This window comes from Ornithinimicrobium pratense (genome assembly GCF_008843165.1).
Taxonomy (GTDB): Bacteria; Actinomycetota; Actinomycetes; order Actinomycetales; family Dermatophilaceae; genus Ornithinicoccus; species Ornithinicoccus pratensis.
The window spans coordinates 2,568,921-2,797,594 of sequence record NZ_CP044427.1 but is presented as its reverse complement, the minus strand read 5'-3'; the positions used below and the strand labels follow the sequence as shown (position 1 = coordinate 2,797,594).

Here is a 228,674-nt window from a genome sequence, read left to right as displayed (position 1 = left end):
CGTGCAGGCGCGCGGCCGCGACCTCGACCGAGGAGGTCGGGGGCACGACGAGCTCGGCGCCGGTGCCGCGGAAGGTCACCAGCCCCACGCGGTCGCGCCGCTGGTAGGCATCCATGAGCAGAGAGAGCACCGCGGTCTTGACCTCCTGCATGCGCCGTCGCGCCGCCATGGAGCCGGAGGCGTCGACGACGAGCAGCACGAGGTTGGCCTCCTTGCCGCGCGTCACGGCGTAGCGCACGTCCTCGGCCGCCACGGTCGCCCGGCCGGCGCGCCCGAGGCGCAGGGCACCGGCCCGCAGCGTGGCGGGCAGGTGCACCGGCGCACCGGGTGCGGGCCGGCCCGCCGGGTGCACCCCGATCGTGCGTCCCCGGGTGGTCAGCGCGGGGCTGCGCCGCCCGGCAGACCCGCGCCCGAGTCCCCCGGCTGTGAGGCTGCGGGCCCGGTATGCCCTACCGGCCGGGGCGACTCCGACCGGCGCGGCGGCCCGGGGCGGGGCGCCTGCACCGTCGTCGCTACCGGCGTCGTCGGCCGGTGCCTGCGGGGGAAGACCGGGGTCCGGGGAGGCTGCGCCGTCGGGAGTGCCGGGACTGTCGGCCGGCGGCGCGGCGCTCGTGTCCGGCCCGCCGTCCCGGGGCGGCTGGTCCGTCCCGTCCGGAGCACCAGCGTTCGGCCCGTGGTCCCCGCTCTGCCCGTGGTCCCCGCCGCCCCCGTCATCGCCGGGACCGTGCCCCGGGTCGTCGGGGTCGTTCTTGGGCCCGTCCGGCCCGTCGTCGTCCGGCAGCTCCTCGTCGAGCAGCCGGTCAAGCATCTCCTCGTCCAGGCCGGGCTCGTCGAAGGGGGACCGGCGCCGGCGGTGGGGGAGCGCCAGGAGCGCGGCGGCGCGCACGTCGGCGCGGGTGACCTCCTCGCGCTCGTGGAGGGCGGCGTGAGCGACGGCGGCGCGGGCGGTGACGATGTCGGCCCGCAGGCCGTCGACGTCGAAGGCGGCGCAGATGCCGGAGATCGCCCGCAGCGCGCGGTCACCGAGGCGGACGCGTGCAGCCAGCTCACGGGCCTGCGCCAGCCTCGCGGTGAGCGCCGCCTCGTCGTCGGCCCACCGGGCCGCGAAGCCGGAGGGGTCGGCGTCGAAGGCGAGCCGGCGGCGGACGACCTCGGTCCGCTCGTCGGGGTCGCGGCTGGCGCGGACCTCGACAGTGAGCCCGAAGCGGTCGAGCAACTGCGGGCGCAGCTCTCCCTCCTCGGGGTTCATCGTGCCGACGAGGGTGAACTTCGCCGGGTGGCTCATCGAGATGCCGTCACGCTCGACGGTGTTGCGCCCCATCGCCGCGGCGTCCAGCAGGACGTCGACGAGGTGGTCGTGGAGGAGGTTGACCTCGTCGACGTAGAGGATGCCGCGGTGCGCCTCGGCCAGCAGCCCGGGCTGGTAGTCCGCGCGTCCCTCGCCAAGCGCGCGGCGCAGGTCCAGGGACCCGACGACCCGGTCCTCGGTGGCGCCGACCGGCAGCTCCACCAGTCGGGCCGGGCGGGTGAGGGGCGGGGCCGACCCGTGGGGCCCGTCGGGGCAGGTCTCCGGCTGCGCGGGGTCGCAGCCGAAGCGGCAGCCGGCGACGACCTCCTGGGCGGGCAGGACCCGGGTGAGGGCCCGCACGATGGTGGACTTGGCGGTGCCCTTCTCGCCACGGACCAGCACGCCACCAATCTCGGGGGAGACCGCCGCCACGAGCAGGGCGGTGGACAGCGCCGGGGCACCGACGATGGCGGTGAAGGGGTAGGACGGGGTGACCATCGGGCCTCCTGCGAGTATCCGCGCTCGCGTCGAGTCTCTCTGGGGCCGGGGCCGGCACCAGGGACGCAGGAGCGAAGCTCTGACTTCCGACGCCCGGCACAAGGCCAGCCCCGGATCACAGTGGCGGGACCGCTCCGGACTCTCACCGGATTCCACGCCCTGCGTCGGGGTCAGCATGCCACAGCACCGGGCGGGTCACGGAGCCACCTGGGCGCGCCGTCGACGCCGCGGAGCCGACCTGATGCACCCCGGCGTCTGCGCGGCGGCCGCCGCCGGAGCCTGTCCCGCGGGCGTCTAGGCTCGGGGACCGTGATCGAGGTCGTGGGACTGGGGGACGCCGGCTGGGCGGCGCTGGGCAAGACGCAGCGCCAGCTGGTGCTGGGTGCCGACCTGCTGCTCGGCGGCGCCCGCCACCTGGCGCTCGTGCCTCCCCTCGACGGGCAGGACCGCCGGACCTGGCCGAGTCCCCTTCGGGAGGGGCTGCCCGCCCTGCTCGCGGGCGCCCGGGGCAGCGTCGTCGTGCTGGCCAGCGGCGACCCGCTCCGCTCCGGCGTCGGCACGACGCTGCTCGAACTGCTCGGCCCGCGCACCGTCCGGATCCACCCCGCGGTCTCCAGCGACACCCTCGCCCGCGCCCGCCTCGGCTGGCCGGCCGAGACCACCGACGTCGTCACGACCGTGGGCCGTGACCTGGAGGCCGTCCTCCCGCTGCTCACCCCCGGCGCCCGGGTCGTGGTCCTCTGCTCGGACGGCCGGGATCCCGCGCGCCTCGGCGGCCTCCTGGCAGGGCGGGGGCTGGCCGCGGCGCGGCTCACCGCCCTGTGGCACCTCGGGGGTGCCGAGGAGGGCTCGCGCACCGCCACCGCGGGGGAGTGGGCGGGCCAGGACGCGGCCGGGAGGGTCACCCCTGACCTTGTCGTCTGCGCGGTCGAGGTGCCGCCGGCGGAGCAGCTCGCCGGGACCGGCAGCGGTGCCGCGACGCTCGCCGGGGCGTGGGGCCCGGTCCCTGGGCGGCCCGAGGACTGCTTCGACCACGACGGGCAGATCACCAAGCGTGACGTGCGCGCCAGCGCCCTGGCCCGGCTGCGGCCCACGCCGGGGGCGCACCTGTGGGACCTGGGGGCCGGTTCGGGCTCCGTCGGTGTCGAATGGTGCTTGGCCGCGCCGCGGGCCGGCTGCACCGCCGTTGAGCGGGACGCCCAGCGTGCCGACCGGGCCCGCGCCAACGCCCGGGCGCACGGGGTCGGCGCCCGTGTCGAGGTGCTCCACGGTGACAGCGCCCACCTGCTCCGCCGGGTGGCCGAGGGCGGCACCGCCCTGCCGCGTCCCGACGCCGTCTTCGTCGGCGGGGGAGCAAGTGATGAGCTCCTGGACCTCGCCTGGCAGGCCCTGTCGCCTGGCGGTCGGCTGGTCGCCGACGCGGTCACCCTCGAGGGAGAGGCCGTCCTCGTCCGTGCGCAGCAGCGTTTCGGCGGCGACCTGACCCGGCTCTCGGTGGAGCACGCGACCGCCCTCGGTCGCTACCTGTCCTGGACGCCGGCGCGGCCCGTCATCCAGCTCTCGTGCACCTGGAAGGAACCCCACGCATGACGGTCCACTTCATCGGCGCCGGCCCCGGCGCGGGCGACCTGCTGACGCTGCGGGCCGTCCGGCTGCTCGGCGAGAGCCAGGTCTGCCTCTACGCTGGGACCTACCTGGACGCCGAGGTCCTGTCCCACTGCCCGCCCGGCGCCCACCTCGTCGACACCCAGCACCTCACCCTGGACGAGATCACCGCGCGCCTCGTCGAGGCGACGGCCCAGGGCCACCACGTCGCCCGGCTCTGCTCGGGCGACCCCTCGGTCTACTCCGCCGTCGCCGAGCAGACCCGGCGCCTGGACGCGGCGGGCGTCCCGTGGGACGTCACGCCGGGAGTCCCGGCCTACGCCGCCGCGGCGGCCCTGGTGGGGCGCGAGCTCACCGTGCCCGAGGTCGCGCAGTCAGTCGTGCTGACCCGCACGCACCAGGACTCCACCCGCATGCCCGCGACTGAGGAGCTGGCCGCCTTCGCGGCGACGGGCGCCACCCTCGTGCTGCACCTGTCGATCCGGCACACCCGCCGGCTGGCTGCCGAGCTCGTGCCGCACTACGGCGAGGCCTGCCCCGTCGTCGTGGGGTCCCAGGTCACCCAGCCGGGCGAGCTCGTGCTGCGCGGCACCCTCGCCGACATCGCCGACCAGGTCGAGGCCGCGGGCCTGCGGCAGGCCGCGGTGATTCTCGTCGGCGCGGCCCTGGGGGCGGCGGACTTCGTCGAGTCCCACCTCTACTCCTGCCACCGCGCCGCCGGCCGGGCCACCGCCCCCTGACCGCACGCGCCGCGGTCAGCCCACGCCGCGCGGAGTCCAGACCTGCCCGTCCGGGGTGACCCGGGTGGTGGAGGCCCCCACGACGACGAGGCACGCCATGTCGACGGTCCCCACGTCCAGCCCGCCCAGCGTGGTCACCTCCACCGACTCACCGTCCCGGCCGACGTTCCGGGCCACCACGACGGTGCGGTCGGGACCCACGCGCTCGACCAACCGGTCCCGCACGTCACCGAGGGTGTCGGGACGGCTGCGCGACCGGGGGTTGTAGCAGGCCACGACGACGTCCCGCTCGGCCATCGCCACGAGCCGGTCGACGAGCACCTCGAACGGCTTGAGGTTGTCGGAGAGGTTGACGAGCGCGTGGTCGCCCCCGAGCACCGCCCCGACCCGGGCCGAGGCGGCGTGCGCGGCCGTGACGCCGGGGTGGACGCGGACCGGCACGGGGGCGTCCCCATCGTCCCCGACGTCCGCGGCGGCCTCCAGGACGGCCGCCGCCATCCCGAACACCCCCGGGTCGCCGCCGCTCACCACGGCAACGTCCTCACCGGCCCGGGCCAGGTCTAGTGCCAGCCGTGCCCGGTCGAGCTCCACGGTGTTGCCGCTGGCGTGCCGGGTCAGACCGGGCCGCTGCGGCACCCTGGCGAGGTAGGGCGCGTAGCCCACGACGTGCGCGACCCGCTCCAGCAGCCCGGTCGTCTCCGGTGTCGTCCACCCCGCGCCTCCGGGCCCCAGCCCGACGACGTGCACCGTGCCCGGTGCCCGGCCGGCGCGCGGCGCCACCGGGGAAGCGGCGTGCTGCTCCTCGACCCCGGCGCGGCCCGCCGCGTCGGAGCGCAGGTCCTGCCCCGGCACGACGACCATCGACAGGTAGGGCACGTCCGCCTCGTCGACCTTGGTGACCGGCAGCACCCGCTCCCGCGGCGTGGAGGCGTGCTCGACGTAGACCGCCCGTTCCAGCACCCCGGCCTGGCGCAGCGCCTCCCGAACGGCGGGGAAGGTGCGCCCGAGCTTGAGCACGACCGCCGCGTCCGTGTCGGCGAGCCTGCGCGCCAGCTCCGCGGTCGGGAGGGTGCCCGGCAGCACGGTGAGGGTGTCCTCGTGCAGGCACAGGTTGGTGCCGGCCGCCGCGGTGACCGCCGACACGGCGGTGACGCCGGGGACGACGGTCACCGGGTGGTGGGGGCGCAGCGCATCGTGCACATACATGAACGAGCCGTAGAAGAGCGGGTCGCCGAGGGCCAGGACGACGACGCTCCGGCCAGCGTCAAGGTGCGTGGCCAGCCGCTCGGCGCAGGCGTCGTAGAACTCGGCCAGCGCGCCGTAGTAACCGGCCTCGTGCCTGATCGTGCCGGTCGTGACGGGGTAGACCAGCTCCTCCTCCACGACGTCGGCTCGCAGAAGCCCCGCAGCGGCGACGATCCGCCGCGCCTGGGAGGACCCGCGCCGGCCGGCGTGGTAGGCGACCACGTCGGCGGTAGCGACCAGCCGGGCCGCCCGCAAGGTCAGTAGTTCGGGGGACCCGGGGCCGACCCCGACGCCGTAAAGGTGACCGCCCCGGGCGGCCGGCCCTCCGGCCCCCACCGCGCTCACGCCAGCTCCTCGGGGGTGGCCAGGGCGTTGATCGCGGCGGCGGCGACCGCCGACCCGCCGCGCCGCCCGTGCAGGGTCAACCACGGCACCGGACCCCCGGGCAGGTCGTGCCCAGCGAGGGCGACCTTGGACTCGGCCGAGCCGATGAAGCCCACCGGCATCCCGACGACGGCCGCCGGACGCGGGGCGCCGTCATGGAGCAGCTCGAGCAGGTGGAAGAGCGCGGTCGGGGCATTGCCCACCGCCACGACCGCCCCCTCCAGCCACGGCTCCCACAGCGACACCGCTGCGGCGGCGCGGGTGGTGCCCCACCGCTGCGCCAACCCCGGCACCCGTGGGTCCCGCAGGCTGCAGATGACCCGGTTGGCCGCCGGCAGCCGGCGAGCGGTGATGCCGCTGGCGAGCATGTGCGAGTCGGTCAGCACGTGGGCTCCGGCGCGCAGGGCCTCCCGGGCCGCACGGACGACGTCGGGATGGGCGTCGACGTCGTCAACGACGCCGGTGTCGCCGGCGGCGTGCACGATTCGGGTCACGACGGTGGCCAGCTGCGGGTCGAGGGCGCCGAGTCGGCCGGCCAGCTCGGCGCGCACGGTGCCGAACGAGCGCCGGTAGATCTCCTGCCCGTCGGTGAGGTAGGCGTAGCGGCGGGTCGGGCGACGGGGCGCGACCGGGTCGGCCGTCGGGGTCGTGCCCACATGTTGCGTCGGTTCCTCCGCTGCGGACGGGGCCGCCAGCTCCGGGCCCCCGTCGTCGGGGTGGCTGCCGGTGGGATGGGTCGCGCTCAACGCGCCTCCTGCACAATCTGGTCGGGGTGGGTGGGGTCGACGACGAGTATGTGGTCGCCCTGCGGCCGGCCACAGGCCCGCCCGCACCCCACGACGTGCACGCGGGCCCCGTGCTCCGGCACGCGGCCCGCCGCCTCGGCGGTGAGGGCGAGAGTGGGGGAGGTCGTGCGTCGGCAGTGGGGGGCGCCGACGCAGGCGCTCAGCCGCGCCCAGGGCGACCCGTGGCCGACGACCAGGCCGGCGTCGGCGAGGATGCTCGCCGCCGGGCGCACCGCGCTCTCCGAACCCTCCTCCTGGCCGAGGTCGAGGACCACTGAGCGCCACGGCGTCAGGACGACTCGGCCCCCGTCGCCCGCGGCCCGCAGGAAAGCGGCCGTGTGCTGGGGGCGGAGCAGGCCGAGCGGCACGGCGGCCACGAGCTGCCCCGGGCCGGGGCAGTCGCCGGGGCGCAGGGGCGGGGGCGGGCACAGCCCGGCCGGGACGAGGTCGGGGTGCAGGCTCGCCGGATCGAGCAGGTCGCGGACGTTCCAGGTGCGCTCGTCGGGGCGCCGCCGCAGGAAGGCCCGCATGAGCCCGACCAGCTCGGCAACGGCACGGGTCGGTGGTACGGCGTGCCGGACTGCGTGGCCCGGCGCCACGAGCACCCGCACCCCAGCCGAGGCGATATGAGCGGGGTCGGTCACCTGCAGCGCCAGGTCCCACCGCTCCGCGAGCAGCTGGGCGGAGCCGTCGCTGACGACGGTGAGGAAGCGACCGGGCAGCTCGGTGAGGTCAGGCTGGGCCTGGACGGCCTCGTCGACCTGCCGGGCCAGGGCCTGCGCGACCGGGTCGGGCACGGCGAGGATGCCGCGGGCGCGCTCGTGGGTGCGGGAGGGCAGCAGCCCCAACGCCTCGACCTCATCCACGAGGGCGCTGGGCAGCGGGTCGGGCAGGCCGCGCACCTGGAGGTTGCCCCGCGAGGTGAGCTGCAGCATCGGTGACCCGTGCCGGCGCGCGAGTCCCATGAGCCGATCGAGCGCGGCGGGGTCGACGCCGCCGCCGGGCAGCCGCAGCCGGACGAGGGAGCCGTCGAGCGCGGGGTGCGGGCGTAGGGTCCCCGGGCAGGCGTCACCCCCCGTCCGCGCGGGCAGGGCGAGGGTGGCGTCCGGTCGCTGACCGCGGTGGTCGGCGGCGTTCACGGCGCGACCTCGCCGGTGGTCGACGCGGGAGCTGCCGGCGGGGCGGCCGACCGTGCTGGTGCGGGCCGCAGCGCGTAGACGTCCATCACCCAGCCGTGCTCCTCCCGCAGCTGGGCGCGGGCCGCGGCCACGTCGTCGAGGACGTCGCCGAGGCGGCCGCGGGCCAGCCGTTGCTGTGGGAGCCCGAGGCACGCGCCCCAGAGGAGCTCGAGGTCGGCGGTCTCAGGGCGGGCTGCCAGGAGGTCGCGGCAGCGCAGTTGGCCGTCCAGCATGACGACGACCGTGCCGAGCCCGGGGCGCCACTCGCGCACGAGGCGCCGGCCGGTTGTGACGTGGACCGGTTCGCCGATGGCGTGGAGCACCTCGTCGTGGGCGGCGGCCAGGGCGGAGAGCGCGGTGACGCCCGGCACGGTGCGCACGGCGACCGGGGTGCGCTCGCCCAGCGCCCGGACGACGCGCAGGATGGAGTCGTAGAGCGCGGGGTCTCCCCACACGAGGAACCCGACGACGAGGTGCGGCTCGAGCGAGTCCAGGGTGGCGGCGTAGGCGTCGACCCGGGCCTCGTGCCAGCTGCGCACGCCCTCCAGGTAGGAGGCGGTCTCCTGCGGGTCCGGCCCGCGGCGAGGGTCGGGCACCTGCACCACGCGCACCGCCGTGCCGCCGCCCGGGGCCGGACGGTGGGTCTCCAGCAGCGCCCGCCGCGCGTCCACGAGCTGCGCCAGACCCTCGCCCTTGTCGGCGACGAGCACGACGTCCAGTTCCTTGAGTGCGGCAACCGCGTCGAGGGTCAGCTGGCCCGGCCCTCCGACGCCGACGCCGATGACACGGATCTGCCGAACGTCCGTCATTGTTCCGCCTTTTCTGCGCTGTGCAGGTCATCGAGCAGGGAGGGGACGTCCACCGGGTGGATCGGCCCGAGCCACTGGCTCCCGGGATGGACGCAGACGACCGGTGCCTTGTTGCAGGGGAAGAGGCAACCGGTCTGGGTGAGCAGGATCTGCTCATCGCCCCACCCCCGGCGCCGCATCTCGGCGGCGACGGCGCGGACCGTCTGGCTCGCGCCCTGGGCGCTGCACCGTGGCCCGCGGCACAGCAGCAGGTGGTGGCGGTGCTCAGGGACCTGCTCCCAGGCTGAGTTGGTCAGGCCCGCCTCGGACCCGGTGACTGGTTGGTGCGCACCTTCCAGGCAGGCCCGGACCGCCTGTGCGGTGTGGTCCTGCGCCGGTGCGCTGACCGAGAGGGAGAACGGCGGGTAGGGGTGGGTGCGCCACCAGTGAGCGGCGACCCTGCGCACCCACGACCAGCCGGTCCCCGGTTCGTGACCGGGGACCGGAACGAGCACGGCATCGTCCTGGACGACCCGGCGCGCTGCGAGCGAGTCCAGGACGTCGACGAGCGCGGGGCCCGAACCGTTGACGGTGGCCAGCACGGCTCCCAACTCGCCGGCGGTCCGCACCAGCCCGGAATGGGTGCGCGGATCCTGAAGGTCGACCGTGACAAGCACGAGATGCCCGGCAGTCTGCGTCATCCGGCATCCCTCCGGGGCGAGGACTCAGCGAGACCGTGCCACAGGACGCGCAGCCGCTCCTCGTGCCGCACCGAGGTGCGCACGGCGAAGACGTCCTCGAGCAGGCCCGGGGCCAGCACCTCCGCGGTTGACCCGGAAGCCACCACTCTTCCGGCGTCCATGACGACCAGCTCGTCGCACGACGCGGCGGCAAGGTCGAGGTCGTGCAGGACGACGAGCGTGGTGCAGTCCAGGGACCGCACGAGCTGGAGGAGGCCGATCTGGTGAGCCAGGTCCAGGTGGTTCGTCGGCTCGTCCAGCAGGAGGACCTGGGGTTCCTGGGCCAGCGCCCGGGCCAGGTGCACGCGTTGCTGCTCACCGCCGGACATGGTGGCCCAGGAACGGTCGGCCAGTCCTGCCGCGTCGGCCATCTGCAGCGCGCGGTCCACCGCGTCATCCCGGTCGGGTCGGCCCCACCTGGGGCGCCGGGCGTGCCGGCCCAGGGCGACCACCTCGCGCGCCGTCAGGTCGAGGTTGGTGCCGGCCTTCTGCTCCACGAGGGCGATCCGGCGGGCCCGTTCCCGGGGCGAGAGCGCCAGCACGTCCTCTCCACCGAGGAGCACCCGCCCCCGGGCAGGGATCCGCAACCCGGCGATGAGGTGGAGCACGGTCGTCTTGCCGGACCCGTTGGGACCGACGATGCCGGTCACCCGGCCGGGGGCGACGGTCAGGTCGACGCCGGAGACGATGAGACGACCCGCAGCCCTCCAGGCCAGGTCCTGCACCTGCAACACACCCATCACGATGTCCTGGCCTGCCGACGCAGCAAGGCGATGAGCACGGGGGCCCCGACGATCGCGGTGACCACTCCGACCGGGATCTCACGGTCCGGGGCCAGGGACCGGGCGGCGGTGTCGGCCCACACCATGAGCAGCGCGCCGGTCAGTGCGGCCAGCGGCAGTAGCCGGCGATGCCCCGGACCGACCACCAGGCGGACCAGGTGCGGCACGACCAGCCCGACGAAACCGATCGGTCCGACCACCCCGACCGTCGCGGCGGCAGCCAGGGCGCTGCCGACCAGCAGCACCCAGGTGATGCGCCGGACGTCCACCCCGACGGAGCGGGCCGCGGTCTCCCCGAACGCGAAGGCATCCAGGGTCCGCGCGGCAGCCAGAACGCAGAGCACCACCAGGAGGGCGACCGCGACGAGGACCACGGCGTGGCGGGTGCGGACGCCGGCAAAGGAGCCTAGGGTCCAGGCGAGGACCTGCCGGGCCGTGTCCCGGCTGCCGAAGACCATGATGAGCATCGAGGTGCCTGCCCCGCTGAGCTGGGCGACCGCGACGCCGGCCAGGATAGTGCGCACCGGGGGCAGCGCTCCGCTGCGACTGGTCGCCAGGGCAAGCACGAGACCCAGGGCCACTACTGCGCCGAGCATCGCTGCGACGCCCACCCCCAGCCCGGTTCCCATCACCGTGACCCCGAAGGTCAGGGCGAGCACCGCTCCGAAGGCTGCGCCGCTGGAGATGCCCAGCAGGAAAGGGTCGGCCAGCTCGTTGGTCAGCAACGACTGCATCACTGCCCCGGACAGCGCAAGCACGGCACCGACCGCGGCCGCGGCCAGCACCCTGGGCAGCCGCAGCTGCCAGACGATCTGGTCCTCCAGGACGCCCACCGAGGCTCCGTCGACCAGATGGAGCCGACGGGCCACCACGTGCACCACGTCCCGGGCCTCGACGCTCACCGAACCCACGCCGAGGACCATGACGACACTGAGCAGCAGGAGCGTAGCGAGCGCCAGTCCGGCGGGCCGGGCCCCGATGCGGGGCCGGTCCCGCTGCAGGGCCGGCGCGGTCACCGGTTGAGTGCGTGGAGCTGGTCGGACAACCCACGCGCCCCGTCCACCATGCGAACGCCGGGCGTGCTCTCGCTGAAGGGCACGACGACATACCGCTCGTCCTGGACCGCGGAGAGCTGACCAAGCACGGGATCGGACTCGAGGTAGGCGCGCTTGTCCTCGGCCGTAGACCAGGCTGCGTCGGCCAGCACGATGACGTCGGGGTCGGCCGCGAGCCCGGTCTCCCAGGATCCGTCGGCCCAGCCCCCGTCGAGATCGGCGAAGACGTTCGTGGCACCCACGGCATCCATCAGCAGCTGGGGGCCGCCACCGCCCGCCCCGACGAGGGGGGTGTCGTCGCCCGAGTCGTACCAGAGAATGCTCAGGCCTTCCCCGGCCGCCGTGGCCTCGATCTCCTCCATCGCGGTTTGTTGGTCCTGGACCTCATCCTCGGCGGTGTCCGCGGCCCCGGTCAGCAGGCCCACCTCGCGCAGCTCGGTCCAGACCGACTCGAAGGTCGGTTCCAGACCGGACTCGTCGGGGCAGGTGAGCGGGCTGACGTAGGTGGCGGTGCCCCGGCCGGCGAGCTCCTCCCGGGTGCCCACGCCGTTGTCGCCGAAGGCGCTGGAGTAGGAGGCGATGGCCAGGTCGGGCTCCGCCGCGAGGAACTGCTCCACCGTCGGGTACTCGGTCGAGAGCACCGGCACCTGCGCGTAGTCCTCGGCGAAGCGCTCGGCGACCTCGTCGTCCAGGTATGCGGTGCCCGCCATCTGGTCGGCCAGACGCAAGGCCAACGCGACCTCGGTCGCCCCCTGGTTGAGGGTGACGATGCGCTCGGGCGGCGCTGCGACCGTGACCTCGACACCGCAGTTGTCCACGGTGACCGGGAAGGTCGAGCTCGGGTCCTGCCTCGCCTCGGCCTCCTGCGTCGTCCCAGCATCGGGTGCGGGTTCGGGCTGCCCGTCCGGGGCACCGGCGCAGGCCGTCAAGGGCAGGGACATCAGGGCCAGGGCTGGCAGGACACGATGACGACGTCGGTTCATGGTTGCTCTTTCGCTGTTCCAGGCCCATGCGCGAGGCCTTCATCAACGACGTCGGCAGGTCTTCGGGCTCGGGCTCATCCAGCCGGGGCACCTTCCCGGGCACCATGAGCCCAGTGGCGAATCGCCCCGACCGTCACCCCTACCGCTGCGCGTCAGCTCCGGACTTAGACCGGATTCCCTTGCACCCTGTGGGGGGCCACCGACGTCGACCGGGGTGTCCGGTCGAACAGGAACATACCAGGGGACCGAGCCTCTGGGACATGCCCCTACACTGACGGCGGCCGACGGCGACGGAACCCGGTGCGACTCCGGGACGGTCCCGCCACTGTGAGCGGCCAGGAGGGCGGCGACGCCGCACACCCTCCCGGCCCCGAGTCAGAGCTGTCACCACGGCCGGGGGCGCCGACCGGCGCCCTCCTCACGACCAGCGGGGCGCGGACCCCGCAGGAGGACGGCGCCTGCCATGACCCCTGCCATCGCAATCATCTCCACCTCGGACACCGACCTGCTCTGCGCCCGGGCGGCCGACGCCCGGTACGTCTACGCCAACCCGGCCCGGCCGGCCCGGCTGCCGGAGGTGCTGGCCGCGGCCGACATCGTCGTCGCCCGGATCCTCGGCGGCCCCGACGACCTGCCCGAGGAGGTCCGACGACTGCGTGGCACCGGCGTGCCGCTGGTGGTCCTCGGCGGGGAGCAGCAGCCGGACGCGGCGCTCATGGAACTCTCGACCGCCCCCGCCGGCGTCGTGGCCGAGGCGCACCGCTACCTGGCGGAGGGCGGGGTGGACAACCTCACCCAGCTGCACCACTTCCTCTCCGACACCCTGCTGCTCACCGGCGAGGGCTTCGAGCCGCCCCGGGAGCTGCCGTCCTGGGGCGTGCTCGACCGTCCGGTGCCCCCGCCGCTGCCCGACGGCGGCACGCGTCCGGCCGTGGGCATCCTCTTCTACCGGGCCCAGCACGCGGCCGGTAACACCGCCTACGTGCAGGCGCTCGCCGACGCGGTCGACGCAGCCGGCGGTCACGCCGGGGTCGTCTGGGCCACGTCCTTGCGCCAGGCGTCGGAGGACCTCCTCGCGCACCTGGGCAGCTACGACGCCCTCGTCACGACCGTCCTCGCCGCCGGGGGGACCCGCCCGGCCGGGGCGCAGGCGGGCGGTGACGATGAGGCCTGGGACGTGCGCGCCCTCGCCGCCCTCGACATCCCCATCCTCCAGGGTCTGTGCCTGACCTGGGGTCGGGAGGACTGGGCGAGCTCGGACGACGGGATGTCGCCCCTCGACGTGGCCACGCAGGTCGCGGTGCCGGAATTCGACGGGCGGCTGATCACGGTCGCCTTCTCCTTCAAGGAGATCGGCGAGGATGGGCTGCCCTCCTACGTGCCCGACCCGGAGCGGTGCGCCCGCGTCGCCGGCACGGCGGTGGCGCACGCCCGGCTGCGGCATACCGCGCCGGCCGACCGGCGGGTCGCGGTGGTCCTGGGGGCCTACCCGACCAAGCACGCCCGGATCGGCAACGCCGTCGGCCTGGACACGCCGGTGTCGACGGTCCGGCTGCTGCGCGCCATGCGGGACGCCGGCTACGACCTGGGCGTGCCCGGCCAGGTGCCCGGCCTCGACGAGGACCTCCTGGAGCCGGTGCCGGGGGAGGACCTGGAGACCACCGCCGGCAACGCGCTCATCCACGCGCTCATCGCCGCTGGCGGGCAGGACCCGGAGTGGCTCACCCAGGCCCAGCTCACCGAGCATCACGTCCGGATCCCGCGCAGCCGCTACGAGGGCTGGTTCGCCCGCCTGTCTCCCGCCCTTCGCGCGGAGATGACCGAGCACTGGGGTCCCGCGCCGGGGACGCTCTACGTCGACGAGGAGGGCGATGAGCCGGCGATCGTCGCCGCCGCGCTCCGGGCCGGCAACGTGACGGTCCTCGTGCAGCCGCCGCGCGGCTTCGGGGAGAACCCCGTGGCGATCTACCACGACCCCGACCTGCCGCCGAGCCACCACTACGTCGCGACCTACCGGTGGATCGAGGAGGAGTTCGGCGCGCACGCGGTCGTCCACGTGGGCAAGCACGGCAACCTGGAGTGGCTCCCGGGCAAGAACCTCGCGCTGTCGGCCGACTGCGGCGCCGACGCCGCCCTGGGCAACCTGCCTCTCGTCTACCCCTTCCTCGTCAACGACCCGGGGGAGGGGACCCAGGCCAAGCGCCGGGCCCACGCCACGGTCGTGGACCACCTGGTCCCGCCGATGGCGCGGGCCGAGACCTACGGCGATATCGCGCGGTTGGAGCAGCTGCTCGACGAGTACGGCAACGTCAGCGTCATGGACCCGGCCAAGGCCCCGGCCCTGCGCGGGGAGATCTGGACCCTGCTCAAGGCCGCGGAGATGCACCGCGACCTGGGCCTCACCGAGGAGGCCGACCTCGAGGACGCCGACGGCTTCGACGACCTCGTCATGCACATCGACGGCTGGCTCTGCGAGATCAAGGACGTGCAGATCCGCGACGGCCTGCACGTGCTGGGCGCCGCTCCCGAGGGAGAGGGCCTGGTCAACCTCGTTCTGGCGGTGCTGCGGGCCGGACAGCTCTTCGGCGGCTCCGGCGACGGCGTGCCCGGCCTGCGCGCGGCCCTGGGGCTGAGCGGCGGGGAAGGCGCCGAGTCAGTCACCCGTACGGACCGGGTCGAGCAGGTGGCCCGCAACCTCGTCGAGGCCGTCGCCGAGACCGGCTGGGACGCCGGGCAGGTGCCCCGGGTGGTCCGAGACGTGCTGGCCAGCACCGACCTGCCCGGCCTGGACGTCGCCGGGGTCGAGGCATCGCTGCGCTTTGGCTGCCAGGAGGTCGTGCCCCGCCTGGCCGCCACGACCCGGGAGGTCCCGATGGTGCTGCACGCCCTCGACGGTGGCTACGTCCCAGCGGGGCCCTCGGGCTCCCCGCTGCGCGGCCTGGTCAACGTGCTGCCGACCGGGCGCAACTTCTACTCCGTCGACCCGAAGGCCATCCCGAGCCGGCTCGCCTACGACACCGGGGTGGCGATGGCGGAGTCGCTGCTGCAGCGGTACCGGGAGGAGACCGGCGAGCTGCCCCGCTCGGTCGGCCTGTCGGCATGGGGCACGAGCGCGATGCGTACCTCCGGCGACGACATCGGCGAGGTCCTGGCCCTCCTCGGGGTGCGGCCGGTGTGGGACGAGCAGTCGCGGCGGGTCACCGGGCTCGAGCCGGTGCCGCTAGCCCAGCTGGGCCGCCCCCGCGTGGACGTGACGGTGCGGATCAGCGGCTTCTTCCGCGACGCCTTCCCCCACGTCGTCGCGATGCTCGACGACGCCGTCGCGCTCGTCGCCGGCCTGGACGAGGCGGACGAGGACAACTACGTGCGCGCCCACGCCCGCGCGGACCTGGCCGAGCACGGCGACGAGCGGCGGGCGCGGACCCGGATCTTCGGCTCCAAACCGGGCAGCTATGGGGCGGGCGTGCTCCAAGCCGTCGAGTCCGGCGGCTGGCGCGACGGCGCCGACCTGGCGGAGGTCTACACCGCCTGGGGCGGTTACGCCTACGGCCGCGACCTGGACGGTGCGCCGGCTCGGGAGGACATGGAGCGCACCTACCGCCGCATCCAGGTCGCCGCCAAGAACGTCGACAACCGTGAGTCCGACATCCTCGACTCCGACGACTACTACCAGTACCACGGCGGCATGATCGCGACCGTCCGGGCGCTGGCCGGCGCTGAGCCGCGAGCCTACGTCGGGGACTCCACGACCCCCGACGCGGTCCGCACGCGCACGCTCTCGGAGGAGACGGCCCGCGTGTTCCGCTCCCGAGTCGTCAACCCGCGTTGGGTGGGGGCGATGCGGCGGCACGGCTACAAGGGCGCCTTCGAGCTCGCGGCGACGACCGACTACGTCTTCGGCTTCGCCGCGACGGCCGGCGTTGTCCCGGACTGGATGTTCGACCGCCTTGCCCGCGAGTACGTCCTCGACGAGGAGACCCAGGCGTTCCTGCGCCACGCCAACCCCTGGGCGCTGCGCTCCATCGTCGAGCGGCTCGTCGAAGCGGCTGACCGGGGCCTGTGGCAGCAGCCCGACCCCGAGGTCTTCGCCGCGATGCAGCAGGCATACCTGGAGGTGGAGGGCGACCTGGAGGAGTGAGGCGCCCGGCTCAGCGCCGCCCCAGCACCCACTCCAGCGCCGGGGCCACGCCGTCGACGACGAGCGCGCCGGGCTCGGGCGCCGGCCGCTCGACGACGACGACGGGGATGCCCAGCTGTGCCGCAGCCTGCATCTTGGGCCAGGTGTAACTGCCTCCCGAGTCCTTGGTCACGAGCACGTCCGCCCCGTGCCCGGCCATCAGGTCCCGATCGCCGTCGAGGGTGTAGGGGCCGCGGCTCGTGACGAGCGTCCACGAGGCCGGCAGCGGGTCCTGGGGCGGGTCAACGACCCGGGCGAGGACGTCGAGCCGGCCGAGGTGCGGCACGAAGCGGACCAGCTCCTGGCGGCCCACGGTGAGGAAGGGACGCCGGCCCAGCCCGGCGGCCAGCTGCGCCGCGGCGGCGTGGTCGGCTGCCCGGTGCCAGGACGGGTCCGGGTCCCACCCGGGCCGCTCCAGCCGCAGCAGCGGCACGCCGGTGGAGGCGCAGGCCGCGGCGGCGTTGGCGGTCATGCCCCGCGCGAAAGGGTGGGTGGCGTCGACGACCACGTCGATGCCGAGGCCGGCCAGGGCGGCGACGAGGCCGTCGACGCCGCCGAAGCCGCCGACCCGGACCCGCCCGACGGGCAGCCGGGGGCGGGCCACCCGGCCGGCGAGGGAGGACAGCACGTCCACGCCCTCGTCGACCAGCGCCTGCGCCAGGTCGCGCGCCTCGGCGGTGCCGCCGAACAGGAGCACCTTCACCGCGTCACCCCCAGGGTGTGCGAGTCCAGGCCAGCGGGGGCGCCAGCGGGGGCGCCGGGTCGAGCAGCCGCGGGCATGAGGAGAGGCGGGCACATGGCCGCGCAGCCTACGGGAGGGCGGTGCCGGGGCCGGCGGGTGGCCCGCCCCCGGTCGGGCGGGCCACCACCGTCAACCAGCGTTCGGGATCGTTCGGGAAGAGCGCGCTGGGCAGTCCCTACACCCAAGGATGGCGGCACCCACGAGGAAAGGAGAGTCACAGATGACTCGACAATTCAGGCGCCGTCTCATCGCGGTGCCGGTCGCGGCCGCAGTTGCGGCCGCGACGATCGGTCTGGCCCCGGCGACAGCGATGGACACCAGCTCCGCCCACACACCGATCAGCATCACGGCCATCGAGGCCGATGACGCCCAGCAGGACGGCATGGACCTCTTCCGGGCGGTCTTCTTCATGCAGGGAGACATGGCCGACGTCCTGCTGGCGAAAGGGGCCCTCGACTCTGCTGCCGCCGCAGACATGGCGAACCAGTCACCGGAGGCGGCAGCCGTCATCGACCAGGTCGTCGAGGCGATGCACAAGGCCGACCCGACCTTCTTCACGACCTTGTCCGAGCAGCTGCGCAGCGGCGACCCGTTCCAGGTCGAGGCAGGGCTGATGGACGGCACCGACCTGCTCAACGAGGTGGGAGCAGTGGCGTTCGGCGGCGACGAGCATTCAGCGGCTGCCGTCGCCATGCTCGTCGTGATGGTGGTCTTCGTCGCGGTCGCGGCGGTCGCGACGATGGGGGCCGCAGTGGTCCACACTGCTGCCGCGGTCAAGGTAGCCGTCTTCAGCAGGTATGTCGTGATGGGCGGTCGGGCGCTGGACGCGGAGCGTCAGATCGCGTCTCTCACCCGCGCCCTGGCGAGTCCCACGGCCTTCCAGAAGGGGTGAGGCATGGCCATCGAGACGATGGCACAACCGGAGGTGGCTGCCACTGAGGTGTCAGCCCCTCCGGGGGACCCGGGGCCGGCGCGGCCCGAGGTCAAGGTGCCCCGAGTGATCCTGCTGCTCTGCGCCGCGGTCCTGGCGCTGGTCGGTGTCTACGACGTCAAGACGCACGTCCCGGCCAACATCCTCGACCTGCCCGTCCACGCACAGGTCAAGCCCGTGCTGCGCGCGACGCTGCCGCAGGGATGGGCCTTCTTCACCCGCTCGCCCCGGGAGGAGAACCTGCGGGTCTACCCCGTCACGGCGGACGGCCTGGCCCCGCACGTCCAGGCGGCCATCGCCGACCCCGGCCACGCCTTCGGTCTCGACCGCGCGGTGCGCGCGCAGGGCACCGAGTCCGCCCTGGTGCAGTATGCCGCTCCGGCCGGCGCCTGGGTCGACTGTGAAGGGCCCCGGCCCGAGTGCCTGGAGCAGGCTCTCGTGCAGGCCCGTGACGGCGACCTGCCCGAGGTGGCCAACCCAGCCCTTCGGACCACCATCTGCGGCCCCGTGGTGCTCAGCATCGAACGCGCCGGCGCCTGGGCCTACCGCGACCTGGTCGCGGACAACGTCCGCAGCACGCAGTATGCCGTGGTGGAGGCGACATGTTGAGGCGGTGGCTCTTCGGATCAGTCGTGCTCGACCTGCCCTGGGGGTCCTGGCTGGGCCTGGCCCGCACCCTGATGGCCCTCGGGACCGCCGGCACCCTGGCCCTCAGCGGCGCCGACGTGCTCTTCTCGCCGGTCGTCGGCCTGCCCCTGGCGCCGGCGTGCGAAGGGCTGGGCGCGCTCAGCATCTTCTGCCTGCTGCCGCGTGAGCAGCTGTCCCTGCTGAAGTGGGTCTGCGTAGTCATCCTGCTCGTCGTCGCCTCCGGCTGGCGGCCCCGGTGGACGGCGCTGGCGCACTGGTGGGTCGCGTTCAGCGTCTTCAACTCGGTGGCCATCACCGACGGCGGTGACCAGGCTTCAATTGTGCTCACCACCCTGCTCCTGCCGGTGCTGCTCACCGACGACCGCCGCTGGCACTGGCAGCGCTCGCCCCGCACGCACGCAGCCGCCACTGCGACCCCGGCCCGGCCGCGGACGTGGGCGGTGGCCCTGGCCGTCGTGGCGCTGCTCGCGATCAAGCTGCAGGTGGCCGTCATCTACTTCCAGGCCTCGGTGGCCAAGCTGGGCCAGCCGGAGTGGGTCGACGGCACGAGCATGTACTACTGGATGAGCGACGACATCTTCGGACCGGCCGCCTGGATGCGGCCGCTGATGGACGCGGTCGTGGACCAGCAGCTGCTGCTGCTCACCCTGACCTGGCTGCCGTTGGTCGTCGAGTTCCTGCTGGCACTGAGCCTCCTACTGCCTCAGTGGTCACGCTGGGGGCTGCTGCTCCTCGGTGTCTCTCTGCACCTCTCGATCGCAGTCACCATGGGGCTGTGGAGCTTCTCCCTGGTGATGGTGGGGGCGTGCATCCTGCTGCTGACGCCACCCGGTGCCGACCTGCAAGAGGTGGGGCCGGCCTGGCGGCGCTGGCGCGACCGGCTGCGCGTGCAGCCTGAGCACGACAGGGTAGAGCTGCTGCCGGCCGCAGCCGGCCCGCGGTGAGGTGAGGCCCGGGTGCGAGGTGACTCAGCTGTGGTCCACGGCCTGCAGCAGCGAGCGCACCCGGGCCGCCTCCGGGGAGCCCATCGTCTCGAAGGTCTCCAGCGCGGCCGCCCAGTGCTGGCGGGCCGTCTGGGGGTCATCGTGCGCCAGCGCCAGCTCACCGAGCGAGCGCGACGCGCAGGCCTCCTCGTAGGCGGCGCCGACGGCAGCGGCCAGGTCACGGGCCTTCACGAAACCGGCGCGGGCCTGCTCCACCTCACCCTGATGCTGGGCCAGCGTTGCCAGATGCCCGGTCACGCCGCAGAGCAGGACCTGGTCGTGCAGTCCGGTGGCGAGCTCCTCGGCGCGGCGCAGCCTCGGCTCCGCCTCGTCCAGGCGGCCCAGGTCGACCAGCGCCCGCCCCTGGGTCGACAACGCGTAGGCGGTGATCGGCACGCTGTCGAGGTCGGTGCTCAGGGCAAGGCTCTCCTCGGCTGCCCGGTGGGCCTCCGCGGCCGCGCCCCGCTGCTGGTGCACTGAGGCCATGTTGGCCAGCACGTTGGCCCGGGTGTAGGTGTCCCCGCTCTCCTCGGCCATGAGCAGCGACTCCTGCTGGCAGGCCAGCGCCTCCTGGAGCCGGCCCGCCCGGATGTAGGCCACAGCCAGGTTGTCCAAAGCGATGCCGTGCCGGAACGCAGCGGTGCCCTTGGTGGCCTCCACCACCTCGGTGAACCGCGCGATAGCGGCCTCCAGACGCCCCTGGTGCACGTCGATCATCGCCAGCGCGGTCGTCGCCCGCGAGGCGCCGAGGCGGTCACCCGCCGTCGCGAAGGCGGTCGCCGCCCGGTGCAGGGCGGGGATCGCCTCGGCGAAGCGCGACTCCCGCACCAGCACCTGCCCGATGGCCAGCGCCGCCCGGGCGACGCCCTCCTCATCACCCAGGCGCTCGGCGGCGCCCAAGGCATACTCGTGCAGGTCGGCCAGATCCGCTCGCTCGGCGCAGCGGATCAACCAAAAGCCCAGGTCCTCGCTGATCTGCACCGAGGTGCGGGGGTGGCCGTGGGCCAGGCCATGAGCCGAGAGGGCCAGCAGCGTCTCGAACTCCTGGGTGACCCACGCGGCGGCCTGCTTCTCGTCCTCAAAGTGGCGGTTCGACACGGCGACGTCCAGCCGTGGCTCGCCCCCGATCCCCAGCTGGGCAGCGGCAGACCTGACCGACCCGGCCAGGTGGGCATGCAGGCGGGCCAGCGCCTGCCCGCGGTCGGCGGGACGCTCCTCGTCGTAAGAGCGGGCCAGGGCGAAGGTGCGCGTCAGGTCGTGCAGGCCGTAGCGCTGCGGCGAGCGCTCGACCACCAGGTGGTGCTCGGACAGCCGTTGGAGCGTCTGGGCAGCGTCCTCCGGCTCCAGACCCAACAGGGCGGCACAGGCGAGCGGGTCGAGCTCGTCGCACGGGTGGGTCGCCAGCATCCGCAGACCGTGCCGCATCTGGTCATCAAGGTGCCGGTAGGACAGGTGCAGCGCCACCTCGACGTCGTCGTCCAGCCGCAGGGCCTGGCGCCTGCTCTGCAGGGCCTGGAGGTGGTCAGTCAGGCTCCAGTCCGGGCGCGCCGCCACCCGAGCTGCGAGCAGTCCGATCGAGAGCGGCAGCAGCCCGGCCGCCCGCACCAGGTCAACGGCGGTCTCCTGGTCGGCGAGGCTCAGGCGCAGACCGGCGATGTGCGCCAGCAGCTCCACCGCCTGCGCCTGGTCCAGGGTGCCGATGGGCAGGGAGAGTTGGGTGCTCAGCTCCGGCAGCCGGTGCCGGCTGGTGATGAGCACCGGCGCGGCCGAGCTGGGCAGCAGGGCCCGGACCTGTGTGACGTCGTGGGCGTCGTCCAGCACGAGGACGGCCCGCTCCTCCGTCAGCTTGCTGGCCAGCAGCGCCCGACGGTCGGCGACCGCCGCGGGCACCTCACGGCCGGGCACTCCGGCGGCCCGCAGCAGGGCGTCGAGGACGGCAGCAGGGGCAGCCGGGGGGCGTCTGGCGTGATGTCCCCGCAGCTCCGCCACCAGGACGCGGCGGGCCAGCCCTGCCGAGAGCAGCGCAGCTGCGGACCGGAAGGCGAGGCGGCTCTTGCCGCTGCCCGGCATGCCGTGCAGGACCATGACTGAGCCGGGCGAGTGCACGGCGGTGCGCACGACCTGGTCGATCTGATCCGTGCGGCCGACGAACGGGCCGGGGCTGCTGGGCAGTTCGGTGCGCACGGTCACCACGGCAGCGGCGTCGGCCTGCATCTGGGCCACCGTGCAGGCCTGGGCCCAGAGGTTGGCCTGGTCGGGGGAGGCGCCCAGGGCAAGCACGATGTCGGCGACCAGCTCAGGCTGCATACGGCGTCGACCCTGCCGGAAACAGTCGTAGACGGTGATCCGCCCCGGCTCGCTCTCCCCGGGAGGCAGCCCTCGATCGACACGGAGCTGACGAATCCGGCGGGCGATCACGGAGTAGGACGGCGAACCTCCCTGCACTCGCAGGGCGGAGAGCTGCTCGGCGACGTCGTCCAGGCTCCAGCGCTGCGGAGGACTCTCGAGCCCGCCGGGGAGCGGGAAGGGGGCAGGGTTGACCGACTGCGTGATCGATTCCACCCCGGTCACCCTAGGGCCGCCGGGGGAGCCACGTCATGGACCGTCAGTGCTGCCACGTTGCCTCCTGCTGTCGGGCGAGGGTACGCCGGGCCCCCGCCCAAGCGAGGCCGCTTCGCGCTCGCTTACGGGCACCGGTCCTCTGGTGCCGGTCCGACGGCGTCGGCACAATGGGGCGATGAGCACCCCAGTGCAGATCGAGGCCGAGCACCGAGAGTGGCTGACCTGGGTCTCGGAGGTGACCGGGGAGCCGCTGGACCTCGAGGTGGTCACCCGCATCCTGGGGCTGGCCAAGCGCACGGCTCACGGTAGGGCTCGACCGCTGGCGCCGATCGCCACCTACGCCCTCGGCGCCGCCGTCGCCAAGGGCCTGGACGCCGAGGAGATCCTGCGCCGCATCGGCGACGCGCCGGGTGTCGACGACCGGGAACCGGCAACCGACGACGGGTGACCGACCCGCCGGCACCGGCACACGGACGCACGGGGCCATCCCCGGACGTCCGTACCCTGGAGGCATGACCGACGCCGGCACCACCTACCTCACGCTGCGCCCCCCGCACCGCACCTTCCTCTTCTGGGCCGTGCTGGTCATGGTGCTGTCCTCGGTCGCGGTCGGTGTGATCGGGCTGCGCGAGGACGGCTGGACGGCGGGGACGGCGGTGCGGGCCGTCTTCATCCTGGCGATGGTGCTCTTCTGGGTGGGGGCTATGCGGTCCGGCACCACCGCAGACCGGGAGGGTATGACGCTGCATCGCGGCCCGGTCACCCGGCGGGTGGCGTGGGCTCAGGTGGAGCAACTGGGCACCGATCACCCCGGCCAGGACGCCCGCCGCGTCACCGCCCTGGTGGAGGGCAAGCCCGTGGTGCTGCCGGGCGTGCTGGTCGCCGAGCTGGACCAGCTTGAGTTGCACCGCGTGGGGTGAGCCCCCGGGTGGCCTAGCGCGGGGGCATCCGCAGCGCGCCGTCGAGGCGGATGACCTCGCCGTTGAGCAGGGGGTTGTCGACGATGTGGGCGACCAGGGAGGCGTACTCCTCGGGCCTGCCGAGCCGTGAGGGGTGGGGGACGAGGGCCTCCAGGGAGGACTTCACGTCCTCACCGAGACCGGCCATCATCGGGGTCTCGAAGACGCCGGGGGCGATGGTCATCACCCGGATGGCCTTGTCGGCCAGGTCGCGGGCGGCGGTGAGGGTCAGGCCGACGACGCCGGCCTTGGAGCTGGCGTAGGCGGCCTGGCCGATCTGGCCGTCGTAGGCGGCGACGCTGGCGGTCATGACGATGACGCCCCGGTCCCCGTGGCTGCCGGTGCCGTCGTCGTCCGGCTCGTTGGTGGCCATCGCCTCGGCGGCCAGGCGCAGGACGTTGAAGGTGCCGATGAGGTTGATCTCGACCACGGTGCGGTAGGCGTCCAGGTCCAGCACTCCGCGGCGGGACAGGATGCGGCCCGGGGTGGCCACGCCGGCGCAGTTGACCACGATCCGCAGTTGGCCCATCGCCGTCGCCGCAGCCATGGCGGCGCCGACCTGCTCGGGGTCGCGGACGTCGGCGGCGGCGAAGGCAGCCCGCTCGCCCAGGTCCTCGGCCAGCTCCTGGCCGCGCCCACCTGGCAGGTCGACCAGCAGGACGCGGGCGCCGGCGTCGAGCAGGCGCCGGGCGGTCGCCTCGCCCAGGCCGCTGGCGGCGCCGGTGATGAGGGCGACGGTCGAGTCGGTGATCTGCATGCTTCCTCCAGGTGTGCGGGTCGGGCAGGTCGGGCGGCTCAGCGCCCGGCGACGCGGGCGAGCTGCTGGCGGCTGATGACCAGCCGCTGAATCTGGTTGGTGCCTTCGAAGATCTGCGTCACCTTCGCCTCGCGCATCATCCGCTCGGCGGGGAAGTCGGTGGTGTAGCCGTACCCCCCGAGGACCTGGACGGCGTCGGTGGTGACCTTCATCGCGGCGTCGGTGCAGACCAGCTTGGCGATGGACGCCTCCTGGGTGTGCGGCAGGTCGGCGTCCTTGAGCCGGGCGGCGTGCAGGTAGGTCGCGCGGGCCGAGCCCACGGCCGCGGCCATGTCGGCGATGAGGAAGGCCAGCCCCTGGTTGTCGGCGATCGGGCGGCCGAACTGCTCCCGCTCGGTCGCGTACGCCGAGGCGACCTCCAGCGCCCGCTGGGCCAGCCCGGTCGCGGCCGCGGCGATGCCGAGTCGGCCGGAGTCGAGGGCGGCCAGCGCGATCGCCATACCTTGCCCCTCCTGCCCGATGAGGTGGTCGGCCGGCAGCTGGACCCCGTCGAGGAGCACCTCGCCGACCGTGTCGCTGTGCAGGCCCATCTTGCGCTCGGGCTCGGCGAAGGACAGGCCCGGGGCGTCCGCGGGGACGTGGAAGCAGGCCAGGCCCCGCCCGCCGTCGTCGGAGGTCCGCACGAAGGTGGTGTAGAAGTCGGCGTGCCCGGCGTGGCTGATCCACGCCTTGCCGCCGGTCAGTAGATAGTCGGCACCCTCGCCCGTGCCGATCCTGCGGGCGCGGGTGCGGATCGCGGCGACATCGGAGCCGGCCTGCGGCTCGGAGAGGCAGTAGGCGCCCAGCTGCTCGCCGCCGAGCATCCCGGGCAGCCACCGCTGCTGCTGCTCAGGGGTGCCGAAGGTCGCCAGCGGGAAGGCGGTCAGCGAGTGCACGGAGACGCCGACCGCGACCGACATCCAGGCGCGGGCGATCTCCTCGACCACCTGCAGGTAGACCTCGTAGGGCTGTCCGCCGCCACCGAACTCCTCGGGGTAGGCCAGCGACAGCAGCCCGGTCTGCCCGAGCATGGTGAAGACCTCCCGCGGGAAGCGGTGCTCGGCCTCCGCCTGGTCCACCTGGGGCAGGAGCTGCTCGTCGGCGATCTCGCGGACGAGGGCGAGCAGGTCTCGGGCCTCCTCGGTGGGAAGGACGCGCTGGGGCGACGGGGTCGGGGCCATGGCCAGCAGGGTAGACGTGGACGTCGCGTCAGCCGCTAACCGGCAGGTGCGCCCCACCTCAGGCCGGGTATGCGGTCACCTCCGTGGCCTTCACGCTCACCCACACCTCGCGTCCGGCGACCAGCTCCAGCTCGGCCACCGCACCCAGCGTCACCTCCGCCACAAGGTCGACGGCACCGGTGAGGTGGATTCGCGCCCGTGGGCCGGTCACCGTCACCGCTGAGACCGTCAACGGCCACAGGTTGCGGGCAGAGGTCTGCGGGCGCCGGGTGAACAGGGCGACCGCCTCGGGGGCGATGGTGGCCAGGAGGGGATCCCCGGGCCGCGTGCCGTCCGGGACCTCGGCGACGACCAGCTGCTCGCCGGCGCCGAGGTCGAGTGCGTTCGCGGAGGCCGGCCGCCCCGTCGCGCTGGCCCTCTGCGCCAGGGTGCCGCGCAGCAGGTTGAGCCCCACCACACCCGCCACGTAGGGGGAGCGCGGCCGGGAGATGACCTCCGCCGGGGTCCCGGACTGCACCTCCCGGCCCTCCTCGAGGAAGACCAGCCGGTCGCCGAGGGTCAGCGCATCCAGCGCGTCGTGGGTGACCAGCACGGTCACCCCGTCGAACTCCCGCAGCCGGTGCGAGAGTTCGGCCCGGGTCGCCGACCGGGTCTGGGGGTCGAGCGCGGAGAGCGGCTCGTCCAGCAGCAGCACCGCCGGGTCAGTGGCCAGGGCCCGGGCCAGCGCTGCCCGCTGCGCCTGGCCCTGGGAGACCTGCGCTGGCCGGCGGCGGGCCAGCTCGGCCAGACCGACCCGGCCGAGCTCGGTGGCGGCGCGCTCGCGGGCGGCGCGGCGCGGCATACCGCGCGACCTGGGGCCGTAGGCGACGTTGTCCAGCAGGTTCAGGTGCGGGAAGAGCAGCGGGTCGGCGAGCAGCATCCCCACGCTGCGGGCCTCGGGTGGGAGGTGCAGGCGCGCCCCGTGGTCGGCCCAGGCTCGGCCGCCCGCCCGGACATGCCCGGAGGTGAGGGTATGCAGCCCCGCCACCGCTTTCAGCGCCGTGGTCTTGCCGGACCCGTTCGGTCCGAGCACGGCGGTGACACCCCGGTCGCAGCGCAGGTCGAGGTCGAGGCGGAAGTCGCCGAGGTCGACGGCCAGCCGGGCCTCCAGCAGGCTCACCGCAGCCACCTGCTGCGCAGCAGCCCCAGCACCAGGACGCTGACGACCAGCATGACCAGCGACAGCGCGATGGCCGCCTGCGGGTCGCTCTCCAGCGCGGAGTAGACCCCGAGCGGGGCGGTCTGGGTCCGGCCCGGGAAGTTGCCGGCGAAGGTGATCGTGGCCCCGAACTCACCCAGCGCCCGGGCCCAGGCCAGCGCGGACCCGGCCGCGATGCCGGGCAGCACCATGGGGAGGGCGACGGTGGAGAAGGTGCGGACCGGCCCGGCGCCCAGGGTGGCCGCGATCTCGTCGTAGCGGCGGTCCAGGCTGCGCATCGAGCCCTCGACCGCGATGACGTAGAACGGCAACGCGACGAAGATCTCGGCCATCACCACTGCGGCGGTGGTGAACGGCAGGGTGATCCCGAAGGTCTCGTCGAGCCAGCCGCCGAGCACCCCGCGGCGGCCCCAGGTCATCAGCAGCGCCACGCCGCCGACGACGGGGGGCAGGACGAGCGGCACCGTGATCAGCGCCCGTCCCCAGGCGGTGAGAGGATGGTCGGAACGGGCCAGCAGCCAGGCCAGCGGCGTGCCCACCGCCCAGACCACCACCATGGTGATAGAGGTCGTGATCGCCGACAGCCGCAGCGCCTGACCGACGACAGGTGCCGCCAGGTGGGTGGTGATGTTGGCCCAGTCAGCCCGGATGAACAAGGCGACCAGGGGCAGCACGATGAAGGCGACGCCCAGCCAGGCCGGGACCAGCAGCGGCAACCGGGCCCGGGTCGCTCCGCGGGTGCGTGGGGTGCGGGTGCGGGTGCGGGTGCGTGGGGGGCCGCTGCGCGGGGAGCCGGATCCGTCGGGCGTCGCCTCGGGTGGGGCTGGCCACCGGACGCTGCTCACGGGGCGACGAAGCCCGCGTCGGTCAGGTGCTGCTGGCCCCGCTCCGACAGCACCTCTTCGACGAACGCCTGGGCGAGCGGGGAGTCGGAGACGGCCAGGATGGGGTAGCTGTTGACCACGTTGACGTCGTCGGGGATCTCCACGCCCCGCACCCGGTCGCCAGCCTCGGTGACGTCGCTGCGGTAGACGATGCCCACGTCGGCCTCGCCGAGCTCGACCTTGGTCAGTGTCGCTCGCACGTCATACTCGAGGGAGGCGATGGCCGGTGAGATGCCCTGGGCCTGGAAGAGGGACGCGCTGGCCGTGCCGCACGGGACCTGCTCGGCGCAGACCACGAGCCGGATGCCGTCCTGGGTGAGGTCCTCGACGCCCGTGATCCCGGCCGGGTTATCCGGCGGCACCGCCAGCTGGAGGCTGTTGGTGGTGAACTCGTGCACCTCACCGACCCGGTGCTCCTCCGCCAGGGGCTCCAGGGAGCTCATCCCGGCCAGGGCGATGACGTCGGCCGGCGCACCCTCGTTGACCTGTTGGACGATGGTGGAGCTGGCCGCGAAGCTCTGCTCCACGCTGACCCCGGGATGGTCGGCCTCGAAGTCCTCGGCCATGAGCCCGAAGACCTCAGTCAGCGAGGCTGCGGCCAACACGGTGAGGGTCTGCTCGACGGTCCCGCCTCCCTTCGCCGGGTCGGTGCCGGAGCTGCAGGCCGCCAGGGTCAGCGTCAGAGCGACCGCGGCGCACGGCGCGCTTCGACGGCTCATGATGGGGTGCCGACGGTCACGTGAGTGGCCTTGACCGAGGCGATGACCACGCTGCCCGGCACCAGGCCCATCTCCTCCACCGCCTCGGTGGACAGGAGGGAGACGAGTCGGAACGGCCCGGCCTGGACGTCGACCTGGGACATCACCAGGTCGCTCTTGACGCGGGTGACGACCCCGCGCATCTGGTTGCGGGCCGAGCTGGACCCGATGGTCCCGACCTCGGCCGGATGCGCCTGGTCCTGGGCCAGGGCGGCGACGTCCCTGCCCTCGACCACCGTGCGACCCCTCGTGTCCTTGGCGGCCGTGAGCCGCCCGGCCTCGATCGCCCGCCGGACGGTGTCGGTCGACACGCCCAGCAGGTCAGCGGCTTCGGCAATGCGCAACTGCGTCATGACTGCGACGATAACACCGCTTTCGCGGCTCAAGGGCTGCCCTGCGGGGCGCACCTGCGCCGTGACCGGCTAGGTTGCTCTTGCCGGGGCCGCGTCACGGGTCGCGAGGGTCAGAACTCGCCGTCCACGTGGACGGCGGCTGCGGGCAGCCATCCTCTCCGCGTCGCCTCCACCGCCAGCTCGAAGCGGCTGTCCGTACCCAGGGTCTGCATGGCCTGCGCCAACCATCGCCGCACCGTGCGGGTGGAGACATTCATGCGGCGCGCGACCGCGGCGTCCTTCTGGCCCTGCGCCAGCAGGACGACTGCCATCCGCACCCGCTCCCCGAGGCCCGCATCGTCGATCTCTGCCTCCGAGCGCTGTGTGCTCTCGAACGGGACCGCCTTGCACCAGATCTCCTGGAACAGCGTGACCAGGGGCGCCGTCAGGGCCGGTCTCTTGAGTAGGTAGGCGCCGCGAGCAGGATCGTCCGGATCCACCGGAATGAGACCTTGCTGGCCGTCCACCAGCACCATGCGGCTCGGCGGGCCAGGGTGCACCCGGACCCGTCCTCCGGCCTCCGCGAGGCGCGCGAAGTGCTCGTGAGCGCCCTTCTCGGACAGGAGCTTGGGCGAGCACACGGTGCGCACCGTCACCCCTCGCGCCAGGATCTCCAGATCGAGTGGCAGGCTCGCCTCCAGGGCCTCCCGGGCGATCTGGACGTTCGGCAGCACGGTCTGCACCTCGCGCTGCACCGAGCGCGAAAGCTGGTAGAGGCGGGCTCGCACGAGGTCGGCGGACGGCAGGAACTCGATCTCCTGGGAGACCTTCGTGTCGTACCCGGTCAGAAACTCGTCCACCAGCGCCCCCATAGACTCCCTGGCCAGCTCAAGCTCCTCCTGGCGTTGTGCCAGCTCAGCCTGCTGGGTGCTGATGAGGCCGCCGATGGCTGCCAACGGCGCAGGCACCTTCAGCAGGCCGTCAACGCCGGCCGCATCGAGGAGCTTGGCCGCCACGAGTGCGTCGATCCGGCGCTGGGCCTCGTCCACATCCAGGGCCAAGGACGTGGCCACCTGGTCCACGGTGGAGCGGGGCGAGGCAAGCAGAAGGCGATAGACCCGCTCGTGGTCCTTGTCCAAGCTCAACCACTCAAGCATCGAACCTCCCCGTTCCGGTCAAGAGGGTAGCAGCGCCCTTCCGCAACCGGTCGGATAAGACGCCAGCAAGCCTGCGATGTCTACCTGCGGCCAAGGCCTCGGCAGGCCATCGAAAAGCCTTCCCAAACCCTTGATCCGGGGTCAAGCATGGTGGTCAGAGCTGACGAGCAGCCGGCTCCGCACCCACTTAGTCGATCTCTAGCCCGATCCGTCAAGGAGCAATGATGAGACACAGCGTGAGCAAGGAAGTTCGCCCCTTCGCCCGTCCGATCACTCGCACCACCAGCGCCCTGTCCCGAGCCTGCGCCACTGCACTGCTGGGTGGAGCGATGCTCGCCGGTGCAGCCGGCGGCAGCGGTGATCCGGACGGTGGCCTGATCTGGGGTGGCGGGAGCGTGCAGGACGGTGACCTGGACGGTGGCCTGATCTGGGGTGGCGGGAGCGTGCAGGACGGTGATCCGGACGGTGGCCTGATCTGGGGTGGCGGGAGCGTGCAGGACGGTGATCTGGACGGTGGCCTGATCTGGGGTGGCGGGAGCGTGCAGGACGGTGATCCGGACGGTGGCCTGATCTGGGGTGCCGCCGCGACGAACCTGGCAGACAGCTCGTCGGCGGTGTGAGCCAAGATGTCCATCGACGCACGCACGGCTCTGGCCTGGGTCCCTCACCGCGGCGTGGCCGTGGGGGACGACCTGCTGGCCGGCCGGATCCTCTCCGGTGGCGAGCTCGGCCGGCCGGCGGTGGTGCGTGACAACGCCTCTGTCCTGGTGGCGGCTCGTGCGCTGACGCGGCTGGGTATGCCGGTCGCGCTCCTCCCGGAGCGGGTGGTGGTCCGCCGCGGCGAGGTCATGCCCGCGACCGCGGGCCTGGCCGCGCAGGGGTGCGCCGTGGTGGTCGGGGACGGCTGGTCCGCAGGTGTTCCGACGTCTGCCGACTTGCAGACCTGCGAGGCCCCCGAGGACATCATGCGTGCCGTGGCAGCCCAGCGTGGCCTCAATCTGTCCACCGGGGAGATCCAGGACGGCGTGCGCGATGCGGCGGCCAGGCCGTGCGACGGGTCGCTACACCGGCTGCTTCCGCCCGATGGCGAGGGACTGTCGACGACCTTGCACCCGCTGGCCGAGCTGCGAGCCGGTCTTTTCCTGTCCGAGGAGGGGTTAGGCGCCGAGGCGACGCAGCGCGTCCTGGCGGCGGCTGTAGACCTCAGCGGCTCCGAGCCCTTGCTGCTCGTGAGCTCGGCCTGGTCACCGGCGCGACGAGGCGAGGCACGCCGGACCCTGCACCGCCTGCGCCAGCTCTTGCCGCAACGCACTCCAGTCGTCGTCGTGGTGCGGATTGCCGGCGAGGACTCGAAGAGCCAGGCCGTCGACATCGTCCAGGATGTCCGTAGCACCGGTGCGCAGGTGTGCGTCTGCACCGACTCCCCGCTGACGGTCGAGAGTCTGATTGCCGCAGACGCCCCGTGCTCGATCACCCTGATGGGTCCGGGCGGTCAGCCACTGGCGCCGGACCCCGCTATGGCAAGCAGCCTCCAGGGCTTTGACGCCGCCCGAGTGGCGGCCCTGGTGGACCCGTCGTGGGTGCTGAGCCCATCGACCGCCGCGGCAAACTGGCCGGACGGTTCCATCGGTGCCCAGGTCGACCAGCAGCGCAGGACCTTGCGTGACCGTGCTCGGGGGGCACTGCGGGGCGACCTGCCGCGACCGGAGGTCGTGGACGTGCTGGGCGACCTCGTGCTGGTCGACCGGCTGCCCGAGCACGAGGAGGAGCTCGCCCCCATCGCAGATCTGACAGGGAGCTCAACCCTCATCTGGACGCCACCAGGTCACCTCGACCTGCCCTCGGCGCTGGAGGGGACCTACCTGCCCTTGCCCGCAGAGGTGGTGGACGAGGCGCGGGCGCGCCTGACCGATCCAACCCTGTGGGCGCGCGCCGCCTCGACCTGGGCGACGGGGGCGGACGCCCCGACCATCGACACCCTGGCCTGGCCGGCCGCGCTGGATCCGGCGTGCCGGACGTCAGCCTCCGCGGTCTGGAACCACGGCCTGCGGCCCGCACTTCCGGCGCCGGTGATGCCCGCCGTCGCAGCCAGCGAAGGGCAGGCGGCGAGCCTCTGGGTCGCCGCCGGCGAGCTGGCGGCAGCCAGGCACCGCGCGAGCCATCCCGTCTCCGCCGCCCTCGCAGCCTGCCTTCGGGCGCTCGCCACAGCCGGTGACGAGCCAGACCCGGGAGCCTCCTGGCACCCGCCGGCGCAGGAGAAACTCGGCGTGGGTGTCCTCGTCGGCCGGCTGCGCGGCGCCGTCCACGCGCCTGAGGCCGCGCAGACCGTGCTCGTCTCCCGCCAGGCCGCCCTCGTGCTGCGCCACCACCTGGTCCGCCACGCCTGGGAGGACGCAGCCTTCGCACCCGACCCGGACCCCTCTCGCCAGGAGCGGCTCTGGAGACTGCTGGACGCATTGGCACGCCGCGGGATCTCCCTGCCCGGAGTCGCGCGCCCCGAGCCTGAGCCGGACCCGCAGGTGGCCGTCCTGGCAGACAACCCACGATGGATCCGTCTCTACCACCAGGAGGGGGCGGAGCTGTGGAACGCCCTGCCGCTGTCCGGTCTGCCGGACGAACAGCGATGGGTCCTCGAGGTCGAGCAGGCCGTCGGCGGCGGGGCCCGGGTGCTCGAGCTGCTCTCCGGCGGTGGACGCCTGGCCCTTGCGCTGGCAGCGGCTGGGCACCTGGTCACCGCTGTAGACCGGGAGCAAGGCATGCTGGACAAGGCCCGCGAGCGGCTCGCGGACAGCCCGGCCGAGGTCAGCGAACGGGTCGATCTCGTCTGCGCGGATGCCACCACCCTGCACCTGCCCCAGCGCTATGACGCGGTCATCGTTGGCGAGACATCCATCTCGGTGCTCGCACCCGAGGAGCTCGAGCACCTGCTGCGCGCAGCCCGCAGGCACCTGCATCCTGGCGGCGCCCTGCTCATCGACTACGTGAGCGGCGACATCCCGGCGGAGGACCTGACTGGAGCCGTGGAGCGAGTGCCCTCACTGGAATCCACCGGCACCCTCGTCGCCAGCGAGCGGGTCGAGCCGGGTGGCCGGGGGCTGACGAGCGTCGCGACCTGGTTGTGGTGGGCCCCGGACGGCGCCACCTACCTGACCACCGACCGCCATCACCGCTGGCCGCGCACCATCCTCAGCCAGGTCATGAGGCGAGCGGGTCTGCGTCTGGTGGACGTTGCCACGCCGACCGACAGCGCCGCGGACCCCCGACCTGTCCGGCTGGCGCGCGCCCGAGCCGTCGAGACGCACGCCACCGCCTCCGACCTGGTCGATCAGCGCCGCGCCGTTGAGCGGCCGACGTCCGCCCCCGTGGAGCTGGAGGTTCCGGCATGAGACCAGCGAGCGTCCATTCCGGCTTGGAAAGCCTGGCCATCGATCACCCGCTGCACCACCCGATGACCGACCGCACCCTGTTCCGCGGCGCTGCCCGCACCGTCGTGGAAGGGGAGGGCGACGTCGAGCTCGACCGCGCCGGACGAGTGAGTGTCATCGGCACCTCCGGCCTGTGGAACGTGGCCCTGGGGCACCGGCGCCACGAGGTGGACGACGCGGTCCGTGGACAGCTGGATCAGGTGGCCTACGCAACGCTCTTCCGTGGGCAGTCGGTCCCGGCCGTCCGGCTCGCCCAGCGGCTCATCGAGCTCGGCCCAGAGGGAACCGGCCGCGCACTGCTCTGCACCGGGGGGGCGGCGGGCGTGGAGACGGCCGTGATGCTCGCCCACAGGGTCGCGGCCAACTGTGGCCAGCGTCGCGACCTCGTCGCGGTGCTCTCGGACGGCTACCACGGGACTCTCATCGGGAGCGCAGCGCTGACCGGGGAGGATCTGGACCAGGCCTTGGACGGGGTCAGCTCGGACGGGGTCCTCCGACTCCCGACCCCCGGCGACGGCCGAGCCGATGACGAGGCGACTGAGGTCCTGCTGGAGACGGCGGCGCTGCTGGGCGGCCGCATCGCCGCCGTCGTCGTCGAGCCGGTCCTGGGCAGCGCCGGGGTCCTCGACCTCCCTGACTCCTGGTGCCGCACCCTGCGCGAACTCGCGGACCGGCACGGCTTCCTCGTCATCGCCGACGAGGTCGCCACCGGCCTGGGTCGGACGGGACACCTGTGGGCGTCGACAGCTCGCGGGTTGCGCCCCGACCTGCTGGTCACGAGTAAAGCCCTGACAGCCGGCTACCTGCCGCTGGGAGCCGTGCTGGTCTCGCAGGACGTGGCCAGAGCGCTCGACCGGGGCTCAGCTCCCTTCCTCCACGGGGAGACCCAGGGCGGGAACCCTCTGGCCTGTGCCGCGGCGTTGGCGACGCTCGACGTCATCGTGCACGAGGACCTTCCCGCACGAGCCGCCCGACTCGGCTCTGCCGCAGCCGATCTCATCGATGAGAGATGGCCCGCCGCGCTCACCAGGCGTACCGGTGCAGGCCTGATGATCGGCCTCCACCTGCACGGAGCACCTGGTGCGCAGCGTCCATCCTCAGACCTGGTCGGGGCCGTCATCGGGCGATGCGCCGATGCCGGCGTCATCGTCCACGGCTCGCCGCGCGGGATCAGCCTCTTCCCACCGCTGACCATCGACGAGTCCCTCTGGGAACGGAGCGTCCGCACGGTGCTCGACGTCCTGGAACGGATTCCCCATCCGGGTCGTGCGCACGTGCGGGCCGTTCCCTCCCGCCCGGTCACGACCTCGAAGGAGCAGTCCCGATGAAGCACGCATCCTGGTCACTGATCCGGGTCAACCCCGTCGCCGAGCCGGAGGTTTGGCAGGTCGAGGACGCCTGGACCACCGCGCTCCGCACCCTTGAGACGGCCGAGCGGGCCCGACGGCAGGAGGCGCAGGCGCTGGCGGACGACCTCTACGAGCTGGTCCCGCTGGTGGACGCGATCGAGCGTCGCTGCCTGCTGCACTGCCGACGCTCCCTGCACGCCAGCCGGCCCGTGACCCGCGGCCCGGAGCTCCTGAGCACCCTGAATGCGTTGTCTGACAAGGGCCATGACATCCAGGCAGCTCTGGGTCGGACCCGCCGTGTCCTGCAGGCTCAGAGCCAGGCCGAGAGTGCCCGAGAGGAGCTCGCCGCAGCCCTGGAGGGCCGTCGTACCGCGGAGCGTGCCGGACTGCGGGAAGTGCTGAGTGTCACCGACATGCGGCGGGCCACCGCGCTGTCCTCGCCCGGGCTGGCCCGGACCGTGGACTCCTACGTGCGGGACGGCGCGCGACCCCAGAAGCGTGCACGCAAGCACGAGGGCCGGCTCCTGCGGTTCGCCGAGAGGGCGATCGGGCGGACCAGCCCATTCAGCACCTATACGATCGTCGGCCGCGCCCACTGGGCCACCGGCACCGATGGGACCGAGCCGGTGCCCGCCGGTGGCGAGCGGGTGAACCGCGTGGAGGTCAACCGGGTTCTCCTGTTGCGCCTGCTGGACGCCGCGTCCAGACATCCGCTCATCCGCAGTGCCTGGCCGCACCAGGCTGCCCGGGTCGTGCGTCGCGACGACGACGCGGTCGTCCTCGAGCAACACCTGGACACCCCGGAGCAGCAACCTCGCGTCTTCGCCACGCAGACGGCTCGCACCACCGTCCGGCGATCGGCGCTCGTCGACGCTGTGCTGGACCTGCTCAGCGACGGACGCCACGTGCGTCCGGCCGATCTGGCGCTCAGCATTGGGGGCGCGGACCCCCGCGCGCGCCAGGCCGTCGACCGGCTGCTGGCGATCGGTCTCGTGATCCCTGTCCTTCCCGTCGACGACCACGTCGAAGACCCCGTGGCTGACGCGCGGCACATCCTGGCTGCAGTCACGGAGAAGTCCCCGCCAGCCGTCAGGGTGGTGCTGGGCGCGGTTGACGCGGCACTGGCCTGCCTGGACGAGGCGGTCACTGCGCTGGCGTCCGCCCCGAGCTCGGGTGGCGAGGAGGCAGCTGCGCAGGTGGAGGCCTGCGACCGGGCGGTCGAGGAGTCTTTCGCCGCCCTGGGTCAGCCGCGCCCCGCGGCCGGGTTCACCATCTACGAGGACGTCGTGCTCACGCGCTCGATGGCACGCCGCCCGGAGGACTGGTCGACGGTGCAGCGTGACCTGGAGTGTCTGGTCCCCGCCCTCCCGGCGTTCGACAACCTCGCCATCACCCGCGCTGCCATCCGCTCCAGCTTCGTGGAGGCGCACGGCGAGGGGGCAAGGCGCCCGCTGAGGGATCTCGTGGAGCTCCTCCCCGACGTCTTCTCCAGCGCGACGGACAGCCTCGCGCAGGCGGTCGAGGGGCTGGGCCGCACCCACCCCCAGGCCGCAGCAGCGATGGCCCCGCGGGCGACCCTGGCCGACCAGGTTCGTCGAGCTGGTCTGGCTGGGCAGGAGGTGCTGGAGCTGGACCGTGACTGGGCGGCGAGTGCCGCAGCCGCCGTGCCGGCGAAGGACCGCCACGGTCGCGCCTACGCCGTGTTCCTGCAGCGGACCGCCGAGGGCGGCGCCGTCCTGAACAACATCTACGGCGGGCGCGGTCAGTTCGCCTCCCGGTTCCTGGACATGTGGGGAGAGTCGGCGTTGCGTGAGGTGCGTGAGTGGGTGGCCGAGGTGTGCCCCCCGGGTGCTCGCGAGCTGCGGCCGGTCCAAGGCTTCAACGCCAACGTTCATCCGCCGCTGCTCGAGGAGCAGCTGCACACCCTGATGGGACCACGGTCGGGCCACGACCTCGGCATCGACGACCTCACCGTCGTCGATGACCCCGCGGAGCGCAGACTACGGCTGCAGGGTCCCGACGGTGAGGACGTGGAGCCGATCTACCTGGGTCTGCTGGTGCCCTTCCTGCTGCCCTACGAGACTGCCATCTACTACGTCCTGGGCGACTCGCCCCTGGTCCAGCTCGACCCCGCGGGTGAGGCGGACGACGACCTCGTCGGCGAGGACCGGCAGGTGGTCCGCGCCTACCCACGGGTGGTGCTGGGGTCCCTGGTGCTCTCCCGGCGGGTCTGGGCGGTCCCAGCCGCACAGATCCCCCTACCGGGACCGGGCACCGACCCCGTCGCTGCCGCCGCGGACCTGCTGACGTGGCGCCTGCAGCACGGCATACCGGAGGACTGCTTCGTCACCGCCATGTCGGAGCCGGCCGCGTCGGCCGAGCCTGGGGAGACGCTGGACGCCGCCGAGCGCTGGCGGACCCAGCTCGCAGCCCTCACGGCCAAACCGCTGCGGGTCCGCTGGGGGTCACCGCTCCATGTGAGCCAGCTCCATTCCTGGTTCGGTGAGGCCCCCTCACTGTGGATCACCGAGACCCTTCCCGCACCCGGGTCGGTGCCCGGCGAGCCGACCTGCACCGAGCACGTCTTTGAGATGGCCACCGAGCAGCCATCCGAGCAGCACCTGACCACCCAGCTCGTCGAGGAGGCGATCCGGTGATGAACACCACCCTGAGAGACCCTGGTGTCCGCCACGCCATTGTCGTGAGTTGGCATGCGCAGCGTGCGGCCGACCTGCTCAGCACGGCAGTTCTGCCCGAGGTGCGCCAGCTGCAGAGGGAACACCCCGCAACCTATGCCGAGCGGCACTGGGTCAAGGGCCCGCACGTCGCGGTGATCGTGCCCGACGCTGAGCCCGGGCAGGTCGACCTGGACGACTCGCGCCGACGCCTGACCCAAGCCGTGGCGCCACTCGCGGGTGGCCCGCCGCTGAAGGAGAAGGAGTGGTTGCAGCAGGCGGCCACGCTCGGGAAGGCCGAGCTGATCGAGCCGCCCTACGGGCCCTTGCGACCGGACCGCGCCGTCACGGTCGAGCGCTATCGTCCGTCCTCGATCGAGCTGGTCGGTGCCGAGGCTTATCCGCTCAAGGAGCGGTTCCTGGCCGCAGCCGTGCCGGCGGTCGGTCAGACCCTGGCCCAGGGCGACGCCATGGGATCGGCGCTGCGCCTGCTGGCGCTGCACGGGAGCCGGTGGCCCCTCGGCGGGATCGAGGTGGGGCAGCTGACCTATCGCAGCCATCTCGAGGACCACCTGCACCTGCACGGTGGGGATGAGCTGCGAGCCGCCGTCCAGGCAGCGGTCGCCCGGCACCTGGACGGTGCCAGGGGCCTGGTCGCCCACCTTCTCCAGACCGCCCCCGACGGGCGGTACGACGGGGAGGACCCCCTGCTCCGGTCCTGGTCAGACCTCCTTGACCAGAGCTGGCCGCAGGCGCTGGAGGCAGCCGCGTCGGGCATCCTGGGCTACGAACCGGGGGAGGCTTATGCCGCCAAGGCTGAGCGGCTGGGTGAGGCCGAGAAGCGCCGCTGGGCCTACGGCGAGAACCGCACCTACTCTGCCTTCCACGAGAAGCAGCGCAGCCTCTCGATGCTCCCGGAGCCGGTCGCCGCGACCGAGTTCTCGGCCTACCGGTTCCTGACCAATCAGGCCTACCGGGTCCTCCCGCTGCTCGACGTGACAGCCTCGCAGCGCTACCTGCTGTGCGCGCTGCTCACGCAGGCGGTCGAGGATGTCACCGGCACCACCTGGATGGACCTGCTGTCGGAGGCGGCGGAGGATGCCTCCGCGATGATGGGGACGGGCGCGCGCGCATGAACATCACCCCTGAGCTCGTCATGCTGCGCCCTGGTGCCCGGGTGCGCACCGCGGGGGACGTCCTGGTGGCCACCTCGGGCGAGCGCGGAGTGCGGATCCGGCTGGGGAGCGCCGCAGGTCCCGTCTGGGCACTGCTCCGCCCGCTGCTGGAGAACGGTCTGGACCTCACGGTCTTGGACCGGGGCGCGAGGACGCCCGAGGCCGCGCTGGGGCAGGTCGTCGCCGAGCTGCGGCGAGGCGGGGTCACGGTGGTCAGGCCGGAGGGCGAGCAGTGGGGGCAGGCGTCGGAGCAGCTGCGTTCGTGGGCGCTGCACGAATGTGACGTCCCGGCCGCAGCCGCAGCCCGCTTGCTCGACGCGACCTGGGACGTCGTCGGGACCGAGCGGCTGCGGGCGACCGCAGCCTCGATCATGGGCGACCTCGGACTCGCCGTCCGGGATGGCGGGAGCACCTCCTCCTCCGACGGGGGCGATGTGCCCCTGCGTGTGGTGGCCAGCTGGGACCACCAGGGCTCCGGAGCCGTGGAGCGCTGGGGATCGCAGGTGGTCGCCGTGCACGACACGGGTCTGCGTCACCTGGTCCTGGGGGTGGATGAGACGGCGCGGGCGACCAGGCTGGCGTCGGCACTCACCACGCGCGGCCGACCGTCCCCGGAGGAGGTCGACACGGAGGCGATGCACGACGTGCTGGTGGCGACTGCGATCGAGCACGCCTTGCGTGGAGCCATCGGCTCACCCATGGCACCCGTGCTCGTGGGCCCCGGTGCACGTGCGCGGATCCTGCCGGAGAGCGTGGGCCGGATCCACCCGGTGCTGAGGCCCGCACCCCCGTGCTCCGCGACGCCGAGAAACCACGCGGACGAGGAGGCGGCGCTCGACCGACAGCACGACGTCCTCTTCGACGACGACCTGGGCCCGCTGGGCGAGCCTCACCCGCTCGATCTGCCACAGGTGCCGGTTCCTGTCGTGATCGGCGCCGACCACGCCGGAGCAGCGGTCTGCGGATGGGGTGCCACCGAGAGGATCGCGCGACGCCGCGCGATCGGTGCCACCGTGGAGCGTTGGGTGGCCGAGGTCCTGCGCGTCGATCCCCAGCGAGTGGTCGCCGGTGTCGACCCCGTGCACGCCGTCGCTCTGCTCGTGGCGCGGCAGCGCGCCGCCGAGGGGGAGAGCTCGTCGCTTCCCCTCCGAAGGGTGCACGCGGGCGACCGGGAGGTGGTCGTCGTGGGCTCAACCCAGGAGGACCTGGAGCGAGGCGAACGGGAAGCGCTCTTGGCCTGGCAGGTGCTGGAGGCTGCGGGGCCGGGTGTCGCCGGGCCTGCAGTCCTCGTAGAGGGCGAGCCGGCCGCCGTGGTCAAGCAAGGCGGGGGTATGCCGCGCTGCCGGACGCTCATGGGGCTGTCAGTCCTCGACGAGGCCGGTCTGGTCGTCCTTGTGGCGGACGCGGCGCCGGACGAGGGCCGGACCGAGACCCCCGAGGACGCCCTTCCGACGCCGGCGGTCCCGGTGCTGGCCGTCTCAGACCTGGACCACCTGGCGGGCGAGCTGTCGTCCTCCCGGGAGGCCGGGGGGACGTGCGTCCCGGTGGTGGCGCTGGGGTCGTCCCTGCTGATCGGCCCGGTCGACCGGCCCGGCGCAGCCGGGTGCGCCCAGTGCGCCGTCGCGCGTTACCACGCCACGCTCAAGGCGCCGGGCACCGACCCGATGCTGGGTGAGGGTGGTGGGGGACCGGCGATCGGCTGGACGCCCGTGGTGGAGACCATCGCCCGGGACTTGGCCGCCGATGACCACCAGATGGGTGGCCCGCGGCGAGCTCTGGTGCTCGTCCCCAGGTCACCATCGGTGGCCGAGCACCGCGTGATCGCCGTCCCGGGATGCCCGGTCTGCGACGACGGGAGCGCCGCCGGCGCCACCACCGCCCTCGCGAGCGAGACGGGGCTGGACCTCGATCCGGGGGTGGCCCTGCCGCCGTCCCACGCGGGCTCGCTGCGGCAGTGCCAGCCGCCGGATGTGGCAGGCCTGCGCGAGGTCCTGGTCGACCACCGCTTCGGGCCGGTCGCTCACCTCTACCGGGACCTGTCGACACCCTTGGCCTTCTCCGTCGCCGAGCTGGTCGTGCCGGGCACCGATGAACGTATCGGTGGTTACGGGCGGGCCAGCGACCACGACGAGGCCGAGCGTGTCGCCCTGCTGGAAGCGCTGGAACGCGATGCTGGCGCCGCCTGGTCGGCCCTGAAACCGGCCGCTGTCCGTGCCTCCGCAACGGAGCTGGGGTCTGCAGCGCTGGACCCACGGACCCTGGGGCTGCCGGAGCCGGCGCGCGTGCACCGCACCGTGGGGTTGCGGGCCTTCGACCCCGAGGAGAGCGTCGACTGGCTGCCCGCCATCGACCTCTCCGACGGTAACCCGGTCCTGGTCCCGGCCCATGCCGTCCATCACCGTTATCCGCACCGGCACACCGACCCGCCCCTCTGGCTGCGGGACACCAGCAACGGGTGCGCTCTCGGTGCCAGCCTGACCGAGGCCGCGCTGCACGGACTGATGGAACTCATCGAGAGAGACGCCTTCCTGCTTGCCTGGTGGGGCCGCCGGGGCGTGCGAGGTCAGGTACGGCCGGACCCGGATGACCGCCTGACCAGGCATCTGCTGGACCACGCCGGCACGCTGGGCTACGACATCCGCCTGCTGGACATCACCAGTGACGTCGGGGTGCCGTCCGTGGTGGCGACGGCACGGGCCAGGGACCCGCAGCCTGGGCAACGCGGAGCCTTCTACTGTGCCGCCGGGGCCAACCCGGACCCGGCCAAGGCGGCGGCAGCAGCCGTCGTCGAGCTGGTGACCTCGCTAGCCCTCGCGCCGGCCAAGGAGCCCGCACCGGAGGGTAGGCGAGCGGCCATGGTGGCCGATCCCTACCAGGTGCGCACCCTGGAGGACCACGTGACCCTGCACGAGGATCCGGCGGTGGAGCCGAGGTGGGGCCACCTGTGGCAGACACCGACCGTCGAGGCGCCGACCCAGCGTCCCTGGCCGACGGGGGCGGCCGACCTCCGGGAAGTCCTGGGCCACGTGGTGAGCAGGTGCGAGGCCGTGGGCTCCCGGGCACTGGTCGTCGACATCACCACCCCCGCAGTCAGGGCCGCCGGCCTGCGGGCCGCCAAGGTCCTGGCTCCCGGCCTCATCCCCATGTCCTTCGGCCACGCAGCGGCCCGGGTCACAGGCCTGCCCCGACTGGATGCCGTCCTGCCGCAGGACCCGATCGAACGTGACCTGGCCCTCGACCCCCATCCCTTCCCCTGAGACCGAAAGGAGTTCCCGTGAGGACCATCGACGCGGACCACCACATCGCCAGCACCCGGGCGCCGGGCGCAGGCTGGACCACGCTGCACGCCTACGTGCACGACGCCGCCGTGGCCGACCGGCTCATCACCGAGGTCGTCGGTCCGGTGGGGCGGGCCATGGAGAGGTCGGGCGAGATCTCTTCGCAGTTCTTCCTGCGCTACTGGGACGGCGGCCCCCATGTGCGCTGGCGCCTCCGCGACGCCGACGACACAGTGGTGGCCAGGGCCGCCGGGGCGCTCGAGGAGTTTTTGCACGGGCACGCACCCGCGAGCCCGGTGGACCCCGCCGTCTTCCTGGCGGGCATGGGGCAGCCGCCGGAGGGGTCGGACTGGTTCGGCCACGGCACGGTCAACCGGGTCGACTACGAGCCGGAGACTGACCGCTACGGTGGGCCCGCCGCCCTGACCCTGGCGGAGGAGCTCTTCGCGGTCTCCTCGCGGCTCGCTGAGAGCGTGGTCAAGGGCACCGTTGCGGGCCCCCAACGGGTCGCCCTCGCCCTGGACCTCGCGCACGCCCTGCTCGCCGGCGCCGACGTCGACGGCCCGGAGGCCGCCCGCTTCCTGCGCGGCTTCGTGCTTGGCTGGCCGACCCTGGCGGAGGCGCCGAACGTCGACCTGGACGCCGCGCGTCACGCGGCCGAGAGGGACCTGCTGACTGCGCCTGCAGCTCATGCAGCCCGCCGCGAGGTGGTCCGTCGCCGGGTCCAGGAAGGCACCGGCGCGGTCGGCCTGTGGGGAGCGGCCGTGGCCCGCTACGTGCGAGGGCTGCAGGCCCTGGACTCCTCGGGCGAGCTGACCACGCCGATCCCGTGGGTCCTCGGGTCCCAGCTGCACATGATGCACAACAGGCTCGGACTGACGATCTCTGACGAGTGCCACCTGTCCTGGCTGGCCTCCTTCCCCTACCTGGGTGTGGACCACTCCGGTGGCATGCACCCGCCGGCGCCGGACGCCCCGGACCGGGTCTACCACGAGCGGTCCAAGTTCTTCCCCGCCCGCGGCGCCGCACAGTTCCCTGACCCCGACGCTCCGCTGCACCGCAACGCGGTCGTGGGCACCGGCGAGATCGTGCAGCTTCCGAGGCCCGAGCCGGGCGGGGCCGGTCAGGTGGCCCTGCTGAGTGCGCTGCTGAACCGCCGTTCGGCCTACGGCCGCTACCACGGGCAACTCACCTCCGGTCAGCTCAGCACCCTGCTGTGGTACTCCGCCGGCGACGTCGACGAGCTGCGCCCTCCGGGCGCCGGGCCTGAGGACGCCTACCCCGTCCGGCCCTACCCCAGTGCCGGAGCGCGCTCGGCCACCCGCTTGCTGGTGCAGGTCGCGCACATCGACGGGATCCCGAGCGGCCTGTACGAGTACCGGCCTTCCGGCCACGCCCTGGAGCGGGTGCCCGTCCCCACACGCACGGCCGACCTCCTGCGCTGCTCCCCCTTCCTCGACCCGGACGGTCAGCCCACGGTCGATGCCGTTGATGCTCCCGCCTTCCTAGCCGTCGTGGCCGACCTGGCCTATCCCCGCCAGCGCTACGGCCTGCGCTCCTTGCGGTTCCAGCTGCTGGAGGCCGGCCACCTGACGCAGAACCTGCTTCTTGTAGGGGCCGCGCTCGGCCTGCGCAGCGTGCCGCTGGGAGGCATCTACGACGACCGGTTGTCCCTGGCCCTGGGACTGGACGGTGTCGACGACGCGCCGCTCTACCTGGTGCCGTTGGGTCACGAGGGCTGGGATCCCACCGAGGGGGATATCGCATGAGCCAACGACGCGACCGACTGTCCCTCAAGAGCTCCCTTCCGGGTGAAGCCGTGCTCGACCAGGTCGGCGGCATGGACCTGCGGGTCGATCGCGGCGCTGGGGCCGTCGAGCAGACCGCAGTCCCGCAGGGCGGAGTGCAGCGCTCGCGCCCCGGCGACCTCCGAACCGACCGGCCCGGTGATCAGGCTGGCCAGGGTGGCGGAGCGTCCGGGGGTCACCAGCGGCCCAACGTCCTCCTGCTGGGTGACTCTCTCCAGCAGGACCGGCAGCAGCGCCCGCAGCGCAGCCGCCTTGGGCTGGCCGGAGGAGCCAGTCACGGCATGCTGCAGCAGCCACAAGGGGCTGTCGGAGACCGTCCGTCCGACCGACGCCAACTGGGTGGCGCTGGAGGTGGCCAGCCAGGCCGCCTCGGCGAGCACCCGGTCGGGCAGGACGGTTCCGGCCCGGCCGCCGCCGACCTTCGCGCTGAGCGCCATCGCCCGGCGCACGAAGACCGCGGCGAACTCGTCGGCAGCCGGGTGAGCCCCGTCGTCGGCGAGAGCGGGTCCGAGGGCACGAGCCGCGGTCTCGAGCAGACCGTCTCGGACGAGCTGTCGTGGCAGCGACCGCAGCATCTCGACGTCCAGGACCGCCGCCCGGGGATGCAATCCAGGGTCGGCCAGCACCGCACGCAGCGTGCGTCCAGCCTCGGCCACGACCGCCAGGGAGCTCACCTCGGCTCCGGTGCCCACCGTCGAGGGGACCGCCACCACCGCCGGAGCGGCCTGCGTCACGGACGTCGCGGCTCTGCCGCGCAACCCCTCACCGGGCCAGCCGTCGGGTCCGGCGAGCGACCGGTCCGCCGCTGCCAGGGCCGCGACCCGCGCCAGGTCCATCACCGTGCCCCCGCCCACCGCCACGACCACGCGGGCAGACGCCTGGCTCACCAGGGCCGCGAGTCGATCCACGGCGCCGAAGTCGCACGGCGTGCTCACCTCATGGGTCTCGCAGCCGAGGTGGGTCGCCAGGAGCTCGGCCCGGTCGCGCACGGCAGCGTCCCCCACGACCAGCGCAGGCGCGGTGCCGACCATGGCGGCGACCACTTCCGCCCCGCGCCCAGGTGCGGCGACGACGCGCGTGGGAACGGTCCATACGAAGCCTCGCACCACCAGATCAACCTAACCGAAGGAGTTCACTGATGTCACTGATGATGATCGGCCTGCTCGCCGCATGCTGGTTCATGGCCGGCCTGATGTGGCTCACGCAGCTGGTGAGCTACCCCGCCCTCGCCTCCGTCCCGCCCGAGGACGCCCCGGCCGTCAACCGGTCCAACCAGGCCCGCCTCATGGTCCTGTCCACGCCCGCGACGCTGCTGGCCCTGGGAGCGGGCGTCGCGGTGGCGATCGGCGCCGACACCCGGGCCGCCACCTGGATGGCCATCGCCCTGGTGACCGTGCTGATGCTGGTGGGCTTCCTCGCCGGGTCGGTCCAGAGCGCCCACCACCAGCGCCTGATGAAGAGCTTCGACCCGGAGGTCCACCGCCGCATGGTGTCGGGCAACTGGGTGACCACCGTCGGCTGGAGCATCGCCGCGTTCCTCTCCGTCGGGATCGGGTACGCGGTATGACCCGCCGTTGGCCACAGGGCCGTGGCCCCCCGTGCCGCTCAGCGGACCTGCCGAACCATCGACCCATCCATGCAGTAACCGAGTCCCGGGGCCCTCCTAGGGCTCGTCCACGAAGAATCACACAGAAAGCAGATCATCATGCAGAACACCGACACCCTCGACCTTGGCCTGGACCTCGCCGACCTGGACCTGGACGTCCTCGAGGTCAGCCAGGTGCGTGACGCCATGGCGTTGCCCGAGACGGGCGCCTCCTCCGGCAGCAGCAGCTGCCACTCGACCTCGTGCTGCGGCACCTGCTCCTGCAGCAGCTGCTGCACCTGAGCCCGGCGCAGCCCGGTTAGAGGTGGCCCATGCATCCCTGTGGATGCATGGGCCACCTCGGTTCTGCGGCCCCTGACGGCGGGCCGACCGGGCCTGCTTGTCCGCCCGAGGACATGGCCGCTAGTGGCGGCTGAAAAGCCTTCACAGGCACCCATGACCGACCCATAGTTGAAGAAGCCGTCACTCCGACGTAGCGGTCCCCGACGACATTGGAGGCACACAGTGCGCACCCTCGAAGAGCACTCCACCGGAAACGCCGCTGACCCCAGACATTCCGGGCGCGATCTCGCCCTCTCCGTCCGCGGCCTGTGCAAGTCCTACGGCAGCGTGGACGCCCTGCGCGGCGTCGACCTCGACGTGCACCGCGGAGAGGTGCTCGGCCTGCTCGGCCCGAACGGTGCCGGCAAGACCACGACCGTGGAGATCCTGGAAGGGCAGCGCACGGCCGACAGCGGTCAGATCGACGTCCTGGGCGTGGATCCCGCCACGGCCGGCATCGACTTCCGGGCCCGCGTCGGGGTCATGCTGCAGTATGCGGGGCCCCCGCCGGAGCTCCGCGTCACCCAGACGGTGTCGATGTTCGCGTCGTACTACGACAACCCCCGCGGTGGCCAGGAGGTGCTCGACTTCGTGGGCCTCGGTGACATGGGTCAACGCCGTGTCTCGCGGCTCTCCGGGGGTCAGCGCAGGCGTCTGGACCTGGCCCTAGCCATCATCGGCCGTCCCGAGCTGCTCTTCCTCGACGAGCCGACGACGGGGTTCGACCCGTCGGCACGTCAGCAGGCGTGGTCACTGGTGGAGAGCCTGCGCCGGCTCGGCACGTCCGTGCTTCTCACCACGCACGACATGGACGAAGCCGCTCGTCTGTGCGACCGGATCGCGGTCATCGTGAGCGGGCGCGTGGTCGCGGAGGGCACGCCGAGCCAGCTCACCGAGCACCTCGGCCAGCGCCGGCTCATCGTCCGGATGGCCGACCGCGCCGGTCACCACCTCACCGTCGACGACCTCCCGGACTCGGTCCGGGGCCACGCCCGGGAGGTCGGTCGCGACATCGAACTCCTCATGGACGACCCGGAGGCCGCGCTGGGCGTGCTCCGGTCGTGGAGCAGGGAGCACAAGCACCAGGTCCTCGACAGCCACATTTCCAGGGCGAGCCTCGAGGACGTCTACCTCGCCCTGACCGCCGACAACGACCTCAGTTCGAAGGATGGCCAGTCATGACGACCGCACGGGTGCTGAGCGCCGACGCTACGACGACCCACCAACCGACACCACAGACGAGCGGCCGGGCGGGGACGATGTCCCTGCTCGCCAGCGAGATCGTCTGGTCGACCAAGATCTTCCTCCGTAACCCGATCGGGGTGCTCTTCGCCCTCGTCCTGCCGATGTTCTTCCTGGTCCTGTTCAACGTGCTGACGGACCGGGGCGAGCTCTATGACGGCCTGCCCTTCGTGCAGTGGAACCTCGCGGGGATCACCGTCTTCGTGGTGGCTTCGTCCTGCTTCATCAACCTGGCGATCGCGACCGTCTTCAGCCGCGAGGCGGGCACCCTGCGCCGTATGCGTAGCACCCCGCTCCCGCCCGGGGTCTACGTGCTGTCGCGGGTCCTGACCAACAGCCTGGTCGCCTTGTTCTCCACCCTGCTCATGGTGTTCGTGGCCTGGGCGGTGTTCGGCCTCCAGCTCAAGCCGCTGCCTGCCATAGCCGGCCTCCTGGCCCTGCTGGTGGGCGTGCTGGCCTACTCCGCGCTGGGGATGGCGGTAGCCAACATCGTTCCGACGCAGGAGACCTCGATCCCGATCGTCATGTTCCTGTCTTTCCCGCTGCTCTTCGCCGCAGGCGTCTTCTTCCCGCTGGAGGGGGCGCCCCAGGCGCTGATCACCGCGATGGACCTGATGCCGGTCCGGCCGTTTGGGATGGCGCTGCAGCAGGCTTTGGACCCCGCGACCAGCGGGCTAGCCATCGCCTGGCAGGAGCTGGGGGTGCTGGCTGCCTGGGGCCTGCTGGGCACCTTCCTGGCCTCGCGCTTCTTCCGGTGGGAGCCGCGCGGCTCGGGCTGAGGCCGGCCGCCGGTGCCAGGGTCAGGACCTCAGCTCTCCGGGGGTGCCGCAGGTCCCAGTTCGGGACGCTTGGGGTTGATCAGGTCGCCCGAGGACCGGCCCTGGAGGCGCCGCTGCACCCAGGGCCCGGCGTACACCCGGGCCCACTGGGCGTGGCCGCGCAGACGTTCCATCGTCCCGGGCGGGACCTGCGGCGGCAGCGGCGCGCGCCAGTCGGCCTCCTCGGCCGTGTGCCCGAGCGCCACATAGGCCGTCAGCGCGACGCGGCGGTGCCCTTCCGGCGTCATGTGGATGCGGTCCTCGGCCCACATGCGCCAGTCCTTGAGGAAGTCGCAGGCCCACTGGTTGAGCACGTAGCAGCCGTGCCGCTGGGCGATCGACCAGATGTGGGAGATGTAGGTTGCGGCCCGGCCGCGGGTGCGGCCGATGATCGGTGCGCCGACCGGGTCGGTGGGGGTGGCCATGAGCACGTCCGCTCCGGTCGCCCGGATCCGCGCCACTGCCTGGTCGAGTTGGGCGGCGAGCGCGTCGACATCGGCGCGGGGACGCAGGATGTCGTTGCCCCCGCCGACGATGCTCACCAGGTCCGGCCCGAGGTCGAGGGCGGCTTCCAGCTGGGGCCCGGCGACGTCGGCGAGCTTGCGGCCGCGCACCGCCAGGTTGGCGTAGGCGAAGTCGGGGGCGTGGGCCGACAGCAGGGCTGCGAGCCGGTCGGCCCAGCCGATGTAGGCCCCGGGGGTGGCCGGGTCCGGGTCGCTCATCCCTTCGGTGAAGGAGTCGCCGATCGCCACGTAGCGGCTCCACGCGCGCGGCTGCGGCCGGATGCTGCCCGCCCGGCCGTGGACGGTCGGGCCCGCGTCACCATGGACGAGCAGGAGCGGGCCGTGGTCCCCGGCGCCATTGGATGGTCTGGTCACGGCAGGCTCCAGTCGATCGGGTCGCCGCCCTGGCGGGCGAGCAGGTCGTTGGTCCGGCTGAACGGACGGCTGCCGAAGAAGCCGCCGCGGGCCGACAGCGGGGACGGGTGGGCGGACTCGACGCGGGGCACCTCGCCGAGCCGCGACCCCAGCGTGCGGGCGTCGCGGCCCCACAGGATCGCGACCAACGGCCCGCCGCGGGCGACCAAGGCCTCGATCGCCAGCTCGGTGACCTCCTCCCAGCCCTTGCCCCGGTGGCTGGCCGGGGCCCCTGGGCGCACGGTGAGCACCCGGTTGAGCAGCATGACCCCACGCTCCGCCCAGGGCGAGAGGTCACCGGTCGAGGGGCGAGCGACGCCGAGGTCCTCGACCAGCTCGGTGTAGATGTTGGCCAGGTTGCGGGGGATCGGCGCCACCTCGGGGGCGACCGAGAAGCTCAGCCCCACCGCGTGCCCTGGCGTCGGGTACGGGTCCTGCCCGACGATGAGGACCCGCACCTGCTCCAGCGGCTGCTCGAAGACACGCAGAACGTGCTGACCCACCGGCAGGTAGCCGCGCCCGGCCGCCAGCTCGGAGCGCAGGAAGTCGCCCAGCGCGGCGACGGTCCCCTCGGCCGGGGCCAGTGCCTCCGCCCAGCTCGGGTGCACGAGGTCACGCAGGGGTGTGGCGGCGTTCACGCCAGCCACTGTATGTCGTCCCCGCGCCGGTCCGGCTGTGGGCTGGCCCTGGCGTTCACGTCTGGCCGCGCGTCGAATGACACCGGTGTAAGTCCGGTGCCCTAGGATGAGGAGCACCACTGCCGAGTCGATGAAAGGACATGTGCATGGGCGCCGTCACCCGCGTCGAGCAGGCCGACCCCTCTTCCGGTCTCTCCGAGCGCGACCGGCAGATCCTGGAGTTCGAGGGCCAGCACTGGACCTACCCGGGGTCGAAGGAGGAGTCCATCAAGGACCTCTTCGACCTCTCCACGACGCGTTACTACCAGATCCTCAACCAGCTCATCGACACCGAGGCGGCCCTGGCCCACAAGCCGCTGCTGGTCAAGCGGCTGCGCCGGGAGCGCTCCCGACGCCAGCGCACCCGCTCGATGCGTCGGCTGGGGATGCAGGTCTGACCTCGCCCACCTCATACCCACCCCGGACCACGGGGTAGTTTGGGCCTGGACAGGGCCACACTGGGCCCGTGGACGGCGAGGAGGCCGGGTCGATGCAGACCGATGTCGAGATCGCGCAGGCAGCAACTTTGAAGCCGATCGGTGAGATCGCGGCGGGGCTGGGGCTGCAGGAGAGCGACTACGAGCCCTACGGCCACGACAAGGCCAAGATCAGCCTGGACGTGCTTGCCCGACGCAAGGACCAGCCGGACGGCAAGCTCATCCTGTGCACGGGGATCAACCCCACGGCCGCTGGGGAGGGCAAGACCACGACCAACGTGGGATTGTCGATGGCGCTGAACCGCATCGGCAAGAAGGCGATGACCACCCTGCGCGAGCCCTCACTGGGGCCGTGCTTTGGGATGAAGGGCGGCGCGGCCGGCGGCGGCTTTGCCCAGGTGGTGCCGATGGACGACATCAACTTGCACTTCACCGGTGACTTCCACGCCATCACTTCGGCGCACAACCTGCTCTCGGCACTGCTGGACAACTCGATCCACCAGGGCAACCCGCTCGGTATCAACCCCAAGCGAATCGTCTGGAAGCGCGTGCTCGACATGAACGACCGCGCCCTGCGCAACATCGTGGTCGGCATGGGCAAGATCGGCGACGGGGTGGTGCGGGAGTCCGGCTTCGAGATCACCGTGGCCAGCGAGATCATGGCCGCGCTGTGCCTGGCCACCGGGCTGGAGGACCTCAAGGAACGGTTCGGCCAGATGGTGGTGGCCTACACGTACGACAAGGAGCCGGTGACCGCTGCCCAGCTCCAGGCCCCGGGCGCCATGGCGCTGCTGATGAAGGACGCCGTCAAGCCGAACCTGGTGCAGACCCTGGAGAACACCCCGGCGATCATTCACGGGGGCCCGTTCGCCAACATCGCGCACGGCAACAACTCCGTGATCGCCACCCAGACCGCCCTGAAGCTGGCCGACTACGTGGTCACCGAGGCCGGTTTCGGTGCTGACCTCGGCGCCGAGAAGTTCTTCAACATCGTCTGCCCGGCCGGGGAGCTGCAGCCGGACGCGGTCGTGGTCGTCGCGACCGTGCGTGCGTTGAAGCTCAACGGTGGCAAGGACAAGAAGCAGCTGGCCGAGGAGGACCTCGACGCGCTGGGCGCCGGGCTGGTCAACCTCGAGCAGCACCTGGAGAACCTGCAGAAGTTCGGCGTCCCCGCGGTCGTGGCCCTCAACCGCTTCCCCTCCGACACCGAGGCCGAGCTGGAGCTGATCCGCGAGCGCTGCGCGCAACTGGGCGCCGACGTCGCGCTCTCGGAGGTCTTCGCCCAGGGCGGCGAGGGGGGTGAGGACCTGGCCCGCAAAGTCGTCGAGCTGTGCGAGCAGGACAGCTCCTACACACCGCTCTACGAGCCCGGGGACAGCATCCGGGCCAAGATCGAGAAGATCGCCACCGAGATCTACCGCGCCGACGGTGTCGACTACGCCGGGCCGGCCCTGGGTCAGCTCTCGCAGATCGAGCAGGAGGGCTACGGCACCCTGCCCGTGTGCATGGCCAAGACCCAGTACTCCTTCTCCGACGACCCCGCCCTGCTCGGCGCACCGCGGGGCTTTCGGATCACCGTCCGCGAGCTCGTCGTCAACGCCGGGGCCGGTTTCGTCGTGGCCCTGACCGGCGACATCATGCGGATGCCCGGGCTGCCCAAGGTGCCCGCGGCCAACGGGATGGACATCTTCGACGACGGCACGATCGTCGGGCTGTCCTGATGCGGCACGCCCCGGCCCACCCCCGGGCCTGGTCGTGCCGCAGGCGCCCCCTCCTAGACTGCCAGGCATGGCGGAGGTGACCTTCAGGCAGATCGCGCCCGGTGTGCACGTCCGCCGGCACGAGGAGCTCAACCTCAACTGCGGGCTGGTCGTGGGGGAGCAGCGGGCATTGCTCGTGGACACCCGCAGCTACCACGAGCACGGTATGGAGCTGCTCGCCGCGGTCCGCGAGATCACCGACCTGGAGATCGTCGTGGTCAACACCCACGCTCATTACGACCACTGCTTCGGCAACTCGGCCTTCCGCGACTCCCAGATCTACGCCCACGTCGGCGCCGCCGAGGAGCTGCGCCGCTCGGGGGAGGACCAGCGCGAGCAGGTCGTGGCCCACCTGCGCCGCACCCAGCGTGCCCACATGGCCAACGCCATGGCCTCCACCGAGATCGTGCTGCCGTTCTACCTGGTCGACGGGGACACCACGATCGACCTCGGTGGGCGGACCGCCGGGCTGCTCTACGCCGGCCGCGGGCACACCGACCACGACCTCGCGGTGGCGGTGCCGGACGTCGGGGTCGTCTTCGCCGGTGACCTGGTGGAGGAGGGCGCCGACCCAGCGATGGAGGACGCCTTCCCGCTGGAGTGGGCGCAGACCCTGGCCGCCCTGGCGGACAAGGGCCCGGCGGCGCAGGCCGACCTCTGGGTCCCTGGACACGGTGACGTGGTCGACCGCGCCTTCGTCGACGAGCAGGCGGACGTCCTAGCCGAGCTGGCCGCCCGGTGCGCCGAGGTGGTCTCGGACGGCGGGGTCGGGGTCGAGGCCTTCGTCAGCGCCTGCCGGGGCATCGGCCTGGACACCCACACCCTGCGGGAGGCCGCGGTGCGGGTCCTGGAGCTGCGACACTAGGCCGTCCGGCATTTGCACTCGAGGGGGTCGAGTGCTAATGATGGACCTAGCACTCTCATGGCGAGAGTGATAATCCGACCGGCCTGCCGAGGGCCGGGCGGCGGGGCGACCTGAGCCCCGTCCTCCCGGTTCGTCCGTCGCGGGCGGCACCCGGTCATCCGATCGTCCACGTGTGGAGGAACCAGCGCAGATGGCTAAGACCATTGCATTCGACGAGGAGGCTCGCCGCGGTCTCGAGCGGGGTATGAACACCCTTGCCGACGCCGTCAAGGTGACCCTTGGCCCCAAGGGCCGCAACGTCGTGCTCGAGAAGAAGTGGGGTGCGCCCACCATCACCAACGATGGGGTCAGCATCGCCAAGGAGATCGAGCTCGAGGACCCCTACGAGAAGATCGGCGCCGAGCTGGTCAAGGAGGTCGCCAAGAAGACCGACGACGTCGCGGGTGACGGCACCACCACCGCGACCGTCCTGGCGCAGGCCATGGTCAAGGAGGGCCTGCGCAACGTCGCCGCCGGCGCGAACCCGATGGCGCTCAAGCGCGGCATCGAGGTCGCCGTCAAGGCGGTCAACGACGAGTTGCTGAGCCAGGCCAAGCCGGTGGAGACCAAGGAGCAGATCGCGCAGTCCGCGTCGATCTCCGCGGCCGACAGCGAGATCGGCGAGATGATCGCCGAGGCCATGGACAAGGTGGGCAACGAGGGTGTCATCACCGTCGAGGAGTCCAACACCTTCGGCCTGGAGCTGGAGCTCACCGAGGGTATGCGCTTCGACAAGGGCTACATCAGCCCCTACTTCGTCACCGACACCGAGCGCATGGAGTCCGTGCTCGAGGACCCCTACGTCCTGGTCGTGAACTCCAAGATCTCCTCGGTCAAGGACCTGCTGCCGCTGCTGGAGAAGGTCATGCAGTCCGGCAAGCCGCTGGCGATCATCTCCGAGGACGTCGAGGGTGAAGCCCTGGCGACCCTGGTGGTCAACAAGATCCGCGGCAACTTCAAGTCCGTGGCCGTCAAGGCCCCGGGCTTCGGTGACCGCCGCAAGGCCATGCTCGGTGACATCGCCATCCTCACCGGTGGCCAGGTCATCTCCGAGGAGGTCGGCCTGAAGCTGGAGACCGCCGAGATCGACCTGCTGGGCACCGCCCGCAAGGTGGTCGTCACCAAGGACGAGACCACGATCGTCGAGGGCGGCGGCGACGCCGACCAGATCGCCGGTCGCGTCTCCCAGATCCGCGCCGAGATCGACAACTCCGACTCCGACTACGACCGCGAGAAGCTCCAGGAGCGCCTAGCCAAGCTCGCCGGTGGTGTCGCCGTCATCAAGGCCGGCGCCGCGACCGAGGTGGAGCTCAAGGAGCGCAAGCACCGCATCGAGGACGCCGTGCGCAACGCCAAGGCCGCCGTCGAGGAGGGCATCGTCGCCGGTGGTGGCGTGGCCCTCATCCAGGCCTCCGGTGCCTTCGACGGGCTGTCCCTGGAGGGCGACGAGGCGACCGGTGCCAACATCGTGAAGGTCGCGATCGAGGCTCCGCTGAAGCAGATCGCCATCAACGCCGGCCTCGAGGGCGGCGTCATCGCGGAGAAGGTGCGCAACCTGCCCTCCGGCGAGGGCCTGAACGCCGCCAACGGCGAGTACGGCGACATGCTGAAGTTCGGCATCGCCGACCCGGTGAAGGTGACCCGTTCTGCCCTGCAGAACGCCGCCTCCATCGCGGCGCTTTTCCTGACCACCGAGGCCGTCATCGCCGACAAGCCGGAGAAGACCCCGGCCATGCCGGCCGGCGACGGTGGCATGGGCGGCATGGACTTCTGATCCATCCCCCCACCGGGCGGCTCGACCGCCGCCTGGCATGAGCACGACAGGGCGGCCCTCGCAGATCTGCTGCGGGGGCCGCCCTGCGGCGTCCCGGGCTGTGACACGGGGTAGCGCCAGGGGCAGCCACGGCGCCGGGAGTCGGGGGCGGCCCGGGGGTCAGGCCGGCGTGAAGCGCATCCGGTTGGTCTGCTCGACCAGCTCGTAGTCCTGACCCGCGGTGCGCAGTGTCGTGGAGATCTGCTGCAGCGAGGCCCGCACCCGTTCCTGGGTAGCGCTCCAGTCCTGGGTGACGGTGTGGAACTGACCCGCGGCCGATCCCCGCCAGCAGTCCTGCAGCGCGTTGAGCTTGGCCATCATGGCGCGGACCTCGGACTCGATGCTGGCCGCGATCCGCTCGATGTCCCCGGATGCGCCAGCGATCCGGGCGGTGTCGACGGCGAAGGTGTTGCTCATGGTCTATCCCCTCCAGTGATCGGTGACGGTCTGCCACCTGATGGACACGACGCTAGGCGGGGGCGGCTGAGGCCCGCAGAAGTTGTCCACAGGCCGGCCGGGCCTGGCCGCAGGTAGGGTCGCTGCGTGACCGTGCTCATCGACCCGCCGGCCTGGGCCGCGCACGGGCGCCTGTTCTCGCACCTGGCCAGCGACACCTCCCTGGAGGAGCTGCACGAGATCGCCCGCCGGGCCGGGATGCCGCCGCAGGCCTTTGAGGGCGACCACTACGACGTGCCGCAGGAGAGGTATGCCGACGCCGTCGCCGCGGGTGCCGTGCCGGTGTCGGCGGGCGAGCTGGCCCGGCGGCTGCGCGACAGCGGGCTGCGCTTCCGCAAGCGCCGGGGAGAACGGCCCCTGGAGCGGCGCAGGAACGGGCTGGAGTGGATCCCCGGCGACCACGTCGTCGAGGTGGTGGCCTCACCCCTGGAGCCGCCCTCGTCGGCGGGGGCCGCAGTGGTCCTGGTGACTACCGCCGACCTGCTCCTGCTCGTGCGCAACACCAGCCGGGCGGGCTGGGCCGCGCCCGGTGGCAAACGCGACCCGGGGGAGAGCGTCAGGCAGGCGGCGGTCCGGGAGCTCCAGGAAGAGGTCGGCCTCGGGCTGGACCCGGGCCGGTTGACCCCGGTGGGCTACCAGCGGATCGTCTTCCCGACCCAGGCTGCGGCGCCACCGCCGTGGGACCAGATCAACCATCTGGCGGTCTTCGGCGTCCAGCTGCCCGCCCCGGAGCCGCTGCGCCCCGACCCGGTCGAGATCGCCGAGGCGGAGTGGGTGTCGTGGACCGAGGTCGAGCGCCGGACCGGCACCCAGGTCTTCTGGCCGCTCCTGGCCCGGTGGCGCGACCGACCCGTGGACCGCTGACGCTCCGCTGGTGCGCCAGAAGCACCGGCCCCACCAGGCGCGTCGCTGCTGGCGGTGATGCCGTGGAAGGGCATCGTGCTCGTCATGGAGGTCTGCTGCCCGGCAGCGCGTTCGGGATGCCCCGGCCGCGTCAGGGCCGTGGCGCCTCGGGGTCGGGGGAGAGGTCGGCCAGCTCGGTGGCGAGGTTGGTGCGGGCCGGGTCGGTCCAGGCGAAGTGGGCGTGCTCGGTCCGGTAGATGCGCTCGCGCTGCAGGAAGGGGGCCATGACAGTCGTCCGGCCGAGGCGGAAGGCAGGGTCGGGCACGTGGGCGTACTCCTGGCGCACCTGCCGGCGGTAGGCCGCATAGCGTTCGACGGGGGCACCCAGGATCCACAGGTCCGCGTCGTGCACGGCGTCGAGCATGCGGGGCGCAGCGGCAGCGGACGGGACGTCGTGGCCAAAGGTCATCAGCACGCCCGCCTCGATGGCGTCGACGGTCGCGGCGTGCACCCCGAGCCGGTGCAGGTGGTCGCGCGCCATCATGGCTGAGCGGTGCTCGTTGCTGCCCGGGGCGGCCCGGGGGTCATAGACGAGGTCGTGATACCACAGCACTCCTCGGGCCACGAGCGCCTCGTCGGCGTCCACCGACCCGGCCCCCTCCAGCTCGTCCACGGCGGCCAGCGTCTCCGTGAGGTGCTCAGCCGTGTGGTAGCGCCGGTGCGGCTCGGACCAGCCTCGCAGCAGCAGCGAGCCCTCGGCCAGCCACAGGTCACGGCCCGCGTCCGGGGCCAGGTGGGCTGCGTCGGAGAGCCACCGGTCCAGCAGAGGTTCGGCGAGCGCCGTGCCGGCCGAGGTCATCGCGCGGGCTCCTTCCACCAGCGCCCCCGGGATCGGGGTCGCGGGGGCGCAGGCAGGGTCGGGTCAGCGACGCACGAGGGAGTCGGCGAGGTCGGCCAGCGCGTCGGCCAGGTCCTCGCGCTTGTCGTGCGCGGTCGACATGGCCGAGCCGATGAGGCCCGAGACCCCGCTCTTGCTCTTGGTGGAGCCGGAGCTGAAGACGTCGGTGATGCCGTGGCCCACCGAGCTCGCCGCACCGGTGACACCACCAGCCACGGCCCCGGCTGCGCCGGTGACGCCGCCCACGACGTTCTTGGCGGCGCTCTTGGTGCCGGACAGGAAGGACTGCATCGCCAGGGTCAGGCCCGCGCCGACCAGCCAGACGTCCTTGGCCAGCCCTGTGCCCTCGGCGGTGGGGCGGATCCCGTCGTCCTGGGTCATGCCCGGGGTGTTCAGGTACAGCCCGGTCAGGGCCGCACCGAAGCCGGCCAGACCCGCACCGGCAACGGCGGAGGGCACCTTGGGGATGAGCAGCGCGGCGCCCAGGCCGATCTCGCTGTAGGCCAGCAACTTGGTGAACTCGCCAGGCTTGAGGTCCTTGAAGATCGGGTAGACGCCCGACGCCCATCCGTGCATCTGCTCCTGCTCCTCCGTCCCGGTCTTGAGCTTGTTGATGCCGGAGTTGAGGATGTAGGCACCGGTGAGGACGCGCAGCGGGACGTGGGTGGGGTGCATTGTCGCTCCTTCTGTCAGAGGGGAGGGGGTCCGTGCTCCAACCGTATGCCTTGTGGCGCCGAGCTGCGACCCGGCCCCCCGTAGGATGCCGGGATATCGCGTCCTCGCCCCGGCCACGCCGCCACCAGTGCAGCCGACGCGCCCGGATGACGCCCCACGAGGAACGGAGCAGGTATGCCGCAGCCGGTGCTGACGGTCGTGGTGCCCATGTTCGACGAGGAGGACGTGCTGCCCCTGTTCGTGCAACGGCTGCGCCCCGTCGTCGACGGGCTCGGTGTGCCCTACGAGGTCCTCGTCGTCGACGACGGCAGCCGTGACCGCACCCCGATCCTGCTGCAGCAGCATCGGCATACCTGGCCCGAGCTCAGGGTGTTGCGGCTGCGCGCCAACGCCGGCCACCAGGCGGCGATCTCCGCCGGCCTGGCCCGGTCTCGGGGTGACTACGCGGTCACGATCGACGCCGACCTGCAGGACCCGCCCGAGCTGATCGGGCAGATGCTGCAGCTGGCCCGGGACGAGCAGCTCGACGTCGTCTACGGCGCGCGCTCGGACCGCTCGACCGACAGCGCGTTCAAGCGGGTCACCGCCCGTGGCTACTACGACACGATGCGCCGCCTCGGGGCCGACCACGGGCCCAGGCACGCCGGGGACTACCGGCTGATGTCGCGCGCCACGGTGGACGCGGTCAACGCCTTGCCCGAGCACCACCGGGTGCTGAGGCTGGTCGTGCCCCAGTTCGGCTTCCCCAGCGGGGTGCTGACCTACCGTCGCGAGGAGCGCGCCGCCGGACGGTCCAAGTACCCGCTGTCCAAGATGTTGCGCCTGGCGGTGGACAGCATCACCGGTGCCAGCATCGCGCCCCTGCGGCTGGCGACGTGGACGGGCGTGCTGGGCTTCGTGGTCGCGATGCTGCTGCTGATCTACGCCCTGGTCGGGTATGTCGTCGGCCTCACCGTCCCCGGATGGGCCTCCACCATCGTCATCGTCACCTTCGTCGGCGGCACCCAGCTGCTGTGCCTGGGCATCCTGGGCGAGTACGTCGGCCGCATGTACACCGCCCAGCTGGCCCGGCCGACCTACTACGTGGCCCACGACTCGGCGGACCTCGCGTCGGGGCAGCCGCAGGCGCCGGGTCAGCAGGCCCAGCCGTAGATCGGCGCTCAGTGGGTCATCCGTCGACGGTGAGTGCGTCCGGCAGCGGGTCGGCGTGGACCACGGTCAACCCGGACACGGCCCGGGTGAGGACTACGTAGAGGCGCCGCAGACCCGTGCGCTGGTCCGGCTCGACCGCCGCGATGGCCGCAGGCTCCACGACGACCACCTGGTCGAACTCCAGCCCCTTGGCCACGGTCGCCGGCACCAGAAGCACCCTGTGCAAGTGCTCCTGGACGTGCCCACCGTCAAGCACCTCGTGCTCTAGCCCCACCGACTGTAGGGCGCCGGAGACCTCGGCGGTCCATCCGTCGGGGACGATCACCCCGACCGTGCCGGGGTGGGCGGTCCACGACTCGTGCGTGGCACGGGCAGCGCCGCTGACAGCGTCGGGCACGGCGAGGACGTCCAGCCGTCCCGGGTTGCTTCGCACCGACTCCGGCGGGGTGAGGCCCGGCGCGATCGAGGGCAGCAGCCGGGCGGCGAAGTCAATGACGGCACCGGGCACGCGGAAGCCGCGGATCAGCTCCTCCAGGTGGGTGCCGGGCGCGGCCAGGTCCTTGCCGAGATGGTGCAACGACTCCGCCCACGACCCGGTGGCCCAGGGGGTGGTGCCCTGGGCTAGGTCGCCAAGCACGGTGAGGGAGCCGGTCGAGGCCCGGCGGCCGACGGCGCGCAGCTGCATGGGGGACAGGTCCTGCGCCTCGTCGAGGATGACGTGGCCCAGGCTGGGGGTGCGTTCGATCAGGTCGCTCAGCTCGTCCAGCAGCACGAGGTCCGCGGCGCTCCACCGGGCCGAGCCCGGGAATCGCGGCGCCGTGTGCCACACGATGGCCTGCTGGTCCTCCGCCAGCCCCTCACCGGTCGACAGCACCCTGGCGAGCACTGTCGTCGGTGTGGCCTCGGGCCAGATCTGCTTGACGTAGGCCTTCACCGCTGCCGACCTGGCCACAGCGTCCTGCACCCGGTCGTCGGGGGAGTCGCCGGAGCGCTCCATCGCGACCAGCACCGCGTGCGCGAGCCGCTGGGGGAGCATGGCGCGAGCCGCGGCATACCGGACCCCCCGAGTGCGCAGCTCGTCGAGCATGTCCTGCACCTCGTAGGCCGGCACCCGCCACTTGCGCGACCCGCGAGGCACCACCAGCGCCTCGGTCGCCGGCCGGACGTGGGCCCATAGGGCCTCTCGCAGCACGTCGGCCATCCGGGCCTCCCCCTTGAGCCCAGCCACGTGCGGGGTGTCGACGGCCCGGAGCTGCCCGTGGGCGACCAGCTCCTCCACCGTGGTGTGCCGCACGGTCACCTCACCGAGCGAGGGGAGCACTGCTCCCACGTGCTCGAGGAAGGCCCGGTTGGGACCGACGACCAGGACCCCGGAGCGGGAAAGCCGGTCGCGATAGGCGTAGAGCAGCCAGGCGGCGCGGTGCAGCCCGACCGCGGTCTTGCCGGTGCCGGGTGCCCCCTGGACGCACAGGGTCGTCGCGACGTCTGCTCGGACGATCTCGTCCTGCTCGGGCTGGATGGTGGCCACGATGTCCCGCATCGGCCCGATCCGGGGGCGCTCGATCTCCCGGGCCAGCAGCGCGCTGGTGCGCGGGGCGCCCCTCTCGTCCGTGCTGCCCTCTCCCGCCAGCCACTCGTCCTCGTAGGCCGTCAGCTCCCCGCCCTCGACGCCGAACCGACGGCGGCGCACCAGGCCCATCGGGTCGGTGACGCTGGCGCGGTAGAACGGCCGGGAGACCCCGGCCCGCCAGTCGAGGACCACGGGGTCACCCTCGGCGTCGGAGACGTGGCGACGCCCGATGTACAGCGCCTCCTTGCCGTCGACGCGACCGAAGAAGAGCGTGGTGCCCGGGTCGTCCTGCAACGCCTTGGCCCGCAGCCACAGCGTCCGCGCCAGCGCCTCCCCGGCGATCGCGTCACCACCGTCGGCCTGCAGGGAGAGGGTGTGCTCGCGCATCCGCGCCAGCTCGGACCGGGCGCGGGCCAGGTGGTCGCGTTCTTGCGCGAGCTCGACGGCAGGGTCTGCTGTGGGAGAGAGGGAGGTGTGCGGTGGGGGCGCGGGCACGGTGGGCCTCCGTCCGGGGAGCACCGGGAAAGGTGGGTCGAGGGAGGGGTGAGCGAGGGGGGCGGGGGACGAGGTTACACCCTGCGCGCCCGGCGATCGGATGCCCGCGGCGACCTGGTCATCCTGGCCGGCGGCACGGCACGGCACGGTCCGGCCCTGCGGGTGGCGCGCGAGGCAGGACGCATCTTCATCCCCACCGCCGGCGACGCGATGATGGGAAGCCAGCGTGCTTGAGGGATTGCTTCAGCGGCGCTGAGGCCGGACAGTCCCAGGCTCAGGGTTTGCGGACGACCCGGAGCGGCTTGGGCGTCTTGGGCCGGTCCTGCTGACGCTCGATCGCCAGCTGGTAGGACTCCACGACCGACTCGGTGGCCGTGCGCCAGGAGTAGCGCTCAGCCTCCGCGCGGGCAGCCTGGGACATCTGTTGCCGGGCCTGCGGGTCCAGCAGCAGGTGCCTCAGCCGGTCGGTCCAGCCGTCGGTGTCGCCCGGCTGCACCAGATAACCGGTCACGCCGTCCTGGACCACGAAGGGGATGCCGCCGGCGTCCGCACCCACGACCGGCACCCCGCTGGCCATCGCCTCCAGCCCGACCAGCCCCAGCGTGTCGGTGGTCGAGGGGAAGGCGAAGACGTCGGCGGAGGCAAAGGCCTGGGCCAGCTCCTCGCCGGCTAGGTAGCCGGTGAACACCGTCGGTGTGCCCGCGAAGGCCCGCTCCAGCTCAGCCTTGGCCGGGCCCGACCCGACCATGGCCACGCGGACCCCGTGCTGGGCCAGGCGCCGGACCGGCTCGAGCAGCTGGTCCAGATCCTTCTCGCGGGAGAGTCGACCCACGTAGAGCAGCAGCGGCGCCTCCGGGTGACCCCCGGTGAGCCGCTCGCGCATCTGCTGGGTGCGGTGGGACGGGTGGTAGCCGACCGTGTCGACCGCCTTGGGCCACAGGCCGATCTCGTGCACCCCTGCGGAGAGCGCCCAGTCCACGAGCTGGGGGGAGGGGCACAGGTTGACGTCGGCCAGGTTGTGCAGATGGACGATCCAGGCTTGCGAGGGCGCCCGGAGCAGGGAGAGGCCGAGCTTGGTGGCATAGGTCGGCACGTCGGTGTGGAAGCTGGCCAGCAGCGGCAGGTTGCGCCGGCGGGCCGAGAGCACACCGTATGCCGCGAGCCAGACCGGGTTGACCGCGTGCACCACGTCCGGACGGAAGGCGTGCATCTCCCTGCCGATCCGGCCGGTGGGCAGGCCGACCCGGATCTCGGGGTACCAGGGCCGGAAAGACACCGACCTGACCGGGAAGACCTGGTGGACCCCGAAGCGCCGCGGCGGGTGACCGGGAGCGAAGACGATGGCTTCGTGCCCGAGCTGTTCCAGCTCCTCCAGGGTGCGCTGCAGTCGGGTGACGACGCCGTCGACCTTGGGCAGGAAGACCTCGGTGAAGATCGCGATCCGCACCGGGACACTCCTTGTCGTTGCCTGCCTGCTCACGGTGACGCCGGTGAGCGGGCGCCGTTGCGTCAAGGTATCAACCGGCGCCGAGACCCCCTCGCGCGGCTCAGCCCTCGTCGGGGCGCGCGGCGAAGGTGACGGGGGCCTCCTGAGTGGCGCCGTCGCGCACGATGGTGAGCGTGGCGGTGTCGTCGGCGCCGCGCTCCCGGACCTGACCGACCAGGGCCGTCGCGTTCGACACCCGGTCCCCGTCGACCGCGGTGACCAGGTCACCCCGCTGCAGCCCGGCCTCGTCGGCGGGGGAGCCGGGCTCCACCTGCTCCACCTGTGCCCCGGACAGGATGGCCCCGTCCACCTCGCTCCGGCCGTCGGAGAGCCCGACTCCAAGGAAGGCGTGGCTGGCCCGGCCGGTGGTGATGAGCTGGTCGGCGACCCGCTGGGCGGCATCAGAGGGGATGGCAAAGCCGATGCCGATGGATCCGCCCTGTCCTTCGGGTCCTTGGGAAAGTGTGGCGATCGCGCTGTTGATGCCGATCAGCTCGCCGGCCGCGTTGACGAGGGCGCCGCCGGAGTTGCCCGGGTTGATCGCCGCGGAGGTCTGGATGGCGTTGGTTACCACCGGGACCGACGGGGCGCCTGGGGTCGACCCGGCCGAACGGGTGCTGACCGGCCGGTCCAACGCACTGACGATGCCGGTGGTGACTGTCCCGGACAGGCCCAACGGGTTCCCGATGGCCATCACCGGGTCGCCCACCGCCACCTCCGAGGCGGCGCCCACGTCGAGCGGCGTCAGGTCATCTGGGACGGTCTGCAGCCGGACCACAGCCAGGTCGCTCGCCGTGTCACTGCCCACCACCTCCGCGGCGTAGGTCCGCCCGTCGGCCAGCGTCACCTCGACCAGCCGGGCGCCCTCGACGACGTGGGCGTTGGTCACCACGTGGCCGTCGCTGTCCCAGACCACCCCCGAACCGGACCCCTGCCCCTGCTGGCCCAGCACCGCGATGGAGACCACGCCGGGGGAGATCGCCTGCGCCACTGCTGCCCAGTCGCCCTGCGCGGTCGGCGACGGGGCGCCGTCGGACTCGGCGTCCGTGGTGTCCGTGGCAGGCTCCGCGGTGAGCGCTGGCGCGTCGGCGGGGGAGTCGCTCTGCACGACCCCCGGGCTGTCATCCTCGACGCTCTCCCCGATCCGCACCGCGGCGTAGGTGCCGCCGGTGGCCAGCGCCGCCGAGAGGAAGCCGACCGCCAGCAGGTCGGTGAACGGCCGGCGACCCGCCCGGCGTCCGCGAGTCGAGGCGGTCTGCGGTGCTCCCGGGGCAGGGGTATGCGGCGCGGTGGGGTGTGCCAGGTCGGCGCGTGTCGGGTCGGGCGGGCTGCTGGTCATACGCCCTATTCAACACCTCGCGGGTCCATGCTTCCTGATGATTGACTGAGTCTTCCCTGGGAGAGTCAGGCCGACATGGGCAGGGTTGTGGGCCGGCACTGCCAGCGCCCGATCATGGTGCGGCTGATCACGACAGGATCTCGGAACGGTATCGATGGCGTAACGAATGACAGCGATTCGCCCCAATCCGTGACCGGCAATTGAGGTTCACCCTCGGCTCTGGCTATGTTCGAGACCTCGTCACTACTGTCCAATCGGGGCGATGTGTTGCCTGCGGCGTACCCACGCATGCGGTGTAGGAGGCATGTGCCTCGTCCAACCGAAAGGACCTGATCCACCATGGCCAATCTCAAGATCACTACGCTCGCCACCGTCTCGGTGGCCTCCCTGCTGCTCGCCGCCTGCGGTGACAACGGCGACGGCGACGGGGACGGCGAGGCCGGCTCCACGCTGGAGCGCCTGCGCGAGGAGGGGTCGATCACCGTCGCGTTCGCTGGCGAGGTCCCCTACAGCTACGAGGATGAGAACGGTGAGCTCACCGGCGCGACCATCGCACTGGACCGGGAGATCTATGCCGCCCTTGGCATCGAGGAGGTCAACGGTCAGCTCGTCGAGTGGGACGCGCTGATCCCTGGCCTCAACCGCGGCTCCTACGACTCGGTGTCGGCCGGGATGTCGATCCTGCCGGACCGCTGCGCGCGCGCCGCCTTCTCCCACCCCAGCCTCATGTACACCACCGCGCTGCTGGTCCCCGAGGGCAACCCCGAGGGTCTGACCGACCTGTCCTCATTCGAGGACTCCGACGCCGTCCTGGCGGTGCAGTCCGGAGCCATCGAGCAGGGTTACGCCGAGGAGATGGGTCTGGAGAACACGATGACCGTCAACTCCTCGACCGACGGTATGGACGCGGTCAGCAGCGGCCGCGCCGACGCCTTCACGCTGACCGCGATCACCATGAACGCGCTGGCCGAGCAGAACCCCGGGCTAGAGGCCACCGACGCCTTCGTGGCTGAGGTGGACGGCGTGGCCCAGGTCAGCGCCGGAGCCACCGTCTTCCGACCGGACGACACCGAGCTGCTCGAGGCCTACAACGAGGAGCTGGCCAACATCGTGGGCGACCCGGAGCGGTTCGAGTCGATCGTCGGCGAGTTCGGCTTTACTGACGCCGAGCGCCCGCCGTCGGGCCTGACCACCGAGATGCTGTGCGAGGGTGACCTGGAGGCGGCCAACGAGGCGCTCCAGGCGGACAACTGAGCCGACCCCTGCCGTGATCGATCTTCTCGCCGACATCGGCGAGGTGCTGCCACGGCTGGTGAGGGAGGGGCTGCTGGCCACCCTCACCGCCTTCGGCGGCGGGGCCCTGGTGACGGTCGTCGTAGCCGTCATCCTCGGGCTCTCCCTGCACCAGGGGCCTGCCTGGCTGCGCGGGGTCGCCCGCGTCATCGTGGAGCTGTTCCGGGGCACCAGCCTCGTCGTCCAGCTCTTCTTCCTCTTCTACGTCCTCCCGGCGCTGACCGGTTTCGACCTGGGCTCCACCGGGGCCGCGATCGCGGCCCTCGGGCTCAACTACGGCGCCTACGGTGCCGAGATCGTGCGGGGCTCCCTCAACGCTGTGCCCAAGGGCCAGTGGGAGACCAGCACCGCGCTGTCGATGTCGTGGACGACCACAATGCGCCGCGTCATCTGGCCCCAGGCCTGGGCGCTGATACTGCCCGGCTTCAACAACCTGCTGGTCATGCTCGTCAAGGGCACCGCGGTCGTCAGCCTGGTGCTGATGGCCGACCTCACCTTCGAGGCTGACCGGGCCCGGCGTCTCTACGGCACCTGGCCGGCCTACCTGGCTGTCCTCATCCTCTACTTCCTGATCGCGCTGGTCGTCTCCACCGTGCTGCGTCGCATGGAGCGGCACGCGCAGCGCAAGCTTGGCCTGCGCGACGCCCAGCTGGCGAAGGCCAGGACGCAGGCCGACAGGGCAATGGCCGGGGCGGCCGCCGCCGGCGGGTCGACCGGTATGGGAGGCGGCTTGGGGACCGCGCCGGGCGCGGATGAGGACGCCGACCGGAAGCAGGGCGGCCGCTGATGTGGGAGACCGAGCTCTTTCTCGAGGCGTTCCCGATCCTGCTCCGGGCCTTTCTGGAGATCACCCTCGTGGTCACGGTCCTGGGGTCGTTCATCGCGGCCGTCCTAGGGCTGGTCTGGGCCATCGGCCAGCGCGAGCTGCCAGCCTGGATCGCCCGACCCTTGGGCTGGGTGCTGGACTTCATCCGGATGACCCCGCTGCCGGTTCACCTCCTGATCGTCTACCACGGCTTCCCCGCGATGAGCGCGATGACCGTCGGGGTCGTGGTCATCGGGATCCACTACTCCACCTACATGGCCGAGTCCTACCGGTCAGGGATCGAGTCGATCGGCAAGGGCCAGTGGGAGGCCGCGACCGCGCTGTCGCTGCCGCAGAGGCGCACCTGGCGGGCGGTCATCCTGCCGCAGGCCATCCGCAACACCCTGCCCTCGCTGGGCAACTGGGCGATCGCGATGTTCAAGGACACCCCGTTTCTGATCTTCATCTCCGTGCCGGAGATGGTCACTGAGGCCCGCCAGTTCGGCGGACGCCACTTCACCTACATCGAGGCCTTCACCGTGGCCGGCATCCTGTTCCTGGTGGCCAGCTACCCGACCGCGATCCTCATGCGAAAGCTGGAGAAGAGACTTGCCTACTGACCCCATCCCCACCGACCCAGCACGATCCACCGAAGGCGCCACGAACGTCAACGGCCAGCCACGGATCCGCTTCGAGGACGTGCTGAAGAAGTTCGGCCGGACCACCGTGCTCAAGGACCTCAACTTCTCGGTGGACCGCGGCGAGCGCGTCACCCTGATCGGCCCCTCGGGATCGGGGAAAACCACGATCCTGCGGCTGGTGATGACGCTGGAGCGACTGTCCGGCGGCTACATCTGGATCGACGGCGAGCCGCTGACCCATGACCGGCGCGGTGACAAGCGCGTGGAGCTCAAGCCGCGGGAGGTCTCGCAGGTGCGCAAACGGATCGGCATGGTCTTCCAGCAGTTCAACCTGTTCCCGAACATGAACGTGCTGCAGAACATCACGGAGGCGCCGGTCCACGTCCTTGGCCTTACCGAGGAGGAGGCCAGGGAGAAGGCCCACTCCCTGCTGGACCGGGTCGGGCTGCGGCACCGGGCCGACGCTCATCCGACCGAGCTCTCCGGCGGTCAGCAGCAGCGGGTGGCGATCGCCCGGGCGCTGGCCATGGACCCGGAGATCCTGCTGCTGGACGAGGTCACCTCGGCGCTGGACCCCGAGCTGGTCGGCGAGGTGCTTGGCGTCCTGGAGGATGTGGCGGCCAACACCGATATCACCATGCTCATCGTCACCCACGAGATGCAGTTCGCCCGGGACGTCTCGCAGCGGGTGATGATGTTCGACGGCGGCCGGATCATCGAGGAGGCCTCGCCTGACGAGATGTTCACCAACCCCCGCCACGAGCGGACCCAGAAGTTCCTGGAGGCCGTGGTCTAGATCGGCAAGAAGGGTGTCCACAACCCTTCCTCCTTCTCGAACACTTGTGCTAGTATGGTGTGTAGGACGAAGCCGTGGTCGCCGGGGAGAGGGACGCGATGGACACACCACAGTCAACGGCACAGCCTGGGCAGCCGGAGGGGTGCTCGGCGTTGGAGCAGTGGCTGGTCGACTATGCCCAGCTGGGTGACCTGGGTGTCCTGACCGCGTCTGGCCTGGCGGCGTTGGCGGAGCGGCGGGCCCGGTTCGGGTTGCGGGTGGCCACCCCTGCCCCGGCGTGGGTCAGGATCCAGGTCGAGCTCGAGGCCCCGGCCACCGACGCCGACGCCGACGCCGTCGCCGGGACCGAGGCGGTGGTGGGGGCGCATGAGTCGGTGGTGGCGGTGGATGCTGCTGCCCGGGCCCGCAGCGTGGTGGAAGCAGACCTGCTGCAAGCGGCTGCGGAAGTGCTGGGTGAGTGCCGGGCCCGGGTCCTGGACCGGCGCGGTCTCACCGGTGTGACGCTGTCCCCGGCGACCCGCCGCAGCGTGGACGCTGCCGTGCGGGACGTGGCGGTGATGGAGCTGGAACTGGCCACTGGCACCAGTACCGCTGAGGCCCAGACCCTGCTCGCTGTCGCCACCACCGGCGGCGAGCTCCGTTCGATGCTGCTGGGTGCGCTACGTCGCGGGCAGACCCGTTGGGTGCAGGTCAAGACGTTCTGGGAACGCACTCATGCTGCTCGCCTCACGTCCGACCAGCGGCTGCTGGTGGCCTATGCCCTGTTCGGGACCGACCCGGCCCTGGCCTGTACGGAACGGTTCGACCCCGACGGTGAGCTCGATACGGACACGGTGTGGGCGCACCACCCCTACCAGGCGGCGTTGGCGCGGGAGATCACCGCCTGCACCGGCCAAGACCCCGACGCCGATGCCTCCCGGCGGCGTCGTGCCTACGCCAACCGCCGCGTCCAGGTCCGCCTGCACGATGACGGCACCGCCACCCTGACCCTGACCGGGCCGGCCGTCACCATCGCCGGTATCCGCCACCGCCTCGACACCGCCGCCCGGGCCCTACGCGCGGCCGGGGAAGACCGGACCCTGTCCCAGTTACGGTTCGACCTCGCCGCCGCCCTGCACCTGCACGGCACCCTGAACCTGCCCAACATCGACGTGGACGCTGTGGATGAGGTGCTGGATGAGGTGCTGACCCCCGAACGCCTGGCCGAGCTCATCGCCGTCGTGCACGCCCAACCCAAGATCCACGCCCAGATCATCATCCCCGTCGACGCCCTCAAAACCGGGCTACCCCTCTGCCCCGCCTGCGCCCAACACATCCACCCCACCACCAGCCACCCCAACACCGGCACCGGCACCGGCACCGGCACCGACGACACCAGCGGCGCCAGCACGGACGGTGAGGGCTACACCAGCAGCACAGACTGCACGGACGGCACGGACCTGCTGCACGATCTCCAGCCTGACGATGCGAACCCGGTGACCCCGTGGGGCCAAGCCGGCCGCGCCAGCAGCAGTCCTCCACCCTGGGCCACCCCACCCGACGACGGGCCACCACCGGAGAATCAGCAGGCAGGCCAAGAACCACCAGACGAAGCAGCGCCAGCACCAGCACCAGATCGCGAACCCCTGCCCGGGCGTGAACCCCTGCCGGCGCGTGGATCCTCGGACTCGCCGTTGTTGGGTCGGGAGCCGCCGGGTCGGGGCCTGGTCGGGGAGCTGATCGGTTCCCACCCCATGTTCCTGACCCCCGGGCACGCCCGAGAGCTGGTCCTACTACCCGGCACGACGCTGCACCGGTTGCTGACCGACCCCGCCGACGGGCGCCTGATCGAACGCACCATCACCACCTACCGGCCCGACACCGACCTGCGCCGCCAGGTCCTGGCCGCCGACCTGTACTCCCGAGCCCCCGGCTCCCGCCTCACCGGCCAAGCCCTACAGATCGACCACGTCACCCCCTACGCCACCCCCGGCGGCACCACCACCGAGACCAACCTCGCCGCCCTCGACAAACGCACCCACCACCAGAAAACCCTCGGCCACTGGAAGATCACCATCGGCACCCGCCGGGACCTGACCTTCACCACCCTGCTCAACCAACACCGCTCCACCCGCGTCCACGACTACAACCAATACCTGCACACCACCCACCCCGAAGACCTCGACCAACGCCGAGACCTCGCCTCCCACGCCGTCTACGCCCACGAGACCCAACACCAACGACACCTCCACCGAGCAGGCGACCGCACCGCCCTCCGCGACGAAGCCTGGGTCCAGCTCACCCACACCCACCCCGACACCGGCCACACCCGCACCGGCCCCCACCCCGAAACCCCCACCGTCGACGACCTCCTCAACATCCCCACCCAAGACACCCCCAACGACCAAGAACAGTGACCTCCCGCCAGACGAGGCCCGCCCGGTCAAGATGCCGACCGGGGGCCGGCCAGACGGAAGCACCCGAGGCCCCCAGGGCCCAGCGTCGATCTAGTCGCTGTCGTCCGACTGTGTCGGCGCCGCAGCAGGCAGCTCAACCCGGAAGGTAGCCCCGCCGCCCGGGGTCGGGACGTAGCGCACGCTTCCCCGGTGCCGGCCCACGATCGCGGCGACGATCGCCAGGCCCAGCCCGGTGCCCCCAGAGGCGCGGCTACGGGACTTGTCCGCGCGGTAGAAACGCTCGAAGACGCGCTCGGCCGCATCCGGCCCCAGGCCGGTGCCGTGGTCGCGCACCTCCACGACCACCCGGTCGCCCTCACGGCCCACCGCCACCTGGACCGGTGTGCCGGCGGGGGTGTGCGCCAGCGCGTTGGCCACCAGGTTGGTCAGCACCTGGCGCAGCGCACCGTCCTCACCCACCACCACCGGTGCCGGGGGCTCGTCGGCTGCACCCCGGGCCGACGGCGTCAGTGGCACCAGCGTCACCCGACGGTCCGGCGCGCGCACGATTGCATCCTGCACGACGTCGGAGGCCAGTACGGTCAGGTCCACCCGGGTGGGGGACATCGTGGGTTGGCTGTCCCACCGGGTCAGGGTGAGCAGGTCCTCGACGAGCGCGGTCATCCGGGTGGCCTCACCCTCGATTCGGCGCATCGCGCTGGCCACGTCCTCGGAGTCCGTCATCGCGCCGAACCGGTGCAGCTCGGCATACCCCTTGACGGTCGCCAGCGGGGTGCGCAGCTCGTGCGAGGCGTCCGCCACGAAGTCGCGCATGCGCTGCTCGGAGGCCTCCCGCACCGCGAACGACTGCTCGATCTGGGCAAGCATGGCGTTGACCGACTCCGAGAGCGAGGCGACCTCATCCCGGGCTCCGCCAGGCGGAACCCGCCGCGACAGGTCACCGGCCGCGATGGCCGCGGCTGTGTCCTCGATCCGGGTCAGCGGCCGGAAGGCGCGGCGCACGGCGAAGAACCCGAGGACCCCGACCAGCACCAGCGTGGTGAGTCCGATGACGGTGATGATGACCGCCAGCCGGCGCACCGTGCTCTCCGTGGTGTCCAGCGGCAGCGCCACCGCAACGGTGCCGACGACCTGTCCCGAGGGGTTGATTGCGGTGCGGGCCAGCACCCGCCAGGCCCCGTCGTCGTCGCCGGCTGGCGCGGTGAACGGCTCGCCGAGCCGCTGGTCACCGGGCTCGATGCGCTGCAGGTCGGGTGGAACGGACTGCACCTGCGGATAGATCAGCGCGATCGGCGGCGCGCTGTTGTCGGCGGGCGTCACCAGCACGTAGTAGGGGCTGGGCGGGATGACGTAGTACGGGCTGGGCGGGATGAGGGGCTGCAGGCGGTTCAGGGTGCTCCGGCCGGCGGTGGCGAGGATGGCCGTATACGCGTCGTCCGCCAGCGGCTGGCTGTAGTTGATCAGATCCTCGTCGATGCGGTCGACCAGGTAGCCCCGCATCATCATCATGGTGACCGAGGTGGTGAGCACGTAGGCCGCGAGCACCATGAGCACCACCACCGCCACCAGCCGTCTCGTCAGCGACAGCCCGTGCAGGCGGGCGTACGCGAACCGGCGCAGGCTGGAGATCACGGCATCTGGGCGAGGAACGTAGTCAGCCGCTGGTCAGGCCGGACGCGGGGCCCGCAGGACGTAGCCGACGCCGCGCTTGGTGTGGATCATCGGCTCACCGACGACGTCGATCTTGCGGCGCAGGTAGGAGATGTAGGACTCGACGATGTTCATCTCGCCGCGGAAGTCGTAGTCCCAGACGTGGTCCAGGATCTGGCTCTTGGACAGCACCCGGCCCGGGTTGAGCATGAGGTAGCGCAGCAGCTTGAACTCGGTGGGCGAGACCTCGATCACCTTGCCGGCGCGACGCACCTCGTGGCTGTCCTCGTCCAGCTCCAGGTCCGCGACGCGCAGCACGTGGCCGTCCTCCTCATCGACCATCCGGGTCCGCCGCAGCACGGCGCGGATCCGGGCCACGACCTCCTCCAGGCTGAACGGCTTGGTCACGTAGTCGTCACCGCCGACGGTCAGGCCCTTGACCTTGTCATCGAGGGAGTCGCGCGCGGTGAGGAAGACGATGGGCAGGTCGGCCCCGCGGTCGCGGAGGGTGCGGGTGACGGTGAACCCGTCCATGTCCGGCAGCATGATGTCGAGCACGGCCAGGTCGAAGTCGTGCTCGCCGGCCAGCTGCAGGGCCGTCCGGCCATCGGGCGCCGCATGCACGGCGAACCCGGCGAAGCGAAGGCTCGTCGTGAGCAGCTCACGGATGTTGGTCTCGTCCTCGACCACCAACAGGGTGGCCTCAGGCTCGTGCGCGGTGGCGGAGGCGCTCATACACCTATTCTGCCCGCGCTGCCTGGAAACTGTCTGGACGTCCGCTGAGGGCGTAAGAGCGAGCGACGGCTCACCCGTCCGTGCCGGGCGGTTGGGCGGGCAGTGGGGAGAAGGTCTGGGTGGCGTAGTCCGGAGGGGCGGCGTGCAACAAGTCTTCCCAGGTCCCGGGATCGAGGGAGACCAGGGCGGCGGCGGAGTCCACCACGATCACGGCCCCTGCCCGGGACAGCTCATCGTCCCCGAACCCGCCGGTGAGGACCGCCGCGCACGGGGCGCCGACCTTCGCCGCCGCCGCGATGTCGTAGGGGGTGTCGCCGACGAGCAGCGCGGAGCCCTCGCCGACCTTGTTCAGCGCCACCTCGAGGACATCGGGCGCGGGCTTGGAGTTCTCCGCCTCGTCGCTGCTGGCCTGGGCCGCCAGCGTGCCCTCCGGCAGATCGAGCAGGTCCAGGACGTGCTGGGTGAACTGCTCCTTGCCGGAGGAGGCCAGGACCACGGTCAACCCCCGCTCGGCCAGCATGATCACCAGGTCCCGGGCACCGGGGAGCAGCCGCACCTCCGGCAGCAGCTCGGCATACTCCTCCTCCCAGGCCTCGCGCAGGGCGTCGCCGTGCTCCTGCTCGGCACGGTCGCCGGCCACGGCGGGCACGAGCTTGTCCCCGCCCATGCCGATGGCGCGGTGCAGGTGCCACATCGGGGGGTGCAGGTCGACGCGGTCGAAGGCCCGGGCCCAGGCCAGGGCGTGCAGGTAGTTGGTGTCGGCCAGGGTGCCGTCGACGTCGAGGATGACCGTGTCGTGCGTGGGCTGGGAGGAGGAGGTCATATCCTCCATCCCACCTCAGTCGCGCGCAGGTGTCGCACCCAGCGTGCCCAGGTCGTCGGCGTCGACGATGCGGTAGGCGTAGCCCTGCTCGGCCAGGAACCGCTGGCGGTGCGCCGCGAACTCGGCGTCCACGGTGTCCCGCGCTACGACGGTGTAGAAGTGCGCGGTGCGCCCGTCGCCCTTGGGTCGCAACACCCGACCGAGCCGTTGGGCCTCTTCCTGGCGGGAGCCGAAGGTGCCGCTGACCTGGATGGCGACCGAGGCCTCGGGCAGGTCGATGCTGAAGTTGGCGACCTTGCTCACCACGAGCAGGGAGATCTCGCCCTCGCGGAACTGGCGGAACAGCTCCTGGCGCCGCGGCACGCTGGTCTCCCCGGTGATGAGCGGCGCGTCCAGCCGCTGGGAAAGCTGCTCGAGCTGGTCTAGATACTGGCCGATGACCAGCGTCTGCTCACCAGCGTGGCGGGCGACGAGCTCGTCCACGACCGCGTCCTTGGCGGGGGCGCACGCTGCGAACCGGTAGCGCTCGTCCGGCTCGGCCACGGCATACGCCATCCGCATCGACTCCGGCATGGTGACCCGCACCTCGACGCAGTCGGCGGGCGCGATCCAGCCCTGCGCCTCGATGTCCTTCCACGGGGCGTCGTAGCGCTTGGGACCGATCAGGGAGAAGACGTCGGACTCCCGGCCGTCCTCACGCACCAGCGTCGCGGTCAGGCCCAGGCGGCGGCGCGCCTGCAGGTCGGCGGTCATCCGGAAGATCGGGGCTGGCAGCAGGTGCACCTCGTCGTAGAGGACCAGGCCCCAGTCGCGGGCGTCCAACAGGTCGAGGTGGGTGTAGACGCCCTTGCGGCGCGTCGTCAGCACCTGGTAGGTCGCGATCGTCACCGGGCGGATCTCCTTGCGGGACCCGGAGTACTCCCCGATCTCGTCCTCGGTCAGGGTGGTCCGTCGCAGCAGCTCCTCGCGCCACTGACGGGCGCTGACCGTGTTGGTGACCAGGATGAGGGTGGTGGTCTGCGAGCGGGCCATCGCGCCGGCCCCGACCAGTGTCTTACCCGCTCCGCAGGGCAGGACAATGACCCCGGACCCGCCGTCCCAGAAGCCGTCGACGGCCTGCTGCTGGTAGGGCCGCAGCTCCCACGCCGGCAGCTGGTCGTGCCCGCCCAGGTCCAGGTCGATGGTGTGCGCCTCGCCATCGACGTAGCCCGCCAGGTCCTCGGCCGGCCAGCCAGCCTTGAGCAGCTCCTGCTTGAGGTGCCCGCGCTCGGAGGGGTGGACGACGACCGTGTCCTCGTCGACCCGCTCGGCGGTCAACGGCTTGATCTTCTTGTGCCTCAGCACCTCCGCGAGCACGGCGCGGTCGGTGGTGCGCAGCAGCAACCGGTCCTGGTCCTTGAGCAGGGTCAGCCGGCCGTACCGCGCCATCGTCTCGGCGATATCGACCAGCAGCGCCTGCGGCACCGGGTAGCGGCTGTGGGTGATCAGCGCGTGCACGACCTGCTCAGCGTCGTGGCCCGCGGCACGGGCGTTCCACAGCCCGAGCGGGGTCACCCGGTAGGTGTGGATGTGCTCGGGAGCGCGCTCGAGCTCGGCGAACGGCGCGATGTCGCGCCGCGCCGCCTCGGCGTCGGGGTGGTCGACCTCCAGCAGGAGGGTCTTGTCGGACTGGACGATCAGGGGGCCGCTCATCGACCGGTCAACGACCGGCAGGGGCCCTGGCATTCCGGCACCCCTTTCCGTGCAGCTGCGGAGGCTCTCGTGTCGGGTCGCCGGACGGGCGCCGAGGAGGTAGGAACGAGCCATGACAGCCGCTGATCTCGACGTCGACCCCTGGCAGGTGCGAGCACCCCGAATCGACGTCGAGCCGGACCGACTGGCGGTCTTGGAGTCGGTCTTCGCCCTGTCCAACGGCTACCTGGGCGTGCGCGGCACGCTGGACGAGGACACCCCGAGCCAGCTGCGCGGCACCTACTGCTCCGGGGTCTTCGAGACCTATCCGCTGTCCTACCCCGAGGGCGGCTACGGCAACCCCCAGGAGGGCCAGGCCATGGTCTCGGTCGCAGACGGCACCGTGATCAGGACGGTTGCCGACGGCACCGCCCTGGACGTGACCGGGGTGCCTCCGGAGCAGCACGAGCGGACCCTCGACCTGCGCGCGGGCACCCTGGACCGGCTGGTGCGGTGGCGGCTGCCGTCGGGCACCATGCTGGAGGTACGCTCCCGGCGGATGGTCTCCCTGGCCGAGCGTTCGGTGTGCGTGATCCGGTATGCCGTGCGCGCCGTCGACGGCCCAGCGCACGTGGTCCTGCGCTCCGAGCTGGCGCGAATGGTGGGCCGGCCTGCCGTCACCAAGGGGGACCCTCGGGTGGCCGAGGCGCTGTCCGAACCGTTCGAGCTGATGACCGACCACCACCACCGCACCGGAGGGGGGATGGCAGGCTGCACGCGCCGGTCCGGGATCGCGGCCGCAGCGGTCGTCGACCACGCGGTCGAGGGTGGCGTGGTGGAGGGCACCGAACTGCGCGACCACGCCGTCCGCACGACGGTCAGCGCGGACCTGGCGACGGGGGAGGAGCTGGTGCTGACCAAGGTGCTCGGCTACGCCTGGCAGCGGGACGGGCAGCCCTCCGGTCAACTCGACCTCGCCGAGGCGGCCGTGGCCAGCGCCCTGGACCGGGGCTGGGAGGCGCTGCTGGAGGAGCAGCGGGTGGTGCTGGAGGAGTTCTGGGAGAGCGCAGACGTCGAGGTCGACGGCGACCCCGAGCTGCAGCAGGCCCTGCGCTACGGGCTCTTCCAGCTGTTCTGCGCCGCCGCCCGGATCAGCGGGGCCCCGGTGGGCGCCAAGGGGCTGACCGGGTTGGGCTACGACGGCCACACCTTCTGGGACGTGGAGGGCTTCGTGGTGCCCGCGCTGAGCCTGCTGCGGCCGCAGGCCGCGACCCAGCTGCTGCGCTGGCGGGCCGGGACCCTGGACGAGGCGCGGCACCGGGCCCGGGTGCTGGACCTGGAGGGGGCCTCTTTCGCCTGGCGCACCATCGACGGTCACGAGTGCTCGCCCTACTGGCCCGCCAGCACGGCGGCGATGCACGTCAACGCGGACATCTGCCGCGCCTTCTGGCTGCACCACAACGTCACCGCCTCCCCGTTCGGCGACCTGTCGGTCTTCGAGATCCTCGTGGAGACCGCGCGGCTGTGGATGTCGATGGGGCACCGCGACGCGGACGGGGGTTGGCACCTGCTGGGGATGACCGGCCCGGACGAGTACACCGGCGTCGTCGACGACAACGTCTTCACCAACCTCATGGTCCGCCGCAACCTGATGCGGGCGGCCGAGGCGGTGGCGCACGAGCCAAGGCTTGCGCAGGAGATGGGGGTCGGCGCCGAGGAGGTCGAGGGCTGGCGGGACGCGGCCCGCCGCGTGCACGTCCCGTGGGACGACAGGCTGGGCGTGCACCCGATGAACACGGGGTTCACCACCTACCGGGAGTGGCGCTTCGAGGAGCACCGGGACAGCTACCCGCTGCAGCAGCACCACCACTACGCCAAGATCTACCGGCGCCAGGTGCTCAAGCAGGCCGACCTGGTGCTGGCCTTGTGGTGGTGCCGGGAGGACTTCACCGACGAGCAGGTGGCCAGCAACCTGGACTACTACGAGGCCCGCACGGTGCGCGACTCCTCCCTCTCCGCCGCCGTCCAGTCGGTGGTCTGCGCCCACGCCGGTCACCTGGACCTGGCCCTGCGCTACCTGCGCGAGTGCGCCCTGATAGACCTACGCGACGTCCGGGGAGACACCGCGGACGGGTTGCACCTGGCGGCGATCGCCGGGTCCTGGCTCGCGCTGGTGCAGGGGCTGGGCGGGCTGCGCGATGACCAGCCCGAGCTGGAGCTCGCCCCGCGCCTGCCCGCCGGTCTGGAGCGCACGGCATACCAGCTGACCTGGCGGGGGGCACTGCTGCGTGTGGAGACGACGCGCGAGGGCACGACCGTGTCCGTGCACCGGGGCGAAGGGCCGGTGACCGTGCGCATCGACGGGACCCAGGTGCAGGTGGACGTCGACGCCCCGGTGACCCGTCCCCTGCTGCCGCCAGAGCCGCTGCTGCCGCAGCCGCGACAGCCGGTCGGGCGCGAGCCGTCGACCTAGGCGCCGGTCGGCATACGGGAGGATAGGCCTATGACTATGCCGTCGCTGCCCATGACCGAGCCGATGCCGGGGATGCCCGACCGGGTGACGATCTATGAGGTCGGGCCCCGCGACGGCCTGCAGAACGAGGCGGCGGCCGTGCCCGTCGAGGTCAAGGCCGAGTTCGTCCGGCGACTGCTCGCCGCCGGGCTGGAGACGGTCGAGCTCACCAGCTTCGTCCCGCAGAAGTGGGTCCCCCAGCTCGGTGACGCTGAGGAGCTGCTGGAGCTGCTCGGGCCCGAGGGGCTGGGTCAGCAGCGGCCGGTGCTGGTGCCTAACGAGCGCGGCCTGGACCGGGCCGTGGAGTGCGGCGTCACCTCCGTGGCCATCTTCGGCAGCGCCACCGAGACCTTCGCGCGCAAGAACCTCAACCGCTCGGTCGCCGAGTCGGTGCAGATGTTCGCCCCCGTGGTCAAGCGAGCGCTGGACGCCGGTGCCTGGGTGCGGGCCTACGTCTCGATGTGCTTCGGCGACCCGTGGGAGGGGCCGGTCCCGGTCGAGCAGGTCGTCGACGTCTGTCTGCGGCTGATGGACCTGGGCTGCGACCAGCTCTCCCTCGGCGACACCATCGGGGTCGGCACCCCCGGCCACGTGCTGCGCCTGCTCGACGCCCTCGATGACGCCGGGATCGGGCCCGACCAGAGCGCCGTCCACTTCCACGACACCTACGGCCAGGCCCTGGCCAACACGATGGCCGCGATCCGCCGGGGCGTCCGCGTCGTCGACGCCTCCACCGGTGGCCTCGGCGGCTGCCCCTACGCCCGGTCCGCCACCGGCAACCTGGCCACCGAGGACCTGGTCTGGGCGCTGGACGGTCTGGGCATCGAGCACGGCGCCGACCTGGCCCAGCTGGTTCAGACCAGCACCTGGATGGCGGCGCAGCTGGGACGCCCGGCCCCGTCTCGGGTGGTCCGCGCGCTCGCCGGCGGATGACCGCGGCTCAGCCGTCGGACTACGTTCCCCCGGCTCACATCCGGGTGCTGGCGGTCGCGCTCGTGCGGCACCCTCGGACCGGGGCGCACCTGATGAGCGAGTTTGTCGACCAGTCGCGGGGGGCGGTCTTTCACCGTCCACCCGGCGGCGGGATCGAGTTCGGCGAGACGGCGCAGGGGGCGCTGCGCCGGGAGATGCTTGAGGAGTTCGCCACCGAGGTGGAGGTCGGTGAGCGGCTGGCGGTGATCGAGAACCTCTTCACCTTCAACGGCGCCCCCGGGCATGAGTGGGTCGTCGTCCACGCGGCGCGGTTGTGCGACGACCGGCTCCTGGGTGAGGGGCCGTTCCCGGTCCTGGACGCGCCGACCGACGTGGGGGTATGGCGTCCGCCCGGCGGTGCGGGCCTGCCCACCCTGGTGCCGCCGGGGGTGGCCGCCCTGCTCGACCCGGGGACTGCTTCCCTCAGCCGTGGGTGGTGATGTCGGCGTCCTGCCGCAGCTCCTCCAGCAGGGCGGTGAGTGAGGCGATCTCCCGCTCCTGGGTTAGCTGGTCGGCCAGCATGTCCCGCATCTGGTCGAAGGCCGGGGCGCCACCGGGGTCGGCCGTGACCTGTTCGTCGTCCGCAGACTGGCCGGTCAGCTCCTCGTAGTAGTCCTTGAGCTCCTGCTCCTGGGGATCCTCGACGCCGCCGCGCTCCGCGACGAGCTTGTCGATGAGGACGACGCGCTCAAGCTCCTCGCGCACCTGCTGCTCGTCGAAGCCCTGCTCGGCGAGCAGGTCCAGCAGCTCGTCGGTGGACGGGGCCCCGGCCTGGGTGACGAGGGCCTCGAGCTCGGCGTCGATCTCCTCCGTTGACGCCGTCAGACCAAGCCGCTCGCTCTCCTGGTCGAGCAGCTCGGTGTCGACCAGCAGCTCGATCACGTCGTCGCGCAGCGCGGTCTCGTCGACCGGCATGCCGCCCATCTCGGCCTGCTGCCGGGCGCTCTCGCGTTGGGTCTCAAAGGCCGCCAGGAAGGTGTCCTTGCTGATCTGCTCGCCGTTGACCTCGGCGACCGGATCGGGCATGTCGTCGGTGTCCACGGTGACGGCGGCCTGGTCGGGCGCGCCGCCAGCAGTCTCGGCCGACCCGTCCGCCGCGTCCCCGTCAGGGCCGGCAGTGGCCGAGGTGTCCTCCGTGGCGGCGGTGGTGGCGCTGCCCTCGTCGGTGGAGACATCCGAGCAGGCGCCGAGGGTCAGGGCGCCGGCCAGTGCGAGAGCCGAGAGGCGGATGGGTGTCGTGGGTCGCATCCGGGTGAGGCTACGGGCCACTGCTGGGTGTCGCGGTCAGGAAGCGTCCAGGGGACGCTCAGGTGGTCGGGTCGGGCGCCGGCCGGTTACCCGGAACCCAGGTCCCGCCTGCGGTAGCCGACGACCCCGGCCAGGGCAAGGGCGGCCGCGACCGCTGTCGTGGCCAGCACCGCCAGCCAGTTCATCTGCTCGGCCGGCAGCTGGGGCAGCGGTGCCCACGGGGTGAGGCGGGTGACCCAGGCCGGCAGGCCGAGGACGGCGCCGACCCAGACCACGAACAGGCTCCAGCCCACCACCGCCCACACCAGCCAGGACAACCGGGGCGCCCAACCGTGCAGGAACACGGCCAGGCCGAGCAGGAGCAGCCCTCCCGGCGCCAGGGCGACGGCGCCGGCGGCGACCCGCACCGGCCACCCCCAGTCGTCCTCGGTGGCCGCCTGGTTCAACGTCATCAGGACAGCGGCCAGCGTCAGCAGTGCCACCGGGACGACCGTGGCCCACAGGAGGTAGGAGCCGAGCAGCCGGGTGCGTTGCACGGCTGTGGAGAGCACCAGCTCGACCTGACCACCCCGCTCCTCGGCCTCGAGGCGATGCAGGAGCTGCACCGCCAGGATCCCCATGACGATCGCCACCAGCGAGAGCAGGGCGACGTAGAAGGCCTCGCTGAGCTGCCGCGCACCCCCGCCCAGCCGCTCGAAGATCAACGCCAGCTGCGGGGTGCCCTCCAGCACGTCCCCGAAGCCGGTCGAGATCGAGCCCATTGCCAGCGCGAAGAGGACCATCCCGATCGTCCAGCCCAGCAGGCTGCCGCGCAGGAGCCGCCAGGACAGGCCGAGCGGGGAGCTCAGGGAGGCGGGGGCGGTGGCTCTGCCCCGCCGGCTGGGCCACAGACCAGCGGCGTGGTCGCGCCGGGACTCCAGCACCACCGCGGCGGCGACCAGCAGGACCGCCGCCGTCAGGGGCAGCAGCAGCACCCACCAGCGTTCGTCGGCATAGGGGCGGGCCAGAGCCATCCACTGCACGGGAGAGCCCCAGCCCAGCCGGTGCAGCGGGCCCTGCGTCGAGGCGCCGTCGGCCATCGCCCGGACGGTGTAGGCGGCGGCCAGCGTCCACAGGGCCAACGCCCGGGCGCCCCGCGCCGAGGAGGACAGCTGTGCGCTCACCGCCGCCACGCCCGCGAAGACCGCGCCGACCAGCCCTGTGCCCAGCCCGAGGGCCATCGACCCGGCGAGCGGCTCGCCCACCGCGACCATGCCAGCGGTGATGAGGACGGCCAGCGCCAGGCACGCGAGCAGCGCGGCGAGGACCCCGGCCACCAGCGGCGTGTACCGGCCGACGGCGGCGGAGCGCAGCAGCTCCGTGCGCCCGTCCTCCTCCTCGGCGCGGGTGGAACGCACCACACCCAGGATGGCCATCACCGCGCCCATGACCACGGTGAAGGTGCCCACCCGCCAGACGGTGAAGCCGCCCGGCGTGGTCAGGTCGGTCGGCGGCCCGAGCAGGGCCCGCATCGAGGGGTTGTTCTCCATGGTGCGGATCAAGAGGGGCGCGTTGCCCGGGTCCACGATCGTCTCGTAGGCGGTTGCCGTGAGCGGGACGACGGAGGCCAGCGCCAGCACCCAGGTCAGGTAGAACCAGCGGCTGCGGCGCACCGCCAGTCCCAGCAGCGCTCCTAGGCCGGTCAGCAGACCGGGACGGTGCGACGTAGTGCTCATGGACCCTCCAGACACGACGTCCTGTGGACGAAGCGTAGGGCAGGCGCGGTGACGTCTGGCACGATACCTCCATGCTGCTGGGGGAAGAACTGATCCTGCTGCTCCTCGATGACGAGAAGGGCACCTGGCTGGTCCGCCGCCGCGCGGTGCCGCGTGCGGTGAGGGTCGCGCTGCTGGTCGAGCTGCTCGCCCGGCGCACGGTGGCCCTCGACGACCACGGGGTCCTCGTCGCCGGCCTGTCCGGCACCACGGGCGGCGACCAGGTCCTGGAACGCGCTGCGCGGGACGTCCAGGGCAAGCAGGTGATCGCCGCGACCGACGCCCCCGACCGTGAGCTCCAGGCCCTGCTGCGCCGGCTGCGCGACCGGGGCGTGCTGCGCCGTCACCTGGTCCGCCGCCGGCGCCACCTGCCCAGGGACCACCAACCGGAGGCTGCGGTCCGCACCCGCGTCCTGCGGGCGTTGCAGGTCGAGCGGCGCCCCGACCGGCACACCGCGCTGCTGGTCGCCCTGGTCCACGAGCTGAACCTGCTCGACCGCCTCTTCCCTGAGCACGACCACCGCACGCTGTCCGCCCGGGCCGCGGCGATCACCCAGCAGTTGCGCGAGGACCAGCACTACTTCCCGACCACCCTGCAGCAGGACGCGTCCGCGCAGGCCCGTGCCGCGGGCGACCCGGGCTCGACCCTGGACGGCATCGGGGCGGCGTTCGAGGCGCTGGAGGTCGTCGGCGCCGTGCTGGAGCTGGCGACGCTGCCGCTGCGCGTCGTCGGCAGGATCCTGCAGGAGCTGCCCTGAGTCCTCGCATCCGCGGCGCGCCGCATACCGTGTCCCCATGCACTCCGGGATCGACCCTCACCTGATGAACACCGACGTCCGCGCGCAGGACGACCTCTTCGTGCACGTCAACGGTGGGTGGCTGGCCTCCGCGCAGATCCCGGCTGACCGGGCGCGCTATGGCTCCTTCGACCAGCTGCGCGAGAGCGCCGAGGAGGCGGTGCGCGAGCTCATTGAGCAGGCGGCCGAGCGACAGCCCGCGCTGGACACGCGGGCCGGCAAGGTGGGGGCTCTGTACGCCAGCTTCATGGACGAGGACCGCGTCGAGCAGCTCGGCGTCGAGCCGGCGGTGGAGCCGCTGGTCGAGGTCGCCGGTGTGTCGAGTCCTTCCGACGTGGCGCGGGTCGCCGGCGCCCTGCAGCGCGAGGGCGTCGATGGGATCGTGCACCTGTGGGTCACCGCCGACGCCGGCAACCCCGAGGAGTACATCGCCTACCTGCACCAGGCCGGCATCGGGCTGCCCGACGAGGCGTATTACACCGCTGCGGAGCACGCCGGCGTGCGCACGGCCTACCGCGCCTACCTGGCGCAGCTGCTCGAGCTGGGGGCCTCGGCCCTGACGCAGGCCGGACTCGACCTCGACGAGGGCGCCGTGGACCGGGTCTACGCCCTGGAGGAGCGGATCGCCGCGGCGCACCGCGACCGGGTCGCCGCCCGCGACGCGGTGAAGTCCTACACCCGGTGGACCGCTGACGAACTGGCCGAGCGCACCCGCGGCTGGGACTGGGACGCTTTCCGCGCCGGGCTGGGCGCCGGCGAGCACCATCTGGCCCACGTGGTCGCCCGGCAGCCGGAGGTGCTGACCGCGGTGGGGGCAGCGCTCGCCGAGGTGCCGGTGTCCGACTGGCGCGCCTACCTGGCGGTGCGGGTCCTGGACGGGTTGGCCCCTTGCCTGTCCGGGGCGTTGGTCGAGGCCCACTTCGACTTCCACGGGCGCACCCTGTCCGGCACGCCGAGCAACAAGGAGCGCTGGAAGCGCGGTGTCGGCCTGGTCGAGGGGCTGCTGGGCGAGGCGGCGGGGGAGATGTATGTCGCCGCCCACTACCCGCCCGCGGCCAGCGAGAAGATGTCCCAGCTGGTGCAGAACGTCACCGAGGCCTTCCGGCAGCGGATCGGCGAGCTGGAGTGGATGGGGGAGGAGACCAAGGCCAAGGCGCTGGACAAGCTGGCCGCCTTTCGCCCCAAGGTCGGTCACCCGCCGGTCTTTCGCGACTACACCGCATACCAGCTGGACCCGACGGACCTTCTCGGCAACGTCCGCCGCGGCGCCGCCTTCGAGACCGACCGCCAACTGGCCAAGATCGGCCGGCCGATCGACCGCGACGAGTGGCTGATGACCCCGCAGACGGTCAACGCCTACTACCACCCGATGCTCAACGAGATCGTCTTCCCGGCGGCGATCCTGCAGCCGCCGTTCTTCGACGTGGACGCCGACGACGCAGTGAACTACGGCGGGATCGGTGCGGTGATCGCGCACGAGATCGGGCACGGATTCGATGACCAGGGCAGCCGCTACGCTGGTGACGGGTCGTTGACCGACTGGTGGACCCAGGAGGACCGGGAGCGTTTCGAGGAGCGCAGCCAGCAACTGATCGACCAGTTCTCCCAGCTGTCCCCCCGCGACATCCCGGAGGACACGGTGACGGTGAACGGCGGCCTGACCGTCGGGGAGAACATCGGTGACCTGTGCGGCCTGGAGCTGGCCCACCTGGCCTACACGATCTCCCACGGCGGCGCTGCCCCCGAGATCGACGGCTGGACTGGCGACCAGCGCTTCTTCCTCGGCTGGGGTGCGGTGTGGCGCACCATCGCCCGCGAGGAGGAGGCCCGGCGGCTGCTGTCCGTCGACCCCCACGCGCCCGCAGACCTGCGTGCCAACACGGTCCGCAACGTCGACGCCTTCCACGCGGCGTTCGAGACCACCGAGGGCGACGGCCTGTGGCTGGCGCCGCAGGAGCGGGTGCGGGTCTTCTGACCGACCTGGGCGCGCCGGACTGACGCGAGGGTGTGCCAGGCGCCGCCGCTGGCCTAGAGTCGGCCGGCTGCGCGCAGCACGCGGTTGCGTGGACCCGCGGCGGACTCCGAGAGAGCGAGCCGCATCACGAGCGGGGCGAGGGTGCGCGCAGCCTGCGTGGCGGGCAGTCGGCGCAGCTGCCACGCCCGCAGCCCGGTGCCGCGGTTGAGCGTGTCGGCCAGCGACGCCGCGTCGAGGATGGCGTCGACGGCGCCCCGCCCCAGGTTGGGCGTGGTGGCGTGCGCGGCGTCACCGACCACGACATACCGGCCCCGCGCGTAGCGCGGCAGCGGTGGGGTCAGCCAGAGTCGGGTGGCGAGGGTATGCGGCCCCGCTGCGGCGAGCGTCTCCTGCACCGGGAGCGAGGCATCGGCGAACCGCTGACGAGCCTCAGCGAGGGCCTCGCGGACGTCGAGCGGCTCGGGACCGAGGGTGCTCCGATGCGTGGTGAACCAGTAGGTGCCGGCACCCAGCGGCGCGATCCCGGCGAGCCGCGCGGGGCCCCAGTACTCCCCGAGGGAGCCCATGTCCGGCGGCTCGGGGTGGATGCCTCGCAGGGCCAGCCAGGGCGTCTGACGGCGCTCGGCGGCCGGTGGATGCACGAGCCCCCGGACCCGGCTGCGGACCCCGTCCGCGCCGACCACGAGGTCCGCGTCCAGGGCTGCCGGGTCCGTGACCGCCTCATGGACCCGTCGGACGCTGTCCGGGACCGCGTCCTCGAGCGCCGCCAGCAGGGCGGGTCGGGGGATGAGGGCCAGTGAGCCTGCGCGTCGGGGGACGGTGAGCAGCCGGGCGCCGGTGTCGAGGTCGAACAGGGCGGCGGAGGAGAGGGCCGACTTCGCCGCTCCGGCGTCCTCACCATGGCCGATCCGCACGCCGATGCGCACGCCGATCCGGTCCAGCGCCCGCACGGCCGACGGCCACAGGGCCAGGGCCGCGCCCGCACCGGCCCGCTCGGGCTGCTCCTCGAAGAGGGTGACCTCGTGTCGTCGCTGGTCCAGCGCCGCGGCCAGGGTCAGCCCCGCAATCCCGCCACCGACGATCGCGATGCGGCTCATGGCCGGGACGTTACCTGGTGCCTAGGGCTCATCGAGTGGCGTGGCGCGCCTGGGTGACCCGGTGCACCAGGAAGGTGCGGGTCACATCACCATCGCCGACCGCGGCCCTGGCCCGACCCGCCTCGACGTGCAACGGCCGGACTAGGTGGGTGGAGACCCCGCCGGTGTCGTCGGCGTAGCCGATCCACAGGGCCGACCCGGTCGCCGCGGCCTCGCGCAGCACGGCGTTGATGACGACGGGATCGGTGTGCGCGCCCTCCTCACCGATGCCGGAGGCACGGGCCCCCTCGCCCCGGCGCATGAGCCCGACCACGTCCCGGGCGACCCTCTCGTCCACGCTGCTGACCCGGACGGGCGACGGCGGCCGGGCGACGGTGCGGCGCCACACGGGCGCGGCAACCTCGAGGCCACCGTCGGCGCCCTCGACGACGGGGCCGTACTGCTCCTCGCGCAGCAGGTCCAGCACCGTCGGTGCCGGGACGGGGGAGACGAGCACAGTGGGGGCGATCCGCCGCCACTGCAGCATGCCCAGCGCCCGGTCCCGCTCGACCCGGTCCAGCAGGGCCGGGTCGTCCGAGCGCAGGTAGGCGGCGCAGGCACCGACTCGGGCCTGGCCGTGCCGACGGGCGACGTCACGGACCAGGTAGTCCAGCGGCTGCGGAACGCCGGTGCGAGAGGCCGCGGCCAGGTCGGCCAGCACCCGGTCGGCCGACCAGCCCAGGTCCAGGGCGCGCCGGACGCTGTTCTCGGTGAATCGGTGCACGCTGGCCCCACCACGGGACTCGACATCGCTGACCAGGTGCATGAGGGTGCGCACGGGCCCGTCCAGGCGACCCGGCGCGATCGCGGTCAGGTCGGCCTGGAGCAGGACGTGGTCGACCGCCGGTGGCACGAGCGAAGCCATGAGCGCGGCTGGGTCTGCCTCGCCGGTCACTACGGCCCGGCCCGGTGCGGACAGCGCGCCACGCCCGGTGACCCCGACCCACTCTGCCTCCCGCAGCGTCACCGCGAGCGGGGTGCCGTGCTCGGTGCGCGACATCCGCAGCGGGTGTCGCCACCGCATCAGGGACTCCAGCCCTGCCTCCGTCGGCGCCGCGCCGGCCGGCAGGGTAGCCAGGGCGGCCAGCGCGTCGTGCCGCCGCTGCCGCGCCAGGGGGTATGAGGTGTGGGTGGACAGCACGTTGACCCGGGCGCCCTCTGCGCTCCCGACCAGGCTGGGGGCGGCGGACATGGCCCACCAGGCGGAGGCCAGGCTCGCCCACCGGCGCCCCGGCTCATCGGCCAGCCAGTCGTCGGCGACGGTGGTCGGCACCCAGGCGGCCTCCACGCCGGGGCGGGAAGCGCCGTCCTCGATCGCGATCAGGCCGGCGGCGTGCACCGTCTCCAGCAGCCAGGCCGCCTCGTGCGACTCGATCCCCAGATGCGCGGACACGCGGCCGTGGTCACGCACCGCAAGCCCGCCCGAGCGCAGGACGCGGGGCGGACGGGCGCCCCACTCGTCGACGAGCTCGGTGACCATGGTGATGAGCTCGGCCGCCCGGCCACCGGCCGCGGCGTCGACCACGTCCTCGCCGAGGCTCATCAGCTCCAACTGCGGAGGCTGCGTCGCCGGATCGCGGTGCAGCCGGCCGGCCCGCAGAGCCAGCGCGACCCGGCGCGGCAGCAGCACGTGCGTGTCGTCGAGACGCTCCAGGAGCCCGGCCTCGACCAGGGCGTGCGCGGCCCGGGTCATCGGGGCTGCGCCGTCCGGTGACACCGACCCGGTCGGCGGGCCCCAGGTCAGCGCGTCCAGCAGCTGGTGCTGGGTGGGCTCCAGACCGGCCAGGATCTCCTCCACCCGCCCGGGGAGGGGGGCCTCGCCACCCTCGTCCGGCGCGAGCCCGGCGGGGCTCCCGACGACGTCGGCGACGGGCCGCGCCGGCCGGATCCCCTCCGGGGCGGCCCACACCAGAGCCAGCTCGCGCAGGCGGTCGACCAGCTGCCCGGCCAGCTCCTCGGGGGCGTCCAGCAGGGCAGCGACGCGGCCCGTCGAGGCCGGGGCGGCCACGACGACCGCCTCCAGCGCGTGCAGGTGGGCCAGGTCCAGCCCGTCCAGGGCACGCTGGATGCTGGTCCGGGTGGTGGCCCGCGCGGCCAGCGCAGACAGGTCGGCGGGTGCGGGCCGGGCCAGGTCGGGGCGGGCCCGCATCAGGGCCGCCAGTTGCTCGTCGGTCCGCCCTCGCAGGTCGTCCGCGAGCGACCTCACCTCGGACACGACGGGTCAGCCGAAGAGGGCGTCATACACGCGCTCGAACCGCTGGTATCGATCGGTGTAGTAGCGGCGCCGGCCGTAGTCCGGGGTGAGGGTGGGGCCGCGGTCGGGCTTGGCGCGCCGCACGCCTGGGGCGAGGGTCTCCAGCGCCAGCAGGGCCGTGCCGTGCAGGGTCGAGCGCTTGAGCTGCACCGGCGTGACCGGGGTGCGCATCGCGTCGGCCATGATCTGCATCAGCTCGGGGTGGTCGCCGGCGACCGAGCCGCCGGCGTAGAGCTTCTCCGGCTGGGGGGCCACCTGGCGCAGCTGGGCCCCGATGCGGGCATAGGACAGCGCGATGCCCTCCAGTACGCCCCGGTAGACCTCGACCGGCGCGGACGCCGCGGTGACACCGGTCAGGACGGCATGCGCGTCCGAGGCCCAGCCGGTGCTGCGCTCGCCGGTGAAGAAGGGCAGCACCAGGGGCGTGGTCGGGTGCGGCTCCGCGGTCAGGGCCTGCGCCAGGTCTTCCGGCTCGACCTGGTCGACTGCCAGGGTCACGTCGGCCCAGGCCAGCGCCCGGCCGACGTCGTTGAGGGCACCGCCGATCAGCGCCCGGTCGTGTGAGACGCGGTAGCACCACAGGCCCGGTGGGAGCTCCTCGGGCATCTCGCTGACCACGACGCGCAACGCGCCGGAGGTGGCGCAGGAGGCGCCGATCGCGGTCTCGTCGTGCGCGCCCAGGCCGACGTTGGCGGCCAGCCCGTCGGTGATGGGGGCGAACCACCGCGCCTGGGCCAGCGCTGGCCAGCGCTTGGCGATCTTGGCCGCCTGCTTCTCGGCCACCGGCACCGGCTGGTCCAGGTGGTGGATGGGGGGCAGCTGGTCCGGGCGGATGCCGCAGATCTCGACCAGCTCTGGATACCACTGGGCCGTGTGTCGGTCCACCAGCCCGGTCCACGCGGCGCTTGAGGTGCCGGTCGCCAGGGTGCCGGTGAGCTGCAGGAGCAGGTAGTCACCGAGAGAGAGGTAGTGGGCGGCCCGTTGCATCACCTCCGGCCGCTCGGTGGCCAGCCAACGCAACCGGGCCGGCCAGTAGCTGCCGTGCAGCCGCGTCCCGGTCCGCTGCTGCAGCTTCTCCTCGGACAGCTCATCCCGCAGCAGGTCCACCTGCGAGCCGGGACGTCCGTCGGCGTAGGTGAAACAGGGGGTCAGCGGGGAGCCGTCCTCGGCGATGACGACCAGCGAGGAGGCGAAGGTGTCCAGGGCCACGCCCGCGATCTGCTCCTCACCCAGGGACCCGAGAAGCTCCCCGATGATCTGTCGTATCTCCTCGACCACCTGGTCGGGGTCGATCTCGGAAGTGCCGCCCGGGGCGGTGGTGAAGGCGTGCGGGACCTTGGCCCGCTTGCCGACCGGCCGCCCATGGGCGTCGTAGACCATCCCCCTGCTGGCGGTCGAGCCCACGTCCAGGGCGAGGACGAGAGGAGGGACGGCGTCCGCGAGCTCGATGTCGAAGTTCGAGGCCATACCGCTCACTGTACGGCCGAGCGTGGCACCATCGTGCCCGTGCACCCCTCGACCGCGCTGGCCACCGTCCTCGTCGACGAGCTGGTCCGGGGCGGCGTCCGGGAGGCGGTGCTGGCCCCCGGATCCCGGTCGGCTCCGCTGGCCTACGCCTTGGAGGAGGCCGACCGGCACGGGCGGCTGCGGCTGCACGTGCGGATCGACGAGCGCTCGGCCGGCTTCCTCGCGCTGGGTCTCGCGCGCGCCTCCGGTGCTCCCGTGGCGGTGGTGACCACCTCCGGGACCGCCGTGGCCAACCTGCACCCCGCCGTGCTGGAGGCGCACCACAGCCACGTCCCGCTGGTAGTCCTCTCCGCGGACCGGCCCGGCGAGCTGCGGGGGACCGGCGCCAACCAGACCACGCACCAACCGGGGATCTTCGCGGGCGCCGTGCGCCGGGAGGTCGACCTGCCGGCGCCGGAGTCGGTCTCGGCGCGGACTGCCGCCTTCTGGCGCTCGACCGTATGCCGGGCGCTCGCGGCCGCGCTCGACCACGCCGCCCGGGGGAGCGGGTGGATCCGCTCCGGTCCCGTCCACCTCAACGTGTCCTTCCGGGACCCCCTGGCACCCGAGCTCGACACCGCCGGGCAGGGCCTGGCCGGCGAACTGCCTCCGGAGCTCCACGGGCGGCCGGACGGGTCGCCGTGGACGGTGGTGTGGGACGTACCCCTCGCAGACCCGGCCGTCGACGTCGACGACGCCGCCGCCGCCGTCGATAGTGGGGAGTCGGCGGGCGGGAGCCGCACGGTGGTGCTGCTGGGCGACCTCGGCGATGCCCGTCGGCATGGTGCTGCGCTGGCCTGGGCGGAGCGGCACGGTTACCCGGTCCTGGCCGAGCCGTTCGGGTGGCTGCCGCACGGCCGGACCGTGGTGCCGCACGGTGTGCTCGTGGCCGGGGATGCGGCGACGGTCGACGCGCTGGCGCCCGAGCGGGTCGTGGTCGTGGGCCGGCTCACCCTGTTCCGGGAGTTTGGGTCGCTGCTGCGCCGACCGGGGGTCGTCGTCGAGCAGGTCAGCGCGGCGCCGTCCTGGACCGACCCCTCGCATGTGGTGCGCGAGGTGCACGGCGCCCTCGCGCTGCACCGGCCCTGGCACCCGGCGCCGCAGGGATGGGCGCAGAGCTGGCTGCAGGCCGGTCGGGCCTGGACTGAGCGCGTGCGCGAGGTGGCCGGGTTCGACCGGGCCGACAGCCCGCCGACCGGCGTCGCCGTGGCGACCACGGTCGCTGCCGCCCTGGGTGAGGAGGACTTCCTCGTGCTCGGCTCCTCCAACGCGCCCCGGGACCTGGCGGTCGGCCTGGGTGCGCTGCCGCAGACCGGCAGCCCGGTCGTCTATGCGAGCCGGGGCCTGGCCGGGATCGACGGCACGGTCGCCACCGCCGTCGGTGTCGCCCTCGCCGGCATCGGTGAGCACATCCGCCCCGGCCGCACGGTCGCGCTCATGGGTGACCTCACCTTTCTGCACGACGCGGGTGCCCTGCTCGTCGGCCCCGGCGAGCCTCGCCCCGACCTGACGGTCGTCGTGGTCAACGACGACGGCGGCGGGATCTTCTCCACGCTGGAGTACGGCGAACCGGCCCGGTCGGCCAGCGCCGCGTCCGCCGCCGCCACCGAGCGCCTCTTCGGCACGCCGCACGGCACCGACCTGGGTGCGCTGTGCGCCGGTTACCGCGTGGGGCACCGTCTCGTCGGCTCACTAGCCGAGCTGGCCGACCAGCTGGGCCGGCCCGCCGAGGGGATCCGAGTGCTCGAGGTCCGGGTCGACCGGGCCGGGCACCGCGCGCTGCGGGACGCGCTGCGCGCGGCCCCGGCGCGACCACCCGCTCAGAAGTCGATCGCGCCGAGCGGGTCGACGTCGGCCCGCATCGCCCGGGACAGCTCCCGGACCGCGCCGGAGCGCAGCTCGCGACCGGATAGAGCGGGCACCATCGCGGCGAGCGAGCGGCCACCCAGGTAGGCCGCGCCCAGGGCCGCCACCGGCAGCTCCACGTCGGCCGCGTCCTCGGTCCTCACGCAGGTCGCAGCACCCGAGCCGTCCACGGTCAGCCGCCAGCGGCCGGCGTTCCACGGGCAGAGCTCGTCGGCGACGTCCAGCACGACCTCGCACGCCGCGGCATACCCGCGGTCGGTCAGCGCCCGGGGCAGGTCCACGACCCGGATCCACAGGGAGTCGTAGATGCGCGGGGCGGCCGCGCGGGGCCCGCCCGCCCACCACAGCAGCGGGTCGTCCAGCCGCCGTGCCCAGAGCGTGACCTTGCTGGTGAGGTCCAGGTCGAGCAGTCTTCGGGCCAGGGCCAGCAGGCTCGCCAGGTCCACCGCGCCGAGCTCGGCGACGGACACCTCACCCCGGGGTGAGCCGTCCTCCCACTTGCTCTCCCGGCGAAAGACGGCATACCCGGTGACCGTGCCGTTCCGGCGTGCGAGCATCAGGCGCCGAGGCTCCTTGGAGCCCCGGGACTTGGGGAAGTCGCGATACCAGGTGGTGGCCTTGGACTCCGGCCGCGTCACCGCTCCCAGCGCCGTCGCGGCGCAGGCCAGGTGCGCCTCGTGCAGGGCGGTCATGCCCTCGGGCGTGGGCAGCGTGACCACGTGGGTGGTGATCCGGTCCGCCTCCCCGACCAACCATGCCGGTGCCTTGAGCTCGCTCCCCCGGCCCAGCTCGAGCTTGACGTCCAGGCTGGCGCAGCCGTAGCCGAAGCGTCCGTAGATCGCTGCCTCGCTGGCGTGCAACCCGGCAACGGCCGCCTCGCCGCGGTCGTGGATACGGTGCAGATGGTCACGCATCAGCCGGGTCAGCAGGCCCTTGCGGCGGGCGTCCGGGTGCACGCCGACCCAGGTCAGGCCGTCCATCGGCAGCGTCGTCAGACCGCCGCCCGGGCCGGGCACGGTGACCGCCAGGTCGTAGGCGCTGTACATCCCCGCCAGCGGCGGGCGCTCCTGGTCGGGCTCGCCGGGCAGCGGAGCGCCCCCGCGCTCGGCGGCGCGTGCGTGCCGGAAGTCGAGGTCGTCGGCGAGGTCCTGGGGCGTGCCCCCCGGTTGCACCTCGAACCAGACGGTGTCCTCCAGGTCCTTGATGCGGGGTAGGTCGTCGGGGGTCAGGTCGATCAGCGTGGGCTCGTCGTTCACCGCGCCAGTCTGCCCGGGCCCGGAGCAGGTGCGCCAGGAGATTTCCCCGGTGCCACCACTTACCCCTACAGTCCCGCTGTGCCCCGGACCCGACCTGGCGGCGGCAGCGTGCCCGCCGTCCTCGCCGTCTTCGCCGCCGCCGGCTTCGCCATGGGGCAGACGCTGTCCCGGCTGCCAGCGGTCCGCGACCAGCTGGACGCCGGGCCGGGAGAGCTCGGTCTGGCGCTGATGGGGATGGGTGCCGGGTCACTGCTGGCGATGCCCTTCTCCGGCCGCCTGGTCGACCGCTTCGGCAGCCGCGCCGTGGTCAGCGTGACCGTGGTGCTGGCCTGCCTGGGCTGGGCCAGCGTGGCCGTCGCCCCCTCGGTGCCCGTGCTGCTGGCCACACTCGTCCTGACGGGGGTGAACGTCGGCGTCTGGGACGTCACCATGAACATCCAGGGAGCCCACGTCGAGCGGCGCCGGGCGCGTGCCTGGATGCCCCAGTTCCACGCGGGCTTCTCCGGCGGGGCCGTCCTGGGGGCCGGGTCGGGCGCGCTCGCCGCACACCTGGGCATCGGCCTGGTCCAGCTGCCCGTGCTCGCCGCGCTCGCCGCGGTCGTCGGTGTCGTGGGGGCGCGGCACTTCGTGCGGGAGGACGACGACGACGCCGGTGACGCGCAGGGGCCAGAGGGCGCGGCGCAGGCGCACGACCAGAGTCCTGCCCGCCCGGGTATCACTCGCCCGGAGGTCCTCATCGGCCTCGTGGCCCTGGCGGCGGCGCTCGCCGAGGGGGCGGCCAACGACTGGCTTGCCCTGCTCCTCGTCGACGTCCACCGGGCACCGGAGGCCTTCGGGGCACTGACCCTGACGGCGTTCAACCTCACGATGATGGTCGGCCGTCTGCTTGGTGGCCCGGCGACCGACCGGTTCGGCCGCGACGTCGTGGTGCGGACCGGCGGGGTCCTGGCCGTGCTGGGCATCCTGGTCGTGGTACTGGTGCCCTCGCTGACCCTCGCGCTGCTCGGCGGGTTGTTGTGGGGCCTGGGCATCTCGACGATCTTCCCGGCCGCGATGTCCGCGGCCGGTGAGGTCCCCGGCCGCGGCAACCGAGCGATCACGGTGGTCTCGACGATCGCCTACGGGGCATTCCTGTTCGGGGCGCCGGCGATCGGCCTGCTGGCCGAGTGGGCCGGCCTGGACCGGGCCCTGTTCCTGGTCGTGGGCTTCCTGGCGCTGATGGTCCTGCTCGCCCCGGTGATGAAGGTGGCAGGATACGGAGACATGTCGCTGACCCTGCGTCCGCCCACCGCCGCTGACGAGGCCGCGATGCGACGCATGCACGAGCAGCTGGCCGAGGAGGGCTTCCAGTTTTTGCTCGCCGACGGTCCGTGGCCACACGTGCTGGCCCAGATCGAGTGGGAGTCCAGGGGGGTGGGCCTGCCCGAGGGTCGGGTCCCGGCTGACTTCCTGGTCGCCGAGGTCGACGGCCAGCCGGTCGGGCGGGTCTCGATCCGGCACCGGCTCAACGACTTCTTGCTGCAGGAGGGCGGCCACATCGGCTACGCGGTGGCCCCGGAGTTCCGCCGCCGGGGCTACGCCACCGAGATCGTCCGGGAGGCCGTCAAACGCCTCGCCGCGCTGGGGGTGGACCGGGTTCTCATCACCTGCGACGACGGCAACCACGCCTCGGCGGGGACCATCGAGAAGGCCGGTGGCGTGCTGGAGGATGTCCGGCCCACCGCCGCTGGGCCGGCCAAGCGCCGGTACTGGATCCAGGCCCGCTGACGGGCGGCGTCGGCCGGGTCAGGCCAGGCCCAGGGCGTGGCGCATCGCCGTGAGCTTGATCTCCGTCTCGGCCAGCTCGGACTGCGGGTCGGAGGCCGCGACGATCCCGCCGCCGGCGAAGATCCGCATCGACTGCCGGTCCTCGGCCAGCTCGCCGCAGCGCAGCGCGATGCACCAGTCACCGTCGCCGGAGGCGTCCATCCAGCCGACCGGGCCGGCATACCGCCCGCGGTCCATCCCCTCCAGCTCGGCGATCACCCGGAAGGCGTCAGCTGTTGGCGTGCCGCACACGGCGGCCGAGGGGTGCAGGGCAGCGGCCAGGCGCAGCGAGGTGGCCCGGCTGTGCATCGTGCCGGTGAGGTCGCTGGCCAGGTGGTAGACGTCGGGCAGCTCCAGGACGTAGGGCGTCTCCGGGACCACCAGGTCCTCGCAGTGCGGGGCCAGCGCTTCGGCGACTGAGCGCACGGCGTAGGCGTGCTCCTCCAGGTCCTTCTCGCTGCTCACCAGAAACAGCCGGGGATCACCGTGCGGGGCCGCCCCGGCGGGGAGCGGAATACCGTTCGGGCGGCGGATCGTGCCGGCCAGCACCCGCGACCGCGCCCGCCCGCCCTGCAGGCGCACCAGCATCTCGGGGGTCGCGCCGACCAATCCCGCGACGGCGAAGGTCCAGGTGGCGCCATACCGCTTCTCCAGCCGCTCCAGCACCGGCGCGATCCGGACCGGCTGCCGGTCGCGGTGACGCACCGCCACGTCCCGGGCGAGCACGACCTTGTCCACCTCGCCCCCGGCGATGCGGGAGATCCCCTGGGCGATCACCTGCGGCCACCGCTGGGCCGGCACGCTGCCCGGCTCCTCGACCAGCGGGTCCAGGACGTCGATCAGGGGGTTGGTGCGGGTGAGGATCTCCGCCGGGTGGCTGTCCGGCCATGGCTCGTCCTCACGCACGACGTGGGTGATCCAGGCCAGCCCGTCCCGGCGCCCGATGACGACGCGCGGGACGGTGAGCACGCTGGGGTCGGCGGAGCCGTCGGCGAAGGCGAAGGAGCCGAACGCCACCAGGCCGGTGCCGGGCAGGCGTACCTCGTCCTCGATCTGGGCGCCCTCGCGCAACCGCGTCCACCAGTCCTCGGCCCCGGCGAAGCGCTGCGGCCCCTGGGTCTCGACGTGGGCCACCCGCCCCCAGCCCACCATGCCGTCGCCCTCGCGCAGCCAGGTGACCACCTCCCGCGGGTCGACCTCGTCCGGGACCCGGGTCAGCAGGTCACCGGGGGCGTCCACGGCGACCGTGCGGGCGCGCAGGCGGGGCGGGACCGGGTGGGCGCGCAGGCGGGGCGGGGCGGGAGACACAGCGGACCACTGTAGGCCGTGGTGCAAGGATGGCCCCCATGAACCCCAACCGCGCCAACCTGGACAAGGCACCGCACGAGGTCGCGGGCATGTTCGACGGTGTCGCGAGGCGCTACGACCTCACCAACACCGTGCTGACCGGCGGCCTGGACGCGCATTGGCGCCGGGTGGCCGCCCGGGTCGTCGACGCCCGGCCGGGGGAGCGGGTGCTCGACATCGCCGCCGGCACTGGCGGCTCCAGCGTGCCCTACGCCGACCGGGAGGTCGCGGTCGTGCCCGCGGACTTCTCCCTCGGCATGCTCCGCGAGGGCAACCGGCGCCGGCCCGACCTGCCCTTCACCGCGGCCGACGCGATGGCGCTGCCCTTCGCCGACGGGTCCTTCGACGTGGTGACGATGAGCTTCGGCCTGCGCAACGTCAAGGACGTCGCGCAGGCGCTGCGCGAGTTCTTGCGGGTCGCCCGGCCCGGGGGGCGGCTGCTCGTGGTCGAGTTCTCTACCCCCACCGTCCCTGGCTTTGCCCAGGTCTACGACAGGGTCGCGCTCAACCTGCTGCCTGCCGTGGCGCGGCGCACCAGCTCCAACCCCGAGTCCTACGAGTACCTCACCGAGTCGATCCGGGCCTGGCCCGACCAGCGCGAGCTCGCCGAGACCATCCGCGGGGCCGGCTGGGAGCAGGTGCGTTGGCGCAACCTGACCGGTGGCATCGTGGCCCTGCACCACGCGCTCGCACCCGACCCCGTCGGTGGCCTGACCTAGGCGCGGGTATGGACGTCGAGCTCGCCGAGATCAGGGACTTCCTGGCCCAGCACCCGCCGTTCGACGTGCTGCCGGAGCAGGTGCTGGACGCTCTGCCGCGGCGCTGCACCCTGAGCTATGCCCGGCGGGGGGCGACGGTGCTGCGGGCGGGTTCGCGCAACGACCGGCTCTTCGTGGTCCGCTCCGGGGCGGTGGACATCACCGACGAGGGGCAGCTGGTGGACAGGGTCGGCGCCGGCGGCGCCTTCGGGATGTCCTCGGTGGTTGAGCACGTGCCGACGCGGTATCAGGTGACCGCCCGGGAGGACACCTTGCTCATCCAACTGCCGCAGGACGCTTTCGATGAGCTGACGACCGCCCACCCGGCCGTGGCCGCCCACTTCGCCGGCACCCACCACGACCGGATCCGGACCGCGATCGGCCAGCTCCAGGCGCCGAGCCGGGGGTCCTCGGTCCTGCGGACCGCCGTGCGCGACATGATCCGGGCCGAACCGGTCCGATCCGGTCCGGAGGTCACCATCGCCCAGGCCGCTCAGGAGATGACCCGGGCGGGGGTCTCCTCGCTGCTCATCATGCGTGGGGAAGAGCTGCTCGGCATCGTCACCGACCGCGACCTGCGACGCCGGGTGCTGGCGGCGGGCATCGCGCCGGACCGGCCGGTGGCGGAGGTGATGACCCCGGACCCGATCACGGTGGGGGCGGAGGCGCTGGCCCTGGAGGTGTTGCTGGAGATGACCGGCCGCAACATCCACCACCTGCCGGTGCGGGACGGGTCCGGTCGGATCCTCGGGCTGGTGACCACCACCGATCTGGTCCGGCTGGAGCGTTCCAACCCCGTCTACCTCGTCGCCGACATCAGCGGCCAGACCGACGTCGTGGGCGTGGTGGAGCAGGCGCGCCGGATCCCCTCGGTCGTGGAGCAGCTGGTGGCCGAGGACGCCAGCGCCGAGGACATCGGACGGGTGACCACGGCGCTTGCCGACGCCGTGGTGGTGCGCCTGCTCGAGCTGACCGTGGCCGAGCTGCGTGATGCCGGTCATGGTGAGGCTCCGGGGCGGTATACCTGGGTCTGGCTCGGGTCCGCGGCGCGGGAGGAGATGGGGTTGGGGGGCGACCAGGACCACGCACTGGTCCTCGCCGACGACACCGACCCGCACGACCCGTGGTGGGCCCTGTTGGCCGAACGGGTGACCGAGGGGCTGGAGGCGGCCGGGTTGCCACCCTGCGGCGGCGACATCATGGCTTCCAACCCGCGGTGGCGGATGACGGTGTCGCAGTGGCGCTCTCAGTTTGCCCGCTGGAGCCACGAGCCCGAGCCCAATGCGGTCCTGTGGGCGGCGATCTTCTACGACATGCGGTGCGTCTTCGGCGAGCCGGCCCTGGTGGAGGGGTTGCGGGAGGAAGTCGTCCCGATGGGCGGGCGCTCGGACCTGCTCGTGGCCTACCTCGCCGGGCAGGCGTCCCGGATGCGCCCGCCGATCGGCTTCTTCCGCGGCTTCGTGCTCGAGGACGCCGGAGAGCACCGGGACACGCTGGACATCAAGAGGGGTGTCACGGCCGTGGTCCAGCTGGCGCGGGTGCACGCGGTGCGGGCGGGGTCGAGGGCGCTCGGGACGAGGCTCCGGCTGGAGGCCGCCGCGGCCGGGGGCGGGTTGTCGGCCCAGACCGCGACCGACCTGGCCGACGCCTTTGAGCTCATGTCCTACCTGCGGGTGCGGCACCAGGCCCGCCAGGTCCGGGCGGGGCAGCGTCCGGACAACCATCTCAACCCCGAGGACCTGGGCAGCCTGGACCGGCGGCACCTGCGCGACGCCTTCCAGATCGTCCGTTCCGCGCAGCAGGCTCTGGGCGCCCGTCTGCCGCGGGTGGGCTGATGAGCTGGTGGGGACGTCTGCGGCCGGGGGCCGGGAGCCCGTGGTCCCGCCCGGCACCCCACTGGCCGATCTGGCTGCCGCGGCGGTGGTGCCTGCGGACACGCCGCTGGAGCGGGTCGAGCTGCTCGCGATCGACCTTGAGACGACCGGGCTGGACCCACGCAAGGACGAGGTGTTGTCGGTAGGGATGGTGGTGGTCCGGGGCGGTCAGGTGCACCTGGGCACGGCCCGCCACCTGCCGGTGCGGCCCCGCGGGCAGGTCGGCGACTCCGCCGTCGTGCACGGGCTCACCGACGACGCACTGGCCCAGGCACCCACGATGGAGCAGGTGCTGCCCGAGGTGCTGGCCGCCCTCCTCCATGAGACCCCCGTGCCGGGGGTCCCCCAGGATGCCCCCCCACCGCGCAGGGTGCTGCTGGCCCACTTCGCCGAGGTCGAGGCAACCTTCCTGGCGGCGGCCTGCCGCCAGGTCTACGGCACGGCGGTGGGGATGCCGGTGGTGGACACCCTGCAGATCGCCCGGCGCCTGCTGCGCGCCCAGCACCACGAGCTGCAGGCCGGCACGGTCCGGCTCGACGCCTGCCGGCGCCGGCACGGGCTGCCGCGCTACCGGGCTCACTCGGCGCTGACGGACGCCGTGGCCTGCGCCGAGCTGTTCCTGGCCCAGACGGCGGCGCTGGAGCAGGTGCGCGGGCGTGCCCTGATCCTGCGGGACGTGCTGGAGCGGAGGCTGCGGTAGGCACCACGGCCGCGAACTCACCTACAGCCGGCTCGTCATCCGTGAGCGGGGCAGGAACCGGGGTGCGCGCGGTAGCACCGAGCCCGATTTGGCGCAGGGGGTCTGCCCTAATCTGGAGAAGGTGGGCCTATGCCGGGCCCGAGGGGCAGCGGGCCTAGACTTGCTGAGTTCGTGAAAGTTGTCACAAGCGAAGGTGTCAGTGCGCATCGTGAGTGAGCAGGTCGAGACCGCCGACGTCATCGTTGTCGGCGCAGGCCCCGGTGGTTCGGCCACTGCCGCATACCTGGCGCAGCACGGGCTGGACGTCCTGCTGCTGGAGAAGGCCACCTTCCCCCGCGACAAGATCTGCGGCGACGGCCTGACCCCGCGCGCGGTCCGCGAGCTGATCAACCTCGGGGTCCCGACCCGCCCGGAGGACGGGTGGCACCGCACCCGAGGGCTGCGCATCGTCGGCGGCGGGGTCCGGATGGAGCTGGACTGGCCAGGGAACGAGACCTTCCCGCCCTTCGGCCTGGTCCGCACCCGGATGGACCTGGACGAGACCCTGGCCCGGCACGCGGAGCGCCGGGGCGCACGGCTGCTGCAGGGGATGAACGTCTCGGGCCCGATCCTCGACCACCGCGACCACATCGTCGGTGTCACCGCCAAGGTGATGGGGCCGAACGGCCGCGCCACGGGAGCGACCCGTGAGTTCCGGGCGCGTGTCGTGGTCGCTGCGGACGGCAACTCCAGCAGGCTCTCGCTGGCGATGGACCGGCCCAAGCGGGACGACCGGCCGATGGGTGTGGCGGTGCGCAGCTACTTCAGCACCCCCCGCCACGACGACGGGTATCTGGAGTCCTGGCTGGAGCTGTGGACGCAGGACGAGGCCGGCGCCCGCCACCTCATGCCCGGCTACGGCTGGATCTTCCCGCTCGGCGACGGGACCGCCAACGTCGGGCTGGGCATCCTCGACACCTTCAAGGACTTCGGCAACTTCGACTCGCGCGAGGTCATGCGCCGCTGGGTGGCCGAGATGCCGGAGGACTGGGGCTTTTCCGAAGAGACCCGGCTGGCGCCGATCCGCGGGGCTGCCCTGCCGATGTGCTTCAACCGCCAGCCTCTCTACGACCGCGGTCTGCTGCTCGTGGGCGACGCCGGCGGCATGGTCAACCCGTTCAACGGCGAGGGCATCGCCGAGGCGATGGAGGCTGGCCGCTACGGCGCCGAGATCATCGCCTCCGCCCTGGCCCGCGCCACGCCGGGGGAGACCGAGGCCGTGCTGCGCTCCTATCCCAAGGTGATGAAGGACGCGCTCGGCGGCTACTTCATGCTCGGCAAGCAGTTCGCCACCCTGATCGGCCACCCCGAGGTGATGCGTCTGGCGGTCCGCTACGGCCTGCCCCGCAAGGCCCTGATGCGGCTGCTGATCAAGATCATGGCCAACCTGCCGCAGGAGCGCGGCGGCCGGCTGGATGACCGCGTGATCAACGCGCTGAGCCGGATGACCCCTGCGGCATGAACGGCCAGCCTGAGCCTAGGATGGTCGTGCGCCCGACCCTGAAACTGGTGTTCCCCACGCCGAGCACGTCCCGAAAGGAGTCCTGGCAATGATGGACTACCACCCCTATGTGCCGGTCCTCTTCTTCCTGGCCTTCGGCCTGCTCTTCGCCTTCGGCTCGGTCTTCGGCGGAGGCCTGCTGGGCAGGGTCAGCTACAACCGGGCCAAGGCCGAGGCCTACGAGTGCGGTATCCAGCCCACGCCCCAGGCACACCAGGGCGGCCGGGTGCCGGTCAAGTTCTACCTGACCGCGATGCTGTTCATCGTCTTCGACGTAGAGGTGCTCTTCCTCTACCCCTTCGCGGTGGCCTTCGAGCAGGTGGGGCTGTTCTCGGTGCTGGCGATGCTGCTGTTCCTCGTCGTCGTGTCCGTCCCGTTCGTCTACGAGTGGAGCAGGGGGGGCCTGGAATGGGACTGACCCTGCAGACCACCGACCGCTTGCTGAAAGAGGTGTGACCCATGGGTCTTGAGGACAAGATTCCCGGTGGCTTCATGTTGTCCACCGTCGAAGGGCTGGCCGGTCACCTGCGCCAGCACTCCGTGTGGCCGGCGACCTTCGGGCTGGCCTGCTGCGCCATCGAGATGATGGCGGTCGGCACGCCCGACTACGACATCGCCCGGTTCGGTATGGAGCGCTTCGCAGCCACCCCCCGCCAGGCCGACCTGATGATCGTGGCCGGCCGGGTGTCGCAGAAGATGGCCCCGGTCGTGCGGCAGGTCTACGACCAGATGCCGAACCCCAAGTGGGTCATCGCGATGGGGGTGTGCGCCAGCTCCGGCGGGATGTTCAACAACTACGCGATCGTCCAGGGCGTGGACCACATCGTCCCGGTGGATGTCTATCTACCCGGCTGCCCCCCGCGCCCGGAGATGCTGCTGAACGCGGTCCTGGAGCTGCACAAGCAGATCCGCGAGTTCAAGTTCGGAGTCCACCGCGAGCAGGCCGCCCGCGCCGCCGAGGCCGCAGCGCTACGGGCCACGCCGACGCACGAGATGAAGGGGTTGCTGGCGTGACGAGCACCGGACCGGAGACCCCCGACAAGGCCCCACCCGCGCACGAGACCACGCGCGACCCCGTCGCCCAGCCTCCTCGCACCGAGGAGCAGCTCGTCAGCACCACGGACGCACAGGGGTCCGGTGGCGGCGCGGTGGCGGCCCGGCGGGGCACGCCGGGCGAGCCCGTGCAGGTGGCACGACGGAAGGGTTTGTTTGGCAGCTCCGTGGGCAACGACACCTCGGGGTACGGCCACCTGGAGGTGCCGATCCTGTTCCCGGGGGAGGCCGAGCGACCCTACGGCTCCTACTTCGACGAGGTGGTCGACGCGCTCGAGACCGCAGCGCCGGAGGCGTTCGCGGCGGGAGTGGAGCGGGTCGTCGTCGACCGCGGGGAGCTGACCCTGCACGTGCGCCGCGAGCAGCTGGTGGCCCTCGTCAAGCCGCTGCGGGACGACGCGCGGCTGCGCTTCGAGATGTGCTCGGGGGTCTCCGGTGTGCACTGGCCCGAGCAGGAGGGCGCCGAGTTGCACGCCGTCTACCACTTCCTGTCCATCACCCATGGCGCACGTCGCGTCCGGTTCGAGGTCACCTGCCCCGACGCCGACCCGCGCATCCCGTCCATCGTGCACGTCTACCCGGCCGTCGACTGGCACGAGCGGGAGACCTGGGACATGTTCGGGATCATCTTTGAGGGCCACCCCGGCCTGACCCGCATCCTGATGCCGGACGACTGGCCGGGTCACCCCCAGCGCAAGGACTACCCGCTCGGCGGTATCCCGGTCGAGTACAAGGGCGCCACCATCCCGGCGCCCGATGAGCGGAGGAGCTACTCGTGACCACCACCGACCACGGCGCGTCCCAGAGCTTCGGGCACGCGGACCCCGAGCCCGGCGGTGCCCAGACGGTGGACGGCGACGCCGTCTTCACGGCCGGAGGAGGCGACTGGGACGACATCGCCCGCGACGCCGCCAACCTGGGCGCCGAGCGCATCGTCGTCAACATGGGTCCGCAGCACCCCTCTACCCACGGCGTACTGCGCCTGGTGCTGGAGCTGGACGGCGAGGCGGTGACGGAGGCCCGAGCCGGCATCGGCTTCCTGCACACCGGCATCGAGAAGAACATGGAGTACCGCACCTGGGTCCAGGGCACCACCTTCTGCACCCGGATGGACTACCTGATGCCGGTCTTCAACGAGACCGCCTACTGTCTGGCGATCGAGAAGCTGCTCGGCATCACCGACCAGATCCCGCAGCGGGCCAACGACATCCGGGTGCTGGTCATGGAGCTTTACCGCGTGGCCTCCCACTTGATCGCCCTGGCGACCGGGGGATGGAGCTGGGCGCCACCACCATCATGACGGTGGGCTTCCGGGAGCGCGAGCGCATCCTGCGGTTCATGGAGGCTGTCACCGGGCTGCGGATGAACCACGCCTACGTGCGGCCCGGCGGGGTGGCCCAGGACGTGCTGTCCGAGCACCTGGACGCGCTGGAGGATGAGCTGCCGGACCTGCGCAGGGGCGTGCACGAGCTGGAGCTGCTGCTGCTGGAGAACCCCATCTATAAGGGCCGCACCGTCAATGTTGGCTACCTGTCGCTGGCCAACTGCATGGCGCTCGGCGTCACCGGGCCGATCCTGCGCTCGACCGGTCTGCCGCACGACCTGCGCAAGGTCGACCCCTACTGCGGTTATGAGACCTACGACTTCGACGTCATCACCCGCCCCGACCACGACGCCTACAGCCGGACCGTGATTCGTCTGGACGAGATCTGGCAGTCGCTGCGGATCGTGGGCCAGGCCATCGAGCGGCTGCGGGCCAGCGAAGGAGCGCCGGTGATGGTCGCCGACCGCAAGATCGCCTGGCCGGCCCAGCTCTCGGTCGGTGCCGACGGCCAGGGCAACAGCCTGGACCACATCCGGGAGATCATGGGCGAGTCGATGGAGAGCCTGATCCACCACTTCAAGCTGGTCACCGAGGGTTTCCGCGTCCCGCCGGGGCAGGCCTACGCCGCGGTGGAGTCGCCCAAGGGCGAGCTGGGTGTGCACGCCGTCTCCGATGGCGGCACCCGGCCCTATCGCGCCCACTTCCGTGACCCGAGCTTTAACAACCTGCAGGCGGCCTCGGCGTTGTCCGAGGGCGGTCTCGTCGCCGACGTGATCGTCGCGGTCGCCTCGATCGACCCGGTGATGGGAGGGGTAGACCGATGAGCATCGCACCAGGTGGTGAGAGCCAGGACGTGGCCAGGGCCGCAGCGGACGCGGGCGCGGGCCGGGCGGCGAGGAGCACGCACGAGTCGATGTTCGCCCCCTCGCCGCTGCACCCGCAGGCCCCGCTGCGCGCCTCGGACGAGCCGTACCCGCCCGACGTGCTGGAGCGGATGTCGGCCGACGCGGCCAAGGTCATCTCCCGCTACCCGCAGCAGCGCTCCGCCCTGCTGCCGCTGCTGCACCTGGTCCAGTCGGTGGACGGCTACATCACCGGTCGTGGGGTGCACTTCTGCGCCGAGCAGCTGGGGCTGACGACCGCCGAGGTCAGCGGTGTCGCCACCTTCTACACCCAGTACAAGCGCCACCCCAACGGTGACTACACGGTCGGCGTCTGCACCAACACCCTCTGCGCGATCATGGGCGGGGACCAGCTCTTCGAGGAGCTCAGCGAGTACCTCGGGATCGGTCACGACGAGACCACCGAGGACGGCAAGATCACCCTCGAGCGGGTCGAGTGCAACGCCGCCTGCGACTTCGCGCCAGTGGTGATGGTCAACTGGGAGTTCTTCGACAACCAGACGCCCGAGTCCGCCAGGCAGGTCGTGGACCGGCTGCGCGCTGGCGAGCCTGTCGCGCCCACCCGCGGCCCCTCCCGGGTGGGCACCTTCAAGGAGGTCTCCCGGGTGCTGGCCGGCTTCACCGACGGCCGCGCCGACGAGGGCGTTGGCGCCGGCCCCGCCTCGCTCCAGGGCACCCTGCTGGCCCAGAAGATGGGCTGGAGCGCCCCGGGCGGAACCGATGGCGACGCTGTGCCCGACGCACAGCAGACCCAGGCCACCCCGGCCGGGCAGGAAGGTGGCCTGGACCGTGGCCGCCCGAGCTCGGCCGACACCCCGAGCAACCGGCCCGACGAGCAGCCTGGCGGCGGCGGTCCCGCCGGCGACGCTCGCCCCGTCGGTGAGAACACGAAGGAGGAGGAGCGGTGAGCACACGACTGACGCCGGTCCTGTCCAAGTTCTGGGACGACCCGCAGTCCTGGACCCTGGCCACCTATGAGGCCAACGAGGGCTACCAAGGCCTGCGCGCCGCGCTGGGCAAGGATCCGGCCGCGCTGGTGGACATGGCCAAGGGATCGGGTCTGCGTGGCCGCGGCGGCGCGGGCTTCCCCACCGGGATGAAGTGGGGCTTCCTGCCCCCGCCGGACGGCGGACCCCGCTACCTGGTGGTCAACGCCGACGAGTCCGAGCCGGGCACCTGCAAGGACATCCCGCTGCTGATGGCTGCCCCCCAGTTCCTCATCGAGGGCATGATCATCACCAGCTATGCCATCGGCTGCCACCACGCCTTCATCTACCTACGCGGGGAGACCGTGCACGTCTACCGCCGCCTGCTGCGCGCGGTGGAGGAGGCCAGGGCCGCGGGCTACCTGGGCCAGAACATCCTGGGTTCAGGCTTCGACCTGGAGATCACCGTGCACGCCGGCGCCGGTGCCTACATCTGCGGGGAGGAGACAGCACTGCTGGACTCGCTGGAGGGGCGCCGCGGCCAGCCGCGGCTCAAGCCGCCGTTCCCCGCCGTCGCCGGCCTCTACGCCCGGCCGACGGTCGTCAACAACGTGGAGTCGATCGCCTCGATCCCGCCGATCCTGCTGCACGGCGCCGACTGGTTCGCCGACATGGGCACGGAGAAGTCCACGGGCTTTGGCCTGTTCAGTCTCTCCGGTCACGTCACCCGACCCGGTCAGTATGAGGCGCCGCTGGGGATCACCCTGCGCGAGCTGCTCGACATGGCCGGCGGGATGCGGGGCGGGCGCAAGCTGAAGTTCTGGACCCCCGGCGGTTCATCGACGCCGATCTTCACCGACGCCCACCTGGACGTGCCGCTCGACTTTGAGTCGGTCGCCGCCGAGGGCTCGATGCTGGGCACCCGGGCGCTGCAGATCTTCGACGAGACCACCTCGGTGGTGCGCGCCGTCTCTCGGTGGACCGACTTCTACGCCCACGAGTCCTGCGGCAAATGCACCCCCTGCCGCGAGGGCACCTACTGGCTCAAGCAGGTGATGAACCGGCTGGAGCAGGGCATGGGCCAGCCGGGCGACATCGAGAAGCTCCTCGACATCTGCGACAACATCCTCGGCCGCGCGTTCTGCGCCCTCGGTGACGGCGCCACCAGCCCCATCACCTCGGCCATCCAGTACTTCCGCGAAGAGTTCGAGCAGGGGATGCACACCCCCTGGCACGAGCTTTTCCCGCCCGAGCGGAGCACCCTGTTCGCGAAGGAGAGCCAGCCCGCATGACCGTCAACACCTCGCCGGCCGCTGGCGGCAACTCCGTCACCGACGGCGGCGACGCGCGCATCCCGGCCCCCGAGCCCGAGGTCAAGCTGATCGAGCTGACCATCGACAACATCCCGGTCCAGGTGCCCGAGGGCACCCTGGTGATCCGGGCCGCCGAGCAGGTCGGCATCCACATCCCCCGGTTCTGCGACCACCCGCTGCTGGACCCGGTCGGCGCCTGCCGTCAGTGCCTGGTCGACGTGGCGATGCCGGACCGCGAGGGCAACGTCAAGCCGATGCCCAAGCCGCAGGCCTCCTGCACCATGACGGTCAGCCCCGGCATGGTCGTCAAAACCCAGCACACCTCCCCGGTCGCCGACAAGGCGCAGACCGGTGTCATGGAGCTGCTGCTGATCAACCACCCGCTCGATTGCCCGGTCTGCGACAAGGGCGGAGAGTGCCCGCTGCAGAACCAGGCCATGTCCGACGGGCGGCCCACCTCCCGGTTCACCGACGTCAAGCGCACCTTCCCCAAGCCGGTCAACATCTCCTCCCAGGTGCTGCTGGACCGGGAGCGCTGCGTGCTGTGCGCCAGGTGCACCCGGTTCTCCGACGAGATCGCCGGTGACCCGTTCATCGCGCTCGCCGAGCGGGGTGCCCTGCAGCAGGTGGCCATCTATGAGGAGAAGCCGTTCGAGTCCTACTTCTCCGGCAACACCGTCCAGATCTGCCCGGTCGGGGCGCTGACCGGGGCGGCCTACCGCTTCCGGTCCCGGCCCTTTGACCTGATCTCCACCCAGAGCGTGTGCGAGCACTGCGCCTCCGGCTGCGCGATCCGAACCGACCACCGTCGCGGCGTCGTGCTGCGGCGGATGGCGCTGGACGATCCCCAGGTCAACGAGGAGTGGAACTGCGACAAGGGCCGGTGGGCCTTCGCCTACGCGGCCCTGCCGGACCGCCTGCGCGACCCGGTCGTGCGGGGGGCGGACGGGCAGTATGCCGTCACCTCCTGGGGTGAGGCCTACCGCGCCGCCGCGCGGGGCCTGGCGCAGGCTCAGGGCCGGGTGGGTGTGCTCCCCGGTGGCCGCGTCAGCGTCGAGGACGCCTACGCCTACGCCAAGTTCGCCCGGGTCGCCCTGGGCACCAACGACGTCGATGCGCGGGCCCGCCCGCACAGCGCGGAGGAGGCCGACTTCCTCGCCGCCCACGTCGCGGGCGTGCACGACGTCACCTACACCTCTGTGGAGCAGGCCGGTTCGGTCCTGCTCGTCGGGCTCGAGCCCCAGGAGGAGAGCCCGATCGTCTTCCTGCGCCTGCGCAAGGCGATGCGTAAGAAGGGGCTGAAGGTCTACTCGGTCGCCCCGTTCGCCACCTCTGGCCTGCGCAAGCTCGGCGGCACGCTGCTCGCGTCCGCGCCGGGCACCGAGGCCGAGGTGCTGCAGGCGCTGGCCGAGCACCGGGCCAGCGGGGCGGCCCGCCCGGTCGACGGCACCACCGAGCCGGTGGACACGGACGACTACCACGCAGCGTCCGACTCCCTGACCGACACCTCGGTGATCCTGGTCGGCGAGCGCCTGGCAGGGGTGCCCGGTGCGCTGTCCGCGGCCGCCGCGCTCGCCCGGCAGACCGGAGCCGCCGTGGCCTGGGTGCCCCGTCGCGCCGGGGAACGCGGCGCGGTCGAGGTCGGTGCGCTGCCGGGGCTGCTGCCCGGCGGCCGCCTGGTGACCGACGACACCGGTCGGGCCGCTGTCGCCGGCCGCTGGGGTCTGGACGCGTCCGACCTGCCGGTCGGCAGTGGCCGGGACACCACCGCGATCCTGCGAGCCGCCGCGGACGGCGAGCTCGCCGCGCTGGTCGTCGGGGGCGTCGAGATCGACGACCTGCCCGACCCGCAGCTGGCCCGCCGGGCCCTGACCCGCGCCTTCGTCGTCTCCCTGGAGGTCCGAGAGAGCGAGGTGCACGAGTTCGCCGACGTGATCCTGCCGGTCGCCCCGCAGCAGGAGAAGGCCGGCTCCTACGCCACCTGGGAGGGTCGCCTGCGGCCCTTTGAGCAGGCCATCGACTCCACGGCGGTCTCCGACCACGTCGTCCTGCACCGGCTCGCCGACGCCATGGGCGTGCGGCTGGGCACCGAGGCGCTGGGTGTGGTGCAGCGTGAGCTCACCGGCCTGGAGCAGCACAGCGGCTCTCGCGCCCTGTCCCCGCAGGTCTCGCCGGCCGGCCCCGCCGCCCCGGCAGAGGGTGAGGCGGTCCTGGCTACCTGGCACCACCTGCTGGACGCCGGTCGGCTGCAGGACGGCGAGCCGTTCCTCGCTGGCACCGCGCCGCGGCCGGTGGCCCGCATCTCCGCCGGCACCGCCGGGCTGCTGGGCGTGGCCGACGACGACCTGCTGACCGTCTCCACCGCCCGCGGCGCGATCACCCTGCCGGTGGTCATCACCCCGATGCACGACGGCGTCGTGTGGGTCCCCACCAACTCGCGTGGCTCCGCCGTCCGCCCGACCCTCGGTGTCGACGCGGGCGCGGTCGTGCAGATCTCCCCGGCGAGCACACAGGCGAGCCCCGACCACTCCGACACCCCGCGAGGTGAGGTATGAGCGCCAGCCTGGCCTTGGCCTACCCCGAGCTCGGCATGCTGGCCACCGGCCTGAGCGTGCACGCCACGAGCGACCTGCCGGTGGCCGACTTCAGCGACACCCCGATGTGGCTGTCGCTGGTCAAGGCCTTCTTCCTGTTCGTCTACGTGATGATCTCGGTCGTCCTGGTCATCTGGGCCGAGCGCCGCCTCATCGGCCGGATGCAGCAGCGCCCGGGCCCCAACCGGCTCGGCCCGCTCGGCATCCTGCAGACCACCGCCGACGGCATCAAGCTCTTCCTCAAGGAGGACGTCACCCCCAAGGGCGCCGACAAGCTGATGTTCTTCGTGGCACCGCTGACGGTGGCCACGCTGGCGTTCGTCTCCTTCGCGATCATCCCGCTGGGCGGCGAGGTGCGGATGTTCGGCCACACCACGCCGCTGCAGCTGACCGACACCCCGGTCGCGGTGCTCCTGGTGCTGGCCGTCGCCGGCGTCGGTGCCTACGGCTTCGTGCTCGCCGGGTGGGCCTCGGGATCGACCTACCCGTTGTTGGGTGGGCTGCGCTCGACGGCCCAGGTGATCTCCTACGAGATCGCGATGGGCCTGTCCCTGGTGGCGGTCTTCCTCTTCTCCGGGTCCATGTCGACCAGCCAGATCGTGGCCGCCCAGCAGCAGACCGGGTGGCTCGGGATCCCGCTGTGGTATGTCGTGCCGCTGTTCGTCAGCTTCGTGGTCTACGTCATCACCATGGTGGGGGAGACCAACCGGTTGCCCTTCGACCTGGCCGAGGGCGAGGGTGAGCTCGGTGGTGGCTTCCACACCGAGTACTCCTCGATGAAGTTCGGCATGTTCTTCCTCGGTGAGTACATCAACATGTTCACGGTCTCCGCCCTGGCGACCACCTTGTTCCTGGGCGGCTGGCACGCACCGTGGCCGCTGAACGGGACCTTCCTCGACGAAGGCTGGTGGGGCCTGCTGTGGTTCACCGTGAAGATGTGGAGCTTCATCTTCTTCTACATCTGGCTGCGGGGCTCGCTGCCGCGCGTGCGCTACGACCAGTTCATGGCGCTGGGCTGGAAGGTCCTGATCCCCATCTCGCTGGTCTGGGTCATCGCGGTCATGCTGATCCGCAGCGCCCAGGAGGGTTTCTTCGGCGAGGGCCGGTTCGTCCTGGTCTTCACCATGGTCGGCATCGGTTTGGTTGTGATCGGCGCGATCTTCTTCTGGGAGGCAGCCTCGCGCCGCAAGGCCGAGGAACGGGAGGAACGCCTGGCCGTCCCCGAGGAGGTCGACCCCTTCGCCGACGGCTACCCCGTGCCCCCGTTGCCCGGACAGCGACTGGTGGAGCGGCCGACCGCCCTGGACAAGGCACCCCCGGTGAGCGCAACTCCCAGCTCGACCACCACCGACCCTGCGGAGGACAGCCGTGGCTGACCAGACCGACCCGACAGCAGCCGGACACCCGAGCCGGCGCGAGCCCGCCCAGGCTCCGGCCCGGAGCGAGGCCGACCCGTCCGGGGGCAAGCCCGAGCCGGGGTTCCTGTCCCAGCTCTTCGCCCCGGTCGCCGGGTTCGGGGTGACCTTCGCGACGATGTTCCGCAAGGTGCGCACCCAGGAGTACCCCGAGGTGGTGCGGCCCACGCAAAAGCGGTACCACGGCCGGCATCAGCTCAACCGGCACCCGGACGGGCTGGAGAAGTGCGTGGGCTGCGAGCTGTGCGCCTGGGCCTGCCCCGCCGACGCGATCTACGTCGAGGGCGCGGACAACACCGACGAGGCCCGGTTCAGCCCCGGTGAGCGCTATGGCCGCGTCTACCAGATCAACTACCTGCGCTGCATCTTCTGCGGCCTGTGCATCGAGGCCTGCCCGACGCGGGCGCTGACGATGACCAACGAGTACGAGATGGCCGACGCCGAGCGCGAGCCGCTGATCTATGAGAAGCACCAGCTGCTGGCGCCGTTGGGCTCGGAGATGCTGGCCCCGCCGTTCCCGTACGCGGAGGGCAAGACCGAGCGCGACTACTACCGCGGCCAGGTCACCGGTCCGACCCAGCGCCAGAAGGACCACGTCGCCCAGCGTGACGCCGAGGCCAGCAGCATCCCGACCGAGCACGAGGAGGTCCCCCGATGACCCCGGTCGAAGGGGCGGAGACGATCAGCGGCATGGAGGTCGGCGTCTTCTGGCTCTTGTCCGCCGTGGCGGTTGCCGGTGGCATGGGGCTGCTGTTCGCCCGCAAGGCGGTGCATGCCGCGGTGTCCATGGCCCTGGTCATGGTCACCCTCGGCATCATCTACATCGTCCAGAGCGCCGAGTTCGTCGGGATCATCCAGATCTTCGTCTACTCCGGCGCGGTGATGATGCTCTTCCTCTTCGTCGTGATGATGATCGGCGTCGACGCCTCTGACTCCATGGTCGAGACCATCCGGGGCCACCGCGGCTGGGCCTTCGCCGTCGGCCTGGTCTTCCTCGGCTTCGCGGTCTACGGGCTGTCTCGGGTCAGCTGGCAGGCTCCGGTCGGCCTGGAGCAGGCGCAGGCGGAGGGCAGCGTGACCGCGCTGGCGCGCGAGATCTTCGAGCGGCAGGTGCTGCCTTTCGAGGCGCTGGGCACCTTGCTCGTCATCGCGGTGATGGGCGCCATGGTGCTCGCGCACGGCGACCGGCTCGTGCCCAAGATGACCCAGCGCCAGGCCGCGCAGGACAAGTTGCGTTCGGGCCGTTGGCTGGCCGGCAAGCCCAACCCGGGTGTCTACGCCCGGCACAACGCGGCCGACACTCCGGCCCTGGCGCCGGACGGCACCCCGGTCGAGGAGTCCGTGCCGCGCGCAATCGTGGCCCGCGGCCAGGTCAGCAACCCCAGTGCCTACCGGCTGCCGCAGACGGCGGCCACCTCGGCGGGCGAGCCGGCCGGCGACCTGGACGCCGACGACATGCCGAGCGGGACCGTGGCCTCCCAGGAGGTCGGGCACGGGCCGGACCAGGCGTCCGGAGAGCCGGTCGACACGCAGGAGGATGAGCGCTGATGGGTCTGGAGGCCTACGTCTACCTCTCGGTGGTCCTGTTCGCGATCGGCGCCCTGACGGTGCTGACCCGCCGCAACACGATCATCGTCTTCATGGGCATCGAGCTCATGCTCAACGCCTGCAACCTGGCGCTGATCACCTTCGCCCGCATCCACGGCAACCTCGACGCGCAGGTCTACGCCCTGTTTGTCATGGTCGTGGCCGCCGCGGAGGTCGTCGTCGGCCTGGGGATCATCATGTCCATCTTCCGTTCGCGTCGCTCGGCCTCGGTCGATGACGCCAACCTGCTGAAGCTCTAAGGGAGGCAGCGAGTGACTCCGTTCACCACGGCCGCGACCCTCGCGGCCAGCCAGCCCATGGCCTACGACGCTGTCTCCGGCGGCGTGGCCCAGTACGGCTGGCTGATGATTGCGCTGCCCCTCCTGGGAGCGGCGGTCCTGCTGCTCGGCGGGCGCGCCACCGACACCTGGGGCCCGATGCTGGCCACCGTGCTCTCCTGGGCCTCCTTCGTGGTCGGCGCGCTGGTCATCGTCCAGCTCACCGGCCTGGCCCCAGATGACCGAGCCCTGCAGCTGCAGCTGTGGGACTGGATGAGCTTCGCCGACTTCACCCTGCACGTCGGCCTGCTGATGGACCCGCTGTCCCTGGCCTTCGTCATGCTCATCACCTTCGTCGGGTCGCTGATCCACGTGTACTCCCTGGGCTACATGGAGCACGACCGCGACAAGCGCAGGTTCTTCGCCTACCTCAACCTGTTCATCGCGGCGATGCTGGTCCTGGTGCTGGCTGACTCCTTCGTCCTGCTCTTCGTGGGCTGGGAGGGGGTGGGTCTGGCCTCCTACCTGCTCATCGGCTTCTGGAACCACAACCCGGCCTACGCGGCCGCGGCCAACAAGGCGTTCATCGTCAACCGCGTCGGTGACGTCGGCCTCATCACCGCAATGGGCCTGATGCTGGCCACCTTCGGCTCACTGGAGTTCGCGACGGTCTTTGCCCACGCCGACGGGGCCAGCGCGATGATGCTGACCCTCATCGGGCTGGCACTGCTGCTCGCCGCCTGCGGCAAGTCGGCACAGTTCCCGCTGCAGAGCTGGCTGGGTGACGCGATGGCCGGCCCGACCCCGGTGTCGGCCCTGATCCACGCCGCGACGATGGTCACCGCCGGTGTCTACCTGGTCGCGCGCAGCCAGGCGATCTACGACCTGACCCCCGATGGCCGCCTCGTGGTCGCGGTGGTCGGCGCCATCACCCTGCTCTACGGCGCGATCGTGGGCTGCGCCAAGGACGACATCAAGAAAGCCCTGGCCGCCTCCACCATGTCGCAGATCGGCTACATGATGCTGGCCGTCGGGTTGGGCCCGATCGGTTACGTCTACGCGATCTTCCACCTGATCACCCACGGCTTCTTCAAGGCCGGGATGTTCCTGGGTGCCGGCTCGGTCATGCACGCCATGAACGACCGGGTCGACATGCGCCGTTTCGGCGCCCTGAGGCGCGAGGTCAAGATCACCTGGATCACCTTCGCTGCGGGTTGGCTGGCGATCATCGGCTTCCCGTTCACCGCCGGCTGGTACTCCAAGGACCACATCATCGAGTCCGCCTTCTCCGCACCAGGCTGGCAGGGCTGGGTCTTCGGCCTGGTCGCCCTGCTCGGCGCCGGGATCACCGCGTTTTACATGTCGCGGCTGTTCTTCATGACCTTCCACGGCAAGGCCCGCTGGCACGACGACGCCCACCCGCACGAGTCGCCGCTGACGATGACCATCCCGATGATGGTCCTCGCGGTCGGCTCGATCGTGCTCGGCGCTGCGCTCTACCCGACCGGGATCCTCACCGACTGGCTGGACCCGGTCTTCGGCCACGTCGCCCACGCCGAGCCACTGATCCCGCTGCTGGCCATCCAGATCTCGGTCTTCGTGCTGATGGCGATCGGTGTCTTCCTGGCCTGGCGGACGTATGCCGCAGCTGACGTCCCCGTCGAGGCTCCCGAGGCGAATGCCTTGACGCGCGCGGCCCGCCGCGACCTCTACCAGGACGACGTCAACGACGCCCTCTTCGTCAGCCCGACCGCCACCATGGTGAAGGGTCTGACCGAGGCGGACGAGACCCTGGTCGAGGGGACCGTCACCGGCGGCACGACCGCCAGCCTGACCGGCCTGTCGTCGGTCCTGCGGCGCGCCCAGAACGGGTTCGTCCGCTCCTATGCCCTGACGATGCTGATCGGTGTCGTCGCCATCCTCGGTGCAGTGTGGGTGATGCAGTGATGAACTTCCCGTGGTTGACCACCCTGCTGGTGCTCCCGCTCGTCGGGGCCCTGGTGGTGGCGGTGCTGCCGAAGGCCAGCACGCTGGTGCGCCCCGTGGCGCTCGGCACCTCGCTGCTGACCCTGGGCGTCGGGATTGCCGCCCTGACCCAGTACCAGATCGGCGGAGGGAGCGGGCAGTTCCAGCTGACCGAGGTCCACTCGTGGATCCCGCAGTTCGGCGTCTCCTACGCCCTGGGCGTCGACGGCATCTCGCTGACGATGATCCTGTTGGCGCTGGTGCTGGTGCCGATCTGCCTCGTCGCCGCCTGGGACGACGTCCCGGCCGTCGGCCGCCGCCAGCACCTGTACTTCGCGCTGATGCTGGCCCTGACCTCGACGATCGTCGGCGTCTTCGCCGCGATCGACGTCTTCCTCTTCTACATCTTCTTCGAGGTCATGCTCGTCCCGGTCTACTTCCTGATCGGGATCTTCGGCGGGTCCCGCCGGGCGCGGGCGGCCACCACCTTCCTGCTCTACTCCCTGGCCGGCGGGCTGATCATGCTCGTGGCGGTGATCGGCGTCTATCTGGCCGGGCCGCGCGGCGCGGACGGCTTCCTGCTGACCAACCTGGCCGGGCTGGACCTGTCGGTGGAGGCCGGGCGCTGGCTGTTCCTCGGCTTCTTCATCGCCTTCGCGATCAAGGCCCCGATGTGGCCTGTGCACACCTGGCTGCCCCTGGCCGCGGAGCAGTCCCGTCCGGCGACCTCGGTGCTGCTGGTCGGCGTCCTGGACAAGGTCGGCACCTACGGCATGATCCGCTTCTGCCTGAGCCTGTTCCCCGAGGCCAGCCAGTGGGCGACACCGGTGGTCATCACCCTGGCCCTGATCTCGCTGTTCTGGGGCGCGTTCATGGCTATCGGATCCACCGACATCCTGCGCCTGATCAGCTACACCTCGATCAGCCACTTCGGCTTCATCGTGCTGGGTATCTTCGCCTTCACCACGGTCAGCCACACCGGAGCCACGCTCTACATGGTCAACCACGGCTTCACCACCGCCGGGCTGTTCCTGGTGGCCGGCATGCTCATCGTGCGCCGCGGCAGCCGGGACCTGCGCGACTTCGGCGGCTGGCAGCGGGTGACCCCGCTCATCACCGGCGCCCTGCTGATCTCCGGGCTGTCGGCCCTGTCGCTACCGGGCCTGAACTCCTTCGTCAGCGAGTTCCTGGTCATCGTGGGCACCTTCCAGCGGAACGCCTGGCTGGGGCTGATCGCCACCCTGGGCGTGATCCTGGCCGCGGTCTATGTGCTGGTGATGTACCGCAAGGTCGCCACCGGTCCACGGCCCGAGGGTCTGGACGTCCCCGACATGACGGGCCGGGAGAAGTGGGTCGTGGCACCCATCATCGCCGCCTTCCTGATCCTCGGGTTCTTCCCCAAGCCGGTTCTCGAGGTGCTCGAGCCGGCCGTGCAGCACACGCTGCAGTCGGTGGGGGTCAATGACCCCGTGCCGGCCGTCGACACCGCCAACGCCGAGGGGAGTGGCCGCTGATGGGTGGCTCTATGTTCGTCGCGCCCGACATCAACTATCTGGCGCTGATGCCGCTGATCATCGTCTTCGTCGGTGGGCTGCTCGGCTGTCTCATCGAGGGTTTCGTGCGGACGGAGCTGCGCTACCCCGTGCAGCTGCCGCTGGCCGTGGCCACCCTGGTGCTGGCGCTGGTCGCCCTGGTGCTGTTGGGCCAGGACAACCAGGGGCTCACCGCCGTGGAGACCGTCGCCTTCGACGGGCCCGCCCTGGTCCTGCAGGGGCTGATCCTCGTGCTGTCCATCGTGGGCCTGCTCGTCATGGGCGAGCGGCTCGGTGGGGGGCAGCCGGACGCCTTCACCCAGTCCGGCGCCTCGGTGCCCGGCTCGGAGGAGGAGGCCCTGGCCGTGCGGGTCGGTGCCACCACCACCGAGGTCTTCCCGCTGACGCTGCTCTCGGTCGGGGGCATGATGCTCTTCGTCGCGGCCAACGACCTGCTGCTGCTGTTCATCGCCCTGGAGATCCTCTCCCTGCCGCTGTACGTCCTGGTCGGCCTGGCCCGGCGGCGTCGCCTGCTCTCGCAGGAGGCCTCGCTGAAGTACTTCCTGCTGGGCAGCTTCGCCTCAGCGTTCTTCCTCTTCGGTGCGGTGCTGCTCTACGGCTTCGCCGGCTCGATGCGGTTCGCCGACATCGCCGCTGCCGTCGGCACCAACGTCGGGATGGACGCCCTGCTGGTCCCCGGGGTGCTGCTCATCACCGTGGGGCTGCTGTTCAAGGTCGGCGCCGTTCCGTTCCACGCCTGGACCCCGGACGTCTACCAGGGCGCTCCGACCCCGGTGACCGGGTTCATGGCGGCCGTGACCAAGGTGGCCGCCTTCGGCGCCATGCTGCGGGTCCTCTACGTCGCCCTTGAGGGTGCGGCGCTGGACTGGCAGCCCGCCCTGGCCGTGGTGGCGACCCTGTCGATGGTGGTCGGTGCCCTGCTGGCGATCGTGCAGACCGACGTGAAGCGGATCCTGGCCTACTCCTCGATCGCGCACGCCGGGTTCATCCTCACCGGCGTGATCGCGCTCAGCGAGGTCGGGATCTCCAGCACGATCTTCTACCTGGCCACCTACGGGTTCATGACCATCCCAGCCTTCGCCATTGTCTTCCTGGTGCGCTCCGCGGGCAGCGAGGCCACCCACGTCGACCAGTGGTCGGGCCTGGCCAAGCGATCCCCCTGGTTGGCAGCCGCCTTCAGCTTCCTGCTCATGGCGATGGCGGGCATCCCGCTCACCTCCGGGTTCACCGGCAAGTTCGCGGTCTTCTCCGCAGCGGTCAGCCAGGGCTGGGCTTGGCTGGCTGTGGTCGGCGTGCTGGCCAGCGCGGTGACCGCCTACATCTACTTCAAGCTCATCGTGGTGATGTACACCGGCGACCGGGTCGGCAGCACCACCGTGGTGAGCCCGTCGTGGATGACCTCCTTCGCGATCCTGTTCGGGGTTGCCGTCACCCTGGCCCTGGGGGTCATGCCCGCGCCGATGCTGGAGCTGGCCCAGAGCGCGGCGGCGTTCGTGCGGTGACAGTGACATCCATCCCCGGGGTTCAGGACGAGCTGCAGGAACGGGTCGAAGCTGGCATGACGGCGGTTGCCGCCCGCATGGACGAGGTCGTGGACCACCACGACCCGTTCATCGCCGAAGCCTCCGGCCACCTGGCCCGCGCCGGCGGCAAACGCTTCCGACCGCTGCTCACCCTGCTGGCCAGCGAGGTCGGCTCCGGGTGGGACGAGAAGGTGGTGGACGCCGCCGTCGGCGTGGAGCTGACCCACCTGGCCTCGCTCTACCACGACGACGTCATGGACGAGGCGGACCTGCGCCGCGGCGTGGAGAGCGCCAACTCCCGCTACGGCAACTCCACCGCGATCCTCATCGGTGACCTGCTCTTCGGCACCGCGAGCTCGGTGGTCGCTGGCCTGGGCGCGGAGGCGGTCCGGATCCAGGCCGACACCTTCGTGCGGCTCTGCGCCGGGCAGATCCGCGATGACCGGCAGACCGGGGTGGTGGCCGATCCCCACGAGGCGGTTGCGGCATACCTGTCCATCCTGGCCGACAAGACCGGCTCGCTGATCGCGACGGCCGCCCGCTACGGCGCCATGTTCGGCGGATGCGACCCGGAGACGGTGGGCACCCTCACCGCCTACGCCGAGCAGCTCGGCATCGTCTTCCAGTTGGCCGACGACGTCCTCGACGTCGCCTCCGACGCGGACGACTCCGGCAAGACCCCGGGCGCGGACCTGCGCGAGGGCAAGGCCACGTTGCCGGTGCTCTACGCCCGCACCTCCAGCGACCCCGCCGACGAGCGGCTGCTCACCCTGACCCGGGGGCCGATCGAGGACCCGGACGAGCTGGCCGAGGCGCTGACCCTCCTGCGTGCCCACCCGGCCATGCAGCAGGCGCGTGATCACACCCTGCGGGTGGCCGCCGAGGCCCGGACCCTGCTCGACGGGCTGCCCGAGGGCCCGGCCGTGGACGCGCTGCGCGCCCTGGTCGACGGTGTCGCCGCACGGTCCAGCTGAGTCGACGATGAGCCAGCCCGTCCGCGTCTATCTGCTCGACGACCACGAGCTGGTGCGCCGCGGTCTGCGCGACCTGCTCTCCGCCGAGCCGGACCTGCAGATCGTGGGGGAGTCGGGCTCGGCCGTGCAGGCCGTCCAGGACATTCTCGAGCTGGCCCCCGACGTCGCCGTCCTGGACGGGCGGCTGCCGGACGGCTCGGGGATCGAAGTCTGCCGTGAGGTGCGCGCCCAGAACCCTGCCATCCGGGCGTTGATCCTGACCAGTTACGACGACGACCAGGCACTGTTCGCGGCGATCATGGCCGGCGCCGACGGCTACGTCCTCAAGCAGATCGCCGGGAACGACCTCATCGACGGCATCCGCTCGATCGCGGCCGGCCGCTCCCTGCTCGACCCCAGCCTGGTGGCCCGGGTGATGGACCGGCTGCGCCGCGGGGACCCGCAGGCCGACAAGCTCGCGGTGCTCACCGACCAGGAGCGGCGGATCCTGGAGCTCATCGCCGACGGTCTGACCAACCGGCAGATCGGCGAGACGATGTACCTGGCCGAGAAGACGGTGAAGAACTACGTCTCCTCGGTCTTGGCCAAGTTGGGGCTGGAGCGTCGCACCCAGGCCGCGGTCCTGGGCGCCAAGCTCTTCGACAAGTAGGACCTGGGCCTGTTCGGGATGGGTGAGGCTTGGGACTAAGGTCCCGCCAAGGTCCGGACCCTCGCCTCTACTACGCGGTGTCGGATGTTGGGATGCTGGAGTCAACCACCAAGACCAACAACCAAGGAGCTGGCCGACATGACCACCACCGCCCCCCGCCCCGACATCGTCCACGACACCGTCGAGCACGAGCGTGAGCACTTCCTGCCGGCCGCGGGAGGTTATGCCCTGGGGGCAGTGCGGATCGCGTTCGGTTTCTACTTCCTGTGGGCGTTCATGGACAAGACCTTCGGCCTGGGTTTTGCCACCCCGGGTGAGCGGGCCTGGATCAACGGCGGCAGCCCCACCACCGGTTTCCTGTCCGGTGTCGAGGGCCCGCTGGCCGGTTTCTACACCGCGATGGCCGGCAACGGCTTCATCGACGTGCTGTTCATGCTGGGTCTGCTGGGCATCGGTCTGACCCTCATCCTGGGCATGGGTGCCCGGGTCGGTGCCCTGGCCGGTGCGCTGATGTACGTCTTCATGTACGGCGCCTCCCTCCCGCTGGTGACCAACCCGGTGCTGGATGACCACATCACCGGTGCCATGACTCTCATCGTGATCGCCCTGATCCCGGCCTCCTGGGCCTACCTGGGCCTGGGCAAGCTGTGGACCCGCACCGCTCCCAAGTACCTGTGGTGAGGTAGGGCCGTGACCGCCACCATGACGGCTCCCGGGCCGGTGCTGGTGGGCGTGGACGGCTCGGCACACAACGCCTCCGCGGTCGCCTGGGCGGCCGCGGAGGCTTCCGCGTCCGCAGGGATCGCCCCGCTGGTGCTGGTGCATGACACGCAGACCACCGGTCAGGCGCCGGGCCGGGCCATCCTGGACCGGGCCAGCGCCGATGCCGCCCGTATCGACTCCCGGCTGAGGCCGGGCGCTGACCTGGTCAGCGGCGGACCAGCCCACACCTTGTTGGTCTCGGCGCACACGTGGGAACGGGCCCTGGGCCGCGAGGGCGGCACGGCGCTGGTCGTGATCGGCCGCCGTGGGGAGGGCGGCCACCAGCGCATCAACCTCGGGCGCACCGCCCGCACACTGATCCACCAGGACGGTCCCACGCTCGTCGTGGTCCCCGACGACTGGGCGCCGGGCCAGGTGCCGGCAGACGCCCCCGTCGTCATCGACCTCGGCGCGGTAGGCCACGACAATGGACAGTCCGGTTCGGTTCTGGCTTTCGCGCTGGCCCGGGCCCTGCGCTCGGGCCGCCCGGCCCTGGCCGTGGCCAGCTGGTCGGTCCCGGTCTCGGCGGCCAGCCAGGAGCGGTCTATCCCCGCGGTGTGGACCGAGCACGCAGAGCTGGCCGAGCAGGCGCTGGAGCAGCTGCTTGCGCCCTGGCGCCGCCTCTACCCCGGGGTCCTGCTGACCGGCCTGGCCACCGACCGCAGCCCGGTGCTGGCTCTCCTGGCCCACGGTGAGGGTGCCGAGCTGCTCGTCATGCGCCGCGGCCCCCGAGCCAGCGCCGTCGTGGAGTACGCCGACGGACCCGTCGCCGTCGTCTGACCGCCGGCGTCCCGGCAGTCGGGAGGGTCTCGTCCGGGCGGGCGCCCGTCAGAGCGGCACGGTCCAGCGCAGCTGGGTGCCGTGCGGCTCGACGGGACGCAGCTCCACCCGGCCGCCCCGGTCGCTGGCCCGGGCCCGGACGTTGCCCAGCCCGCTCTCGACCGCATCCGGCGGGATGCCCACCCCGTCGTCGGTGACCGTCAGGGACAGCTCCTCGGCGGTCGCGACGGCGGTGACCTCGACGCTGCTGGCCCGGGCGTGCCGGACGATGTTGGACAGCGCCTCGCGAACCACCATGAGCACCTGGGCGTGGGTCTCGTCGTCGGCCACCGCATCCAGCGGTCCGTGCAGGTGCAGGACCGGGGCCAGGCCCAGGGTGGGCGCGTAGGACTCCACCAGGGCCCGCAGGTCGGCGCGGAAGGACCCCTCGCCGGGGCGGTGCCGCAGCTGGAAGATCGTGGCCCGGATGTCCCGGATCGTCTGGTCGAGCTCGCTGACCGCGCCCTCCAAGCGCTCCACCACCTCGGGGAGCAGGGCCCGGCGCGTGGCTCCCTGCAGGGTCAGGCCCACCGCGAACAGCCGCTGGATGACCAGGTCGTGCAGGTCTCGGGCGATCCGGTCGCGATCCTCCAGCAGCGTGAGCAAGTCGTGCTCCCGCTCGCCCAGCTCACGGTCCAGGACGAGCGAGGCGTGCAGGGCCATGGCGCTGACGACGTCCTGGACCTCCTGCCGCAGCACCCCCTGAGGGGAGCGCCAGTGCTGGACCAGCAGCACCGCAGGCTCTGGTCCGCGGTCCTCCAGGGGGACGATGCTGACGTAGGCGACCTCGCCCTCGAGCTGGGCCGCCCAGTGCCGCGGTTGCCGGTGGTCGAGCACCTCGTGCAGGTCGGGTGCCAGGTCGGCCAGGGCGGCCCCGGCGCCCTCGCCGGCGGCGGCCAGGACCCGCAGGGTGGTCTCGTCGGGGCGGGCCACCAACGCCACGGCGCCGGCGTGCAGCACCTCCCGCACTCGCCGGGTCAGCAGCGGCAGGGTGTCGTCGAGGTCTACGGTGCCGGTCAGCGTCCGGTCCAGCTCCCACAGCGCCTGGCTGACTGCCTGGTAGAGCCGGGCCGCCTCGCGCTGGCGCAGTGCGTCCAGTCGGGTGCCAGCGACCGCGGCCAGGGTCAGCAGGGTGGGCTGGTGCGTCTCGGCCTGCCCCGCTGGCAGGGCACCGAGCCGGATCGTGGCGCGGACCCGGCCGTCCGCGACCACGTCTGCGCTCAGCGCCACGGTCTCTGGGCCACCCCGGATGAGCCCCTGGGCCAGGGTGGGGTGGTCCGCGCCACCGTGCCGCAGGACGTCGCCTCGTGACCAGTCCACGTCCTCGTCCACAACCAGCAGCACTCCCGCACCGGCACCGGTGAGGCGGCAGGACAGGGCCAGCGTGCGGTCGAGCAGCTCGTGGACGTCCTCGAGCTGGACGAGGTCCCGGGCGGCGCGCAGCACGTCGCGCACGGCTGCCACCGCCGGTGACGGGGGTGCGGGAACCTCAGGGTCGAGCACGGGTCCGTCGGCGGAGCGGGCGGCACGGTCTGGGACTGGGGCGCCGGGGCCGGAGATGGAAGTGTCGAGGCCGAAAGAGGTGTCAGGGCCGGGGGCGGGGTCAACGGGTCCGGTCATGGTGGACGTCCACGCTACCGTCGTCAGGTGCCGGGCGGTGGTGGCCCAACGCATACCCTGGGTCCGAACCGAACCGGAAGGACCTTGATGCGTCACCGCCGTGCCCTGGCCGGGCTGTGGGCGATCCTGCCCCTGCCCGCGCTGCTGGCCGCACTCACCCTGCGCCCCGTGCCGGCCGTCGTGCCGCGACACTGGTCGGGGCCGACCGCGGACGGCTACGTGACCGGGCCGGGCTTCGCCTCCGCCCTGCTGTCCACGGTGGTGCTCGTCGCCCTGTTCGCGGCGGGCACTGCGCTGCTGCGGCGGGTCGTGCCCCCGGCCTGGTCGCGGTGGGCGCTGGCGCTCCTGGGTGCGCTGGGCTGGGGTGCGGTCTGGCTCTACGTTCTCACCGTCTGGCGGGTCGGGGTCGTCGGGGTGGAGCAGGTGCGCGAGTGGTGGGCGTTGCTGGCGGTGCTGCTCGGGCTGGGCGCCGGCTGGGTCGGGTATGCCGTGCACGGCCGCCGCTGGCCCTCGCCGACCGAGGTGCTGGCCCAGGTCCCCGACCGGGCCCGCGTGCAGGCGCTGCGGGGCAGGGCGGTGCGCCCCCTGCAGCCGTGGAGCACCGAGCTGGACTCGCGGACGCTGCGCGTGACCGGTGTGGGTGTGCCGGTGGTGCTTGGAGCGGCGGCCGTGTGGCAGCTGGTCGCGGGAAGTCTGGCGCTGACGGTGCTGCTGGCCCTGGTCGGCCTGGGCACGGGCCTGCTCGCGCTCGCGTGGTCCTCGGTCACCCTCGCCGTCGACGTGGACGGGCTGCGGATCCGCTCACGGGTGCTGCCGGTGCAGGTCTCCCACGTCGCGGCCGAGCGGGTGGTCGGGGTCGAGGTGCAGGACCTGGACCCCATGCGCTGGGGCGGGGTCGGCCTGCGCCCGCTGCCGGACCGCACCTCCTACATCGTGGACCAGGCCGGGGGGCCAGGCCTGGTGATCCACCAGCGCGACGGGCGCCGGCTCGCGCTGCAGGTCACCGAGGGTGACGCCGCGGCGCGGGCCGGCGCCCGCACGCTGCTCCAGGCCGCCGGGCAACGGCTGGGGCAGGAGCCTCAGGCCCGCCCGGCGGGCTCGGGCTCCTGAGCGGCTGAACCGCTGCCGGAGCCGGCCGGCGTCAGGGACTGCTCCAGGCGCACGCCTTCGACGTCCACGTTGGGCAGCACCCGGTCCAGCCAGCGCGGCAGCCACCACGCCTTCTCGCCCAGCAGGGTGAGCACGGCCGGGGTCAGCGTCATCCGGACCAGGAAGGCGTCGATGAGCACACCCACGGCCAGGCCCAGACCGATCGGTCGGACCATGGTCAGGTGGGCGCCGATGAAGCCGGCGAAGACCGAGATCATGATGATGGCCGCGGCGGTCACGACCCGAGCGGAGAGGTTGAAGCCGCTGACGACGGCCTCCTTGGCGCTCTTGCCGTGCACGAACATCTCGCGCATCGAGGAGACCAGGAACAGCTGGTAGTCCATGGCCAGCCCGAAGAGGATCCCGATGAGCAGGATCGGCAGGAACGACAGCACCGGCCCGGGCTCGTTGACTCCGAAGAGGAAGGACAGGTGGCCCAGCTGGTAGACCGCCACCACCGCACCGAAGGCGGCGACGATGGAGAGCAGGAAGCCGACGGTGGCCAGCAGCGGCACCCAGATCGAGCGGAAGACCAGCAGCAGCAGGATGAGCGAGAGCCCCACGACCACCGCCAGGTAGACCGGCAGGGCGTCCCCGAGCTGCTCGGAGATGTCGATGTTGGCGACCGTCTGACCGGTGATGTCGATGCTGGCGCCGTGGTCGGTCCCGAGCGCAGGCAGGGTCGCGTCGAGGTCATCGACCAGCCTGACCGTCGACTCCTCGGTGGGGCCGCCCTCCGGCTGGATCTGGAAGGCCAGCACGTCCCGGTTCTCGTTGACCCCGGCGGGCAGCACCCGCAGCACGCCGTCGATCTCGGCCAGGTCCTCGGCGATGTCGGCCTGAGCGCCGATCAGCTCGACCTCGCCGTCGCCGACCGGCTCATCGAGCTCGGCCACGGCCAGGATGGGCCCGGTGGCGCCGGCACCGAACTCGCTGCGGATCGTGTCGTAGGTGGTGTAGGCCGTGGAACCGGCCGGCTCCGAGCTGCTGTCCGGCAGGCCCAGCCGCAGCTGGCCCGTGGGGTAGCCCAGGCCGACGACGATCGCGACGACGGCCAGGATGGCCAGCCAGGGGCGGCGCTGGACGCCGGCCGCCCAGCCGCGCCCGGTGTCGGCCTGCCGTAGGTCCTGAGCGGCGTTCCCCGCCTCGTCGCCGGAGGCCACCGCGGCGCGTGCCTTGCGGGGAAGCACCCGCAGCCCCATGAGCGACAGCAGCGCCGGGGTGAGGGTGATCGCGACCAGGACGGACAGGCCGACCGTAGCGGCGGCCACCAGGCCCATGATGCCCAGGAACGGCATACCGGTAAGGGTGAGCGCGGACAGGGCGATGATCACGGTCAGCCCTGCGAAGGTGACCGCGTTGCCGGAGGTGCCCACGGCCAGCGCGATCGACTCACGCAACGGCATGCCGTGCCGCAGCTGCTCGCGGTGCCGGTTGATGAGGAACAGGGAGTAGTCGATGCCCACCGCCAGGCCCAGCATCAGGGCCAGCACCGGGGTGATCGACTGCATGTCGAAGAACGGGGAGAGCGCCAGCGACCCGGCGACGCCGACCCCGACCCCGACCAGCGCCATGAGGATCGGCAGCCCGGCGGCCAGCAGGGTGCCGAGCATGACGAGCAACACCACGGCGGCCACCGCCAGGCCAACCGCCTCGGAGGGGCCGAAGATGGAGTTGAGGTCCATCGAGAACTCGCCGGAGAAGTCGACCTGCACCCCGCCGGTGTCCGCGATGGACTCGCCGATCGCCTGGATCTCCCGGGCGGTGTCCGGGTCGATGGCGGAGGCCTCGCCGCCGGTGACGGACACCTGGGTCATCGCGACGGTGCCCTCCTCGTTGACCACGCGCATGCCGTCGGTCAGGTCGGCCAGCCGTTGCCCGGCCGCCAGCTCCACCTCTCCCTGCTCGAGGGCTTCGCGCCCCGAGACGATCTCGGCCTCGCCCTCGCTGATCTGCTGCTCGGCCGCCTCGAGCTCCTCCCGGCTCTGGGCCAGCTGCGCCTGACCGGCCTCCAGCTGCTCACGGCCGGCGTCGAGCTGTGCTTGGGCGGCCGCGATCTCTGCGCGGGCCGGCTCGGCCTGGGCCGGGGGGATCAGGCCTGCGGCGACGGCGCCCTCGAGCTGCTCGGACTGCGCATCGAGCTCAGCCTGGCCCTCGTCCAGCAGCTGCGCCTGGGTGGCGATCTCGGACTCCCCGGCCTCCAGCTGCTCCCGCCCGGCGTCCAGCTGCTCGCGCGCCTCGGTGAGCTCAGCCTCACCTGCGTCCAGCTCCTCGGCACCGGCCTCGAGCTCGGCCCGGCCGTCGACGATCTGCTGCTGGCTGTCGTCCAGCTGCTGCTGGCTCTCGAAGGGGTCGACCGCCTCGACGTCGTCCATGGCGTTCCACCGCTCGACGACGTCCGCGATGGCGTCCTGCTGGTCGTCGGTGAACGGCGCGTCGCCTGTGAAGACCACCGTGCCCGTCGTGCCGGAGGCCTCGGGGATCTCCTCGCGCAGGGTGTCCAGCACCGCCTCGAAGCGGCTGTCCGGGATGGAGATCTCGTTGGTCAGCGGGCGCATGAAGGTCACGGCGCTGACCGAGACGAGCACGAGCACGGCGGCCCAGATGCCGATGACGGTCCACCGGTGCTGGGCGCACCAGCGCCCCAGCTTGTGCAGAAGGATGGCCACGGGGGTGGTCCTTTCCAAGGAAGGTCAGGGGGAGGAGGTTCAGGGGGGAGGAATGCAGAGGGGAGAAATTCAGGAGGTGGTGTGCTGCCAGCCGGCCTGCAGGTAGGCCAGGGCCCGGTCCAGGTGCTCGCAGAAGGTGAGGATGTCGGTGTCGGTGACGTTGCCCAGCCGTGCCAGGCCCTGGACCCACTCGGCCTCCGCCGCGGCGAAGGAGTGCATCACGCTGGGGGCCAGAGTGGCGATGTAGAGGGGGTCGGTGTCCGGGGGCATCAGGTCCCGCAGGACGTCCTGCAGCCAGCGGCCCATGTCGGCCCACACCGCCCGTTCCACCAGCTCGAAGGCTTCTTCGTCCTGGTTGTCGTGGCAGTTCAGCACCGCCAGCCACCCCAGGAACTCCCGGGGCAGGACCGCGGGCCGCACGATCCCCCGCATCGCCTGCACCGGCCCGTGCGCGAGCTGGTCCCGGTCGATGTGGGTCAGCAGGTCGGCGGCATACTCCGCGAACACCTCACTGAGGACGGCGGGGATGCCGGCGTAGTAGTTGAAGAAGGTCCGTCGGGAGATCCCCGCGGCCTCGGACAGTTGGTCCACCGTGATCTCGTGCACCGGACGCTGCTCCAGCAGCGTGCGCAGGGCTCCTGCGACGGCCTCCCGGGTGCGGGCCTTGTTGGCCTCGCGGCGGGTGAGGATCTCGGACACCGGGTCAGCCTAGGAAAAGGATGCACGGAGTGCAAATCTGCACCTCGTGCAGGTAAAGGCACCCTCAGGGGTGCGGCGGCTGCTCGCCGGGGGCACAGGTGACCGCCTGGCCGGCCCGTGCCTGCCACGACCGCCGCACCTGGCGCACCATGTCAATGCTGAGCAGGACCAGCGCCACCCAGACCATGGCGAAGCCGACCCAGCGCGACGCCGGCATGGTCTCGCCCATCGCCATTCCGGAGAGCAGCTGGAGCACGGGGGTGAGGAACTGCAGCAGGCCGATCGTGGACAACGGGACCCGGCTGGCGGCGGCGGCGAAGAGCAGCAGCGGGATCGCGGTGGCGACCCCGGTCGACATCAGCAGGAGGGTGTGCCCGGTGCCGTGCCCGCCCCAGGTGGTGGCCCCGGACAGGGACAGCCAGACCAGGATCCCGACCGCCAACGGGGCTACGGTCAGGCTCTCGGCAAACAGCGAGCGGAAGGGGGACAGCGAGACGCCCAGCCGGTTCTTCAGCAGCGAGTAGGAGGCGAAGCTGGCGGCCAGCGCGAAGGAGATCCACGGCGGGTCGCCGTAGTCGACCGTGAGGTAGATTGCGGCGACCACGCCCACGCCCACCGCGACCCACTGAAGGCCGCGCAGCCGCTCGCGCAGGATGATGACCCCCAGGGCGACGGTGACCAGCGGGTTGAGGAAGTAGCCGAGTGCGGCCTCGGTGATGTGCCCCGAGAGCACCGCATAGGTGTAGATGCCCCAGTTCGCCGCGATGAGCAGTCCGGCGAGCATGAGGCCCCCGAGCCGACGCGGCGTGCGCGCCAGGGCGAACAGCCAACGCAGGTCGCGGGTGACCAGCAGGACCAGCCCGCACACGGCCAGCGTCCACAGGATCCGGTGCGCGAGGATCTCCCACGGTCCAGCCGGTCGCAGGGTGGCGAAGTAGAAGGGGAAAGCGCCCCAGATCAGATAGGCGAGGAAGCCGTACGCCGTGCCCTCCCGACGACGCCTCGCGTCCTCGCTCACTCCCGGGTGGAGCCTTCGGCCTCGTCGACCAGGGCGTCACCGGCGGCGGCGTGCGGGCCGTCGGTGGTCTCCCCGTTCAGGGTCTGCTCGACCTCGCCGGGGATGGTGCCATCCACGGTCCAGGTGTCCTTCCCACGTAGCAGCTCATCCAGGGTGGGACCCCCACCCGCGCTCGGTCCCGGCTGGCCGGGGGCGGCCCGCACGACGGCGTCGCGGACCTGCTCGCGCACCCCGTCGTCGTAGGTCGGCCGGGAGACCTGGCGGAAGATGCCCATCGGCACCTGCTGCATGCTCGGGTCATCCAGTCGGGACAGCGCGAACGCCGTGGCAGGGTTGGGGTCAGCGGGGTCGTGCACCAGGACCGTCCCGGTCTGTCCGGCGCCCGCCTCGTCCACGACCTGCAGCTCACCGTCGGGGCGGCGCACGACGACCCGGGCGCCCTCGGCGCCCTCGGTGCCGATCCGGACCGGCTGACCGGCGCGCAGGTGGGCGATGCGGGCCGTCTTCTCGTCGCGGTCCTTGAGCAGCTGGAAGGCGCCGTCGTTGAAGATCGGGCAGTTCTGGTAGATCTCCACCAGGGAGGTGCCGCGGTGCTCGGCGGCGGCCCGGATCACCTCGGTCAGGTGCGCCCGGTCAGAGTCCATGGTCCGGGCCACGAAGGTGGCCTCGGCGCCCAGCGCCAGCGACACCGGGTTGAACGGGTGGTCCACGGAGCCAGCCGGGGTGGACTTGGTCACCGAGCCGATGTCGGAGGTGGGCGAGTACTGACCTTTGGTCAGGCCGTAGATCTTGTTGTTGAACAGCAGGATCGTCAGGTTGACGTTGCGCCGCAGAGCGTGGATGAGGTGGTTGCCGCCGATCGACAGCGCGTCACCGTCACCGGTGACCACCCACACCGACAGGTCCTCCCGGGCCGTCGCCAGCCCGGTGGCGATCGCCGGGGCACGGCCGTGGATGGAGTGCATCCCGTAGGTGTCCAGGTAGTACGGGAACCGGCTGGAGCAGCCGATGCCGGAGACGAAGACGATGTTCTCCCGCCGCAGCCCCAGGTCGGGCAGGAAGCCCTGGACGGCGGCGAGCACGGCGTAGTCACCGCACCCGGGACACCAGCGCACCTCCTGGTCGGAGGTGAAGTCCTTCTTGGTCTGCCTGACCTCCAGGGGCAGCGTGGGCACCCCGGCCAGTCCGGAGCGCGGCGACATACCGGCGCGCGGCCCGTTCGTCGTCTCGGTCGTCATACCAGAACCTCCTCGCGGTCGGTGGCCAGCAGGTGCTCATGGATCACCTGGGCCAGCTCGCCGGCGGTGAACGGCAGGCCGCGCACGGCCGTGTGGCTGCGCACGTCGACCAGGTAGCGGCCGCGCAGCAGCAGAGCGAGCTGGCCAAGGTTCATCTCCGGCAGCACCACGCGGTCGTAGCGGCGCAGCACCTCACCCAGGTCGGCCGGGAAGGGGTTGAGGTGGCGCAGGTGGGCGCGGGCGACCCTGGCCCCGGTCGCGCGCACCAGCCGGGTGGCGGACGCGATCGGGCCGTAGGTCGAGCCCCAGCCGAGCACGAGCACCCGTGCGTCGCCGGTGGGGTCGTCCACCTCCATCGGGGGATGGAGTCGGCGATCCGGTCGATCTTGGCCTGACGCAACCGGACCATCTTGTCGTGGTTGGCCGGGTCGTAGGAGATGTTGCCGGTGATGTCGGCCTTCTCGATGCCGCCGATGCGGTGCTCCAGCCCCGGGGTGCCCGGGACGGCCCACGGCCGGGCGAGGGTGTCCTCGTCACGACGGTAGGGGTGGAACACGGGCCGACCCTCGGCGTCCAGGTCGTTGGGCTCCGTGGAGTGCTCGATCGTGAGGTCGGGCAGCTCGGCCGTCGTCGGGATGCGCCACGGCTCGGAGCCATTGCCCAGGTAGCCGTCGGAGAGCAGGATGACGGGGGTGCGGTAGGTGGTGGCGATCCGCACCGCCTCCAGCGCCGCGTCGAAGCAGTCGGTGGGGGACTGGGCGGCGACGACGGCGACGGGGGACTCGCCGTTGCGGCCGTACATCGCCTGCAGCAGGTCGGCCTGCTCGGTCTTGGTCGGTAGGCCGGTCGAAGGACCGCCGCGCTGGATGTCGATGACCACCAGCGGCAGCTCGGTGGAGACCGCCAGGCCGATGGTCTCGGACTTCAGCGCCAGGCCGGGGCCCGAGGTGGTGGTGACGCCCAGGGCGCCGCCGAAGCTGGCGCCCAGCGCCATCCCGACCGCCGCGATCTCGTCCTCGGCCTGCAGGGTCGTGACGTCGTAGCGCTTGAGCGTGGACAGCTGGTGCAGGATGTCCGAGGCCGGGGTGATCGGGTAGGAGCCCAGCACGAGCGGCAGCCCGGTGCGCTCGGCCGCGGCGACCAGGCCAAGGGCCAGCGCCTGGTTGCCCGTGATCGTGCGGTAGGTGCCGGGCGGCATCGGGGCCGGCGCGACCTGGTAGCGGACCGCGAAGTCCTCGGTCGTCTCGCCATAGGCGTGGCCCGTGCGCAGCGCGGTGAGGTTGGCCTGCAGGATGTGCGGGGCGGCGCCGAACTTGGCCCGCAGGAAGGCCTCGGTGGAGTCCGTGTCGCGGGAGTAGAGCCAGGACAGCAGGCCCAGGGCCAGCATGTTCTTGGCCCTCTCCTTCTCCTTGCGGGTCAGCTCGTCGAAGGCCGCCAGTGCGTCGACCGTCATCGAGGTCAGCGGCAGCGCGTGCAGGTGGTAGCCCGCGGCGACGAGCGAGTCGTCCTCCAGTGGGTTCACGGCATACCCGACCTTGGCCAGGTTGCGCTTGGTGAACTGGTCGGCGTCCGCGATGATCGTCGCGCCGCGGGGGAGGTCGCCCAGGTTGGCCTTGAGCGCCGCCGGGTTCATCGCGACCAGGACATCGGGTGCGTCACCGGGGGTGGCGATCTCGTGGTTGGCGAAGTGCAGCTGGAAACTGCTGACGCCGGGCAGGGTGCCCTGGGGGGCACGGATCTCGGCCGGAAAGTTCGGCAGGGTCGACAGGTCGTTGCCGAGGGAGGCGGTGTCGCTGGTGAAGCGGTCGCCGGTCAGCTGCATACCGTCGCCGGAGTCCCCGGCGAAACGGATGACGACGCGGTCGAGCTGGTGCAAGGGAGTGCTAGACATGTCACGGATGAGCCTACGCCTTCGTCCGGCCTCACCCTAATTACCGCACACCGTCCGTGCTAATTGAGGTCAGTGCTCAGAGGCCCCCCTTCGGACGGGTCTACTGCCCCCGGCCAGTGGCACGCTGACAAGTTGTCGCGGAAGCGACAGCAGTCCCGTCTCAGCTGTGCCGCACGCACCGCGTGGCCCAGGGGCGCGCCTCCAGCCGCCCCTCGGGGATCGGCTCGCCACACTCCTCGCAGACGCCGTACCGGCCCTCGTCCAGGCGGGTACGGGCGTGCCGCACCTCGTCCAGCAGCCCCTGCAGGTTGTCATGGGCGCTCACCGCCGCCAACCGGTCGACGGCCATCGCGGTCCCGTCCCCGACCCGCTTGCCGAAGGAGATGCTGCCCTGGTCCTGCTGCGGGCGGGTCAGCTGCTGCATCTGGTCCACGAGCTCACGCTCCTTGGCCTCTAACTGTGCCCTGACGTCCCCGTGCATCGGCCCACTCTCGCACGCCACCAGGGTTGCCCGCCGCGCCGTCAGACCTGCTCAGCCGTGCTGCACGCAGCGCGTCGACCAGGGTCGCACCTCGAGCCGGTCCTCCGGGATGGCCGTGCCGCACACCTCGCACACCCCGTACCGGCCCTGCGCCATCCGCTGCTGAGCCCGCTGCACCTGCTCCAGCTCCTCCTGGAGCGCGGTGTGCGCGGTGCCGGCGGTCTGCTGCTCGACGATGATCGCTTCGCTCTCGCCCAGGCAGCGCGCCAGCGCTGCCGTCGTCAGCTCAGCGTCCGGGGCCAGCAACGCCTCCATCTGCGCCCTGATCTGCGTCTCCCGTGCGGCCAGCTGCCTGCGTGCCTGGTCCTGCATCCCCACACCGTCTCATCGGTGAGGTGAGTGAGGCGCAGTGGGCGCACCATCTAGGCTGGCGGGATGGTCCAGGTGGAGGTCACCAACGTGCAGGTGGAGCGAGCGGGCCACCCCGTGCTGGCGCCCACGACCTTCAGCGTGGACCGAGGACGGGTGCTCGCCGTCACCGGAGCCAACGGATCCGGCAAGACCACCCTTCTGCGCGTCCTGGCCGGGCTGGAACGGGCCAGCGCCGGACGGTGTCTGGTCGCGGGGCGTCCGATTGACGAGCGCGACCCCCGTTTTCGCCGGGCGGTCGCGGCTCTGGTCGGGCCGCCCCCGACGGCGCGGGACCTCACGGTCCTCGAGCACCTGGAGCTCGTGGCCAGGACCTGGGGCAGTGATGCGGCGACCGCCGGCAGGACTGCCGACCGGCTGCTGGGCGAGCTCGGGATCGCCCGGCTGGCACAGCGCCTGCCGCACCAGCTCTCGGCCGGTCAGGCGCATCTGTGCGCGCTCGCCCTCACCCTGGCCCGCCCCGGAGAGGTGCTGCTTCTCGACGAGCCCGAGCAGCGGCTGGACGAGGACCGGCTCACCGCCGTCAGCCAGCTGCTGGACCGTCGACGCCGCGACGGGGCCACCCTGCTCCTAGCCACGCACAGCAGCAGGCTCGTGGAGGAGCTCGACGCCGACGAGCTGGTCCTGCGGGAGGCGGCGTGATGGGGGACCGTGCCTACCGCATCTACCTCGGCGTGCTCCTGACCGGGGTCGTCCTGGGCCCGGCCGTGTGGACGGCCCTGGTCGCCCTCGACACCCCCGGCGTGCTGGCCCTGCTAGGCGCCCCCGCGGCGCGGACGCTCGCGCTCGTGAGTGTCCCGGTGGCGGCGCTCGCCGCACTGCTCATCGGACGGACCAGGGGCCCGGTGGTCCTCAGCCCGTTCCGTACGCACCTGGTCGCACACGGCCCGTGCCCCCGCCGACGCAGCCTGCGGCGCACGTTCTGGGCTGCAGCCGCTTTGCCGGTCGGCGCGTTCAGCCTGCTCGCCATTCTGCCTGTGGCGGCCCTGGCCCGGACGGGCGAGATGGCCGGCTGGGCGGTCCTGGGCGTTCCTGTCCTCGGTGCCCTGGCCGGCGTGCTGGTGGCCGTGTGCTGGCTCGCCGGGCAGGTTTTGGCCGGGTCGGGCTGGCCTGCCCGGGTGACCGTCCCGTCCGTGCCCCGCCTGCTCGATGCGCTGAGCGGGCCCGAACTGCTGGAGCAGGCTCGGCGCTGGCAGGCCGCCACCATGGCGCTGGGCGCTGGGGAAGCGTCTGCCGCGGTAGCCACCTACCGTCCCGTCCCGCCGCGGCCTCGCCCCGGACAGGCGCTCCGCGCCCGCTCCGCCAGCATGCCGATCCTCTTCCTCACCCGCGACCTGATCGCCGCCCTGCGCATGCCTGGCAGGCTGCTCACCGGCACCGTCGCGATCGTCCTGGGCGTGGTCGTCGCCGGGACGACGACGCTGCTACCCGGCGGGCTGTGGTGGCTCGCTATCGCTCTGGGATCGGGCCTGGGCTACCTGGGGCTGGGCGTGCTCACGGACGGCATCCGACACGCAGTCGAGGCCGGGGCGGCGCCGGTGCTCTACGGGGTAGGGGACCTGCAGCTGGTCGGTCTGCACGCGCTGCTGCCCCTGGCCGCGGCGTGCGTGCTCGGCGCGGTCGGCCTGCTGCTGTCCACACTGCTCGGCGGGGCGGCGTGGTCCTCCGGCCTGGGGCTGGGGGCACTCGTGCTGGCCGTCGCCGTGCGCATCTACGACGCCGCCAAGCCGCCGATGCCGGTCATCGTGCACACGCCCGTGCCGACGGCGGCGGGGGACGCCTCGGGTCTGGTCGTCGCCCTGTGGCAGGTCGATGCCCTCCTCATCGCCACCCTGATCCCGGTGCTGGTGGGCGGGCTGGTGATCGCGCACGGCGCGGGTTCTGCAGGCCTGCTCCTGGTGGCGACCGCACTGGTCCTCGCGGCGGCCCGACGCCGGCTCGCGGCTGCGTAGCACAGGCGCTGCTCAGGACGTCGGATCGTCGGCACGGCCCAGGTGCTCCAGCAGGTGCGCCGCCACCGCACGGGCCGCGGCCTCGACGCCGCGGTAGCCGGGGAAGGCGTTGACGTCCACCACGACCGGCCCGTCCGGCCCGATCACCACGTCGACGCCGGCGAGGTGCAGGTCCAGGTGCTGCAAGGTGCGGCGGGCCAGCTCGGCGAGCTGGGCGTCGACCGTGAAGGGCGTCCCCTCGGTGGTGTGGCTGCGGACCAGGGTGGACGGCTTGAGCAGACCGGAGACGTGCTGGCCGGCGACGTAGAGCTTGCGGTCGGTCCCGTCGTGCTCGATGAGCTCCTCCACCAAGTAGGGGCCGTCCATCGGCGGCTCCTGCGGCAGGGGGCTGGGCAGCACACCGCACCCCCGGCCCGGTCCGGCGACGGCCTTGACCACGACCCGCCGTCGGCCCTCCTCGGCGAGCACCTCGGCCCAGGTCGCGTGCATGACCCCCCGCGGGGAGGGCACGCTGGCCCGGTCGAGGGCGCCGTGCAGGGCGGCGCGGTCGCGCAGGTGGGTGCTCCCGGCCCAGGGGTTGCACAGCGGAGTGCCCATGGCGTCCAGGGTCGACAGCAGGTCCTCGTCCGCGCCGGACAGGCCACGGTGCACGACGAGGTCGACGTCCTGGGTGTCGTCGGGGCGCACGTGCTGGTCGTGCGGCAGCAACACCTCGCAGGAGACGTCCCAGGTGGTGAGCAGATCGATGACCTCGGCGACGATGGTGCCGGCGCGGGGCTTCTTGCCCAGGAGGAAGGTGGTGCGACGCTGCATACCCTCATCCGACCATGCCCGGATGAGAGGGTTGTCATCTTCGTCGCCCCGGGCCGGCTCTGAGAGGGTGAGGGCATGCGCATCATGACCGTCTGCCTGGGAAACATCTGCCGCTCTCCCGCCGCCGAGGCGGTGCTCGTCCACGAGCTGAGGCAGGCCGGGTTGGACCACGTGAGCGTCACCTCAGCGGGGACCGGGCCGTGGCACGTGGGCCGCCGGCCGCACGAGATGACGATCGAGGAGGGCGAGGGCCGGGGTTACACCTTGAGCACCGTCGGCATCCAGTTCCTGCCCGAGCTTTTCGACGAGGCAGACTTGGTGGTGGCCATGGACTCCGCCAACGAGCAGGACATCCTGGTGCTGGCCCGCACCCCGCAGGACGCGGCCAAGGTGGTCCGCCTCGGTGCCTTCGCCGGCGACGCCGTCGAGGGGGTGCGCGACGTGCCCGACCCCTACAACGGCCCGCGCGAGGGCTACACGCGCATGTACGACCAGATCGAGGATGCCGTCGCGGGCCTGGTGCGCTCCCTGCAGCAGGACTCGCTGGAGCAGGTGCTGGCCGAGCACCGGTCAGCCCGCTGAGCTACTCGCCCCCCAACTCAGAGGCCCTTTGGGTGCATACCCCCATGAAGGATCCGACGCCCAGCACCGCAAGGGCAGGCGAGTCCTCGCTCGGCCGACGCGGCGACCCGTGCTGGGCACCCACGACGCTGACAGGATGAGGGGTATGACGATCACCGGCACCCCAACCCGCAGCACGGGTCCCGACGGCGAGCCGGTCTTCACCAAGACCCTGGTGGACGCGCCGCCGCTGTTCTTCCACCGCGAGGCCGCGGGCCTGCGGGCCCTGCAGGCGGCCGGTGCCCGGGTCCCCGACGTCCTGGACGTCACCGAAGAGACCATCACGCTGTCCTGGGTCGAGCAGGGCGGTGAGCGCACCGCGGCCTCCGAGGAGGAGTTCGGCAGGGAGCTCGCGGCCCTGCACCGGAGCGGCCCCGAGCGGCTCCAGGCCCAGGAGGCGCCCTCCAGGGAGAGCGCCGCCTCGACGGCCAGGGGGGTGGCCGCGACCCACGGCTCGGGTGACGCGAAGCCCCCGGTGACCTTCGGGTCGGTGGACGGCGAGCCCACGGCATACCTGGGTGCGTGCCCCGTCGACCTCACCCCGACGGGAGCCTGGCACGAATCCTGGGTGCAGCGCCGGGTCCTCCCGCTGGCGCGACGGGCGGCCGAGCTGGGCGCGCTGGACCCCGTCCTGGCAGCGTTGGCCGAGCGGATCAGCCCTGACCGCCTCGGTCCGCCGGAGCCGCCCGCGCTGCTGCACGGCGACCTTTGGGGCAGCAACCGCCTGGTCGACAGCCGCGGCCGCAGCTGGCTGATCGACCCCTGCGCCCAGCTCGGGCACCGCGAGGTGGACCTGGCCATGATGCAGCTCTTCGGCGGCTTCAGCGGGAGGGTGTTCGCGGCCTACGTCGAGGCGCACCCGCTGGCCGAGGGTTGGCAGGAGCGGGTCGCGGTCTACCAGACGGTCCCGCTGCTGGTGCACGCCCTGCTCTTCGGGGGCGGGTACGGGGTGCAGGCCGGTGACGCGCTGCGCGAGGCGGCCCGGTGAGCGCCTCCCGGACCCGGCAGGCCGATGATCTGCTGCCGCCACGGACGGACGCGGACGTGCCCGCCTACCTGGACGCCCTCGGCCTCCCGGGCCTGGCGGACCTGCACGTGCACTTCCACCCCGACCGGCTGACGCAGGCGATCTGGGCCTATTTCGACCGGGCGGAGGAGCACTACGGCACCCCCTGGCCGATCCACTACCGCGCGTCCGCGCAGGAGCGGTTGGCGACGCTGGCCCGCCTCGGGGTGCACCAGGTCCCCGCCCTGACCTACGCGCACAAGCCGGGGATGGTCGCCGACCTCAACGCCTGGTGCGCAGACTTCGCCGCAGCCCACCCACAGGTGTTGCGGTGCGCCACCCTCTACCCCGAGCCGGGGATGACCGAGCAGATCCAGGAGGCGGTGGACGACGGTCTGGCCCTGGTCAAGGTGCATGTGACGGTCAGCGACCTGGCCCCCGACGACGACCTGCTCGGCGGCTCGTGGGAGCTGCTCGCCCGGGCCCGCGTGCCGGTCGTCATCCACGCGGGCACCGGCCCCCAGGTCCGGGGACGGGATGTCAGCAAGGCTGGTCCGGAGGGCGTTGGACGGCTGCTCGCGACCCATCCCGACCTCACGCTGGTCATCGCCCACCTCGGCATGCCGGAGTATGACGAGTTCGCCGACCTCGCCGAGCGTTACCCCCGTGTGCACCTGGACACCACCATGGCCGGCACCGACTTCATGGAGCGCTCCGCGCCGGTGCCGCCCCGCTTCCTGGGCCGGCTGCAGGAGCTGCGCTCCCGGGTGGTGCTGGGCTCCGACTTCCCGAACATTCCCTATCCTTATGCCCACCAGCTGGAGGCGCTGCACCGCTGGGGGCTGGGGCAGGAGTGGCTGCAGGACGTGCTGTGGCACAACGGCCGGCGACTGCTCGCGGAGCGCGCGGTGGCCTAGCGTCGGGCCCGGACGGTGCCAGCACCTCGCCATGGTGGGATGGGTGTCCAGGACGAGACCGCAGGTAGCGACACGAGGGAGACAGGTATGCCGACCCGCACCGCAGGTGCCCGCCGCTCCGTCGGGGTGGTGGCCAGCGCAGCAGCCGCCGCGCTACTGCTCACCGCCTGCACCGGAGGGCAGGAGGACCCGATGAGCCAGGACTCGGTGAGCCCGACGGGCGCGGGCGCGCCCACGAGCCAGCAACCGGGCACGACGGAGGCACCCGCCCCGGACGCGACGACCGGGGGGCCGGACGACGCGGGGGCGACCACCGCGCCCGCGACGACGGCGCCGCCGGCCGAGGTCGACCTGGCCGCAGTGATCAGCGACGAGGACCTGCTCGAGCAGACCCGGTGGGCGCTGGGCCTGCTGGAGGAGGAAACAGGCGTGGTCTCGGCGGGGGAGTTCGCCGAGCGGTTCGACCAGGCCTTCCAGGACCAGCTCAGCGCCTTCGAGCTCTCCGTGGGTATCGGACCCCTGCGCCTGAGCGGCCCCTACACGGTCACCCACGCCGCCGTGGGGGCGGGTCGCGTCGCCAGCCTGTCGCTGCACTCCGAGCGGCGCCCACTCATCCTGTCGATCGGGCTGGACGACGAGGGCCGGATCCAGATGCTCTCCTACCAGGAGGACACTTCGGGGGAGCCACCCGCGATCAGCGCGTGGGCGGATCTGGACGCCGCGCTGGCCGACCTCGGCGCCCAGACCCAGGTCGTCGTCGGCGAGGTCCGGGACGGCACCTGCCAGACGGTGCACACCACCGAAGGCCTCCCGGCGGGCGGGGAGGCCCGGCCCACCGGCTCCGTCTTCAAGCTGCTCGTGCTCGCCGGGCTGGTGGACGCCGTCGAGGCCGGGGAGCTGGCATGGGCCGACGAGCTGGAGATCACCGACGCCGTCAAGAGCCTGCCTTCGGGCATCCTGCAGGACCGGGAGACCGGCTCCACGGTGAGCGTCCAGGAGGCCGCCGAGCTGATGATCTCGATCAGCGACAACACCGCCACCGACCTGCTCATCGCCGCCGTCGGCCAGGACCGGCTGCGCTCCTCGGCCGAACAGGCGGGGGTCGACCCCGACCGCGTCACCCCACTGCAGACCACGCGCGAGCTGTTCATCCTCGGCTGGGGCGTGGAGCAGGACGTCCGGGACCGCTGGGCCCGGGCGGCGTCCCACCAGGAGCGCCAGGCGGTCCTCGAGGGTCTGCCGCAGGACCTGTCGGTGGTCGACGTCGACGCAGTCACGACCCCGGTCTGGCAGGACGGGGTGGACTGGCCGCTCACCGGGGGTGAGGTGTGTTCCATGCACGCCCGTCTGCAGCAGCAGGCGGCCACCGAGGCGGGCGGGCCGGTGCGCGAGATCCTGTCGGCCAACCCGGGCGGGCAGGTGCCCGAGAGCGTGACCTACCAGGGCTTCAAGGGCGGCTCGGCCCCCGGGGTGCTGGCGCTGAGCTACTACGTCGAGACCGGGGCCGCGGCGCAGGACGCGCCTGAGGGTTACGTGCTGGTCCTGCAGACGCGCAGCGAGTCGATGATCGACCAGTTGCGGATGGGCACGATCGTCGGGGCCGGCCTGCAGCACCTGGCGGGCGGTGAGGACTAGGGTGAGGCACGATGCGTGAGTATCTCGTCGTCGCCCTCACCCTGCTGGCCGGCATCGCCCTCGTGGCGGCCGCCATGGGTGCCCGGCGCGTGCTCGCGCCCGCCGACCCCTCGCCCGCCAAGCTGACCACCTATGAGTCCGGTGTCGACCCCGTCGGGTCGGGGTGGGAGCAGGGCAGCGTCCGGTATGTCGTCTTCGCGCTGCTGTACGTCATCTTCGCGGTCGACGCCGTCTACCTCTTCCCCTGGGCGCTGGTCATCCGCACCGAGCTCGGCCTGGCCTCGCTGGTGGAGATGGCGATCTTCATCGGGGTGCTCGTCGTGGCGCTGCTGCACGTGTGGCGGCGTGGCCTGTTGAGGTGGTGGTGATGGTCGACCTGCCCGACCCCCGCGTGGGCGCCCCCGTGGAGAGGGCGCCCCGGGCCGTCCAGGTCGTCCTCAACTGGGGGCGCAAGTACTCGCTGTGGGTGTTCAACTTTGGCCTGGCCTGCTGCGCGATCGAGTTCATCAGCGCCTCGATGGCCCGGCACGACTTCATCCGTCTCGGGGTGATTCCGTTCGCCCCTGGGCCGCGGCAGTCCGACCTGATGGTCGTCTCCGGCACGGTGACGGACAAGATGGCGCCGTCCATCCGACGGCTCTACGAGCAGATGCCTGAGCCGAAGTACGTCATCTCCTTCGGTGCCTGCTCCAACTCCGGCGGCCCCTACTGGGACTCCTACTGCGTGACCAAGGGCGTGGACCAGCTGATCCCGGTCGACGTCTATGTGCCCGGCTGCCCGCCGCGCCCGGAGGCGCTGCTGGCCGGCATCGTGCAGCTGCAGCAGCAGATCGCCGAAGAGGTCCCGGGGCAGGCACGGGCCCGGCGCCCGGGCGCACGGTATGCCGACCGCCCCGTGTCGGCAGGAGAGGCCACTCGCGGCTTGGTCGCGCCGCCGGAGGTCGGCGGTGGTCCTCCGAGATGAGGTCACCGGGCTGACCTGAGACGGTAGAAGGTATGGGACAGCTCGCGACCGTCAGCCCGACCGACCTCGTCCGCACCCTAGGCACGGTGATGCTGCCGCCAGTGGTCAAGGGCCCGATCGTCCGACGCCCCCGGGCCGTCACCCTGCTGGAACGGATGGACGCCGAACGGCACGCGCTGACCCAGATGCAGCGCCTCCGGGAGAAACATGGACCCGACCCCGTGCAGATCAACCTGGCCGGCCGCCGGCTGGCTCTGGTGCTGGACCCCGACGACGTCCACCGCGTCCTCAACGAGAGCCCCGAGCCGTTCGCGCCCGCCTCCCTAGAGAAGCGGGGGGCGCTCGGCCACTTCCAGCCCGCCGGGGTGCTGGCCTCCAGCAACGAGGACCGCCGGCAGCGACGACCCTTCAACGAGGACGTGCTGGCCACCGGGACTGTCGTGCACCCCCGGGTCGGCCTGCGGATGGCGCAGGTCGCCCAGGAGGAGATGGACGTGCTCCTGGGCCACGTCGACTTTGCCGGCGAGCTGGACTGGGACAGCTATGCCCGCGCTTGGATGCGGATCGTGCGCCGGGCGGTGCTGGGGGACAGCGCGCGGGAGGACGAGGCAGTCACCGACGAGCTGCTGACCCTGCGGCGGCTGGGCAATCTGTCCTACCTGGCGCCGCGGAGGCCCGCACTGCGGGCGCGGTTCCTGGAGCGGCTGCGCGGCTATGTCGACCGAGCCGAGCCGGGGAGCCTGGCCGAGGTGGTGGCGCAGACGCCTGCCCCTCCCGGGACCGAACCGCACCAGCAGATCCCGCAGTGGCTCTTCGCCTTCGACGCCGCCACCTGGGCGAGCTTGCGAGCACTGGCCCTGCTGACCGACCACCCCGGCGCCGCGGACCGGGTCCGGGCAGAGCTGGACCGGGCGCCGGACCTGCCCTTCACGCGGTCCGCCGTGCTGGAGTCGCTGCGGCTGTGGCCGACCACGCCGCTCATCCTGAGGGAGGCGACCCGCGAGACCTCCTGGCGCACCGGCACCCTGCCCGAGGGGGCCTCCCTGGTGATCTTCGCGCCGTTCTTCCACCGCGACGACCAGCGCCTGCCGCAGGCGCACACCTTCGACCCCGACCAGTGGCTGCAGGAGCGCACCGACGAGGACTGGCCGCTGGTGCCGTTCAGCGGCGGGCCGGCGATGTGCCCGGGCCGCAACGTCGTGCTGCTGGTCGCCAGCTCGGCCTTGGGCCACCTCATCGGGTCCCGGGCCTTTGGCTCCACCGCCGGGCTGGAGCCGGGCCGGCTCCCCTCCCTGCTGTCGCCGTTCCGGCTCAGGTTCCCCCTCTCTGCTCCCGCGCCTGCCTAAGGTGGCGGTCCCTCCGCACCCGGAAGACGCCCGATGACGACTTCCGGGCCGGTGGGCCGGGGCCCCGCTACCGTCAGCCGTCGAAGCGGACCTCGACACGACGGTTGAGCGCGCGCCCCTCGGGGTTGTCCTCGCCGTCCGTCGCATTCGGCTCCACTGGGTCATCCATTCCGAAGCCCTCGACCTCGAGCTGCAGATCAGGCCGGTCCGCCAGGATGACCTCCGCGACGGTCTCGGCCCGGTCCTCGGACAGCGCCTGGTTAAAGTCCCTGCCGCCGATCGAGTCGGTGTGGCCGTGCACCTGCACGGTCGCACCGTCGGGGACGTCGGCGAGCAGCTCGCCGATCCTGCGCTCGGCCTCGGGCTCGATCGTGGCCTCGCCGAAGGCGAAGAGGATGTCGGAGGAGAGCGTGATGACCGTCTCCTCGCCCTCGGTGGTGCGGGTCTCGAAGGGCGAGATTCTCGGCTCGAGATAGGTGATGCGTTCGTCCAGCACGGTCGTGCTCGACTCGAGCGCGACGATGCTCTGACCCCATGCGGAGGAGGGCAGGGAGTCGAGCACGTCCCCCCGCTCGTCGGCCAGGGCCTGGCCCGTCACGGTGAGCACCAGGGCCGTGCCCGCGACCACGGCCCACGTGCGGCCGAACCGGGGCGAGTGCCGAGGGGCGGCTCCGAGGCGCCTCATCGGATCGGCACCTCGGGCACGACCGCGCCTGCGTCCACGAGGCTGGCCGTCATCGTGGTGACGTCCTCTGGCGGTGCTGCGAAGGCAGCGTAGGCGAACAGCGTCTGGCCGGGACGGAACTGCACGCCCTGGTGGGCGGTCATAGCCCGGGTGAGGCCCTGCCGCAGCACGTCGTGCCGGGTGAGGTTCTGCGTGTCGATGAGGTGCGGCTCCCACCCTTGGCTGCCGAGGTAGTGGTAGATCCACCTCGCGTCGTCCGATCCCCTCTCGGAGCGCACGTGGAAGGAGTAGATGCCGACGACCGTCTCCCCGTCTCGGGTCAAGGAGTAGAGGCTGACGTCCATCGTCGCCTCCGGGTCACCCTCGACCTGGGCGGGGACGTTAACCGTGGCGATCGGCTCGCCGAGGGTGCTGGGGTCGACTCCGGCGGCGGCCGCCGACTGCGAGGTCACGTCGTCGGTCCCCTCGGCCGCGTCGGACCCGGACTGCGAGGTCGCGTCGTCGGTCTCCTGGGCCGCGTCGGACCCGGACTGCGAGCCTCCGGTGTCCTGCGTCGACTCCTCGGCATTTCCGGTCGCGTCCGGGGTGTCGTCAACGGCGGCCTGCTGCTGGCTGCCGGTGTCCTCGAACTCTGCGGGAGCCTCCTGGCTGCAGGCGGACAGGGTCAGGGCCGCGGCCGCCAGGAGCGGGAGCAGCGGGCGGTGCAGTGCGTGCTTCATGATGATCTTCCCTTGTGTTGGGTGCGTACATCAGGTCTGTCGGTGCTCGGACCCGATCGGTTGCATCACGTTGTGGGGCGTGCCTCAGGGCTCGGCGACCTGGAACTCCAGGACGTCCTCGAGGTCGCGTCCCTCGGGGTCCAGGGCTCGGACGGACAGGGTCGCCGTCCCGGCGCCCGTCGGGGTGAGCGTCACCGTCTCCTCGTCGACGACATGCTCGCCGGTCGGCAGCACCCAGACCCAGGAGTCGACGCCGAGGTGACGCAGCGTGAAGGTCGCCGGTTCCCCGACCTGCACCTGCTCGGGAGCCTCGATGTGGACACGGGCGCTCGAGGTCGCGGCGGGCGGATCACCCGACCCGCGCAGCAGCCACCCGGCGCCCAAACCGAGCAGAAGTGCCACCAGGGCGACCGCGGCCGTTCGGCGCCACGCACCGCGGTATGACGTCGCCCCCTCACCGCCTCTCGCCTCGTCCGTCAGGTCCTGACCGTCCTGCGGTGGCGGCGGCTCGAGCGCCTCCTCGACCTCGGCCAGCCAGGTGGCCACGTCGGGTTGGCGGTCGTCCGGATCGTCCGCCTGACCGCGTGCCAGCACCGTGTGCAGCCGCTCGGGCAGGTCGGCGCCCTCGGCCAGCCAGGTGACGAGCGCCGAGAGCGACCACAGATCCGCGCGGGTGTCGATGACGGCCGGACCGGCGTCCAGCTCGGGTGCTCGAAAGCCGGCGGTGCCGCCGGCCACGGTGAGCCCCGAGCCCAACGCCAGGTCCTTGCACATGCCGAGGTCGGCCAGGACCAGCCGCTCGTCGGCGCGGACGGCCTCCGCCTGCGCGGTGCGCGTCTCCTCCCCCTCGGTGTGGGAGGAGGCGAGCAGGACGTTCGCGGGGCTGAGGTCGCGGTGGACCAGCCGCGCGGCATGGACAGCCTCGAGGGCGGCACCGAGCTGCCGGGCTACCACCAGCAGGTCTGCGGCCGACGCGCGCCACCCCTCGGCCCGCAGCGTCCTCACACGCTCGGCCAGGTCACCCCGGTCGGCGAGCTCGAGCACCAGGTAGGGCTGCTGCCGGTCGCTCTCCCCAATGTCGTGGACGGTCACGACGTGCCGGCTGCTCACCCGCCGTAGGGCGCGACCTTCGGCGATGAAGCGTTCCCGGACCTCAGGGTTGAGACTGTGGTTCTCCGCGAGGATCTTGACGACCACGACATCGTCGAGGCGCTCATCGAGCGCGCGGTGCACGGTCGCAAAGGACCCGACCCCGATGACCTCCTGGAGTGGGTACCGACCGGCGCGGACGGCACCGGTGGATCGGGCACCGGCGGCGGAAGAGGTCACGCCCACTCCTCGCCCTTGAGCGTGGAGGCGACAAGTGCTCGCCCCCGGGAGATCTGGGCCTTGACGGTGCCCACGTTGCGGTCGAGCCGCTCGGCGACCTCGGCGTAGCTCAGCCCCTCCAGATCGCGCAGGGCGACCGGGGCGCGGTAGAGATCGGGCAGCCCGGCGAGCGCGGCCTGGACGGTGGCGCGGGTGGCGAGCAACGAGCTCATCCGCTGCGCCGGCCCCAGGTCGTCCTCGGGCAGGGGAGTGGTTGCCCGCTGCCGCCGGAGGTGGTCCACGACTCGGTGCCGGACGATGCTGTGCACCCAGGTGGTGACCTTGGACTCGCCCTTGAAGGACTGGATCGAACCGGCGACGGAGATCAGCACGTCCTGGCTGACGTCGTCGACAGCGGACTCGTCCAGGAGGGTGCTGGAGACGAAGCGACGGATGACCCCCGACTCATCGAGCTGCTCGACCAGCAGTTCGGTGGCCAGGGCGGACCCCTCGGCTGCCCGACCGGCGAGGAGCGCGAGGGCGTTGTCACCGTGCTCGGGTGGCACGGTGCGGAGGGCGTGGCGTGACTGAACTGGGTCCCCCGCGTCGACCGCCGACGCCAGCTCGGGCAGGGCATCGGGCATGCGGTGAGGCTACCCGATCGCGCAGGCGTAAGGCCGTGCCGCGCCCGCTGCCGTGGCCCCTGCTCATCGGATCCGCGTGGGTAGGGTGGCAGCCATGACGCAGGTCGAAGAGCGCCGGGTCCGGCCCCCGGAGTGGCACGAGGCGGTGCGGGCCGCCCGCGACGAGGGCTTCGCCTTCTTCGACTGGCTCTCCGCCGTGGACGAGACCGATGCCCAGGAGGGGGAGGGCCTCCCGGGGCCGGGGATGGAGGTCGTCTGCCAGCTCCTGGACGTCTCCAGGGCGAGGGAGGGGGGATTGCGCGGGATCCGGCTGCGGGCCCGGGTGCCGGCCGGGGGCACCCTGCCCTCGGTCACCGGGGTGTTCCGTGGCGCCGCCTGGCACGAGCGCGAGCTGGTCGAGATGTTCGGCCTGGGCGTCGAGGGCTTCGACGACGGCACCGGGCTGGGCCTGCGACCGCTGCTGCTGCCCGAGGGGTTCGAGGGCAACCCGTTGCGCAAGGAGTTCGTGCTCGCGGCCCGGGCCTCCAAACCGTGGCCGGGGGCCAAGGAGCCGGGTGAGGGATCAGGGACGACCGCCCGGCGCTCGCCGTCCCGCCGCCGGCTGCTCCCGCCCGGCGTGCCCGACCCGTCCTGGGGGCCGCGCGGCGGCTGACGGTATGCCGGTTCCCCACCCAGGAGCACCCAGGAGAACCCAGGAGCACCAAGGAGCACCCAGGAGTGCTGTCACGTGATCTGGGCAGGGTGAGCTGCGTCAGACCCGTTGAGTCTCCTCGCGCAGCCGCGGCTCGACGCGCAGGTCCGGACGGAAGCCTGCCTTGTCGGCATAGAACGCCCGGATGCGGTCCATGTCAGCGTGGACATCTCCGGTCATCTCCAGGGTCGGGCCCAGACCTGTCGTCATCGTGGTGCGGTCGACATAGCCCAGCGTCACCGGCATACCGCTCTCCCGGGCGATGCGGTAGAACCCGGACTTCCAGTGGGTGTGCCCCCCGCGGGTCCCGTCGGGAGTGACCACGAGACCGAAGACCTCGCCCGACCGGACGAGCTCGAGCACCTCGTCGACGACACGGCCCGCGTTCGAACGGTCAACGGGGATGCCGCCAAGGGCACGCATCAGCGGGCCACGCCAGCCCGTGAAGAGGCTGTGCTTGCCCAGCCACCGGATATCCATGTCCAGGCGCCAGGTGATCCCGAGCATGAGCGCGAAATCCCAGTTGGAGGTGTGGGGTGCACCGACCAGCACCGTGGGCCGGTCCGGTGCCGGCGCGGTGGACAGTCTCCAGCGGCTGAGCGACCAGAAGGTGCGAGCCGCGAGGCGTCGAAGCATGGACCTACGGTAGGGCCTTTGTGTGTGGCCCTGACAGCCTGCCACAGTATGTGCCGCCACTCTGACGTCAAGACTGTTGACAGTGACGTCAGATTGATGTCACGATGGCGTCATGAACCTCGATCCCTATCTCGCCTCGGTCCTCGCCGACCTCGACCGGGCCACCGCGCTGGCCGACGAGCAGACCCGTGCTGTTGCCGCGAAGGTAGCCACCGCGGTGGAGCCGGCGCTGCGGTTGGCGTTGGTGCACGCACTCTCCGACGCCGCCGCCAACGTCACCAGTGAGCTCACCGATGCGGCCGTCGTCGTCCGGATGGAGGGCCGGGACCCGGTGCTCGCGGTCCACCGGACCGAGGCCGTGCCGCCTGCGCCTCCCACGCCGCCGGCACCGCCGATCCCGCCCCACGAGCCGCTGGCTGCTGACTCGGACGACGGGGAGACCGCGCGGGTCACCGTGCGGCTGCCCCAGGCGCTCAAGGGCCAGCTGGATCGCCTGGCCGCCGAGGCCGAGGTCTCGCTCAACACCTGGATCGTGCAGACCCTGCGGCGCGCGATCAGCACGGTCCCCTCGGGGACCATCACCCCCACCATCCACAGCGCCCGCCGCGTCACCGGCTGGGCCTGACCTAAGGACACCTGATGAACCAGACCACAGCCACCACGCTGACCCGCACCTTCGCCGACGACGCCACCATCTCGCTGCTGCTCGACAACGCTCGCGGTGACGTCACCATCCACGCCGACGCAGACGCGGGCACCGCCTCCGTCGAGCTGCGGGCCGACCGGGAGGTCGACTTCGAGCAGGTCGAGCTGAGCTGCCGGGACGGCCGGGTCGTCGTCGACGTCCCGGCGCTGCTGAACCCGGAGGGATCGAGGGGCTTTTCCTTCAGCCTCGGGCCGCTGAAGCTCTCCGCGGGAGACGCCGCCACCGTCGACGTGATCGTCCACGTGCCGCACGGCGCCCAGGTGGAGGCCCGGACCCGCGTTGGCGACGTCAGTGTCACCGGGGTCACCGGCACCACCCGCATCACCACCGGCAGCGGTGACCTGCGGGCCCAGGAGTGCGCCGAGCTGCGCGCCAGCAGCGGCTCCGGCGACATCAGCGTCGGCACCCTGACCGCCGGGACCGTCACGACCGGCAGTGGCGACGTCCGCGTCGAGGAGTGCACCGGCCCCGGAGCGCTCCAGCTGCGCAGCGGCAGCGGCGACCTCACGGTGCGCACCCGCACCGGGGAGACCACCGCGGCCACGGGCTCCGGTGACATCGACCTCGACCTGCGCGCCGGCGGGGCCACCCTGCGGACCGGGACCGGCGACGTGGTGGTCCGGGTGCCCCGGGAGACCCCCGTCTGGTTGGACCTCAACACCGGTCTGGGCGACGTCACCCAGCGCATCGACCCGGTCGGGCCGCCGCAGCAGGGGCAGGACCACCTGTCCGTGAGCGTGCGCAGCGGCACCGGCGACATCCTCATCACCCACTGAGGCCACCGACCCACGGACGGCACCGAGCCACGGACGCCACCGAGCCACGGACGCCACCGAGCCACGGGACGCCACCGACCCGCTGAGCCGCTGACCCGCCCACCCGGACGGCGCCTGCTTGCGCCGCTCCGCTACCCCGGCACGCCCGCGCACGGCATCCCGCACCACCTGGGCCGCACCCACCACCGCGCACCCACCACCGCGCACCCACCGCTCATACACCCACCCACACCGCAAAGGACGACCGCCATGGAACACCTGATGAACCACCTCGTCGGGCGCAGTATCGCCCAGGAGCGCGAACGAGACCTCGCTCTTCGGGCCCGCCAGCGCGGGAACGAGCCCGCCAGCTACCGGCGGCAGAGCCCGCCCCGACCCCGTCGCGGCACCACGCCTGTCGTCGCACACGCGTGAGGAGCCGGATCGGACCGCGCCCCAGTTGACCACGCCCCCCGCCTGGCCCCGGGGCCGGCCCGTCCACCCGGACGGACCGGCCCCATCCTCGTCCCGGCCCTCGGAGCGCCGCCAGACGCGGGTGCCTCGTTGTCGTTAGGGTGGCGGCGATGCTCGCTGAACTCCCGGTGGCCCTCGAGGTCGCGCTGAAGGCCGTCGTCGTGCTGGCGGCCTTCCTCAGCCTGCCCCTGGCACTGGGGCAGCTGGAGCACAAGCTGATGGGGCACATGCAGGGCCGGCTCGGGCCGATGGAGGCCGGGCCGCACGGGATGCTGCAGCTGGTCGCGGACGGCATCAAGTTCGCCCAGAAGGAGGACGTGACGCCGGCCGCGGCAGACCGACCCGTCTTCCGGCTGGCGCCGGCCGTCGCCCTCATCCCCTACCTGGTCGCCCTGGCCGTCATCCCGTGGAGTGCGGCCTGGGTCGCGGCCGATGTCCCCGCCAGTCTCTTGCTCGTGCTCGCGGTGACCAGCGTCGGTGTCATCGGCACGCTGATGGCCGGCTGGGGCTCGGGCAACAAGTACTCCCTGCTGGGCGGCCTGCGGGCCGGCGCCCAGCTGGTCTCCTACGAGATCCCGCTGCTGCTCGCCGCGGCGTCGGTCGCGATGGCCGCCGGCACCCTGTCCCTGACCGGGATCGTCCAGGAGTGGTCCTGGTGGTGGCTGCTCTGGCAGGCGCCCGCGGCGGTCGTCTTCCTCGTCGCCACGGTCGCCGAGCTGCAGCGCACCCCCTTCGACGCCCCGATCGCCGACTCCGAGATCGTCTTCGGGCCGCTGACCGAGTACACCGGCCTGCGCTTCGCCTTCTTCCTGCTGGCCGAGTATGCCGGGATCGTGGTGATGTCCCTGCTGTTCACCGTGCTCTTCCTCGGCGGCTGGCGAGGCCCGTTCGGCGACATCGGCGTCGTCGGCGCCCTGTGGACCCTGCTCAAGGCCACCCTGGTCGGTGCGTTCATCCTCTGGCTGCGGGTGGCCTGGCCGCGGGTGCGGGAGGACCAGCTGCAACGGCTGGCCTGGCTGGTGCTGCTGCCGGTGGCCCTGGCCCAGCTGGCGATCACCGGCGTCGGGGTGGTGGTGCTGGGATGAAAGGTCTGCTGCGCGGGCTGCGCACGACGTTGCGCACCCTGATCCGCCGCCCCCACACGGCGCAGTACCCCCACGTGGAGCCCGAGCTGCCGGAGCGTTCCCGGGGCGTCATCGCCCTGCTGGAGGAGAACTGCACCTCCTGCATGCTCTGCGCCCGCGAGTGCCCGGACTGGTGCATCTACATCGACTCGCACAAAGAGGAGACCCCCCCGGAGACGGAGGGCGGCCGGGCGCGGCAGAAGAACGTCCTGGACCGCTTCGAGATCGACTACTCGCTGTGCATGTACTGCGGGATCTGCATCGAGGTGTGCCCCTTCGACGCCCTCTTCTGGGCGCCCGACTTCGCCTACGCCGAGGGCGACATCCGCAACCTGCTGCACGACAAGGAGCGGCTGGGCACCTGGATGCGGCGGGTGCCGGAGTCGACCTGGCCGGAGGGGTATGCCGGGCCGCCGGTCTCCCCAGCCGAGGCGGCGCAGCTGCCGGGCGGGGGCGCGGCGCAGCTGCCGAGCGAGGAGGTCGAGGCACAGGCCGCGGCTCAGGTGCCGGGCGACTCGGCCGTGGCCGCGGAGTCGAAGGTTGACCCGACGCCGGGGGAGCAGCCCTCGTGACCGGTCTGGACGTGCTGTTCGTGGCTGTCGGACTGCTCACCGCGGGCGCCGGCCTGCTCGCGGTCATCTCCCGGCAGGTGCTGCACGCGGCGTTGTGGCTGGTGGTGGCGCTCGGCGGGATCGCCGGCTGCTACCTGGTGCTGGGCGCCGAGCTGGTGGCGCTGGTGCAGCTGCTGGTCTACGTCGGGGCCGTGGTGGTGCTGGTCCTCTTCGTCCTCATGCTCACCCGGCAGGGCGGGGTGCCCGCGGTGGCGACGGCCCCGCACCGGGTCGCTGCAGGCCTGGTCGGTGCCGGGACCGCCGTCGTCCTGGGCGGGGCGCTGCTGACCGCCTTCGGCTGGGGTCAGGTGGAGCTGGCCGGGCCGAGCGGCACCGAGGTCGCCACCGCGATCTTCGGCACCTACGTCTGGCCCTTCGAGCTGCTCTCGGCGCTCCTGCTGCTCGCGCTGGTCGCCGCCGTCGCGGTGGCCCGCGCCCCCGTCGGCGGCGAGGACGAGACATGATCCGCCCGGTGCTGCCTTACCTGCTCGTGGCGGTCCTCGCCGGGCTAGGGGCCTACGGCGTGCTGGCCCGGCGGCACGCCGTCCTGATGCTGATCGGCGTGGAGCTGCTGCTCGGCGCCGCCGGTCTGCTGCTGGTCACCGTCGGCCAGACGGGCGTGGTCACCGACGGCTCCGCTCAGGTGCTGACCCTGTTCCTCATCACCATCGCGGCGGCCGAGGTCGTCGTGGCGCTGGCGATCCTGCTGGCCCTCTTCCGCGCCCGCGGGCACGTCGACCTGCATACCCCCCTCGAGCCCCGGGGGGAGGTGGGGTCGCGATGAGCCTGCCCGCCCTGACCTGGGACGACTTCCAGCTGCCCTCGATCGACGTCCCCTCCCTGCCGGTGCCGGACCTGTGGGGCAGCCCGTCGCAGTGGCTGGTGCTCATCCCCCTGCTGGCCGCGCTGGCCGGGGTCACCCTCGTCGGCCGGTCCAACCGGCTGGGCGCCTGGATCGCCGTCGGTGGCGCGCTGGCGACGGCGACGGTCTCGCTGTGGCAGCTGTACACCCTGGCCCGGATCGAGGACGGTCAGCGCACGGCGGGGACGATCGGGCCGTTGAGCCTGGGCGAGCTGCAGGTGCCGCTCCAGCTCGTCGTGGGGTGGCCGTTGGCCCTGGTCAGCGCCACGGTGGCCGTCGTCGCGCTCGTCATCCAAGGGTATGCCCGGTGGTACCTCTGGTACGACCCCCGCTACCGCACCTTCGCCGCCACCGTCTCGTTGTTCACCGGGGCGATGCTGCTCACGGTGCTCTCGGACGACGTGCTGCTCACCCTGGTCGGCTGGGAGGTGATGGGCTGGTGCTCGTTCCTGCTCATCGGCCACCACTCCATCAAGCCGGGGCCCACGCGCGCGGCCGCCAAGGCGCTCATCGTCACCCGGACGGCCGACGCCGCCTTCGTCGTCGGTCTGGTCATCCTGGCCGCGGGCGCCGGGACGACCGCCCTGCGCGAGATCGTCGAGCACTGGTCGCAGGTGGCCGTGGACGGGCCCGGCCCCACGCTCACCGCGGCGATGGTGCTCATCGTCCTGGGGGTGGCCGGGAAGTCTGCGCTCTTCCCCTTCCAGGACTGGCTGCCGGACGCGATGGAGGGCCCCACGCCGGCCTCCGCGCTGATCCACGCGGCCACCATGGTTGCGGCCGGCACCGTGGTGCTCACCCAGCTCTTCCCGCTGCTGGCGGTCACCGGTCCCGCCCGCTTGCTGCTCGCGGTCCTGGCCAGCCTCACCATGCTGGGCGCGGCCGTGCTGGCCTTCGCCCAGGGCGACCTGAAGCGCCTGCTCGCCTGGTCCACCGTCAGCCAGGTGGCCCTGATGCTGGCCGTGCTGGCCGCGGCGATGCCGCAGACCGGGCCCGACGCGGCCCTGCAGCACCTCATCGGGCACGCCTGGTTCAAGGCACTGCTCTTCTTGGCCACCGGTTGGCTCGGGGTCCTGGTCGGCGGGACCGCGATGGCCGTGGTGGCCTCCGGCACTCGCCGCTACCGGGTGCTGCGGCGTCGTTTCGGGTGGGGCCTGCTGGCGTTGGCAGGGGTGCCGCCGTTCGTCGGCTTCGTCTCCAAGGAGCTCATCCTGGGCACTGCCGAGGCCGGGGCCGCCGCCGGTGGGGGACTGGCCTCGGTCCTGGTCCTCGGCGCGGTCGGCGCCTCCGCCCCGCTCACCGCCGCCTACTGCATGCGGGCCTGGCTGGTGCTCAGCCGACCCACCCTGGAGCAGCGCCTGGCCAACGCCTATGAGCTGGGGGACGTCGAGCGGATCGACGACTTCTTCGACGAGCCGCAGGTGGTCCAGGAGGCCGAGGGCGTGGAGCGGGCCGAGGCCGCGATCAGCTCCACCGCCCGGCTGGGCACCTCGCTGCTCATGGTGATGACCGTGCTGGGTGGCGCCGTCCTGCTGCTGCCCGTCTGGCGCTCCGGTGCACACCTCGACCTGCGGCTGATGGCTGCCACCCTGCTGCTCATGCTGGTCAGCGCACTGCTAGTGCGGCTTGCCGCCCGCGGTGTGCGCACGCGCGACGCTGCAGCGCGGATCCCGGCCGGGATGAGCCTGGCCGCCGAGCGCGGGCTCGGTGCCGACTACGCCTATCGGTTGCTGGTCGGCGCCCCCGTCATGGCGCTGGCCCGGGCGGTGACCTGGTTCGACCGGGAAGTCCTGGACTCCTGGGTCCGGGGCCTGGGCGCCGCGCCGCGCCTGCTGGGGAGGGCCGGAGACCTGGCCAGCCCGCGGCGGGCGACGCCGAGCATGGCGCTCGTGCTGGCCGGCGTCCTCGTCCTGGCCGCGATCGGGGTGATCACCTCGTGAGTGAGGTCTTGATCGCCGTCCGCGACGAGCTCGTCGAGCTCATCCCCGACCTGGGCACCGGGTGGCTGCTGCTCGCCCTGGGGCCGCTGCTGCTGGTGGCCGTGGCGCTGCTCACGGCGGGTCGCTGGGCCTCCCCGCCCGGGCGGCGGGTGGTGCACGTGGCCTCGATGCTGGCGGCCATGCTGTCGGCGGTGGGCGTGCTCGGCACCGCCTTGCACCGCCCCGTGCTGGCCCAGCCCTGGATCGAGAGCCTCGGCGTGTGGTTCACGCTGCGGGCCGACGGGTTGTCTGCGCCGCTGATCCTGCTCACCGCCGTGATCGGCGTCGTCGCCACCAGCCTGCACCTGCACGTCCCCCCGCCGCCGCGACCTGCGGACCCGGCACTGGAGGGCACCACCCCCACCTCGCCCATCCCGGTGGTGCGAGCGACCGATGTGCCCGGTCTGGCGAGTTACCACGCCTGCCTGCTGCTCATCCTGCTCGGCTCCTTGCTGGCCTTCCTTGCCGGGGACGCCCTGCTCTTCTTCATCGGCTTCGAGCTGGTCCTCATCCCGATGTGGCTGCTGATCGGCCGGTACGGCGACCCCGCCAGCGACCCACGCGGTGCTGCCCAACGCTTCCTGGTGGTCACCGTCGTGGGCTCCTCCCTCATGCTCGCCGGCCTGCTCGCCCTGGCCACCGCCACCGGCACCACCGACCTGGCCCTGTGGGCGCAGCAAGGCCCCGGAGCCCTCGACCGCAGCACCCAGATTGTCGTCGCGGCCCTGCTGCTGAGCGGGCTGGCCCTGAAGATCCCTGTCTTCCCGCTGCATACCTGGCTGCCGTGGGTGCACGCCACCGCACCGACGGCCGGGTCGGTGCTGCTGGCCGCGGTGCTGCTCAAGCTGGGCACGTACGGCATCGCCCGGTTCGTCGTCCCGGTGGTCCCGACCGGGTTCGCCTTCTGGGCCCCCCTGCTGGGCGGGTTGGCCGTGGTCGGCGTCGTATGGGCCGGTCTGGCCTGCCTGGTCGAGCGCGACCTGAAGCGGCTCATCGCGTGGGCCTCGGTGGCCCACCTCGGCTTCGTGGTGCTGGCGTTGGCGACCGGCACGCAGACCGGGCTGCAGGCGGCCCTGTTCGGCAACGTCGCGCACGGGCTGGTCTCCGCACTGCTCTTCGTGGTTGTCGGCGGGCTCAAGCACCGGTGGGGCAGCGCAGATCTTGCGGTCGCCCGCGCGGCGGTGCGCGAGGTTGCCCCGCGGCTGGGTGTCGGGCTCGTGCTCGGTCTGGCCGCCGGGATGGGCCTGCCGGGCCTGGCCGGCTTCTGGGGCGAGATCGGGGCGCTCTTCGCGTCCTGGGCCCCCGCGGCCGATCGGCCCGAGGGCTGGTTTCGCTCCTTCACCGTGGTCGGCGCGCTGGGGGCGGTGCTCGCCGTGGCTTACAGCGTGCGCGTGCTGCGCGAAGTCTGGACCGGTGACCGGCTCGAGCCCCGGGTCCCTGACGCCATCGTGACCGAACGATGGGCCATCGGCCTGCTCGGGGCGCTGGTCGTGGCGGTGGGCGTGGTGCCGACCGCCCTGTTTGCGGTGACCGCCCCCTATGTCGCAGAGGTCCTGGCCCGATGAACCTCGAGCTGCACCTCACGGCCACCCTGCCCGTCCTGGCCCCGTTGCTGGCCGCGGTGTTCGTGCTGCTCTTGGACGTCGCCGTCCCGCACCGCCGCGAGCCGCACCTGATCGTGGCCGCGCTGGGTCTGGCCGCGGGTGCGCTGGCCACCGTCCCCGGCTTGGGGCTGGCGGCCGGCGACGCCCGTGGCGCCTTCTGCCTGCCCTCCGGTGAATGCCTGTATGCCGCTTCTCGGCTGGTCTCGGTCCTGCAGCTCACCGCGTTGCTGGCGGCGCTCGTCGTGCTGGTCCTGGCCTGGCGGGACTGGACCGCGCCCGGCCCGGGCGGGGGTCGGGAGACGACGGGCAGGTCGCCGGTGGTGGCTGCGCTCGCCCTGGGTGCGACCGGTGGCGTCGTCGCGGTCCCGGCCGCCGGTGACCTCGGCACGCTGCTGGTCGCGCTGGAGCTGGCCACACTGCCCACGGTGGCGCTGGTTGCCCTGGTGCGCACCACCTGGGCGCCCGAGCGGCGGGCACGGGCCGTGGAGGGCGCGGTGTCCCTGCTCACCACGTCCCTGGTCTCCTTCGCGCTGCTCGCCCTGGGCGCCGGCCTCTGGGTGGCGGCGACGGGGACGGCGCTGCTCGGCGGCGCCACCACGGTGGAGCAGCCGGCGCTGCTGGTGCTCGCGGCGGTCTTCCTCGTGGCCGGGCTGGCCTTCAAGGTCTCGGCCGTCCCCTTCCACGCCTGGACACCGATCACCTATGCCGCGGCGCCGCTGCCCGTCACGACCTACCTGGCCACCGTCTCCAAGGTGGCTGCCCTCGGCGGCCTGATCGTCGTGGTGCAGGCCCTCGGGGTCGTCGACGAGACCACGCTGGTCGGCATCGCCGTCCTGGCGGCCGCCTCGATGACGCTGGGCAACCTGGTCGCTCTCACCCAGACCGACACCGTCCGGCTGCTGGCCTGGTCCACCGTCGCCCAGGCGGGCTGGGTCCTGCTGCCGCTGGCCTCCCTGTCCTCGCGGGCGGCTCACGCGGCCACCTCCTACCTGGTCGTCTACGTCACTGCGACCCTGCTCGCGTTCGTCGTCGTCATCGCGGTTGCGGCGGCCACGACCACCGCGGACCCGGCGGGGCGTCCGCCGGTCACCGCGCTCGCCTCGCACCAGGGGTTGCTGCGGGCCCGGCCGCTGCTCGCACTGCCGCTGGCCCTGGCTCTGCTGGCGCTCGCCGGCCTGCCGCCCGCCGTCGTCGGCGTGGTCGCCAAGATCGTGGCCCTGCGCCCGGTGCTGGGCGACGGGATCTGGTGGCTGGCCGTCGTGGCTGCGCTCAACATCGCCCTCGGGGTGGCCGTCTACGTGCGCTGGCTGGCCGTCGTCGTGGGCCCGGTGCGACCGGGTCCCGCGCCTGGGGCGGACCCGGGGCCGGATCACGTCGAGGGCCCGGCGCCCACACCGGCCAGGGTTTGGGTGCTGGTCGCCGTTCTCACGGCGCTGCTCCTGGCGGGCAGCGTGCTGCCGGTCGGGATCGTCTGACCCCGGGCCGTGTCTGACCCGGGAGTGCGCGCCCAACTGCGTCCTGACCTGGGAACACCAGGGCGCCTTGCCCGCGTTGTCCGGACATGCGCACCCATCGCAACGGACTGAAGACCGCCCTGCTCTTCGGCGCCATCTGGGCCCTCTTCCTGGGCCTCGGGGCCGTCATCGAGGGCGGTCGGTTCCTGTGGCTGTTCGCGCTCTTCGGGGTGGCCTCGACCGCCTACACCTACTGGAACTCCGACAAGCTCGCGATCCGGGCGATGCGGGCCCAGCCGGTCACGCCCGAGCAGCAGCCGACGATGTACAAGATCGTCGAGGAGCTCTCGGCCCAGGCCGGCCAGCCCATGCCCCGCCTCTACGTCAGCCCGACCGCCGCGCCCAACGCCTTCGCGACCGGCCGCAACCCGGCGAATGCGGCCGTGTGCTGCACCGAGGGAATCCTGCACCTGCTCGACGAGCGAGAACTGCGCGGCGTGCTCGGCCACGAGCTGATGCACGTCTACAACCGCGACATCCTCACCGGGTCGGTCGCGGCCGGCATCGCGGGCATCATCACCTCCGTGGCCCAGATGGCGCTGCTCTTCGGCGGGCGCCAGCGCCAGGGCAACGTCATCCTGCTGCTCGCGATGGCGCTGCTGGCCCCGCTCGCTGCCAGCGTCATCCAGCTGGCGATCAGCCGGACCCGTGAGTACGACGCGGACCAGTCCGGTGCCGAGCTCACCGGTGACCCGCTGGCCCTGGCATCGGCGCTGCGCAAGCTGGAGGCCGGGACCCAGCGTGCCCCGCTCGCACCCGAGCCCCGTGTGCAGAGCACCGCGCACATGATGATCGCCAATCCCTTCCGCGCCCGCGACGTGGGCAAGATGTTCGCCACCCATCCCCCGATGGACCAGCGCATCGCACGGCTGGAGGCGATGGCCGACGGGCAGCAGCCGGGCATCACCCGCTACTGAGCGGGAACGAGCGAGGGGCCACGACAAGAAGACGGCTGCACCAGGACACGCCACCGCCCCGGGTATCTACCCGGGGCGGTGGTGTGGGCTCGACCGGTCGGACCAGCAGGGGAGGAGCCGTGCCTCACTCCCAGGACTGGAAGTCCAGAGCCTCCTCGGCCAGGGCGAGGACGGGGTAGTGCATCCCGTCCGCGGTCAGCAACTTCCACACCGGGACCTCGATCGCGCCGGAGGTGTGGGTGTGGAGCGTGCCCTGCACCAACTCCGCCCCGGTCACCGTCTTGTCCTTGATGAGGACCGGGATCAGGTCACCGGGGGTGAGCGTGACCGGCTCGGGCACGTCATAGACCGGCATGCTCAGCTCACCCGCCCCCTCCGGGTAGGGGCCGTAGTCCTCGGCGATGCTCACGTAGTGGTCCATGCCCCACTCGCGGGTGCCGAACCGCTCGACCGCCTCGGCCGCGGTAATCACCGGGTAGCTGCCCAGCGAGGAGAACTCGCCGATGGTCCCGTAGGCGCTGGTCACGCCCTCCGGGCCGACCACCGCATTCAGGTTGAGCTGGCCGTACTCCATGTCCTCGGGCCAGTAGTCGAGGTTGACACTGCTCTGGCTCTCGTCGGCGTACACCTCGACGGTGTAGCCGGTGATGTCGATGCCCGCCAGGGCGAAGAACTCGGCGGCCATGGCCTTGGCCTGGTCCTCCGAGGGCGCGGGCCCCTCGGGGGTGCGGCAGCTCTCGGGGCCCGGGAGGGGCATGTCGGGCCCGTAGGACCGGGCCCAGTCCTGTTGGATCATCGCCAGGTCCTGATCCTCGAGGCCCTCGAACATCGAGGTGCACCAGCCGCCCGCGAGAATCGACTCGTAGTGGAAGTTGAGCGGACCACCTTCCAGGCCGGCCTGGATCACCTCGGCGGTTGCCGGGTCGACCGTGCCGTAGCCGTAGTAGTTCCACTCACTGTCCTCAGGCATCGGCCGGGGGTCCATCCCCAGCCCCTCAGCGAGCCGTTCAACGAGCTCCTGGGGGTCCTGGTCGCTGATCAGCGCCCGCACCTCCCCGGTGTCCGGTCCAGATGGCAGCCCCTCGCCGGCGACGAGCCGAACCGGGCCCGGGTCGTAGGCCATCCCGACGTCCTCCGCGTCGTGCTGCTCGACCGTCACCGCCTCCCCGCCCATGTCGGTCCCCCCGGCCCACCCGGGCTCGCCGTCGGCCCCGAAACCCTCGGCCCGCCCCGGCTCAGCGGGGTCCCCGTCCACGGGGCGGTCCCCGTCCGCCTCCTGTGCGGAGGAGGCCGGGTCGACCGCGACCGTCCCCCCGCCTGCGACGGGCGGCGGGGGAGCCTGCTGGACCCCGAGGGCGTAACCGCCGACGCCCAGGCCGATCGCGGCCACGGCCGCCGCCGCGATCCATGGGGCCCGGGTGCGAGGCCCCCGCAGGGGGTCGTCGTGCAGACGGGTGACCTCGTCCGAGCCCTGGCTAGCCGGAGCCTTCTGCGCCACGAGGTCGCGCAGGGAGTGCAGGTCGGGGTGAGACCCCTTGGCGGGGTCACTGATGCGCAGGCGGTTCAGCGCGTCGTCGTGCTCGGTCATGATCTTTCTCCTTGGGTTCCGATGCGAGTCGGTTCGGTTCGGGGTGGGGGGTCTGGGGGTGAGGGGTCAGTGGTCCTCGGCCCAGGCCTCACGTAGCCGGGCCCGAGCCCGGGACAGCGCGGCCGCCGCGCCTCCCCGGGTCAGGCCGAGCGCGTGCGCCAGGCCTTCCCCGTCCAGGCCCTCCCAGGCGTGGAGCATGAGCACCGTGCGGTCACGGGCGCTCAGCCTGCCCAGAGCTCGCCGCACCTCGTCGTCGGTCATCACCAGGTCGGCCGGGTCGACGCTGCGAGCAGGTTGCGCGCCCTCCTCGCTGCCGTAGTCCGACAGCAGGGTGAGGGTGGGCTTGCGGCGGTGGTTGGCGAGCACGTACGACGCCGTCCTGTAGAGCCAGGGCAGCTCGAAGCCGGCCGGGATCTTCTCCCGCCGGCGCCACGCCGTCGCGAACACCTCCGCGGAGAGGTCCTCGACGTCCACCCGGTCGGCCCGCCGGACGAAGTAGCGGTGGATCGCGGTCGCGTGCAGGGCGAAGAATCCGTCGAACCAGGTGGCGTCCCGGGGTTCCCGTTCCGTCACCGTCCCGGGGTCTTCCCCGGCCGTGCGAAGCGCCATCGCTTCTCCTTCCATCGGCAAAGGTGACGTCCTGCGCGACGTCACATCCGCACTATGTCGGCCGGGGGCACGGTGTTGCACGGGCCACGCCGCGCGCTTCCGGGCTGCGGTCCTCGGCGACCGGTGGCCGTCACGCACCGGCAGTGCCCACCCGGGTGCCCGGTCACAGCACGAGGGGCACCCGGGTCAGACCCTGGTGCCCCTCGTGCGGTGTGGGTGGCAGGTGCAGGATTCGAACCTGCGTAGGCATACGCCGACGGATTTACAGTCCGCTTCCATTGGCCGCTCGGACAACCTGCCAGTGCACCCTCGCGGGGCGCGGATGACAGGATAACAAACAGGACCACCGCAACCGAACCGCACACCAGGAGGCACAACCATGGCCGACTCGTCCTTCGACATCGTCAGCAAGGTCGACCACCAGGAGGTCGCCAACGCCGTCAACCAGGCCGCCAAGGAGATCTCCCAGCGCTACGACTTCAAGAACATCGGCGCCAGCGTCGAGCTGGCCGGGGAGACCATCAAGATGACCGCCAACAGCGAGGAGCGGTGCAAGGCCGTCCTCGACGTGCTGCAGACCAAGCTGGTCAAGCGCGGCGTCTCGCTCAAGCACCTGGACTACAGCAACGACGGGGAGCCGAGGGTCTCGGGCAAGGAGTACCGGCTGGAGGCCGCCCTGACGGAAGGCATCTCGACGGAGAACGCCAAGAAGGTCTCCAAGATCATCCGCGAGGAAGGTCCCAAGAGCGTGAAGGCCCAGATTCAGGGCGACGAGCTGCGGGTCACCTCCAAGTCGCGCGACGACCTGCAGGAGGTCCAGCGGCTGCTGAAGTCCCAGGAGCTCGACTTCGCCATCCAGTTCACCAACTACCGGTGACTCGCGGGGTGTGCCGGACCGCGGCATACCATCGCTGCCCATGACGACCGACGCGTCCGCGGCAGACCCGCGGCCCACCCGCCCGGAGCGGATGGGTGGGCTGCCGTACACCCGCAAGCACACCAGGGTCCTGCTGGGCTCGGGCACGGGCTGGGCGCTGGACGCGATGGACGTCGGGCTCATCTCTTTCGTCGGGCTGGCCATCGCGACCCAGTGGGACCTCACCCGCACCGAGCAGTCCTGGCTGCTGACCATCGGCTTCGTCGGGATGGCCCTGGGGGCGACCGTCGGCGGGCTGCTCGCCGACCGCTACGGCCGGCGCACGGTCTTCGCCGCCACGCTGGTGATCTACGGCCTGGCGACCGGCGCCTCGGCCCTGGTCACCGGCCTGGCGGTGCTGCTCCTGCTCCGCTTCGTCGTCGGTCTGGGGCTGGGGGCCGAGCTGCCGGTCGCCTCGACGCTCGTCAGCGAGCTGTCGCCGACCCGGATCCGTGGCCGTCTCGTCGTCGTCCTGGAGTCGTTCTGGGCACTGGGCTGGATCCTCGCCGCCCTCATCGGCTACTTCGTGGTGCCCCTGTCCGACAACGGCTGGCGCTGGGCGTTCGCCCTGGGCATGGTGCCGGCGCTCTACGCCGCGGTGATCCGCTGGGGGCTGCCGGAGTCGCCCCTCTTCCTCGAGCGGCGGGGCCGGGTCGAGCAGGCCGAGGCCGTGGTGCGCTCCTTCGAGGAGTCCGCCGGGGTGGCCTCCCCGCAGAGCCCGCCGCTGCCGCCCACTCCGCCCCGCACGCCCGGGGTGCTGTGGTCCTCGGCCTACCGGGTGCGCACGACGGGCATCTGGCTGGTCTGGTTCTGCGTGAACTTCTCCTACTACGGGGCGTTTATCTGGCTGCCGACGCTGCTCTACGACCAGGGCTTCGACCTGGTCCGTTCCTTCGGCTACACCCTGGTCATCACCCTCGCCCAGCTGCCCGGGTATGCCGTGGCCGCCGTCCTGGTCGAGGTGTGGGGCAGGCGGGCCACCCTGGCCACCTTCTTGCTGGGCTCGGCGCTCGCCGCGGTCGCCTTCGGGCTGTCCGGCGAGGTGTGGCAGATCATCGCCGCCGGGTGCGCGATGAGCTTCTTCAACCTGGGCGCCTGGGGCGCGCTGTACGCCATCACCCCGGAGATCTACCCGACCTCGGTGCGCGGCGCCGGTGCCGGTGCGGCCGCCGGCTTCGGCCGGATCGCCTCGATCATCGCCCCGCTCAGCGTCCCGGTCATCCTGGCCGCGTGGGGCAGCACCGCCCTGTTCGCGCTCTTCGGTGCCACGTTCGTGGTGGGGGCGGTGGCCGCCTACCTGCTCCTGCCGGAACGGGCCGGCGACGCGCTCGACGTGGGCTGACGTTCTGACCGGTCCTGCATAGATATACTGATCCTCGTATTATTTCTCGGCTCCGGGTGGCGTTCGCACACCTTCGGCCGGGCCTCACCCCCGCACACCTAGGATGACGCGCATGACAGAGCCCTCGACGAACCTCTCGACCAACCTTTCGTCCAATCAGGACTACATCGCCCTTGAGGACCGGGTCGCCGCCCACAACTACAGCCCGCTGCCCGTGGTGGTCGAGCAGGCCGAGGGCATCTGGGTCACCGACGTCGAGGGCAACCGCTACCTCGACGCGCTCTCGGGCTACTCGGCGCTCAACTTCGGCCACCGCCACCCGGCCCTGGTGCAGGCCGCCAAGGACCAGCTGGACCGCTCCACGCTGACCAGCCGTGCCTTCCACAACGACCAGCTCGGCCCGTTCTGCGTCGCGCTCGGCGAGCTCGTGGGCAAGGACATGATCCTGCCCATGAACACCGGCGCGGAGGCCGTGGAGACCGCGCTGAAGATCGCCCGCAAGTGGGGCTACCAGGTCAAGGGCGTCGCCGACGGCCAGGCCCACATCATCGTCATGGACGGCAACTTCCACGGCCGCACCACCACGATCATCTCCTTCTCCGACGACCCGGAGGCGCACGACGAGTACGGCCCCTACACCCCGGGCTTCACCTCCGTGCCCTACGGCGACCTCGCCGCGATCGAGGCGGCGATCACCGAGCACACCGTGGCGGTGCTGGTCGAGCCGATCCAGGGCGAGCAGGGCGTGAAGATCCCCCCGGAGGGCTTCCTGCCCGGGCTGCGCCAGCTGTGCACCGACCGTCAGGTACTGATGATCGCCGACGAGATCCAGGCCGGCCTGGGCCGGGTCGGGACCACGCTGGCTTGCCAGTACGAGGGCGTCGAGGCCGACCTCTACACCTTGGGCAAGGCCCTCGGTGGCGGCATCGTGCCGGTCTCCGCCGTCGCCGCTGACGCCGAGGTGATGAACGTCATCACCCCCGGCACCCACGGCTCGACCTTCGGCGGCAACCCGCTGGCGGCAGCCGTCGGTAAGGCCGTCTGCGACCTGCTGGCCACCGGCGAGCACCAGCGCCACGCCGCGGACCTGGAGGGCCAGTTCCGCGAGGCGCTGCAGGCCTTGGTCGGCAACGGCGTCGAGGAGGCGCGGGTCCGTGGGCTGTGGGCCGGGATCGACATCGACCCCGAGCTGATGACCGGCAAGGACGCCTGCAAGCAGCTGGCCAAGAAGGGGGTCCTGGCCAAGGACACCCACGGCTCCACCCTCCGCCTCGCGCCGCCGCTGACTATCACCGCCGAGGAGTTGAAGATGGTCACCGACGCGCTCGCCGAGGTGGTCACCGAGGCGCAGCAGGGCTGAGCGCCCCGCACCAGTGAGCGTCCTCGCCGCTCAGGGGGTACCGCTGCCGGGGACGGCCGTCCCGTCCCCGGCAGCCTCGGCCAGGATCACCGACAGCTCGCGCACCCGTTCGCGCAGCTCCGGCGGGTCCAGCACCTCGAAGGGCACGCCCAGCCAGAGTGCCTCGCCGATGAGGTGGTCCAGCGTCTCCGCCCCGGTCTCCAGCTCGCAGGTGTCATCGCCCAGGCCGGAGAGCGTCCCGGCGTTCTGCGGCACCCGTCCGGCGATCTCGTCGAGCGGCGCGTGCAGCCGCAGCCGGGCGACATACCGGTAGGGCGAGCGGATCACCGACTCCCGCACGTAGGTCACCGCGTCGGGGGCCGCTCTGGGGGTGAACCGGAAGGTCGTGACGTGCAGGGAGTCGGCGTGCACGCGGTCCAGCCGGAACGAGCGCCAGTCGTCCCGATCGAGGTCGTAGGCCAACAGGTACCAGCGCCGGCCCATCGCCACGACGCGGTAGGGCTCGACCCGGCGCGCGGTGGTGGCCTCGTCGCGGGCGCTGTAGGTCAGCTCCAGGCGCACCTTGTCCCGGCAGGCGCGGGCGACGGTGCTGAGCAGCCGGGCGTCCACCGGCATGCTGACGCCCTCGACGGCCACGACCGCCTCACTGATCGCCTCCACCTCCCCGCGCAGATTGCTGGGCAGGACCTGGTCCAGCTTGGCCAGGGCCCGCAGCGCCGACTCCTCCACGCCGGTCACCGAGCCGCCGGCGGCCAGGCGCAGGCTGACGGTGACCGCGACGGCCTCGTCGGGGTCCAGCAGCAGTGGCGGCAGCGTGCCCCCCGCGCCGAGCTGATAGCCCCCGCCGACACCGGCGCTGGCCCGCACCGGGTAACCCAGCTCGCGCAGCCGCTCGACGTCCCGCCGGACGCTGCGCGTGGTGACCCCTAGCCGTTCGGCCAGCTCCGGACCCGTCCACATCGCCCGCCCCTGCAGCAGCCCCAGGAGCCGCAGCACCCGTGCGGTCGTGTCGGCCATGCGGCATACCTTGCCACCGATCGCGGACCGATGCTGTCCGCGGCCGGGGGCATGCTCGCGGTATGGAGACCAACCCCACCCCGTCCTCGACCACATCTCCCCGGCCCCACGTCGTGCTGGTCCCCGGCTTCTGGCTCGGTGCCTGGGCCTGGGACGACGTCCTGCCCCACCTGCGCGCCCGTGGCCTGGAACCGGTCGCCCTCACCCTGCCGGGCCTGGAGCCCGACGATGACGAGGCGGTTCGGGCCGCGGTGACCCTCGAGGACCACGTCCGGGCGGTGGAGGAGGCCATCACAGCCGCGCCCGACGGGGCCGTGACGATCCTGGTGGCACACAGCGGCGCCGCCGTCCCCGCGACTGCCGCCCTCGACCGGCACGTCGAGCAGGTCGGCCACGTGGTGTGGGTCGACACCGCACCGGTGGTCGACGGCTTCGCGCTCGATCCCGAGGCGAGCGGGGCAGAGCACCCGCTGTCCGCGCAGTGGGACGACGAGCTCGAGCAGGGGTCGATGGCCGGCCTGGACGAGCAGCAGCTGGCCACCTTCCGCGAGCGGGCCCTCCCTCAGCCGGGCGCGGCCCTGCGCGAGGCGGTGCGGCTCACCGACGAGCGGCGGCTGGAGGTGCCGATGACCCTGGTCGCGACCGCGTTCAGCGGTGCCGACTACCGCAGCTACGCCGAGCAGGGGATGCCCTTCCTGGCCGGGCTGCTGGAGTACCGCCGCCTCGACGTCGTCGACCTTCCCACCGGCCACTGGCCGATGTGGAGCCGCCCCTCCGAGCTGGCCCAGACCATCGCCGACCGGGCCCTCGGTCATGCCGCCAACTCGTCACGACCCGACCCCAGGAGGACCCACGATGGATGACCTCACCGAGAAGCTGCACGAACAACTCGACTGGCACTGGCAGGCCGCGGCCCGCCCCCGCCTCGAGGGCCTCAGTGACGAGGAGTACCGATGGGAGCCCGCCCCCGGTGCCTGGACTGTGCGCCACCGCGACGAGCCGGCCCCCTCGACCGTGACCATCCGGGCTGGGGCCGGGGAGTGGCTGGTCGACTACGCCCTCCCCGAGCCCGATCCGGCCCCGGTCACCTCGATCGCCTGGCGGCTGGCCCACGTCGTGGTCGGGGTCCTCGGCGCGCGGGTGCACAGCCACTTCGGAGGAAGGCCGATGACCTACGACGACTGGGAGCACGCCGGGACCGCGGAGGAGAGCCTGCGGCAGCTCGACGAGGCGTATGCCGCCTGGTCCGCCGGCGTGCGCTCGCTTACGCCGCAGACCCTGGCCGCACCCGTCGGCCCGGCGGAGGGTCACTTCGCGGCGGAGCCGATGCTGACCCTGGTTCTGCACATCAACCGCGAGGTCATCCACCACCTCTCTGAGGTCGCCCTGCTCCGCGACCTCTGGGCCCACGGGCTGCGGTGACGCCGACCCCCCAGCCCCGTCAGGCGGTGGCGCCCGGGGTCCACCGGGCGAGCGACTCGGGGTCCTCGACCAACATCGAGGAGTTCAGCCAGGTCTCCGGGACGCCCATCCCCTCGACCAGGCTCAGGGCGTCGGGGCGCAGCTCGGCGCAGAGCTTGTTGATCTGCGCGGTGACGGCCTTGGCGCGGGCGGCAGACATCCGGTTGTGCGACTGGAACCATCCGGAGTCGGCCTCGATCGAGCTCAGTGCGTAGAGGGTGCACAGCCGCTCGAGGACCTGCCGCGCCTCGGCCTCCTCGCAGGCGTCGATCCCGGCCACGAAGGCCTCCAGCACGATCCGGTCCATGTGCGTGCGGGCCGCGAGCAGGACGTGGTCCTGGGCGAAGTTGAAGGCTTCGAAGGAGTCCTGGTCCTTGGCCCGGCCACGCAACCGGCCCACCACGGTCTCCAGCACGTGGCGCTCGCGGTTGGTGAACATCGACAGGTGCCAGCCCCGGTCGAGCAGCGTCTCGTCCTCGGACTTGCGGGCCGCCGCGGCGATGAGCCGCTCCACGAGCGGGCGCACCGAGGTGGCCTCGACGACCTGGCCGCCGAAGGCGCGGGCGGCGTACTGCACCATGCCGCGCATGTCCAGGTCGCCCCACATCTCCCGGTAGCCGGTGAGCAGGCCCTTGGCGACCAGCTGCAGCAGAACCGTGTTGTCGCCCTCGAAGGTGGCGAAGACGTCGGCGTCGGCGCGCAGCGTGGTTAGCCCGTTCTCGGACATGTACCCCGCGCCGCCACACGCCTCGCGGCAGACCTGGATGGTGTCGTTGCCGAACCGGGTCATGAGGGCTTTGAGCCCGGCGGCCCGGGTTTCCAGCTCGCGTTGCGCCAGCTGGTCCTTCTCCGGCACCTCGTGCAGCTCCTGCAGCCGCTCGACGATCTCGTTGAGGGCGAAGGTGTGCGCGTAGGCCGTCGCGATCGCCGGGACGAGCTTGCGCTGGTGAGCCAGGTAGTCCATCAGGACGACCTCGCCGTCGTGGCCGGGCGCGGAGAACTGGCGTCGGCGCAGCGCATACCGGGTCGCGATCGAGAGGGCCTTGCGCGAGGAGACCGCAGCGCCGGCCGCGACGCAGATCCGGCCACGCACCAGCGTGCCCAGCATGGTGAAGAAGCGCTTGCTCTCACCCTCGATGTCGGAGACGTAGGCGCCGGAGTCGTCGATACCGCCGTAACGGTCGAGCAGCATGCGGCGCGGGACCCGCACCTGGTCAAAGGAGAGCGTGCCGTTGTCGACCCCGAGCAGGCCACCCTTGTGGCCGTTGTCGCCCAGGGTCACCCCAGGCATGGGGGCGCCGGACTCGTCGCGGACCGGCACCAGGGCCACGTGCACGCCGTGGCCCACACCGTCGACGATGAGCTGGCCGTAGACGGCTGCGATCCGGGCGTCCTCCGCCGCGGCCCCGATGTAGGTCTTCACCGAGGACGGGGTGGGGGAGTGCACGACCAGCTCGTGGGTCTGCGCGTCGTAGGTGAGGGTCGTCTCCAGCGAGGCGACGTCCGAGCCATGCCCGAACTCGGTCATCGCGTAGCAGCCGACCTCGTCCATGGCCAGGTTCGCGGGCAGGAACTGCTCGTGGTGCCACTGCGTGCCCAGCGAGGTCACCGCCCCGCCGAAGAGGCCGAAGTGGACACCGCTCTTGACCGTGGTGGACAGGTCGCCGTGTGCGGTCATCTCGAAGTCGACGCAGGAGCGGCCCAGGTCATCCAGGCCACCCTGCTCGATCGGGAAGCCGCTGCCGGCCATCCCGAGGCCGACCAGCTCCTTGAGGGTATGCCGGGTCCACTCGCGGGCCTCGTCCATGGTCTGCGCGGGGTCGCGCACCATGAGCTCGGCGGGGACGGTGGCCCGGGCCAGGGCGCGGACCTGCCCGTAGCGGCCGCCGCTGGCCTCACGCAGCGCCTCGCCCAACTCGGTGAGCTGCTCGGGGTGGGTCGCCGAGGTGGCGGCGGCCGAGGCTGCGGCCGGCATCTCCACGTCGGTGTCGGGGCGGGTCTGGTGGGTGGGGGTCTGGGTGGTCATCATCGTCCTTTGCTCGGGTATGCGGCTCAGGTCTTGGGCTGGTCCGGTGCCGGGGCCTGGTGGTCCAGGGCTGGGCGGATCAGGGCCACGACAGCGCGGGTGACGTCGTCGACGGTCAAGATGGGGGTGCTGGTGGTGCGGGTCAGCCAGTGGTCGGCGGCGGACCGGACCAGGCCGACGATGCCGTGACCCCAGACCGGAGCCAGCAGGTCCGCCTCCGCGACTCGCCCGGTCCTGGACAGGTGCTCGTGCAGCACCTGGGTCAGCTGCTCACCGATGTGTCCGGTGATCTGGCGGATGGGGTCGCTGGGGTCCCCCTCGGTCGTCTCCAGGGGCCGGGTCATGACGAACCGGTAGATCGCCGGGTCCCGCTCGACCATGTGCAGATAGGAGGAGACCATCGCGGCGATCCTGCTGACCACGTCCTCACCGCTCTCCCGGGCCGCCGCCAGGTCGGCCAGGATGGTCTCGTCGACCGAGGCCACCACCGCGTGGTAGAGCCCCGACCGGTCGCCAAGGTGCCGGTAGAGCACGGTCTTGCTGGTGCCCGCGGTGGCGGCGATCTCGTCCATACCCACCCCGGCGCCGTGCTTACGGATCGCCTTGAGCGCGGCCTCCACGAGCTGCCGGCGCCGCCTGGTCCGGTGCGCCTCCCAGCGCATGTCGCGACCGTCGCGAGCGCCGTTGGGCAGGATCGTGGGGGAGTGGCCAGGTGACCTCATAGCGCTCAGAGTACCGTGTACACCTCGTATCGGCTACAGTCGGTACCGGATACATCTTCCCCTGCACCGTCAAGGAGCACCCGATGCCCGACCAGCCCACGTTGCGAGACGCCGTCGTCGTCGGCGGCAACCGGATCCCCTTCGGCAAGGCCGGGGGCGCCTATGCCGCAGCCTCTAACCAGGCCATGCTCACCGCCGCCCTGGACGGGCTGGTGGCCCGGTTCGGGCTGGCCGGTCAGCAGGTCGGCGAGGTGGCAGCCGGGGCCGTGCTCAAGCACTCCCGCGACTTCAACCTGACCCGTGAGGCTGTGCTGGGCTCCGCCCTGGCGCCGACGACCCCCGCCTACGACCTGACCCAGGCCTGCGGCACCGGTCTGGAGACCGTGATCCAGGTCGCCAACAAGATCCAGCTGGGCCAGATCGACTCCGCCGTCGCCGGGGGTGTCGACTCCGCCAGCGACGCCCCGATCGCCGTGGGGGAGGGGCTGCGCAAGGCCTTGCTCAAGGCCAATGCGGCCCGGTCCCCCATGCAGCGGATCAAGGCGCTGGCCACCATCCGTCCCGGTGACCTCGCCCCGGAGACCCCGCGCAACTCCGAGCCGCGCACCGGCCTGTCGATGGGTGAGCACCAGGCGCGCACCACCAAGGAATGGGGTATCAGCCGGGAGGCCCAGGACGAGCTGGCCGCCGCCAGCCACCACAACCTGGCCCGCGCCTGGGACTCCGGCTTCTTCGACGACCTCGCCACCAGCTTCCTCAAGCTCTCCCGCGACCAGGGCCTACGCCCCGACACCTCGGTGGAGAAGCTGGCCACTCTCTCTCCGGTCTTCGGCAAGGGCGAGGGCGCCACGATGACCGCCGGCAACTCCACCCCGCTCTCCGACGGTGCCGCCGTGGTGCTGCTGGGCTCGCGCGACTGGGCCGAGGCGCACCGGCTCCCCCAGCTGGCCCGGTTCGTCGACGCCGAGGTCGCCGCGGTCGACTACGTCTCCGGCGACGAGGGCCTCCTCATGGCGGGTGCGTACGCCGTGCCACGGCTCCTGGAGCGGCACGGCCTGAGCCTGCAGGACTTCGACTACTACGAGATCCACGAGGCCTTCGCCTCCACCGTCCTCAGCGTGCTCAAGGCCTGGGAGTCGGAGGAGTACTGCCGCGAGCGGCTCGGCCTCGACGCGCCGCTCGGGTCCATCGACCGCAGCAAGCTCAACGTCAACGGCTCCTCACTGGCCGCCGGTCACCCCTTCGCCGCGACGGGCGGGCGGATCGTCGCCACGCTGGCCAAGATGCTCCACGAGAAGGGCCCGGGCAGCCGTGGGCTCATCTCGATCTGTGCCGCCGGCGGCCAGGGTGTCGTCGCGATCCTGGAAGGGTGCTGACCATGGCCGACCTCATGCAGATGCTGACCACCAACCCCCTGGCCAAGCAGCTGGGCGTGCCGCAGGCGGCCCGGCTGCGCCGCGGCCGCGCGCTCCCGACCGGGCCAGTCGTGCTGGGTCTGGCAGGGGGTGCTCCTCACCTGGTCAAGGACACGCTGGGCCTGCTGGGCATCGAGCCCCAGGACGCCCTCATGGACACCCCGGACACCCGGGTGAACCAGACCGACGACAAGGGCCGCACCCGTGAGGTGCCGGCCCCCTACCCCACCACGATCGGCGCGCTCGTCGTCGACGCCACCCAGGTCACCTCGATCGCCGACCTGGAGGCCGTGCGCGGGCTCCTGCGGCCAGCCATGAAGGGCCTGGAGACCTCCGGTCGCGTCGTCGTCGTCGGCGTCGAGCCGGAGACCTCCGGCGCGCCCACCGCAGTGGCTGCCCAGCAGGCGCTGGAGGGCATCGTCCGCAGCGTCGGCAAGGAGCTGCGGGCCGGGGCCACCGCCAACCTGGTGCGGGTCGATCTGCTCACCGACACCGCCACCACGCCCAGCGACCTGGCCTCCACCCTGTCCTTCCTGCTCGAGGGACGCTCCGCCTACGTCTCTGGCCAGGTCCTGCACGTCGGCGCCGCCGCCACCCCGGTCAGGTCCGAGGACATCACCGCACCCCGTCCGTTCGAGGGGCAGGTGGTCGTCGTCACCGGCGCCGGCCGCGGGATCGGCGCTGCGATCGCCGAGACCTACGCCCGGGACGGCGCGCTCGTCGTGGCGGTCGACGTGCCAACCGGCGGGGAGGGCCTGGCCGCGGTGACCAACCGGATCGGCGGCACCGCTCTCCAGTTGGACATCACCTCCCCCGACGCCGGGCGAAGGATCGCGGAGCACGTGGCGCAGCGGTTTGGGGATGCCGCGCGGATCCACACGATCGTGCACAACGCCGGCATCACCCGCGACAAGCTGCTCGCCAACACCGACGAGGAGCGCTGGGCCAGCGTGCTGGAGGTCAACCTGACCGCACAGATCCGGATGAACGAGGTGCTGTTCACCCCGGACCTGCCGGGCGGCCTGGACGAGGGCGGCCGGATCATCGGCGTCGCGTCCACCTCGGGCATCGCCGGCAACCGCGGTCAGACCAACTACGCCGCCTCCAAGGCCGGCGTCATCGGGCTGGTGCGCGCCATGGGCAGCGACCCGCGGCTGGCCGGGCGCGGCATCACCGTCAACGCCGTGGCCCCCGGCTTCATCGAGACCGAGATGACCGCCCGGATGCCGATGGGCACCCGTGAGGTGGCGCGCCGGATCAACTCCCTGCAGCAGGGTGGGCGCCCGGTCGACGTGGCCGAGGCGATCGGCTACCTCTCTCAGCCGGCCTCCGCCGCCGTCACCGGCCAGGTGCTGCGCGTCTGCGGCCAGTCCCAGTTGGGAGCATGAGCATGACCGACACCACGCCAGCCCCCGGCCCGCAGGACGGGCCAGGGCCGGACCTGGACGTCCACCTGCTTCAGGCCAGCCCGCGCATCGCCCCGCTCTTCGCCAAGGCGGTCGCCACCGGGCGCGGTCGACCCGGCGCCGGGGGCAGCCTCCCGCGGCGCAGGGTGATGCTCACCGGTGTCGAGCAGGACGTCCGACGCCTGGCCGACTACTGCGAGGTCATCGGCGCCACCCTGTCCGACCGGCTGCCGATAACCTGGCTGCACGTGCTGACCTTCCCGCTGCAGGTCCAGCTGATGGCCGACAAGGCCTTCCCGTTCCCGATGATGGGAATGGTCCACGTCGCCAACTCGATGACGCAGCACCGGCCGGTCACGGTCGACGAGACGCTCACCCTGTCCTCCTGGGCCGACGGCCTGGCCCCGCACCGCAAGGGTCACACCGTCGACCTGCACGGCGAGGCCCGGGTCGGTGACGAGGTGGTCTGGGAGGGGCGCTCGACCTACCTGGTCCGCGGTCAGGGCAGCGATCAGGCCCCCGCCCGGGACGAGCAACGCGAGATACCGGAGACCGAGCTGGCCACCTGGCGCCTGCCCAAGGACCTGGGCCGGGACTACGCCAAGGTCTCCGGTGACGCCAACCCGATCCACCTGACGGCGGCCACCGCAAAGGCCCTGGGCTTCCCCCGCGCGATCGCGCACGGCATGTGGACGCATGCCCGCGCACTCGCGGCCGTGCAGCCCCGCCTGCCGGAGGCGTTCACGGTCGAGGCGCAGTTCGTCAAGCCCGTCCTGCTGCCCTCCACCGTGGTGCTCCGGGGCGGTATGCAGCCCGCCGGCGGCGACCTGGCCGTCACCTCCCGGGAGGGTGAGCGGATGCACGTGACCATGCAGGTCGGCCCGCGCACGACGATGCCTTAACCGGCCCGGCGCCAACGATTTTGTCTGCGCCACGACGCCCGTGTAAAGTTGCTTCTCGCTGCCTGCGGGGTCCTAGGCCCGAGCAGGACTGACAGCAGGCCCCTATAGCTCAGTCGGTAGAGCGTCTCCATGGTAAGGAGAAGGTCAACGGTTCGATTCCGTTTGGGGGCTCTGGCAGGCCCACCCACAAGGTGGCCTCCCGAGGCGGGATAGCTCAGCTGGTTAGAGCGCACGACTCATAATCGTGAGGTCGCGGGATCGAGCCCCGCTCCCGCTACCACCCGCAGATCCACCCCGAATCCCGAGAGCAGGTTGCACCGTGGCCAAGTCCACCGACATCCGCCCCAAGATCACCTTGGCGTGCACGGAGTGCAAGGAGCGCAACTACATCACCAAGAAGAACCGTCGGAACAACCCCGACCGGCTCGAGATGGCGAAGTTCTGCCCGCGCTGCGGCAAGCACACCGCGCACCGCGAGACCCGCTGACGCGAGGCTCGAACAGGCAAGGCCGTCACCCCTCTGGGTGGCGGCCTTCGTCGTCCGTCGCTGAGGTCAGGACGTGCGCCGTCAGGCGTGCGCCGGGGGCGCCGCTCGCCGGTTAGTCTGATGCGTATGCCCATCAACGCGGACTACGCCGGCCGGGAGTACCCGCCCGCCGGCCCGTTCACCGTCACCCGCGAGGAGATCGTCGCCTTCGCCGACGCGGTCGGTGCGACCGGCGCGGCTCACCGTGACCAGTCGGCGGCGCAGGCGCTGGGTTATGCCGATGTCGTCGCGCCCACCACCTTCGCCGTGCGCCTGGCCCAGCAGTGCGAGGCACAGTTGGTGGGTGACCCGGAAGCCGGGATCGACTTCGCCCGCGTGGTCCACGGTGAGGAAACCTTCGTCCACCACCGCCCGATCGTCGCCGGCGACGTCCTGAAGGGTGTGTTGCACGTTGACCGGATGCGGGAGGCAGGAGGCAACGGGATGGTCTCTACCCGGGTCGAGCTGGCCGATGACGAAGGGCGGCCGGTGACCACGGTGCGCTCCACGATCGTGGTGAGGGGGGAAGGTTGATGAGCGCGCCGGCCGCCGACTCCGCCGCCCTGGTCCGCACCGTCACCGTCGACCGGGCCCGGTTGGTCGCCTACGCCGACGCCTCGGGCGACCAGAACCCGATCCACCAGGACGCCGACGTCGCCCGCTCCGTCGGGCTCCCGGACATCATCGCGCACGGCATGTGGACGATGGGGGCGGCCCTGGACGTCGTCACTGCCTACGTCGGCGGCGACCCCGGGCGCGTGCTGTCCTGCCAGACCAGGTTCACCGGCATGGTCGTCGTCCCCGAGGGCGAGACCGTCGAGGTCCGGGTGGAGGGCACGGTGACCAAGCGGGACGAGGACGCCGACACCGAGACGATCGCGATCACGGCCACCTGTGGCGAGGACAAGGTCCTCGGCCGCTGCCAGGCCGTGGTCCGGGTATGACGTCAACCAGGGGCTCTGCCGTGCCCCCCCGTGGCGGCTCCGCCGGAGCGGGTACTGCCGCACATCGGTCCTTGTCCGAGCTCACCACCATCCGCGCCGGCGGTCCGCCGCGACGGTGGGTGACGGCGACCACCGAGGCCGAGCTGATCGAGGCGGTCCGCGAGGTGGACGAGGCGGGAGAGCAGCTGCTCGTCGTCGGCGGCGGCTCCAACCTGTTGGTCGCCGACGAGGGCTTCCCCGGGACGGTCGTGCTGGTCCGCACCAGCGGCCTCGAGGTCCCGCAGGCCAGCGCCTGCGGCGGCGTGAGCGCCACCGTGGCGGCGGGGGAGGACTGGGACGACCTGGTCGCCCACGCCTGTGCGCAGGGCTGGTCCGGCATCGAGGCGCTGTCGGGCATCCCCGGCGCCACCGGCGCCACCCCGGTCCAGAACGTCGGCGCCTACGGCCAGGAGGTGGCGCAGACCATCGCCTCAGTCCGGGTCTGGGACCGGGCAGGGCAGCGGGTGCGCACCCTCTTCGCGAGCGACCTGCGCTTCTCCTACCGCCACTCGGTGCTCAAGGACTCGATGGTCGGTCCCGACGCCGTGGCCGGGGCGGTGACGCCGCGCCACGTCGTGCTCACCGTCACCTTCTCCCTGCGGCCCACCGAGCTCTCCCAACCGATCGGGTATGCCGACCTCGCGACGGGTCTGGGCGTCAAGGTCGGTGATCGGGTGCCGCTTGCCGCGGCCCGGGAGGCGGTGCTGGAGCAACGCCGCCGGCGCGGCATGGTGCTGGACCCGGACGACCACGACACCTGGTCCTGCGGCTCGTTCTTCACCAACCCGATCCTGACCCGGGAGCAGATGGAGCAGGTCACCGAGCAGGCCCGGCGCCGGCTCGGCCCCGACGGACCGGTCCCGCCGCAGTTCCCCACCACCGACGAGACCCAGGTCAAGACCTCGGCGGCCTGGCTGATCGACAAGGCCGGTTTCACCAAGGGCTACCGCACGCTGGAGGGCGCCCCCGCCGGCCTGTCCACCAAGCACACCCTGGCCCTGACCAACCGGGGCCCCGCCCGGGCCGAGGACCTGCTCGCGCTGGCCCGCGAGGTGCGCGACGGGGTGGAGCAGGCCTTCGGCGTGCGGCTGGTCAACGAGCCGGTGCTGGTCGGCCTCGAGCTCTGAGCCGGCGGCGCTGCCACGCTGAGCGCGCGACCGACGTCGTTGCCGCTGGTCCGGTCGCCGGCGCTCCTCAGGCGGGCGTGGCGGTCAGCCACTCGTCGATGCCCTGCAGCACCTCGCGCCGCACATCCGCTGGGGCCCGGGAGCCCTCGATCGAGGCCCGGGCCAGGTCGGCCAGCACCTCGTCGGACAGACCGTGGTCCTTCCGGGCTGAGAGGTACTGGTCAGTCAGACGGGTCCCGAAGAGCAACGGGTCGTCGGCACCGAGCGCCACCTTCGCCCCGGCGTCCAGCAGCCGGGGGAGCGGGACGTCAGCCAGGGTCCGGTAGACGCCGAGGGCGACGTTGCTGCCCGGGCACACCTCCAGGGTGATGTCCTTCTCCACCACCCGGCGCAGCACCTCGGGGTTGTCGACGGCGCGCACCCCGTGGCCCAGCCGGTGCGGATCAAGATGGTCCAGGGCAACTTGCACATGGTCCGCGCCGAGCAGCTCCCCGGCGTGCGGGACGCTGGCCAGGCCGGCCCGCCGGGCGATCCGGAAGGCGGCCTCGAACTCGCTGGTCAGCCCGCGGCGCTCGTCGTTGGACAGCCCGAAGCCGACGACCGAGCCCGGCCCGTAGCCAGCGTGCTGGGAGGCCAGCCGCGCCAGGGTCCGCGCCTCCAGCGGGTGTCGCATCCGGCTGGCGGCGATGACGATGGCGACCTGGGTGCCGGTCGTTCCGCTCGCGAGGCGGGCCTCGTCCAGGATGATCTCCGTCGCCGGGGTCAGCCCCCCGACGAAGGGGGCGTAGGTGGTGGGGTCCACCTGCAGCTCCAGCCAGCGCGAGCCCTCGGCGGCGTCGTCCTCGGCCGCTTCGCGCACGATGCGGCGCAGGTCCTCCTCGTCCTGGACGCAGGCGCGGGCGGAGTCGTAGAGCCGTTGGAAGCGGAACCAGCCGCGCTCGTCCCGGGCCGAGAGCTGCGGCGGCCATTGGGACGTGAGCGCAGGCGGCAGCCGCAGACCATGTTTGTCGGCCATCTCCCGCACGGTATGCACCCGCATCGACCCGGTGAAGTGCAGGTGCAGGTGGGCCTTCGGCAGCGCGTGGACGGAGCGCGTGCGGCCTGGCATGGCCCCACCTTAGACGGCGGGGTTCGGGTGGTAACCCCACTGTCGGTCCGGCCCCTGGCGGGGCTAGAGTCGACCCGTGGGGGTGATCCAGACACAGGCGCTCGGGATGCGCTACGGCGCCGGTCAGGTCGCTGCGCTCAGCGACCTGAGCGTGGAGATCGGGGACGGGGTCACCGGTCTGGTCGGCGCCAACGGCGCAGGCAAGTCGACGCTGATCAAGATCCTGTTGGGCCTGCTCACGCCCACCTCCGGCGGGGCGCAGGTGCTGGGGCACGACATCCGCACGCAGGGGATGCAGATCCGCGAGGCGGTCGGCTACATGCCCGAGCACGACTGCCTGCCCCCCGACATGCGCGCCATCGACTTCGTCGTGCACATGGGACGGGTCTCCGGGCTGCCCGCGGCAGCGGCGCGCGAGCGGGCCGCCGACGTGCTCCGGCACGTGGGGCTGGCCGAGGAGCGCTACCGCCTCATGGGTGGCTACTCCACCGGGATGAAGCAGCGCGCCAAGCTTGCGCAGGCGCTCGTGCACGACCCCCGGCTGGTGATGCTCGATGAGCCGACCAACGGACTGGACCCTGCGGCCCGCGACGACATGCTGTCCCTGGTGCGCCGGATCGGCCACGACTTCGGCATCCCGGTCCTGGTCACCTCCCACCTGCTGGGAGAGCTGGAGCGGATCAGCGACCATGTGGTGGTCCTGGACGGCGGCCACCTGCTCCGCTCCCAGGCCACGCAGGCCTTCCTGGGCGACACCGGCGTGGTCCTCGTCGAGGTCCTCGGGGACCACGGTGCGGACGGCGCCGACCCGCAGACCCGGATGGGCCAGGGGCTGGCAGCCCGGGGCCTGTCCTGCCGGCCGCGCGGAGGCCTGATCGAGATCGACCCGGTGAGGGTGCAGGGTGCGGATGCGCTGGACGAGGCGCCCGCGGGCGGGATGGAGGCGCTCGCCGCTCGCGACCGGCTGCGCGACATCGTCCGCGACACCGCCGCTGACCTCGGGCTGGGGCTGGTGCGGGTGCAGCCGGAGACCGGCAGGCTCGAGGACGTCTTCCGCGAGGAGGTGGCCCCATGACCACCGACGGGCGCGGCAGCGTCATCCACGACATCGGCTATCGCCCCTACCGCGGCCCGCGCCAGGGCAGGTGGGGCATCGTCGCCGGGCTGCTGCGGCACGGGGCGCTGTCCACGTTCGGCTTCGGCCGCTCCGGCAAGGCCAAGGTGCTGCCGTTCGCGCTGCTGTTCATGACCCTGGTGCCGGCCCTGGTGCTGGTCGGGATCGTCAGCTTCCTCGGGTTCAGCTCTGAGCTGCTCGACTACGCCGGCTACCAGCAGACGACCTCCTTCTTCGTCATCCTCTTCGTCGCCGCCCAGGCGCCGGTGCTCTTCACCCGGGACCTGCGCTCGGGGGTGATCAGCCTCTACCTGGCCCGCCCCCTGGGGTCGGCCACCTTCGCGCTGGTCCGCTGGGCCTCGCTGGTGCTGGCGATCTTGGCTTTCGTCATCACCCCGCTGGTGCTGATGTTCATCGGCGGGCTGGCGGCCGGTGCCGACTTCACCGAGGAACTGCCCCGATGGCTGGTGGCAATGGCCGGTGCCGTGCTGCTGGCCATCCTGCTGGCCACCGTGGGGGCCGTGGTCTCCAGCCTCACCCTGCGGCGCGGCCTCGCGATCGGTGGCTCCATCGTCGTGCTGCTGTTCGGGCTCGGCATGACCGCGGTGCTGCAGGAGGTGGCCAACGAGCAGGGGCAGCAAGGCATCGCCACCTGGCTGGGGCTGCTCTCGCCGTTCGTCCTCGTGGACGCCGCCCAGCACGGTCTGGCCGACGCACCCAGCGCGTTCGAGGCCCCGCCCGAGGACAGCCTCACCGCCCTGGCGATGCTCCTGGTCGCCCTGGGTCTCGCGGCGCTCGGGCTGCTCCTGCTCGTCCGCCGCTACCGCAACAGGGGTGCCCGATGAGGAAGGTGGTCCGGTGAGCGAGCTGGTTCTGGACTCCGTCAGCCGCTGGTACGGCAATGTGGTCGCGGTCAACGACGTGTCGATGAGGATCGGCCCTGGGGTCACCGGCCTGCTCGGACCCAACGGGGCCGGGAAGTCGACGCTCATCGCGCTGATGTCGGGCTTCCTGGAGCCTTCAGCGGGCACCATGACCCTCGACGGTGAGCGGGTCTGGCGCAACGTCGAGGTCTATCGCAGGCTCGGGCTGGTCCCCGAGCGCGAGGTCAGCTTCGCCTACCTCACCGGCCGGCAGTTCGTGCAGGCCAACGCCGAGCTGCATAAGCTGTCCGAGCCCCGCGCCGCCACGCAGCGGGCGCTGGAGGAGGTCGACCTCGAGGGCGCCGCGGATCGGACGATCAGCACCTACTCCAAAGGGATGCGTCAGCGGGCCAAGCTCGCCAGCGCGCTGGTGCACGAGCCCCAGGTGCTGCTTCTGGACGAGCCGTTCAACGGGGTCGACCCCCGGCAGCGGATGCACCTGATGAAGCTGCTGACCCGGATGGGCGAGCAGGGCCGCACGGTGCTCTTCTCCAGCCACATCCTGGAGGAGGTCGAACACATCGCCCGGCACGTCGAGGTGGTCGTCTCTGGTCGGCACGCCGCCAGCGGCGACTTCGGCGCGATCCGACGGCTGATGACCGACCGGCCCACCCGCTACACGGTGCGGAGCAGCGACGACCGCGCGCTCGCCGCGGCGCTCATGGGCCAGCCCAGCGTGCGCGGCGTCAGCCTGGAGACCCCGACCGGCACCAGCGAGGTGCACGTCGAGGTCACCGACATGGGTGACTTCGCCCGCGCCCTGCCCACGCTGGCCCGCTCCGCCGGGATCACCGTGCGCGACCTCACCCCCACCGACGAGTCGCTGGAGTCGGTCTTCACCTACCTGGTGCAGTCATGAACCTCACCCTCAGTCGGCTGGCCCTGCAGGCCCTCGTCGGCCAGCGCCGAGGCCTGGTGCTGCTGGCGCTGCCCCTGCTCCTGGTCGCGCTCGCGGCCGTGGTGCGGATGCTCACCGGCGACCCGGTTGGCGGGCAGACGATCCTCATCGAGATCGGGCTGGGGATCGTCGTGCCGATTGTGGCCCTGCTGGCCGCCAACGGCGTGCTCGGCCCCGAGATCGACGACGGCTCGGTCGTCTACCTGCTCTCCACCCCCGTCTCCCGGTATGTCGTGGCCGTCTCCAAGTGGGCGACCGCAGCCGGTGTCTCGGTGCTGCTCAGCGCGGGCGGGCTGGCGGCGGCCGCGCTCGCCGGCGGACTGGGGGCCGACTGGGTGCTGGGCTCTGCTGCGGCCGGCGCGATCGGGGCCGTGCTCTACACCGCCCTCTTCACCGCGTTCTCGGCCGCGACCCGGCACGGGATGATCGCCGGGCTCGTCTACGTGCTGATCCTCGAGGGGGCGTTGGCTTCGTTGCTGACCGGGCTGCGCTACGTCTCGGTCCAGGCGATCACCCAGCGGCTCGCGGAGGCACTCTCGGAGCTGGACCTGGGCGTGGCCATGGGCCTGGGGTATGCCGTGGTGGCGGCACTCTTCGTGCTGGTGGCCGGCGTCGGCGGGGCCGGGTGGCGCCTGCAGCGCTTCCAGCTCCGCGGTGACGAGTAGCGCTCAACCTGTGCGAGGGCTTCTACGCCTACGTGTTGCTCGTCAGGAGGTCACTGACGGCTCACTGACGGCCAGGCATGCGGGACAGTGTGTCCGGAGGTCGCGATGGGGGTTGACTCTGACCTTGGGGCAAGCATTGTGATCAGGTGTGGCCCATCCGAAAGTCGGATGGCGACCCCGAGGATCATCCATGACTGATTTCACCATCGAAGATCGCGCTGAGCGTGCCTGGGTGGGTGTGTCCACGACCGGCGAGCTGGCTCATTGGGGTCGGGTGAACGCTTATGTCCCGCAGATCTATGCCGCTCTCACGGCGGCCGGCGGGATTCCCCAGGGCGGACCGATCTACCAGTACCACCGGATGCAGACCGTCTCTGACCCGATGGACATCACCGTGTCGGTCCCGGTGGCCGCGCGCATCGAGCTCGGGGAGAGCTTCGAAACCGGCGTCATCCCTGCTGGCCGCTACCTGACCGCACGCCCGGAGGGTGGTCCGGATGTCCTGGTGCAGGTGCACGGCGAGATGTGGCAGTGGGCCAGCGTGCAGGGACTGGAACTGGCGATCGAGGAACGCGCCGATGGGATCCACTGGCGAGCGCGCACCGAGCAGTTCCTCACCGACCCACAGACCGAGCCTGACCGCAGCAAGTGGGCGGTCGAAGTCGCATACTTGCTGAAGTGAGCGGGGCCGCCAAGCTATCGATCGGGGAGTTCAGCCGTCTCACCTGGCTTTCGCCGAAGGCGCTGCGCCTGTACGAGCGGCGAGGCCTCCTCCTTCCGGATCTCGTCGATGACTACACGGGCTACCGCTACTACCGGCCAGCCCAGGCCGAGCGGGCGCGGACGATCGCGTTGTTGCGCCGCGTCGGGATGCCACTGGAGCAGATCGGCGCGGTGCTCGACGCCACGGGAGGGCAGCGGCACGCGCTGATCGAGGCGTACCGGGTGGAGATCACTCGCGCGCACGAACGCGCTGTCGCGCTGCTCGACGACCTGGCGAGCGCCCCTGCCGACCAGCAGTCGCCGGAGAGCATGCCGACCGTGCGCAGCCGCCTGGTGAAGCCCTGGGCGTTCATCTCACGCACACTTCGGACGACGGCGGCCGACCTTCCCTCGCACATTGAGCGAACCGCTGCCGCACTCGTCCAACGCGCCGGAGCGAGCTTCGACCCTGGCCAGCCGCTCATCGTCGTATACCACGGCGAGGTCAGCTGGGAGTCGGACGGGCCGATCGAAGTCCGTGTGCCCATCGTCGACCGCGCTAAGGCCGACGGCATCGAGCCTGAAGGAATGGAGTTCTTCGTCGACGTGCCGTTCGGCGAGGTCCAGTTCCCCACGATCCTGCGCTCCTTCGACGCGGTGCGAGACGCCGTCGCAGGCGACGCCCGCCGTGCCTGGGGGTCGCCGCGCGAGCTCTACTTCGACGGGGACCCCTTCCGATGCCAAGTCGCACAACGCTACGTCGAGACGTGACCTGACCGTCGCCCGCCGCCAGGCGGCAGCGGCTCGCCGCCCGTTCCTACCGGGCTGACCAGCCGTTTGTATATCTATGCGACTGACCGCATACACTCACCGTATGTCCAAAGTCATGACGAGCATCCCCGTCGGTGAACGGGTCGGAATCGCTTTCTCCGGCGGTCTCGACACCTCGGTCGCGGTGGCGTGGATGCGTGAGAAGGGCGCCGTGCCCTGCACCTACACGGCAGACATCGGTCAGTACGACGAGCCGGAGATCGAGACCGTGCCCGGCCGCGCGCGACAGTACGGATCGGAGATCGCCCGCCTGGTGGACTGCCGGGCCGAGCTGGTCGAGGAGGGTTTGGTCGCCCTGGCCTGCGGCGCCTTCCATCTGCGCTCCGGTGGCCGCACCTACTTCAACACCACCCCGTTGGGCCGGGCCGTGACCGGCACCATGCTCATCAAGGCGATGAAGGAGGACGACGTCAACATCTGGGGCGACGGCTCCACCTTCAAGGGCAACGACATCGAGCGGTTCTACCGCTACGGGCTGCTGGCCAACTCCAACCTGCGCATCTACAAGCCCTGGCTCGACGAGGCCTTCGTCGACGAGCTCGGCGGGCGCGAGGAGATGAGCCAGTGGCTCTCGCAGCGCGACTTGCCCTACCGCGCCAGCCAGGAGAAGGCCTACTCCACCGACGCCAACATCTGGGGTGCCACCCACGAGGCCAAGACGCTGGAGCACCTGGACACCTCGATGGAGATCGTCGAGCCGATCATGGGCGTGGCGTTCTGGGACGAGGCGGAGCACATCCCGGCCGAGACGGTGACCGTGGCCTTCGAGCACGGCCGGCCGGTGGCGATCAACGGCGAGGACTTCGGTGGCGACTCGGTGCGGCTGGTGATGCGGGCCAACGAGATCGGGGGTCGGCACGGGCTGGGGATGGCCGACCAGATCGAGAACCGGATCATCGAGGCCAAGTCGCGCGGGATCTACGAGGCTCCGGGGATCGCGCTGTTGCACATCGTCTACGAGCGGCTGGTCAACGCCATCCACAACGAGGACACCATCGCCGCCTACCACAACCAGGGCCGAGTGCTCGGTCGGCTGCTCTACGAGGGCCGCTGGCTGGACCCGCAGGCCCTGATGATCCGGGAGTCCCTGCAGCGCTGGGTGGCCTCCGCCGTCACCGGTGAGGTGACGCTGCGACTGCGGCGCGGGGACGACTACACGATCGTCTCCACGGACGGCTCGACCTTCTCCTACCACCCGGACAAGCTGTCGATGGAGCGGGTGACCAACGCCGCCTTCGGGCCGACCGACCGGATCGGCCAGCTCACCATGCGCAACCTGGACATCGCCGACTCCCGCGCCCGGCTGGAGCAGTATGTCGGGATGGGCCTGCTGGGCGCCGGCGGCGCCGCTGCCTCCGCGATGGGTCTGGCTACCACCTCGCTGGTCGGCGAGCTGACCCCCGGCGGCGCAGACCGCATCGCCGGAGGGGTCGGCCCGACCGAGGACGAGGAGGAAGCACTGGACTGGGCCGCGATGGAGTTCGGCACGGACTGACCTGAGCTCCCGGCCCGACCGGACGCGCGCTCCGCAGGCCGGGGCGCGCGTCCGGTCGGTCAGCGGGTCTTCGCCAGGAGCGTCTGGATCCGGCTGACGCCCTCGATGAGGTCGTCGTCGCTCAGCGCGTAGGACAGCCGCAGGTAACCCGAGGGGCCGAAGGCCTCGCCCGGCACGACCGCCACCTCGACCTCGTCGAGAATGATCTCGGCCAGCTCGGTGCTGGTCTGCGGGGTGCGGCCGCGGATCGTCCGGCCGAGCACCCCCTCGATGTTGGGGTAGGCGTAGAACGCACCCTGCGGCATCGGGCAGTGCACGCCCTCGATGGCGCTCAGCATCTCGACCATGGTGGCCCGCCGGCGGTCGAACGCCGCCCGCATCGTGTCCACGGCCTCCAACGAGCCCGCCAGTGCCGCGATCGCCGCGCGCTGGGAGACGTTGGCGACGTTGGAGGTCGCGTGGCTCTGCAGATTGGTCGCGGCCTTGATGACGTCCTTGGGGCCGATCATCCAGCCCACCCGCCAGCCGGTCATCGCATAGGTCTTGGCCACCCCGTTGAGCACCACGCAGGTGTCCGCGAGCTCGGGCACCACGGACCGCACGGACGGTGCCTGCCCACCGTCGTAGACGAGGTGCTCGTAGATCTCGTCGGTGACCACCCAGATGCCGTGCTCCAGTGCCCAGCGGCCGATCTGCTCGACCTGCTCCGGGGGGTAGACGGCCCCGGTCGGGTTGGAGGGGGAGCAGAAGAGCAGGACCTTGGTCCGCTCGGTGCGGGCTGCCTCCAGCTGCTCCACGGTCACCAGGTAACCCTGGTCGCTGCCGGCGAACACCTCGACCGGCTCGCCGCCGGCCAGCCGGATCGCCTCGGGATAGGTGGTCCAGTACGGCGCGGGCAGGATCACCTCGTCGCCCGGGTCGAGCAGGGTGGCGAAGGTGTTGTAGACCGCCTGCTTGCCGCCATTGGTCACCAGCACGTGGGCCGGCTCCACGTCATACCCGGACTCCCGGGCGGTCTTGGCGACGATCGCGGCCTTGAGGTCCGGCAGGCCGCCTGCGGGGGAGTAACGGTGGTTGACCGGGTTGTGGGCCGCCTCGATCGCCGCCTGCACGATGTAGTCGGGTGTCGGAAAGTCGGGCTCACCCGCGCCGAAGCCGATCACCGGCCGGCCCTGCGCCTTGAGCTCCTTGGCTCGGGCGTCAACAGCCAGGGTGGCCGACTCGGCGATCGCGCCGATCCGGCGGGAGATACGGGTCTTCTGCGTGTGCTCGCTCACGTGGACCATCTTTGCACCAGTCCGTACCGTCCCGTAGACTGCCACTTCGGGTGTTCGCACCGTGCGTGAGCCTGCCCCCCAACGGCGGGCGAGCGCGGGACACCCGGTGAAGGGCATTAGCTCAATTGGTAGAGCACCGGTCTCCAAAACCGGCGGTTGGGGGTTCGAGTCCCTCATGCCCTGCGCGAGCGGCACGACATACCGGATCGGTATGTGGTCGCGACCACATGACCTGCAGACAAGGAAGGCGATCCGTGGCGAACCCGGCTCACGACACCGAGGGTGTCGCGCGCAACCAGCCTGGCTCTGGCCAGCCGCCGCGACCGGCGACGTTCGTCGCCCAGGTCATGGCCGAGCTGCGCAAGGTCGTCCAGCCGACGCGGCAGGAGCTGATCACCTACACGATCGTCGTCTTCGTCTTCGTCGTGGTGATGATCGGTTTCATCTTCGGCATGGACCAAGTCTTCCAGCGGCTCGTCGCCCTCGTCTTCGCGGGCTGAGCCACGCACCCCGTTGCCGGCGCTCGACGCCGGCACGCATCGATCACATGAGGAAGTAGGGCATGTCCGAGCAGACCCCCGACCACGACGAGGTCACGGCCGAGCAGTCCGTCCAGGACGCCGACCTGGAGGCCGCCGAGCGATTCGACGGTGCCGTCGAGACCGACGAGGCCGCCCCGACCGACGTGGAGGATGAGGTCTACGGCGAGGCCGACGACATCACCACCGAGGCGCCGGCGGCACAGACCGCAGATGACGCCGCCGACGAAGAGCCCGCGGAGGAGGAGGCCGCTGAGGAGCCGGTCGACCCCCTGGAGGAGTTCAAGGAGAACCTGCGCGGCAGGTTCGGCGACTGGTACGTCATCCACTCCTACGCCGGCTACGAGAACCGGGTCAAGCACAACCTGGAGACCCGGATCACCAGCCTCAACATGGAGGACTACATCTTCGAGGTGGAGGTCCCCATGGAGGAGGTGACCGAGATCAAGAACGGCCAGCGCAAGCAGGTCCGCCGCGTGCGGATGCCCGGCTACGTGCTGGTCCGGATGGAGCTCACCGATGAGTCGTGGGGCGCCGTGCGGCACACCCCCGGCGTGACCGGCTTCGTCGGCAACGCCCACCAGCCGGTGCCGCTGTTGATCGACGAGGTCGTCTCCATGCTGGCCCCGGTCTTCGAGACTCCCGCAACCCCCGAGGCCAAGGGCGAGGACGCGGCCGGGTTCAAACTGCCCGCCGGCGCGCCGCAGATCGACTTCGAGGTCGGCGAGTCGGTCACCGTCATGGAGGGTCCGTTCGAGACTCTGCCCGCCACCATCTCCGAGATCCTGCCCGAGAGCAACAAGCTCAAGGTGCTGGTCTCCATCTTCGGCCGCGAGACCCCCGTCGAGCTGTCCTACAACCAGGTCGCCAAGCTCTAGCTCGAGCCGCGATCGCGCCCCAGCCCGTCCGGTCCGGGGCATGCAACCGGGTCATCGCCCACGGCGTCGGCCCATAACCAGGAAGAGACACCCATGCCCCCCAAGAAGAAGGTCTCCGGCTTTATCAAGCTGCAGATCCAGGCCGGCGCGGCCACGCCCGCCCCGCCCGTTGGCCCCGCGCTGGGTCAGCACGGCGTCAACATCATGGAGTTCGTCAAGGCCTACAACGCCGCGACGGAGTCCCAGCGTGGCAACGTCATCCCCGTCGAGATCACGGTCTACGAGGACCGCTCGTTCACCTTCGTCACCAAGACCCCCCCGGCTGCCGAGCTGATCAAAAAGGCTGCCGGCGTCGCCAAGGGCTCGGGCGAGCCGCACAAGACCAAGGTCGCCTCGCTGACCGACCAGCAGCTCACCGAGATCGCCGAGATGAAGATGAAGGACCTCAACGCCATCGACGTGGACATGGCCAAGCGGATCATCGCCGGCACTGCCCGCTCGATGGGCATCAACACCCCCTGATCAGGTGCGGTATGCCGTCCGCCCGGCGGACGGCATACCTCGCCAGGGACGGCTCGGGTCGAGCGACCTCACCGTCCCGCCTGTGGCAGGGCCTGCGCTGGCCCGTCCGACCACAGCTCCCACGAGAACACCAAGGAGTCATCATGAAGCGCAGCAAGGCCTACCGCGCCGCGGCTGACAAGATCGAGGAGGGCAAGTTCTACGCCCCCCGCGAGGCTGTCCGCCTGGCCAAGGAGACCGCCTCCACCAAGTACGACTCGACGCTCGAGGTCGCCCTGCGGCTCGGCGTCGACCCCCGCAAGGCCGACCAGCTCGTCCGCGGCACCGTCAACCTGCCCAACGGCACCGGCAAGACCGCCCGCGTGGTCGTGCTGGCCAACGGTGACAAGGCCGAGGCCGCCCGCGCGGCCGGCGCCGACCACGTCGGCTCCGATGACCTGATCGAGCGGATCGGTGGCGGCTGGACCGACTTCGACGCCGTCGTGGCCACCCCGGACCTGATGGGCAAGGTCGGTCGTCTGGGCAAGATCCTGGGTCCCCGAGGCCTGATGCCCAACCCCAAGACCGGCACCGTGACGATGGACACCGCCAAGGCCGTGACTGAAATCAAGGGCGGCAAGATCGAGTTCCGCGTCGACAAGCACAGCAACTTGCACTTCATCATCGGCAAGGCATCCTTCGACGAGGCCAAGCTGGTGGAGAACTACGGCGCGGCGATCGACGAGATCCTGCGGCTGAAGCCGTCCTCCTCCAAGGGCCGCTACGTCACCAAGGCTACCGTCAGCACGACGATGGGCCCCGGGATCCCGGTGGACCCAGCCCGCGTGGGCAGCATCGTGGACCCCTCCTCGGAGTGAGCGCCACCCCGTTGCACTGAGCCACGGGCGACCTCCCTCGCTCCGTGAGCCACGACAGGCCCCCGACCGGATCGCGGTCGGGGGCCTGTCGCTGTCCTGGGCGCCGCATTCTCTTGATCCCAGTTGTGGTGAGGGTTCACCGTCAAACGCGTTGTGCCTTGCGCAGAACCTGGGATCCAGGCCTCGCGGAATCGATGGTCATGCCTGTGGACAACCCAGAGCCGCAGTCTGGCCCGGGCTGCAGACTGCGGCTCATGGAGACTGCGATCGTGGCGCTGATGGAGGCCCAGGGCGGGGTGGCCAGCGGCGTCCAGCTCACGGCGCTGCCGGGCGTGACCCGGCATACCGTGGACGCGCTGGTGCGGGCGAAGGTGCTGGTGCGGGTGCGCCGGGGGTCGTTCGTGCTGGGCCGTGCCTTCGCAGGCGCCACCGCCTGGGAGCGGGCGGAGCTGCAGGCTCGAGCGGTGGGCCGCAGCTTGGCGGCCGATCCCGGTGGGCATCACGCGTTGAGTCACGAGAGCGCGCTGATGATGCACGGCCTCCCGTACTTTGGCGACGACGGCCTAGTGCATCTGGTCCGGTTCGACGGGGGACGAGGCCGCCACGACGACACGATCTTCGTCCACCGTCCGGTCGAGGTGGACTGGCTCGTCACCGTCGACGGCCTGCACGTCGTCCGGCCAGCGCTAGCCGCACTGCAGGTGGCGGCCCTGCACGGGGCCGAGGCCGGCCTCGTGTGTCTCGACGGCGTGCTGCACCAGGCGGAGACGAGGGACCGCAAGGACACGGGCGAGCGGCAGGGGCTGGCGCACGCCCTGGTCGAGGAGGACATCGAGCGTGCGTTGCAGGAGGGATTCGGCACCGCCACCCGCGTGGTGCACGAGGTGGCGCAGCTGGCTGATGGGCGCAGCGAGTCGGTCGGGGAGAGCCGGTCACGATGGCTGCTGCAGCTGCTGGGGTTCGGCCCGCTCCTGCTGCAGTTCCCCGTGGACCTCGGCGACCGGACGGTGTATGCCGACCTCAAGCTGGGCCGCTGGGCGGTGCTCATCGAGTTCGACGGCAGGATCAAGTACGGCCACCCCGACGCGCTGCATACCGAGAAGCTGCGGGAGGACGCTCTGCGTGCGCTGGGCTACGAGGTCGTGCGTTTGACCTGGGGTGATCTGGTGAACTCTCGACTGGTGCGGCAGAAGATCCTGGCCGCCATCGCCCGGGCCGAGGCTGCGGCGCGGGCCACGGCCTGAGGCTGCAGGCGCGCAGGGCCCGTAGAGCGAAGGGCTCGGGGGCACCGCCCTGCAACGCTGCTGCCGCGCGGCCGGAAACGCTGCTGGCGGGCAGGGACAGGACCGCAATGGGCAGCATCGCCCGGTCAGGCCAAGGCGCACAACCTTGATCCCACGTTGTGCCGAGTAGACCACGCGCGAGGGGGTGATTCCTCAGCACAACCTTGACCCCACGTTGTGCCGAGCAGACCACGCGCGCGGGGGTGATTCCTCAGGCGGTGCGCGAGACTTCCGGCAGGCGCCAGCTGACCGCGGCGCCGACCAGGCCCAGCACGGCCAGGAAGACCAGGGCCGGGAGCTCGCCGAAGGTGGCCAGGCCAGCGCTGACCGCGCCGGTCACCAGCAGGATGACGCCCATCGCGGTGTTGGCCACGGCGACGTAGCGCGTGCGCTGGTCACCCTCGGCCAGGTCGATGACGTAGGTCTTGCGGGCCACCCGGACCCCGACGTGGACGAGGCTGATGACGAAGTAGCCGGCGACCAGGCCCGGCACGACCAGGCCCGGCTGGGCCAAGAGCACCACGGCCACCACGGCCAGCACGGTGAGCGAGGCCACCACCGACCCGTAGGTCATCACCCGCCGGCTGGACCGGTCCGACCAGCGGCCGAAGACCCGTCCGCCGAGCACCGAGGCGATGCCCTGGGCGATGACGAACGAGCCGAGCCCGGCCAGCAGCGAGCTGCCCTGGGCCACGGCCAGGGTGACCAGGAAGGGCGGGGCCAGGGCCGAGACGAGCAGGAGAGCCCGGGCCGCGACGAAGTGCCGGAAGGCCGCGTCCTGCCGCACCAGGTCGACCAGGTCGCGCAGCCAGGGCTCGCGCTGCGCCCTGGCCACGGCGTCGGGGGCGTCCTCGGGAATCCCGGCGTAGACGAGGACCCCGACGAACCAGGTCAGGGCCGCGGCGGTCAGGAAGGCGGCGAGGGCCCCGGCGCTGAGGTTGGGCCCGAGCAGGTGCAGCAGCACCCCCACGCCCACCGCGATCACGCCCGAGACCGCCGTCGCGATCCCGGTCACCTGCCCCCGCTGGCCCTTGGGCACGGCCCGACCCTGGACGTCCTTGCTGGCGATCGAGCACAGCGCCCGCCCGACCGCGAAGACGGCCAGCGCGGCCAGCACCGCGACCCCGGCGAGGGCACCGGTGAGCGTCAGGGCGACAGCGGCCATGGCCAGCACGCTGACCCCCTGCACCGAGGCGCCCAGCATCCACACCCGCGTGCGCCGCGGGGCACGCAGCACCCACGGGGTGAACGCCGCCTGCGGGAGCATCGACCCGGACTCCCGGATGGGGACCAGTAGCGCCACCAGGGCCGCCGGCGCCCCCAGGACCGAGAACAGCCAGGGCAGCACGGTCTTGGCGTTGACGACCTGGTCCCCGGCACTCTGCAGCGCGTTAGCGCCGATCAGCCGCAGGCCGCCGGTGGCCACCCGCTGCGCACCACCGAACTCGCGCTCAGCCTCGGGATGGGCGTCCACAAGGCGATGGAACCAGCGCACGGAGGGGGAGGAGGTCACCGGTTCATCCTGCACTGCCCTGCCCCTGTTGCCCTAAGGGTGGACAGGCGTCGGCCCCCGGGGGGCCGGCACGATGGGCAGAGGGCACGCTGGTCGCGGAACGTCCGCGATTTTGGGTGGGGGAGGGGATGCCGTAGTCTGGGGCTCTACCCACAGACCGCCGGTTGTCGGCGTGCCCGGAGTGCAAACTGCGGATCGCGTCGGCCGAAGGTTCCCACGACAAGGGCGACCAGCGTAGGTGACCAGCACGACGCATACCCCGTGTATGCAGCATGTCGAGCCCCGGTGCGCCTGCGCCGGGGCTTTTGTCGTGCCGGGCCAGGGGGTAGCCGGCACCACGACGTAAAGGAGGCCATATGGCGACGCCCCAGAAGGCAGCAGCCATCGTCGAGCTGACGGAGATGTTCCGCAGCTCGGGCGCGGCCGTGCTGACGGAGTACCGCGGGCTCAAGGTGAGTCAGATCACCGAGCTGCGCACCTCGATGCGTGAGCACGCCACCTACGCCGTGGTGAAGAACACGCTGACCAAGCGTGCTGCTGCCGAGGCCGGCATCACCGGCCTCGACGAGCACCTGGTTGGACCCACGGCCATCGCCTTCGTCACCGGTGACCCGGTGGCGGCGGCCAAGGGTCTGCGTGACTTCGCCAAGGCCAACCCGGCCCTGGTCATCAAGGCGGGTGTCCTCGACGGCAAGCCGTTGAGCCCCGAAGAGATCACCAAGCTCGCGGACCTCGAGTCCCGCGAGGTTCTGCTGGCCATGCTGGCAGGTGCCATGAAGGGCAACCTGTCCAAGGCCGTCGGCCTGTTCGCCGCACCGCTGTCCGCCACCGCCCGGGTGGTCGACCAGCTGCGCGCGAAGGTCGAGGAGCAGGGCGGTCCGCTCCCCGCGTCCGAGGACGCTCCCGCCGAGGCTGACGCCGAGGCCACCCCTGCCGAGGCTGACGCCGAGGCTCCCACCGACGTCGCCGAGGGTGGCGACGAGAGCTGAGCGCCACAAGCGATCAGCGCACCACCACAACGCCACTCACGGCACCAACTAGGAAGGAACGCCCATCATGGCGAAGCTGAGCACCGAGGAGCTCCTTGACCAGTTCAAGGAGATGACCCTGATCGAGCTGTCCGAGTTCGTCAAGGCCTTCGAGGAGACCTTTGAGGTCACCGCCGCCGCCCCGGTCGCCGTCGCGGCCGCCGGCGGTCCCGCCGCTGGCGGTGGCGACGCCGCCGCGGAGGAGGAGCAGGACGAGTTCGACGTCGTCCTCGAGGCCGCCGGCGACAAGAAGATCCAGGTCATCAAGGAGGTCCGTGCGCTGACCTCCCTGGGGCTGAAGGAGGCCAAGGACCTCGTGGACGGCGCTCCCAAGGCGGTCCTGGAGAAGGTCGACAAGGAGGCCGCGAACAAGGCCAAGGAGCAGCTCGAGGGCGCCGGCGCGACCGTCACCGTCAAGTGAGCCCTTCCCGGGCGGTGCGCCGCCCGGGACGCTTCACCTCCGCCACGGGCGGGGCCACATGCCTACCGGGTATGCGGCCCCGCCCGCGGTCGTGTGCGCCCCCGGCCCGCTGCCAGCACCTGCCACCGCCCGCGGGAATGGCGGGGAAGGTGTGTCCGGCTTGACGTCGAGGCCGGTCAGGGCGCACCATCGTGGGGAGCAACCGCCCGTGGCGGTGCCGAGAACACCGGGAGCGCGGCCGCTCCCGACGTCGGCCCAACTAGCCCCGGACGACCCGTCGTGACCAGGATTGGACGACGGGCCCTTGAGGCGGTAAAGTGTTACTTTGCGCTACCCTGCACCTGCCCCCAGTCGACCCATGAGCACTTTGCCGCGCCGCATCCTCCTCGTTTGCGGGCGCCGCACCTCACGGACGCTACTGAGTGCCGGTCCTGGGCTCGCTTGACCGCCGCACAATTTTAAGGCCCGTGGAAGGACCCATCCTTGGCTGCCTCGCGCACTGCGAAGAAGACTGTCTCCACCGCTCGAACGGCTTCCGGCCGCCTGAGCTTCGCCAAGATCCGGGAGCCCCTCGAGGTGCCCGACCTGCTTGCCCTCCAGACGGAGAGCTTTGACTGGCTCCTTGGCAACGAGGCCTGGCAGGCGCGTGTCGCCGCCGCCCAGGCCGATGGACGCAACGATATCCCCACCACCTCCGGTCTGGAGGAGATCTTCGAGGAGATCTCCCCGATCGAGGACTTTTCCGGCTCCATGTCGCTGAGCTTTCGCGACCACCGGTTCGAGGAGCAGAAGTACTCCGTCGAGGAGTGCCAGGAGAAGGACATGACCTACTCCGCCCCGCTCTTCGTCACCGCGGAGTTCATCAACAACTCCACCGGCGAGATCAAGAGCCAGACGGTCTTCATGGGCGACTTCCCGCTCATGACCCCCCGCGGCACCTTCATCGTCAACGGCACCGAGCGGGTCGTCGTCTCCCAACTGGTCCGCAGCCCGGGTGTCTACTTCGAGCGCAGCCTGGACAAGACCTCCGACAAGGACGTCTACTCGGCGAAGATCATCCCCAGCCGGGGTGCCTGGCTGGAGTTCGAGATCGACAAGCGCGACCAGGTCGGCGTGCGCGTGGACCGCAAGCGCAAGCAGAGCGTCACCGTGCTGCTCAAGGCCCTGGGCTGGAGCAATGAGCGCATCCTGGAGGAGTTCGGCGACTACGAGTCGATCCGGCTGACCCTGGAGAAGGACCACACCACCACCCAGGACGAGGCGCTGCTGGACATCTACCGCAAGCTGCGCCCGGGCGAGCCGCCGACCAAGGAGGCCGCCCAGACCCTGCTGGACAACCTCTACTTCAACCCCAAGCGTTACGACCTGGCCAAGGTCGGCCGCTACAAGCTCAACAAGAAGTTGGGGCTGCAGGCGCCGCTGGAGGAGTCCGTCCTCGGCATCGACGACGTCGTGGCGACGATCAAGTACATGGTCGCGCTGCACGCCGGCGACACCACCATGGACATGCCGGCCGGTGACACCCTCGTCGAGACCGACGACATCGACCACTTCGGCAACCGTCGTCTGCGCAGCGTCGGCGAGCTCATCCAGAACCAGGTCCGCACCGGACTGTCCCGGATGGAGCGCGTGGTCCGCGAGCGGATGACCACCCAGGACGTCGAGGCGATCACGCCGCAGACGCTGATCAACATCCGGCCGGTGGTCGCCTCCATCAAGGAGTTCTTCGGCACCAGCCAGCTCTCCCAGTTCATGGACCAGAACAACCCGTTGGCCGGCCTGACGCACAAGCGGCGTCTGTCCGCGCTCGGCCCCGGTGGTCTGTCCCGTGACCGTGCGGGCATGGAGGTCCGTGACGTCCACCCCTCGCACTACGGCCGCATGTGCCCGATCGAGACCCCCGAGGGTCCCAACATCGGTCTGATCGGCTCGCTGGCCTCCTACGGCCGGATCAACCCCTTCGGCTTCGTCGAGACCCCCTACCGTCGCGTGGCGGACGGCAAGGTCACCGACGAGGTGGACTACCTCTCCGCCGACGAGGAGGACCGCTTCGTCATCGCCCAGGCCAACGCCCGGCTGGATGACGACGGCACCTTCCTCGACGAGCGGGTGCTGGTCCGGGCGCGCGAGGGCGAGGCCGTCGACGTGCCGGCCGCCGAGGTCGAGTACATGGACGTCTCCGCGCAGCAGATGGTCTCCGCGGCGACCGCGATGATCCCCTTCCTGGAGCACGACGACGCCAACCGTGCGCTCATGGGCGCCAACATGCAGCGTCAGGCCGTCCCGCTGGTGCGGGCCGAGGCCCCGCTGGTCGGCACCGGTATGGAGTGGCGCGCGGCGCTGGACTCCGGCGACGTGGTGCGTGCCACCAAGGCCGGCGTGGTCCAGGAGGTCTCCGCCGACCTGGTGACCGTGGCCAACGACGACGGCACCTACATCACCTACAAGATCGCCAAGTTCACCCGCTCCAACCAGGGCAACTGCTACAACCAGGTGGTCCGGGTCGACGTGGGCGACCGGGTCGAGGAGGGCCAGCTGGTGGCCGACGGTCCGGCGACCGACGGTGGCGAGATGGCGCTGGGCCGTAACCTGCTCGTGGCGTTCATGCCGTGGGAGGGCTACAACTACGAGGACGCGATCATCCTCTCCCAGCGTCTGGTGCAGGACGACGTCCTGTCCTCGATCCACATCGAGGAGCACGAGATCGATGCCCGTGACACCAAGCTGGGTCCAGAGGAGATCACCCGGGACATCCCCAACGTCTCCGAGGAGGTCCTGGCCGACCTGGACGAGCGCGGCATCATCCGCATCGGTGCCGAGGTCCGCGACGGCGACCTGCTCGTCGGCAAGGTCACGCCCAAGGGTGAGACCGAGCTGACCCCGGAGGAGCGCCTGCTGCGCGCCATCTTCGGCGAGAAGGCCCGTGAGGTCCGCGACACCTCGATGAAGGTGCCGCACGGCGAGACCGGCACGGTCATCGGCGTGAAGGTCTTCGAGCGTGAGGACGGCGACGAGCTGCCCCCGGGCGTCAACCAGCTGGTCCGCGTCTACGTCGCGAACAGGCGCAAGATCACCGACGGTGACAAGCTCGCCGGCCGTCACGGCAACAAGGGCGTCATCTCCCGGATCCTGCCCGTGGAGGACATGCCCTTCCTTGAGGACGGCACCCCGGTCGACGTCATCCTCAACCCGTTGGGCGTGCCTGGCCGGATGAACATCGGCCAGATCCTGGAGCTGCACCTCGGCTGGGCCGCGGCGCAGGGCTGGAAGATCGAGGGCGAGCCGGAGTGGGCCGAGCTCATCCCGGGCGACGCCCGCGAGACCGGTCCCCGCACCCGGGTGGCCAGCCCCGTCTTCGACGGTGCCGGCGAGGAGGAGATCGCCGGTCTGCTGGACTCGACGACCCCGACCCGCGACGGTGACCGGCTGATCGACTCCGGTGGCAAGGCCAAGCTCTTCGACGGCCGCTCCGGCGAGCCGTTCCCGGAGCAGATCTCGGTCGGCTACATGTACATCCTCAAGCTGCACCACCTGGTGGACGACAAGATCCACGCGCGCAGCACGGGGCCGTACTCGATGATCACCCAGCAGCCGCTGGGTGGTAAGGCCCAGTTCGGTGGCCAGCGCTTCGGCGAGATGGAGGTCTGGGCCCTGGAGGCCTACGGCGCCGCCTACGCCCTGCAGGAGCTGTTGACGATCAAGTCCGACGACGTCACCGGCCGGGTCAAGGTCTACGAGTCGATCGTCAAGGGCGACAACGTCCCCGAGCCGGGCATCCCCGAGTCCTTCAAGGTGCTCATCAAGGAGATGCAGTCACTCTGCTTGAACGTGGAGGTGCTCTCCTCCGACGGCACGCAGATCGACCTGCGCGAGTCCGACACCGAGGTGTTCCGGGCCGCCGAGGAGCTCGGGATCGACCTGAGCCGCCGCGAGCCCTCCTCCGTCGAAGAGGTCTAGTCAGGGCAAGCGCGGGGCCGGCCGCCCTACCGCAGCCGGCCCCGCGACCCAGCCTCACGTCATACCCATTGAGTCTTTTGCATCACCCGAGATCACGAGAGAAGGATCCACGTGCTCGACGTCAACTTCTTTGACGAGCTGCGCATTGGCCTGGCCACGGCGGAGGACATCCGTGGCTGGAGCCACGGCGAGGTCAAGAAGCCCGAGACCATCAACTACCGCACCCTGAAGCCCGAGAAGGACGGCCTCTTCTGCGAGAAGATTTTCGGCCCCACCCGGGACTGGGAGTGCTACTGCGGCAAGTACAAGCGCGTCCGCTTCAAGGGCATCATCTGTGAGCGCTGCGGCGTCGAAGTGACCCGCGCCGGCGTGCGCCGGGAGCGGATGGGCCACATCGAGCTGGCCGCCCCCGTCACCCACATCTGGTACTTCAAGGGTGTCCCGTCGCGCCTGGGCTACCTGCTCGACCTGGCTCCGAAGGACCTGGAGAAGGTCATCTACTTCGCGGCCTACATGATCACCCACGTCGACGAGGATGGCCGGCACAGCGACCTGCCCAGCCTCGAGGCGCAGATCCAGAACGAGAAGAAGGTCCTGGAGAACCGTCGGGACGCCGATGTGGAGGGGCGGGCCAAGAAGCTGGAGAGCGACCTGGCCGAGCTGGAGGCCGAGGGTGCCCGGGCCGACGCCAAGCGCAAGGTCCGTGACGGTGCCGAGCGGGAGATGAACCAGATCCGCCGCCGGGCCGACCAGCAGATCGAGCGCCTTGAGCAGGTCTGGGACCGCTTCCGCAACCTCAAGGTCCAGGACCTGGAGGGCGATGAGATCCTCTACCGCGAGATGCGTGACCGCTTCGGCATGTACTTCGAGGGCGGCATGGGTGCGGCGGCGCTGCAGAAGCGCCTGCAGACCTTCGACCTCACGGCCGAGGCCGCACACCTGCGTGAGATCATCGCGACCGGCAAGGGCCAGCGCAAGACCCGCGCCATCAAGCGGCTCAAGGTCGTCACCAGCTTCCTGCAGACCAAGAACGAGCCGGCCGGCATGGTGCTGGACGCCGTCCCGGTCATCCCGCCGGACCTGCGCCCGATGGTGCAGCTGGACGGTGGCCGGTTCGCGACCTCGGACCTGAACGACCTCTACCGTCGTGTCATCAACCGCAACAACCGCCTCAAGCGGCTGCTGGACCTGGGCGCGCCGGAGATTATCGTCAACAACGAGAAGCGGATGCTGCAGGAGGCCGTGGACAGCCTGTTCGACAACGGCCGTCGCGGCCGTGCGGTCACCGGCCCGGGCAACCGGCCGCTGAAGTCGCTGTCCGACATGCTCAAGGGTAAGCAGGGCCGGTTCCGGCAGAACCTGCTGGGCAAGCGCGTGGACTACTCCGGCCGTTCGGTCATCGTGGTCGGCCCGCAGCTGCGCCTGCACCAGTGCGGTCTGCCCAAGCAGATGGCGTTGGAGCTGTTCAAGCCGTTCGTGATGAAGCGCCTGGTCGACCTCGACCACGCGCAGAACATCAAGTCCGCCAAGCGGATGGTCGAGCGGGGCCGCAGCGTGGTCTGGGACGTGCTCGAGGAGGTCATCACCGACCACCCCGTGCTGCTCAACCGGGCGCCCACCCTGCACCGCCTGGGCATCCAGGCCTTCGAGCCGCAGCTGGTCGAGGGCAAGGCGATCCAGATCCACCCGTTGGTCTGCACCGCCTTCAACGCCGACTTCGACGGTGACCAGATGGCGGTGCACCTGCCGCTGTCGGCAGAGGCGCAGGCCGAAGCCCGGATCCTGATGCTGTCCTCCAACAACATCCTCAAGCCGGCGGACGGCCGCCCGGTCACCATGCCCACCCAGGACATGATCATCGGGTTGTTCCACTTGACCAGCGATGCGTGGGTGGAGCCGGAGACGGCCTACCTGCTCGACGAGGACGGCAACCGGCATCTGCGCTCCTTCGGCTCGGTCGCCGAGGCCCGGATGGCTTTCGACGCCGGCCAGATCGAGCTCGGGAGCACCATCTCGCTGCGGCTGGCCCAGACCGCGCCGCCGGCTGGCTTCGAGCTGCCCGAGGGCACCGAGGTCACCGAGGACGGGGTCGCCTCCAACTTCACCCTGGAGACGACGCTGGGGCGGGCGATCTTCAACGACTCCTTGCCGCCGAACTACCCCTACGTCACCGACGTGGTGGACAAGAAGCGGCTCTCCGGGATCGTCAACGACCTCGCCGAGCGTTACACCAAGGTGCAGGTCGCGGCCAGTCTGGACTCGCTGAAGGACTCCGGCTTCTACTGGGCGACCCGCTCGGGCACCACGGTGGCCGTCTCCGACGTGCAGACGCCGGAGCGCAAGGTCGAGATCCTGTCCACCTACGAGGCCAAGGCGAGCAAGGTCCAGCTGCAGTACGAGCGGGGTCTGATCACCGACGACGAGCGCCGGCAGGAGCTCATCGAGATCTGGACCCAGGCCACCAACGAGGTCGCCCGGGAGCTGGAGACCACGATGCCCAAGGACAACACCATCTACCGGATGGTCACCTCGGGTGCGCGTGGTAACTGGTTCCAGCTGCGCCAGATCGCCGGTATGCGTGGCCTGATGGCCAACCCCAAGGGTGAGATCATCCCGCGGCCGATCAAGTCCAACTTCCGTGAGGGCCTGTCGGTGCTGGAGTTCTTCATCTCCACGCACGGCGCCCGCAAGGGTCTGGCGGACACCGCGCTGCGGACCGCGGACTCGGGCTACCTGACCCGTCGTCTGGTGGACGTCAGCCAGGACGTCATCATCCGTGAGGACGACTGTGGCACCGAGCGTGGCTTCGTCATGCCGATCGCCCAGGCGGGCCTGAGCGGTGGGCTGCGTCAGCACGACGACGTCGAGACCTCCGTCTACGCCCGCACGCTGGCGGAGTCGGTCGAGCGCGACGGGGAGGTGCTGGCGCAGGCCGGCATCGACCTGGGCGACGTGGTCATCGACCGTCTGGTCGAGGCCGGGATCGAGGAGGTCAAGGTCCGTTCGGTCCTGACCTGCGAGTCACTCGTCGGCACCTGCGCCAAGTGCTACGGCCGCAGCCTGGCCACCGGCAAGCTGGTCGACATCGGCGAGGCCGTCGGCATCATCGCCGCCCAGTCGATCGGTGAGCCCGGCACCCAGCTGACGATGCGCACCTTCCACACCGGTGGTGTGGCCGGTGACGACATCACCCAGGGTCTGCCGCGTGTGGTGGAGCTGTTCGAGGCCCGCACCCCCAAGGCGGTCGCCCCGATCGCCGAGGCCACCGGCCGGGTGCAGGTCGAGGACACCGACAAGACCCGCCGCGTCGTCCTCACCCCGGACGACGGCTCCGAGGAGCAGGCCTACCCGGTCAGCAGGCGCTCGCGCCTGCTGGTCAGCGACGGCGACCACGTCGAGGTCGGCACCCAGCTGATCGTCGGTGCGATCGACCCCAAGCAGGTCCTGCGCATCCTGGGCCCGCGCGCCACCCAGCAGCACCTGGTCGACCAGGTGCAGGGCGTCTACCGCCAGCAGGGTGTCTCGATCCACGACAAGCACATCGAGGTCATCGTCCGGCAGATGCTGCGCCGGATCACGGTCATCGAGGCCGGCGACGCCGAGCTGCTGCCCGGCACGCTGGTCGAGCGCGGCCGGTTCGAGGGCGAGAACCGTCGGGTCGTCTCCGAGGGCGGACGCCCCGCCTCGGGTCGTCCGGAGCTGATGGGGATCACCAAGGCCTCGCTGGCGACCGACTCCTGGCTCTCCGCGGCCTCCTTCCAGGAGACCACCCGCGTCCTCACCGAGGCCGCGATGGAGGCCAAGAGCGACCCGCTGCTGGGCCTGAAGGAGAACGTCATCCTCGGCAAGCTGATCCCCGCGGGGACCGGCCTGACCCGCTACCGCAACCTCACCGTGGAGCCCACGGAGGAGGCCAAGGCTGCGGCCTATGCCGTGCCGGACTACGAAGACTTCGACTACGCCGGCGCCTTCGGTGCCGGCTCCGGCGAGGCCGTGCGTCTGGATGACCTGCCGATGGACGAGCAGCGCTTCTGATCCGGCCGGCCCATCGGGCCACCTGATCGCCGCCAGGGGCGGGTATGCCGTGCAGCACGGCATACCCGCCCCTGCGGCGTCGAGCGGCCTGATTTGGCCGCATACCCGGGTTCCCGGTAGTCTGGAGAACTGTGCATGGGCTGTCCTGCAGCCCTGCGCGCACGCGGGACGGCACAGCAGCACGTCGCCCGTACACCCTCTCGCCGGGCAGTCCGCCCGGCCCACCCTCGTGAACGCACATCATGCCTCGCGGGCGGGCCGGTCCGGAAAGTGCAGGGGAGAGCAGCGTGTCCCACACGCCCGACCTCGGGTGTGAAAGGCAGGCACAACCCAAGGAGTGCGACCTGCGGTCCACACCGCGGCAAGAGCACAGACAACGACGACGACTGAGAGAGATTCAGTGCCTACGATCAACCAGCTTGTCCGCAAGGGCCGGGCCGACAAGGTCAAGAAGAGCGACTCGCCCGCCCTCAAGGGCAACCCGCAGCGCCGTGGCGTCTGCACCCGCGTCTACACGACCACCCCCAAGAAGCCGAACTCCGCCCTGCGCAAGGTCGCCCGTGTGCGCCTGACCAGTGGCGTCGAGGTGACGGCCTACATCCCGGGCGTCGGCCACAACCTGCAGGAGCACTCGATCGTGCTCGTCCGCGGCGGCCGCGTGAAGGACCTGCCCGGCGTGCGCTACAAGATCATCCGCGGCTCCCTGGACACCCAGGGCGTCAAGGGCCGCAACCAGGCCCGCTCCCGGTACGGCGCCAAGAAGGAGAAGAAGTAATGCCTCGTAAGGGCCCCGCTCCCAAGCGCCCCCTGATCCAGGACCCGGTCTACGGCAGCCAGCTGGTCACCCAGCTGGTCAACAAGATCCTCACCGACGGCAAGAAGTCGACCGCCGAGCGCATCGTCTACGGTGCCCTCGAGGGCTGCCGCGCCAAGAGCGGCACCGACCCGGTGCAGACGCTCAAGCGCGCGCTGGACAACGTCAAGCCCAGCCTGGAGGTCAAGTCCCGCCGCGTCGGCGGTGCGACCTACCAGGTCCCGATCGAGGTCAAGCCGGGCCGGTCGACCACCCTCGCCCTGCGCTGGCTGACCGGCTACGCCCGGCAGCGCCGCGAGAAGACGATGACCGAGCGGCTGATGAACGAGATCCTCGACGCGAGCAACGGCCTGGGCGCCGCGGTGAAGCGTCGCGAGGACACCCACAAGATGGCTGACGCCAACAAGGCGTTCGCGCACTACCGCTGGTGATGACCGGGAGGTGAGGGATGGTGTGCGGAGAGCACGCCCCTCACCTCCCGTCGCCTGCCCCGCATACCTCGGTAGGCCCGCCACCCAGCACCAGACCCACCACTGACCACGCACAGAGCAGCAGAGAGAAGAGACTGTGGCACAGGACGTCCTGACGGACCTACGCAAGGTTCGCAACATCGGCATCATGGCGCACATCGATGCCGGCAAGACGACGACCACCGAGCGGATCCTGTTCTACACGGGTCGCAACCACAAGATGGGCGAGACGCACGACGGCGCCTCGACCACTGACTGGATGGAGCAGGAGAAGGAGCGGGGGATCACCATCACCTCCGCAGCCGTCACCAGCTTCTGGCACGGCACGCAGATCAACCTGATCGACACGCCCGGCCACGTCGACTTCACCGTCGAGGTGGAGCGCAACCTGCGCGTCCTGGACGGCGCGGTCGCCGTCTTCGACGGCAAGGAGGGTGTCGAGCCCCAGTCCGAGACCGTGTGGCGCCAGGCCGACAAGTACGGCGTCCCGCGCATGTGCTTCATCAACAAGATGGACAAGATGGGCGCGGACTTCTACTTCTCCGTGCAGACCATGGTGGACCGTCTGGGCGCCAGCCCGCTCGTGATGCAGCTGCCCATCGGCGCTGAGTCCGACTTCGTCGGCGTGGTCGACCTGCTCACCATGAAGGCGCTGACCTGGTCCCTGGACACCGCCCTGGGCGAGGCCTACGACACCGGCGAGATCCCGGCCGACCTGCAGGAGAAGGCGGAGGAGTACCGCAACGCCCTGGTCGAGAAGGTTGCCGAGGCGGACGAGGAGCTGCTGGAGAAGTACCTGGGCGGCGAGGAGCTGACCGAGGAGGAGATCAAGAAGGGTGTGCGCGCGCTGACCCTGGCCGGCGAGGTCAACCCGGTCTTCTGCGGCACCGCCTTCAAGAACAAGGGTGTCCAGCCGCTGCTGGACGCGATCGTGGACTACCTGCCCTCCCCGCTGGACCTGCCCCCGACCGAGGGTCTGAAGCCGGGCGATGAGGAGACGGTGATCAGCCGCGCGCCGAGCACCGAGGAGCCGTTCGCGGCGCTGGCGTTCAAGATCGCCACGCACCCCTTCTTCGGCACCCTGACCTACATCCGGGTCTACTCCGGCGAGATCTCCGCCGGCCAGGCGGTGATGAACGCGACCAAGGGCAAGCGTGAGCGCCTGGGCAAGCTGTTCCAGATGCACGCCAACAAGGAGAACCCGGTCGAGAAGGTCTCCGCGGGCCACATCTACGCCGTCATCGGGCTGAAGGACACCACCACCGGTGACACCCTGTGCGACATGAGCGAGCCGATCATCCTGGAGTCGATGACCTTCCCGGAGCCGGTCATCCACGTCGCGATCGAGCCCAAGACGAAGGGCGACCAGGAGAAGCTGGGCACCGCGATCCAGAAGCTGGCCCAGGAGGACCCGACCTTCACCGTCCGCCTGGATGAGGAGACCGGCCAGACCGTCATCGGCGGGATGGGCGAGCTGCACCTGGACATCCTGGTGGACCGGATGAAGCGCGAGTTCAAGGTCGAGGCCAACGTGGGCGCCCCGCAGGTGGCCTACCGCGAGACCATCCGCCGCACGGTCGAGAAGCTGGACTACACCCACAAGAAGCAGACCGGCGGCTCCGGCCAGTTCGCCAAGGTCCAGATCAGCATCGAGCCGATGGACACCGCCGAGGGCGAGCTCTACACCTTCGACAACTCGGTGACCGGTGGCCGCATCCCGCGCGAGTACATCCCCTCGGTGGACCAGGGCATCCAGGACGCGATGCAGCTGGGCATCCTGGCCGGCTACCCCCTCGTGGGTGTCAAGGCCACCCTGATCGACGGTGCCTACCACGACGTCGACTCCTCGGAGATGGCGTTCAAGATCGCCGGCTCGATGGCCTTCAAGGAGGCCGCCCGCAAGGCCGACCCGGTCCTGCTGGAGCCGGTCATGGCCGTCGAGGTCCGCACGCCCGAGGACTACATGGGCGAGGTCATCGGCGACATCAACTCGCGCCGTGGCCAGATCCAGGCGATGGAGGACATCTCCGGCGCCAAGATCGTCCGGGCCGTGGTCCCGCTGTCGGAAATGTTCGGGTACGTTGGTGACCTACGGTCCAAGACGCAGGGTCGCGCCAACTACACCATGCAGTTCGACTCCTACGCCGAGGTTCCCCGGAACGTGGCCGAGGAGATCATCAAGAAGGTCCGCGGCGAGTGAGCTGACTCACTCCGCCTGCGGAGTGATGGACCTGAGACACAAGTAACCATCCAACCCATGAACGTCGTCGCGGTACCCAGCCGTTGACGATCGCACAACGAAGTCCAACAGGAGGACCCAGTGGCTAAGGCCAAGTTCGAGCGGAGCAAGCCGCACGTCAACATCGGAACCATCGGTCACATCGACCACGGCAAGACCACGCTGACGGCAGCCATCTCCAAGGTGCTGCACGACAAGTACCCGGACCTGAACGAGGCGTCGCCGTTCGACTCGATCGACAAGGCTCCTGAGGAGCGTCAGCGCGGTATCACCATCTCCATCGCGCACATCGAGTACCAGACCGAGAAGCGCCACTACGCGCACGTCGACTGCCCCGGTCACGCCGACTATGTCAAGAACATGATCACCGGCGCGGCGCAGATGGACGGTGCGATCCTCGTGGTCGCCGCCACCGACGGCCCGATGCCGCAGACCAAGGAGCACGTCCTCCTGGCCCGCCAGGTCGGCGTCCCCTACATCGTCGTGGCCCTGAACAAGTCGGACATGGTCGACGACGAGGAGATCATGGAGCTCGTCGAGATGGAGGTCCGCGAGCTGCTGTCCTCCTACGAGTTCCCCGGTGACGACCTGCCGGTCGTGCGCGTCTCCGCCCTGAGGGCCCTCGAGGGCGACCAGAAGTGGGTCGACTCCGTCGCCGAGCTCATGGACACCGTGGACGAGTACATCCCTGAGCCCGAGCGCGACCTGGACAAGCCGTTCATGATGCCCGTCGAGGACGTCTTCACGATCACCGGTCGTGGCACCGTCGTCACCGGTCGTATCGAGCGCGGTGTTCTGAAGGTCAACGAGGAGATCGAGATCGTCGGCATCCGCGAGACCTCGGCCAAGACCACCGTCACCGGCATCGAGATGTTCCGCAAGCTCCTCGACGAGGGCCGTGCGGGCGAGAACGTCGGTCTGCTCCTGCGTGGCACCAAGCGCGAGGACGTGGAGCGCGGTCAGGTCATCGTCAAGCCGGGCACCATCACCCCGCACACCGAGTTCGAGGCCCAGGCCTACATCCTGTCCAAGGACGAGGGTGGCCGGCACACCCCGTTCTACGACAACTACCGCCCGCAGTTCTACTTCCGGACCACGGACGTGACCGGCGTCGTGCACCTCCCCGAGGGCACCGAGATGGTCATGCCGGGCGACAACACCGACATGCGCGTGGAGCTGATCCAGCCGATCGCCATGGAGGACGGCCTCATGTTCAACATCCGTGAGGGTGGCCGCACCGTCGGCGCCGGCCGGGTCACCAAGATCCTGAAGTGATCTGACCCGGGACCTTCCCGCGAGGAAGGCCCCGGACTTGCCTCACGGTTCTCAAGACCCCCGCCACCGCACAGGTTGGCGGGGGTCTTGTGCGTGTCCGGCGAGTATGCCGCCCGTGAACATCTCGTGACCCGCTCCGCGTGTCCTGCACCTCCGTCCGCGTCCTGTTCTAGGGTCGAGCCGTGACCGACTCGCCCAGCCACACCGTCCCGCAGGTGCTCACCGCGCTCTCCCGCGTTGGCAAGGACGTGCGCACCGCTCCTGGTGCCTCTGCGCAGACCCTCGCTGCGGCTGCGAGCGCGGTGGGTGGGGCGCTGCCGCAGGACGTCCTCGAGCTGTACCGGGCCACCGACGGCCTGGAACTGGCCAGGGGCAACCTGCACCTCTATCCCCTCCTAGGCACCGACGTGGAGCTTGGGGTGGTCGAGGCCGCGGCGATCCATCGCTCCTGGGACTGGGTGATCCCCGCGGAGCTGGTCCTGCTGGGCAGCGACGGGGGGGACGGGGCGTTCGGGGTCTGGGTTCCCGCGGGTGCCCGCCGCAGTGTCGTGGTGCAGGCAGTGGTGTCGCTGGACGAGCGCCCGGCCCTGGCCGTCCTCGGCACCTCGCTGGCCGGCTTCCTCGCCGCATGGGCTGCCTACTACCTCCCGCTGACCTTGGGGGAGACCGCGGGGGTCAGCGCCTGTCTGGACGACCTAGGCGTGCCTGCGGCGCTGCGGGAGGGGGAGAGTGAGCTCGACGACGAGCATCTGCACGCGCTGCTCGCCTGGGCCTCCCCGGACCTGCCCGACGACGAGCCCGACCCGTATGCTCGTCCCGTCGATCCGGCGGTGCTGACCCGCCTGGCCACTAGCTGACCCACCCCGATTTGGGCGCATGGTCGCATCCGTGGCACACTAGACAGGTTGCTTGACGCGTGGTGCGCATCCGAGTGCGCGCCGCCGGCCGTCTGGCACGCCCCGGCAAGTCCTGGTAGATCTCGATCATCAGGCCGGACGGTGCGGGCGACGGCAGCGCAAGCCCCGGCACCAGCCGGGCACGGACACCGCCGATGAAGAGAACTTTTTCATCAGCCGCGTCCGCGGAGGGCGCGACACGCCCGACCGCGGGGGTCGGAGGAATCCGGGCCAGGCAGGGACGGTAACCACGAATGTTCCAGCAGGACGACGAGAGAGAGTCAGACAAGCGATGGCGGGACAAAAGATCCGCATCCGGCTGAAGTCGTATGACCACGAGGTCATCGACAGCTCGGCGCGCAAAATTGTCGACACGGTGACCCGTGCCGGCGCTACGGTGGTCGGCCCGGTGCCCCTCCCGACGGAGAAGAACGTCTTCGTCGTCATCCGGTCGCCTCACAAGTACAAGGACAGCCGCGAGCACTTCGAGATGCGCACGCACAAGCGCCTGATCGACATCGTCGACCCCACCCCCAAGGCGGTCGACTCGTTGATGCGTCTCGACCTGCCGGCCGACGTCAACATCGAGATCAAGCTGTAAGGACCACAGACCAATGACTGCTACGACAGAGCGCAGCGTCAAGGGCATCCTCGGCGAAAAGCTCGGCATGACCCAGGTGTGGGACGCGGAAAACCGCCTCGTCCCCGTCACCGTGATCAAGGCCGGCCCGGCCGTCGTGACCCAGTTGCGCAACGCCGAGACCGACGGGTACAACGCGGTGCAGATCGCCTTTGGCGCGATCGACCCCCGCAAGGTCACCCAGCCGCTGAAGGGCCACTTCGCCAAGGCCGGGGTCACCCCCCGCCGTCACGTTGTTGAGCTGCGCACCGCCGACGCCGACACCTACGAGCTGGGCCAGGAGATCACCGCTGACGTCTTCGAAGACGGTCAGACGGTCGATGTCACCGGCACCACCAAGGGCAAGGGCTTCGCCGGTGTGATGAAGCGGCACAACTTCTCCGGTGTCTCGGCCTCGCACGGTTCCCACCGCAACCACCGCAAGCCCGGTTCTATCGGCGGCGCCTCCACCCCGGGCCGCGTGTTCAAGGGCATGCGGATGGCGGGTCGGATGGGCGGCGTGCGCCAGACCACCCCGAACCTGACCGTCCACGCCGTGAACGCCGAGAAGGGCCTGCTGCTGATTAAGGGTGCCATCCCCGGCCCCCGAGGCAGCGTCGTCCTCGTGCGCACGGCCGCGAAGGGTGCGTGAGCCTTCCTATGTCACTTCCCACCATCTCCGTACACACGCCCACCGGCGGTGACGCCGGCACCGTGGAGCTGCCCGCCGAGATCTTCGACGTGCAGACCAATGTGCCGCTGATCCACCAGGTGGTCGTGGCCCAGCTGGCCGCGGCCCGCCAAGGCACCCACTCCACCAAGACCCGCGGCGAGGTTCGCGGCGGTGGCCGCAAGCCCTACCGTCAGAAGGGGACCGGCCGCGCCCGCCAGGGCTCGATCCGGGCCCCGCAGTTCGCCGGCGGTGGCGTCGTCCACGGCCCGCAGCCGCGGGACTACAGCCAGCGGACCCCCAAGAAGATGAAGGCGGCCGCCCTGCGCGGTGCCCTCTCCGACCGGGCCCGGCACGGCCGCATCCACGTCCTGAGCGCCCTGGTCGAGGGGGACACCCCCTCTACCCGGACCGCCTGGACCGCGATCAGCGCCCTGTCCGGCCGACCCAACTTCCTCGTGGTCCTGGACCGCGCTGACGAGGTCGGTCTGCGCAGCGTGCGCAACCTGGAGCAGGTGCACGTGCTGTTCGCCGATCAGCTGAACACCTACGACGTGCTCTGCGCCGACGACGTGGTCTTCACCCAGGCCGCCCTAGACGCCTACCTGTCCGGTGCGAGCAGGACCCGCGCGGCCAGCCAGGCCGAGGAGGAGAGCAAGTGAGCACCCCCGCCTTCAACACCAGCAAGGACCCGCGCGACATCCTGCTCTCGCCGGTCGTCTCCGAGAAGTCCTACGCCCTGCTCGACCAGGGCAAGTACACCTTCGTGGTGGACCCCCGGTCGAACAAGTCCGAGATCAAGCGGGCTGTGGAGAGCATCTTCGGGGTCCGGGTCGAATCAGTCCACACCCTGAACCGACCCGGCAAGACCCGCCGGACCCGCTTCGGCACGGGCAAGCGCAAGGACACCAAGCGCGCCATCGTGACGCTGCGCGAGGGCACCATCGACATCTTCGGCACGCTCTAAGCCTGGACGAGTAGAGGAACTTTTTAGACATGGCTATTCGCAAGTACAAGCCGACGACGCCTGGGCGTCGCGGCAGCAGCGTGGCCGACTTCGTCGAGGTGACCCGCACCACCCCGGAGAAGTCGCTGGTCAAGCCGCTGTCCAAGTCCGGTGGCCGCAACGCCTCCGGGCGTATCACCACCCGACACATCGGTGGCGGGCACAAGCGTGCCTACCGCGTCATCGACTTCCGCCGGGCGGACAAGGACGGCGTCAACGCCAAGGTCGCGCACATCGAGTACGACCCCAACCGCACCGCCCGCATCGCGCTGCTGCACTACACCGACGGCGAGAAGCGATACATCATCGCGCCGAACCGGCTCAAGCAGGGCGACATGGTCGAGAACGGCCCGTCCGCCGACATCAAGGTGGGCAACAACCTGCCGCTGCGCAACATCCCGGTCGGTACGGTCGTGCACGCGATCGAACTGCGCCCAGGTGGCGGCGCCAAGATCGCCCGCTCCGCTGGTGCCCGCGTCCAGCTGGTCGCCAAGGAGGGCGCGATGGCTCAGCTGCGCATGCCCTCCGGTGAGATCCGCAACGTCGACGTCCGCTGCCGCGCCACGATCGGCGAGGTCGGCAACGCCGAGCAGAGCAACATCAACTGGGGCAAGGCCGGCCGCATGCGCTGGAAGGGCAAGCGCCCGACCGTGCGTGGTGTGGTGATGAACCCGGTCGACCACCCGCACGGTGGTGGCGAGGGCCGGACCTCCGGTGGTCGGCACCCGGTGAGCCCGTGGGGCCAGAAGGAAGGCCGCACCCGTAAGCCCAACAAGCCGAGCGACAACCTCATCGTGCGTCGTCGCCGGACCGGCAAGAAGCGCTGAGCAGGGAGTTAGACAACAATGCCTCGCAGCCTGAAGAAGGGCCCGTTCGTCGATGACCACCTCGCCAAGAAGGTGGACGCGCAGAACGAGGCCGGTACCAAGAACGTCATCAAGACCTGGTCCCGCCGGTCGATGATCACCCCCGACATGCTCGGCCACACCCTGGCCGTGCACGACGGCCGCAAGCACGTCCCGGTCTTCGTGACCGAGTCGATGGTCGGCCACAAGCTCGGTGAGTTCGCTCCGACCCGCACGTTCAAGGGTCACGAGAAGGACGACAAGAAGGGTCGCCGTCGCTGATGACTACCCAGACCGAAGGAAACACCATGGAAGCCAAGGCCGTGGCGCGGTACGTCCGCGTGACGCCGATGAAGTCCCGACGTGTCGTGGACCTCATCCGGGGCAAGTCCGTCCCGGAGGCGCAGGCGTTGATGCGGTTCGCCCCGCAGAGCGCCAGCGAGCCGGTGCTCAAGGTCCTCAACAGCGCGGTGGCCAACGCCCGCTTTGCCGCGGACCAGCACGGCACTGCCTTCGACGAGGCCGCCCTGTTCGTCCAGGAGGCGTTCGTCGACGAGGGCCCGACCATGAAGCGGTTCCGGCCGCGCGCCCAGGGCCGCGCCAGCCGTATCAACAAGCGCACGAGCCACATCACCGTGGTGCTCGCCGAGCGTCCCCGCAAGACCACCGCCAAGGGAGGTGCCCGCTGATGGGGCAGAAGATCAACCCGAACGGCTACCGCCTCGGCATCACCACCGACCACCGCAGCCGCTGGTTCGCCGACTCGACCAAGCCGGGTCAGCGTTACCGTGACTACGTCAAGGAGGATGTCGCCATCCGCGAGCTCCTCTCCACGGGCATGGACCGTGCCGGCATCTCTAAGGTCGAGATCGAGCGCACCCGCGACCGGGTCCGCGTCGACATCCACACCGCCCGGCCGGGCATCGTCATCGGCCGCCGCGGCGCGGAGGCCGACCGCCTGCGCGGCGCGCTGGAGAAGTTGACCGCCAAGCAGGTCCAGCTGAACATCCTCGAGGTCAAGAACCCCGAGGTTGACGCCCAGCTGGTCGCCCAGGGCATCGCCGAGCAGCTCGCCGCCCGCGTCACCTTCCGGCGCGCGATGCGCAAGGGCATGCAGTCCTCGCTGCGCGCCGGTGCCAAGGGCATCCGGATCCAGTGCTCCGGTCGTCTCGGCGGCGCCGAGATGTCCCGCTCGGAGTTCTACCGCGAGGGTCGCGTGCCGCTGCACACCCTGCGCGCGAACATCGACTACGGCTTCTACGAGGCCAAGACCACCTTCGGCCGGATCGGCGTGAAGGTCTGGATCTACAAGGGCGACCTGACCGCCAAGGAGCTGGCCCGCGAAGAGGCCCAGTCCGCCGGCAACCGTGGCGACCGCCGCGGTGGTGGCCGTGGGGACCGTGGCGATCGTGGCCCGCGCGCTGAGCGTGGGGAGCGTCGTGGCCGTGCGCCGCGTCGCGACGATGCCCAGGCCCCCGCTGCTTCTGAGGCCGCTCCGGTGGCCGCCGCCCCTGCTACCACCGAGGGAGAGCAGTCCTGATGTTGATTCCCCGTCGCGTCAAGCACCGTAAGCAGCACCACCCCGGCCGCTCCGGCATGGCCAAGGGTGGCACCTCGCTGGCGTTCGGTGACTACGGCATCCAGGCGCTCGCGCCGGCCTATGTCACCAACCGGCAGATCGAGTCCGCCCGTATCGCCATGACCCGCTACATCAAGCGTGGTGGCAAGGTGTGGATCAACATCTACCCGGACCGCCCGCTGACCAAGAAGCCGGCCGAGACCCGCATGGGCTCGGGCAAGGGCTCCCCAGAGTGGTGGGTGGCCAACGTCAAGCCCGGACGCGTCATGTTCGAGCTCTCCGGCGTCACCGAGGAGGTCGCTCGCGAGGCCATGCGCCTGGCGCAGCACAAGCTCCCCATGAAGACCCGTTTCGTCACGCGTGAGGGTGGTGACATCTGATGGCAGTCGGTTCCAAGAACCTGACCCCCGAGCAGTTGCGCGGTCTCGAGGACGGTCCGCTCGCGGACGCCCTGACCGAGGCCAAGAAGGAGCTGTTCAACCTGCGCTTCCAGTCGGCCACCGGCCAGCTGGAGAGCCACGGCCGCCTGCGCGCGGTCAAGAAGGACATCGCGCGCATCTACACCGAGATGCGGGAGCGCGAGCTCGGTATCGGGCGGGCCCCGCACAGCGCCAATGAGAGCGCGGACGAGAACGAGAAGGTGGGCTGAGGATGAGCCAGAACACGACCGAGAACCCCGAGGTCGAGGTGGACTCGCAGGAGACCGCAGCCGCCGAGACCTCCGGGCAGAACACTGCCGCCCACGAGCCCAGCCAGGCCTCGCTCGGCCACGGCGGAGACCGCAACTACCGCAAGGTCCGCCAGGGCTACGTGGTGAGCGACAAGATGGACAAGACCATCACCGTCATGGTTGAGGACCGCGTCAAGCACGCGCTGTACGGCAAGGTCCTGCGCCGTAGCGAGAAGGTCAAGGTGCACGACGAGGCCAACACGGCCGGTGTCGGTGACCGCGTCCTGATCATGGAGACCCGCCCGCTGAGCGCCACCAAGCGCTGGCGTCTGGTGGAGATCCTGGAGAAGGCCAAGTAACAAGCCCGGGGGCCAGGTCCGTTCGCCCCCCGGGTCCCCCCCGCAGAACCACCCCGGGGGACACGAAACTAACCGGCATACCGCCATACCAATCCACGACGTTCGGCAAGGCTCGTCCCCACCACCGGGACGAGAACCCGCCGGCAGTAGGAGATCGAACTGTGATCCAGCAGGAGTCGCGACTGCGCGTCGCCGACAACACCGGTGCCAAGGAGATCCTGTGCATCCGCGTGCTCGGCGGTTCCGGCCGCCGCTACGCGGGCATCGGTGACACCATCGTGGCGACCGTGAAGGACGCCATCCCCGGCGGCAACGTCAAGAAGGGCGACGTCGTCAAGGCTGTCATCGTGCGTACCAAGAAAGAGCGCCGTCGTCCGGACGGCAGCTACATCCGTTTTGATGAGAACGCCGCGGTCATCCTGAAGACCGACGGTGACCCCCGCGGCACCCGAATCTTCGGCCCGGTGGGTCGTGAGCTGCGCGACAAGCGATTCATGAAGATCGTTTCCCTCGCGCCGGAGGTGATCTGAGCCATGGCGAAGATGAAGATCAAGAAGAACGACCTCGTGCAGGTCATCGCCGGCAAGGACAAGGGTCTGCAGGGTCGCGTCATCGCGGTCTACCGCGAGACCGACCGCGTCCTGGTCGAGGGTGTCAACCGCATCACCAAGCACACCCGTGCCGGTGGCGAGCGCGGTGTCAGCACCGGCGGCATCCAGGTCCAGGAGGCTCCCATCCACGTGTCCAACGTGATGGTGGTCGACCCGGAGACCAAGACGCCGACCCGGATCACGACCCGCGTCGAGACTGTCGACCGCGATGGCCGCAACAAGACTGTGCGCACCCGCGTCGCGGTGCGCTCGGGTAAGGACCTGTGAGCATGACCGAGACGATCAGCACCCAGAGCAGCACCGAGAGCACCGAGAGCAGCACGCCGACCGCGACCCCGCGGCTCAAGGCGCGCTACCACGAGGAGATCAAGCCCGCCCTGCAGGCCGAGTTCGGCCACGCCAACGTGATGCAGGTCCCCGGCCTGGTCAAGATCACGGTGAACATGGGTGTCGGCGAGGCCGCTCGCGACAGCAAGCTCATCGAGGGCGCCATCCGCGACCTGTCCACCATCACCGGCCAGAGGCCGGCGGTGACCAAGGCCCGCAAGTCCATCGCGCAGTTCAAGCTGCGCGAGGGTATGCCGATCGGCGCGCACGTCACCCTGCGCGGCGACCGCATGTGGGAGTTCCTGGACCGGCTGCTGTCCCTGGCGCTGCCCCGCATCCGTGACTTCCGCGGCCTCTCGCCGCGGCAGTTCGACGGCAACGGCAACTACACCTTCGGTCTCAACGAGCAGTCGATGTTCCACGAGATCGACCAGGACAAGATCGACCGGGTCCGCGGCATGGACATCACGGTCGTCACCACCGCGAAGAACAACGACGAGGGTCGGGCGCTGCTCAAGCGTCTGGGCTTCCCGTTCAAGGAGAACTGAGCCGATGGCGAAGACCGCTCTAGTCAACAAGGCCAACCGCAAGCCGAAGTTCAAGGTTCGCGGCTACACCCGCTGCCAGCGCTGCGGCCGTCCGCACTCGGTCTACCGCAAGTTCGGCCTGTGCCGAATCTGCCTGCGGGAGATGGCCCACCGCGGCGAGCTGCCCGGCGTGACCAAGTCCAGCTGGTGAGCAGCCTGCGGCGCGCACGGCATACCTATCCCACCACCGAAGCCAGAATCATCCTGACCATCGAAGGTCGCCCAGGCCCTGTGGGCCCCGGGGGAAACCGCGATGAGAAAGGGCACGAAGCCCCATGACCATGACCGACCCGATCGCGGACATGCTGACCCGGATCCGGAACGCCAACTCGGCGCACAAGGACCAGGTCTCCATGCCGTACTCAAAGCTGAAGGCGAACATCGCCGACATCCTCAAGGCGGAGGGCTACATCGCCTCCTGGACCACGCAGGACGCCGAAGTCGGCAGCACGCTGACCATCGACCTGAAGTACGGTCCGAACCGCGAGCGTTCGATCGCGGGCGTGCGCCGGGTGTCCAAGCCCGGCCTGCGCGTCTACGCGAAGTCCACCAACCTGCCCCGCGTGCTGGGCGGCCTAGGCGTGGCGATCATCTCCACGTCCTCCGGTCTGCTCACCGACCGCCAGGCAGCCGATAAGGGCGTCGGCGGCGAAGTGCTCGCCTACGTCTGGTGACTCTGAGAATGCACGAAAGGAGCACCGAATAATGTCTCGTATTGGACGACTTCCGATCACCATCCCCTCCGGTGTGGACGTGGCCATCGACGGCGCAACCGTCACGGTCAAGGGCCCCAAGGGCCAGTTGGCGCTCGCCGTGGCCCAGCCCATCTCCGTGGACAAGGCCGAGAACGGCAGCCTGCAGGTGCACCGGCCCAACGACGAGCGCGAGTCTCGCGCCCGGCACGGCCTGACCCGCAGCCTGATCGCCAACATGGTCGAGGGGGTGACCAACGGTTACACCAAGAAGCTGGAGATCCACGGCACCGGGTACCGCGTGGTGGCCAAGGGCAGCGACCTGGAGTTCGCGCTCGGCTACAGCCACTCCATCCTGATCAAGGCCCCGGAGGGCATCACCTTCCAGGTCGAGAACCCCACCCGGTTCTCGGTCACGGGCATCGACAAGCAGCTGGTCGGCGAGGTCGCTGCAAACATCCGCAAGCTGCGCAAGCCTGACCCGTACAAGGGCAAGGGCGTGCGCTACGAGGGTGAGCACATCCGCCGCAAGGTCGGAAAGGCTGGTAAGTAAGCCATGGCACAGATCGTCAAGCGCTCCAAGACCAAGGTTGCGGCCCGTGCGCGGCGCCACCTTCGGCTGCGCAAGAAGGTCACCGGCACCGCCGCGCGTCCGCGCCTGGTAGTCAACCGGTCCTCGCGCCACGTCTTCGTCCAACTGGTCGACGACACCGAGAGCAAGACGCTCACGTCCGCCTCCACCATGGAGGCCGACCTGCGTGGGCTCGAAGGCGACAAGACGGCCAAGGCCAAGCGCGTGGGCGAGCTGCTCGCCGAGCGCGCTCAGGCCCTGGGCGTGGACACCGCCGTGTTCGACCGGGGTGGCAACCGCTACGCCGGCCGCGTGGCTGCGATCGCGGAGGGCGCCCGCGAGGGCGGCCTGTCGCTGTAATCCGACAAGGAAAGAGGAACCATTCCTATGGCTGGTGACTTCCAGCGCCGCGGCACCGGTGACACAGCGTCCGCCGGTGGCGCCCGCGACAACCGTCGGGGCGGCCGCGACAGCAACGATCGACGCGACGGCCGGTCCGGCCGTGGCAACCGTGAGGACGACCGCAACCAGTACTTGGAGCGGGTCGTCACCATCAACCGTGTAGCCAAGGTCGTCAAGGGTGGCCGCCGCTTCAGCTTCACCGCGCTCGTCGTGGTGGGTGACGGCGACGGCACCGTTGGCGTGGGCTACGGCAAGGCCAAGGAGGTGCCCGCGGCGATCGCCAAGGGCGTCGAGGAGGCGAAGAAGAACTTCTTCCGCGTGCCCCGCATCGCCGGCACCATCCCGCACCCGATCCAGGGTGAGAAGGCGGCAGGCGTCGTCATGCTCAAGCCGGCTAGTCCCGGTACCGGTGTCATCGCCGGTGGCCCGGTGCGCGCCGTGCTCGAGTGCGCCGGCATCCACGACGTGCTGAGCAAGTCGCTCGGCTCCAGCAACTCCATCAACATCGTGCACGCCACGGTGGCCGCCCTGAAGGGCCTGGAGCAGCCGGAGGCGGTCGCCGCCCGTCGCGGTATGCCGCTGGAGCACGTGGCCCCGGCCGCGATGCTGCGCGCCCGCGCCGCCGCGGCGGCCGAGGCAAAGGCGGGTGCCTGATGGCTAAGCTCAAGGTGACCCAGATCAAGTCCACCGTCGGGACCAAGCACATGCACCGGGAGACCGTGCGCAGCCTGGGCCTGAAGCGGATCGGTGACACCGTCATCAAGGAGGACCGCCCCGAGTTCCGGGGCATGGTCCGCACGGTCGCCCACCTGGTGACCGTCGAGGAGGTTGACTGACCATGAATGAGCAGACTTCTGCCACCCCGAGGGCCGCGCGCTGAAGGTGCACCACCTGCGGCCGGCCCCCGGCGCCAAGACCGCCAAGACCCGCGTGGGTCGAGGCGAGGGCTCCAAGGGCAAGACCGCGGGGCGCGGCACCAAGGGCACCAGTGCCCGCTACCAGGTGCCCGCGACCTTCGAGGGCGGCCAGACCCCGATGCACATGCGGCTGCCCAAGCTGCGTGGCTTCAAGAACCGGTTCAAGACCACCTACCAGGTGGTGAACCTCGACACCCTGTCCACCCTCTTCCCGAGGGCGGCACCGTGGGCGTCGCGGACCTGGTGGCCAAGGGCGCGGTCCGCAAGGGCCAGCCGGTCAAGGTCCTGGGCAACGGGGAGATCTCCGTGGCGGTCGACGTGACCGCCGACAAGTTCTCCACCTCCGCGCAGGAGAAGATCCAGGCCGCCGGCGGATCCGTCACGCAGGCCTGAGCACCACCGCACGCGGACAAGGCCCCGGGTCGCACGCGCGATCCGGGGCCTGTTCCATCCCAGGCGGGCCCTTTGCCCCCGCGCACCGCGCCCGGGCCGAGCCGCAGGTCACGCCAGCACTACTCGCACGACATACCCCGACGCTTATCGCCCCCATCGACGAGGGTGTTATCGTCATCCGGATCGATGCCCGCTCCCCGGTGCCCGCCACGCGGCCAGCCCGTGGCGCCCAGGGGACCCACAGGAGGACCTGAATGCTCTCCGCCTTCGTGCGTGCGTTCAAGACGCCGGATCTTCGTCGGAAGATCCTCTTCACGCTCGCGATCATGGCGATCTACCGGCTCGGGACACACATCCCCAGCCCGGGCGTCGACTATGGACTGGTCCAGCAGTGCCTCTCCAACGCCGAGCTGTCCGGCAACGTGCTGGGGATGGTCAACCTCTTCTCCGGCGGGGCGATGGTCCAGCTGTCGATCTTCGCGCTGGGGATCATGCCGTACATCACCGCAGCCATCATCACCCAGCTGCTCACCGTGGTCATCCCGCGGTTCGAGCAGCTGAAGAAGGAGGGCCAGGCCGGGCAGACCAAGATGACGCAGTACACCCGCTACATGACCATCGGTCTGGCGGTGCTGCAGGCGTCCACCCTGGTCACTATCGCCCGTGAGCCGGCGCGGTTGTTCGGTGGCACCTGCGCGCGGGTGCTGCAGGACGACGGGGTCGCCACCATGCTGCTCATCGTGCTGACGATGACCGCCGGCACCGGCCTGATCATGTGGCTGGGGGAGCAGATCACCGAGCGTGGTGTCGGCAACGGGATGTCGTTGCTGATCTTCGTCTCCATCGCCGCCAGCTTCCCGGGCGCGCTGACCTCGATCTACCAGCGCGACGTCACCACCTTCGTCCTGGTCATGCTGCTGGGCCTGGCGATCATGACGCTGGTCGTCTACGTCGAGCAGTCCCAGCGACGGATCCCGGTGCAGTACGCCAAGCGGATGATCGGGCGGCGCCAGTACGGCGGGACCTCGACCTACATCCCGCTGAAGCTGAACATGGCCAACGTCATCCCGATCATCTTCGCCAGCTCGATCTTGATGCTGCCCATGCTGGTCGCCAACTTCAACCGGCCGGTGGACGTGGGGCAGCAGGCTCCCGGCTGGGTGACCTTCGTCGACCGCTACCTCTCGATGGGGATGGCCGGCCAGGGGACGCACTGGCTGTACATGGTCATCTATGTCGCGATGATCATCTTCTTCGCCTTCTTCTACACCTCGGTCACCTTCAACCCCACCGACGTCGCCGACAACATGAAGCGCTACGGCGGGTTCATCCCCGGCATCCGGGCCGGCCGGCCCACGGCGGAGTACCTGCAGTACGTCATCACCCGGATCACTACCCCGGGCTCGATGTACCTGGCCGGGCTGGCGCTCATCCCGCTGATCGCCTTCAACGTCCTGCAGATCCAGGACTTCCCGCTGGGTGGCGCCTCGATCATCATCATCGTGGGTGTGGGTCTGCAGACGATCAAGCAGATCGAGTCCCAGCTCCAGCAACACGACTACGAAGGGTTCCTCCGCTGATGCGTCTGATCATGCTCGGCCCTCCCGGTGCCGGCAAGGGCACCCAGGCGGCGCGCGTCGCCGACACCCACGGCATCCCGGCGATCTCCACCGGTGACATCTTCCGGGCGAACATCAAGGACGAGACCCCTTTGGGCCGGCAGGTCAAGGAGATCACCGCCGCCGGCGGCTACGTCCCGGACGAGATCACCAACGCGATCGTCAAGGACCGGTTGGCCCAGTCCGACGCGGCCGTGGGCTTCCTGCTCGACGGCTACCCCCGGACCACCGGCCAGCTGGACGCCCTGGACGAGATGCTCGGTGACGCAGGGCGGCGGCTGGACGCCGTCATCGAGCTGACCGTCGACACCGACGAGGTCGTGCAGCGCCTCCTGGCCCGGGCTCAGGAGCAGGGGCGGGTCGACGACACCGAGGATGTCATGCGGGCCCGCATGCGCATCTACGCCGAAGAGACCGCGCCGCTGGCAGCCGTCTACCGCGAGCGTGGACTGCTGCACGAGGTTGACGGTATGGGCTCGGTCGAGGAGGTCACCACGCGGATCGAGGAGGCGCTCTCCGCGGCGGTGCAGGCACGGTCGACCGAGGGCAAGGTAGGCCGTCCCGCCGAGGGTCACGTGGCGCCGCCGGCGGGCCCGGTCGACGGCCACGACGACCGCTGATCCGCCGCCCATGTCTATGTTCCGGCGCGGACCCCGCATCGAGTCCAAGACCGACGACCAGCTGCGCGCCATGCGGCGTGCCGGACTGGTCGTCGCCGACACCCTGGCGCTGGCCCTCAAGGGCGCCGTCGCCGGGACCACCACACGCGAGCTGGACGCGGCCGCCGAGGACGCGATCCGCGGCGCCGGTGCGGTGCCCAGCTTCCTGGGCTACCACGGCTTCACCGGCAGCCTGTGCATCTCCGTCAACGACGAGGTCGTCCACGGCGTCCCCGGCGAACGGGTCCTGCAGGAGGGTGACCTCGTCTCCATCGACTGCGGCGCAATCGTCGACGGCTGGCACGGCGACGCGGCGATCACCCTGGTCGTCGGTGGCCGGGAGCAGGGGAGCCAGGCCGACCTGGCGTTGATGGACGACACCCAGGCCTCGCTCTGGGACGGCCTGGCGGCGCTGCGCGCCGGCGGCCGGCTCTTCGCCGTCGGCGATGCCGTCGAGGACTGCGTGGAGGCGGCGCTGGAGCGGCGCCGCGCTGCGGGCGTGCCCGTGCACGAGTACGGCATCCTGCAGGACTTCGTCGGCCACGGCATCGGGCGGGAGATGCACATGGATCCGCAGGTGCCCAACTACGGCGTCGCCGCCAAGGGCCCCTCGGTGCCCAGCGGGGCCACCCTCGCGGTCGAGCCGATGGTGACCCTGGGCACCATCAAGACCCGCACCCTGGACGACGACTGGACCGTGGTCACCACCGACGGCAGCCACGCCGCTCACTGGGAGCACACCGTCGCTGTCACCGACGCCGGCCTGTGGGTGCTCACCGCCCACGACGGCGGGGAGGCGGAGCTCACTGCGCGCGGCGCCCCCTTCGCTCCGCTCACCGACTGACCCTGCCCCAGGCCCGCCGGCTGACCTGCCCCGGTCCTGCCGGCGGTCGGTCCTGCTCCACCGGCGACCCTGTTTCCTGCCCCCATCCGTGAGCCGGGAGGAACCGGCGCACACATGACTTGCCGGCCTCAGTGGTAGGGGAAGGCCGAGGCTTGGCCTGGTAAGCGCCCGCACGTCAGAGTCGCGAGAGCACCCGGAGGACCGCTAGCCTGACGGATTGGCCTTGGGGTTGCTTCTCACGTAGGATAGTGCGTCGGCCCCCGTGGCCGAAGGCAGTACAGTCACGCGAAAAGTGGAGGACATGGCGAAGAAGGACGGCGTCATTGAGATCGAGGGCACAGTTGTCGAAGCCCTCCCGAATGCTAACTTCCGGGTCGAGCTGACGAACGGGCACGTTGTGCTGGCTCACATCTCCGGCAAGATGCGTCAGCACTACATCCGAATCCTCCCTGAGGACCGGGTCGTGGTGGAGCTCAGCCCGTACGACCTGACCCGCGGACGCATCGTCTTCCGCTACCGCTGACGAACGGGGCCCCCGGGCCCCGAGCGGACCGACCGGCCTGCCCGGGACGGTCCGCGATGCACGACCACACCCGTACAGATCGACTCAAGGCAGGTTGCCATGAAGGTTCAGCCGAGCGTGAAGAAGATCTGCGACAAGTGCAAGGTGATCCGCCGTCACGGCCGGGTCATGGTGATCTGCGAGAACCTGCGCCACAAGCAGCGCCAGGGCTGAGCAGAGCGACCAGCACACGTCGCAGAGCGCGACGAGCGCACCTCGACACACACGCAGTCAGCGACAGCTGACAGCTGCAAGAGCTGTGGGGCGGTTCCCGCCCGGCAGCGCACAACTGAAGATCGTCATGACGTAGCACGCAACACCCGACCCCCGTCGACACGGGACGTCACCCCCGGCCGCGAGAGCCGGGGACCGCGGGCGAAGGCCCACCACAGAGGATGCGGACCGGTGTTGCACCAGACTCTCGCAAGAATCCAAGGAGCACTGCCACATGGCACGACTCATCGGTGTTGACCTGCCGCGCGACAAGCGCGTCGAGGTCGCTCTCACCTACATCTTCGGCGTGGGCCGTACCCGCGCCGAGCAGACGCTGGCGGAGACGGGTGTCGACCCGTCCGTCCGCGTCAAGGACCTGACGGAGGAGCAGCTGGTCGCCCTGCGTGACCACCTCGAGGGCAGTTACCGCCTCGAGGGTGACCTGCGCCGTGAGGTAGCCGCCGACATCCGCCGCAAGCAGGAGATCGGCAGTTACCAGGGCCTGCGGCACCGCCGCGGTCTGCCCGTGCACGGTCAGCGCACCAAGACCAACGCGCGCACCCGCAAGGGGCCCAAGCGCACCGTCGCCGGCAAGAAGAAGGCCAAGTAACCCACCGGCTCGGGAGCCGAGGACCCCTCGCCCCGAGTCACCCGCCGAGGCCACGCCTCGGATCTCGGGACTGGCCAGACCAGCCGGCCCAGCAGCACTGCATACCTCGTCAGGAGAAACCACATGCCCCCAAGAGCCGTCAGGCTAGCGGTGCGCGCAAGGTGCGCCGCAAGGAGAAGAAGAACGTCGCCCTCGGGCAGGCTCACATCAAGAGCACGTTCAGCAACACCATCATCAGCATCACCGACCCCGCCGGTGCCGTCATTGCCTGGTCCTCCTCGGGCCAGGTCGGTTTCAAGGGTTCGCGCAAGTCAACCCCGTACGCGGCCCAGATGGCTGCCGAGGCCGCCGCCCGCCGGGCGATGGATCACGGCATGCGCAAGGTCGACGTCTTCGTCAAGGGCCCGGGCTCGGGTCGCGAGACCGCGATCCGTTCCCTGACCGCCGCCGGCCTGGAGGTCGGCGCGATCAGTGACGTCACCCCGCAGGCGCACAACGGCGTCCGTCTGCCCAAGAAGCGCCGCAACTGAGCACCGGAAGGAACTAGGTAGAACATCATGGCCCGTTACACCGGACCCATCACCAAGAAGTCCCGCCGGCTCAAGGTCGACCTCGTCGGCGGAGACAAGTACTTCGATCTGCGGCCCTTCCCCCCGGGGCAGCACGGCCGTCGCCGCAGCCAGGAGAAGGAGTACCTGACCCAGCTGCAGGAGAAGCAGAAGGCCCGCTTCACCTACGGCGTCATGGAGAAGCAGTTCCGTCGCTACTACGCCGAGGCCGCCCGTCGTCCCGGCCGCACCGGCGCCAACCTGCTGATCATCCTCGAGTCCCGCCTGGACAACGTCATCTACCGGGCCGGTCTGGCTCGGACCCGCCGTGCTGCCCGCCAGCTGGTGACCCACGGTCACTTCCTGGTCAACGGTCAGCGCGTCGACGTGCCGTCCTACCGGGTGGAGCAGTTCGACATCATCGAGGTCCGCCCGCAGTCGGTGCAGACCTTCCCCATCGAGCTGGCCCGTCAGACCTTTGGCGACCGCCCGATCCCGGCCTGGATGAAGGTCGTCCCCGGCTCGCTGAAGATCCTCATCCACCAGCTGCCCACGCGTGAGCAGATCGACACGATCCTCACCGAGCAGCTCATCGTCGAGTTCTACTCCAAGAACTGACCCCCTGGGGCCTGCGCCCCAGACCTCCACAGACCAGGAGTTCGCTTCGCTTGCGTGCTCCTGGTCTGTTCCGGGAAACCAGGGCTAGCAAGCTCGCCGGTTTGCCGGGTCCGGACCGTGGACAGAGATGGTCCGGGCAGGAGCCGACAGGCTCCACGTTCACGCGGCGTCATATAGCGGTCGCCCGTGGGAAGGAACAAGAACAGTGCTCATCGCACAGCGCCCCGTCCTCTCCGAGGAAGTCGTCACCGAGTCCCGCTCCCGGTTCATCCTGGAACCGCTCGAGCCCGGCTTCGGCTACACCCTCGGCAACTCCATGCGCCGGACCCTGCTCTCCAGCATCCCCGGTGCCTCATTGACCAGCATCCGCATCGACGGCGTGCTGCACGAGTTCTCCACGATCCCCGGGGTCAAGGAGGACGTCACCGAGATCATCCTCAACCTCAAGGGTCTGGTCGTCTCCAGCGAGCACGACGAGCCGGTCGTGATGTACCTGCGCAAGCAGGGCCCCGGCGCGGTCACCGCCGCCGACATCGCCCCCCCGGCCGGCGTGGAGGTCCACAACCAGGACCTGCACCTGGCCACCCTCGGGGAGTCGGGCAAGATCGAGATGGAGATGACCGTCGAGCGTGGCCGTGGCTACGTCTCCGCGGCGCAGAACAAGTCCGGTGAGCAGGAGATCGGGCGCATCCCGGTCGACTCCATCTACTCCCCGGTCCTGGCCGTGACCTACAAGGTCGAGGCCACCCGTGTCGAGCAGCGCACCGACTTCGACCGTCTGGTCCTCGACGTGGAGACCAAGAACTCGATGGCACCCCGCGACGCCGTCGCCTCTGCCGGCCGCACCCTGGTCGAGCTCTTCGGCCTGGCCCGGGAGTTGAACGTCGAGGCCGAGGGCATCGAGATCGGCCCGTCCTCTGGTGAGGGCGCGCTCGCCTCCGACCTGGCGCTGCCGATCGAGGAGCTGGACCTGACCGTCCGTTCCTACAACTGCCTCAAGCGGGAGGGCATCCACAGCGTGGGTGAGCTCGTGGGCCGCAGCGAGGCCGACCTGCTGGACATCCGCAACTTTGGCGCCAAGTCCATCGACGAGGTCAAGGACAAGCTTGTCGAGATGGGCCTGGCCCTCAAGGACAGCCCGCCCGGGTTCGAGGGTGCGAGCAGCTATGAGGACGGCACCTATGACGACGAGGGTGACGCCGCCTTCGCCGAGGACGAGCAGTACTGAGCTCAGCTCAGCGCTGAGATCACAAAAGTTACGAAGGAGAACCCATGCCTACCCCCAAGAAGGGTCCGCGCCTCGGCGGCGGTCCGGCGCACGAGCGCCTGATCCTGTCCAACCTGGCGACCGCGCTGTTCGAGCACGACCGCATCACCACCACCGAGGCCAAGGCCAAGCGCATGCGCCCCTTGGCCGAGCGCCTGGTGACCTTCGCCAAGCGCGGTGACCTGCACAACCGCCGCAAGGTGATGGCGATCATCCGGGACAAGGGTGTCGTGCACCGGCTCTTCACCGAGATCGCCCCCGACGTCGCCGACCGCGAGGGTGGCTACACCCGGATCACGAAGATCGCCCCTCGCAAGGGTGACAACGCCCCGATGGCGGTCATCGAGCTGGTCCGCGAGCCGGTCGCCAAGAAGGCCGTCGTGCGACAGGCCGAGGGTGCGACCAAGCATGCCGCCAGCGACCAGGCCGACGCCCCCGCCGCACCGGTGAGTGACGCCGAGCTGGCCGCCGAGGAGCCCACCAGCGACGAGGCCGCCGTCGACGAGGCCCAGGCAGAGGTGGAGGCCTCCGAGGCCGCCGCCGAGCAGGGCGCCGAGGTCGCGGCTCCGGCCGAGACCGTCGAGGTCAGCGACACCGAGACCGCCGAGGACACCACCGAGGCCGCCATGGTCTCCGCTGGTGCCGACGACGCTGGTGCCGACGACGCTGGTGCCGACGACGCTGGTGCCGACGACGCTGCGGCCGACGCCGATGCTGAGGACGCCGACCAGAAGTGAGCTGACCGTGCGCTGATCATGGCGCGGTCGGCCAGGGCCGTCTCCCCGCAGGGGGGGCGGCCCTTCGCGTCCCCGGGTGGGAGCGACGGGCTGGCAGGATGGGGGCCGTGCGTGTGCGCCTGGACTTCGCCTACGACGGGACCGACTTCTCCGGCTGGGCCCGGCAGCCCGGCCTGCGCACGGTGGAGGGGGAACTGGCCGGAGCGCTGGGGACGGTGCTGCGCGTCCCGCCGCCGCGGCTGACGGTGGGCGGCCGGACGGACGCGGGCGTGCACGCCCGCGGCTCCGTCTGCCATCTGGACGTCTCCGAAGGAGTATGGGGTGCACTGCCCGGGCGCTCGGACCGCACGCCCGGCGTCGCCCTGGTGGTCCGCCTGCGTGGGGTGCTGCCCGAGGACGTCGTGGTGCGCGCCGCCACCGAGGTCCCCGAGGCCTTCGACGCCCGCTTCTCGGCGCTGCGCCGGCGCTACACCTACCGCATCTGCGACCGGGCCGAACGGCTCGACCCGCTGCGCCGCAGGGACACCGTCGTCGTGCGCCGGCCGCTGGAGGTCTCGGCAATGGACGCCGCGGCTCGGTCGCTCGAGGGGCTGCGCGACTTCGCGGCGTTCTGCCGCCCCCGGGCGGGCGCCACCACGGTGCGGACGCTGTTGCGACATACCTGGCGACGCGACGAGGAGGGCATCCTGGTGGGGACGGTGGAGGCCGACGCGTTCTGCCACAGCATGGTCCGGGCTCTGGTCGGCTCGGTCGTTCCGGTGGGGGAGGGGCGGCGTCCGGTCACCTGGCCCGAGGAGGTCGCCGAACGGGCACTGCGCGACCCGGGCGTGCAGGTGATGCCGGCCCACGGGTTGTGCCTGGAGGAGATCACCTACCCCGAGGGGGCACAGGCGCTGGCCGCCCGAGACCAGGAGAGTCGCGCGGTGCGCTTCCTGCCCGAGCAGTAGGGTGACCGGCATGCTGGCTGCGTATGCCGAGTCCCTCCACCCCGACGACCCGCTCGCCGGTCTGCGGGTCGACGAACGTCCCGAGCCGCAGGAGCAGCCCGGCTGGACGGTCCTGCCCGTTGTGGCAGCGGGGCTGAACCATCACGACCTGTGGTCGCTGCGGGGGGTGGGCCTGCCGGAGGACCGGCTACCGATGATCCTGGGCTGCGACGCGGTCGCCCAGCACCCCGAGGACGGGGAGGTGGTTGTCTACCCCGTGGTCTCCGGCACACCGGGTTGGACCGGCGAGATCACCCTCGACCCGCGCCGCTCGCTGCTCTCCGAGCTGCACCAGGGCACGCTGGCCGAGCTGGTGACCGTTCCCGAGGGGCACTGGGTGCCCAAGCCGGAGCACCTGGACGCCGTGGAGGCCGCCGCGCTCTCCACCTCGTGGCTGACGGCCTACCGGATGCTCTTCACCCGGGCAGAGGTGCGGCCAGGTGACACGGTGCTGGTGCAGGGTGCGGGGGGTGCCGTCTCGACCGCCCTCATCCAGCTCGGCCGAGCCGCAGGGCTGACCGTCTGGGCCGCCGGCCGCGACGAGGACAAGCTGCACAGGGCGCAGGAGCTGGGTGCGGCCAGGACCTTCGAGGTGGGGGAGCGGTTGCCGGCTCGGGTGGACGCGGTCCTGGAGAGCGTGGGTGCGGCGACCTGGTCGCACTCGGTCAACGCGCTGCGCCCAGGGGGGACGATCGTCATCTGCGGGGCCACGTCCGGCGACGCTCCGCCCAAGGCCGAGCTGACCAAGATCTTCTTCAAGCAGCTGCGGGTGCTCGGCTCCACGATGGGCAGCCTGGAGGAGCTGGCCGCGCTGAGCCGGTTCGTTCAGACGGCGGGGCTGCGCCCCGTCGTCGACAGCACCTTCCCCCTGGCGCAGGCGGGAGAAGCGCTGGCGAAGATGGAGCGCGGGGACGTCGTGGGCAAGATCGGCATCACCGTCGGGTGACGGCCGCGGCTTGGACAGGGGCCAGCCAGGCGGCCCGCGGCTGAGTTCAGCGTCTCATCAGGGCTCTGACCTGCGCGGATACGGTCCCAGCCGCCCGTCCGTGTCCTGACCCCGGCGCCGATTTGCCTCGTGGGCCGAAGACGCTGTAAAGTTGCATCTCGCTGCTGGACGCGAAAGCGGAGGCGGCCCAGCCCATCGGCACCCACGTCCACCAACATCCACCAGGATGACGGTTTGGACTAGGGCAGCAGATCAGGTAGGCTGGAGAGGTTGCCCCGGACGGGGAAGGCCCACAGGCCGGACTCGTCGGTGTGTGTCCGATTCTTGAGAACTCAACAGCGTGTCAGATTTATTGATGCCATAGTTTGTTTGTCGTGCCTGGTTTGGTTTTGGCTGGGTTGGGTGCGGCGTTTTTTTGACTGCCATGTTCTGGCCCCCCGCTGGGGTGTGGTGGTTTTGCTTGTGATCTGGCTCTTGATAAGGGTTTAGGTTTTTATCGGAGAGTTTGATCCTGGCTCAGGACGAACGCTGGCGGCGTGCTTAACACATGCAAGTCGAACGATGAAGCGCAGCTTGCTGCGTGGATTAGTGGCGAACGGGTGAGTAACACGTGAGTAACCTGCCCTCCACTCTGGGATAACTCCGGGAAACCGGTGCTAATACTGGATATGACTGCTGCCTGCATGGGTGGTGGTGGAAAGATTTATTGGTGGTGGATGGACTCGCGGCCTATCAGCTTGTTGGTGGGGTAATGGCCTACCAAGGCGACGACGGGTAGCCGGCCTGAGAGGGTGACCGGCCACACTGGGACTGAGACACGGCCCAGACTCCTACGGGAGGCAGCAGTGGGGAATATTGCACAATGGGCGAAAGCCTGATGCAGCGACGCCGCGTGCGGGATGACGGCCTTCGGGTTGTAAACCGCTTTCAGCTCTGACGAAGCTTTTTGTGACGGTAGGAGCAGAAGAAGCACCGGCTAACTACGTGCCAGCAGCCGCGGTAATACGTAGGGTGCGAGCGTTGTCCGGAATTATTGGGCGTAAAGAGCTTGTAGGCGGCTTGTCACGTCTGCTGTGAAAGCCCGGGGCTTAACCCCGGGTCTGCAGTGGGTACGGGCAGGCTAGAGTGTGGTAGGGGAGACTGGAATTCCTGGTGTAGCGGTGGAATGCGCAGATATCAGGAGGAACACCGATGGCGAAGGCAGGTCTCTGGGCCATTACTGACGCTGAGAAGCGAAAGCGTGGGGAGCGAACAGGATTAGATACCCTGGTAGTCCACGCCGTAAACGTTGGGCGCTAGGTGTGGGTCCCATTCCACGGGGTCCGTGCCGCAGCTAACGCATTAAGCGCCCCGCCTGGGGAGTACGGCCGCAAGGCTAAAACTCAAAGGAATTGACGGGGGCCCGCACAAGCGGCGGAGCATGCGGATTAATTCGATGCAACGCGAAGAACCTTACCAAGGCTTGACATGCACCGGACGACTGCAGAGATGTGGTTTCCCTTTGTGGCTGGTGCACAGGTGGTGCATGGTTGTCGTCAGCTCGTGTCGTGAGATGTTGGGTTAAGTCCCGCAACGAGCGCAACCCTCGTTCTATGTTGCCAGCGGTTCGGCCGGGGACTCATAGGAGACTGCCGGGGTCAACTCGGAGGAAGGTGGGGATGACGTCAAATCATCATGCCCCTTACGTCTTGGGCTTCACGCATGCTACAATGGCCGGTACAAAGGGCTGCGATCCCGTGAGGGGGAGCGAATCCCAGAAAGCCGGTCTCAGTTCGGATTGGGGTCTGCAACTCGACCCCATGAAGTCGGAGTCGCTAGTAATCGCAGATCAGCAACGCTGCGGTGAATACGTTCCCGGGCCTTGTACACACCGCCCGTCAAGTCACGAAAGTTGGTAACACCCGAAGCCGGTGGCCCAACCCCTTGTGGGAGGGAGCTGTCGAAGGTGGGACTGGCGATTGGGACTAAGTCGTAACAAGGTAGCCGTACCGGAAGGTGCGGCTGGATCACCTCCTTTCTAAGGAGCTCAACGGCCTCGCTTGACTGTAGTGGTCGGGTGGGGTTGGTGGCCGCGTGGTGCACCCGAGTGTGGTGCCCGTGGTTGCTCTGGGTGGAACATCGATGGATCAGTTGCTGCGCCTTTTCTGGTTGCTGCGCATGTGAGTACGGCTCTTGCCTTTTGGGTGGGGGTGTGGAAAGTGTGGTGGTGGTTGGTGGGTGTGGTGCTTGGCACGCTGTTGGGTCCTGAAGGCTCGGACCTCTTGTCTCCTGGGACGCACTGTTGGTGTGTCGCTGGGGGGTGGGGTTGGGTGTCTTCGATGCTGGGGCCGTGTGCATGTCCACCTGTTGGGTGGGTGTGTGTGTGGTTGGCCTGGTTGTTGGTTGAGAACTGTACAGTGGACGCGAGCATCTTAAGTCTTTGTGTGACTTTTGTTAAGTTTTTAAGAGCGCACGGTGGATGCCTTGGCACCAAGAACCGAAGAAGGACGTAGGAATCTGCGATAAGCCTCGGGGAGTCGATAACCAGACTGTGATCCGAGGGTGTCCGAATGGGGAAACCCGGCCAGCTTCATCGCTGGTCACCCGCACCTGAATATATAGGGTGTGTGGAGGGAACGTGGGGAAGTGAAACATCTCAGTACCCACAGGAAGAGAAAACAACATGTGATTCCGTGAGTAGTGGCGAGCGAAAGCGGATGAGGCTAAACCGGCATTGTGTGATACCTGGTAGGGGTTGCAGTGTCGGGGTTGTGGGAGTGTCACGTTCTGGGTCTACCAGCCCGGTGCACAGTAAGAAATTCTGCGTGTAGGTGAAAGGTCTGGAAAGGCCTGGCGAAGACGGTGAGACCCCGGTAGCCGAAACATGTGGGACTGTGTGTGATGCCACCCGAGTAGTACGGGGCCCGAGAAATCCCGTACGAATCTGGCAGGACCACCTGCTAAGCCTAAATATTACTTGGTGACCGATAGCGGACAAGTACCGTGAGGGAAAGGTGAAAAGTACCCCGGGAGGGGAGTGAAATAGTTCCTGAAACCGTGCGCTTACAATCCGTCGGAGCTTTGCACTTTGTGTGGGGTGACGGCGTGCCTTTTGAAGAATGAGCCTGCGAGTTAGTGCTCAGTGGCGAGGTTAACCCGTGTGGGGTAGCCGTAGCGAAAGCGAGTCCGAATAGGGCGTTTGAGTCGCTGGGTCTAGACCCGAAGCGGAGTGATCTACCCATGGCCAGGGTGAAGCGCGGGTAAGACCGCGTGGAGGCCCGAACCCACTTAGGTTGAAAACTGAGGGGATGAGCTGTGGGTAGGGGTGAAAGGCCAATCAAACTCCGTGATAGCTGGTTCTCCCCGAAATGCATTTAGGTGCAGCGTCATGTGTTTCTTGCCGGAGGTAGAGCTACTGGATGGCTGATGGGCCTTACCGGGTTACTGACGTCAGCCAAACTCCGAATGCCGGTAAGTAAGAGCATGGCAGTGAGACTGCGGGGGATAAGCTTCGTAGTCGAGAGGGAAACAGCCCAGATCACCAGCTAAGGTCCCTAAGCGTGTGCTAAGTGGGAAAGGATGTGGAGTTGCGAAGACAACCAGGAGGTTGGCTTAGAAGCAGCCACCCTTTAAAGAGTGCGTAATAGCTCACTGGTCAAGTGATTCCGCGCCGACAATGTAGCGGGGCTCAAGCACACCACCGAAGCTGTGGCACCAGCATTTTGCTCGGCCTGTCCCTTTGTGGGGTGGGTCCAGGCGTGTTGGTGGGTAGGGGAGCGTCGTGCCGGGAGTGAAGCATCCGAGTGATCGAGGTGTGGATCCGGCACGAGTGAGAATGCAGGCATGAGTAGCGAATGAAGAGTGAGAAACTCTTCCGCCGAATAACCAAGGGTTCCAGGGTCAAGCTAATCTGCCCTGGGTAAGTCGGGACCTAAGGCGAGGCCGACAGGCGTAGTCGATGGACATCCGGTTGATATTCCGGAACCGGCGAAGAACCGCCCAATGCTGAATCCGGTGATGCTAAGCGCCCGAACCGTCCAACTCGGTCAGATGCCTTCGGGTGTGTGACTGTGGGCGGGGAGCGCGTGACCCGAGCCGGTAGTAGGTAAGCGATGGAAGGACGCAGGAAGGTAGCCTCCGCGTGGCGATGGTTGTCCACGTCTAAGAGCGCAGGGCCGGGGAGTGGTAAGTCCGCCCCATCAGTGCCCGAGGCTTGATAGTGACCACGTATGTGGGAAGTAGGGTGATCCTATGCTGCCAAGAAAAGTTCCTAGCGAGGTTCGAGCCGCCCGTACCCCAAACCGACTCAGGTGGTTAGGTAGAGAATACCAAGGCGATCGAGTGAATCGTGGTTAAGGAACTCGGCAAAATGCCCCCGTAACTTCGGGAGAAGGGGGGCCGGACGCGTGAAACCCGTTGCGGGTTAGCGCTGATGGCCGCAGAGACCAGGGAGAAGCGACTGTTTACTAAAAACACAGGTCCGTGCGAAGTCGCAAGACGATGTATACGGACTGACGCCTGCCCGGTGCTGGAACGTTAAGGGGACGGGTTAGCCGCAAGGCGAAGCTCTGAACTTAAGCGCCAGTAAACGGCGGTGGTAACTATAACCATCCTAAGGTAGCGAAATTCCTTGTCGGGTAAGTTCCGACCTGCACGAATGGCGTAACGACTTCTCCACTGTCTCAACCGCGAACTCGGCGAAATTGCACTACGAGTAAAGATGCTCGTTACGCGCAGCAGGACGGAAAGACCCCGGGACCTTTACTATAGCTTGGTATTGGTGTTCGGTACGGCTTGTGTAGGATAGGTGGGAGACTGTGAAGCAGCCACGCCAGTGGTTGTGGAGTCATCGTTGAAATACCACTCTGGTCGTTCTGAATGTCTAACCTCGGTCCGTGATCCGGATCAGGGACAGTGCCTGGTGGGTAGTTTAACTGGGGCGGTTGCCTCCTAAAGGGTAACGGAGGCGCCCAAAGGTTCCCTCAGCCTGGTTGGTAATCAGGTGTCGAGTGTAAGTGCACAAGGGAGCTTGACTGTGAGACAGACATGTCGAGCAGAGACGAAAGTCGGGACTAGTGACCCGACGGTGGCTTGTGGAAGCGCCGTCGCTCAACGGATAAAAGGTACCCCGGGGATAACAGGCTGATCCTGCCCAAGAGCTCATATCGACGGCATGGTTTGGCACCTCGATGTCGGCTCGTCGCATCCTGGGGCTGGAGTCGGTCCCAAGGGTTGGGCTGTTCGCCCATTAAAGCGGTACGCGAGCTGGGTTTAGAACGTCGTGAGACAGTTCGGTCCCTATCCGCTGCGCGCGGAGGAAACTTGAGAAGAGCTGTCCCTAGTACGAGAGGACCGGGATGGACGAACCTCTGGTGTGTCAGTTGTCCTGCCAAGGGCACCGCTGATTAGCTACGTTCGGACGTGATAACCGCTGAAAGCATCTAAGCGGGAAGCACACTTCAAGATGAGGTTTCCATGCACCTTTGGTGTGAGAGGCTCCCAGCTAGACTACTGGGTTGATAGGCCGGACGTGGAAGCACAGTAATGTGTGAAGCTGACCGGTACTAATAAGCCGATAACTTAACAATACTTATGTCACACGAACGATTTTGTGTGCGCGTCCACTGTACGGTTCCCGACCCATAACCAGCACACTCAGTGTGTGAGAGTTGAATAAGGGTTGATCGTGTTACGGCGGTCATAGCGTCAGGGAAACGCCCGGTCACATTCCGAACCCGGAAGCTAAGCCTGACAGCGCCGATGGTACTGCACTGGAGACGGTGTGGGAGAGTAGGACACCGCCGGACCTCTTTTCAAAGGCCCGCCCGGAGCGATCCGGGCGGGCCTTTGTCATGCCAAGATGGGCTCGTGACTGCCGACGTGCCCCGTTCCCCTTCTGACCTCGGCCCCCGGATTGGTCTGCTGACCTCTGGCGGTGACTCCCCGGGGATGAACGCGGCGATCCGGGCCGTGGTGCGTGCCACTCTCCGGTTGGGCGGGCAGCCCTACGCCATTCACGAGGGATGGGCCGGTGCCGTCGCTGGAGGGGTTGCCATCCGGGCCCTCACCTGGGATGACGTGGGTGGCATCCTGCACATGGGGGGGACCGTGCTAGGGGCGGCCCGGTGCCCGGAGTTCCGCACCCGGGAGGGTTTGCGGGCCGCCGCCCGCAACCTGGTGCAGCACGGCATCGACCGACTCATCGTCATTGGCGGCGACGGGTCGCTGCGGGGGACCGAGGAGTTCCGCGACGAGTGGCCCTCCTTGCTGGAAGAACTGCATGAGGAGGGAGCCATCACGGCCGGGCAACGGCAGGCGCACCGCGCCTTGACCGTAGCCGGCCTGGTCGGCTCCATCGACAATGACATGGCCGGCACCGACATGACTATCGGCGCCGACACGGCGCTGCACCGGATCCTGGAAGCCATCGACGCGCTGCGGTCGACGGCGGCCAGCCACCAGCGCACGTTTGTGGTGGAGGTGATGGGCCGGCACTGCGGCTACCTGGCCTTGATGGCGGCCGTCGCGGGTGCGGCGGACGCGGTGCTCATCCCCGAGGATCCCCCGGCTCCCGACTGGCCGGATGCCCTGGTCAGCCGGCTGCGGGCCTCGCGCGAGGCTGGCCTGCGTGACCTGATCGTGGTGGTGGCCGAGGGTGCGACGGACTCCACCGGGCGGCCGATCAGCAGTCATGAGGTCGGGGAAGTGGTCACCGAGGGCCTGGGTGGGGAGGGTGCCAGGGTGACCATTCTCGGTCATGTGCAGCGCGGGGGGCGGCCGTCAGCTTATGACCGCTGGATGCCCACGCTGTTGGGGTATGCCGCGGTGCAGCAGGTGCTGCACGGCACGGACATCCCCGCCCAGGTGGTCGGGGTCCGGAACAACCGGTTGGTGCCGTTGCCCCTCGCCACGCTGGTGCGAGACACCACCGCGGTCAAGACGTCCGTGGAGCAGGGAGACTTCGCTGCCGCCGGGGCAGCGCGCGGCAGGTCCTTCTCGGGGCTGAGCGAGATCGTCGCCGAGCTGTGTGCCCCGCCGAGGATGCCCGGGCGGCTCGCGGACCCGCGCGGCGCCGCATACCCCCCGACGCCGACCCGGGCACCGCGCCGCATCGCGGTCCTGCACGCAGGCGGAGTGGCGCCGGGCATGAACACCGCCGTCCGCACCCTGGTGCGGTCCACCTCCGTGACGGGGGACGTGGTCCTGGGCGTGCGCGGCTCGGTCCCCGGGCTGGTCGCCGGCCGGGTGGCCGCCCTGGACTGGGCAGACTTGGGCGACTGGGTCGGACGCGCAGGGGCCGAGCTCGGCACCCGCAGGATCGTTCCCGACCCCGACCAGGCCGCGCAGATCGCCGAGACCCTGGTCCGCGAGGGGATCGACGCTCTGGTCATGGTGGGGGGCATCGAGGCGTACCGGACAGCGGCCGTCCTGCACCAGGCCCGGGTGGCGCATCCGGCGCTGGCGATCCCGATGGTGTGTGTCCCGGCGACGATCGACAACAACCTGCCTGGGGCCGAGCTCTCCATCGGCGCCGACACCGCCCTCAACACCATCACCGCGGCCCTGGACAAGATCCGCATGTCTGCCTCCGCCACCCAACGGTGCTTTGTGGTGGAGACGATGGGCGGGCCTTGCGGCTACCTGGCGATGATGAGCGGGCTCGCGGCGGGCGCCGAGCGGGTCTACCTGCCGGAGGAGGACATCGGGATCGCGGATCTGGCCGACGACGCGGAACGGATGACCCGCACCTTCGAGCAGGGTCGGCAGCTGTGGCT

At 71.1% G+C, this 228,674-nt stretch carries 204 protein-coding genes, 4 tRNA genes, 3 rRNA genes, 4 pseudogenes and 2 riboswitches (2 of these 217 cut by a window edge); of the genes and pseudogenes, 154 read left to right on the top strand and 61 right to left on the bottom strand.

All coding sequences use genetic code 11. The annotated features are described in order from the left end of the window. A protein-coding gene (locus FY030_RS12850; RefSeq protein ID WP_158061848.1) for a magnesium chelatase subunit D family protein crosses the window boundary here: on the bottom strand, positions 1–1,786 show its 5' portion. The gene continues 338 nt to the left of window position 1, outside the view; the window shows 1,786 of its 2,124 coding nt (coding positions 1–1,786); it begins with the start codon at positions 1,784–1,786; its stop codon lies beyond the left edge, outside the window. A gap of 14 nt (positions 1,787–1,800) precedes the next feature. Next, a riboswitch (cobalamin riboswitch) is annotated at positions 1,801–1,940 on the bottom strand. 155 nt (positions 1,941–2,095) lie between these two features. On the opposite strand from FY030_RS12850, the gene cbiE reads away from it, so the two are divergent. Continuing rightward, a complete protein-coding gene (gene cbiE / locus FY030_RS12845) occupies positions 2,096–3,376 on the top strand; it encodes a precorrin-6y C5,15-methyltransferase (decarboxylating) subunit CbiE (protein ID WP_158061847.1) in 1,281 nt (426 codons plus the stop codon). Beyond that, positions 3,373–4,131: a cobalt-precorrin-4/precorrin-4 C(11)-methyltransferase gene (locus FY030_RS12840; RefSeq protein ID WP_158061846.1), complete on the top strand. Its 759-nt coding sequence runs from the start codon at positions 3,373–3,375 to the stop codon at positions 4,129–4,131. The genes cbiE and FY030_RS12840 overlap by 4 nt, the downstream gene beginning before the upstream one ends. A gap of 15 nt (positions 4,132–4,146) precedes the next feature. Here the strand turns inward: FY030_RS12840 and FY030_RS12835 are convergent, their stop codons facing one another. From FY030_RS12835 to FY030_RS12800, 8 genes are all read right to left on the bottom strand, one after another. Beyond that, positions 4,147–5,721, bottom strand: coding sequence for a precorrin-2 C(20)-methyltransferase (locus FY030_RS12835; protein WP_238348299.1), 1,575 nt, complete (start codon positions 5,719–5,721; stop codon positions 4,147–4,149). Continuing rightward, positions 5,718–6,416 (bottom strand): precorrin-8X methylmutase, encoded by a 699-nt coding sequence (locus FY030_RS12830; RefSeq protein WP_158062825.1) that lies wholly within the window; start codon positions 6,414–6,416, stop codon positions 5,718–5,720. Before FY030_RS12830 ends, FY030_RS12835 begins: the two co-directional genes overlap by 4 nt. Positions 6,417–6,502: 86 nt before the next feature. Further along, entirely contained in the window at positions 6,503–7,684 is a 1,182-nt protein-coding gene (locus FY030_RS12825) for a cobalamin biosynthesis protein CobG (RefSeq protein WP_192498601.1), read from the bottom strand. Then, positions 7,681–8,532, bottom strand: a complete 852-nt coding sequence (gene cobF / locus FY030_RS12820) for a precorrin-6A synthase (deacetylating) (RefSeq protein ID WP_158061844.1) — start codon at positions 8,530–8,532, stop codon at positions 7,681–7,683. Before cobF ends, FY030_RS12825 begins: the two co-directional genes overlap by 4 nt. Then, positions 8,529–9,212, bottom strand: a complete 684-nt coding sequence (locus FY030_RS12815; RefSeq protein ID WP_158061843.1) for a (2Fe-2S) ferredoxin domain-containing protein — start codon at positions 9,210–9,212, stop codon at positions 8,529–8,531. The genes cobF and FY030_RS12815 overlap by 4 nt, the downstream gene beginning before the upstream one ends. Continuing rightward, complete coding sequence (locus FY030_RS12810) at positions 9,209–9,991, bottom strand: ABC transporter ATP-binding protein (protein ID WP_158061842.1); 783 nt, start codon at positions 9,989–9,991, stop codon at positions 9,209–9,211. The genes FY030_RS12815 and FY030_RS12810 overlap by 4 nt, the downstream gene beginning before the upstream one ends. Then, a complete protein-coding gene (locus FY030_RS12805; protein ID WP_158061841.1) occupies positions 9,991–11,049 on the bottom strand; it encodes a FecCD family ABC transporter permease in 1,059 nt (352 codons plus the stop codon). The genes FY030_RS12810 and FY030_RS12805 overlap by 1 nt, the downstream gene beginning before the upstream one ends. Continuing rightward, a complete protein-coding gene (locus FY030_RS12800) occupies positions 11,046–12,071 on the bottom strand; it encodes an ABC transporter substrate-binding protein (protein WP_158061840.1) in 1,026 nt (341 codons plus the stop codon). Before FY030_RS12800 ends, FY030_RS12805 begins: the two co-directional genes overlap by 4 nt. Before the next feature lie 36 nt (positions 12,072–12,107). Further along, positions 12,108–12,290, bottom strand: a riboswitch (cobalamin riboswitch). Positions 12,291–12,534: 244 nt separating this feature from the next. On the opposite strand from FY030_RS12800, the gene cobN reads away from it, so the two are divergent. Further along, entirely contained in the window at positions 12,535–16,209 is a 3,675-nt protein-coding gene (cobN, locus tag FY030_RS12795) for a cobaltochelatase subunit CobN (protein WP_158061839.1), read from the top strand. Between the two features lie 10 nt (positions 16,210–16,219). Here the strand turns inward: cobN and FY030_RS12790 are convergent, their stop codons facing one another. Then, positions 16,220–16,951 (bottom strand): cobalt-precorrin-6A reductase, encoded by a 732-nt coding sequence (locus FY030_RS12790; protein WP_158061838.1) that lies wholly within the window; start codon positions 16,949–16,951, stop codon positions 16,220–16,222. 259 nt (positions 16,952–17,210) lie between these two features. On the opposite strand from FY030_RS12790, the gene FY030_RS12785 reads away from it, so the two are divergent. The 3 genes from FY030_RS12785 to FY030_RS12775 are packed head-to-tail and all read left to right on the top strand — an operon-like array spanning position 17,211 to position 19,513. Next, complete coding sequence (locus FY030_RS12785; protein ID WP_158061837.1) at positions 17,211–17,882, top strand: sporulation delaying protein family toxin; 672 nt, start codon at positions 17,211–17,213, stop codon at positions 17,880–17,882. Positions 17,883–17,885: 3 nt separating this feature from the next. Beyond that, a complete protein-coding gene (locus FY030_RS12780; protein ID WP_158061836.1) occupies positions 17,886–18,530 on the top strand; it encodes an SdpA family antimicrobial peptide system protein in 645 nt (214 codons plus the stop codon). Continuing rightward, complete coding sequence (locus tag FY030_RS12775) at positions 18,524–19,513, top strand: sporulation-delaying protein SdpB family protein (protein WP_158061835.1); 990 nt, start codon at positions 18,524–18,526, stop codon at positions 19,511–19,513. The genes FY030_RS12780 and FY030_RS12775 overlap by 7 nt, the downstream gene beginning before the upstream one ends. Before the next feature lie 24 nt (positions 19,514–19,537). Here the strand turns inward: FY030_RS12775 and FY030_RS12770 are convergent, their stop codons facing one another. After that, the gene (locus tag FY030_RS12770; RefSeq protein WP_158061834.1) at positions 19,538–22,114 is read right to left on the bottom strand and encodes a tetratricopeptide repeat protein; all 2,577 of its coding nucleotides are present in this window, start codon (positions 22,112–22,114) and stop codon (positions 19,538–19,540) included. A 175-nt stretch (positions 22,115–22,289) separates the two neighbouring features. On the opposite strand from FY030_RS12770, the gene FY030_RS12765 reads away from it, so the two are divergent. Both FY030_RS12765 and FY030_RS12760 read left to right on the top strand, forming a co-directional pair. Then, the gene (locus FY030_RS12765) at positions 22,290–22,562 is read left to right on the top strand and encodes a DUF6457 domain-containing protein (RefSeq protein WP_202879702.1); all 273 of its coding nucleotides are present in this window, start codon (positions 22,290–22,292) and stop codon (positions 22,560–22,562) included. A 64-nt stretch (positions 22,563–22,626) separates the two neighbouring features. Beyond that, the gene (locus FY030_RS12760; RefSeq protein ID WP_158061833.1) at positions 22,627–23,034 is read left to right on the top strand and encodes a hypothetical protein; all 408 of its coding nucleotides are present in this window, start codon (positions 22,627–22,629) and stop codon (positions 23,032–23,034) included. Between the two features lie 13 nt (positions 23,035–23,047). On the opposite strand, the gene FY030_RS12755 is transcribed toward FY030_RS12760, so the two are convergent. The 7 genes from FY030_RS12755 to FY030_RS12725 form a co-directional block, all read right to left on the bottom strand. Then, positions 23,048–23,830, bottom strand: coding sequence for an SDR family NAD(P)-dependent oxidoreductase (locus FY030_RS12755; RefSeq protein ID WP_158061832.1), 783 nt, complete (start codon positions 23,828–23,830; stop codon positions 23,048–23,050). A gap of 38 nt (positions 23,831–23,868) precedes the next feature. Then, the gene (locus FY030_RS12750; protein ID WP_158061831.1) at positions 23,869–25,050 is read right to left on the bottom strand and encodes an acyl-CoA dehydrogenase family protein; all 1,182 of its coding nucleotides are present in this window, start codon (positions 25,048–25,050) and stop codon (positions 23,869–23,871) included. 58 nt (positions 25,051–25,108) lie between these two features. Next, positions 25,109–26,209 carry an ABC transporter ATP-binding protein gene (locus FY030_RS12745; protein WP_158061830.1) on the bottom strand — a complete coding sequence of 367 codons (1,101 nt, stop codon included), beginning with the start codon at positions 26,207–26,209 and terminating at the stop codon, positions 25,109–25,111. Next, positions 26,206–26,964, bottom strand: coding sequence for an ABC transporter permease (locus FY030_RS12740; RefSeq protein ID WP_202879824.1), 759 nt, complete (start codon positions 26,962–26,964; stop codon positions 26,206–26,208). Before FY030_RS12740 ends, FY030_RS12745 begins: the two co-directional genes overlap by 4 nt. A gap of 125 nt (positions 26,965–27,089) precedes the next feature. Beyond that, a complete protein-coding gene (modA, locus tag FY030_RS12735) occupies positions 27,090–27,851 on the bottom strand; it encodes a molybdate ABC transporter substrate-binding protein (protein ID WP_158061828.1) in 762 nt (253 codons plus the stop codon). Further along, a complete protein-coding gene (locus FY030_RS12730) occupies positions 27,848–28,243 on the bottom strand; it encodes a TOBE domain-containing protein (RefSeq protein WP_158061827.1) in 396 nt (131 codons plus the stop codon). Before FY030_RS12730 ends, modA begins: the two co-directional genes overlap by 4 nt. A gap of 110 nt (positions 28,244–28,353) precedes the next feature. Beyond that, complete coding sequence (locus tag FY030_RS12725) at positions 28,354–29,379, bottom strand: helix-turn-helix transcriptional regulator (RefSeq protein WP_158061826.1); 1,026 nt, start codon at positions 29,377–29,379, stop codon at positions 28,354–28,356. A 236-nt stretch (positions 29,380–29,615) separates the two neighbouring features. Between FY030_RS12725 and FY030_RS12720 the strand changes: the two genes are divergently transcribed. The 7 genes from FY030_RS12720 to FY030_RS12690 are packed head-to-tail and all read left to right on the top strand — an operon-like array spanning position 29,616 to position 43,050. After that, a complete protein-coding gene (locus tag FY030_RS12720; protein WP_158061825.1) occupies positions 29,616–29,999 on the top strand; it encodes a hypothetical protein in 384 nt (127 codons plus the stop codon). 6 nt (positions 30,000–30,005) lie between these two features. Beyond that, positions 30,006–32,765: a class I SAM-dependent methyltransferase gene (locus FY030_RS12715; RefSeq protein WP_158061824.1), complete on the top strand. Its 2,760-nt coding sequence runs from the start codon at positions 30,006–30,008 to the stop codon at positions 32,763–32,765. Next, complete coding sequence (locus tag FY030_RS12710) at positions 32,762–34,132, top strand: aminotransferase class III-fold pyridoxal phosphate-dependent enzyme (protein WP_158061823.1); 1,371 nt, start codon at positions 32,762–32,764, stop codon at positions 34,130–34,132. The genes FY030_RS12715 and FY030_RS12710 overlap by 4 nt, the downstream gene beginning before the upstream one ends. Continuing rightward, a complete protein-coding gene (locus FY030_RS12705) occupies positions 34,129–36,810 on the top strand; it encodes a lantibiotic dehydratase (protein WP_192498600.1) in 2,682 nt (893 codons plus the stop codon). Before FY030_RS12710 ends, FY030_RS12705 begins: the two co-directional genes overlap by 4 nt. 44 nt (positions 36,811–36,854) lie before the next feature. Continuing rightward, positions 36,855–37,964 (top strand): lantibiotic dehydratase C-terminal domain-containing protein, encoded by a 1,110-nt coding sequence (locus FY030_RS12700; protein ID WP_192498599.1) that lies wholly within the window; start codon positions 36,855–36,857, stop codon positions 37,962–37,964. Further along, positions 37,961–41,260: a TOMM precursor leader peptide-binding protein gene (locus FY030_RS12695; RefSeq protein WP_158061820.1), complete on the top strand. Its 3,300-nt coding sequence runs from the start codon at positions 37,961–37,963 to the stop codon at positions 41,258–41,260. The genes FY030_RS12700 and FY030_RS12695 overlap by 4 nt, the downstream gene beginning before the upstream one ends. Positions 41,261–41,277: 17 nt before the next feature. After that, entirely contained in the window at positions 41,278–43,050 is a 1,773-nt protein-coding gene (locus tag FY030_RS12690; protein WP_158061819.1) for a thiopeptide-type bacteriocin biosynthesis protein, read from the top strand. Here FY030_RS12690 and FY030_RS12685 read toward each other — a convergent pair. Next, a complete protein-coding gene (locus FY030_RS12685) occupies positions 43,011–44,198 on the bottom strand; it encodes an iron-containing alcohol dehydrogenase (protein ID WP_192498598.1) in 1,188 nt (395 codons plus the stop codon). The two genes, FY030_RS12690 and FY030_RS12685, sit on opposite strands and share 40 nt — an antisense overlap. A gap of 29 nt (positions 44,199–44,227) precedes the next feature. On the opposite strand from FY030_RS12685, the gene FY030_RS12680 reads away from it, so the two are divergent. The 4 genes from FY030_RS12680 (at position 44,228) to FY030_RS12665 (ending at position 47,037) form a co-directional block, all read left to right on the top strand. Beyond that, positions 44,228–44,656: a hypothetical protein gene (locus FY030_RS12680; protein ID WP_158061817.1), complete on the top strand. Its 429-nt coding sequence runs from the start codon at positions 44,228–44,230 to the stop codon at positions 44,654–44,656. A gap of 138 nt (positions 44,657–44,794) precedes the next feature. Next, on the top strand, positions 44,795–44,977 hold the full coding sequence (locus FY030_RS12675) for a thiazolylpeptide-type bacteriocin (RefSeq protein ID WP_158061816.1): 183 nt from the start codon (positions 44,795–44,797) through the stop codon (positions 44,975–44,977). A gap of 222 nt (positions 44,978–45,199) precedes the next feature. Then, the gene (locus tag FY030_RS12670) at positions 45,200–46,198 is read left to right on the top strand and encodes an ABC transporter ATP-binding protein (protein ID WP_158061815.1); all 999 of its coding nucleotides are present in this window, start codon (positions 45,200–45,202) and stop codon (positions 46,196–46,198) included. Beyond that, positions 46,195–47,037, top strand: a complete 843-nt coding sequence (locus FY030_RS12665; protein WP_158061814.1) for an ABC transporter permease — start codon at positions 46,195–46,197, stop codon at positions 47,035–47,037. The genes FY030_RS12670 and FY030_RS12665 overlap by 4 nt, the downstream gene beginning before the upstream one ends. Positions 47,038–47,066: 29 nt before the next feature. Here the strand turns inward: FY030_RS12665 and FY030_RS12660 are convergent, their stop codons facing one another. After that, positions 47,067–47,861, bottom strand: a complete 795-nt coding sequence (locus FY030_RS12660; RefSeq protein ID WP_272950558.1) for an SGNH/GDSL hydrolase family protein — start codon at positions 47,859–47,861, stop codon at positions 47,067–47,069. Positions 47,862–47,950: 89 nt separating this feature from the next. Further along, positions 47,951–48,631 carry a uracil-DNA glycosylase gene (locus FY030_RS12655; RefSeq protein ID WP_238348292.1) on the bottom strand — a complete coding sequence of 227 codons (681 nt, stop codon included), beginning with the start codon at positions 48,629–48,631 and terminating at the stop codon, positions 47,951–47,953. A 146-nt stretch (positions 48,632–48,777) separates the two neighbouring features. Here FY030_RS12655 and FY030_RS12650 point away from each other — a divergent pair, with 146 nt between their 5' ends. From FY030_RS12650 to groL, 4 genes are all read left to right on the top strand, one after another. Further along, entirely contained in the window at positions 48,778–49,068 is a 291-nt protein-coding gene (locus tag FY030_RS12650; RefSeq protein ID WP_158061812.1) for a DUF3263 domain-containing protein, read from the top strand. A gap of 92 nt (positions 49,069–49,160) precedes the next feature. After that, complete coding sequence (locus FY030_RS12645; RefSeq protein ID WP_158062823.1) at positions 49,161–50,828, top strand: formate--tetrahydrofolate ligase; 1,668 nt, start codon at positions 49,161–49,163, stop codon at positions 50,826–50,828. Between the two features lie 67 nt (positions 50,829–50,895). Further along, entirely contained in the window at positions 50,896–51,732 is an 837-nt protein-coding gene (locus FY030_RS12640; RefSeq protein ID WP_158061811.1) for an MBL fold metallo-hydrolase, read from the top strand. A 190-nt stretch (positions 51,733–51,922) separates the two neighbouring features. After that, on the top strand, positions 51,923–53,545 hold the full coding sequence (gene groL, locus FY030_RS12635) for a chaperonin GroEL (RefSeq protein ID WP_158061810.1): 1,623 nt from the start codon (positions 51,923–51,925) through the stop codon (positions 53,543–53,545). A 159-nt stretch (positions 53,546–53,704) separates the two neighbouring features. Here groL and FY030_RS12630 read toward each other — a convergent pair whose 3' ends face one another. Beyond that, positions 53,705–54,001, bottom strand: coding sequence for a WXG100 family type VII secretion target (locus FY030_RS12630; protein ID WP_158061809.1), 297 nt, complete (start codon positions 53,999–54,001; stop codon positions 53,705–53,707). A 126-nt stretch (positions 54,002–54,127) separates the two neighbouring features. Here FY030_RS12630 and FY030_RS12625 point away from each other — a divergent pair, with 126 nt between their 5' ends. After that, positions 54,128–54,904, top strand: a complete 777-nt coding sequence (locus FY030_RS12625; RefSeq protein ID WP_158061808.1) for a DUF4031 domain-containing protein — start codon at positions 54,128–54,130, stop codon at positions 54,902–54,904. A 130-nt stretch (positions 54,905–55,034) separates the two neighbouring features. Here the strand turns inward: FY030_RS12625 and FY030_RS12620 are convergent, their stop codons facing one another. Both FY030_RS12620 and FY030_RS16600 read right to left on the bottom strand, forming a co-directional pair. Further along, a complete protein-coding gene (locus tag FY030_RS12620; protein ID WP_158061807.1) occupies positions 55,035–55,742 on the bottom strand; it encodes an HD domain-containing protein in 708 nt (235 codons plus the stop codon). Positions 55,743–55,805: 63 nt separating this feature from the next. Further along, positions 55,806–56,456 carry a hypothetical protein gene (locus FY030_RS16600; protein ID WP_202879701.1) on the bottom strand — a complete coding sequence of 217 codons (651 nt, stop codon included), beginning with the start codon at positions 56,454–56,456 and terminating at the stop codon, positions 55,806–55,808. 174 nt (positions 56,457–56,630) lie between these two features. Between FY030_RS16600 and FY030_RS12610 the strand changes: the two genes are divergently transcribed. Further along, positions 56,631–57,608, top strand: coding sequence for a glycosyltransferase family 2 protein (locus FY030_RS12610; protein WP_158061806.1), 978 nt, complete (start codon positions 56,631–56,633; stop codon positions 57,606–57,608). A 16-nt stretch (positions 57,609–57,624) separates the two neighbouring features. On the opposite strand, the gene FY030_RS12605 is transcribed toward FY030_RS12610, so the two are convergent. Further along, positions 57,625–59,673: a HelD family protein gene (locus tag FY030_RS12605; protein WP_238348280.1), complete on the bottom strand. Its 2,049-nt coding sequence runs from the start codon at positions 59,671–59,673 to the stop codon at positions 57,625–57,627. Positions 59,674–59,721: 48 nt separating this feature from the next. Here FY030_RS12605 and FY030_RS12600 point away from each other — a divergent pair, with 48 nt between their 5' ends. Further along, entirely contained in the window at positions 59,722–59,907 is a 186-nt protein-coding gene (locus FY030_RS12600) for a hypothetical protein (protein ID WP_158061805.1), read from the top strand. Between the two features lie 40 nt (positions 59,908–59,947). On the opposite strand, the gene FY030_RS12595 is transcribed toward FY030_RS12600, so the two are convergent. Together FY030_RS12595 and FY030_RS12590 are read right to left on the bottom strand one after the other, a co-directional pair. Further along, the gene (locus tag FY030_RS12595) at positions 59,948–61,120 is read right to left on the bottom strand and encodes a glycosyltransferase family 4 protein (RefSeq protein WP_158061804.1); all 1,173 of its coding nucleotides are present in this window, start codon (positions 61,118–61,120) and stop codon (positions 59,948–59,950) included. 100 nt (positions 61,121–61,220) lie between these two features. Further along, positions 61,221–62,498: a S1C family serine protease gene (locus FY030_RS12590; RefSeq protein WP_238348274.1), complete on the bottom strand. Its 1,278-nt coding sequence runs from the start codon at positions 62,496–62,498 to the stop codon at positions 61,221–61,223. Between the two features lie 339 nt (positions 62,499–62,837). On the opposite strand from FY030_RS12590, the gene FY030_RS12585 reads away from it, so the two are divergent. From FY030_RS12585 to FY030_RS12565, 5 genes are all read left to right on the top strand, one after another. Further along, on the top strand, positions 62,838–63,752 hold the full coding sequence (locus FY030_RS12585; RefSeq protein ID WP_158061803.1) for a transporter substrate-binding domain-containing protein: 915 nt from the start codon (positions 62,838–62,840) through the stop codon (positions 63,750–63,752). A gap of 13 nt (positions 63,753–63,765) precedes the next feature. Continuing rightward, positions 63,766–64,578: an amino acid ABC transporter permease gene (locus FY030_RS12580; protein ID WP_158061802.1), complete on the top strand. Its 813-nt coding sequence runs from the start codon at positions 63,766–63,768 to the stop codon at positions 64,576–64,578. Continuing rightward, positions 64,578–65,216, top strand: coding sequence for an ectoine/hydroxyectoine ABC transporter permease subunit EhuD (ehuD, locus tag FY030_RS12575; protein WP_158061801.1), 639 nt, complete (start codon positions 64,578–64,580; stop codon positions 65,214–65,216). The genes FY030_RS12580 and ehuD overlap by 1 nt, the downstream gene beginning before the upstream one ends. After that, positions 65,206–66,033, top strand: coding sequence for an ectoine/hydroxyectoine ABC transporter ATP-binding protein EhuA (ehuA, locus tag FY030_RS12570; protein WP_420371859.1), 828 nt, complete (start codon positions 65,206–65,208; stop codon positions 66,031–66,033). Before ehuD ends, ehuA begins: the two co-directional genes overlap by 11 nt. A gap of 98 nt (positions 66,034–66,131) precedes the next feature. Continuing rightward, a complete protein-coding gene (locus tag FY030_RS12565) occupies positions 66,132–68,429 on the top strand; it encodes an HNH endonuclease (protein ID WP_158061800.1) in 2,298 nt (765 codons plus the stop codon). 90 nt (positions 68,430–68,519) lie between these two features. Here FY030_RS12565 and FY030_RS12560 read toward each other — a convergent pair whose 3' ends face one another. From FY030_RS12560 to FY030_RS12545, 4 genes are all read right to left on the bottom strand, one after another. Next, positions 68,520–70,061, bottom strand: coding sequence for a sensor histidine kinase (locus FY030_RS12560; RefSeq protein WP_158061799.1), 1,542 nt, complete (start codon positions 70,059–70,061; stop codon positions 68,520–68,522). A gap of 33 nt (positions 70,062–70,094) precedes the next feature. Next, a complete protein-coding gene (locus tag FY030_RS12555; protein WP_158061798.1) occupies positions 70,095–70,814 on the bottom strand; it encodes a response regulator transcription factor in 720 nt (239 codons plus the stop codon). A gap of 70 nt (positions 70,815–70,884) precedes the next feature. Next, positions 70,885–71,637: an HAD family hydrolase gene (locus FY030_RS12550; RefSeq protein ID WP_238348265.1), complete on the bottom strand. Its 753-nt coding sequence runs from the start codon at positions 71,635–71,637 to the stop codon at positions 70,885–70,887. Between the two features lie 15 nt (positions 71,638–71,652). Further along, a complete protein-coding gene (locus FY030_RS12545; protein ID WP_158062819.1) occupies positions 71,653–73,329 on the bottom strand; it encodes a DNA repair helicase XPB in 1,677 nt (558 codons plus the stop codon). Between the two features lie 112 nt (positions 73,330–73,441). Here FY030_RS12545 and FY030_RS12540 point away from each other — a divergent pair, with 112 nt between their 5' ends. The 3 genes from FY030_RS12540 to FY030_RS12530 are packed head-to-tail and all read left to right on the top strand — an operon-like array spanning position 73,442 to position 77,232. After that, the gene (locus FY030_RS12540; protein ID WP_158061796.1) at positions 73,442–75,781 is read left to right on the top strand and encodes a glycoside hydrolase family 65 protein; all 2,340 of its coding nucleotides are present in this window, start codon (positions 73,442–73,444) and stop codon (positions 75,779–75,781) included. Between the two features lie 30 nt (positions 75,782–75,811). Beyond that, on the top strand, positions 75,812–76,753 hold the full coding sequence (locus tag FY030_RS12535; protein WP_158061795.1) for a hydroxymethylglutaryl-CoA lyase: 942 nt from the start codon (positions 75,812–75,814) through the stop codon (positions 76,751–76,753). Beyond that, entirely contained in the window at positions 76,750–77,232 is a 483-nt protein-coding gene (locus FY030_RS12530) for an NUDIX domain-containing protein (RefSeq protein ID WP_158061794.1), read from the top strand. The genes FY030_RS12535 and FY030_RS12530 overlap by 4 nt, the downstream gene beginning before the upstream one ends. On the opposite strand, the gene FY030_RS12525 is transcribed toward FY030_RS12530, so the two are convergent. Both FY030_RS12525 and FY030_RS12520 read right to left on the bottom strand, forming a co-directional pair. Continuing rightward, the gene (locus FY030_RS12525; RefSeq protein ID WP_158061793.1) at positions 77,216–78,040 is read right to left on the bottom strand and encodes a SurA N-terminal domain-containing protein; all 825 of its coding nucleotides are present in this window, start codon (positions 78,038–78,040) and stop codon (positions 77,216–77,218) included. The two genes, FY030_RS12530 and FY030_RS12525, sit on opposite strands and share 17 nt — an antisense overlap. Before the next feature lie 86 nt (positions 78,041–78,126). Further along, positions 78,127–79,755, bottom strand: coding sequence for an ABC transporter permease (locus FY030_RS12520; RefSeq protein WP_158061792.1), 1,629 nt, complete (start codon positions 79,753–79,755; stop codon positions 78,127–78,129). 71 nt (positions 79,756–79,826) lie between these two features. Here FY030_RS12520 and FY030_RS12515 point away from each other — a divergent pair, with 71 nt between their 5' ends. Then, positions 79,827–80,552: a GPP34 family phosphoprotein gene (locus FY030_RS12515; protein WP_158061791.1), complete on the top strand. Its 726-nt coding sequence runs from the start codon at positions 79,827–79,829 to the stop codon at positions 80,550–80,552. Positions 80,553–80,589: 37 nt separating this feature from the next. Next, positions 80,590–82,566, top strand: coding sequence for a M13 family metallopeptidase (locus tag FY030_RS12510; RefSeq protein WP_158061790.1), 1,977 nt, complete (start codon positions 80,590–80,592; stop codon positions 82,564–82,566). 53 nt (positions 82,567–82,619) lie between these two features. Here the strand turns inward: FY030_RS12510 and FY030_RS12505 are convergent, their stop codons facing one another. Genes FY030_RS12505 through FY030_RS12495 form a run of 3 tightly spaced genes read right to left on the bottom strand, consistent with a single transcriptional unit; the run spans position 82,620 to position 87,423 of the window. Then, positions 82,620–83,663, bottom strand: a complete 1,044-nt coding sequence (locus tag FY030_RS12505; protein WP_158062818.1) for an FAD-dependent monooxygenase — start codon at positions 83,661–83,663, stop codon at positions 82,620–82,622. Between the two features lie 28 nt (positions 83,664–83,691). After that, positions 83,692–85,917, bottom strand: a complete 2,226-nt coding sequence (locus tag FY030_RS12500) for a helicase-associated domain-containing protein (protein ID WP_158061789.1) — start codon at positions 85,915–85,917, stop codon at positions 83,692–83,694. Positions 85,918–85,923: 6 nt separating this feature from the next. Further along, entirely contained in the window at positions 85,924–87,423 is a 1,500-nt protein-coding gene (locus tag FY030_RS12495) for a gluconokinase (protein ID WP_158061788.1), read from the bottom strand. A gap of 39 nt (positions 87,424–87,462) precedes the next feature. Here FY030_RS12495 and menD point away from each other — a divergent pair, with 39 nt between their 5' ends. Next, positions 87,463–89,415 (top strand): 2-succinyl-5-enolpyruvyl-6-hydroxy-3-cyclohexene-1-carboxylic-acid synthase, encoded by a 1,953-nt coding sequence (menD, locus tag FY030_RS12490; RefSeq protein ID WP_192498597.1) that lies wholly within the window; start codon positions 87,463–87,465, stop codon positions 89,413–89,415. Here the strand turns inward: menD and FY030_RS16925 are convergent. Then, a pseudogene (locus FY030_RS16925) lies at positions 89,352–90,500 on the bottom strand (GNAT family N-acetyltransferase); the annotation flags it as partial. The gene menD and the pseudogene FY030_RS16925 sit on opposite strands and share 64 nt — an antisense overlap. A gap of 162 nt (positions 90,501–90,662) precedes the next feature. Here FY030_RS16925 and FY030_RS12480 point away from each other — a divergent pair. Continuing rightward, the gene (locus FY030_RS12480; protein ID WP_158061785.1) at positions 90,663–92,351 is read left to right on the top strand and encodes an MFS transporter; all 1,689 of its coding nucleotides are present in this window, start codon (positions 90,663–90,665) and stop codon (positions 92,349–92,351) included. Between the two features lie 18 nt (positions 92,352–92,369). On the opposite strand, the gene FY030_RS12475 is transcribed toward FY030_RS12480, so the two are convergent. Next, positions 92,370–93,698 (bottom strand): isochorismate synthase, encoded by a 1,329-nt coding sequence (locus tag FY030_RS12475; protein WP_238348264.1) that lies wholly within the window; start codon positions 93,696–93,698, stop codon positions 92,370–92,372. 38 nt (positions 93,699–93,736) lie between these two features. Between FY030_RS12475 and FY030_RS12470 the strand changes: the two genes are divergently transcribed. The 22 genes and pseudogenes from FY030_RS12470 (at position 93,737) to FY030_RS12365 (ending at position 118,207) form a co-directional block, all read left to right on the top strand. After that, the gene (locus FY030_RS12470; protein WP_158061784.1) at positions 93,737–94,456 is read left to right on the top strand and encodes a demethylmenaquinone methyltransferase; all 720 of its coding nucleotides are present in this window, start codon (positions 93,737–93,739) and stop codon (positions 94,454–94,456) included. Positions 94,457–94,464: 8 nt separating this feature from the next. Then, on the top strand, positions 94,465–96,330 hold the full coding sequence (locus FY030_RS12465) for a putative nucleotidyltransferase substrate binding domain-containing protein (protein ID WP_158061783.1): 1,866 nt from the start codon (positions 94,465–94,467) through the stop codon (positions 96,328–96,330). 7 nt (positions 96,331–96,337) lie between these two features. Continuing rightward, complete coding sequence (locus tag FY030_RS12460; protein WP_192498596.1) at positions 96,338–97,069, top strand: exonuclease domain-containing protein; 732 nt, start codon at positions 96,338–96,340, stop codon at positions 97,067–97,069. Positions 97,070–97,277: 208 nt separating this feature from the next. Continuing rightward, positions 97,278–98,570 carry a geranylgeranyl reductase family protein gene (locus FY030_RS12455; RefSeq protein WP_158061781.1) on the top strand — a complete coding sequence of 431 codons (1,293 nt, stop codon included), beginning with the start codon at positions 97,278–97,280 and terminating at the stop codon, positions 98,568–98,570. 91 nt (positions 98,571–98,661) lie between these two features. Then, positions 98,662–99,027 carry an NADH-quinone oxidoreductase subunit A gene (locus tag FY030_RS12450; protein ID WP_158062816.1) on the top strand — a complete coding sequence of 122 codons (366 nt, stop codon included), beginning with the start codon at positions 98,662–98,664 and terminating at the stop codon, positions 99,025–99,027. Between the two features lie 41 nt (positions 99,028–99,068). Then, on the top strand, positions 99,069–99,623 hold the full coding sequence (locus FY030_RS12445) for a NuoB/complex I 20 kDa subunit family protein (protein ID WP_158061780.1): 555 nt from the start codon (positions 99,069–99,071) through the stop codon (positions 99,621–99,623). A 134-nt stretch (positions 99,624–99,757) separates the two neighbouring features. Next, a complete protein-coding gene (locus FY030_RS12440; RefSeq protein WP_238348675.1) occupies positions 99,758–100,441 on the top strand; it encodes an NADH-quinone oxidoreductase subunit C in 684 nt (227 codons plus the stop codon). A 68-nt stretch (positions 100,442–100,509) separates the two neighbouring features. Beyond that, a pseudogene (locus tag FY030_RS12435) lies at positions 100,510–101,810 on the top strand (NADH-quinone oxidoreductase subunit D). 89 nt (positions 101,811–101,899) lie between these two features. Beyond that, a complete protein-coding gene (gene nuoE, locus FY030_RS12430; protein WP_158062815.1) occupies positions 101,900–102,796 on the top strand; it encodes an NADH-quinone oxidoreductase subunit NuoE in 897 nt (298 codons plus the stop codon). Next, positions 102,793–104,106 (top strand): NADH-quinone oxidoreductase subunit NuoF, encoded by a 1,314-nt coding sequence (gene nuoF, locus FY030_RS12425; RefSeq protein WP_158061778.1) that lies wholly within the window; start codon positions 102,793–102,795, stop codon positions 104,104–104,106. Before nuoE ends, nuoF begins: the two co-directional genes overlap by 4 nt. Continuing rightward, on the top strand, positions 104,103–106,682 hold the full coding sequence (locus FY030_RS12420) for an NADH-quinone oxidoreductase subunit G (RefSeq protein WP_158061777.1): 2,580 nt from the start codon (positions 104,103–104,105) through the stop codon (positions 106,680–106,682). Before nuoF ends, FY030_RS12420 begins: the two co-directional genes overlap by 4 nt. Continuing rightward, positions 106,679–108,097 (top strand): NADH-quinone oxidoreductase subunit NuoH, encoded by a 1,419-nt coding sequence (gene nuoH, locus FY030_RS12415; RefSeq protein WP_158061776.1) that lies wholly within the window; start codon positions 106,679–106,681, stop codon positions 108,095–108,097. The genes FY030_RS12420 and nuoH (FY030_RS12415) overlap by 4 nt, the downstream gene beginning before the upstream one ends. Continuing rightward, complete coding sequence (gene nuoI / locus FY030_RS12410) at positions 108,090–108,794, top strand: NADH-quinone oxidoreductase subunit NuoI (RefSeq protein WP_192498595.1); 705 nt, start codon at positions 108,090–108,092, stop codon at positions 108,792–108,794. The genes nuoH (FY030_RS12415) and nuoI overlap by 8 nt, the downstream gene beginning before the upstream one ends. Next, positions 108,791–109,684 carry an NADH-quinone oxidoreductase subunit J gene (locus FY030_RS12405; protein WP_158061774.1) on the top strand — a complete coding sequence of 298 codons (894 nt, stop codon included), beginning with the start codon at positions 108,791–108,793 and terminating at the stop codon, positions 109,682–109,684. Before nuoI ends, FY030_RS12405 begins: the two co-directional genes overlap by 4 nt. Then, positions 109,684–109,983 (top strand): NADH-quinone oxidoreductase subunit NuoK, encoded by a 300-nt coding sequence (gene nuoK / locus FY030_RS12400; RefSeq protein WP_158061773.1) that lies wholly within the window; start codon positions 109,684–109,686, stop codon positions 109,981–109,983. Before FY030_RS12405 ends, nuoK (FY030_RS12400) begins: the two co-directional genes overlap by 1 nt. A 57-nt stretch (positions 109,984–110,040) precedes the next feature. After that, the gene (nuoL, locus tag FY030_RS12395; RefSeq protein WP_158062814.1) at positions 110,041–111,948 is read left to right on the top strand and encodes an NADH-quinone oxidoreductase subunit L; all 1,908 of its coding nucleotides are present in this window, start codon (positions 110,041–110,043) and stop codon (positions 111,946–111,948) included. After that, on the top strand, positions 111,948–113,480 hold the full coding sequence (locus FY030_RS12390) for an NADH-quinone oxidoreductase subunit M (RefSeq protein ID WP_158061772.1): 1,533 nt from the start codon (positions 111,948–111,950) through the stop codon (positions 113,478–113,480). Before nuoL ends, FY030_RS12390 begins: the two co-directional genes overlap by 1 nt. Before the next feature lie 11 nt (positions 113,481–113,491). Further along, complete coding sequence (gene nuoN / locus FY030_RS12385) at positions 113,492–115,021, top strand: NADH-quinone oxidoreductase subunit NuoN (protein ID WP_238348263.1); 1,530 nt, start codon at positions 113,492–113,494, stop codon at positions 115,019–115,021. Further along, positions 115,018–116,016: a polyprenyl synthetase family protein gene (locus FY030_RS12380; protein ID WP_238348262.1), complete on the top strand. Its 999-nt coding sequence runs from the start codon at positions 115,018–115,020 to the stop codon at positions 116,014–116,016. The genes nuoN and FY030_RS12380 overlap by 4 nt, the downstream gene beginning before the upstream one ends. Before the next feature lie 7 nt (positions 116,017–116,023). Continuing rightward, on the top strand, positions 116,024–116,665 hold the full coding sequence (locus FY030_RS12375; protein ID WP_158061770.1) for a response regulator: 642 nt from the start codon (positions 116,024–116,026) through the stop codon (positions 116,663–116,665). Positions 116,666–116,803: 138 nt separating this feature from the next. Then, positions 116,804–117,346 carry a hypothetical protein gene (locus tag FY030_RS12370; protein WP_192498594.1) on the top strand — a complete coding sequence of 181 codons (543 nt, stop codon included), beginning with the start codon at positions 116,804–116,806 and terminating at the stop codon, positions 117,344–117,346. A 9-nt stretch (positions 117,347–117,355) separates the two neighbouring features. Then, entirely contained in the window at positions 117,356–118,207 is an 852-nt protein-coding gene (locus tag FY030_RS12365) for a universal stress protein (RefSeq protein WP_158061769.1), read from the top strand. Positions 118,208–118,255: 48 nt separating this feature from the next. On the opposite strand, the gene FY030_RS12360 is transcribed toward FY030_RS12365, so the two are convergent. Then, positions 118,256–119,866 (bottom strand): sensor histidine kinase, encoded by a 1,611-nt coding sequence (locus FY030_RS12360; RefSeq protein WP_158061768.1) that lies wholly within the window; start codon positions 119,864–119,866, stop codon positions 118,256–118,258. An 87-nt stretch (positions 119,867–119,953) separates the two neighbouring features. Between FY030_RS12360 and FY030_RS12355 the strand changes: the two genes are divergently transcribed. Further along, positions 119,954–120,976, top strand: coding sequence for a hypothetical protein (locus tag FY030_RS12355; protein ID WP_158061767.1), 1,023 nt, complete (start codon positions 119,954–119,956; stop codon positions 120,974–120,976). On the opposite strand, the gene FY030_RS12350 is transcribed toward FY030_RS12355, so the two are convergent. The 7 genes and pseudogenes from FY030_RS12350 to FY030_RS12320 form a co-directional block, all read right to left on the bottom strand. Further along, on the bottom strand, positions 120,946–123,684 hold the full coding sequence (locus FY030_RS12350; RefSeq protein ID WP_158061766.1) for an MMPL family transporter: 2,739 nt from the start codon (positions 123,682–123,684) through the stop codon (positions 120,946–120,948). The genes FY030_RS12355 and FY030_RS12350 overlap by 31 nt on opposite strands. A 69-nt stretch (positions 123,685–123,753) precedes the next feature. Then, positions 123,754–124,383 carry a TetR/AcrR family transcriptional regulator gene (locus tag FY030_RS12345; RefSeq protein ID WP_158061765.1) on the bottom strand — a complete coding sequence of 210 codons (630 nt, stop codon included), beginning with the start codon at positions 124,381–124,383 and terminating at the stop codon, positions 123,754–123,756. A gap of 64 nt (positions 124,384–124,447) precedes the next feature. Beyond that, positions 124,448–125,401: an EamA family transporter RarD gene (gene rarD, locus FY030_RS12340; RefSeq protein ID WP_158061764.1), complete on the bottom strand. Its 954-nt coding sequence runs from the start codon at positions 125,399–125,401 to the stop codon at positions 124,448–124,450. Beyond that, entirely contained in the window at positions 125,398–126,639 is a 1,242-nt protein-coding gene (locus tag FY030_RS12335) for a 2-oxoacid:ferredoxin oxidoreductase subunit beta (protein WP_158061763.1), read from the bottom strand. The genes rarD and FY030_RS12335 overlap by 4 nt, the downstream gene beginning before the upstream one ends. Beyond that, positions 126,636–128,530 (bottom strand): annotated as a pseudogene (locus FY030_RS12330) (2-oxoacid:acceptor oxidoreductase subunit alpha). Before FY030_RS12330 ends, FY030_RS12335 begins: the two are co-directional and overlap by 4 nt. Before the next feature lie 160 nt (positions 128,531–128,690). Further along, the gene (locus FY030_RS12325; RefSeq protein ID WP_158061762.1) at positions 128,691–129,011 is read right to left on the bottom strand and encodes a TraR/DksA family transcriptional regulator; all 321 of its coding nucleotides are present in this window, start codon (positions 129,009–129,011) and stop codon (positions 128,691–128,693) included. Between the two features lie 51 nt (positions 129,012–129,062). Further along, positions 129,063–129,383: a TraR/DksA family transcriptional regulator gene (locus FY030_RS12320; RefSeq protein ID WP_158061761.1), complete on the bottom strand. Its 321-nt coding sequence runs from the start codon at positions 129,381–129,383 to the stop codon at positions 129,063–129,065. A 63-nt stretch (positions 129,384–129,446) separates the two neighbouring features. On the opposite strand from FY030_RS12320, the gene FY030_RS12315 reads away from it, so the two are divergent. Together FY030_RS12315 and FY030_RS12310 are read left to right on the top strand one after the other, a co-directional pair. Next, a complete protein-coding gene (locus FY030_RS12315; RefSeq protein ID WP_158061760.1) occupies positions 129,447–130,082 on the top strand; it encodes an ABC transporter ATP-binding protein in 636 nt (211 codons plus the stop codon). Beyond that, positions 130,079–131,392, top strand: coding sequence for a hypothetical protein (locus FY030_RS12310; protein ID WP_158061759.1), 1,314 nt, complete (start codon positions 130,079–130,081; stop codon positions 131,390–131,392). Before FY030_RS12315 ends, FY030_RS12310 begins: the two co-directional genes overlap by 4 nt. Before the next feature lie 12 nt (positions 131,393–131,404). Here FY030_RS12310 and FY030_RS12305 read toward each other — a convergent pair whose 3' ends face one another. Beyond that, complete coding sequence (locus FY030_RS12305) at positions 131,405–132,205, bottom strand: ATP-grasp domain-containing protein (protein WP_158061758.1); 801 nt, start codon at positions 132,203–132,205, stop codon at positions 131,405–131,407. Positions 132,206–132,280: 75 nt separating this feature from the next. Between FY030_RS12305 and FY030_RS12300 the strand changes: the two genes are divergently transcribed. From FY030_RS12300 to FY030_RS12270, 7 genes are all read left to right on the top strand, one after another. Continuing rightward, on the top strand, positions 132,281–132,787 hold the full coding sequence (locus FY030_RS12300) for a low molecular weight protein-tyrosine-phosphatase (RefSeq protein ID WP_158061757.1): 507 nt from the start codon (positions 132,281–132,283) through the stop codon (positions 132,785–132,787). Positions 132,788–132,932: 145 nt separating this feature from the next. Further along, on the top strand, positions 132,933–133,814 hold the full coding sequence (locus FY030_RS12295; protein ID WP_238348261.1) for a fructosamine kinase family protein: 882 nt from the start codon (positions 132,933–132,935) through the stop codon (positions 133,812–133,814). Further along, positions 133,811–134,749 carry an amidohydrolase family protein gene (locus FY030_RS12290; protein WP_238348260.1) on the top strand — a complete coding sequence of 313 codons (939 nt, stop codon included), beginning with the start codon at positions 133,811–133,813 and terminating at the stop codon, positions 134,747–134,749. Before FY030_RS12295 ends, FY030_RS12290 begins: the two co-directional genes overlap by 4 nt. Before the next feature lie 87 nt (positions 134,750–134,836). Then, a complete protein-coding gene (locus FY030_RS12285; RefSeq protein WP_158061755.1) occupies positions 134,837–136,384 on the top strand; it encodes a serine hydrolase in 1,548 nt (515 codons plus the stop codon). 11 nt (positions 136,385–136,395) lie between these two features. Beyond that, positions 136,396–136,752 (top strand): NADH-quinone oxidoreductase subunit A, encoded by a 357-nt coding sequence (locus tag FY030_RS12280; protein ID WP_158061754.1) that lies wholly within the window; start codon positions 136,396–136,398, stop codon positions 136,750–136,752. Then, on the top strand, positions 136,752–137,348 hold the full coding sequence (locus tag FY030_RS12275) for an NADH-quinone oxidoreductase subunit B (protein WP_158061753.1): 597 nt from the start codon (positions 136,752–136,754) through the stop codon (positions 137,346–137,348). Before FY030_RS12280 ends, FY030_RS12275 begins: the two co-directional genes overlap by 1 nt. A 32-nt stretch (positions 137,349–137,380) precedes the next feature. Continuing rightward, the gene (locus tag FY030_RS12270; protein WP_158061752.1) at positions 137,381–138,694 is read left to right on the top strand and encodes a cytochrome P450; all 1,314 of its coding nucleotides are present in this window, start codon (positions 137,381–137,383) and stop codon (positions 138,692–138,694) included. 73 nt (positions 138,695–138,767) lie between these two features. Here the strand turns inward: FY030_RS12270 and FY030_RS12265 are convergent, their stop codons facing one another. From FY030_RS12265 to FY030_RS12250, 4 genes are all read right to left on the bottom strand, one after another. Then, the gene (locus FY030_RS12265; protein WP_158061751.1) at positions 138,768–139,379 is read right to left on the bottom strand and encodes an OmpA family protein; all 612 of its coding nucleotides are present in this window, start codon (positions 139,377–139,379) and stop codon (positions 138,768–138,770) included. Next, positions 139,376–140,098 (bottom strand): hypothetical protein, encoded by a 723-nt coding sequence (locus tag FY030_RS12260; protein WP_192498593.1) that lies wholly within the window; start codon positions 140,096–140,098, stop codon positions 139,376–139,378. Before FY030_RS12260 ends, FY030_RS12265 begins: the two co-directional genes overlap by 4 nt. Before the next feature lie 84 nt (positions 140,099–140,182). Further along, the gene (locus tag FY030_RS12255; RefSeq protein ID WP_158061750.1) at positions 140,183–141,427 is read right to left on the bottom strand and encodes a protein kinase domain-containing protein; all 1,245 of its coding nucleotides are present in this window, start codon (positions 141,425–141,427) and stop codon (positions 140,183–140,185) included. Further along, complete coding sequence (locus tag FY030_RS12250; protein WP_158061749.1) at positions 141,424–142,050, bottom strand: RNA polymerase sigma factor; 627 nt, start codon at positions 142,048–142,050, stop codon at positions 141,424–141,426. Before FY030_RS12250 ends, FY030_RS12255 begins: the two co-directional genes overlap by 4 nt. 94 nt (positions 142,051–142,144) lie before the next feature. Between FY030_RS12250 and FY030_RS12245 the strand changes: the two genes are divergently transcribed. Beyond that, positions 142,145–142,702, top strand: a complete 558-nt coding sequence (locus FY030_RS12245; RefSeq protein ID WP_158061748.1) for an NADH-quinone oxidoreductase subunit C — start codon at positions 142,145–142,147, stop codon at positions 142,700–142,702. 99 nt (positions 142,703–142,801) lie between these two features. On the opposite strand, the gene FY030_RS12240 is transcribed toward FY030_RS12245, so the two are convergent. Further along, on the bottom strand, positions 142,802–143,377 hold the full coding sequence (locus FY030_RS12240; protein WP_158061747.1) for a 1-acyl-sn-glycerol-3-phosphate acyltransferase: 576 nt from the start codon (positions 143,375–143,377) through the stop codon (positions 142,802–142,804). Positions 143,378–143,489: 112 nt separating this feature from the next. Between FY030_RS12240 and FY030_RS12235 the strand changes: the two genes are divergently transcribed. From FY030_RS12235 to htpX, 10 genes are all read left to right on the top strand, one after another. Further along, the gene (locus FY030_RS12235) at positions 143,490–144,002 is read left to right on the top strand and encodes a toxin-antitoxin system HicB family antitoxin (RefSeq protein ID WP_158061746.1); all 513 of its coding nucleotides are present in this window, start codon (positions 143,490–143,492) and stop codon (positions 144,000–144,002) included. A gap of 14 nt (positions 144,003–144,016) precedes the next feature. Further along, complete coding sequence (locus tag FY030_RS12230) at positions 144,017–144,859, top strand: DUF4097 family beta strand repeat-containing protein (RefSeq protein WP_158061745.1); 843 nt, start codon at positions 144,017–144,019, stop codon at positions 144,857–144,859. A 563-nt stretch (positions 144,860–145,422) separates the two neighbouring features. After that, positions 145,423–146,397, top strand: coding sequence for an NADH-quinone oxidoreductase subunit NuoH (gene nuoH, locus FY030_RS12225; protein ID WP_158061744.1), 975 nt, complete (start codon positions 145,423–145,425; stop codon positions 146,395–146,397). Then, a complete protein-coding gene (locus FY030_RS12220; protein WP_158061743.1) occupies positions 146,394–147,008 on the top strand; it encodes a NuoI/complex I 23 kDa subunit family protein in 615 nt (204 codons plus the stop codon). The genes nuoH (FY030_RS12225) and FY030_RS12220 overlap by 4 nt, the downstream gene beginning before the upstream one ends. Then, the gene (locus FY030_RS12215) at positions 147,005–147,511 is read left to right on the top strand and encodes an NADH-quinone oxidoreductase subunit J family protein (RefSeq protein WP_158061742.1); all 507 of its coding nucleotides are present in this window, start codon (positions 147,005–147,007) and stop codon (positions 147,509–147,511) included. The genes FY030_RS12220 and FY030_RS12215 overlap by 4 nt, the downstream gene beginning before the upstream one ends. Beyond that, a complete protein-coding gene (nuoK, locus tag FY030_RS12210; RefSeq protein WP_158061741.1) occupies positions 147,508–147,831 on the top strand; it encodes an NADH-quinone oxidoreductase subunit NuoK in 324 nt (107 codons plus the stop codon). Before FY030_RS12215 ends, nuoK (FY030_RS12210) begins: the two co-directional genes overlap by 4 nt. Beyond that, a complete protein-coding gene (locus FY030_RS12205; RefSeq protein ID WP_158061740.1) occupies positions 147,828–149,849 on the top strand; it encodes an NADH-quinone oxidoreductase subunit 5 family protein in 2,022 nt (673 codons plus the stop codon). The genes nuoK (FY030_RS12210) and FY030_RS12205 overlap by 4 nt, the downstream gene beginning before the upstream one ends. Continuing rightward, complete coding sequence (locus FY030_RS12200) at positions 149,846–151,453, top strand: complex I subunit 4 family protein (RefSeq protein ID WP_192498592.1); 1,608 nt, start codon at positions 149,846–149,848, stop codon at positions 151,451–151,453. Before FY030_RS12205 ends, FY030_RS12200 begins: the two co-directional genes overlap by 4 nt. Continuing rightward, positions 151,450–152,967: an NADH-quinone oxidoreductase subunit N gene (locus FY030_RS12195; protein WP_158061738.1), complete on the top strand. Its 1,518-nt coding sequence runs from the start codon at positions 151,450–151,452 to the stop codon at positions 152,965–152,967. The genes FY030_RS12200 and FY030_RS12195 overlap by 4 nt, the downstream gene beginning before the upstream one ends. Before the next feature lie 86 nt (positions 152,968–153,053). Further along, positions 153,054–153,923 carry a zinc metalloprotease HtpX gene (gene htpX / locus FY030_RS12190; protein WP_158061737.1) on the top strand — a complete coding sequence of 290 codons (870 nt, stop codon included), beginning with the start codon at positions 153,054–153,056 and terminating at the stop codon, positions 153,921–153,923. Positions 153,924–154,047: 124 nt separating this feature from the next. Here htpX and FY030_RS12185 read toward each other — a convergent pair whose 3' ends face one another. From FY030_RS12185 to FY030_RS12175, 3 genes are all read right to left on the bottom strand, one after another. Then, positions 154,048–155,511 (bottom strand): hypothetical protein, encoded by a 1,464-nt coding sequence (locus tag FY030_RS12185; RefSeq protein WP_192498591.1) that lies wholly within the window; start codon positions 155,509–155,511, stop codon positions 154,048–154,050. 66 nt (positions 155,512–155,577) lie between these two features. Next, the gene (locus FY030_RS12180; RefSeq protein ID WP_158061735.1) at positions 155,578–156,120 is read right to left on the bottom strand and encodes an RNA polymerase sigma factor; all 543 of its coding nucleotides are present in this window, start codon (positions 156,118–156,120) and stop codon (positions 155,578–155,580) included. Positions 156,121–156,337: 217 nt separating this feature from the next. Beyond that, positions 156,338–156,420, bottom strand: a tRNA-Tyr gene (locus tag FY030_RS12175). Positions 156,421–156,499: 79 nt separating this feature from the next. Here FY030_RS12175 and FY030_RS12170 point away from each other — a divergent pair. The 3 genes from FY030_RS12170 (at position 156,500) to rocD (ending at position 159,738) form a co-directional block, all read left to right on the top strand. Continuing rightward, the gene (locus FY030_RS12170) at positions 156,500–156,997 is read left to right on the top strand and encodes a YajQ family cyclic di-GMP-binding protein (protein ID WP_158061734.1); all 498 of its coding nucleotides are present in this window, start codon (positions 156,500–156,502) and stop codon (positions 156,995–156,997) included. A gap of 40 nt (positions 156,998–157,037) precedes the next feature. Further along, positions 157,038–158,378 (top strand): MFS transporter, encoded by a 1,341-nt coding sequence (locus tag FY030_RS12165; RefSeq protein ID WP_158061733.1) that lies wholly within the window; start codon positions 157,038–157,040, stop codon positions 158,376–158,378. A gap of 112 nt (positions 158,379–158,490) precedes the next feature. Beyond that, positions 158,491–159,738 carry an ornithine--oxo-acid transaminase gene (rocD, locus tag FY030_RS12160; RefSeq protein WP_158061732.1) on the top strand — a complete coding sequence of 416 codons (1,248 nt, stop codon included), beginning with the start codon at positions 158,491–158,493 and terminating at the stop codon, positions 159,736–159,738. A gap of 30 nt (positions 159,739–159,768) precedes the next feature. Here the strand turns inward: rocD and FY030_RS12155 are convergent, their stop codons facing one another. Continuing rightward, a complete protein-coding gene (locus FY030_RS12155; RefSeq protein ID WP_158061731.1) occupies positions 159,769–160,755 on the bottom strand; it encodes a helix-turn-helix transcriptional regulator in 987 nt (328 codons plus the stop codon). A 62-nt stretch (positions 160,756–160,817) separates the two neighbouring features. Here FY030_RS12155 and FY030_RS12150 point away from each other — a divergent pair, with 62 nt between their 5' ends. Both FY030_RS12150 and FY030_RS12145 read left to right on the top strand, forming a co-directional pair. Further along, positions 160,818–161,618, top strand: a complete 801-nt coding sequence (locus FY030_RS12150) for an alpha/beta fold hydrolase (RefSeq protein ID WP_158061730.1) — start codon at positions 160,818–160,820, stop codon at positions 161,616–161,618. Further along, a complete protein-coding gene (locus FY030_RS12145; protein WP_158061729.1) occupies positions 161,611–162,177 on the top strand; it encodes a DinB family protein in 567 nt (188 codons plus the stop codon). The genes FY030_RS12150 and FY030_RS12145 overlap by 8 nt, the downstream gene beginning before the upstream one ends. Positions 162,178–162,196: 19 nt before the next feature. Here FY030_RS12145 and FY030_RS12140 read toward each other — a convergent pair whose 3' ends face one another. Both FY030_RS12140 and FY030_RS12135 read right to left on the bottom strand, forming a co-directional pair. Beyond that, positions 162,197–164,242 (bottom strand): acyl-CoA dehydrogenase family protein, encoded by a 2,046-nt coding sequence (locus tag FY030_RS12140; RefSeq protein ID WP_238348259.1) that lies wholly within the window; start codon positions 164,240–164,242, stop codon positions 162,197–162,199. Between the two features lie 26 nt (positions 164,243–164,268). Next, a complete protein-coding gene (locus tag FY030_RS12135; protein WP_158061727.1) occupies positions 164,269–164,964 on the bottom strand; it encodes a TetR/AcrR family transcriptional regulator in 696 nt (231 codons plus the stop codon). A gap of 83 nt (positions 164,965–165,047) precedes the next feature. Here FY030_RS12135 and FY030_RS12130 point away from each other — a divergent pair, with 83 nt between their 5' ends. From FY030_RS12130 to FY030_RS12090, 9 genes are all read left to right on the top strand, one after another. Continuing rightward, entirely contained in the window at positions 165,048–166,340 is a 1,293-nt protein-coding gene (locus tag FY030_RS12130; RefSeq protein WP_158061726.1) for an acetyl-CoA C-acetyltransferase, read from the top strand. A 2-nt stretch (positions 166,341–166,342) separates the two neighbouring features. Continuing rightward, positions 166,343–167,767, top strand: coding sequence for a 3-oxoacyl-ACP reductase (locus FY030_RS12125; protein WP_158061725.1), 1,425 nt, complete (start codon positions 166,343–166,345; stop codon positions 167,765–167,767). Then, complete coding sequence (locus tag FY030_RS12120; RefSeq protein WP_158061724.1) at positions 167,764–168,687, top strand: MaoC family dehydratase; 924 nt, start codon at positions 167,764–167,766, stop codon at positions 168,685–168,687. The genes FY030_RS12125 and FY030_RS12120 overlap by 4 nt, the downstream gene beginning before the upstream one ends. Before the next feature lie 98 nt (positions 168,688–168,785). Further along, positions 168,786–168,858: transfer RNA gene (locus tag FY030_RS12115), tRNA-Thr, on the top strand. Between the two features lie 32 nt (positions 168,859–168,890). Beyond that, positions 168,891–168,967 (top strand) — tRNA-Met (locus tag FY030_RS12110). Positions 168,968–169,006: 39 nt separating this feature from the next. Next, positions 169,007–169,174: a 50S ribosomal protein L33 gene (gene rpmG / locus FY030_RS12105; protein WP_075956919.1), complete on the top strand. Its 168-nt coding sequence runs from the start codon at positions 169,007–169,009 to the stop codon at positions 169,172–169,174. A gap of 126 nt (positions 169,175–169,300) precedes the next feature. Further along, positions 169,301–169,747: an FAS1-like dehydratase domain-containing protein gene (locus tag FY030_RS12100; protein WP_158061723.1), complete on the top strand. Its 447-nt coding sequence runs from the start codon at positions 169,301–169,303 to the stop codon at positions 169,745–169,747. Further along, the gene (locus tag FY030_RS12095; protein WP_158061722.1) at positions 169,747–170,157 is read left to right on the top strand and encodes a MaoC/PaaZ C-terminal domain-containing protein; all 411 of its coding nucleotides are present in this window, start codon (positions 169,747–169,749) and stop codon (positions 170,155–170,157) included. Before FY030_RS12100 ends, FY030_RS12095 begins: the two co-directional genes overlap by 1 nt. 71 nt (positions 170,158–170,228) lie before the next feature. Beyond that, on the top strand, positions 170,229–171,323 hold the full coding sequence (locus FY030_RS12090) for a UDP-N-acetylmuramate dehydrogenase (RefSeq protein ID WP_337692454.1): 1,095 nt from the start codon (positions 170,229–170,231) through the stop codon (positions 171,321–171,323). Between the two features lie 67 nt (positions 171,324–171,390). Here FY030_RS12090 and FY030_RS12085 read toward each other — a convergent pair whose 3' ends face one another. Continuing rightward, complete coding sequence (locus FY030_RS12085) at positions 171,391–172,431, bottom strand: adenosine deaminase (protein WP_158061720.1); 1,041 nt, start codon at positions 172,429–172,431, stop codon at positions 171,391–171,393. Positions 172,432–172,507: 76 nt separating this feature from the next. Here FY030_RS12085 and FY030_RS12080 point away from each other — a divergent pair, with 76 nt between their 5' ends. The 7 genes from FY030_RS12080 to argG all read left to right on the top strand — a co-directional run bounded on the left by FY030_RS12080 (position 172,508) and on the right by argG (position 179,059). Further along, positions 172,508–173,506, top strand: a complete 999-nt coding sequence (locus tag FY030_RS12080) for an ABC transporter ATP-binding protein (protein WP_238348258.1) — start codon at positions 172,508–172,510, stop codon at positions 173,504–173,506. Then, complete coding sequence (locus FY030_RS12075) at positions 173,503–174,390, top strand: ABC transporter permease (protein WP_158061719.1); 888 nt, start codon at positions 173,503–173,505, stop codon at positions 174,388–174,390. Before FY030_RS12080 ends, FY030_RS12075 begins: the two co-directional genes overlap by 4 nt. A 13-nt stretch (positions 174,391–174,403) precedes the next feature. Further along, on the top strand, positions 174,404–175,327 hold the full coding sequence (locus FY030_RS12070) for an ABC transporter ATP-binding protein (RefSeq protein WP_158061718.1): 924 nt from the start codon (positions 174,404–174,406) through the stop codon (positions 175,325–175,327). After that, a complete protein-coding gene (locus tag FY030_RS12065) occupies positions 175,324–176,031 on the top strand; it encodes an ABC transporter permease (RefSeq protein WP_158061717.1) in 708 nt (235 codons plus the stop codon). Before FY030_RS12070 ends, FY030_RS12065 begins: the two co-directional genes overlap by 4 nt. 190 nt (positions 176,032–176,221) lie before the next feature. Next, positions 176,222–176,713 (top strand): GyrI-like domain-containing protein, encoded by a 492-nt coding sequence (locus tag FY030_RS12060; RefSeq protein WP_158061716.1) that lies wholly within the window; start codon positions 176,222–176,224, stop codon positions 176,711–176,713. Further along, the gene (locus tag FY030_RS12055) at positions 176,710–177,504 is read left to right on the top strand and encodes a MerR family transcriptional regulator (protein ID WP_192498590.1); all 795 of its coding nucleotides are present in this window, start codon (positions 176,710–176,712) and stop codon (positions 177,502–177,504) included. The genes FY030_RS12060 and FY030_RS12055 overlap by 4 nt, the downstream gene beginning before the upstream one ends. Positions 177,505–177,607: 103 nt before the next feature. Next, positions 177,608–179,059, top strand: coding sequence for an argininosuccinate synthase (gene argG / locus FY030_RS12050; RefSeq protein ID WP_158061714.1), 1,452 nt, complete (start codon positions 177,608–177,610; stop codon positions 179,057–179,059). Positions 179,060–179,118: 59 nt separating this feature from the next. Here argG and FY030_RS12045 read toward each other — a convergent pair whose 3' ends face one another. Further along, a complete protein-coding gene (locus FY030_RS12045) occupies positions 179,119–180,336 on the bottom strand; it encodes a pyridoxal phosphate-dependent aminotransferase (RefSeq protein WP_192498589.1) in 1,218 nt (405 codons plus the stop codon). A gap of 110 nt (positions 180,337–180,446) precedes the next feature. Between FY030_RS12045 and FY030_RS12040 the strand changes: the two genes are divergently transcribed. The 6 genes from FY030_RS12040 to FY030_RS12015 all read left to right on the top strand — a co-directional run bounded on the left by FY030_RS12040 (position 180,447) and on the right by FY030_RS12015 (position 184,376). Beyond that, positions 180,447–180,519 (top strand) — tRNA-Trp (locus tag FY030_RS12040). Between the two features lie 71 nt (positions 180,520–180,590). After that, entirely contained in the window at positions 180,591–180,836 is a 246-nt protein-coding gene (gene secE, locus FY030_RS12035; protein WP_192498588.1) for a preprotein translocase subunit SecE, read from the top strand. Between the two features lie 62 nt (positions 180,837–180,898). Continuing rightward, positions 180,899–181,753 carry a transcription termination/antitermination protein NusG gene (gene nusG, locus FY030_RS12030; RefSeq protein WP_158061711.1) on the top strand — a complete coding sequence of 285 codons (855 nt, stop codon included), beginning with the start codon at positions 180,899–180,901 and terminating at the stop codon, positions 181,751–181,753. 93 nt (positions 181,754–181,846) lie between these two features. Continuing rightward, on the top strand, positions 181,847–182,275 hold the full coding sequence (gene rplK, locus FY030_RS12025; protein ID WP_158061710.1) for a 50S ribosomal protein L11: 429 nt from the start codon (positions 181,847–181,849) through the stop codon (positions 182,273–182,275). Between the two features lie 143 nt (positions 182,276–182,418). Beyond that, positions 182,419–183,132, top strand: a complete 714-nt coding sequence (gene rplA / locus FY030_RS12020; protein WP_158061709.1) for a 50S ribosomal protein L1 — start codon at positions 182,419–182,421, stop codon at positions 183,130–183,132. Between the two features lie 254 nt (positions 183,133–183,386). Further along, a complete protein-coding gene (locus FY030_RS12015) occupies positions 183,387–184,376 on the top strand; it encodes a type IV toxin-antitoxin system AbiEi family antitoxin domain-containing protein (protein ID WP_158061708.1) in 990 nt (329 codons plus the stop codon). 250 nt (positions 184,377–184,626) lie between these two features. On the opposite strand, the gene FY030_RS12010 is transcribed toward FY030_RS12015, so the two are convergent. After that, positions 184,627–185,928 carry an MFS transporter gene (locus tag FY030_RS12010; RefSeq protein ID WP_158061707.1) on the bottom strand — a complete coding sequence of 434 codons (1,302 nt, stop codon included), beginning with the start codon at positions 185,926–185,928 and terminating at the stop codon, positions 184,627–184,629. Positions 185,929–186,284: 356 nt separating this feature from the next. Between FY030_RS12010 and rplJ the strand changes: the two genes are divergently transcribed. The 46 genes and pseudogenes from rplJ to FY030_RS11780 all read left to right on the top strand — a co-directional run. After that, entirely contained in the window at positions 186,285–186,917 is a 633-nt protein-coding gene (gene rplJ, locus FY030_RS12005; protein ID WP_158061706.1) for a 50S ribosomal protein L10, read from the top strand. Between the two features lie 67 nt (positions 186,918–186,984). Then, positions 186,985–187,377, top strand: a complete 393-nt coding sequence (gene rplL / locus FY030_RS12000) for a 50S ribosomal protein L7/L12 (RefSeq protein ID WP_158061705.1) — start codon at positions 186,985–186,987, stop codon at positions 187,375–187,377. A gap of 483 nt (positions 187,378–187,860) precedes the next feature. Then, positions 187,861–191,334 (top strand): DNA-directed RNA polymerase subunit beta, encoded by a 3,474-nt coding sequence (rpoB, locus tag FY030_RS11995; RefSeq protein ID WP_158061704.1) that lies wholly within the window; start codon positions 187,861–187,863, stop codon positions 191,332–191,334. A 111-nt stretch (positions 191,335–191,445) separates the two neighbouring features. Then, positions 191,446–195,369 carry a DNA-directed RNA polymerase subunit beta' gene (locus tag FY030_RS11990; protein WP_158061703.1) on the top strand — a complete coding sequence of 1,308 codons (3,924 nt, stop codon included), beginning with the start codon at positions 191,446–191,448 and terminating at the stop codon, positions 195,367–195,369. 400 nt (positions 195,370–195,769) lie between these two features. Continuing rightward, positions 195,770–196,144: a 30S ribosomal protein S12 gene (gene rpsL, locus FY030_RS11985; protein WP_158061702.1), complete on the top strand. Its 375-nt coding sequence runs from the start codon at positions 195,770–195,772 to the stop codon at positions 196,142–196,144. Continuing rightward, on the top strand, positions 196,144–196,614 hold the full coding sequence (gene rpsG, locus FY030_RS11980) for a 30S ribosomal protein S7 (RefSeq protein ID WP_158061701.1): 471 nt from the start codon (positions 196,144–196,146) through the stop codon (positions 196,612–196,614). The genes rpsL and rpsG overlap by 1 nt, the downstream gene beginning before the upstream one ends. A 136-nt stretch (positions 196,615–196,750) precedes the next feature. Continuing rightward, a complete protein-coding gene (fusA, locus tag FY030_RS11975) occupies positions 196,751–198,853 on the top strand; it encodes an elongation factor G (RefSeq protein WP_158061700.1) in 2,103 nt (700 codons plus the stop codon). A gap of 120 nt (positions 198,854–198,973) precedes the next feature. Beyond that, positions 198,974–200,167, top strand: a complete 1,194-nt coding sequence (tuf, locus tag FY030_RS11970; protein ID WP_158061699.1) for an elongation factor Tu — start codon at positions 198,974–198,976, stop codon at positions 200,165–200,167. A 182-nt stretch (positions 200,168–200,349) separates the two neighbouring features. Then, positions 200,350–201,024, top strand: coding sequence for an SMI1/KNR4 family protein (locus tag FY030_RS11965; protein WP_158061698.1), 675 nt, complete (start codon positions 200,350–200,352; stop codon positions 201,022–201,024). 331 nt (positions 201,025–201,355) lie between these two features. Then, a complete protein-coding gene (gene rpsJ, locus FY030_RS11960; RefSeq protein ID WP_006502853.1) occupies positions 201,356–201,664 on the top strand; it encodes a 30S ribosomal protein S10 in 309 nt (102 codons plus the stop codon). Between the two features lie 13 nt (positions 201,665–201,677). Then, positions 201,678–202,334: a 50S ribosomal protein L3 gene (gene rplC / locus FY030_RS11955; RefSeq protein ID WP_158061697.1), complete on the top strand. Its 657-nt coding sequence runs from the start codon at positions 201,678–201,680 to the stop codon at positions 202,332–202,334. A gap of 8 nt (positions 202,335–202,342) precedes the next feature. After that, positions 202,343–203,014: a 50S ribosomal protein L4, sunset domain variant gene (gene rplD / locus FY030_RS11950; protein ID WP_158061696.1), complete on the top strand. Its 672-nt coding sequence runs from the start codon at positions 202,343–202,345 to the stop codon at positions 203,012–203,014. Continuing rightward, entirely contained in the window at positions 203,011–203,319 is a 309-nt protein-coding gene (gene rplW, locus FY030_RS11945; RefSeq protein ID WP_158061695.1) for a 50S ribosomal protein L23, read from the top strand. Before rplD ends, rplW begins: the two co-directional genes overlap by 4 nt. 29 nt (positions 203,320–203,348) lie before the next feature. Next, a complete protein-coding gene (gene rplB, locus FY030_RS11940) occupies positions 203,349–204,185 on the top strand; it encodes a 50S ribosomal protein L2 (RefSeq protein ID WP_158061694.1) in 837 nt (278 codons plus the stop codon). 18 nt (positions 204,186–204,203) lie between these two features. Next, on the top strand, positions 204,204–204,485 hold the full coding sequence (gene rpsS / locus FY030_RS11935; protein ID WP_141819266.1) for a 30S ribosomal protein S19: 282 nt from the start codon (positions 204,204–204,206) through the stop codon (positions 204,483–204,485). 26 nt (positions 204,486–204,511) lie between these two features. Further along, entirely contained in the window at positions 204,512–204,892 is a 381-nt protein-coding gene (gene rplV / locus FY030_RS11930; protein WP_158062810.1) for a 50S ribosomal protein L22, read from the top strand. Beyond that, positions 204,892–205,743 carry a 30S ribosomal protein S3 gene (gene rpsC, locus FY030_RS11925; protein WP_158061693.1) on the top strand — a complete coding sequence of 284 codons (852 nt, stop codon included), beginning with the start codon at positions 204,892–204,894 and terminating at the stop codon, positions 205,741–205,743. Before rplV ends, rpsC begins: the two co-directional genes overlap by 1 nt. Beyond that, on the top strand, positions 205,743–206,162 hold the full coding sequence (gene rplP, locus FY030_RS11920; RefSeq protein ID WP_158061692.1) for a 50S ribosomal protein L16: 420 nt from the start codon (positions 205,743–205,745) through the stop codon (positions 206,160–206,162). The genes rpsC and rplP overlap by 1 nt, the downstream gene beginning before the upstream one ends. Beyond that, complete coding sequence (rpmC, locus tag FY030_RS11915; protein WP_158061691.1) at positions 206,162–206,431, top strand: 50S ribosomal protein L29; 270 nt, start codon at positions 206,162–206,164, stop codon at positions 206,429–206,431. Before rplP ends, rpmC begins: the two co-directional genes overlap by 1 nt. Positions 206,432–206,433: 2 nt before the next feature. Beyond that, positions 206,434–206,811 (top strand): 30S ribosomal protein S17, encoded by a 378-nt coding sequence (gene rpsQ, locus FY030_RS11910; RefSeq protein ID WP_158061690.1) that lies wholly within the window; start codon positions 206,434–206,436, stop codon positions 206,809–206,811. Positions 206,812–206,972: 161 nt separating this feature from the next. After that, positions 206,973–207,341 (top strand): 50S ribosomal protein L14, encoded by a 369-nt coding sequence (rplN, locus tag FY030_RS11905; protein WP_131105555.1) that lies wholly within the window; start codon positions 206,973–206,975, stop codon positions 207,339–207,341. Positions 207,342–207,344: 3 nt separating this feature from the next. After that, positions 207,345–207,689 (top strand): 50S ribosomal protein L24, encoded by a 345-nt coding sequence (rplX, locus tag FY030_RS11900; protein ID WP_238348257.1) that lies wholly within the window; start codon positions 207,345–207,347, stop codon positions 207,687–207,689. A 2-nt stretch (positions 207,690–207,691) separates the two neighbouring features. Then, a complete protein-coding gene (rplE, locus tag FY030_RS11895) occupies positions 207,692–208,297 on the top strand; it encodes a 50S ribosomal protein L5 (protein ID WP_158061689.1) in 606 nt (201 codons plus the stop codon). Between the two features lie 4 nt (positions 208,298–208,301). After that, the gene (locus tag FY030_RS11890; RefSeq protein WP_109473932.1) at positions 208,302–208,487 is read left to right on the top strand and encodes a type Z 30S ribosomal protein S14; all 186 of its coding nucleotides are present in this window, start codon (positions 208,302–208,304) and stop codon (positions 208,485–208,487) included. Positions 208,488–208,611: 124 nt separating this feature from the next. After that, positions 208,612–209,010 (top strand): 30S ribosomal protein S8, encoded by a 399-nt coding sequence (rpsH, locus tag FY030_RS11885; protein ID WP_158061688.1) that lies wholly within the window; start codon positions 208,612–208,614, stop codon positions 209,008–209,010. Positions 209,011–209,041: 31 nt separating this feature from the next. Continuing rightward, positions 209,042–209,581, top strand: a complete 540-nt coding sequence (rplF, locus tag FY030_RS11880; protein WP_158061687.1) for a 50S ribosomal protein L6 — start codon at positions 209,042–209,044, stop codon at positions 209,579–209,581. Between the two features lie 3 nt (positions 209,582–209,584). Further along, positions 209,585–209,959, top strand: a complete 375-nt coding sequence (gene rplR / locus FY030_RS11875; protein WP_158061686.1) for a 50S ribosomal protein L18 — start codon at positions 209,585–209,587, stop codon at positions 209,957–209,959. Between the two features lie 27 nt (positions 209,960–209,986). After that, positions 209,987–210,655 carry a 30S ribosomal protein S5 gene (rpsE, locus tag FY030_RS11870; protein ID WP_158061685.1) on the top strand — a complete coding sequence of 223 codons (669 nt, stop codon included), beginning with the start codon at positions 209,987–209,989 and terminating at the stop codon, positions 210,653–210,655. After that, positions 210,655–210,837: a 50S ribosomal protein L30 gene (gene rpmD, locus FY030_RS11865; protein WP_131105548.1), complete on the top strand. Its 183-nt coding sequence runs from the start codon at positions 210,655–210,657 to the stop codon at positions 210,835–210,837. The genes rpsE and rpmD overlap by 1 nt, the downstream gene beginning before the upstream one ends. A 40-nt stretch (positions 210,838–210,877) precedes the next feature. Continuing rightward, positions 210,878–211,311: pseudogene (gene rplO / locus FY030_RS11860) on the top strand (50S ribosomal protein L15). Positions 211,312–211,565: 254 nt separating this feature from the next. Then, positions 211,566–212,891, top strand: a complete 1,326-nt coding sequence (gene secY, locus FY030_RS11855) for a preprotein translocase subunit SecY (RefSeq protein WP_158061684.1) — start codon at positions 211,566–211,568, stop codon at positions 212,889–212,891. Beyond that, positions 212,891–213,550, top strand: coding sequence for an adenylate kinase (locus tag FY030_RS11850; RefSeq protein WP_158061683.1), 660 nt, complete (start codon positions 212,891–212,893; stop codon positions 213,548–213,550). Before secY ends, FY030_RS11850 begins: the two co-directional genes overlap by 1 nt. Before the next feature lie 10 nt (positions 213,551–213,560). After that, the gene (map, locus tag FY030_RS11845) at positions 213,561–214,433 is read left to right on the top strand and encodes a type I methionyl aminopeptidase (protein ID WP_158061682.1); all 873 of its coding nucleotides are present in this window, start codon (positions 213,561–213,563) and stop codon (positions 214,431–214,433) included. A gap of 301 nt (positions 214,434–214,734) precedes the next feature. Next, positions 214,735–214,956: a translation initiation factor IF-1 gene (infA, locus tag FY030_RS11840; RefSeq protein WP_022925313.1), complete on the top strand. Its 222-nt coding sequence runs from the start codon at positions 214,735–214,737 to the stop codon at positions 214,954–214,956. 99 nt (positions 214,957–215,055) lie between these two features. Beyond that, entirely contained in the window at positions 215,056–215,169 is a 114-nt protein-coding gene (gene rpmJ / locus FY030_RS11835; RefSeq protein WP_010148647.1) for a 50S ribosomal protein L36, read from the top strand. A gap of 274 nt (positions 215,170–215,443) precedes the next feature. Then, on the top strand, positions 215,444–215,818 hold the full coding sequence (gene rpsM / locus FY030_RS11830; protein ID WP_158061681.1) for a 30S ribosomal protein S13: 375 nt from the start codon (positions 215,444–215,446) through the stop codon (positions 215,816–215,818). A 101-nt stretch (positions 215,819–215,919) separates the two neighbouring features. Next, positions 215,920–216,348: a 30S ribosomal protein S11 gene (gene rpsK, locus FY030_RS11825; RefSeq protein ID WP_158061680.1), complete on the top strand. Its 429-nt coding sequence runs from the start codon at positions 215,920–215,922 to the stop codon at positions 216,346–216,348. 27 nt (positions 216,349–216,375) lie between these two features. Beyond that, positions 216,376–216,984 carry a 30S ribosomal protein S4 gene (gene rpsD, locus FY030_RS11820; protein ID WP_158061679.1) on the top strand — a complete coding sequence of 203 codons (609 nt, stop codon included), beginning with the start codon at positions 216,376–216,378 and terminating at the stop codon, positions 216,982–216,984. 205 nt (positions 216,985–217,189) lie between these two features. Beyond that, on the top strand, positions 217,190–218,212 hold the full coding sequence (locus FY030_RS11815) for a DNA-directed RNA polymerase subunit alpha (RefSeq protein ID WP_158061678.1): 1,023 nt from the start codon (positions 217,190–217,192) through the stop codon (positions 218,210–218,212). A gap of 44 nt (positions 218,213–218,256) precedes the next feature. Continuing rightward, entirely contained in the window at positions 218,257–218,988 is a 732-nt protein-coding gene (gene rplQ, locus FY030_RS11810) for a 50S ribosomal protein L17 (RefSeq protein WP_158061677.1), read from the top strand. A gap of 98 nt (positions 218,989–219,086) precedes the next feature. After that, complete coding sequence (locus FY030_RS11805; RefSeq protein ID WP_158061676.1) at positions 219,087–219,935, top strand: tRNA pseudouridine synthase A; 849 nt, start codon at positions 219,087–219,089, stop codon at positions 219,933–219,935. Positions 219,936–219,945: 10 nt separating this feature from the next. Continuing rightward, positions 219,946–220,920 (top strand): zinc-binding dehydrogenase, encoded by a 975-nt coding sequence (locus FY030_RS11800; RefSeq protein ID WP_158061675.1) that lies wholly within the window; start codon positions 219,946–219,948, stop codon positions 220,918–220,920. 493 nt (positions 220,921–221,413) lie between these two features. Further along, a 16S ribosomal RNA gene (locus FY030_RS11795) occupies positions 221,414–222,937 on the top strand. 414 nt (positions 222,938–223,351) lie between these two features. After that, a 23S ribosomal RNA gene (locus FY030_RS11790) occupies positions 223,352–226,487 on the top strand. A gap of 102 nt (positions 226,488–226,589) precedes the next feature. Beyond that, a 5S ribosomal RNA gene (rrf, locus tag FY030_RS11785) occupies positions 226,590–226,706 on the top strand. Together the 16S, 23S and 5S rRNA genes form the textbook arrangement of a ribosomal RNA operon. 61 nt (positions 226,707–226,767) lie before the next feature. Next, a protein-coding gene (locus tag FY030_RS11780; RefSeq protein WP_202879700.1) for a 6-phosphofructokinase crosses the window boundary here: on the top strand, positions 226,768–228,674 show its 5' portion. 412 nt of this gene lie beyond the right edge of the window; the window shows 1,907 of its 2,319 coding nt (coding positions 1–1,907); it begins with the start codon at positions 226,768–226,770; its stop codon lies beyond the right edge, outside the window.

What these genes read in the sequence shown, in the direction of transcription:
- FY030_RS12840 (WP_158061846.1), top strand. Translation starts at nt 3,373, where the DNA reads ATGACGGTCCACTTCATCGGCGCCGGCCCCGGCGCGGGCGACCTGCTG.
- cobF (WP_158061844.1), bottom strand. Translation starts at nt 8,532, where the DNA reads ATGACGGACGTTCGGCAGATCCGTGTCATCGGCGTCGGCGTCGGAGGG.
- FY030_RS12815 (WP_158061843.1), bottom strand. Translation starts at nt 9,212, where the DNA reads ATGACGCAGACTGCCGGGCATCTCGTGCTTGTCACGGTCGACCTTCAG.
- FY030_RS12810 (WP_158061842.1), bottom strand. Translation starts at nt 9,991, where the DNA reads ATGGGTGTGTTGCAGGTGCAGGACCTGGCCTGGAGGGCTGCGGGTCGT.
- FY030_RS12800 (WP_158061840.1), bottom strand. Translation starts at nt 12,071, where the DNA reads ATGAACCGACGTCGTCATCGTGTCCTGCCAGCCCTGGCCCTGATGTCC.
- cobN (WP_158061839.1), top strand. Translation starts at nt 12,535, where the DNA reads ATGACCCCTGCCATCGCAATCATCTCCACCTCGGACACCGACCTGCTC.
- FY030_RS12785 (WP_158061837.1), top strand. Translation starts at nt 17,211, where the DNA reads ATGACTCGACAATTCAGGCGCCGTCTCATCGCGGTGCCGGTCGCGGCC.
- FY030_RS12780 (WP_158061836.1), top strand. Translation starts at nt 17,886, where the DNA reads ATGGCCATCGAGACGATGGCACAACCGGAGGTGGCTGCCACTGAGGTG.
- FY030_RS12775 (WP_158061835.1), top strand. Translation starts at nt 18,524, where the DNA reads ATGTTGAGGCGGTGGCTCTTCGGATCAGTCGTGCTCGACCTGCCCTGG.
- FY030_RS12765 (WP_202879702.1), top strand. Translation starts at nt 22,290, where the DNA reads ATGAGCACCCCAGTGCAGATCGAGGCCGAGCACCGAGAGTGGCTGACC.
- FY030_RS12760 (WP_158061833.1), top strand. Translation starts at nt 22,627, where the DNA reads ATGACCGACGCCGGCACCACCTACCTCACGCTGCGCCCCCCGCACCGC.
- FY030_RS12755 (WP_158061832.1), bottom strand. Translation starts at nt 23,830, where the DNA reads ATGCAGATCACCGACTCGACCGTCGCCCTCATCACCGGCGCCGCCAGC.
- FY030_RS12750 (WP_158061831.1), bottom strand. Translation starts at nt 25,050, where the DNA reads ATGGCCCCGACCCCGTCGCCCCAGCGCGTCCTTCCCACCGAGGAGGCC.
- modA (WP_158061828.1), bottom strand. Translation starts at nt 27,851, where the DNA reads ATGAGCCGTCGAAGCGCGCCGTGCGCCGCGGTCGCTCTGACGCTGACC.
- FY030_RS12730 (WP_158061827.1), bottom strand. Translation starts at nt 28,243, where the DNA reads ATGACGCAGTTGCGCATTGCCGAAGCCGCTGACCTGCTGGGCGTGTCG.
- FY030_RS12725 (WP_158061826.1), bottom strand. Translation starts at nt 29,379, where the DNA reads ATGCTTGAGTGGTTGAGCTTGGACAAGGACCACGAGCGGGTCTATCGC.
- FY030_RS12715 (WP_158061824.1), top strand. Translation starts at nt 30,006, where the DNA reads ATGTCCATCGACGCACGCACGGCTCTGGCCTGGGTCCCTCACCGCGGC.
- FY030_RS12710 (WP_158061823.1), top strand. Translation starts at nt 32,762, where the DNA reads ATGAGACCAGCGAGCGTCCATTCCGGCTTGGAAAGCCTGGCCATCGAT.
- FY030_RS12705 (WP_192498600.1), top strand. Translation starts at nt 34,129, where the DNA reads ATGAAGCACGCATCCTGGTCACTGATCCGGGTCAACCCCGTCGCCGAG.
- FY030_RS12695 (WP_158061820.1), top strand. Translation starts at nt 37,961, where the DNA reads ATGAACATCACCCCTGAGCTCGTCATGCTGCGCCCTGGTGCCCGGGTG.
- FY030_RS12680 (WP_158061817.1), top strand. Translation starts at nt 44,228, where the DNA reads ATGTCACTGATGATGATCGGCCTGCTCGCCGCATGCTGGTTCATGGCC.
- FY030_RS12675 (WP_158061816.1), top strand. Translation starts at nt 44,795, where the DNA reads ATGCAGAACACCGACACCCTCGACCTTGGCCTGGACCTCGCCGACCTG.
- FY030_RS12665 (WP_158061814.1), top strand. Translation starts at nt 46,195, where the DNA reads ATGACGACCGCACGGGTGCTGAGCGCCGACGCTACGACGACCCACCAA.
- FY030_RS12650 (WP_158061812.1), top strand. Translation starts at nt 48,778, where the DNA reads ATGGGCGCCGTCACCCGCGTCGAGCAGGCCGACCCCTCTTCCGGTCTC.
- FY030_RS12645 (WP_158062823.1), top strand. Translation starts at nt 49,161, where the DNA reads ATGCAGACCGATGTCGAGATCGCGCAGGCAGCAACTTTGAAGCCGATC.
- FY030_RS12640 (WP_158061811.1), top strand. Translation starts at nt 50,896, where the DNA reads ATGGCGGAGGTGACCTTCAGGCAGATCGCGCCCGGTGTGCACGTCCGC.
- groL (WP_158061810.1), top strand. Translation starts at nt 51,923, where the DNA reads ATGGCTAAGACCATTGCATTCGACGAGGAGGCTCGCCGCGGTCTCGAG.
- FY030_RS12630 (WP_158061809.1), bottom strand. Translation starts at nt 54,001, where the DNA reads ATGAGCAACACCTTCGCCGTCGACACCGCCCGGATCGCTGGCGCATCC.
- FY030_RS12620 (WP_158061807.1), bottom strand. Translation starts at nt 55,742, where the DNA reads ATGACCTCGGCCGGCACGGCGCTCGCCGAACCTCTGCTGGACCGGTGG.
- FY030_RS16600 (WP_202879701.1), bottom strand. Translation starts at nt 56,456, where the DNA reads ATGCACCCCACCCACGTCCCGCTGCGCGTCCTCACCGGTGCCTACATC.
- FY030_RS12610 (WP_158061806.1), top strand. Translation starts at nt 56,631, where the DNA reads ATGCCGCAGCCGGTGCTGACGGTCGTGGTGCCCATGTTCGACGAGGAG.
- FY030_RS12590 (WP_238348274.1), bottom strand. Translation starts at nt 62,498, where the DNA reads ATGACCAGCAGCCCGCCCGACCCGACACGCGCCGACCTGGCACACCCC.
- FY030_RS12585 (WP_158061803.1), top strand. Translation starts at nt 62,838, where the DNA reads ATGGCCAATCTCAAGATCACTACGCTCGCCACCGTCTCGGTGGCCTCC.
- ehuD (WP_158061801.1), top strand. Translation starts at nt 64,578, where the DNA reads ATGTGGGAGACCGAGCTCTTTCTCGAGGCGTTCCCGATCCTGCTCCGG.
- FY030_RS12565 (WP_158061800.1), top strand. Translation starts at nt 66,132, where the DNA reads ATGGACACACCACAGTCAACGGCACAGCCTGGGCAGCCGGAGGGGTGC.
- FY030_RS12555 (WP_158061798.1), bottom strand. Translation starts at nt 70,814, where the DNA reads ATGAGCGCCTCCGCCACCGCGCACGAGCCTGAGGCCACCCTGTTGGTG.
- FY030_RS12550 (WP_238348265.1), bottom strand. Translation starts at nt 71,637, where the DNA reads ATGACCTCCTCCTCCCAGCCCACGCACGACACGGTCATCCTCGACGTC.
- FY030_RS12545 (WP_158062819.1), bottom strand. Translation starts at nt 73,329, where the DNA reads ATGAGCGGCCCCCTGATCGTCCAGTCCGACAAGACCCTCCTGCTGGAG.
- FY030_RS12540 (WP_158061796.1), top strand. Translation starts at nt 73,442, where the DNA reads ATGACAGCCGCTGATCTCGACGTCGACCCCTGGCAGGTGCGAGCACCC.
- FY030_RS12535 (WP_158061795.1), top strand. Translation starts at nt 75,812, where the DNA reads ATGACTATGCCGTCGCTGCCCATGACCGAGCCGATGCCGGGGATGCCC.
- FY030_RS12530 (WP_158061794.1), top strand. Translation starts at nt 76,750, where the DNA reads ATGACCGCGGCTCAGCCGTCGGACTACGTTCCCCCGGCTCACATCCGG.
- FY030_RS12525 (WP_158061793.1), bottom strand. Translation starts at nt 78,040, where the DNA reads ATGCGACCCACGACACCCATCCGCCTCTCGGCTCTCGCACTGGCCGGC.
- FY030_RS12520 (WP_158061792.1), bottom strand. Translation starts at nt 79,755, where the DNA reads ATGAGCACTACGTCGCACCGTCCCGGTCTGCTGACCGGCCTAGGAGCG.
- FY030_RS12515 (WP_158061791.1), top strand. Translation starts at nt 79,827, where the DNA reads ATGCTGCTGGGGGAAGAACTGATCCTGCTGCTCCTCGATGACGAGAAG.
- FY030_RS12510 (WP_158061790.1), top strand. Translation starts at nt 80,590, where the DNA reads ATGCACTCCGGGATCGACCCTCACCTGATGAACACCGACGTCCGCGCG.
- FY030_RS12505 (WP_158062818.1), bottom strand. Translation starts at nt 83,663, where the DNA reads ATGAGCCGCATCGCGATCGTCGGTGGCGGGATTGCGGGGCTGACCCTG.
- FY030_RS12495 (WP_158061788.1), bottom strand. Translation starts at nt 87,423, where the DNA reads ATGGCCTCGAACTTCGACATCGAGCTCGCGGACGCCGTCCCTCCTCTC.
- FY030_RS12470 (WP_158061784.1), top strand. Translation starts at nt 93,737, where the DNA reads ATGAACCCCAACCGCGCCAACCTGGACAAGGCACCGCACGAGGTCGCG.
- FY030_RS12465 (WP_158061783.1), top strand. Translation starts at nt 94,465, where the DNA reads ATGGACGTCGAGCTCGCCGAGATCAGGGACTTCCTGGCCCAGCACCCG.
- FY030_RS12450 (WP_158062816.1), top strand. Translation starts at nt 98,662, where the DNA reads ATGGACTACCACCCCTATGTGCCGGTCCTCTTCTTCCTGGCCTTCGGC.
- FY030_RS12445 (WP_158061780.1), top strand. Translation starts at nt 99,069, where the DNA reads ATGGGTCTTGAGGACAAGATTCCCGGTGGCTTCATGTTGTCCACCGTC.
- nuoE (WP_158062815.1), top strand. Translation starts at nt 101,900, where the DNA reads ATGTTCGCCCCCTCGCCGCTGCACCCGCAGGCCCCGCTGCGCGCCTCG.
- FY030_RS12420 (WP_158061777.1), top strand. Translation starts at nt 104,103, where the DNA reads ATGACCGTCAACACCTCGCCGGCCGCTGGCGGCAACTCCGTCACCGAC.
- nuoH (WP_158061776.1), top strand. Translation starts at nt 106,679, where the DNA reads ATGAGCGCCAGCCTGGCCTTGGCCTACCCCGAGCTCGGCATGCTGGCC.
- FY030_RS12405 (WP_158061774.1), top strand. Translation starts at nt 108,791, where the DNA reads ATGACCCCGGTCGAAGGGGCGGAGACGATCAGCGGCATGGAGGTCGGC.
- nuoK (WP_158061773.1), top strand. Translation starts at nt 109,684, where the DNA reads ATGGGTCTGGAGGCCTACGTCTACCTCTCGGTGGTCCTGTTCGCGATC.
- nuoL (WP_158062814.1), top strand. Translation starts at nt 110,041, where the DNA reads ATGGCCTACGACGCTGTCTCCGGCGGCGTGGCCCAGTACGGCTGGCTG.
- FY030_RS12390 (WP_158061772.1), top strand. Translation starts at nt 111,948, where the DNA reads ATGAACTTCCCGTGGTTGACCACCCTGCTGGTGCTCCCGCTCGTCGGG.
- nuoN (WP_238348263.1), top strand. Translation starts at nt 113,492, where the DNA reads ATGTTCGTCGCGCCCGACATCAACTATCTGGCGCTGATGCCGCTGATC.
- FY030_RS12375 (WP_158061770.1), top strand. Translation starts at nt 116,024, where the DNA reads ATGAGCCAGCCCGTCCGCGTCTATCTGCTCGACGACCACGAGCTGGTG.
- FY030_RS12370 (WP_192498594.1), top strand. Translation starts at nt 116,804, where the DNA reads ATGACCACCACCGCCCCCCGCCCCGACATCGTCCACGACACCGTCGAG.
- FY030_RS12360 (WP_158061768.1), bottom strand. Translation starts at nt 119,866, where the DNA reads ATGACCGGACCCGTTGACCCCGCCCCCGGCCCTGACACCTCTTTCGGC.
- FY030_RS12355 (WP_158061767.1), top strand. Translation starts at nt 119,954, where the DNA reads ATGCGTCACCGCCGTGCCCTGGCCGGGCTGTGGGCGATCCTGCCCCTG.
- FY030_RS12335 (WP_158061763.1), bottom strand. Translation starts at nt 126,639, where the DNA reads ATGACGACCGAGACGACGAACGGGCCGCGCGCCGGTATGTCGCCGCGC.
- FY030_RS12325 (WP_158061762.1), bottom strand. Translation starts at nt 129,011, where the DNA reads ATGCACGGGGACGTCAGGGCACAGTTAGAGGCCAAGGAGCGTGAGCTC.
- FY030_RS12320 (WP_158061761.1), bottom strand. Translation starts at nt 129,383, where the DNA reads ATGCAGGACCAGGCACGCAGGCAGCTGGCCGCACGGGAGACGCAGATC.
- FY030_RS12315 (WP_158061760.1), top strand. Translation starts at nt 129,447, where the DNA reads ATGGTCCAGGTGGAGGTCACCAACGTGCAGGTGGAGCGAGCGGGCCAC.
- FY030_RS12305 (WP_158061758.1), bottom strand. Translation starts at nt 132,205, where the DNA reads ATGCAGCGTCGCACCACCTTCCTCCTGGGCAAGAAGCCCCGCGCCGGC.
- FY030_RS12300 (WP_158061757.1), top strand. Translation starts at nt 132,281, where the DNA reads ATGCGCATCATGACCGTCTGCCTGGGAAACATCTGCCGCTCTCCCGCC.
- FY030_RS12295 (WP_238348261.1), top strand. Translation starts at nt 132,933, where the DNA reads ATGACGATCACCGGCACCCCAACCCGCAGCACGGGTCCCGACGGCGAG.
- FY030_RS12285 (WP_158061755.1), top strand. Translation starts at nt 134,837, where the DNA reads ATGCCGACCCGCACCGCAGGTGCCCGCCGCTCCGTCGGGGTGGTGGCC.
- FY030_RS12280 (WP_158061754.1), top strand. Translation starts at nt 136,396, where the DNA reads ATGCGTGAGTATCTCGTCGTCGCCCTCACCCTGCTGGCCGGCATCGCC.
- FY030_RS12275 (WP_158061753.1), top strand. Translation starts at nt 136,752, where the DNA reads ATGGTCGACCTGCCCGACCCCCGCGTGGGCGCCCCCGTGGAGAGGGCG.
- FY030_RS12270 (WP_158061752.1), top strand. Translation starts at nt 137,381, where the DNA reads ATGGGACAGCTCGCGACCGTCAGCCCGACCGACCTCGTCCGCACCCTA.
- FY030_RS12265 (WP_158061751.1), bottom strand. Translation starts at nt 139,379, where the DNA reads ATGAGGCGCCTCGGAGCCGCCCCTCGGCACTCGCCCCGGTTCGGCCGC.
- FY030_RS12260 (WP_192498593.1), bottom strand. Translation starts at nt 140,098, where the DNA reads ATGAAGCACGCACTGCACCGCCCGCTGCTCCCGCTCCTGGCGGCCGCG.
- FY030_RS12250 (WP_158061749.1), bottom strand. Translation starts at nt 142,050, where the DNA reads ATGCCCGATGCCCTGCCCGAGCTGGCGTCGGCGGTCGACGCGGGGGAC.
- FY030_RS12245 (WP_158061748.1), top strand. Translation starts at nt 142,145, where the DNA reads ATGACGCAGGTCGAAGAGCGCCGGGTCCGGCCCCCGGAGTGGCACGAG.
- FY030_RS12240 (WP_158061747.1), bottom strand. Translation starts at nt 143,377, where the DNA reads ATGCTTCGACGCCTCGCGGCTCGCACCTTCTGGTCGCTCAGCCGCTGG.
- FY030_RS12235 (WP_158061746.1), top strand. Translation starts at nt 143,490, where the DNA reads ATGAACCTCGATCCCTATCTCGCCTCGGTCCTCGCCGACCTCGACCGG.
- FY030_RS12230 (WP_158061745.1), top strand. Translation starts at nt 144,017, where the DNA reads ATGAACCAGACCACAGCCACCACGCTGACCCGCACCTTCGCCGACGAC.
- nuoH (WP_158061744.1), top strand. Translation starts at nt 145,423, where the DNA reads ATGCTCGCTGAACTCCCGGTGGCCCTCGAGGTCGCGCTGAAGGCCGTC.
- FY030_RS12220 (WP_158061743.1), top strand. Translation starts at nt 146,394, where the DNA reads ATGAAAGGTCTGCTGCGCGGGCTGCGCACGACGTTGCGCACCCTGATC.
- nuoK (WP_158061741.1), top strand. Translation starts at nt 147,508, where the DNA reads ATGATCCGCCCGGTGCTGCCTTACCTGCTCGTGGCGGTCCTCGCCGGG.
- FY030_RS12205 (WP_158061740.1), top strand. Translation starts at nt 147,828, where the DNA reads ATGAGCCTGCCCGCCCTGACCTGGGACGACTTCCAGCTGCCCTCGATC.
- FY030_RS12195 (WP_158061738.1), top strand. Translation starts at nt 151,450, where the DNA reads ATGAACCTCGAGCTGCACCTCACGGCCACCCTGCCCGTCCTGGCCCCG.
- htpX (WP_158061737.1), top strand. Translation starts at nt 153,054, where the DNA reads ATGCGCACCCATCGCAACGGACTGAAGACCGCCCTGCTCTTCGGCGCC.
- FY030_RS12185 (WP_192498591.1), bottom strand. Translation starts at nt 155,511, where the DNA reads ATGACCGAGCACGACGACGCGCTGAACCGCCTGCGCATCAGTGACCCC.
- FY030_RS12180 (WP_158061735.1), bottom strand. Translation starts at nt 156,120, where the DNA reads ATGGCGCTTCGCACGGCCGGGGAAGACCCCGGGACGGTGACGGAACGG.
- FY030_RS12170 (WP_158061734.1), top strand. Translation starts at nt 156,500, where the DNA reads ATGGCCGACTCGTCCTTCGACATCGTCAGCAAGGTCGACCACCAGGAG.
- FY030_RS12165 (WP_158061733.1), top strand. Translation starts at nt 157,038, where the DNA reads ATGACGACCGACGCGTCCGCGGCAGACCCGCGGCCCACCCGCCCGGAG.
- rocD (WP_158061732.1), top strand. Translation starts at nt 158,491, where the DNA reads ATGACAGAGCCCTCGACGAACCTCTCGACCAACCTTTCGTCCAATCAG.
- FY030_RS12155 (WP_158061731.1), bottom strand. Translation starts at nt 160,755, where the DNA reads ATGGCCGACACGACCGCACGGGTGCTGCGGCTCCTGGGGCTGCTGCAG.
- FY030_RS12150 (WP_158061730.1), top strand. Translation starts at nt 160,818, where the DNA reads ATGGAGACCAACCCCACCCCGTCCTCGACCACATCTCCCCGGCCCCAC.
- FY030_RS12145 (WP_158061729.1), top strand. Translation starts at nt 161,611, where the DNA reads ATGGATGACCTCACCGAGAAGCTGCACGAACAACTCGACTGGCACTGG.
- FY030_RS12140 (WP_238348259.1), bottom strand. Translation starts at nt 164,242, where the DNA reads ATGACCACCCAGACCCCCACCCACCAGACCCGCCCCGACACCGACGTG.
- FY030_RS12135 (WP_158061727.1), bottom strand. Translation starts at nt 164,964, where the DNA reads ATGAGGTCACCTGGCCACTCCCCCACGATCCTGCCCAACGGCGCTCGC.
- FY030_RS12130 (WP_158061726.1), top strand. Translation starts at nt 165,048, where the DNA reads ATGCCCGACCAGCCCACGTTGCGAGACGCCGTCGTCGTCGGCGGCAAC.
- FY030_RS12125 (WP_158061725.1), top strand. Translation starts at nt 166,343, where the DNA reads ATGGCCGACCTCATGCAGATGCTGACCACCAACCCCCTGGCCAAGCAG.
- FY030_RS12120 (WP_158061724.1), top strand. Translation starts at nt 167,764, where the DNA reads ATGAGCATGACCGACACCACGCCAGCCCCCGGCCCGCAGGACGGGCCA.
- FY030_RS12100 (WP_158061723.1), top strand. Translation starts at nt 169,301, where the DNA reads ATGCCCATCAACGCGGACTACGCCGGCCGGGAGTACCCGCCCGCCGGC.
- FY030_RS12095 (WP_158061722.1), top strand. Translation starts at nt 169,747, where the DNA reads ATGAGCGCGCCGGCCGCCGACTCCGCCGCCCTGGTCCGCACCGTCACC.
- FY030_RS12085 (WP_158061720.1), bottom strand. Translation starts at nt 172,431, where the DNA reads ATGCCAGGCCGCACGCGCTCCGTCCACGCGCTGCCGAAGGCCCACCTG.
- FY030_RS12075 (WP_158061719.1), top strand. Translation starts at nt 173,503, where the DNA reads ATGACCACCGACGGGCGCGGCAGCGTCATCCACGACATCGGCTATCGC.
- FY030_RS12065 (WP_158061717.1), top strand. Translation starts at nt 175,324, where the DNA reads ATGAACCTCACCCTCAGTCGGCTGGCCCTGCAGGCCCTCGTCGGCCAG.
- FY030_RS12060 (WP_158061716.1), top strand. Translation starts at nt 176,222, where the DNA reads ATGACTGATTTCACCATCGAAGATCGCGCTGAGCGTGCCTGGGTGGGT.
- argG (WP_158061714.1), top strand. Translation starts at nt 177,608, where the DNA reads ATGTCCAAAGTCATGACGAGCATCCCCGTCGGTGAACGGGTCGGAATC.
- nusG (WP_158061711.1), top strand. Translation starts at nt 180,899, where the DNA reads ATGTCCGAGCAGACCCCCGACCACGACGAGGTCACGGCCGAGCAGTCC.
- rplK (WP_158061710.1), top strand. Translation starts at nt 181,847, where the DNA reads ATGCCCCCCAAGAAGAAGGTCTCCGGCTTTATCAAGCTGCAGATCCAG.
- rplA (WP_158061709.1), top strand. Translation starts at nt 182,419, where the DNA reads ATGAAGCGCAGCAAGGCCTACCGCGCCGCGGCTGACAAGATCGAGGAG.
- FY030_RS12015 (WP_158061708.1), top strand. Translation starts at nt 183,387, where the DNA reads ATGGAGACTGCGATCGTGGCGCTGATGGAGGCCCAGGGCGGGGTGGCC.
- rplJ (WP_158061706.1), top strand. Translation starts at nt 186,285, where the DNA reads ATGGCGACGCCCCAGAAGGCAGCAGCCATCGTCGAGCTGACGGAGATG.
- rplL (WP_158061705.1), top strand. Translation starts at nt 186,985, where the DNA reads ATGGCGAAGCTGAGCACCGAGGAGCTCCTTGACCAGTTCAAGGAGATG.
- rpsG (WP_158061701.1), top strand. Translation starts at nt 196,144, where the DNA reads ATGCCTCGTAAGGGCCCCGCTCCCAAGCGCCCCCTGATCCAGGACCCG.
- rpsJ (WP_006502853.1), top strand. Translation starts at nt 201,356, where the DNA reads ATGGCGGGACAAAAGATCCGCATCCGGCTGAAGTCGTATGACCACGAG.
- rplC (WP_158061697.1), top strand. Translation starts at nt 201,678, where the DNA reads ATGACTGCTACGACAGAGCGCAGCGTCAAGGGCATCCTCGGCGAAAAG.
- rplD (WP_158061696.1), top strand. Translation starts at nt 202,343, where the DNA reads ATGTCACTTCCCACCATCTCCGTACACACGCCCACCGGCGGTGACGCC.
- rplB (WP_158061694.1), top strand. Translation starts at nt 203,349, where the DNA reads ATGGCTATTCGCAAGTACAAGCCGACGACGCCTGGGCGTCGCGGCAGC.
- rpsS (WP_141819266.1), top strand. Translation starts at nt 204,204, where the DNA reads ATGCCTCGCAGCCTGAAGAAGGGCCCGTTCGTCGATGACCACCTCGCC.
- rplV (WP_158062810.1), top strand. Translation starts at nt 204,512, where the DNA reads ATGGAAGCCAAGGCCGTGGCGCGGTACGTCCGCGTGACGCCGATGAAG.
- rpsC (WP_158061693.1), top strand. Translation starts at nt 204,892, where the DNA reads ATGGGGCAGAAGATCAACCCGAACGGCTACCGCCTCGGCATCACCACC.
- rplP (WP_158061692.1), top strand. Translation starts at nt 205,743, where the DNA reads ATGTTGATTCCCCGTCGCGTCAAGCACCGTAAGCAGCACCACCCCGGC.
- rpmC (WP_158061691.1), top strand. Translation starts at nt 206,162, where the DNA reads ATGGCAGTCGGTTCCAAGAACCTGACCCCCGAGCAGTTGCGCGGTCTC.
- rpsQ (WP_158061690.1), top strand. Translation starts at nt 206,434, where the DNA reads ATGAGCCAGAACACGACCGAGAACCCCGAGGTCGAGGTGGACTCGCAG.
- rplX (WP_238348257.1), top strand. Translation starts at nt 207,345, where the DNA reads ATGGCGAAGATGAAGATCAAGAAGAACGACCTCGTGCAGGTCATCGCC.
- rplE (WP_158061689.1), top strand. Translation starts at nt 207,692, where the DNA reads ATGACCGAGACGATCAGCACCCAGAGCAGCACCGAGAGCACCGAGAGC.
- FY030_RS11890 (WP_109473932.1), top strand. Translation starts at nt 208,302, where the DNA reads ATGGCGAAGACCGCTCTAGTCAACAAGGCCAACCGCAAGCCGAAGTTC.
- rpsH (WP_158061688.1), top strand. Translation starts at nt 208,612, where the DNA reads ATGACCATGACCGACCCGATCGCGGACATGCTGACCCGGATCCGGAAC.
- rplF (WP_158061687.1), top strand. Translation starts at nt 209,042, where the DNA reads ATGTCTCGTATTGGACGACTTCCGATCACCATCCCCTCCGGTGTGGAC.
- rplR (WP_158061686.1), top strand. Translation starts at nt 209,585, where the DNA reads ATGGCACAGATCGTCAAGCGCTCCAAGACCAAGGTTGCGGCCCGTGCG.
- rpsE (WP_158061685.1), top strand. Translation starts at nt 209,987, where the DNA reads ATGGCTGGTGACTTCCAGCGCCGCGGCACCGGTGACACAGCGTCCGCC.
- rpmD (WP_131105548.1), top strand. Translation starts at nt 210,655, where the DNA reads ATGGCTAAGCTCAAGGTGACCCAGATCAAGTCCACCGTCGGGACCAAG.
- secY (WP_158061684.1), top strand. Translation starts at nt 211,566, where the DNA reads ATGCTCTCCGCCTTCGTGCGTGCGTTCAAGACGCCGGATCTTCGTCGG.
- FY030_RS11850 (WP_158061683.1), top strand. Translation starts at nt 212,891, where the DNA reads ATGCGTCTGATCATGCTCGGCCCTCCCGGTGCCGGCAAGGGCACCCAG.
- map (WP_158061682.1), top strand. Translation starts at nt 213,561, where the DNA reads ATGTCTATGTTCCGGCGCGGACCCCGCATCGAGTCCAAGACCGACGAC.
- infA (WP_022925313.1), top strand. Translation starts at nt 214,735, where the DNA reads ATGGCGAAGAAGGACGGCGTCATTGAGATCGAGGGCACAGTTGTCGAA.
- rpmJ (WP_010148647.1), top strand. Translation starts at nt 215,056, where the DNA reads ATGAAGGTTCAGCCGAGCGTGAAGAAGATCTGCGACAAGTGCAAGGTG.
- rpsM (WP_158061681.1), top strand. Translation starts at nt 215,444, where the DNA reads ATGGCACGACTCATCGGTGTTGACCTGCCGCGCGACAAGCGCGTCGAG.
- rpsD (WP_158061679.1), top strand. Translation starts at nt 216,376, where the DNA reads ATGGCCCGTTACACCGGACCCATCACCAAGAAGTCCCGCCGGCTCAAG.
- rplQ (WP_158061677.1), top strand. Translation starts at nt 218,257, where the DNA reads ATGCCTACCCCCAAGAAGGGTCCGCGCCTCGGCGGCGGTCCGGCGCAC.
- FY030_RS11805 (WP_158061676.1), top strand. Translation starts at nt 219,087, where the DNA reads ATGGGGGCCGTGCGTGTGCGCCTGGACTTCGCCTACGACGGGACCGAC.
- FY030_RS11800 (WP_158061675.1), top strand. Translation starts at nt 219,946, where the DNA reads ATGCTGGCTGCGTATGCCGAGTCCCTCCACCCCGACGACCCGCTCGCC.